At 31.7% G+C, this 230,686-nt stretch carries 166 protein-coding genes and 3 tRNA genes (1 of these 169 running past the window's edge); 99 read left to right on the top strand and 70 right to left on the bottom strand.

Annotated elements, in window-relative coordinates; all coding sequences use genetic code 11:
* Window positions 1–320: the end of a DNA polymerase III subunit gamma/tau gene (locus tag CELLY_RS12945; protein ID WP_013622132.1), read on the top strand. It extends 1,480 nt beyond the left edge of the window; the window shows 320 of its 1,800 coding nt (coding positions 1,481–1,800); the start codon falls outside the window, past its left edge; it ends in the stop codon at window positions 318–320.
* Window positions 321–510: 190 nt separating this feature from the next.
* Window positions 511–1,902 (top strand): glycoside hydrolase family protein, encoded by a 1,392-nt coding sequence (locus CELLY_RS12940; protein ID WP_013622131.1) that lies wholly within the window; start codon window positions 511–513, stop codon window positions 1,900–1,902.
* A 65-nt stretch (window positions 1,903–1,967) separates the two neighbouring features.
* On the opposite strand, the gene CELLY_RS12935 is transcribed toward CELLY_RS12940, so the two are convergent.
* A complete protein-coding gene (locus CELLY_RS12935) occupies window positions 1,968–2,693 on the bottom strand; it encodes a ThuA domain-containing protein (RefSeq protein WP_013622130.1) in 726 nt (241 codons plus the stop codon).
* A gap of 454 nt (window positions 2,694–3,147) precedes the next feature.
* Here CELLY_RS12935 and CELLY_RS12930 point away from each other — a divergent pair, with 454 nt between their 5' ends.
* Window positions 3,148–3,729 carry a MiaE family protein gene (locus tag CELLY_RS12930; protein WP_013622129.1) on the top strand — a complete coding sequence of 194 codons (582 nt, stop codon included), beginning with the start codon at window positions 3,148–3,150 and terminating at the stop codon, window positions 3,727–3,729.
* A 3-nt stretch (window positions 3,730–3,732) separates the two neighbouring features.
* Here CELLY_RS12930 and CELLY_RS12925 read toward each other — a convergent pair whose 3' ends face one another.
* From CELLY_RS12925 to CELLY_RS12905, 5 genes are all read right to left on the bottom strand, one after another.
* Window positions 3,733–4,629: a Ppx/GppA phosphatase family protein gene (locus CELLY_RS12925; protein WP_013622128.1), complete on the bottom strand. Its 897-nt coding sequence runs from the start codon at window positions 4,627–4,629 to the stop codon at window positions 3,733–3,735.
* A gap of 10 nt (window positions 4,630–4,639) precedes the next feature.
* Entirely contained in the window at window positions 4,640–6,715 is a 2,076-nt protein-coding gene (gene ppk1 / locus CELLY_RS12920; protein WP_013622127.1) for a polyphosphate kinase 1, read from the bottom strand.
* A complete protein-coding gene (locus CELLY_RS12915) occupies window positions 6,708–7,193 on the bottom strand; it encodes a SixA phosphatase family protein (protein ID WP_013622126.1) in 486 nt (161 codons plus the stop codon). The genes ppk1 and CELLY_RS12915 overlap by 8 nt, the downstream gene beginning before the upstream one ends.
* Window positions 7,194–7,288: 95 nt before the next feature.
* On the bottom strand, window positions 7,289–8,464 hold the full coding sequence (locus CELLY_RS12910; protein WP_013622125.1) for a GlmU family protein: 1,176 nt from the start codon (window positions 8,462–8,464) through the stop codon (window positions 7,289–7,291).
* 89 nt (window positions 8,465–8,553) lie between these two features.
* Window positions 8,554–8,805, bottom strand: coding sequence for a type B 50S ribosomal protein L31 (locus CELLY_RS12905; RefSeq protein ID WP_013622124.1), 252 nt, complete (start codon window positions 8,803–8,805; stop codon window positions 8,554–8,556).
* A gap of 171 nt (window positions 8,806–8,976) precedes the next feature.
* Here CELLY_RS12905 and CELLY_RS12900 point away from each other — a divergent pair, with 171 nt between their 5' ends.
* From CELLY_RS12900 to CELLY_RS12870, 7 genes are read left to right on the top strand one after another with little or no spacing between them, the layout of a single operon-like run.
* Window positions 8,977–9,495, top strand: a complete 519-nt coding sequence (locus CELLY_RS12900; RefSeq protein ID WP_013622123.1) for a DUF4199 domain-containing protein — start codon at window positions 8,977–8,979, stop codon at window positions 9,493–9,495.
* Window positions 9,496–9,532: 37 nt separating this feature from the next.
* Window positions 9,533–10,483: a glycosyltransferase family 2 protein gene (locus tag CELLY_RS12895; RefSeq protein ID WP_013622122.1), complete on the top strand. Its 951-nt coding sequence runs from the start codon at window positions 9,533–9,535 to the stop codon at window positions 10,481–10,483.
* 30 nt (window positions 10,484–10,513) lie between these two features.
* Entirely contained in the window at window positions 10,514–12,223 is a 1,710-nt protein-coding gene (locus CELLY_RS12890) for a phospho-sugar mutase (protein ID WP_013622121.1), read from the top strand.
* The gene (locus tag CELLY_RS12885) at window positions 12,223–14,052 is read left to right on the top strand and encodes an ABC transporter ATP-binding protein (RefSeq protein WP_013622120.1); all 1,830 of its coding nucleotides are present in this window, start codon (window positions 12,223–12,225) and stop codon (window positions 14,050–14,052) included. The genes CELLY_RS12890 and CELLY_RS12885 overlap by 1 nt, the downstream gene beginning before the upstream one ends.
* Window positions 14,053–14,104: 52 nt before the next feature.
* Window positions 14,105–14,644: an RNA polymerase sigma factor gene (locus CELLY_RS12880; RefSeq protein ID WP_013622119.1), complete on the top strand. Its 540-nt coding sequence runs from the start codon at window positions 14,105–14,107 to the stop codon at window positions 14,642–14,644.
* A 33-nt stretch (window positions 14,645–14,677) separates the two neighbouring features.
* Entirely contained in the window at window positions 14,678–15,205 is a 528-nt protein-coding gene (locus CELLY_RS12875) for a hypothetical protein (protein WP_013622118.1), read from the top strand.
* Window positions 15,195–15,644, top strand: a complete 450-nt coding sequence (locus tag CELLY_RS12870) for a hypothetical protein (protein WP_013622117.1) — start codon at window positions 15,195–15,197, stop codon at window positions 15,642–15,644. The genes CELLY_RS12875 and CELLY_RS12870 overlap by 11 nt, the downstream gene beginning before the upstream one ends.
* Window positions 15,645–15,659: 15 nt before the next feature.
* On the opposite strand, the gene CELLY_RS12865 is transcribed toward CELLY_RS12870, so the two are convergent.
* Window positions 15,660–16,688: a WD40/YVTN/BNR-like repeat-containing protein gene (locus CELLY_RS12865; protein WP_013622116.1), complete on the bottom strand. Its 1,029-nt coding sequence runs from the start codon at window positions 16,686–16,688 to the stop codon at window positions 15,660–15,662.
* A 281-nt stretch (window positions 16,689–16,969) separates the two neighbouring features.
* Between CELLY_RS12865 and CELLY_RS12860 the strand changes: the two genes are divergently transcribed.
* A complete protein-coding gene (locus CELLY_RS12860) occupies window positions 16,970–18,181 on the top strand; it encodes an RsmB/NOP family class I SAM-dependent RNA methyltransferase (protein ID WP_013622115.1) in 1,212 nt (403 codons plus the stop codon).
* A gap of 75 nt (window positions 18,182–18,256) precedes the next feature.
* Here the strand turns inward: CELLY_RS12860 and CELLY_RS12855 are convergent, their stop codons facing one another.
* Entirely contained in the window at window positions 18,257–18,691 is a 435-nt protein-coding gene (locus CELLY_RS12855) for a hypothetical protein (RefSeq protein WP_013622114.1), read from the bottom strand.
* Window positions 18,692–19,373: 682 nt separating this feature from the next.
* On the opposite strand from CELLY_RS12855, the gene purL reads away from it, so the two are divergent.
* Together purL and CELLY_RS12845 are read left to right on the top strand one after the other, a co-directional pair.
* Window positions 19,374–23,033, top strand: a complete 3,660-nt coding sequence (gene purL, locus CELLY_RS12850; RefSeq protein WP_042257449.1) for a phosphoribosylformylglycinamidine synthase — start codon at window positions 19,374–19,376, stop codon at window positions 23,031–23,033.
* Between the two features lie 106 nt (window positions 23,034–23,139).
* Window positions 23,140–23,622 (top strand): CIA30 family protein, encoded by a 483-nt coding sequence (locus tag CELLY_RS12845; protein WP_013622112.1) that lies wholly within the window; start codon window positions 23,140–23,142, stop codon window positions 23,620–23,622.
* A 5-nt stretch (window positions 23,623–23,627) separates the two neighbouring features.
* Here the strand turns inward: CELLY_RS12845 and CELLY_RS12840 are convergent, their stop codons facing one another.
* On the bottom strand, window positions 23,628–24,080 hold the full coding sequence (locus tag CELLY_RS12840; RefSeq protein ID WP_013622111.1) for a hypothetical protein: 453 nt from the start codon (window positions 24,078–24,080) through the stop codon (window positions 23,628–23,630).
* A complete protein-coding gene (locus tag CELLY_RS12835; protein WP_013622110.1) occupies window positions 24,077–24,634 on the bottom strand; it encodes a hypothetical protein in 558 nt (185 codons plus the stop codon). The genes CELLY_RS12840 and CELLY_RS12835 overlap by 4 nt, the downstream gene beginning before the upstream one ends.
* Before the next feature lie 130 nt (window positions 24,635–24,764).
* Here CELLY_RS12835 and CELLY_RS12830 point away from each other — a divergent pair, with 130 nt between their 5' ends.
* Window positions 24,765–25,415, top strand: coding sequence for a DinB family protein (locus CELLY_RS12830; RefSeq protein WP_042257038.1), 651 nt, complete (start codon window positions 24,765–24,767; stop codon window positions 25,413–25,415).
* Between the two features lie 65 nt (window positions 25,416–25,480).
* Here the strand turns inward: CELLY_RS12830 and CELLY_RS12825 are convergent, their stop codons facing one another.
* Window positions 25,481–28,072 carry a DUF6923 family protein gene (locus tag CELLY_RS12825; RefSeq protein ID WP_013622108.1) on the bottom strand — a complete coding sequence of 864 codons (2,592 nt, stop codon included), beginning with the start codon at window positions 28,070–28,072 and terminating at the stop codon, window positions 25,481–25,483.
* A 428-nt stretch (window positions 28,073–28,500) separates the two neighbouring features.
* On the opposite strand from CELLY_RS12825, the gene CELLY_RS12820 reads away from it, so the two are divergent.
* The 6 genes from CELLY_RS12820 (at window position 28,501) to CELLY_RS12795 (ending at window position 38,104) form a co-directional block, all read left to right on the top strand.
* Window positions 28,501–30,270, top strand: coding sequence for an AMP-dependent synthetase/ligase (locus tag CELLY_RS12820; protein WP_013622107.1), 1,770 nt, complete (start codon window positions 28,501–28,503; stop codon window positions 30,268–30,270).
* 167 nt (window positions 30,271–30,437) lie between these two features.
* The gene (locus tag CELLY_RS12815) at window positions 30,438–30,872 is read left to right on the top strand and encodes a MarR family winged helix-turn-helix transcriptional regulator (protein WP_013622106.1); all 435 of its coding nucleotides are present in this window, start codon (window positions 30,438–30,440) and stop codon (window positions 30,870–30,872) included.
* 28 nt (window positions 30,873–30,900) lie between these two features.
* Window positions 30,901–33,306: a 3-hydroxyacyl-CoA dehydrogenase/enoyl-CoA hydratase family protein gene (locus CELLY_RS12810; protein WP_013622105.1), complete on the top strand. Its 2,406-nt coding sequence runs from the start codon at window positions 30,901–30,903 to the stop codon at window positions 33,304–33,306.
* 79 nt (window positions 33,307–33,385) lie between these two features.
* On the top strand, window positions 33,386–34,576 hold the full coding sequence (locus CELLY_RS12805) for an acetyl-CoA C-acyltransferase (RefSeq protein ID WP_013622104.1): 1,191 nt from the start codon (window positions 33,386–33,388) through the stop codon (window positions 34,574–34,576).
* Window positions 34,577–34,701: 125 nt separating this feature from the next.
* The gene (locus CELLY_RS12800) at window positions 34,702–36,510 is read left to right on the top strand and encodes an acyl-CoA dehydrogenase family protein (RefSeq protein WP_013622103.1); all 1,809 of its coding nucleotides are present in this window, start codon (window positions 34,702–34,704) and stop codon (window positions 36,508–36,510) included.
* A 178-nt stretch (window positions 36,511–36,688) separates the two neighbouring features.
* Window positions 36,689–38,104 (top strand): pyridoxal phosphate-dependent decarboxylase family protein, encoded by a 1,416-nt coding sequence (locus CELLY_RS12795; RefSeq protein ID WP_013622102.1) that lies wholly within the window; start codon window positions 36,689–36,691, stop codon window positions 38,102–38,104.
* Window positions 38,105–38,161: 57 nt separating this feature from the next.
* Here the strand turns inward: CELLY_RS12795 and CELLY_RS12790 are convergent, their stop codons facing one another.
* Complete coding sequence (locus tag CELLY_RS12790) at window positions 38,162–39,964, bottom strand: glycoside hydrolase family 15 protein (RefSeq protein ID WP_013622101.1); 1,803 nt, start codon at window positions 39,962–39,964, stop codon at window positions 38,162–38,164.
* A gap of 102 nt (window positions 39,965–40,066) precedes the next feature.
* Between CELLY_RS12790 and CELLY_RS12785 the strand changes: the two genes are divergently transcribed.
* From CELLY_RS12785 to CELLY_RS12765, 5 genes are all read left to right on the top strand, one after another.
* Window positions 40,067–42,274, top strand: coding sequence for a bifunctional alpha,alpha-trehalose-phosphate synthase (UDP-forming)/trehalose-phosphatase (locus CELLY_RS12785; protein WP_013622100.1), 2,208 nt, complete (start codon window positions 40,067–40,069; stop codon window positions 42,272–42,274).
* A gap of 59 nt (window positions 42,275–42,333) precedes the next feature.
* Window positions 42,334–43,518 (top strand): MFS transporter, encoded by a 1,185-nt coding sequence (locus CELLY_RS12780; protein WP_013622099.1) that lies wholly within the window; start codon window positions 42,334–42,336, stop codon window positions 43,516–43,518.
* A 5-nt stretch (window positions 43,519–43,523) separates the two neighbouring features.
* Complete coding sequence (locus CELLY_RS12775) at window positions 43,524–44,861, top strand: M28 family peptidase (protein ID WP_013622098.1); 1,338 nt, start codon at window positions 43,524–43,526, stop codon at window positions 44,859–44,861.
* A gap of 69 nt (window positions 44,862–44,930) precedes the next feature.
* Window positions 44,931–45,395, top strand: coding sequence for an FKBP-type peptidyl-prolyl cis-trans isomerase (locus tag CELLY_RS12770; protein ID WP_013622097.1), 465 nt, complete (start codon window positions 44,931–44,933; stop codon window positions 45,393–45,395).
* A 109-nt stretch (window positions 45,396–45,504) separates the two neighbouring features.
* Entirely contained in the window at window positions 45,505–47,127 is a 1,623-nt protein-coding gene (locus tag CELLY_RS12765) for a M1 family metallopeptidase (RefSeq protein ID WP_013622096.1), read from the top strand.
* An 88-nt stretch (window positions 47,128–47,215) separates the two neighbouring features.
* On the opposite strand, the gene CELLY_RS12760 is transcribed toward CELLY_RS12765, so the two are convergent.
* Together CELLY_RS12760 and CELLY_RS12755 are read right to left on the bottom strand one after the other, a co-directional pair.
* Window positions 47,216–50,068 (bottom strand): M16 family metallopeptidase, encoded by a 2,853-nt coding sequence (locus CELLY_RS12760; RefSeq protein ID WP_013622095.1) that lies wholly within the window; start codon window positions 50,066–50,068, stop codon window positions 47,216–47,218.
* A gap of 33 nt (window positions 50,069–50,101) precedes the next feature.
* Complete coding sequence (locus CELLY_RS12755; RefSeq protein ID WP_013622094.1) at window positions 50,102–50,680, bottom strand: hypothetical protein; 579 nt, start codon at window positions 50,678–50,680, stop codon at window positions 50,102–50,104.
* 66 nt (window positions 50,681–50,746) lie between these two features.
* Between CELLY_RS12755 and CELLY_RS12750 the strand changes: the two genes are divergently transcribed.
* Window positions 50,747–51,322, top strand: coding sequence for a YdeI/OmpD-associated family protein (locus CELLY_RS12750; protein ID WP_013622093.1), 576 nt, complete (start codon window positions 50,747–50,749; stop codon window positions 51,320–51,322).
* A gap of 1 nt (window position 51,323) precedes the next feature.
* Here the strand turns inward: CELLY_RS12750 and CELLY_RS12745 are convergent, their stop codons facing one another.
* Window positions 51,324–52,790: a MoxR family ATPase gene (locus CELLY_RS12745; protein ID WP_013622092.1), complete on the bottom strand. Its 1,467-nt coding sequence runs from the start codon at window positions 52,788–52,790 to the stop codon at window positions 51,324–51,326.
* A 75-nt stretch (window positions 52,791–52,865) separates the two neighbouring features.
* Window positions 52,866–53,993, bottom strand: a complete 1,128-nt coding sequence (locus tag CELLY_RS12740; RefSeq protein WP_013622091.1) for a vWA domain-containing protein — start codon at window positions 53,991–53,993, stop codon at window positions 52,866–52,868.
* Between the two features lie 155 nt (window positions 53,994–54,148).
* On the opposite strand from CELLY_RS12740, the gene CELLY_RS12735 reads away from it, so the two are divergent.
* From CELLY_RS12735 to CELLY_RS12710, 6 genes are all read left to right on the top strand, one after another.
* Window positions 54,149–54,709 carry a PepSY-associated TM helix domain-containing protein gene (locus CELLY_RS12735; RefSeq protein ID WP_034644403.1) on the top strand — a complete coding sequence of 187 codons (561 nt, stop codon included), beginning with the start codon at window positions 54,149–54,151 and terminating at the stop codon, window positions 54,707–54,709.
* 48 nt (window positions 54,710–54,757) lie between these two features.
* Entirely contained in the window at window positions 54,758–57,964 is a 3,207-nt protein-coding gene (locus CELLY_RS12730; protein WP_013622089.1) for a VPS10 domain-containing protein, read from the top strand.
* 53 nt (window positions 57,965–58,017) lie between these two features.
* On the top strand, window positions 58,018–58,665 hold the full coding sequence (locus CELLY_RS12725; RefSeq protein ID WP_013622088.1) for a hypothetical protein: 648 nt from the start codon (window positions 58,018–58,020) through the stop codon (window positions 58,663–58,665).
* A 106-nt stretch (window positions 58,666–58,771) separates the two neighbouring features.
* Window positions 58,772–59,350, top strand: a complete 579-nt coding sequence (locus CELLY_RS12720) for a superoxide dismutase family protein (RefSeq protein ID WP_013622087.1) — start codon at window positions 58,772–58,774, stop codon at window positions 59,348–59,350.
* 80 nt (window positions 59,351–59,430) lie between these two features.
* Window positions 59,431–59,961 carry an RNA polymerase sigma factor gene (locus tag CELLY_RS12715; protein WP_013622086.1) on the top strand — a complete coding sequence of 177 codons (531 nt, stop codon included), beginning with the start codon at window positions 59,431–59,433 and terminating at the stop codon, window positions 59,959–59,961.
* A 4-nt stretch (window positions 59,962–59,965) separates the two neighbouring features.
* Entirely contained in the window at window positions 59,966–60,766 is an 801-nt protein-coding gene (locus CELLY_RS12710) for an anti-sigma factor (protein ID WP_013622085.1), read from the top strand.
* Window positions 60,767–60,923: 157 nt separating this feature from the next.
* On the opposite strand, the gene CELLY_RS17105 is transcribed toward CELLY_RS12710, so the two are convergent.
* The 4 genes from CELLY_RS17105 to CELLY_RS12695 form a co-directional block, all read right to left on the bottom strand.
* Window positions 60,924–61,067 carry a hypothetical protein gene (locus tag CELLY_RS17105; RefSeq protein WP_013622084.1) on the bottom strand — a complete coding sequence of 48 codons (144 nt, stop codon included), beginning with the start codon at window positions 61,065–61,067 and terminating at the stop codon, window positions 60,924–60,926.
* A 230-nt stretch (window positions 61,068–61,297) separates the two neighbouring features.
* Window positions 61,298–62,575: a tetratricopeptide repeat protein gene (locus tag CELLY_RS12705; RefSeq protein WP_013622083.1), complete on the bottom strand. Its 1,278-nt coding sequence runs from the start codon at window positions 62,573–62,575 to the stop codon at window positions 61,298–61,300.
* A 74-nt stretch (window positions 62,576–62,649) separates the two neighbouring features.
* A complete protein-coding gene (locus tag CELLY_RS12700; protein ID WP_013622082.1) occupies window positions 62,650–63,345 on the bottom strand; it encodes a hypothetical protein in 696 nt (231 codons plus the stop codon).
* A gap of 21 nt (window positions 63,346–63,366) precedes the next feature.
* On the bottom strand, window positions 63,367–64,044 hold the full coding sequence (locus tag CELLY_RS12695) for a DUF4331 family protein (RefSeq protein WP_013622081.1): 678 nt from the start codon (window positions 64,042–64,044) through the stop codon (window positions 63,367–63,369).
* 143 nt (window positions 64,045–64,187) lie between these two features.
* Here CELLY_RS12695 and CELLY_RS12690 point away from each other — a divergent pair, with 143 nt between their 5' ends.
* The gene (locus tag CELLY_RS12690) at window positions 64,188–65,372 is read left to right on the top strand and encodes an LETM1-related biofilm-associated protein (RefSeq protein WP_013622080.1); all 1,185 of its coding nucleotides are present in this window, start codon (window positions 64,188–64,190) and stop codon (window positions 65,370–65,372) included.
* 92 nt (window positions 65,373–65,464) lie between these two features.
* Here CELLY_RS12690 and CELLY_RS12685 read toward each other — a convergent pair whose 3' ends face one another.
* The 5 genes from CELLY_RS12685 to CELLY_RS12665 form a co-directional block, all read right to left on the bottom strand.
* Window positions 65,465–66,220 (bottom strand): LytR/AlgR family response regulator transcription factor, encoded by a 756-nt coding sequence (locus tag CELLY_RS12685; protein ID WP_013622079.1) that lies wholly within the window; start codon window positions 66,218–66,220, stop codon window positions 65,465–65,467.
* 91 nt (window positions 66,221–66,311) lie between these two features.
* Entirely contained in the window at window positions 66,312–66,653 is a 342-nt protein-coding gene (locus CELLY_RS12680) for a 2TM domain-containing protein (protein WP_013622078.1), read from the bottom strand.
* A 1-nt stretch (window position 66,654) separates the two neighbouring features.
* Entirely contained in the window at window positions 66,655–66,987 is a 333-nt protein-coding gene (locus CELLY_RS12675; RefSeq protein WP_013622077.1) for a 2TM domain-containing protein, read from the bottom strand.
* Complete coding sequence (locus tag CELLY_RS12670; RefSeq protein ID WP_013622076.1) at window positions 66,987–67,292, bottom strand: 2TM domain-containing protein; 306 nt, start codon at window positions 67,290–67,292, stop codon at window positions 66,987–66,989. Before CELLY_RS12670 ends, CELLY_RS12675 begins: the two co-directional genes overlap by 1 nt.
* A gap of 33 nt (window positions 67,293–67,325) precedes the next feature.
* On the bottom strand, window positions 67,326–68,648 hold the full coding sequence (locus CELLY_RS12665; RefSeq protein WP_013622075.1) for a 2TM domain-containing protein: 1,323 nt from the start codon (window positions 68,646–68,648) through the stop codon (window positions 67,326–67,328).
* Window positions 68,649–68,875: 227 nt separating this feature from the next.
* Between CELLY_RS12665 and rluF the strand changes: the two genes are divergently transcribed.
* The 5 genes from rluF (at window position 68,876) to CELLY_RS12640 (ending at window position 72,705) form a co-directional block, all read left to right on the top strand.
* A complete protein-coding gene (gene rluF, locus CELLY_RS12660; protein WP_013622074.1) occupies window positions 68,876–69,613 on the top strand; it encodes a 23S rRNA pseudouridine(2604) synthase RluF in 738 nt (245 codons plus the stop codon).
* Complete coding sequence (locus CELLY_RS12655; RefSeq protein WP_013622073.1) at window positions 69,606–70,445, top strand: endonuclease/exonuclease/phosphatase family protein; 840 nt, start codon at window positions 69,606–69,608, stop codon at window positions 70,443–70,445. Before rluF ends, CELLY_RS12655 begins: the two co-directional genes overlap by 8 nt.
* The gene (locus tag CELLY_RS12650) at window positions 70,446–71,042 is read left to right on the top strand and encodes an FMN-binding negative transcriptional regulator (protein ID WP_013622072.1); all 597 of its coding nucleotides are present in this window, start codon (window positions 70,446–70,448) and stop codon (window positions 71,040–71,042) included.
* A 54-nt stretch (window positions 71,043–71,096) separates the two neighbouring features.
* Entirely contained in the window at window positions 71,097–71,996 is a 900-nt protein-coding gene (locus CELLY_RS12645; protein ID WP_013622071.1) for a metallophosphoesterase, read from the top strand.
* A 286-nt stretch (window positions 71,997–72,282) separates the two neighbouring features.
* Complete coding sequence (locus CELLY_RS12640) at window positions 72,283–72,705, top strand: DUF2141 domain-containing protein (RefSeq protein WP_013622070.1); 423 nt, start codon at window positions 72,283–72,285, stop codon at window positions 72,703–72,705.
* A 78-nt stretch (window positions 72,706–72,783) separates the two neighbouring features.
* Here the strand turns inward: CELLY_RS12640 and CELLY_RS12635 are convergent, their stop codons facing one another.
* The gene (locus tag CELLY_RS12635) at window positions 72,784–73,257 is read right to left on the bottom strand and encodes a Dps family protein (RefSeq protein ID WP_013622069.1); all 474 of its coding nucleotides are present in this window, start codon (window positions 73,255–73,257) and stop codon (window positions 72,784–72,786) included.
* 106 nt (window positions 73,258–73,363) lie between these two features.
* On the opposite strand from CELLY_RS12635, the gene CELLY_RS12630 reads away from it, so the two are divergent.
* Window positions 73,364–74,305: a LysR substrate-binding domain-containing protein gene (locus CELLY_RS12630; protein ID WP_013622068.1), complete on the top strand. Its 942-nt coding sequence runs from the start codon at window positions 73,364–73,366 to the stop codon at window positions 74,303–74,305.
* Between the two features lie 56 nt (window positions 74,306–74,361).
* Here the strand turns inward: CELLY_RS12630 and CELLY_RS12625 are convergent, their stop codons facing one another.
* The gene (locus CELLY_RS12625; RefSeq protein ID WP_013622067.1) at window positions 74,362–74,559 is read right to left on the bottom strand and encodes a hypothetical protein; all 198 of its coding nucleotides are present in this window, start codon (window positions 74,557–74,559) and stop codon (window positions 74,362–74,364) included.
* Between the two features lie 105 nt (window positions 74,560–74,664).
* Here CELLY_RS12625 and CELLY_RS12620 point away from each other — a divergent pair, with 105 nt between their 5' ends.
* Window positions 74,665–75,960, top strand: a complete 1,296-nt coding sequence (locus CELLY_RS12620) for a D-alanyl-D-alanine carboxypeptidase/D-alanyl-D-alanine-endopeptidase (protein ID WP_013622066.1) — start codon at window positions 74,665–74,667, stop codon at window positions 75,958–75,960.
* Between the two features lie 253 nt (window positions 75,961–76,213).
* On the top strand, window positions 76,214–76,378 hold the full coding sequence (locus CELLY_RS17100; RefSeq protein WP_156099842.1) for a hypothetical protein: 165 nt from the start codon (window positions 76,214–76,216) through the stop codon (window positions 76,376–76,378).
* A 37-nt stretch (window positions 76,379–76,415) separates the two neighbouring features.
* Here the strand turns inward: CELLY_RS17100 and CELLY_RS12615 are convergent, their stop codons facing one another.
* Window positions 76,416–77,213 (bottom strand): TIGR00266 family protein, encoded by a 798-nt coding sequence (locus CELLY_RS12615; RefSeq protein ID WP_013622065.1) that lies wholly within the window; start codon window positions 77,211–77,213, stop codon window positions 76,416–76,418.
* A 72-nt stretch (window positions 77,214–77,285) separates the two neighbouring features.
* Window positions 77,286–77,741, bottom strand: a complete 456-nt coding sequence (locus CELLY_RS12610; protein ID WP_013622064.1) for a DUF4442 domain-containing protein — start codon at window positions 77,739–77,741, stop codon at window positions 77,286–77,288.
* Window positions 77,742–77,982: 241 nt separating this feature from the next.
* Between CELLY_RS12610 and CELLY_RS12605 the strand changes: the two genes are divergently transcribed.
* The 5 genes from CELLY_RS12605 to CELLY_RS12585 all read left to right on the top strand — a co-directional run bounded on the left by CELLY_RS12605 (window position 77,983) and on the right by CELLY_RS12585 (window position 83,031).
* Window positions 77,983–78,327, top strand: coding sequence for a PadR family transcriptional regulator (locus CELLY_RS12605; protein WP_013622063.1), 345 nt, complete (start codon window positions 77,983–77,985; stop codon window positions 78,325–78,327).
* A complete protein-coding gene (locus tag CELLY_RS12600; protein WP_013622062.1) occupies window positions 78,320–80,062 on the top strand; it encodes a PspC domain-containing protein in 1,743 nt (580 codons plus the stop codon). Before CELLY_RS12605 ends, CELLY_RS12600 begins: the two co-directional genes overlap by 8 nt.
* 103 nt (window positions 80,063–80,165) lie before the next feature.
* On the top strand, window positions 80,166–80,882 hold the full coding sequence (locus CELLY_RS12595) for a head GIN domain-containing protein (protein ID WP_013622061.1): 717 nt from the start codon (window positions 80,166–80,168) through the stop codon (window positions 80,880–80,882).
* Between the two features lie 92 nt (window positions 80,883–80,974).
* Window positions 80,975–81,985, top strand: coding sequence for a dipeptide epimerase (locus CELLY_RS12590; protein ID WP_013622060.1), 1,011 nt, complete (start codon window positions 80,975–80,977; stop codon window positions 81,983–81,985).
* Window positions 81,985–83,031 (top strand): aminotransferase class I/II-fold pyridoxal phosphate-dependent enzyme, encoded by a 1,047-nt coding sequence (locus CELLY_RS12585; protein WP_013622059.1) that lies wholly within the window; start codon window positions 81,985–81,987, stop codon window positions 83,029–83,031. Before CELLY_RS12590 ends, CELLY_RS12585 begins: the two co-directional genes overlap by 1 nt.
* A 10-nt stretch (window positions 83,032–83,041) precedes the next feature.
* Here CELLY_RS12585 and CELLY_RS12580 read toward each other — a convergent pair whose 3' ends face one another.
* The 4 genes from CELLY_RS12580 to CELLY_RS12565 all read right to left on the bottom strand — a co-directional run bounded on the left by CELLY_RS12580 (window position 83,042) and on the right by CELLY_RS12565 (window position 90,160).
* On the bottom strand, window positions 83,042–84,526 hold the full coding sequence (locus CELLY_RS12580; RefSeq protein ID WP_013622058.1) for a SusD/RagB family nutrient-binding outer membrane lipoprotein: 1,485 nt from the start codon (window positions 84,524–84,526) through the stop codon (window positions 83,042–83,044).
* Between the two features lie 8 nt (window positions 84,527–84,534).
* Window positions 84,535–87,657 carry a SusC/RagA family TonB-linked outer membrane protein gene (locus tag CELLY_RS12575; protein WP_013622057.1) on the bottom strand — a complete coding sequence of 1,041 codons (3,123 nt, stop codon included), beginning with the start codon at window positions 87,655–87,657 and terminating at the stop codon, window positions 84,535–84,537.
* A gap of 289 nt (window positions 87,658–87,946) precedes the next feature.
* Window positions 87,947–88,906 (bottom strand): thioredoxin-disulfide reductase, encoded by a 960-nt coding sequence (trxB, locus tag CELLY_RS12570; protein ID WP_013622056.1) that lies wholly within the window; start codon window positions 88,904–88,906, stop codon window positions 87,947–87,949.
* Window positions 88,907–89,017: 111 nt separating this feature from the next.
* Complete coding sequence (locus tag CELLY_RS12565) at window positions 89,018–90,160, bottom strand: formylglycine-generating enzyme family protein (protein ID WP_013622055.1); 1,143 nt, start codon at window positions 90,158–90,160, stop codon at window positions 89,018–89,020.
* A gap of 353 nt (window positions 90,161–90,513) precedes the next feature.
* On the opposite strand from CELLY_RS12565, the gene CELLY_RS12555 reads away from it, so the two are divergent.
* Entirely contained in the window at window positions 90,514–91,869 is a 1,356-nt protein-coding gene (locus tag CELLY_RS12555; RefSeq protein ID WP_013622054.1) for an MFS transporter, read from the top strand.
* Between the two features lie 66 nt (window positions 91,870–91,935).
* Here the strand turns inward: CELLY_RS12555 and CELLY_RS12550 are convergent, their stop codons facing one another.
* The gene (locus CELLY_RS12550; RefSeq protein ID WP_013622053.1) at window positions 91,936–92,526 is read right to left on the bottom strand and encodes a DUF6134 family protein; all 591 of its coding nucleotides are present in this window, start codon (window positions 92,524–92,526) and stop codon (window positions 91,936–91,938) included.
* A 414-nt stretch (window positions 92,527–92,940) separates the two neighbouring features.
* Here CELLY_RS12550 and CELLY_RS12545 point away from each other — a divergent pair, with 414 nt between their 5' ends.
* The 5 genes from CELLY_RS12545 to CELLY_RS12525 all read left to right on the top strand — a co-directional run bounded on the left by CELLY_RS12545 (window position 92,941) and on the right by CELLY_RS12525 (window position 102,142).
* Window positions 92,941–94,572, top strand: coding sequence for a tetratricopeptide repeat protein (locus tag CELLY_RS12545; protein ID WP_013622052.1), 1,632 nt, complete (start codon window positions 92,941–92,943; stop codon window positions 94,570–94,572).
* A 243-nt stretch (window positions 94,573–94,815) separates the two neighbouring features.
* Complete coding sequence (locus CELLY_RS12540) at window positions 94,816–97,899, top strand: SusC/RagA family TonB-linked outer membrane protein (protein WP_013622051.1); 3,084 nt, start codon at window positions 94,816–94,818, stop codon at window positions 97,897–97,899.
* A gap of 20 nt (window positions 97,900–97,919) precedes the next feature.
* On the top strand, window positions 97,920–99,650 hold the full coding sequence (locus tag CELLY_RS12535) for a RagB/SusD family nutrient uptake outer membrane protein (RefSeq protein ID WP_013622050.1): 1,731 nt from the start codon (window positions 97,920–97,922) through the stop codon (window positions 99,648–99,650).
* Between the two features lie 10 nt (window positions 99,651–99,660).
* Window positions 99,661–101,226 carry a hypothetical protein gene (locus CELLY_RS12530; RefSeq protein ID WP_013622049.1) on the top strand — a complete coding sequence of 522 codons (1,566 nt, stop codon included), beginning with the start codon at window positions 99,661–99,663 and terminating at the stop codon, window positions 101,224–101,226.
* 91 nt (window positions 101,227–101,317) lie between these two features.
* Window positions 101,318–102,142: a sugar phosphate isomerase/epimerase gene (locus CELLY_RS12525; RefSeq protein WP_013622048.1), complete on the top strand. Its 825-nt coding sequence runs from the start codon at window positions 101,318–101,320 to the stop codon at window positions 102,140–102,142.
* Window positions 102,143–102,152: 10 nt separating this feature from the next.
* On the opposite strand, the gene CELLY_RS12520 is transcribed toward CELLY_RS12525, so the two are convergent.
* Genes CELLY_RS12520 through CELLY_RS12510 form a run of 3 tightly spaced genes read right to left on the bottom strand, consistent with a single transcriptional unit; the run spans window position 102,153 to window position 104,882 of the window.
* Window positions 102,153–103,409 (bottom strand): NAD(P)/FAD-dependent oxidoreductase, encoded by a 1,257-nt coding sequence (locus CELLY_RS12520; protein WP_013622047.1) that lies wholly within the window; start codon window positions 103,407–103,409, stop codon window positions 102,153–102,155.
* A gap of 5 nt (window positions 103,410–103,414) precedes the next feature.
* Window positions 103,415–103,723: a 2Fe-2S iron-sulfur cluster-binding protein gene (locus tag CELLY_RS12515; RefSeq protein ID WP_013622046.1), complete on the bottom strand. Its 309-nt coding sequence runs from the start codon at window positions 103,721–103,723 to the stop codon at window positions 103,415–103,417.
* A gap of 1 nt (window position 103,724) precedes the next feature.
* Window positions 103,725–104,882, bottom strand: a complete 1,158-nt coding sequence (locus tag CELLY_RS12510) for a cytochrome P450 (protein WP_013622045.1) — start codon at window positions 104,880–104,882, stop codon at window positions 103,725–103,727.
* 183 nt (window positions 104,883–105,065) lie between these two features.
* Here CELLY_RS12510 and CELLY_RS12505 point away from each other — a divergent pair, with 183 nt between their 5' ends.
* The 11 genes from CELLY_RS12505 (at window position 105,066) to CELLY_RS12455 (ending at window position 115,761) form a co-directional block, all read left to right on the top strand.
* Window positions 105,066–105,902, top strand: coding sequence for an AraC family transcriptional regulator (locus CELLY_RS12505; RefSeq protein ID WP_013622044.1), 837 nt, complete (start codon window positions 105,066–105,068; stop codon window positions 105,900–105,902).
* A gap of 136 nt (window positions 105,903–106,038) precedes the next feature.
* Window positions 106,039–106,944: a YihY/virulence factor BrkB family protein gene (locus CELLY_RS12500; protein WP_013622043.1), complete on the top strand. Its 906-nt coding sequence runs from the start codon at window positions 106,039–106,041 to the stop codon at window positions 106,942–106,944.
* A gap of 109 nt (window positions 106,945–107,053) precedes the next feature.
* Window positions 107,054–108,073, top strand: a complete 1,020-nt coding sequence (locus CELLY_RS12495; protein ID WP_013622042.1) for an AI-2E family transporter — start codon at window positions 107,054–107,056, stop codon at window positions 108,071–108,073.
* A gap of 206 nt (window positions 108,074–108,279) precedes the next feature.
* On the top strand, window positions 108,280–108,948 hold the full coding sequence (locus CELLY_RS12490; protein ID WP_394357422.1) for an NADPH-dependent F420 reductase: 669 nt from the start codon (window positions 108,280–108,282) through the stop codon (window positions 108,946–108,948).
* A 49-nt stretch (window positions 108,949–108,997) separates the two neighbouring features.
* Window positions 108,998–109,297 (top strand): ribosome hibernation-promoting factor, HPF/YfiA family, encoded by a 300-nt coding sequence (gene hpf, locus CELLY_RS12485; RefSeq protein WP_013622040.1) that lies wholly within the window; start codon window positions 108,998–109,000, stop codon window positions 109,295–109,297.
* Window positions 109,298–109,359: 62 nt separating this feature from the next.
* Complete coding sequence (locus CELLY_RS12480; protein ID WP_013622039.1) at window positions 109,360–109,677, top strand: hypothetical protein; 318 nt, start codon at window positions 109,360–109,362, stop codon at window positions 109,675–109,677.
* Between the two features lie 28 nt (window positions 109,678–109,705).
* Window positions 109,706–111,091: an NAD-dependent succinate-semialdehyde dehydrogenase gene (locus tag CELLY_RS12475; protein ID WP_013622038.1), complete on the top strand. Its 1,386-nt coding sequence runs from the start codon at window positions 109,706–109,708 to the stop codon at window positions 111,089–111,091.
* Between the two features lie 213 nt (window positions 111,092–111,304).
* A complete protein-coding gene (locus tag CELLY_RS12470; protein WP_013622037.1) occupies window positions 111,305–111,754 on the top strand; it encodes a ferritin-like domain-containing protein in 450 nt (149 codons plus the stop codon).
* 255 nt (window positions 111,755–112,009) lie between these two features.
* On the top strand, window positions 112,010–112,561 hold the full coding sequence (locus CELLY_RS12465) for a helix-turn-helix domain-containing protein (protein ID WP_013622036.1): 552 nt from the start codon (window positions 112,010–112,012) through the stop codon (window positions 112,559–112,561).
* 15 nt (window positions 112,562–112,576) lie between these two features.
* Window positions 112,577–113,023 carry a response regulator gene (locus CELLY_RS12460; protein ID WP_013622035.1) on the top strand — a complete coding sequence of 149 codons (447 nt, stop codon included), beginning with the start codon at window positions 112,577–112,579 and terminating at the stop codon, window positions 113,021–113,023.
* 158 nt (window positions 113,024–113,181) lie between these two features.
* On the top strand, window positions 113,182–115,761 hold the full coding sequence (locus CELLY_RS12455) for an ATP-binding protein (RefSeq protein ID WP_013622034.1): 2,580 nt from the start codon (window positions 113,182–113,184) through the stop codon (window positions 115,759–115,761).
* Between the two features lie 2 nt (window positions 115,762–115,763).
* Here the strand turns inward: CELLY_RS12455 and CELLY_RS12450 are convergent, their stop codons facing one another.
* Complete coding sequence (locus tag CELLY_RS12450; protein WP_013622033.1) at window positions 115,764–116,561, bottom strand: TerC family protein; 798 nt, start codon at window positions 116,559–116,561, stop codon at window positions 115,764–115,766.
* A gap of 223 nt (window positions 116,562–116,784) precedes the next feature.
* Between CELLY_RS12450 and CELLY_RS17095 the strand changes: the two genes are divergently transcribed.
* Genes CELLY_RS17095 through CELLY_RS12445 form a run of 3 tightly spaced genes read left to right on the top strand, consistent with a single transcriptional unit; the run spans window position 116,785 to window position 118,188 of the window.
* Window positions 116,785–116,931 (top strand): hypothetical protein, encoded by a 147-nt coding sequence (locus tag CELLY_RS17095; protein ID WP_013622032.1) that lies wholly within the window; start codon window positions 116,785–116,787, stop codon window positions 116,929–116,931.
* 50 nt (window positions 116,932–116,981) lie between these two features.
* Window positions 116,982–117,128: a lmo0937 family membrane protein gene (locus CELLY_RS17005; protein WP_013622031.1), complete on the top strand. Its 147-nt coding sequence runs from the start codon at window positions 116,982–116,984 to the stop codon at window positions 117,126–117,128.
* A 28-nt stretch (window positions 117,129–117,156) separates the two neighbouring features.
* Complete coding sequence (locus CELLY_RS12445; RefSeq protein WP_013622030.1) at window positions 117,157–118,188, top strand: helix-turn-helix domain-containing protein; 1,032 nt, start codon at window positions 117,157–117,159, stop codon at window positions 118,186–118,188.
* A gap of 202 nt (window positions 118,189–118,390) precedes the next feature.
* Here CELLY_RS12445 and CELLY_RS12440 read toward each other — a convergent pair whose 3' ends face one another.
* On the bottom strand, window positions 118,391–118,882 hold the full coding sequence (locus tag CELLY_RS12440; protein WP_013622029.1) for a Dps family protein: 492 nt from the start codon (window positions 118,880–118,882) through the stop codon (window positions 118,391–118,393).
* A gap of 244 nt (window positions 118,883–119,126) precedes the next feature.
* On the opposite strand from CELLY_RS12440, the gene cls reads away from it, so the two are divergent.
* Together cls and CELLY_RS12430 are read left to right on the top strand one after the other, a co-directional pair.
* On the top strand, window positions 119,127–120,548 hold the full coding sequence (gene cls / locus CELLY_RS12435; protein ID WP_013622028.1) for a cardiolipin synthase: 1,422 nt from the start codon (window positions 119,127–119,129) through the stop codon (window positions 120,546–120,548).
* 22 nt (window positions 120,549–120,570) lie between these two features.
* On the top strand, window positions 120,571–121,173 hold the full coding sequence (locus tag CELLY_RS12430; RefSeq protein WP_013622027.1) for a hypothetical protein: 603 nt from the start codon (window positions 120,571–120,573) through the stop codon (window positions 121,171–121,173).
* A 21-nt stretch (window positions 121,174–121,194) separates the two neighbouring features.
* Here the strand turns inward: CELLY_RS12430 and CELLY_RS12425 are convergent, their stop codons facing one another.
* From CELLY_RS12425 to CELLY_RS12415, 3 genes are all read right to left on the bottom strand, one after another.
* Window positions 121,195–122,718 (bottom strand): GH3 family acyl-acid amido synthetase, encoded by a 1,524-nt coding sequence (locus CELLY_RS12425; RefSeq protein WP_013622026.1) that lies wholly within the window; start codon window positions 122,716–122,718, stop codon window positions 121,195–121,197.
* Window positions 122,719–122,929: 211 nt separating this feature from the next.
* Window positions 122,930–123,004: transfer RNA gene (locus tag CELLY_RS12420), tRNA-Pro, on the bottom strand.
* 70 nt (window positions 123,005–123,074) lie between these two features.
* Window positions 123,075–123,163 (bottom strand) — tRNA-Ser (locus CELLY_RS12415).
* A 385-nt stretch (window positions 123,164–123,548) separates the two neighbouring features.
* Here CELLY_RS12415 and CELLY_RS12410 point away from each other — a divergent pair.
* Window positions 123,549–123,622, top strand: a tRNA-Arg gene (locus CELLY_RS12410).
* Between the two features lie 276 nt (window positions 123,623–123,898).
* Window positions 123,899–126,676 carry a substrate-binding domain-containing protein gene (locus CELLY_RS12405; RefSeq protein WP_013622025.1) on the top strand — a complete coding sequence of 926 codons (2,778 nt, stop codon included), beginning with the start codon at window positions 123,899–123,901 and terminating at the stop codon, window positions 126,674–126,676.
* A 386-nt stretch (window positions 126,677–127,062) separates the two neighbouring features.
* Here CELLY_RS12405 and CELLY_RS12400 read toward each other — a convergent pair whose 3' ends face one another.
* Entirely contained in the window at window positions 127,063–127,860 is a 798-nt protein-coding gene (locus CELLY_RS12400) for a hypothetical protein (protein ID WP_013622024.1), read from the bottom strand.
* A gap of 123 nt (window positions 127,861–127,983) precedes the next feature.
* Between CELLY_RS12400 and CELLY_RS12395 the strand changes: the two genes are divergently transcribed.
* From CELLY_RS12395 to CELLY_RS12365, 7 genes are all read left to right on the top strand, one after another.
* Window positions 127,984–129,885, top strand: a complete 1,902-nt coding sequence (locus CELLY_RS12395) for a metallophosphoesterase (RefSeq protein ID WP_013622023.1) — start codon at window positions 127,984–127,986, stop codon at window positions 129,883–129,885.
* Between the two features lie 116 nt (window positions 129,886–130,001).
* Window positions 130,002–130,514: an RNA polymerase sigma factor gene (locus CELLY_RS12390; RefSeq protein WP_013622022.1), complete on the top strand. Its 513-nt coding sequence runs from the start codon at window positions 130,002–130,004 to the stop codon at window positions 130,512–130,514.
* A gap of 96 nt (window positions 130,515–130,610) precedes the next feature.
* The gene (locus tag CELLY_RS12385) at window positions 130,611–131,537 is read left to right on the top strand and encodes a FecR family protein (RefSeq protein ID WP_013622021.1); all 927 of its coding nucleotides are present in this window, start codon (window positions 130,611–130,613) and stop codon (window positions 131,535–131,537) included.
* A 70-nt stretch (window positions 131,538–131,607) separates the two neighbouring features.
* Window positions 131,608–134,883 carry a TonB-dependent receptor gene (locus tag CELLY_RS12380; protein WP_013622020.1) on the top strand — a complete coding sequence of 1,092 codons (3,276 nt, stop codon included), beginning with the start codon at window positions 131,608–131,610 and terminating at the stop codon, window positions 134,881–134,883.
* Between the two features lie 9 nt (window positions 134,884–134,892).
* Window positions 134,893–136,659 carry a RagB/SusD family nutrient uptake outer membrane protein gene (locus CELLY_RS12375; protein ID WP_013622019.1) on the top strand — a complete coding sequence of 589 codons (1,767 nt, stop codon included), beginning with the start codon at window positions 134,893–134,895 and terminating at the stop codon, window positions 136,657–136,659.
* Window positions 136,660–136,887: 228 nt separating this feature from the next.
* A complete protein-coding gene (locus tag CELLY_RS17000) occupies window positions 136,888–137,286 on the top strand; it encodes a hypothetical protein (RefSeq protein ID WP_148228907.1) in 399 nt (132 codons plus the stop codon).
* A gap of 48 nt (window positions 137,287–137,334) precedes the next feature.
* Window positions 137,335–138,090 carry an alpha/beta fold hydrolase gene (locus CELLY_RS12365; protein WP_013622017.1) on the top strand — a complete coding sequence of 252 codons (756 nt, stop codon included), beginning with the start codon at window positions 137,335–137,337 and terminating at the stop codon, window positions 138,088–138,090.
* Window positions 138,091–138,306: 216 nt separating this feature from the next.
* Here CELLY_RS12365 and CELLY_RS12360 read toward each other — a convergent pair whose 3' ends face one another.
* From CELLY_RS12360 to CELLY_RS12315, 10 genes are all read right to left on the bottom strand, one after another.
* Entirely contained in the window at window positions 138,307–139,503 is a 1,197-nt protein-coding gene (locus CELLY_RS12360) for a TlpA family protein disulfide reductase (RefSeq protein ID WP_013622016.1), read from the bottom strand.
* A 5-nt stretch (window positions 139,504–139,508) separates the two neighbouring features.
* Window positions 139,509–141,005 (bottom strand): hypothetical protein, encoded by a 1,497-nt coding sequence (locus CELLY_RS12355; RefSeq protein ID WP_013622015.1) that lies wholly within the window; start codon window positions 141,003–141,005, stop codon window positions 139,509–139,511.
* Between the two features lie 3 nt (window positions 141,006–141,008).
* Complete coding sequence (locus tag CELLY_RS12350) at window positions 141,009–141,497, bottom strand: protein-disulfide reductase DsbD domain-containing protein (protein WP_013622014.1); 489 nt, start codon at window positions 141,495–141,497, stop codon at window positions 141,009–141,011.
* Window positions 141,498–141,512: 15 nt separating this feature from the next.
* Window positions 141,513–142,697: a TlpA disulfide reductase family protein gene (locus CELLY_RS12345; protein WP_013622013.1), complete on the bottom strand. Its 1,185-nt coding sequence runs from the start codon at window positions 142,695–142,697 to the stop codon at window positions 141,513–141,515.
* Between the two features lie 19 nt (window positions 142,698–142,716).
* Complete coding sequence (locus tag CELLY_RS12340; RefSeq protein WP_013622012.1) at window positions 142,717–143,919, bottom strand: TlpA disulfide reductase family protein; 1,203 nt, start codon at window positions 143,917–143,919, stop codon at window positions 142,717–142,719.
* Between the two features lie 15 nt (window positions 143,920–143,934).
* Complete coding sequence (locus tag CELLY_RS12335; RefSeq protein ID WP_013622011.1) at window positions 143,935–145,137, bottom strand: TlpA disulfide reductase family protein; 1,203 nt, start codon at window positions 145,135–145,137, stop codon at window positions 143,935–143,937.
* 2 nt (window positions 145,138–145,139) lie between these two features.
* Window positions 145,140–146,522 (bottom strand): TlpA family protein disulfide reductase, encoded by a 1,383-nt coding sequence (locus CELLY_RS12330; RefSeq protein ID WP_013622010.1) that lies wholly within the window; start codon window positions 146,520–146,522, stop codon window positions 145,140–145,142.
* A 161-nt stretch (window positions 146,523–146,683) separates the two neighbouring features.
* Window positions 146,684–148,219 (bottom strand): RagB/SusD family nutrient uptake outer membrane protein, encoded by a 1,536-nt coding sequence (locus CELLY_RS12325; protein ID WP_013622009.1) that lies wholly within the window; start codon window positions 148,217–148,219, stop codon window positions 146,684–146,686.
* Between the two features lie 11 nt (window positions 148,220–148,230).
* Window positions 148,231–151,938, bottom strand: coding sequence for a SusC/RagA family TonB-linked outer membrane protein (locus CELLY_RS12320; protein WP_148228906.1), 3,708 nt, complete (start codon window positions 151,936–151,938; stop codon window positions 148,231–148,233).
* A gap of 100 nt (window positions 151,939–152,038) precedes the next feature.
* Window positions 152,039–153,214, bottom strand: coding sequence for a FecR family protein (locus tag CELLY_RS12315; protein ID WP_013622007.1), 1,176 nt, complete (start codon window positions 153,212–153,214; stop codon window positions 152,039–152,041).
* A gap of 110 nt (window positions 153,215–153,324) precedes the next feature.
* Between CELLY_RS12315 and CELLY_RS12310 the strand changes: the two genes are divergently transcribed.
* Entirely contained in the window at window positions 153,325–153,936 is a 612-nt protein-coding gene (locus CELLY_RS12310) for an RNA polymerase sigma factor (RefSeq protein ID WP_013622006.1), read from the top strand.
* 59 nt (window positions 153,937–153,995) lie between these two features.
* Here CELLY_RS12310 and CELLY_RS12305 read toward each other — a convergent pair whose 3' ends face one another.
* From CELLY_RS12305 to CELLY_RS12290, 4 genes are all read right to left on the bottom strand, one after another.
* Entirely contained in the window at window positions 153,996–155,750 is a 1,755-nt protein-coding gene (locus tag CELLY_RS12305; RefSeq protein ID WP_013622005.1) for an alkaline phosphatase, read from the bottom strand.
* A 131-nt stretch (window positions 155,751–155,881) separates the two neighbouring features.
* The gene (locus CELLY_RS12300) at window positions 155,882–157,468 is read right to left on the bottom strand and encodes a RagB/SusD family nutrient uptake outer membrane protein (protein ID WP_013622004.1); all 1,587 of its coding nucleotides are present in this window, start codon (window positions 157,466–157,468) and stop codon (window positions 155,882–155,884) included.
* Window positions 157,469–157,489: 21 nt separating this feature from the next.
* Window positions 157,490–160,561: a SusC/RagA family TonB-linked outer membrane protein gene (locus CELLY_RS12295; protein WP_013622003.1), complete on the bottom strand. Its 3,072-nt coding sequence runs from the start codon at window positions 160,559–160,561 to the stop codon at window positions 157,490–157,492.
* A gap of 179 nt (window positions 160,562–160,740) precedes the next feature.
* The gene (locus tag CELLY_RS12290) at window positions 160,741–164,463 is read right to left on the bottom strand and encodes a two-component regulator propeller domain-containing protein (RefSeq protein WP_244847009.1); all 3,723 of its coding nucleotides are present in this window, start codon (window positions 164,461–164,463) and stop codon (window positions 160,741–160,743) included.
* Window positions 164,464–164,787: 324 nt separating this feature from the next.
* On the opposite strand from CELLY_RS12290, the gene CELLY_RS12285 reads away from it, so the two are divergent.
* The 4 genes from CELLY_RS12285 to CELLY_RS12270 all read left to right on the top strand — a co-directional run bounded on the left by CELLY_RS12285 (window position 164,788) and on the right by CELLY_RS12270 (window position 174,257).
* Complete coding sequence (locus tag CELLY_RS12285) at window positions 164,788–167,601, top strand: helix-turn-helix and ligand-binding sensor domain-containing protein (RefSeq protein ID WP_013622001.1); 2,814 nt, start codon at window positions 164,788–164,790, stop codon at window positions 167,599–167,601.
* A 298-nt stretch (window positions 167,602–167,899) separates the two neighbouring features.
* Window positions 167,900–170,941 carry a SusC/RagA family TonB-linked outer membrane protein gene (locus CELLY_RS12280; RefSeq protein WP_013622000.1) on the top strand — a complete coding sequence of 1,014 codons (3,042 nt, stop codon included), beginning with the start codon at window positions 167,900–167,902 and terminating at the stop codon, window positions 170,939–170,941.
* 16 nt (window positions 170,942–170,957) lie between these two features.
* Window positions 170,958–172,568 carry a RagB/SusD family nutrient uptake outer membrane protein gene (locus CELLY_RS12275; RefSeq protein ID WP_013621999.1) on the top strand — a complete coding sequence of 537 codons (1,611 nt, stop codon included), beginning with the start codon at window positions 170,958–170,960 and terminating at the stop codon, window positions 172,566–172,568.
* Between the two features lie 96 nt (window positions 172,569–172,664).
* Entirely contained in the window at window positions 172,665–174,257 is a 1,593-nt protein-coding gene (locus CELLY_RS12270) for a family 16 glycosylhydrolase (protein WP_013621998.1), read from the top strand.
* Window positions 174,258–174,344: 87 nt separating this feature from the next.
* Here CELLY_RS12270 and CELLY_RS12265 read toward each other — a convergent pair whose 3' ends face one another.
* Complete coding sequence (locus tag CELLY_RS12265) at window positions 174,345–175,832, bottom strand: aminotransferase class V-fold PLP-dependent enzyme (protein ID WP_013621997.1); 1,488 nt, start codon at window positions 175,830–175,832, stop codon at window positions 174,345–174,347.
* 586 nt (window positions 175,833–176,418) lie between these two features.
* Here CELLY_RS12265 and CELLY_RS12260 point away from each other — a divergent pair.
* Genes CELLY_RS12260 through CELLY_RS12250 form a run of 3 tightly spaced genes read left to right on the top strand, consistent with a single transcriptional unit; the run spans window position 176,419 to window position 187,681 of the window.
* A complete protein-coding gene (locus CELLY_RS12260) occupies window positions 176,419–184,773 on the top strand; it encodes an Ig-like domain-containing protein (protein WP_013621996.1) in 8,355 nt (2,784 codons plus the stop codon).
* Between the two features lie 9 nt (window positions 184,774–184,782).
* Window positions 184,783–185,736: a PorP/SprF family type IX secretion system membrane protein gene (locus CELLY_RS12255; protein WP_013621995.1), complete on the top strand. Its 954-nt coding sequence runs from the start codon at window positions 184,783–184,785 to the stop codon at window positions 185,734–185,736.
* Between the two features lies 1 nt (window position 185,737).
* Entirely contained in the window at window positions 185,738–187,681 is a 1,944-nt protein-coding gene (locus tag CELLY_RS12250) for an OmpA family protein (protein ID WP_013621994.1), read from the top strand.
* 63 nt (window positions 187,682–187,744) lie between these two features.
* On the opposite strand, the gene CELLY_RS12245 is transcribed toward CELLY_RS12250, so the two are convergent.
* Genes CELLY_RS12245 through CELLY_RS12225 form a run of 5 tightly spaced genes read right to left on the bottom strand, consistent with a single transcriptional unit; the run spans window position 187,745 to window position 197,856 of the window.
* Window positions 187,745–188,452 (bottom strand): hypothetical protein, encoded by a 708-nt coding sequence (locus tag CELLY_RS12245; protein ID WP_013621993.1) that lies wholly within the window; start codon window positions 188,450–188,452, stop codon window positions 187,745–187,747.
* Window positions 188,452–191,793, bottom strand: coding sequence for an alpha-amylase family glycosyl hydrolase (locus CELLY_RS12240; RefSeq protein WP_013621992.1), 3,342 nt, complete (start codon window positions 191,791–191,793; stop codon window positions 188,452–188,454). Before CELLY_RS12240 ends, CELLY_RS12245 begins: the two co-directional genes overlap by 1 nt.
* A gap of 55 nt (window positions 191,794–191,848) precedes the next feature.
* The gene (locus CELLY_RS12235; RefSeq protein ID WP_013621991.1) at window positions 191,849–193,213 is read right to left on the bottom strand and encodes a SusE domain-containing protein; all 1,365 of its coding nucleotides are present in this window, start codon (window positions 193,211–193,213) and stop codon (window positions 191,849–191,851) included.
* A gap of 19 nt (window positions 193,214–193,232) precedes the next feature.
* Complete coding sequence (locus CELLY_RS12230) at window positions 193,233–194,768, bottom strand: RagB/SusD family nutrient uptake outer membrane protein (protein ID WP_013621990.1); 1,536 nt, start codon at window positions 194,766–194,768, stop codon at window positions 193,233–193,235.
* Between the two features lie 4 nt (window positions 194,769–194,772).
* Window positions 194,773–197,856, bottom strand: a complete 3,084-nt coding sequence (locus CELLY_RS12225; RefSeq protein ID WP_013621989.1) for a SusC/RagA family TonB-linked outer membrane protein — start codon at window positions 197,854–197,856, stop codon at window positions 194,773–194,775.
* Between the two features lie 265 nt (window positions 197,857–198,121).
* Between CELLY_RS12225 and CELLY_RS12220 the strand changes: the two genes are divergently transcribed.
* The 7 genes from CELLY_RS12220 to CELLY_RS12190 all read left to right on the top strand — a co-directional run bounded on the left by CELLY_RS12220 (window position 198,122) and on the right by CELLY_RS12190 (window position 208,026).
* Window positions 198,122–199,159: a LacI family DNA-binding transcriptional regulator gene (locus CELLY_RS12220; protein WP_013621988.1), complete on the top strand. Its 1,038-nt coding sequence runs from the start codon at window positions 198,122–198,124 to the stop codon at window positions 199,157–199,159.
* 135 nt (window positions 199,160–199,294) lie between these two features.
* A complete protein-coding gene (locus CELLY_RS12215) occupies window positions 199,295–200,671 on the top strand; it encodes an MFS transporter (protein WP_013621987.1) in 1,377 nt (458 codons plus the stop codon).
* Between the two features lies 1 nt (window position 200,672).
* Window positions 200,673–201,329: a beta-phosphoglucomutase gene (gene pgmB, locus CELLY_RS12210; protein WP_013621986.1), complete on the top strand. Its 657-nt coding sequence runs from the start codon at window positions 200,673–200,675 to the stop codon at window positions 201,327–201,329.
* Window positions 201,330–201,385: 56 nt separating this feature from the next.
* Entirely contained in the window at window positions 201,386–203,689 is a 2,304-nt protein-coding gene (locus tag CELLY_RS12205; RefSeq protein ID WP_013621985.1) for a glycoside hydrolase family 65 protein, read from the top strand.
* A 14-nt stretch (window positions 203,690–203,703) separates the two neighbouring features.
* The gene (locus tag CELLY_RS12200; RefSeq protein WP_013621984.1) at window positions 203,704–205,629 is read left to right on the top strand and encodes a glycoside hydrolase family 13 protein; all 1,926 of its coding nucleotides are present in this window, start codon (window positions 203,704–203,706) and stop codon (window positions 205,627–205,629) included.
* A complete protein-coding gene (locus CELLY_RS12195; protein WP_013621983.1) occupies window positions 205,629–206,657 on the top strand; it encodes an alpha/beta hydrolase in 1,029 nt (342 codons plus the stop codon). The genes CELLY_RS12200 and CELLY_RS12195 overlap by 1 nt, the downstream gene beginning before the upstream one ends.
* On the top strand, window positions 206,593–208,026 hold the full coding sequence (locus CELLY_RS12190; protein ID WP_013621982.1) for an alpha-amylase family glycosyl hydrolase: 1,434 nt from the start codon (window positions 206,593–206,595) through the stop codon (window positions 208,024–208,026). Before CELLY_RS12195 ends, CELLY_RS12190 begins: the two co-directional genes overlap by 65 nt.
* Before the next feature lie 69 nt (window positions 208,027–208,095).
* Here the strand turns inward: CELLY_RS12190 and CELLY_RS12185 are convergent, their stop codons facing one another.
* Genes CELLY_RS12185 through CELLY_RS12170 form a run of 4 tightly spaced genes read right to left on the bottom strand, consistent with a single transcriptional unit; the run spans window position 208,096 to window position 213,683 of the window.
* Window positions 208,096–209,643, bottom strand: coding sequence for an acyl-CoA carboxylase subunit beta (locus CELLY_RS12185; protein ID WP_013621981.1), 1,548 nt, complete (start codon window positions 209,641–209,643; stop codon window positions 208,096–208,098).
* 1 nt (window position 209,644) lies between these two features.
* Window positions 209,645–211,123, bottom strand: a complete 1,479-nt coding sequence (gene accC / locus CELLY_RS12180) for an acetyl-CoA carboxylase biotin carboxylase subunit (protein WP_013621980.1) — start codon at window positions 211,121–211,123, stop codon at window positions 209,645–209,647.
* A gap of 2 nt (window positions 211,124–211,125) precedes the next feature.
* Complete coding sequence (locus tag CELLY_RS12175) at window positions 211,126–211,605, bottom strand: biotin/lipoyl-containing protein (RefSeq protein ID WP_013621979.1); 480 nt, start codon at window positions 211,603–211,605, stop codon at window positions 211,126–211,128.
* Between the two features lie 41 nt (window positions 211,606–211,646).
* Window positions 211,647–213,683: an HD family phosphohydrolase gene (locus CELLY_RS12170; RefSeq protein WP_013621978.1), complete on the bottom strand. Its 2,037-nt coding sequence runs from the start codon at window positions 213,681–213,683 to the stop codon at window positions 211,647–211,649.
* Between the two features lie 131 nt (window positions 213,684–213,814).
* On the opposite strand from CELLY_RS12170, the gene CELLY_RS12165 reads away from it, so the two are divergent.
* Entirely contained in the window at window positions 213,815–214,990 is a 1,176-nt protein-coding gene (locus CELLY_RS12165) for an acetyl-CoA C-acyltransferase (RefSeq protein ID WP_013621977.1), read from the top strand.
* Window positions 214,991–215,013: 23 nt separating this feature from the next.
* Complete coding sequence (locus CELLY_RS12160; RefSeq protein ID WP_013621976.1) at window positions 215,014–215,766, top strand: C40 family peptidase; 753 nt, start codon at window positions 215,014–215,016, stop codon at window positions 215,764–215,766.
* An 81-nt stretch (window positions 215,767–215,847) separates the two neighbouring features.
* Here CELLY_RS12160 and CELLY_RS12155 read toward each other — a convergent pair whose 3' ends face one another.
* Window positions 215,848–217,113, bottom strand: coding sequence for a tetratricopeptide repeat protein (locus CELLY_RS12155; RefSeq protein WP_013621975.1), 1,266 nt, complete (start codon window positions 217,111–217,113; stop codon window positions 215,848–215,850).
* 33 nt (window positions 217,114–217,146) lie between these two features.
* Window positions 217,147–219,702, bottom strand: coding sequence for a DNA gyrase subunit A (gyrA, locus tag CELLY_RS12150; RefSeq protein ID WP_013621974.1), 2,556 nt, complete (start codon window positions 219,700–219,702; stop codon window positions 217,147–217,149).
* Window positions 219,703–219,959: 257 nt separating this feature from the next.
* On the opposite strand from gyrA, the gene CELLY_RS12145 reads away from it, so the two are divergent.
* A complete protein-coding gene (locus CELLY_RS12145; RefSeq protein WP_013621973.1) occupies window positions 219,960–222,512 on the top strand; it encodes an ATP-dependent Clp protease ATP-binding subunit in 2,553 nt (850 codons plus the stop codon).
* A gap of 206 nt (window positions 222,513–222,718) precedes the next feature.
* Window positions 222,719–223,141, top strand: coding sequence for a hypothetical protein (locus CELLY_RS12140; RefSeq protein WP_034646815.1), 423 nt, complete (start codon window positions 222,719–222,721; stop codon window positions 223,139–223,141).
* Between the two features lie 28 nt (window positions 223,142–223,169).
* Here the strand turns inward: CELLY_RS12140 and CELLY_RS12135 are convergent, their stop codons facing one another.
* Window positions 223,170–224,714, bottom strand: a complete 1,545-nt coding sequence (locus CELLY_RS12135; RefSeq protein WP_013621971.1) for a bifunctional ADP-dependent NAD(P)H-hydrate dehydratase/NAD(P)H-hydrate epimerase — start codon at window positions 224,712–224,714, stop codon at window positions 223,170–223,172.
* Window positions 224,715–224,983: 269 nt separating this feature from the next.
* On the opposite strand from CELLY_RS12135, the gene thrA reads away from it, so the two are divergent.
* From thrA to CELLY_RS12120, 3 genes are all read left to right on the top strand, one after another.
* Complete coding sequence (gene thrA, locus CELLY_RS12130) at window positions 224,984–227,428, top strand: bifunctional aspartate kinase/homoserine dehydrogenase I (protein WP_013621970.1); 2,445 nt, start codon at window positions 224,984–224,986, stop codon at window positions 227,426–227,428.
* Window positions 227,429–227,430: 2 nt separating this feature from the next.
* A complete protein-coding gene (locus CELLY_RS12125) occupies window positions 227,431–228,357 on the top strand; it encodes a homoserine kinase (RefSeq protein ID WP_013621969.1) in 927 nt (308 codons plus the stop codon).
* A 158-nt stretch (window positions 228,358–228,515) separates the two neighbouring features.
* On the top strand, window positions 228,516–230,504 hold the full coding sequence (locus CELLY_RS12120) for a DUF349 domain-containing protein (protein ID WP_038506336.1): 1,989 nt from the start codon (window positions 228,516–228,518) through the stop codon (window positions 230,502–230,504).
* The last annotated feature ends 182 nt before the right edge of the window (window positions 230,505–230,686 follow it).

The following is a 230,686-nucleotide window of genomic DNA, read 5'->3' as shown; positions in this document are numbered from 1 at the left end:
TTGTTGATAAAATAGAAGCTCAAGGTCAGCGTATTTTAGCGTCTAACTTAAATAGTGACACACCTGTTTTAAAAGACAGAACTACAATTAGCATACAATTAGCTAATGACACTATGAAAAAAGAGGTTGAACGTGAAAAGTACGACCTTATGGAATACTTAAAAAAAGAGCTTAACAACTACTTTATAACGCTAGAAATTACAGTTAATGAAGAAGCTGTAAAAAAGTTTGCATTTACACCTGAAGAAAAATACCAAAAACTAAGAGAAAAAAATCCTGTCATAGACTTACTAAGACAAGAATTTGATTTGAGTATTTAATAGTAATTGACTTATTTTTGCTATGAAACGATTATTATAATCAAACTAAGGACAACGCAATAACTCCTCTAAAACAAACAGTTACACTTAATAATTAATAGTTTTTTACTTACAAACACATCTAATAAACTAATAGAAACAAATTGCTATTAGTACTGTTTTTAATTTGCGAAAAATTAAAAATACACAAATGAAGAAAAACAATTTTAAGTCAATTATTTTTATATTATTAGCAATTAATATAATAACATCATGCTCTAATAAGGATGATGACACCAATGAAAAAGAAGACCCAATATCAAATAACGATCCTCTTGTTTACGTAGGTCAAACTACAAATGATAGATTAACAGATAACGAAGAACGTTTTTATAAAGATAAAATTCCAAATAAAGAACTTGTAGCAACCTTAAATGGTAATTGCAATCCATTAGATAGCGGTATATTAAATAATGAAATAGAATCATTATCTAATGATGGTGGCGGTGTTATTAGAATTCCAAAAGGGAATTACTGCTTAAGAGATATTATACTTAGATCTAATATACACTTAAAAATAGATCCTGAAGCAATTATAGAACCAGATTTAAGCGGAAACATTAAAAACAAAAACATAACCATTTTTGTTGTTGGTGAAGACTTCTATTTAGAAAATGTTTCAATTACAAACTTAGACGAAGATAACACTGACAGAAGCACCTGGTTTCAGTCTAATATTCCTAATGGAGAATATGGTGGTGTTAAATTAGTGGAATTTGGTAATGTGAAAAATTTCAAATTATCTGGCATAACGCTAACAGACAGCTTCTCTAAGTTTTCAAATATTGTTTTAAACCTACCTGCTAGTTCAAAAACAAATGAAGTATCTACAAAAGGTGTTATAAAAAATGTTTTTATGACTAATATGCATGTTGGTTATGGAGTTATACAAATGCAAACCGGCAGAAGTATTTTATGTAAAAATATAAGTGGTGAAGGCGGTATTACAATGAGAGTAGAAACTGGTGCTGCAAAAACAAATATGTTAAACGAAAAAACTGTAGACGATATTGTTGTTAGAGATATTACTGTAAAAAATGGCGATGCCGCTATGAACTTTTCTCCACATAGAGTAGATCAAGGACGAGTAGATGTAGAAAGAGTTATTGCTACAAACTCTACGCATGCAGTACAAATAGCTGCCGGCTTTTTAGATAACAATACTAATGGTGTAAATAATTTAGGTACGTTTGACAGTAAATCTTATATTGGAGACGTAATAGTTACTGGTGGCTACGGAGCACAAGTTAAAGGTAAAGATTATAAATATTTTAGCTGTGATAAACGAAAAGAACTAATAGAAAAATGCTATAATCCAGATGATGAAAGTGTTACAGGTACATCTATAAGTGCTGTTAGAAATAATGCTAGCTCTAATGCTGATTGCGCTAATGGTAGTGATGGAGGTTGCTATGAAATAATTATAGGAAGAATTACTAAAACCAATGAAGATTTTGAGCTAAATGACTTTTTTACTTATCCAAGTAGTGAAATAAAAGGCTGTCCTAAAGTTAAAAAACCTGAAGAAGGTAATTGCAACTAAAAAAGTTTTAAAAAAAAGAAGCGTCTAGTTAACAAACTAGACGCTTTTACAATTAAATATTCTACTTACTCCTCTCCCATTGCATATTTTAGACCACCATATAAATGTTCTAAAAAAACAGGATTTTTAAATGTTACGTTAGTATGTCCTAGTCCTGTATAAAAAGCTCTACCACCATCATAATCATGATACCAAGCCATAGGATGGTAATCTCCATTTTTACCTCCGTTATAACTCTTTTCATCTAAGTTTAATAACACATTTACATCTCTATTTAAATCTTTGTAATTGTACCATTCATCAACTTTTTCCCAAGTACCTTTTAGCATTTTAGTAGCCAAATGTGTACTATCTATAACTTGTAGTGTAGCTTTCTGCACCTTAGGGTGCCCATTAAAATAACCTCCAACTAGTTTGTTATACCACGGCCAATTATACTCTGCGTCTGCAGCTGCATGTATACCCACGTAACCACCTCCAGATTTAATATATTTTTCAAAGGCTTTTTGCTCTTCATCATTTAAAATATCACCTGTAGTATTTAAAAACACAACTGCCTTGTATTGTTTTAAATTAGCCTCTGTAAACATTGCAGAATTTGCTGTAGTATCTATTAAAAAATGCTTTTCCTTAGCCATTTTTTCCAAAGCCATAACGCCACTTTCTATAGAACCATGCCTAAAACCAGCGGTCTTTGTAAAAACAAGAACTTTAGGGCTTTGTAAACCACAAGAAAAAAAAGAAATACTTAAAAATAAGAATATAAAAGCTTTAAAAAATATAGATTTCATAAAATAGTTAGTTATAAATTGGTTACTATTAATTTACCGTAAGTTAGTAAATTTATGAAAAGGGAAGTATGTTATTTTTAATCTGTTACCTCACAAGCTAATTACTACAAGTACATAAACAAAAATAAAACACACTTAAATACCTAAAAACAAGAGTTTTAACTAAAAAAAAGCACGTTAAGTGATTTAACAAATAGTACAAATATGTTACTTTTTTCTATATTTTATTTCATTATTGAATGATTTATGTTACATTTAAGCTTTAGTATAATTTTAACAAATACACCAACTCTTGTAACCTGTTACAATAACAAGTGTTTTTTAAAGTAAATATTATATTTAAAATAACTAATCAACCAAAACCTTTAAAAGGCATATTTTCTACCTTAGAAAATATGTCTTTTTTATTTACATACAAATCAATATTATTATTTTTGCAAACTAAACAAATGCTATGCTAGGCTTAAAACTTCCTACAGACCCAAGATGGGTGAATATTGTAGAAAAAAACATTGATGACATTTTAACGGACCATGCTTTTTGCGAACAAAAAGCTGCAGCAACAGCAATTTCATTAATTGTTAGTTTTCCAGAGTACACAGAGTTGGTACAAGAGATGGTTGCTTTAACTAGAGAAGAAATGGGGCATTTTAAAATGGTTCATGATAGAATTATTGCTCGTGGTAAAACATTAGGCAGAGACCGTAAAGACAAATATGTAGTAGATTTATTAAAGTTTTTTCCTAAAGGAGGTAGTAGAACCACACAATTAGTACACAGACTTTTATATGCTGCATTAATTGAAGCTCGTAGCTGTGAGCGTTTTAGGCTACTCTCTGAAGAATTAGCCGATAAAGAGCTTGCTGAGTTTTACCGAAAATTAATGGTAAGCGAAGCCGGACATTATACTATGTTTTTAAATTTTGCTAGACAATATGGAGACCGTGATGAAGTAGACCAAAAATGGCAAGATTTGCTTGAGTATGAAGCTACCCTAATGAAAAACTTAGGAGCAACTGGTAACGTACACGGATAAACATTAGATAGAGTCTTTGTTTTTCTGATACAAAGTTTTAATCATACCATCTGAAAGGCCTATTTTAGGCACATGTATTTTTTTAGCTCCAGACCACTTTGCTGATGATAAAAATACACGTGTGGCTGGTATAATTACATCTGCCCTATCTTGATTTAAACCCAATTCAGAAACCCTATCTTCATAAGACATACTCTCTAAAAAATGATACTGAGCATTAAGCCAAATATAAGATAAAGGTTCTCCTATTTTTCGGCCAGACATTTTATGTAGCTTATTTATATTACCACCAGAACCTATTATAGACACCTTAGACAAATCCTTAGTATACAATTTTATCCATTCTTCAAGTTGACTCCATACTTTTGCTCCAACCATATCATTAAGTAACCTAACAGTACCTATTTTAAAAGATTTTGATGCTATTAATTTTCCTTCAGAAAAAACAGTAAACTCCGTACTACCACCACCAACATCTATATATAAATATGCTTGGTCATTATTAATAAGTTCTTTTAAATCTGTAGAAGCTATAATAGCAGCTTCTTTTTTGCCATCTATAACCTCTATATTAACACCAGCTTCTTCTCGTATTTTTTCAATAACCTCATACCCATTATTAGCTTCTCTAATTGCAGAAGTTGCACAAGCCATATAACTTTCTACTCCATTAACATTCATTAATAATTTAAAAGCCTTCATAGCATCTATCATACGCTCAACATTACGGTCAGATATTTCACCAACAGTAAATGAATCTTCACCTAAACGTATAGGAACCCTAACCAAAGAACTTTTCCTAAATTCGGTTTTCTTGTCTTTAGCTTCTATAATATTATGTATAAGCAGCCTTATGGCATTAGAGCCAATATCTATTGCTGCAAGCTTAAAAATCTTCAAAATAAAAAATCTATTTACTTAATTTATTCTTGTAATAATTATATAATTCAAACTGAGATCGTAACTCAGGCGCATCATTTTTACGGTATGCATTATCTTGCTTTTCTGAAAAAATACGAGCTTTTAAATTATCATTCCAAGAAATATCAAACGTATCTAGTAATTCTTTTTTTATGTCTTCATCATAAATAGGGCAACCAACCTCTACTCTAAAGTCAAGGTTACGTGTCATCCAATCTGCAGACGAAATATAAACTTTAGGATTACCATTATTACCAAATACAAATAACCTAGTATGCTCTAAAAACTTATCTACAACACTTATGGCTTCAATATTCTCACTCATTCCTTTTACTCCAGGAATTAAACAACAAACACCTCTAATAATTAGCTGTATTTTTACACCTGCATTACTAGCCTCATACAATTTGTCTACCATTTTATAAGACGTTAGGCTGTTCATCTTAAGTTTTATGTAGGCTTCTTTACCTGCTTTAGCGTTTTCAATCTCTTGATCTATTAACGCTTTAAAAGCATTTTTTGTATAATGAGGAGAAACTATTAAGTGTTTGTACTTATTAATTTTATAGGTAGTTTCAAAAAAATCAAAAACTTTGTTTAATTCTTTTAATATTGACGAATGCGCCGTAAAAAGTGTATAATCTGTATAAATTTTAGCCGTAGACTCATTAAAATTACCGGTACTTATAAAGCCATAGCGTTTTAACTTTTCATTCTCTTCTCTTTCTATTAAACATATTTTACTGTGTACTTTTAAGCCCGGTACACCAAAAATAAGTTTAACTCCTTCTGCCTGTAAAAGTTCTGCATATTGTATGTTTGCTTGCTCATCAAACCTGGCTTGCAACTCTATCTGGACCGTTACCTGCTTACCATTTTTAACAGCGTTAATTAATGAAGATACTACCTGAGAGTTACTAGCAAGCCTATAAACTGTTAATTTTATAGTTCTCACTTGCGGATCTAAAGCTGCTTCTCTTAAAAATTTAGTAATGTAAGAGAAAGTATGATAAGGAGTATACTGCAAATGATCTTTCTCTGCAATTTGCTCTAATATGCTGCCTTCAAAATTAAAATCCTTAACTAATAAAGGTGTTATTTTATCATACATAAGATCTTTACGTCCTAAACTAGGAAACTTCATATAATCCCTACGATTATGGTAAATACCACCAGGAATAATACTATCAGTTTCTTCAATCCCCATTTTCTCCATTAAAAAAGACAACGTATCTTTTGCTATCCTTTTATCGTAAACAAAACGCACAGGATCACTAATTTTACGATGCTCTACACTTGAAGATATTTTTTCAATAAAACTTTTACTTAAATCGTTATCTATATCTAGCTCTGCATCTCTAGTTATTTTAATCATATGTGCAGATATAGACTCATAAGTAAACATATTAAAAATATGACGTAAAGAATATCTAATTAAATCATCTAAAATAATGATGTAGTTTTTATCACCTTCTTTAGGTAGCACCACAAAGCGGTCTATATCTTTTGGTATTTCTATTAAAGCGTATTTATTTTCTGGCACCTCTTCTGCACCATCCAAACTGGTTAATACCATTTTAACGGCCAAATAAGCCGCAGTATCTTTTAATAAAGGAAATTCTCTTAAATCATTTAAAACAATAGTCATTAAACGCGGACTAACTTTTTCCATAAAGTAAGTCTTAATAAAAGCGGCCTGACTTTTACTAACTTCTTTTTCGTTAATGATAAATATGTTTTCTGATTCTAATTCTTTTTCAATATCACCAAGAATTTTTAAACTTTTAGTTTGCTGCTTAATTACGATTTTGGTAATTTCTTCTAATAAATCTTTTGCTTTTTCTCCTCCCAAAACACTTTTACCTGTTTTACCAGCATCTACAATACGCTTTACAGTTGCATAACGTACTTTAAAAAATTCATCTAAATTATTAGAGAATATACCTAAAAAACGTAATCTTTCTATTAAAGGCACTTTAGTATCTGCGCTTTCTTGCAGTACACGTGCATTAAAGCTTAACCAACTAATTTCTCTATTTATGTATTGATTTTTTGACTTAATCATTCTTTAACTGTTTAGGAAATATTACATTCTGCGTACTACCTTTGGCAATAGCATTCCAATCTAAAATATTAAAACTTAACTCGACCAATCCAGACGTAGGCACATTATCTATTACTTTATCACCATACATATTTACAATGTGTGTTAAAGCGTGGTTGTGACCAAAAATTACAACGTTTTGCAATTTATTATCTAATGATTTTATAAACTTGATAACGTGCTCTCCAGAAAAATCATAAAGCTCGTCATAAATGCGTAGCTCGTTAGAAGGTATATTTAAAACTCTTAAAAAGATATTACATGTATGCAAAGCTCTATTAGCCGGACTAGAAAAGACAGCATCTATAACCGGCTCTTTTAGTGCGCTAGCAACCAAATAAGCATCATTAATACCACGTTCTAACAGAGGCCTATCTCTGTCTGAAACATCGTAATTCCAAGAGGATTTTCCGTGACGAATTAGGGTAAGTTTTTTCATTTAATTTTAATGCTACTATAGATTAAAAAATTAAATGGAAAAATACAAAAACTTATTAGATTTAACTTAAAGTATTAATGGTTCTTAATTATTTTTTAATCTTTTCTCCATTTTTTTGTTTCTTCAAAAACGTGAGTCAAGATAGCTTCATCTTCTGCAGTAAACTCAACATTACGCCTTGCCATCATAATTTTAGCAGTTTCAAAAGCTTTTTTAGTACCGTATGTTGTAAAACCAGATGCACCACCCCAACTAAAACTAGGAACAAAATTTCTAGGGAAACCAGGCACATAAATATTTACATTTACACCAACTACTGTACCTGTATTAAACATTGTATTTATAGCACTTTTACTGTGGTCACCCATCATTAAGCCACAAAACTGTAAGCCAGTTTGCTCAAAGCTTTCGCTATCATAATTCCAAAGTCTAACCTTAGCATAATTATTTTTTAAGTTAGAGTTGTTAGAATCTGCACCAATATTACACCATTCTCCCAAAACAGAGTTTCCTAAATACCCCTCATGACCTTTACTAGAGTAGCCAAAAATAACAGAGTTACTAACCTCACCACAAACTTTACCGTAAGGCCCAATAGTTGTTGCTCCGTATATTTTAGCTCCCATTTTTATTACTGCATTGTTGCACAATGCCAACGGACCACGTACCATAGCGCCTTCCCAAATTTCAGCATCTTTACCTACGTAAATAGGTCCTTTTGTTGCATTTAGCATACAATACTCCACTTTTGCACCTTCTTCAATAAAAATATTATCGGGGTTTATAAGTGTATTAGTTTTAGATATTGCAGCACTTTTTCTGCCAGCAGTTACCAAATCAAAATCTGCTTGTAAAGCAGCTTCATTTTTAGAAAAGATATCCCAAGTTTTTTCAACAGTTAGTACGTCTTCCTCAAAAAAGATTTCTTCATAAGAATTAAAATCTACTTCTTCCTGCGCTTCTTTTGCAAAAAAAGCAACAATATTATCTTTATGATATATGACTTGGTTTTCTTTTAAGTTTTCTATTAAAGCAACCAAACTAGAGTTTGGCAAGTATGAAGAATTAATCATTACATTTTCCTCTAACTCTACCATTGGAAACTTATCACTTAAATAGTCTTCTGTTATTGTACTTGTAGTGCTCCCTAAAAACTTTTCCCATTTTTCTCTAATAGTAAGTATTCCTATTCTAATTTCTGCAACAGGTCTAGTATAAGTAAAAGGCAACAAAGCTGTTCTTGCAGCACCATCAAATAAAATATAATTCATAAGACTAAAGTATTTTGTATTAAACTAAAAAAGTCACGTTTCAAAACTAATTGAAAAGTGACTTTTTAAATATTATTGTAAAGAAATTATTACTTTGAAAATTTCTTGTATTTGTTCTTAAATTTATCAATACGCCCAGCAGTATCTACTAATTTAGCTTTACCTGTGTAAAATGGGTGTGATGTTCTAGAGATTTCTAATTTTACTAATGGGTATTCAACACCATCAACCTCTAATGTTTCTTTTGTATTTGCTGTAGATTTAGTTAAAAATACTTCATCGTTAGACATATCTTTAAACGCTACTAATCTATAATTCTCTGGGTGTATACCTTTTCTCATTTTTTAAAACTTTAATTCTTCTAAATAAATTTAGCGGTGCAAAAATACGCTTTTTTATGAAAACCACAATATTAAAGTAAAAAAAATAATAAAAAAATAACTCGTTTTTTTCTGTAACAAAATTAATAAAATGAATACTTATAATATAACAACCAAAAAACAAAAATTAAAATGGAAGAGAATACACCAAAAACAGGGAAATATGCTTTAAAATATGGTTTAATGCTAGGCGGTATTAGTATTGCCTTTGTACTAATGTTATTTTCACTAGATATGCATTACCAAGGAGGCGCAATGGTATTTTTAATTAGTGTTCTATTGTCTTTAGCTTTTATCATAATAGGTATGGTACAATTTAAAAAAGATAACGGAGGATTCATATCTGTAGGTCAAGCTTTAAAAGTAGGTGTAGGTATTAGCTTAATAGGTGGCATAATAGGCGTAATATTTAACCAAATACTTGCAGGTGTAATAGACCCTGATTTTATGGCTAAAGCAACTGAATATCAAAAAGGAATGCTTTTAGAATCTGGTTTATCTATGGAACAAATAGAAGCTAATATAGAAATGTCTAAACCTTTTCAAACCCCTGTAATGCAGATCTTATTTGGTCTTCTTTATAGTATAGTTGCAGGGTTTCTACTTTCATTAATTCCTGCATTCTTAATAAAAAAGCAAGAAACAATTTAGGAATTTGTACTTTTGAATATATTTTCAAGAGTACCTTATGAATTTATCTATTGTTATTCCTCTTTTAAACGAGGAAGAATCTTTAAAAGAACTACATGATTGGATTGTATCCGTAATGCAATCCAATCATTTTTTATATGAAATACTTTTTATAGACGATGGTAGTACAGACAATTCTTGGAAGATTATTTCAGAACTTTCTGCTGCAAATACTAATGTAAAAGGCATACGTTTTTTAAAAAACTTTGGTAAATCACAAGCATTACATGCAGGTTTTAAAGCTGTAAAAGGTGATGTTATAATTACTATGGATGCTGATTTGCAAGACAATCCAGAAGAAATTCCTGAACTTTACAACCTTATTGTTAAAGATGGTTTTGATCTTATCTCTGGTTGGAAAAAAAAGCGTTACGACTCTGTAATTGCTAAAAACTTACCCTCTAAATTATTTAACTGGGCAGCACAAAAAACATCTGGTGTTAAACTGCACGATTTTAATTGTGGATTAAAAGCCTATAAAAAAGAGGTAGTTAAAAACATAGAAGTTTCTGGAGAAATGCATCGTTATATTCCTGTACTTGCTAAAAATGCAGGTTTTACTAAAATTGATGAAAAAGTTGTGCAACACCAAGCACGTAAATACGGAAGTACTAAATTTGGTATGGAACGTTTTATAAATGGTTTTTTAGATTTAATTACTATTTGGTTTTTATCTAAATTTGGAAAAAGACCAATGCACTTGTTTGGTGCTTTAGGCGCTCTAATGTTTATTATTGGGTTTGGATTTGCACTTTATTTAGGTATAGATAAACTTTTTCTTAATAGATTTGGCAGATTAATTACAGAACGACCACAATTTTACATTGCCTTAACCGCTATGGTTATGGGTAGTCAGTTATTTTTAGCCGGCTTTATAGGAGAAATAATTGTACGATCTAAAAAAAATGAAACAAGATATTCTATTTCTGAAAAATTAAATATCAACTAAAATATATTTTACCACTTAAAACCATTAAAAATGAGTTCTATTTTAGACACAGCAAAAACTTGGCTAACGGCTACTTTTGATTCAGATACTAAAACAAAAGTAGAGCATTTAATAAATAACAACACAGAAGAATTAAACGATAGTTTTTATAAAAACCTAGAGTTTGGTACTGGTGGTATGCGAGGCGTAATGGGAGTTGGTACTAACCGTATTAACAAATACACATTAGGGAAAAACACACAAGGTATAAGCAACTATTTAAAAAAAGTATACCCTAATGAAGATTTAAAAGTTGTTATAGCTTACGATTGTAGACACAATAGTGATACACTTGCCAAAACCGTTGCAGAGGTATTTTCTGCAAATGATATACAAGTCTATTTATTTTCTGAATTAAGAACCACTCCTGCTTTATCTTTTGCTGTTAAACATTTAAACTGCCACGTTGGTATTGTGCTAACAGCTTCTCATAATCCGCCAGAATATAACGGTTACAAAGTATACTGGACAGATGGCGGACAAATTGTACCTCCACAAGATAAAGAAATTATTGCAGAAATAAATAAGTTAGATTTTAGTGAAATTAACTTTAATGCTAATGAAACTAAAATTGAGTTAATTGACACAGAAGTAGATGAAGCTTTTTTAAGTGCATCTGTAAAAAATGGTAGTTTTAATGCAAAAGATAAGGACAACTTTAAAATTGTTTTCACTTCTTTACACGGTACGTCTATAACTGCTGTGCCAGAAGTTTTAAAGCGTGCTGGTTATAAAAATGTAACCATTATTGAAGAGCAAGCTAAACCAGATGGTGATTTTCCTACGGTTGTTTCTCCTAACCCAGAAGAACCAGAAGCATTGTCTATGGCCATAAAAAAAGCTGAGGAAATTGGTGCTGATATGGTTATTGGTACAGATCCAGATTGTGACAGACTAGGTATTGCTGTTCGTAATTTAGAAGGTAAACTAGAACTGCTAAACGGAAACCAAACTATGGTTTTAATGACTAAATTTCTTTTAGAACAACGCAAACAAAAAGGGTTTACTGGAGATGAGTTTATTGGTTCTACTATTGTTTCTACACCAATGATGAACAAGTTGGCAGATTTATATAAAGTAGAATGCAAAACTGCTTTAACAGGCTTTAAATGGATAGCTAAAATGATAAAAGACGCACCTAACCAATATTTTGTTGGTGGTGGAGAAGAAAGTTTTGGTTTTATGGTTGGTGACTTTGTTAGAGATAAAGACGCGGTTACCTCTACCCTATTGGCTTGTGAAATTGGCGCAAACGCAAAAGCAAACGGTAGCTCTTTTTATCAAGATTTAATAGCTACTTATGTTGATTGTGGTTTCTACAAAGAAAAGTTAGTCTCTTTAACCAAAAAAGGCGCTTCTGGTGCTGAAGAGATTAAACAAATGATGGTAGATTTTAAAGACAATCCTGTTACTACTATAGATGGTTCTAAAGTAGAATGGATAGAAGACTACAACACATCTACAGCAAAAAATGTAATTACAGGAGAAGAAAAAGAAATTAACATTCCTAAATCTAATGTACTAATATACATTGCAGAAGATGGAACAAAAATGGCTGCAAGACCAAGTGGTACAGAGCCTAAAATAAAATTCTATTTTAGTGTAAATACCAATTTAGAAAAAGCGGAAGACTTTTCTGTTGCAAACAAACAGTTAGAAGAAAAAATAAACAGAATTCTAAAAGAACTGAATTTAAATTAATGAAATATTTTCAAAAAATACTAGTATATGCAAAGCCTTATAAAACGTACGCAATACTAAACATAATTTCTAATATCTTTTACGCTTTATTTAGCACGCTAGCAATGGTATCTTTATTTCCTATGCTATCTGTATTATTTGGGCAAACAGAATCTATTACTGTTGCTCCAGAGTGGACGAGTATCACAGAAATTAAAGATTACACAATAAATTATTTAAACTATTACATTACGCAAAATGTTGGCAGCGGTAACCAAGGAGACGCTTTAATGTTAATGGTTGGTTTGGTTATAGGTATGTTTTTCTTAAAAAACTTATTTGGCTATTTAGCTATGTATTTTATCGCTTTTTTAAGAAACGGTGTTTTAAAAGATTTAAGAAATGCTTTATATAACAAAACTGTAGAACTACCAATATCTTATTATTCTGAAAAAAGAAAAGGAGATACTATTGCACGTATAACTTCTGATGTTTTAGAAATTCAACACTCTTTTTTATCTGTTTTAGAATTAGCAGTTAGAGAGCCACTTACTATTATTTTTACCATTGCAATGATGGTTGCCTTTAGCGCCCAACTAACAATTTTTGTATTTATTTTTCTTCCTATTTCTGGTTTTATTATTTCATTAATTGGTAAATCGTTAAAAAAGAAATCTGATAAAGTACAGAAAGAACAAGGTACATTTTTATCAATTTTAGAAGAAACCTTAGGGGGCTTACGCGTAATAAAAGCATTTAATGCAGAACAAACTTTTGCAGGTACGTTTCAAAAATCAACCAACAGATTTTTTAAATTCTCTAATAGCCTATTAAACAGACAAAACTTAGCTTCACCCGCTAGTGAGTTTTTAGGCATTGGTGTAATTGGCATTTTACTTTGGTATGGCGGACAAATGGTTTTGGTTGAAAAAAGTATAGAACCAGAACTTTTTATTACCTATATGGGACTTGCGTACCAAATACTTACTCCTGCAAAAGCTATAAGTAAAGCATCATACGGTGTTAAAAAAGGTAATGCTGCGGCAGAGCGTGTATTAGAGATTTTAGAGACTAAAAATCCTATTGCTGAAAAAGAAAACGCAATTGCTAAGGAAGCGTTTAATAAAAACATAACCCTAAAAAATATATCTTTTAAGTACGAGGATGATTACGTGCTTAAAAACTTTAACTTATCAGTTAACAAAGGAAAAACCGTAGCACTTGTTGGTCAGTCTGGTAGCGGTAAAAGTACCATTGCAAACCTAGTTACACGTTTTTATGATGTTAACGAAGGCGAAATTGCTATAGATGATGACAACATAAAAGACCTTACTAAAAAGTCACTTAGAGATTTAATGGGCTTAGTTACACAAGATTCTATTTTGTTTAATGACACCATTAAAAATAATATTGCATTAGGTAAAACAAATGCAACTGAAGAAGAAATTATTGAAGCTGCAAAAATTGCAAACGCACACGACTTTATAATGGAACAGCCAAATGGTTATGACACTAACATTGGTGATAGCGGAAATAAACTAAGTGGCGGACAAAAACAACGTTTATCTATTGCACGTGCAGTACTTAAAAATCCTCCAATAATGATTTTAGATGAGGCTACCTCTGCTTTAGACACAGAGAGCGAGCGTTTGGTACAAGACGCATTAGAAAAAATGATGCAAAACAGAACCTCTATTGTAATTGCTCACAGGTTGTCTACCATACAAAGTGCAGACACAATTGTAGTGTTACAAAAAGGAGAAATTGTAGAGCAAGGCACACATACACAGCTAATAAACAACAACAACGTCTATAAAAAATTAGTAGATATGCAATCATTTGACGTTTAGTATTAAACCTTTTTGTATAAATTAAGTCAAATACACAAATAGTACACTATTGATGACCGAAGAAACTTTAGTACATCAACTAAAAGAAAAAAACTCTCAAGCAAAAGCTTTTGAGGTTCTTGTTGATACCTATAAAGAAAGGTTATATTGGCACATACGTAAAATTGTACTTAACCATGATGATGCAGATGATGTGCTACAAAATACATTTATAAAAGTGTATAGAAATATTGATAAGTTCAAAGGCGAAAGCAAACTGTTTTCTTGGATATACCGTATTGCTACTAATGAATCCTTATCTTTTTTAAAAACAAAATCTAAAATGCTTGGTGTTACAAGCCACGAATTACAAGATTTACTATTAGAGAACTTGCAATCTGATGTTTATTTTGAAGGTGACGAAATACAATTAAAACTACAAAAAGCAATTAGCACATTACCAGAAAAGCAAAAATTAGTATTTAATATGAAATATTTTGACGAATTAAAATACGAAGAAATATCAGAGATACTAGGCACTTCTGTTGGTGGTTTAAAGGCATCTTACCATCAAGCAGCAAAAAAAATTGAAAATTATTTAAAAAGTAATTAAACCATTTAGAGTATTGACAGTCAAAGAATAAGTATGAAAAGCCTACCAAAAAATAGCGGATTTAAAATGCCAGAGTCTTATTTAGATAATTTCTCTGAAAAACTGAACAATACTATTGCTCAGGAACAAAGCGCTATTCCTAAAAAAGAAGGCTTTACAGTACCAGATAATTATTTTGACAGTATACACCAAAATATACAAACCAAACTAAACCAAAAAACAGAACCTAAGGTTATAAAACTAAGTTCTTTTAAAAAGAGATTATACGCAACATCTAGCATTGCTGCGGTAGTAGCTATTTTAATTGCTGCAGTAGTTTTTAACAACAGTTCTACCCCTATATCTTTTCAAGACATAGCTGCCTCAGATATTGAAAGCTATTTTGATGAAAATGATATTGATTTCCCTACCTACGACCTAGCACAAATAATATCAATAGATGATATTAATGTGTCTGACGTTACAGAAAGTGAAATTAACGAAGATGAAATTATGAACTATTTGGAGTCTAACAATGGTATAGACATACAAGGTATTTATTTAGATGAAGATGAAAAATAAAATCCAAACATTAATAACTATTCTAGTTTTCTTTATAGGAACTACGTTTTTCTATGGACAAAGAAACGACTGGGAAAAAATTAAATCTTTAAAGGTTGCTTTTTTTACAGAGCAATTAGAACTATCTAGCAATGAAGCTAAAAGTTTTTGGCCTATTTATGATGAGTTTGAAAAAGAACTTCATAAACTATATGATGACAGGCGAAACTTAAAAAGAAAATATGACTACAACAATTTATCTGAAGAAGACTCTAAACATTTACTAGAAACTTACATAGAGTTTGAAAAAGAAAAAGTAGACATTACCAAAACATATTATGCTAAAATAAGCAAAGTATTAAACTACAGAAAAACATACAAACTTGCTCGTTTAGAAGAAGACTTTAAACGCAGACTAATACGTGAATACAGGGACAAACATAAAAAAGGAAAGCAATAAGTTTTCCTTTTTTTATTATTTAAAAATTAATTTAGATATGCGGTCTTTACCTGCTGCATAAGCAAGGGTATCATTTACAAACCTAATGGTGTAAAAACCTTCTTTAGACAACTCTTTCCACGTCTGTCCTTTATCACTAGAATATGCAATACCTGTAAAACCTACAGCTACTAGTTCATTACCATTGCGCTCTGGCACAAATTGCACACAACTTTTATAATCTGGTTCTTTGCCATCTGCAACTAAACTCCAGGTTACACCACCATCTGTGGTTATTGCTTTATTTTTAATGTTTTGTTCTGGCTTTGTAAAATCTCCTCCAATAGCAAAACCTAAATTTTCGTTATAAAAATCTAAAGAAAAAATTCCGTGTGTTTCTCCCAAACCTGTCATTGGTACACTAAATACATCCCAAGTAGTTCCTTTATCTGCAGAGTAAAAAACACGACCTTTAGTGGTAGCTATCCAAGTTTTATCTCCTACAATTTTAATGTTGGTATTACTTGCTGCAAAAGCACCTTCACCAGCAATACCTTCAGGTAAATTATTACACGCAATCTTATTCCAACTATTACCACCATCTCTAGTAACAATAACAGATAAGCAACCATCTACACTATCGCCAACCGCAATACCTTCTTTAGAGTTCCAAAAGTTAATTGCATCATAAAAAACGCCATCACCTTTTTCGGTATAAACCAATTCCATTTTTCCGTTTTCACCTGTTTTATATAATAAAGCTGGGTTAGTTACAGATAACATAAAAAAATCTGCTCCAGTTGTACCAACAGCTCTAAACTCAGGTAAAATAGTATCGTATTTTTGCACATTGGTTATTACCTTATTTGTTTTTAAATCTACAGAGCCAAAAACACCATTGTTACCCGCAAAACCTACACTACCATCTAAAACCTCAATAGCTCTAATACTTACATTTTTAGTGTAAACGTCTTTTACTACAACAGAGGTAAAAGGTTTAACCTCATTTTTTTGTTCACAAGCAAAAAGAGCTAAAGCACAAATTGCCACTACTAATTTCTTCATTTTCTTCTAATTTTGTGTATTCTACAAATACTTTACATTATAAGTATTTACTATTTAAATACGTAGATACAGCCTAAAATAGCTATTTACACATATATATTTCATCAAAAATAAGTGTATTCCTTTCTAAAACAATACCTTTGCAGCCATATTTTTTTTAAACTAATTGTTAGTGTTTTATCTTTTTAAAAATTACACAACATAAATTTAAAACTTATATAAATTCTAGTTTAAAGTTTTACATAAAAACTCCTAGAAAATAAAAACAATAAAAAGTAAAAATGAAGTTACACAGAAACTTAGTATTTGCGGTAATAGACGCACTTAACCTTATTTTTAATGAAGATGAATATGCAGATAAGGTTGTAGAAAAAGTTTTAAAATTTGATAAACGTTGGGGATCTAGAGATCGTGGTTTTATTGCAGAAACCACGTATGAAATTGTACGCTGGAAAAGATTATATACAGAAATTGCCGAAGTAAAAGCTCCATATAGCAGACCTAACCTGTTTAGAATTTGGGCTGTTTGGGCTGTTTTAAAAGGCATAGAATTGCCAGACTGGAAACAAATTGAACCAACACCTACAAGAAGAATTAAAGGAAGATTTGATGAATTGTCTAAAATTAGAAAATTTAAAGAATCTATACCAGATTGGATTGATGAAGTTGGAGAAAAAGCTTTAGGTGATAAAAAATGGACAAAAGAAATTAACGCTTTAAATAAACAAGCCGAAGTAGTTTTAAGAGTAAATACTTTAAAAACAACAAAGGCCAACTTACAAAAAGCTTTATTAGAAGAAAATATAGTTGCCAATCCTATAAAAGGATATCCAGATGCTTTAACACTTACAGAAAGAGCTAATGTTTTTAGAACAGAAGCGTTTAAAAAAGGAATGTTTGAGATGCAAGATGCGTCTTCACAATTAGTTGGTCACTTTTTAGATGTTAAACCTGGGCAGCGTGTAGTAGATACTTGTGCTGGTGCAGGAGGAAAAACATTGCACATTGCTGCTTTAATGGAAAACAAAGGGCAATTAATTGCTTTAGATATTTATGGCAATAAATTAAAAGAATTAAAAAGACGTGCAAAAAGAGATGGTGCACACAATATTGAAACTAGAGAAATAGACTCTACCAAAGTAATAAAAAAACTGTACAACAGTGCAGACCGAGTGTTAATTGATGCTCCTTGTACTGGTCTTGGTGTACTAAAACGTAATCCAGATGCTAAATGGAAATTACAACCAGAGTTTTTAGATAAGATTACAAAAACACAACAAGAAATTTTACAAAGCTATAGTAGAATAGTAAAATCTGGAGGTAAACTGGTATATGCCACTTGTTCTATTTTACCACAAGAAAACAACGACCAAATTATAGCATTTTTAGCCTCAGAAGCAGGTAAAGATTTTACCCTTGTTAAAGAAAATAAAGTTTATGCATCTGACTCTGGTTATGATGGTTTTTATATGACTTTATTAGAAAAAAAATAATACGCCTAACAATACAACATAAAAAAAGTCGGCTCTAACCAGCCGACTTTTTCGTTCCCAAATACAAATTATCAATTATAATCCAATCCTAACGCTAGGTACTCTAACGCCAACATTAGTCCTTACTACAGTTGAGCGTCTTGGAGCTCTTCTGTAATTATTATAGCTATAGTAAAACGTAGCATGACTGTGGTAATGGTCACTATGATGACAGTGAGAATCACAATGTGCAGCGTGTTCTGCATACGCATCTCTCTTACCCTTCATATACGCTCTATAAGCCTTTCTATCTCTTTTCTTTAAGTTTTTCTCATATGCCTTTTGGTCTTCCCAAAATTCTTCCTCATCTTCTACAGCTATTTCTGTAGACTGTTCATAAGCGGCATCTTCTTTAGCTCTTTGTTCATAGTAAGATAGTTTTTCTTTTTCTGTAACTTCTTTCTCTTGCCCTACCACAGTAAATGTTACTGTCATTAAAATTGCTGTAAATAAAAAATGTACTTTTTTCATAAAATTTGGTTTTTAAAATGTTATTACAACCATTAATAATGCTGCAATACACTCTTAAAACAATCAACACTAAAAAAACCCTACTTTATTTTTCAAAAAAAATTATCTACCACATAAGTTGCTTAACAAACAACAACTATACAATGGTTTACAACATATAATTTATAAAACTAGATATTGGTAATACATTAGCAGTATAATTAGTCAGAATAAATTTTTCATTTTCATATAGTGTTCTCGTAAAAAGAGTCTTGTTTTTGCCAACAAGACTCTTTTTTATTTATAAACAATTAAAAAACAGCGCTTTACTAAGATCCAAATACCAATAAAAAAACATCACAACATAAATTGCTTAACAAACAACAACTATACAATAGTTTACAACATATAATTTATAAAACTAGATATTGGTAATACATTAGCAGTATAATTAGTCAGAATAAATTTTTCATTTTCATATAGTGTTCTCGTAAAAAGAGTCTTGTTTTTGCCGACAAGACTCTTTTTCATTTTAGATTCTTTTAAACACAAACTAGTCATTTCTTTATTAAAGAATAAAACGCAAACTAGAGATAGAAGAAATTAACAATCACCACTAAAAACTGTTAACTATTCTTGTGAAAATTTACACTTAAAAAGTGTAAATTTGTGGCTTGTTAAACAAAACAACACAAGAGCTACAATGATTCACTTTTTCGGAGACCAAACCAGCAAAGTTTTTGCTGTAGAAACCAAAAATAATCTTACACAAGAAGATATTTCTAAATTAATATGGCTTTTTGGCAACAATCCTAAAATAAATGCGGCGTCTCTTGACGCCTTTTTTGTTGGCCCAAGAGCAGCAATGATTACTCCTTGGAGTACCAACGCTACTGAAATTACCCAGAATATGGGTATAAAGGGCATTATAAGAATTGAAGAATTTTTTGCATCTACAGCAGAGGCAAAAGATTTTGATCCAATGATATCTCAAAAATATACTGCTTTAACTCAAGATATTTTTACAATAGCTATTACACCAGAAGAAGTTTTACCTATTGATGATATTGCAGCCTATAACCAACAAGAAGGCTTAGCATTAAGCAACGAAGAAATTGAATATTTAGAAAGCGTAGCTACTAAAATTGGAAGAAAATTAACAGATTCTGAAGTTTTTGGTTTTAGTCAAGTAAACTCTGAACACTGTAGACATAAAATTTTTAACGGCACATTTGTAATAGACGGACAAGAAAAACCTTCTTCTCTATTTAAGTTAATAAAGAAAACATCTCAAGAAAACCCAGGTACAATTGTATCTGCTTATAAAGATAATGTTGCTTTTATTAAAGGCCCAACGGTAACACAATTTGCTCCTAAAACAGCAGATAAACCAGATTTTTATACTGAAGAAGAATTTAATTCTGTTATATCATTAAAAGCAGAAACTCACAATTTCCCTACTACCGTAGAGCCTTTTAATGGTGCTGCTACTGGTTCTGGAGGTGAAATTAGAGACAGGTTAGCTGGCGGAAAAGGTTCTTTACCTTTAGCTGGGACCGCGGTTTATATGACATCTTACTCTAGGCTAGAAGAAAACAGGCCTTGGGAAAAAGCAATGGAAGAACGTCCTTGGTTGTACCAAACACCAATGGATATTTTAATAAAAGCATCTAACGGAGCATCAGATTTTGGAAACAAATTTGGGCAACCATTAATTACTGGTTCTGTTTTAACTTTTGAGCATCAAGAAGATGCTCGTAAACTTGGGTTTGATAAAGTTATTATGCAAGCTGGTGGTATTGGTTATGGTAAACATACCCAAGCTTTAAAAGATGAACCTAAAGATGGTAACAAAATAGTAATTCTTGGTGGAGACAATTACCGTATTGGTATGGGTGGCGCTGCTGTATCTAGTGCAGACACAGGAGAATTTGCTTCTGGTATTGAACTAAATGCAGTGCAACGTTCTAACCCAGAAATGCAAAAAAGAGCAGCAAATGCCATACGTGGTTTGGTAGAAAGTAATGAAAACCCAATAGTTTCTATACATGACCATGGTGCTGGCGGACACTTAAACTGCTTGTCTGAACTTGTTGAAGATACAGGCGGACATATAGATTTAGATAAATTACCTGTTGGCGACCCAACACTTTCTGCTAAAGAAATTATAGGTAATGAGTCACAAGAACGTATGGGACTTGTTATTGGTAAAGATGATATGGGCTTGCTAGAACGTATTGCAGAACGTGAACGTTCTCCTATGTACGAGGTTGGTGAAGTTACAAACAACCATAGATTTACTTTTGAGTCTAAAACCACAGGAGAAAAACCTATGGACTTGGCTTTGGAAGATATGTTTGGTAGTTCTCCTAAAACTATAATGACAGATACTACTGTAACTCGCAACTACCAAGATCCTAATTACTCATTAGAGTTTTTTCATGATTATTTAGAGCAAGTTTTACAGTTAGAGGCTGTTGGTTCTAAAGATTGGTTAACAAATAAAGTAGACCGTTGTGTTGGTGGCCGTGTTGCCAAACAACAATGTGCAGGCCCACTACAATTGCCACTAAACAACTGTGGTGTAATGGCATTAGATTTTAAAGGTAAAGAAGGTATAGCAACCTCTATAGGGCACTCTCCTATTTCTGGTTTAATAAACCCTGCTGCAGGTAGTAAAAATAGTATTACAGAAGCATTAACTAATATTGTTTGGGCTCCTTTAAAAGATGGCTTAAAATCCGTTTCTTTATCTGCCAACTGGATGTGGCCTTGTAAAAACGAAGGTGAAGATGCCCGTTTGTATGAAGCTGTAGAAGCTGTATCTAATTTTAGTATTGCCCTAGGTATTAACGTACCAACAGGTAAAGATTCGCTTTCTATGAAGCAAAAATATAAAGATGAAGAAGTTATATCTCCTGGTACAGTAATTATTTCTGCTGCTGCAAATTGTAATAATATAAACCAAGTAGTAGAACCTGTTTTACAGAAAAATAGTAATGCTATTTACTATATAAATTTATCTAAAGACAGCTTTAAACTAGGTGGTTCTTCTTTTGCGCAAACACAAAATAAAATAGGAAATAGCACTCCAAATATTACCGATGCTGCTTATGTAAAAACAGTATTTAACACACTACAAGACGCTATTAAAGCTGATAAAATTAACGCAGGACATGATGTTGCCTCTGGCGGTTTAATTACAACTCTACTAGAAATGTGTTTTGCTGATGTTAATTTGGGTGCCAACTTAGACTTATCTGCTTTAGGTGAACAAGACACTATTAAATTATTATTTGCTGAAAATGCTGGTGTTGTTTTTCAGGCAGATGCAAGTGTAGAAACGTTATTTGCTAATGCTGGTGTAACTGCTATTAAAATTGGTACTGTGGTTGAAGAAGCTACGTTAACCATAAAAAATAATGGTATGGAAATGGGCTTAAACGTAACATCGTTAAGAGATACGTGGAGCAAAACGTCATACTTATTAGACAATAAACAAACGGCTAATAATTTAGCAAAAGACAGGTTTGATAATTATAAAAACCAGCCTTTACAATATACTTTCCCTGCTAATTTTACAGGTAAATTACCTGTAATAAACGGAGAAAGACCAAAAGCAGCTATTTTACGCGAAAAAGGAAGCAACTCTGAGCGTGAAATGGCAAATGCAATTTATTTAGCCGGTTTTGATGTAAAAGATGTGCATATGACCGATTTAATATCGGGACGTGAAACCTTAGAAGATATTCAGTTTTTAGGAGCCGTTGGTGGTTTCTCTAACTCAGATGTACTTGGTAGTGCAAAAGGTTGGGCTGGCGCAATCAAATACAATGAAAAAGCCAATAAAGTAATAAACGACTTCTTTAAAAGAGAAGACACTTTATCTGTTGGTATTTGTAACGGTTGCCAGTTATTTATGGAGTTAGAACTTATTAACCCTGAGCACGAGCAACACGGAAAAATGACATATAACGATTCTCATAAACACGAGAGCAACTTTACCTCTGTTAAAATTGAAGAAAACAATTCTGTAATGCTTTCTACTTTAGCGGGTACTACATTGGGCGTTTGGATTAGTCATGGCGAAGGTAAATTTAGCTTACCACAAAATAAAGAAGACTACAATATTGTTTCTACCTATGGTTATGAAGGTTACCCTGCAAATCCAAACGGTAGTGATTTTAATACTGCTATGTTGTGTGACAAAACAGGAAGACACCTAGTAACAATGCCACACATAGAGCGTTCTACCTTCCAATGGAACTGGGCAAATTACCCAACAGACCGTAAGGATGATGTTACGCCTTGGTTAGAAGCATTTACAAATGCCAGAGAGTGGATCTTAAAACAAAAAGGATAATATTTCTTTTTAAATCATAAAGTAAAATCCCGTTTCTTAGTTGAAACGGGATTTTTTATGCTTGATAAAACAACTTATCTTCACACTGCAAAACTCATTAATCCATATGAAAACTATTACCGACTTCACTTCTTCAACAGACTCAAAAGAATGGCATACCATTACAGATGCTGTCATGGGTGGTGTATCTAAAAGTAATTTTGAAATTACAACAGATAACATCGGTCTTTTTAGTGGTTACGTATCGCTAAAAAATAATGGTGGTTTTGCAATGGTTAAACATCACACTACTGCATATTGCAAAGATTTTACTACTATATGTATTACATTAAAAGGCGATGGTAAAGCATATCAAATTAGAATAAAAGAAAACACAGCAACAAAACATTGGTTTATTGCTCCTTTTACAACAAATGGAGATTGGCAAACCATAGAAATTAAACTAAGTAATATGTATGCAATGTTTAGAGGAAATAAGGTTGATATTCCTAATTTTAATGGTGATAACATTAATGAGATTGCCTTTTTAATAGGCAATAAAAAAGCTGAAGATTTTAAATTAGAACTTAAAAGTATTGCTTTAAAATAACAATCTTACTTTTTTAAGCTTCGTTTATTTATTAGTCTTTTTAGCTGTAAAAAACCGTTTGTTACATTCCCTTTATTTACTACAATTGGTATTGCCAAGGTTACCAAAAGAGCTATACAAGCGGCAGAGCCTAATCCGCCTCCAAAGCCTGTAAACAATTTACTCGTATTTAAAAAAAGTATTGTGAAAATTGTTCCAGATACGCCTATTGTCCAATAGCTCTTTACAAGGTTAGAAGATACCATACCTATAAAAGAAGCTCCAAAACATACCAATGGTAAATTCTGTGATAAATAACTTGTTAATACATTTGGAAACAACAAAACAAATAAAGCAGAAAAAACACCTACCAATGCAGATGCTCTAACAGCACTTTGCTTGTATTTAAATTGAAGTAAATAAGTTAGTATAGCAGATAAACTACCTGCAAATATTACTATAAAGTGTGCTATTTTCATTTTGACAATAAAAAAGTTATAAAAAAAGCCAATACTACACCACCAAAAGCCAATGTACCAAGCTTACCTCCTACTCCGTGAAAACTATCTTTAGAGCCTACTAAAAGTAAACCTGTAAATACACTTGCTAATGCTATAAAAACATAATCTGGCGCTACACTAACATTTGTCATACCCACAAACGCTCCGCAATAAACAGCGGTTGGTATGGTATTTACTACCGTATTATTTTTAATTAAATTAGGAACAAAACTAACAAGCAAACCTACTGTTGAAGCTGCCAAAACGGTAGAGAAATTAAAGGTTGTGTGCAATACATAAGTTATTATTGCTCCCAAAAAAACAAAGGCAACAGTTAAAAAATGCTCAAAAGTGTGACTTTTTGCACTTACTGGTGTCTTTTTATAAGTTACTAGCAACAAAACCAATGCTAAAATTAAAAAGCCAAAAACTAAATAATTGTTTTGCTTTTCAAAAAGAATTGCAGCCAAGAAACCTAAATGACAAAGGATAATTAAACTAAAAGTAAGCTGTTTTACACGCTTCTTAATCATACTATTAATTTTCAAGTTGCAAAAATAAATAATATAACAAGTATATAACCATTTAATACGGATAAAGAAGGATGATATTTATGTTGAAATGAATTTTGTAACTTACCTAAATAATCATCAATCTATAAATATGAAAAACGAAGAGCAAAACAGTAGCAGAAGAGCTTTTATTAAAAATGCTTCTTTATTAACAATGGGCACAAGTAGTTTATTAGCATTTCCTTTAGGTAAACCAACAACTATGGTAACGCAAGAGTCAGATATTAATATAATTGGTCCTAAAGAAGGGTATAGTCCACAAATTGGGACTTTAGTTTCTATGATGACTTGGATGCGTATGGTAATATTAGCACCTGTACGCAATATGAGTGTTTCAGATTTAGACTACTTAGTAGATGAAAATGCAAATTCTATTGGCGCAATGCTTATGCACTTAGCAGCAACAGAACGTTTTTATCAAATACATACCTTTAATGATAAAACCTGGGGAGACTGGCCTAAAGAAGATAAAAAAAGATGGAGTATTGCTTCTGGTTTAGGAGATAATGCACGAAAAAAAATTAAAGGAAACGAGCTGAGTTATTATTTAGATGCATTAGATGAAGTAAGACAAAATACATTAAAAGAGTTTGCTAACAGAGATGATAAGTGGTTGTTAAAAGTTGATGAAAATTTTCCTTGGAGCCCAACAAACAACTACTGCAAATGGTTTCACGTTTGTGAACACGAGTCTAACCATAACGGACAGTTTAAGTTTATAAAAAGCAGAATACAAGCCTAAAAAACAAAAAAGCAGGATTGTAAAAATCCTGCTTTTTTTTGCAATGGTTTGTGTAAATGGTAGTGTTATTTTTTTATCAATTTTCCGCTCCAAATAGCATTATTAGAACTAATTAACTTATATAAGTATACACCAGATGCCAAACTTGACACATTAACATCTATACTATTTTGTCCTTGTTTTGCATCACCTACAATAGTATAAGCAGGCATTAAAGTTCCGGTAATAGTATAAAATTCTAATGTATAAGTGCTTGCCATTTCTTCATAAAAATATAAAGTAGTAGCTTCCTCTACAGGGTTAGGCAGTAAAATAGATTTAGTTCTGTTTTTTTCTAAGTAAGCGTTTCTTTCTTCTGTATTGTTAAAGTCAATATCAGACAATTGCAATTCTTTTTCTTGCAAGCTACCGTCAGCAGACTTTAAGTTAAACAACAGCACTTTAAGTGAATTAAAATCTGTATTGCCTCCAAATTCATTTTTAAAATCGGCATCTTCTAACACATAGCGCTGAGATTCACTTGTTAACTCTACTGTTGTTATATATGGCTCTCCAGAACCTTTTAATAGTTTTACCTCTAATGTTCCTGTACCAGAAGCTGTAAACGATAGCTGTTTGTATTCTGACAAGTCTACGGCCAAAAACCTAGGATTAAATGCTCTGTATGTACCTATATATTCTTGTGTTGTTCCTTTTAAATGCACATTACGCTCTATTCTAAATCCGTCTCCTAAATAAGGTGCGCTATTCTGTGCTATTTCATATTTTGTAACCTCTGTAGAAGCAGTAGAATTATCTACACCCCAAGGAGCATCTGCTACAAATAAATCATCTGGTGTATCTCCTTTTTCATTTTTTAATCTAAAACCTAAATCAAATAAAGAACCAGTTTCTACAGTAACAGTATCTATATACCTATCTAATGAAGCTTGTAGTGTTACAAAGTCTGTTTCACTAGTTTCTGTACGTTTTAAACCACCTTCTAAAGTCATTTGTTTAGATACGTTTGTGTTTACAACCGTCATCTCTACAGTACCTTTGGTATATTTTGCAGATCTAACAAAAACTGGTGGTGGCGCAGATCCTTTATACCCTTCTATTGCTGCATTAGCTTCTAATAAAGATAAAATTTCTTCTGCCATAACAACCAAATCATCTACAGAATTAGACCATATTTGAAAATTGTAAAACATACTTTCTTTTTCATAGGCATCAATATTCCAATGAGACTCTATTGTAAAACTATTATTTGAGTTAACTTTTGCAGAGAAAGACAAAGCAAATTCCTTGCTGCCATCTGCCTGCTTAATTATAGATTTTATAAAGTTATTATCTCTAATATTTAAGTTTGATACAGAAAGTAACTCTGCTCCTAAAAAACGATCACAAATAAACTTACTATGCTCATAAACAGTATTGTCTGTTTTAATAACCATTAAAGCTCCAATAGTTTGGTCTCCTTTTAAATAATCTACAGAAAAAATATCACTAGCATTAGTTAGCTCTAATAAATCTGCCGGAGAAGATTCTATTGTACTAGTTTCTCCTAAAACATTTAATGGTACAAGAGCAGACAATGGTATATTATCACTAGTATATTTTCCGCTTAATTTATAACCTTTGTCTTTGGTAATTTGTTTTGCTGTTGTTTTATCAAAAATATAATTGTTTTTAGCTCTATTGTAATTTCTGTTGGTAATAAGGTTTGCTAGTCTATCATTACTCTCTAAACCTCCATCATTACCACCAGATGTAGTTGTAATTACCGGACATAAGCTAATACCAGAACAAGAAGGGTCATCACAATCTACAAGTCCGTCTCCGTCATCATCAATTCCATTAATACAATCTTCTTGTGGCACAGGAGCTGTAGGGCAACGCGCCCCATCATTAGAAGAACTTGCTGGACCAAAAGCAAAAATATTAGACACCATTACATTGGCTACAATTGTATGAACTGCGTTAATTTTATAAACAGAACCTGTTTGGTTTGCAGAAATATATAGGTTACCATCTACATCAAAATAAACAGCACCATATGTATAATTAAAACCTGCTAATACAGGCACTTCACCTAAATCTTCTACAACACCTGTTTCTGCTGTAATTCTATACAATCTATTTGTACCTTTACTAACTGCATATAATTTACCATCTACAGCATTAAAAGCCCAATCATGAATACTAATGCTTTTATCTAATGTATAAGACCCTATGTACTCTAAATAATTGTTAGATTCAGGATTTAAGTCTATTGCATAATAAGTAGAAGAACCGGCTCTTAAGTAATAAATACCATCTAAATTAATATCTCCTACATACTTATTACCATTATTTGGTAATTCTGCAATGGTATGTACTGTAGGCGTAAAATCTTTACCTATTTGTACTATAGATATTTGCGGTGTAGACAAATATCCCCAAATATAACCATCTGCAGAGTTGTATGCTGCTGCATTTATATTTCCTGGCACAACATCTGCCGCTACTAAATAAGAGCTTCCTGATGCTAAATCTAGCGCATAAATATCATTTGTTTGAAATAAGTATGCATTATAATCGCACTCAAAAGGTTCAGACTGTGCAGTTGTATTTAAAGCACAACAAACAACTATAAGTAGTAAAAAGTAGGTTCTTAATGGTAAAAATTTAGTCATAATTAATGATTTGGGGCGTTAATTAATTACAACAAAAATGCTGCTTTGGTTCTTATTTTATTAGTAAGATAAGATTAAAGGCTTTTATAGTGCGATAAAATGCAGTTAACTGTAGACAAACGGTAATCTGCCTTAAAAACCTTAAAAAATAGGCACTTAACTAAAAATTATAACATTTAATTAAAGATTTTCGATTCTTAATTTTTGTATTTTAGATATATGATTTGGTAAAATTTGTTGTAAAGTGGCTGTTAAAGAAAACAATTGTTCATTTAATTGCAATTTTAACAAAATGTTAACTTGTTATATTTTAGCATTTTACTAATTCAGACTAAGAAAATAATAGAATTTATAGTGTTTTTTTACGAATCTAATTTTAAAATAAGCATTCCTTTTCTTAATTTGCAACTCTGATACAATCAATTCTTATGCAAGAAGTAACTAGATTATTTGATTTTCCTTACTATCAATTAAAAAAATACAACCTACAACAATCATTAGCTACAAAATATGATGACAAGTGGGAATATATGTCTACCCAAGAGTATGTAGACAAAGCAAATACAATGAGTAGAGCACTGTTAAGGTTAGGTGTTTCTAAAAATGATAAAATTGCTGTAATATCCTCTACCAACAGAATGGAATGGAATGTTATGGACATTGGAATTCTTCAACTTGGTGCACAAAACGTACCTGTTTACCCAACAATTTCTGAAGAAGATTATGCATATGTACTGAATCATTCTGAAGCTAAATATTGCTTTATTTCATGTACAGACGTTTTTGAGAAAATAAAAAAAATAAAAGACCAAGTACCTTCACTTATAGAAATTTATTCTTTTGACAGTTTAGAAGGATGTAAAAATTGGTCTGAAGTATTAGATCTTGGTATAGACGAGTCTAACCAAGCAGAAGTAGAAAAATTAAAAGATGACGTTAAGCCAACAGACTTAGCTACATTGATATATACTTCTGGTACAACAGGAAGACCAAAAGGTGTTATGCTATCGCACAACAACCTTGTTAGTAATGCTCTAGAAAGCTTTAAGAGAATACCTATAGAACTGGGTAAATCTAGAGCTCTTAGTTTTTTACCATTATGCCACGTATATGAGCGTATGTTAATTTACCTATACCAATATTGTGGTGCAGCCATACATTATGCTCCTATAGATCAAATTAGTGAGTATGCACAAGAAGTACAACCACAAGTAATGACGGCTGTACCTAGATTATTAGAAAAAGTATACGATAAAATTATTGCCAAAGGAACAGCTTTAACTGGCATAAAAAAGAAACTATTCTTTTGGGCTGTAGAGGTAGGTTTAGAGTATAAACCTTACCAACAAAATGGCTGGTGGTATGAGAAAAAATTAGGTTTAGCACGTAAATTAATTTTTAGCAAATGGAAAGCTGCCTTAGGTGGCCAAGTTGCTGTTATGGCTTCTGGTAGTGCTGCACTACAACCAAGACTTGCACGTGTATTTAACGCAGCTGGGTTTGGCGTTATGGAAGGTTATGGACTAACAGAAACATCTCCTGTAATATCTGTAAACGATATGCGTAATGGCGGATTTAGAATTGGTACCGTAGGTAAACCATTGGAACGTACAGAAGTTAAAATAGCAGAAGACGGAGAAATTTGTATTAAAGGCCCACAAGTTATGATGGGGTATTACAAAGATGAAGCTAAAACTTCTGAAGTACTTATAGACGGCTATTTTCATACTGGCGATATAGGAGAAATAGATGCAGATGGATTCTTAAAAATTACAGATCGTAAAAAAGAAATGTTTAAAACATCTGGTGGTAAATATGTAGCCCCACAATTATTAGAAAACAGATGTAAACAATCAAGATTTATAGATCAAGTAATGGTAATTGGCGAAGGTGAAAAAATGCCTGCTGCTTTTATTCAGCCAGATTTTGATTTTGTAAAAGAATGGGCTAAACGTTACAACATTACAATAACTAGTAATGAAGACTTGGTTACAAATGAAAAAGTAATAGCACGTTTTCAAGAAGAAGTTGATGCTGCCAACGAAAACTTTGCCAAATGGGAAAAAATTAAACAATTTAGACTTACTCCAGATGTTTGGAGTATTGAAGGCGGCCACGTTACTCCTACCCTAAAATTGCGTAGAAAAATAATTAAAGAGAAATACAAAGCTCTTTACAACGATATTTACGGATACTAACTTTTATTTAGCTGCTAAGCCATAAAACCTTAGCAGCTAAACATCTACAAAACACATTACCATACATATACTTAATGTTAAGTATATATTAAGCTCGTATTTTTTTGTGAATTTATTATGCATGCATAATAAATTTTACTATATTTGGTAACCTATTCAAATTACAAATGAAAGAGATTACCATAGATTATGCTTTAAGGGAAACTTGGCTATCAGTAGCTAAGATGTATAATGAAGAAGCTAAAAACCATAATAATACAATGGCTATGGCTTTTACACTATTAAGCATAGACCCAAAAACAGGTACCGCATCTACTGCACTTGGTCCTAAAATGGGTATGGAAGCCACTAGTTTGTCTAGAATACTAAAAAGCTTAGAAGCAAAAGAATTTATAGTACGTAAGCCTAACCCTAATGATGGTAGAGGTGTTATTATACATTTAACAGAACTTGGTTTAGAAAAAAGAACTTTATCTAAAGAAACCGTTTTTCAATTTAACAGCGCAGTTAAAGCTAATATACCTGAAGAAAAATTAAAACATTTTTTTGAGGTAACAGAAACAATTAATGCGCTTATAGCTAAAAAAGAAATTTTTAAATAATATAACTAATTAATAGGTCTAAATAAAAATGAACAAACACATTAAAAAAATAGCCATTATTGGCTCTGGTATTATGGGTAGTGGCATTGCCTGTCACTTTGCAAATATTGGTGTAGAAGTGCTATTGTTAGACATTGTTCCTAGAGAACTAAACGACAAAGAAAAAGCAAAAGGCTTAACACTAGAAGATAAAGTGGTAAGGAACAGATTGGTAAACGATGCTTTAACTGCATCTTTAAAATCTAAACCTTCTCCTATCTACAGTCAAAAATTTGCAAGCAGAATTACAACTGGTAATTTAGAAGATGATATTGCCAAGGTTGCAGACGTAGACTGGATTATGGAAGTTGTTGTTGAAAGATTAGACATTAAACAACAAGTTTTTGAAAAACTTGAAAAATACAGAACACCAGGAACGTTAATTACATCTAACACATCTGGTATTCCTATTAAATTTATGAGTGAAGGACGCTCTGAAGATTTTCAGAAAAACTTCTGCGGTACTCACTTTTTTAACCCTGCACGTTACTTAAACTTATTTGAAATTATTCCTGGACCAAAAACTGATGCTGAGGTATTAGAATTTTTAAATGGTTATGGAGAAAAGTTTTTAGGTAAAACATCTGTAGTTGCTAAAGACACACCTGCTTTTATTGGTAACCGTATTGGTATTTTTAGCATACAAAGTTTATTTCATGCAGTTAAAGATTTAGATTTAACTATTGAAGAAGTAGATAAATTATCTGGACCAGTTATTGGTCGCCCTAAATCTGCAACTTTTAGGACCGTAGATGTTGTTGGTTTAGATACCTTAGTACACGTTGCAAATGGTATTAGAGAAAATTGTCCTAATGATGAGCGTTTAGAGCTTTTTAAATTGCCAGACTTCATTAATACAATGATGGAGAATAAATGGTTAGGAAGTAAAACCGGACAAGGATTTTATAAAAAAACTGTTTCTGCAGAGGGTAAAAAAGAAATTTTATCTCTGGATTTAAATACATTAGAATACAGATCTGCTAAAAAAGCAAAATTTGCAACTTTAGAACTTACTAAAACAGTAGATAAAGTTGTAGACAGATTTAAAATACTAGTAAAAGGAAAAGATAAAGCTGGTGAATTTTACAGAAAAAGCTTCACTGCTTTATTTGCATATGTATCTAACCGTATTCCAGAAATTACAGATGAATTGTATAAGATTGATGATGCAATGAAAGCTGGTTTTGGATGGGAACATGGTCCTTTTCAAATTTGGGATGCAATTGGTGTTGAAAAAGGAATTGAATTAATGAAAGCAGAAGGTTTAGAGCCAGCTGCTTGGGTTAATGAAATGATTGCTTCTGGTAGCACATCATTCTACTCTGTAAAAGATGGTGCTTCATATTTTTATGACATTCCATCTAAAACACAAACTAAAATTCCTGGTCAAGATGCGTTTATCATTCTAGACAACATCAGAAAAACATCTGAAGTATTTAAAAACTCTGGTGTAGTTGTTGAAGATTTAGGAGACGGTATACTTAATGTTGAGTTCCAATCTAAAATGAACACTATTGGTGGTGATGTTTTAGCAGGTTTAAATAAAGCTATTGATTTAGCCGAAAAAGATTTTGCTGGATTAGTAGTAGGAAACCAAGCTGCAAACTTCTCTGTAGGTGCTAACATAGGTATGATATTTATGATGGCTGCAGAACAGGAGTATGATGAGCTTAATATGGCTATTAAATATTTCCAAGATACTATGATGCGTATGCGCTATTCTGCAATACCAACTATTTCTGCTCCTCACGGTATGGCTTTAGGTGGTGGTTGTGAGTTATCATTACACGCAGATAAAGTAGTTGCTGCTGCAGAAACTTACATGGGACTTGTAGAGTTTGGTGTAGGTGTTATACCTGGTGGTGGTGGCTCTAAAGAAATGGCTTTAAGAGCATCTGACCTTTTTAGTAAAGGAGATGTACAGTTAAATGTATTGCAAGAGCATTTCTTAACTATTGGTATGGCAAAAGTATCTACTTCTGCTTATGAAGCTTTTGATACTAACCTATTGCAGAAAGGAAAAGATATAGTTGTAGTAAACAAAGCACGCCAAATAGCAGTTGCTAAACAACACGCTAAACTAATGGCAGATATGGGTTACACACAACCTGTAAAACGTAAAGATGTAAAAGTACTTGGTAAACAAGCATTAGGTATGTTCCTTGTTGGTACAGATTCTATGGAAGATAGTAATTACATTAGTGAACATGACCATAAAATTGCAAATAAACTAGCTTATGTAATGGCCGGTGGAGATTTATCTGAGCCTACCCTAGTAAGTGAGCAGTATTTATTGGATTTAGAACGTGAAGCATTCTTAAGTTTATGTACAGAACGTAAAACGTTAGAAAGAATTCAGCATATGTTAACTAAAGGTAAACCACTTAGAAATTAGAACCAAGAACGTAGATGCAAATTTTCAGGTAAATTAACCTAATTTTTGACTCTTATTTCTATTAATTTTAAAGAAAAAAATGAAAACAGCATATATAGTAAAAGCATACAGAACCGCAGTTGGTAAAGCTCCAAAAGGCGTGTTCCGTTTTAAAAGAACAGATGAATTAGCTGCAGAAACCATTAAACATATGATGAGTGAACTGCCTAGTTTAGATCCAAAGCGTATTGATGATGTAATTGTTGGTAACGCAATGCCAGAAGGTTCTCAAGGATTAAATATGGCACGTTTAATCTCTTTAATGGGGTTAGATATTGTAGATGTTCCTGGAGTTACAGTAAACCGTTTTTGCTCTTCTGGTATAGAAACAATTGGTATGGCTACTGCAAAAATACAAGCCGGTATGGCAGATTGTATTATTGCGGGTGGTGCAGAAAGTATGAGTAGTGTTCCAATGACAGGTTTTAAACCAGAATTAAATTATGACATAGTTAAGGCTGGCCATGAAGATTATTACTGGGGAATGGGAAATACTGCAGAGGCTGTTGCAAAGCAGTTTAAAGTTTCTCGTGAAGACCAAGATGAATTTGCTTACAACTCTCATATGAAAGCGTTAAAAGCACAAGCAGAAGATCGTTTTCAAGACCAAATAGTGCCAATAGACGTAGAACAAACTTATGTTGATGCTAATGGTAAAAAAGCAACAAAAAAGTATACCGTAACTAAAGATGAAGGTCCACGTAAAGGAACCAGCAAAGAGGCCCTAGCTAAATTACGTGCAGTATTTGCTGCTGGTGGTAGCGTTACTGCGGGTAACTCGTCTCAAATGAGTGATGGTGCTGCTTTTGTAATGGTAATGAGTGAGGATATGGTTAAGGAATTAAACTTAGAGCCAATTGCTCGTTTAGTAAACTATGCAGCTGCAGGTGTAGAGCCTCGTATTATGGGTATTGGTCCAGTTAAAGCCATTCCAAAAGCATTAAAGCAAGCTGGTTTAAAACAAGAAGATTTAGGTTTAATAGAGTTAAATGAGGCTTTTGCTTCTCAATCATTAGCTGTAATTAGAGAATTAGATCTTAATCCTGATATTATAAACGTAAATGGTGGAGCAATTGCATTGGGTCACCCATTAGGTTGTACAGGAGCAAAACTTTCTGTTCAACTTTTTGATGAAATGCGTAAACGTGATATGAAAGGTAAATATGGAGCTGTTACAATGTGCGTAGGTACAGGACAAGGAGCTTGCGGAATATTTGAGTTTCTTAATTAAGAAATTCAAATAAATTAAATATCAGAAGAAAATAAACAAATACAAAAATGATTTCAAGTTTCAAATCCAGACTTAAGCTGTCTTGATTCTTGGTTCTAGAAATCTTAAAATCTAATAAAAAACAAATGGCAGATACAGAAAAAGATATCCTACGTGGAGGTCAATTCTTAGTAAAAGAAACAAATTGCGAAGACGTTTTTACTCCTGAAGATTTTTCAGAAGAACAAACAATGATGAAAGAAGCGGTAGCTGAATTCAACGAACGTGAAATTATAGCACACAAAGCTAGATTTGAAGCTAAAGATTATGCATTAACAGAAGAAGTTATGCGTAAAGCTGGTGAATTAGGATTTTTAGGTGTTGCTGTACCAGAAGCTTATAATGGCTTAGGTATGGGCTTTGTTTCTACAGTATTAACGTGTGATTATATCTCTAGTGGTACAGGGTCTTTCAGTACTGCTTTTGGTGCACATACTGGTATTGGTACAATGCCAATTACTTTATATGGTACCGAAGAACAAAAACAAAAATACGTTCCTAAATTAGCTACTGGTGAGTGGTTTGGTGCTTATTGTTTAACAGAGCCAGGTGCAGGATCTGATGCTAATTCTGGTAAAACAACTGCTGTTTTATCTGAAGACGGAAAATCATACAAAATTAATGGTCAAAAAATGTGGATTTCAAATGCAGGTTTCTGTAGTTTGATGATTGTTTTTGCCCGTATAGAAGATGATAAAAACATTACTGGTTTTATTGTTGAATATGATCCAGAAAACGCTAACGGTATTACATTAGGTGAGGAAGAACACAAACTAGGTATTAGAGCTTCTTCTACAAGACAAGTTTTCTTTAATGATACTGTTGTTCCTGCAGAAAATATGCTTGCAGGACGTGGCGAAGGTTTTAAAATTGCTATGAATGCATTAAACGTTGGACGTATTAAATTAGCAGCTGCTTGTTTAGATTCTCAACGTAGAATTGTAACAACTGGTGTACAATATGCTAACGAGCGTAAACAATTTAAAACTCCTATTTCAGATTTTGGGGCTATTAAGGTTAAAATTGCTGAGATGGCTACAAATGCATATGCTGGTGAGTCTGCAACATACAGAGCTTCTAAAAACATAGAAGACCGTATTGCAATGCGTGAAGCTGCCGGTAACACACACCAAGAGGCAGAACTTAAAGGTGTAGAAGAATACGCTATAGAATGCTCTATCTTAAAAGTAGCAGTATCTGAAGACGTACAAAATTGTGCAGATGAAGGTATTCAAATATTTGGTGGTATGGGATTCTCTGAAGAAACACCTATGGAAGCTGCTTGGAGAGATGCACGTATAGCACGTATTTACGAAGGTACTAACGAAATTAACCGTATGCTTTCTGTAGGTATGTTGGTTAAAAAAGCTATGAAAGGTCATGTAGATTTATTAGGACCTGCTAGTGAAGTTCAAAAAGAACTAATGGGTATTCCTTCTTTTGAAACTCCAGATTACTCTGAGTTGTTCTCAGAAGAAAAGGAAATGATTAAGAAATTAAAGAAAACGTTCTTAATGGTTGCTGGTGGTGCAGTACAAAAATACGGGCCACAATTAGAAGATCACCAACAGTTGTTAATTGCAGCTGCAGATATTTTAATTGAAATTTATATGGCAGAATCTACTATTTTAAGAACTGAGAAAAATGCTAAACGTTTTGGTGAAGAATCTCAGAAAACACAAATAGCAATGTCTAAGTTATACTTATACAATGCTGTAGATATTATAGAGAAAAAGGGTAAAGAAAGTATTATTTCTTTTGCTGAAGGTGATGAACAACGCATGATGTTAATGGGACTTAAACGTTTTACGAAATATCAAAACTACCCAGACATAGTTGATTTACGTAATGAAATTGCTGAAAAAGTAAAGGCAGAAAACAAATATTGTTTTTAACATATAAAAACGTATATTTACAATAGTTATAACCTACAAAAATGGAAGTTATAACCAAAGATTGACTAATTCAAATTGAAGCTTACAAGGCAGAGATTTAACAAAACCATCAGTTTTACTGATGGTTTTTTATTTTTAAAAGAACTAATTTTACATCACATATTTTAACTGCAGAATATTGAAAAAATTAGTTGAAGCATATAGTCCAGAAGACTTTAGAAAAAGAGGTCATGATCTAATTAATGAATTAGCAGACCATTTTGAAAACACCCTACAAAATAAGAACAACAAAACCATACATTGGAACCAGCCAAAGGATGAACACCTTTTCTGGAAAGACTATTTAGAAAACGGTAATGAGGAAAACTTATTTAGCACCATTATTAGCCACTCTATACATGTACATAACCCTAAATATATTGGGCATCAAGTAACACCAACTTTACCAATTACGGCTTTAAGTGCCTTAGTAAGTGCCTCATTAAACAACGGTATGGCTGTTTATGAAATGGGTGTTGCTGCTTCTGCTATAGAACGTATAGTAACAGATTATATTTGCAAGAAAGCAGGTTATACACAAGCCGCAAATGGCATATTAACTTCTGGTGGTACGTTAGCTAATTTAACTGCACTCCTTACAGCACGCAAAGCAAAAGTACCTACAAATGTATGGACAGATGGCAGTACAAACTCATTAGGAATTATGGTTAGTGAAGAAGCGCATTATTGCGTAGACAGAGCCGCTAGAATAATGGGATTAGGTGATGCTGGAATTATAAAAATACCTTCTACCAAAAATTTTAATATGAATATTACTTTGCTTGAAGAATATTATCAAAAAGCAAAAGACAAAGGCATAGAAGTTTTTGCTATTATAGGTAGTGCGCCATCTACATCTACAGGAATTTATGATGATTTAGAGGCTATTGCAACATTTAGCAAACAAAAAAATATATGGTTTCATGTTGATGGTGCACACGGTGGTGCTGCAATATTTTCTAAAACCCACAAACATACTGTAAAAGGCATAGAAAAAGCAGATTCTATTGTTATAGATGGACACAAAATGATGATGATGCCAGCTTTAACTACTGCCCTACTCTTTAAAGATGGCAACACATCACACGCTACTTTTAGTCAAAAAGCAGATTATTTATTAGAAGAATCTAAAGAAGAAGATTGGTACAATATTGCCAAACGCACGTTTGAGTGTACCAAAACAATGGCTAGCATACATTGGTATACTATTTTAAAAACTTATGGAGAAGAAATTTTTGATGAATATGTAACTACGCTTTACAACTTAGGGCTTCAATTTGCAGAAATGATTATTGCAAATCCAAATTTTGAAATTGCAGTGCAACCAGCATCAAATATTGTTTGTTTTAGGTATGTTAATCCTAATTTATCAGAAAAAGAAACAAACTCTTTAAATGAAAAAATTCGTCAATCTATATTAGAAAAAGGAGAATTTTATATTGTACAAACAAAACTAAGAGGCATACACTACTTACGTGTTACTATTATGAATCCTTTTACAACAAAAACGCATTTGCAACAATTACTAGAACGTGTATTAGAAGAAATTAACTAAAACAAAACCCTTATCTTTTTGTAGGTAAGGGTTTTGTTTTTAATGTAAATATAAGAGTTATTCTCGCATAGATTCCAGCACTTTTTCATCGCTTTCTTTAGCAGAAAAATTAAGTGCACATTCTATTAATGCTAAATGAGAATATGCCTGAGGGAAATTACCTAATAGTCGTTTTGTTTTAAAATCTACATCTTCACTAAACAACCCTAAATGGTTGCTATAGCCTAGCAACCTATCAAAATACATACGTGCTTTTTCTTCTTCACCTATTTTAAATAAACTATTAATAAACCAAAAAGTACAAATAGTAAATGATGATGATGGCAACCCAAAATCATCTTCATTTTTATACCTATACAACAAGCCATCATTACATAAGTTGTTTTCTATAGCTTTAACCGTTGCAACAAACTTAGGATGCTTGGCGTGTATAAATCCGTAAGATTCCATTAATAAAACAGATGCATCTAAATACGTAGACCCATAAGATTGTGTAAAGGCATTAACTTCATCATTCCAAGCGTTTTCTAAAATATCTTTTTTAATTGCTTGCTCTAACCTTGTCCATTTTTCAATCTTGTGAGATTTGTTAAAAATACGAGCTACTTTAATGGCTCTATCAATTGCAACCCAACATAAAACTTTTGAAAAAGTAAAATGACGATCTTCTGCTCTAAACTCCCAAATACCCTTATCTGCCTCTTTCCAGTGTTTATCTACTATCCAAACAATACCCTTTGTTATTCCCCACAAATCTTCTCCGTTTTCCAAATCGGTAGAAAATTTTACAAGCTGCTCATAAATAACATCCATAAGAATGCCATAAATATCATTCTGCTTTTGCTTATATGCAGCATTACCAACACGTACAGGTTTAGATCCTTTATAACCATCTAGGTGTTCTAATGTTTCTTCAGTAAGTTCTTTTTCGCCATTAATACCATACATAATTTGCAATTTTTCATCCTTATCTGGTATAAGGTTTATTATAAATTGCAAATATCTTTTGGCTACGTTTTTATGTCCTAGTTCAGACATTACTTTTATAACCATAGAAGCATCTCTAATCCAACAAAAACGATAATCCCAATTTCTTACCTCGCCAATAGTTTCTGGTAAAGAGGTAGTTGCTGCTGCTAAAACAGCTCCAGTTTTATCGTAAGTTAATAGTTTTAAAGTAATTGAACTTCTATTTATTTCTGTATTATACAAATGATACTTTGGTATTTTTCCGCTCCAATTTAACCAGTAAACTTTAGTACGCTGTTGTTCTAAATATACTTTTTTAACACTTGGTGAAAATATTTTTTCGTTGTAGCCAAATAAAAAATAACCGTCTTCTGTAAGTTCAATTTCATTACCACTTACTACACGCTCTTTATTAAAAGATGTATATAAAAACACAGTATCAAATTTTTCTCCGTGTGTTAAACTGGTAATAAAATCTTTTTTTATGTATGTTTTTGTATCACTAGATGCATACTCTAACTTTGGGTTATACAACACTTTAAAAGTTGGCTTACCAGACACATACCTTAGGTAACGTATAATTTCTGGCGGAGAGTAATATGAGCCATCTTCTAGCTTATACCTTGGCATAAAATCTCTTACTTCAAAAATATCATTTCCGTTAGTATATGTAGTAACTAATATTGCTGTTTGTGATATATAATTTTGCGTAATTTTATAGTCGCTATTCGTTAGGATTTCAAAACTACCGCCTTTATTTTTATCTAAAATTTTAGCAAAAACTGAAGAAGAATCAAACGCAGGCAAACAGCTCCACTCTATTGCACCATTCTTAGATATTAAGGCTGCACTTCTACAATTTCCTATAATTCCGTAGTCTAAATTATCCATATAATAAATTAGGGTTAAACATTTCTAATTAGTAGGTTTTATTACCAATTTTATCGAAATTTATACAAAAAACAATTAAATTCTACCAAAAAAGAGCGATTTATGAGTAAAACTATCATTATCTCAAATAGACTACCAGTACAATTAGAAATTCATAATAATGAAATAAAAACAACACCTAGTGTTGGCGGATTGGCAACAGGTATGAAATCTGTACACTCTGGAAGCAATGATTTATGGATAGGATGGAGCGGTTTAACTGATGAAAACATACCTAAAAACTTAGAAGAAAAAATTGATACAACTTTAAAAGATCATGGCTGTGCTAAAGTAAAACTAAACGCTGAAGAGGTAGACGGCTTTTATTTTGGATTTAGTAACAGAACCATTTGGCCTTTATTTCATTATTTTTTAGAGTACTCTGAGTTTGAGCTTAACAATTGGGAAATATACAAAGCAGTAAACCAAAAGTTTGCTGACGCAATTATAGCTAAAGCTGATGACGATGATATTATTTGGGTACATGATTACCAATTAATGCTTGTACCACAAATGGTTAAGGATAAAAAGCCAGACATATCTATTGGTTTCTTTTTACACATTCCTTTTCCGTCTTATGAAATTTTTAGAACACTACCTTGGCGTGAAGAAATTTTACGCGGATTAATGGGATCAGATCTAATTGGTTTTCATACGTATGACTATGAGAGACATTTTTTAAGTTCTGTTAGACGTTTGCTTGGCTTAGACGTAAGTTTTAATGAAGTACATATAGAAAACCGTATTGTTAAGGTAGATTCTTTTCCTATGGGAATAGACTATAAAAAGTTTAGTGAAGCTGGTAAAGCAAACTCACTAAACATTACTGAAAATCAGTCCGATTTTCAACAACGATTAAACGCCCACAAAGAATCTACTAAAGACGCTAAGCTAATATTATCTATAGATAGGTTAGATTATACCAAAGGTATTGCAAAAAGACTAAACGCTTTTGAGTATTTTTTAAACAAACATCCTGAGTATAAAGAAAAGGTAAGACTTATAATTTTAGCTGTTCCATCTAGATCTAACGTACCACAATACCAACTTTTAAAAAAGGAGGTTGATGAATTGGTTGGGAGAATTAATGGAGAATTTTCTACAGTAAACTGGACACCAATTTGGTATTTCTACAGGTCTATGCCTTTTGAAAACTTAATAGACTTATATACTTCATGTGATATTGCTTGGTTAACTCCAATACGTGATGGAATGAACCTTGTTGCTAAAGAATATATTGCCACTAGAACAGATAAAACAGGAGTGCTAATTTTAAGCGAAATGGCTGGTTCTGCTAATGAAATGAATGAATCTTTACTAATTAACCCTAATAATTTTGAACAAACAGTTGCTGCATTACAACAAGCAATTAATATGCCTGTAGAAGAACAGCAAGAGCGTAATGATATTTTACAAAAAAGATTAGAACGTTATAATGTTGAAAAATGGGCAAATGATTTTATAAATTCATTAAAGGAACAAAAGGAAAATAGCATCTCATACGTGTCTAAAAAATTAGGCACGGAACTTTCTGTAGTTGTTGAAGAAAAATATAAAAAAGCGCAAAAAAGACTTCTTTTTATAGATTATGATGGCACCTTGGCCGCTTTTAAAAACGATCCCCAAAAGGCTAGTCCGGATGAAGAGTTATATGCATTATTAGACAATATAGCATCACAACCAAATACAGATATGTATTTAATTAGTGGTAGAGACAAAGAAACTTTTACCAAATGGTTTTTACATAAAAAATATAATATGATTGTAGAGCATGGTGTTTGGATTTCTCAAGAAGGAGAAGAATTTAGGATGCTAGAGAATGTAAAAAAAGAATGGATGCAGAAAATTCATCCTGTTTTAGAATCTTTTGTAGACCGTACACCTGGTAGTTTTATTGAAGAAAAAAACTATTCTTTAGCTTGGCACTACAGAAAAACAGATCCAGACTTTGGAAACAAAAGAGCAACAGAATTAAATACAGTGCTAACCAGTTTAATTGCAAATGATGATTTAAGTGTTTTAAACGGTAATAAAGTAATGGAAATTAAAAGTAGTAACGTAAACAAAGGTCGTGCTGCAATGCGTGTGTATAATGATGATACTTACGACTTTGTTTTTGCTATTGGTGATGATTGGACAGATGAGTTTATGTTTCAAGAACTACCAGAAAGTGCCATTACTATAAAAGTAGGACACCAAAAAACACAAGCAAAATACTATTTAGATGGTACTACAGATGTACGCAAACTATTAAAACGTTTTATAGATTAATATTTAGGGTTTAGGTTTAGTATTTTTGTACGACCAACCTAAAACTTAAAATTAATAGCTTGACAAGGAAAAAATTAATCCTGCCTTTACTTATAGCATCTCAATTTGCCTGTACATCATTATGGTTTGCTGGTAATGCTATTGTAGATGATTTAGCTTTAAAAACTGGTTTAGGAGCTAGTATAATTGGTTATGTACTGTCTTCTGTACAACTAGGGTTTATTTTAGGCACTTTAGTTTTTGCCTTGTTAATGATTGCAGATCGGTTTTCACCATCAAAAGTTTTTGCTATATGTGCACTTTTTGCTGCCCTTTGTAACTTTAGCTTGTTAGCAGAGGTTATAACAAAGTGGCATATATTAGCTGCACGTTTTGGCACTGGCTTTTTTTTAGCTGGCATATACCCTGTTGGTATGAAAATAGCTGCAGACTATTATAAAAACGGACTAGGTAAAGCTTTAGGCTTCTTAGTTGGTGCCTTAGTACTTGGTACTGCTTTTCCTTTTTTAATTAGCGGATTAAATTGGGGAGGCAATTACCAAACCATACTTTCAGCAACATCTATTTTAGCACTATTAGGAGGGACAATAGTTGTTTTGTTGGTACCTAATGGCCCTTATAGAAAACGTAGTGCCAAACTACAAATTAAAGCAGGCTTAGGTTTATTTAAAAACACTGCTTTTTATAAATCTGCAGTTGGTTACTTTGGTCATATGTGGGAATTGTATGCCTTTTGGGCTTTTACGCCTTTAGCATTAAAAACAATTAATAATATACAAAACACCACCTATTCCGTTCCTATATTTACTTTTGTGGTTATAACTTTAGGAGCTGTATCCTGTGCTATTGGCGGTACATTATCTAAAAAATATGGCAGTTCTAAAATTGCAATTACAGCATTATTAATCTCTGGTTTGTTTTGCTTTTTATCCCCTTTGTTATTCAACCTACCTATACTATTCTTTTTTGTTGGTTGGTGTGTTTGGGGAATGGCAGTTACAGCAGATTCTCCTCAGTTTTCTAGCCTGGTAGCACAATCTGCGCCAGCAGAACTAAAAGGTACAGCATTAACAGTTGTAAACTCTATAGGTTTTGCAATTAGTATTTTAAGTATTCAGCTTTTATCATACCTAAGCACTAAAATTAATGTATCACTAATTTTCTTATTTTTAGGAATTGGACCTGCAATTGGTTTGTATACTCTTTTATCAAAAAAAATAAAAACTAACACTCATAATAACTAACTAAAATGGCTTTAAAAAAATTACTACTACTCCTTTGTATATTTAGCGCAATGGCAATTAGCGCACAAACAAATTCTAAAATTTATGATATTATTAATGCAGTATCTAAAGAACGTATTAAAAATGATATTACTACACTAGCAAACTTTGGCACACGTAACACCTTTAGTGATACGGTTTCTAATACCAGAGGTATTGGAGCAGCAAGAAGGTGGATAAAATCTGAATTTGACAAAATGTCTACCGAATGCAACAATTGTTTAAATGTATTTTATCAGAAAGATTTTGTGACAAAAAAAGGAAACAGTAGAGTACCACATGATGCGTGGGTTGTTAATGTTGTTGCCATACAAAAAGGCACAAAATACCCCAACAGGTATATAATTATGAGTGGTGATATAGACTCACGTGCTAGCGATACTATGGATTTTACTACAGATGCCCCTGGTGCAAATGACAATGCTAGCGGTATGGCTGGCACAATGGAAGCTGCACGTGTTTTATCAAAATATAAATTTGAAAACAGTATTATTTACGTAGGTCTTTCCGGTGAAGAACAAGGCTTGTTTGGTGGTGCAGGATTAGCTAAATATGCTAAAGATAAAAATTGGGAAATTATTGGTATTCTTAACAATGATATGATTGGGAATATTAAAGGTGTAGACGGTGTAATTAGTAATAGAGATTTTAGAATTTTTTCTGAACCAGTTCCTGCTAACGAAACAGAAAGACAACGCAAGGCAAGACGTTTTTATGGTGGTGAAGTAGATGGTATATCACGTCAATTGGCACGTTACATTCATAAAAATGTAAAAACATATATGCCAGAAATGAACCCAATGATGATTTACAGGTTAGATAGGTTTGGTAGAGGTGGTCATCACAGGCCTTTTAACGACCTTGGTTTTCCTGGTATACGTATAATGGAAGCTCATGAAAACTATACGCAACAACACCAAGACATTAGAACAGAAAATGGTATTGCTTATGGTGATGTTGTAGAACACGTTAACTTTGGTTACGCTAAAAAACTAACAGCTGTGAATGCCATAACTATGGCAAATTTAGCATGGGCGCCACCTTCTCCAAAAACAGTTAAAATTGGTGGTATTGTAGAGGCTTCTGCTAAATTAAAATGGTCTCCTGTAGACGGTGCTGTTGGGTATAAAATATATTGGAGAGACACCACCTCTCCTACTTGGGATAATAGCAAATATGTTGGTAATGTTACAGAGCAAACTTTAGACGGTATTGTAATAGACAATTCATTTTTTGGCGTTGCAGCTGTTGGTAAAGATGGCTTTGAGAGTGTTGTTGTTTTTCCTAATGAAATAATGAGATAACATTAACTTATTTTTAAAATTATAGGTAAAGTTAAACCCCTATATTTGCTCAGCTTAAAAAAATTATAAATGAAATACGGAATTCTAATAGTTGTTTTTACCTTATTTATTTCTTGTAAAAACGATGACACCACTTTTAAAGAGCCTGTAGATTATACAGCTCAAAATGAAGAAGAGATTAAAGACTACATAGAAAAAAATAACCTAACAGCCTTAAAAAGTGAAAGTGGTTTGTATTACGTAATTAATGATGAAGGTAATGGTATTAGACCAACCACAACATCTGATGTTACTGTAGCTTATAAAGGATATTTTACAGACGGAAGTACTTTTGATGAGAGTGATGCTAACGGAATTTCTTTTAACCTACAGCAAGTAATTGCTGGTTGGACAGAAGGTATTACCTATTTTAAAGAAGGTGGTAGTGGTATTTTATTAGTACCGTCTAGATTGGGGTACGGCAGTAATGATTATGGTCCTATACCAGGAGGTTCGGTTTTAATTTTTGATATTAATCTTTTAAGTGTAAACTAAACTTATAATAATAGCACAGAAGCCATTAATTAGGAAACTATTTAATGGCTTTTTCTTTTTATTACATTTATAGATAAATATATATTTGTACTACTAACAAACTACTTTTATGAAAAAAGCTTTATTAATTTGTGTTACTCTACTCCTATCTAATGGTGTGTATGCTCAAAAAACATTTACAAAAACTGATACTTTACGTGGTAGTATAACTCCAGAACGTGCTTGGTGGGATTTAAATTACTACCATTTAGATGTAACAGTAGACCCTGCTAAAAAATACATTTCTGGTAAAAATACCATTAAATATACTGTTTTAGATAAAAACCAAGTACTGCAGGTAGACTTACAACCTCCGTTAAAAATTACCAAAGTGACACAAAAAGGTAAAAAGTTAAAGTTTACCTCAGCAACTAATGCGCATTTTATAAAACTAAAGCAAAAACAAGAAATTGGTGCTGTTAACCAAATTGTGGTGTATTATGAGGGTAACCCTAAAGAAGCTGTAAATGCACCTTGGGATGGTGGTTTTTCTTGGTCAAAAGACAAAAACGGCAAGCCATTTGTAGCTACATCTTGCCAAGGTTTAGGTGCCAGTGTTTGGTGGCCAAACAAAGATCATATGTATGACGAGGTAGACAGTATGCGCATTAGTGTTACTAACCCAAAAGGACTATCTAACATATCTAACGGAAGGCTAGAAAAAATTGAAGAACACGCTAATACTGTAACATCTCATTGGGTAGTTAAAAACCCAATTAACAATTATGGTGTAAATGTAAACATAGGAGATTATGTACATTTTTCTGAAGTTTACAATGGTGAAAAAGGTCCGTTAACAATGGATTATTATGTTTTACGTGATAACTTAGAAAAAGCTAAAGTACATTTTAAAGATGCTCCTAAAATGATGAAAGCTTTTGAGCATTGGTTTGGTCCTTATCCTTTTTATGAAGATGGTTATAAATTGGTTGAAGCTCCGTATTTAGGAATGGAACACCAAAGTTCTGTTACCTATGGTAATAATTATATGAAAGGATATAAAGGAAACGACTTTTCTGGTTCTGGTTGGGGAATAAAGTTTGATTATTTAATTATTCACGAATCTGGTCACGAGTGGTTTGCTAATAACATTACCAATAAAGATATAGCAGATATGTGGATACACGAGAGTTTCACTACCTATTCTGAAAGCATCTTTTTAGACTATTATTATGGTACCCAAGCAGCTAATGAATACATTATTGGTTTACGAAGAAATATTGCTAATGATTCTCCTATTATTGGTAATTATGATGTAAACGATGAAGGATCTGGCGATATGTATTTTAAAGGTGCTAATATGATACACACACTAAGACAATTGGTAGATAATGATGAAAAATGGAGACGTATTTTAAGAGGATTAAATAAAGATTTTTACCATTCTGTTGTAACTACAGAACAAATTGAAGATTACTTAAGTCACCAATCCGGTAAAGATTTATCAACTTTTTTTAATCAGTATTTAAGAGATGTACGCATACCAACTTTAGAATATAAAATTAAAGGTAATAGCTTACAGTATAGATATACAAATATTGTAGCTGATTTTGATATGCCTTTAAAAGTAAAAATAGATGATAAAGAGCAATGGGTTTTTCCTTCTGCAGACTGGAAAACAACTAAAGTTTCTTCTAAAAATGCTAGTGTTATTTTTGATCCTAATTTTTACATCAATCTAAAAAAAATATAAACTACAGTATTTTTAAAACTAAGAAATAAAAAAATCCGCTTTACACATTGTAAAGCGGATTTTTTTAAAATAGTATATAAACCAATAGTTAGTCTTTTAAAACCTCATCAGGATTTAGCAATTCTGGTTCACCATATCCTAATTTATTAAGTTTATTAAGCTGTGTTTTAGCATCACCTACAATTAAGTAAATCATTTTATCTGGGTTAACATATTTGTCTGCCAATTTTTTTACATCTTCTACAGACATATTTTTTACACTATTTTCTCTTTGCTTAGCATAGTCTACTGGGTAGTTATACATACTAATGTTTTCTAACATATTTAATTTAGACCCCATAGTTTCAAAAGCTCTGGCATTGCTTTTTATCATATAACCTTTAGATACTTCCAAATCGTTTTGGTTGTACCCCTCACTATAATTACTCATAATATCTTTAACTAGCTGAGAAGCCTCATAAGTTACGTTAGTACGCACACCACTAGAAACAGTAAATAAACCAGATGTTTTACCACCACTAAAGCTAGATCGTACTCCGTATGTATACCCTTTACCTTCTCTAAGCTCCTGTGTTAATTGAGATGCAAAACTACCGCCTCCAAGTCTATAATTCATTACCTGTGCCGAATAAAAGTCTTTATCTGTTGCTGCAATTGCAGGTGCTCCAAATAAAAGAACAGATTGTTTAGCGTTTGGCACATTGTAAAAATATACTTTAGCATTTTCTGGTGTTTTAGCAGCAATTACCGTTGGTACATTTACATCTTTTTGTTCCCATTTTGTATTTAAGGTTTTTAAAGACGCTATTGCATTTGGTGTTGTAATATCTCCTACAATATGAAAACTAGTAACTTTAGGGGAAATATTTGCACTGTAATACTCTTTTAAGTCTTGCAACGTAATTGCTTTTACAGTTGTTGTTGTACCTGCATTGTTATTAGATAAAATATTATTATTACCATACAATACTTTGTAAAACTGATCTCTAGCTATACTAATAGGGTTAGCTTGTGCTCTTTGCAGTTGACTAATAGTACTCTGTTTAAGCAAATCAAACTCTTTAGTGTCCCAACGTGGTTCTAAAATAATTTCATTTACCAGCTCTATTACTTTTGTGTAGTTTTTAGCCAAACAATTACCAGAAATAGTAATATACTGGTCGCTAGCAGATGCGCTAATACTTGCTCCTAATGTTTGTATAGCATTTTCTAACTCTTCAGGATTTTTGTTTTTTGTTCCTTTGGTTAACATAGATGCTAATAAATTAGAAACACCTATTTTATTTTTGTCTTCTAACAGCATACCACCGTTAATTCTAAAATTAAACGTTACCAGTGGCACTTCATTATTTTCTATTCCAAATATTTTAATACCAGATGAAAGCTCCTTTTTATATACTTCTGGTACAATTACATCTGGACTCTCACCATAAGGAGGTTCCACACTACGATCAAAGCTAGAAGGTGTTTTCTCGTAAGTAGCAACAATACTGGGGTCAAAAGTACTTTCTTTACCTTCAACAATTTTTTCTTCTACAACCTCTGCTTTAGTAGAACCATCTAAAACTAAAGAAGCTTGCCCTTTAGGTACAGCACTAACTGCCACCAAATTTTTATTTTTAATATACGTATTATACACACGCATAACATCTTCTTTAGTTACAGCCAAAATATTTTTTACATCTTCAGTAACATAGCCAGGGTCTCCAGCAAAAATCTCATATTGAGCCAATTGAAAACCTTTACCTAAAACACTAGAAAGCGAATTGTAAAAACTTGTTTCTTGTTTTGCTTTTATTCTTCTAATATCTGCATCAGAAATTCCTTCTTTTTCAAATAAAGCAAAAGCATCTTGTATAGCACTATTTACACTTGTAAGCTCTGTAGTATCAAAAGCAGTAACAGATAATGTTAACTCTCCTGCAAGTTCAGATGAGTAATTGTACATACGTACACCGTCTGTTAACTTTTTATCTTCTACTAAAATCTTATACAAAGGTGCTTTTTTGCCATATGCTAAATAAGATGATAGCACGTCTAAAGCATACGCATCTTTATGAAACTCTGGTACAGAAGGCCACGTTAAAGACAATTGTGGTAAGCGCGCAAAGTTATCTTCATAATACAACTTTTTAGTTTCTGCCAAAGTAACAGGTTGTTTTTCTAAAGCTGGTATATCATCCCCTTTTTTAATTTCATCAAAATACTTTTTAACCCATTCTTTTGCTTGGCTCTTATCAAAATCACCAGCAATAGTTAATGTAACATTGTTAGGAACATACCATTTGTTGTAAAAATCTTTTACATCTTGCAAAGTAGCATTTTGTAAGTCTTCTAAAGATCCAATAACCGTCCAACTATACGGGTGACCTTCTGGGTACAATGCTTTTGTTTGCACATAATTAACGTGTCCGTAAGGATTATTATCTACACGTTGTCTTTTTTCATTTTTTACAACCTCTTTCTCTTTAGCCAAAACAGGCTCAGTAACAGTATTTATAAAAAATCCTAGCTTATCTGCTTCTGCCCAAATCATTTTTTCTAAAGCATCTTTAGGAACCGTTTGGTAATAATTGGTGCGGTCTCTACTTGTAGATCCATTTGCGCCAGAGCCACCAATACGTGCACTCATTTTATCTAAACCGCCTTTTCCAAGGTTTTCTGACTCTAAAAAAAGTAAATGTTCAAATAAATGTGCAAATCCTGTTCTACCAACTTTTTCACGTGCAGAACCTACGTGGCTAGTTAATGCTACTGCAACTACAGGGTCAGATCTATCAATATGAAAAATAACTTGTAAACCATTATCCAGTGTAAACTTTTCAAAATCTACCTTAAATTCTGTTTTTGCTATTTCTTCTGATGTTTTTTCTGTTTTCTCCTTGCAAGAGAATACAAGCAACACGGTTACTGCTGCCAAAAAAGATTGTAATTTTCTCATTTTTTATTGATGAATTAGTTTTAAGTTATGTAATTATTTTTTTGTTCCCAGTAATACATTTACGCCTTTTGGCATTGGGTTTCCAGATGATCTTCTCATAACAACTATTTGTCCGCTATGCCATATTGCATCTGTTATAGGCCCATTAATAGCATTCCAAAACGGAAGCTTAAAATTTTTATTAAACACCAACTCATGTTCTTCTAAGTTGGTTGCATTTTTTAATATGTCACTAACTTTTTTAAAGTTCTCTAGAGTACGTTTTCTTTTTTCTTTAAAAGTTAGTTCTTGGTTTTTATCTTCATTAACCTTTAAACTAGTTGTTTTTAAAATCATTTTAGATAAACCATAAATATGATCTACAGTTTCACCAGTACTTCTCCCCTCTTTATTGGGTTTGTAAGCTAAATCTTGAGAACGTAACCCTTCTGTTGCCCAATAATATCTAAAACCCAAAGCATCTATAGTCCTTGCTGCTACTGTGCCTGCTGTAAACTCTTTAGGTGACTCTGGTATTTGGTAATAGGGTAAGTCCTTTTTAGACTGCTCCTGTGCATTCATAAAGGTTATAAATACAAAGGTTAAAATAATAGAGATGTAATTACGTTGCATATTTTTTGGCTATTTTTGGATATAAATATACATCAATCTTTATACTAAAGTATCACCAAACTAAAAATGGCTAATACAGAGGAGTTCTATTTTAAAACTACAACCGAATGGAGAGCTTGGCTACTAGAAAACCACAATACAAATACTGGTATACATTTAATACTTTATAAAGTAGGTCATAAAAAGCAAAGTATGCGTTGGGAAGATGCTGTAAAAGTTGCACTTTGTTTTGGCTGGATAGACAGTACTGTTAAAAGCTTAGGTGAGGGTAAAAGAAGACAATATTTTTGTCCTAGAAAACCTAAAAGCGTGTGGAGTAAGGTTAATAAAACACATATAAACACACTAATTGCAAGTAATTTAATGCATAAAAGTGGTTTAGAAAGTATAGAAATAGCTAAAGAAAATGGTTCATGGAATAGTTTAGACGATGTAGAAAACGGAGTTATACCTACTAATTTACAAGAAGCTTTTGATAAAAAACCTAATGCTTTTAATAATTACAATAGTTTTGCACCATCATACAAAAAAGGCTACTTGTATTATTTAAACCAAGCAAAAAGAGAAGAAACAAAGCAAAAAAGAATCGCAGAGATAATTAAACTCTGCGATGCTAATATAAAATCTAGAAATACATGGTAAATTACAAACCGCTTATATAACTACTATAAGGATCTTTAAACTGTATACCTTCTGTAAATCTGTATTTGCTTAATTGCTTAAACTGTACCAAGCCCCAAAGTATAAACTCTTTTACAAAATAACTTTCTTCTTTTTTTAACTTAGGCTGGTGCTCCCCTAACAAATCATCTAAAGGAGAAACGGCATCTAACATATTTTTATACTCTTTATCTCTTAAATCATCTAAAAGCTCAAAACCAGCTTCGTTATTAAAAAACCAAGACACTACACTGTCATACGGACTAACATCTTCTTGTTTTTTAAGTTTTTCAATTTTAGGAAAATACTCTGGAAACAATGTTTGTACCGCATCACCAATTAGGTTATAAGCCACACTTGCTGCACCTTCTTGCTCACCTTCATAAACCAACTCTACCTTACCAGTTATTGCTGGTATAATGCCTATAAAATCACTAAGTCTAACTGTTGTTTTATCATCACCAGTTTTTAAAGCTCTAAGCTCTGCTGTACTTAATAAGTTTTCAAAAGCAGTAATGCTTAACCTTGCACTTACACCACTTTTAGCATCTATATATTCGCTTTTACGAGCTTCAAAAACAATTTGTTCTAACAGTTCTTTTGCTAGTTCTGGAACCATAACAGCCTCAGACTGTCTACTATCTAACTTAGCTTCTTGTGCTGTAATAATTTTAGCAGTTTCTATGTCTTCTGGATAATGAGTTAAAATCTGTGAGCCTATTCTGTCTTTTAACGGCGTAACAATACTACCACGATTTGTATAATCTTCTGGATTTGCTGTAAAAACAAATTGCATATCTAAAGGCAAACGTAATTTAAAACCTCTAATTTGTATATCTCCTTCTTGTAAAATATTAAATAGTGCAACTTGTATTCTTGCTTGTAAATCTGGTAGCTCATTAATAACAAAAATACAACGGTTAGCACGTGGTATCATTCCGTAATGTATTACTCTATCATCAGCATAACTAAGTTTTAAATTGGCTGCTTTTATAGGGTCTACATCTCCAATAATATCTGCAACAGTAACATCTGGTGTTGCTAATTTTTCTGCAAAACGTTCACTTCTGTGTAGCCAAGTAATGGGTGTATTGTCTCCCTCTTCTTTAATAAGTTCTACAGCATATCTAGAAATTGGTTGTAAGGGATCGTCATTAATTTCAGATCCTTTTACCACTGGTATATATTCATCTAGTAAATTAAGCATTAACCTAGCCAAACGAGTTTTTGCTTGCCCACGTAAACCCAATAAGTTTATGTTATGTCTAGAAAGTATAGCACGCTCTAATTCTGGTATAACAGTATTTTGATACCCGTGAATACCTGTAAATGTTGCTTCTTTATTTTTAACTTTTTCTATTAAATTATCTCGTAACTCATCTTTTATAGATTTACTTTGGTATCCAGCTTTTTTTAAATCGCCTAGTGTTTTAATTGTATCTATTTTCATATTCTATTTTTAGAAAAGAGATTATAGAAAATTGACTTAATTGTAATTATCTTATTTCTATTCTCTTTATTCTTTTTATCCTTTAATTCGTTTTTTTCTATTGGTTTCGTAATCTTCAAAAATCATTTCTCCAAGTCCTTTTAAACCTGTATAAAATGCTTTTCCTTGGTTTGCTTGTGTAAACTCCCTTACAAATTGCATTAAATAAGGATCTTGGGCTATCATAAACGTTGTTATAGGTATATGTAACTTTCTTGCTTGTTGCGCCATACCGTAGCATTTATTTATAATGTTCTCATCTAAACCAACACTATTTTTATAATATGTACCATCTGGCATTTGCAAACAACTAGGCTTACCATCTGTTATCATAAAAATTTGTTTGTTGGTGTTACGTTTTCTTCGGAGTAAATCCATTGCCAATTGCAAACCAGCAACAGTATTTGTATGGTAAGGACCAACTTGTAAATATGGTAAATCTGCAATTTTTATAGGCCAAGCATCATTACCAAAAACAAGAATATCTAATGTATCTTTTGGGTAACGCGTGGTAATTAATTCTGCCAAGGCCATTGCAACTTTTTTAGCAGGGGTAATACGGTCTTCGCCATAGAGAATCATACTATGGCTAATATCTATCATAAGTACGGTACTCATTTGCGATTTATGCATAGTTTCTTCAACCACTAAATCATCTTCCGTTAACCTAAAGTCACCAATACCGTTATTTACTTGTGCGTTACGTAGACTTTCTGTCATAGACACTTTATCTAAGGCATCTCCAAATTGGTAATTTCTAAAGTCTCCAGTATGCTCATCACCAGCTCCAACACCTTTGCTTTTATGGTTACCAGAACCGCTACGTTTTATTTTTCCAAAGATTTGATCTAATGCAGCCTGCCTTATTGCTCTTTCAGTTTTAGCTGTAATTGCTGTACCATTACTACCATCTGGCTTTATTTCTTCTCTAATGTAGCCTTTAGCTTTTAGATCTTCTATAAAATCATCAATAGTATAATCTTCTGTGGTAAGCTTATATTCTTTATCTAACTCCCGCAACCAATCTATAGCTTCATCAAAATCTCCAGATGTATGTGTAATTAGCTCTTTAAAAATCTCAAAAAGCTTTTCAAACGGAGTTTGTGAAGGGGCTTTGTATTGCTTAAATACAAAACCTTTTCTGTTTATTTTATCATTCTTCATACAAGTATAAAAATACGGCTTTTTCAATAAACTTCTGTTTTCAAAAAACCTATTTGTATTAAATGTTTGCTAAATGTAAGCTTGCTTTGTTAACATATTATTATGAAATTTTAGTGCGGTTTTCGTTATTTTCGGAAACTTTAAATAAGTTCCTATTGAAAATTAAGATTAACAAACTCGCAAAAAGCACTCGTTTATACAGAAATCTACATAAAACTGTAGCTATAATTTTGGTTGCTTTTATATTAATTATAAGTGCTACAGGAGCTTTGCTTGCCTGGAAAAGCGAACTTTACTTAAAACCTGCTACCCATAAAATAACTACAAAAAACCATACCCTTGTTTCTTTAGAAACCATTGAAAAAAATGCCATAGCGTATGTAGATTCTTTACAATTATCTACACTAATAGACCGTATAGATTACAGACCAAAAAAAGGTATAGCTAAAATTAGGTTTGATGAGCATTTTACAGAGTTACAAATTAACTGCTATACAGGCAAAGTTGTATCTGTAAAGCAACGTACAGATACTATTATAGAAATGATACACGATGGATCTATTGTAGATTATTTTATAAAAAATGATGCATCAATATTTAAGCTTTTATATTCTACCATACTTGCTTTAGGGCTCATATTTATTAGTATAAGTGGCATTATATTATGGATAAACCCTAAGAAGATAAAAAAAATAAAGACCACTAATAATCAATAACTTAAATCAATATTACTTATTTTTAAAATCAACTAACAACTCTAAAAAATGAAAAAACTACACTCACTTTTATTCTTTTTTGCTGTTTTGTGCTTGTCTGCACAAGACTTTAAAATGGACTATGTACAGGATTTAAAACCACGAAACATTGGCCCTGGAGGTATGAGCGGCCGTGTAACTGCTATAGATGCTGTGCACAGTAATCCTGATATTATTTATGCAGGTACAGCCTCTGGTGGATTATGGAAATCTACCTCTGGAGGTATAAAATGGGATCCTATTTTTGATAAAGAAGTTACCGCTTCTGTTGGTGCTGTTGCCATACAACAAAGCAACCCTTCTGTAATTTGGGTAGGTACAGGAGAAGGTAACCCTAGAAACAGTTTAAATGGTGGTTATGGCATTTACAAGTCTTTAGATGGCGGTAAAAGCTGGTTGCCAATGGGCTTAGAAAAAACCAGACATATACATAGAATTGTAATAGACCCAACAAACCCAAACATTGTTTACGCTGGTGCAATTGGTTCTCCTTGGGGAGAGCACCCGGAACGTGGTGTTTTTAAAACAACAGATGGTGGTATTACTTGGAAAAAAATACTATTTACCAATAACAAATCTGGTGTTGCAGATTTGGTTATGGATCCTACAAACCCAAACAAGCTTATTGCTGCAATGTGGGAACACAAAAGAGATCCTTGGTTTTTTAAATCTGGTGGTGTTGGTAGTGGTTTATATATGACACATGATGGTGGTAAAAATTGGAAAAAAATTACTGAAGAAGACGGACTACCAAAAGGTGAACTTGGTCGAATAGGTATTGCTATTGCACGCAACAAACCTAATGTAGTTTATGCATTGGTAGAAGCTAAAAAAAATGCATTATACAAATCTACTGACGGTGGTTTTAAATGGAAAAAAATTAATGATAAGTCTGATATAGGAAATAGACCTTTTTATTACTCAGAAATTTATGTAGATCCACAGAATGAAAACAGAGTATATTCTGTTTTTACTTATATAAATGTATCTGAAGATGGCGGAAAAAACTTTAGCCAATTAATGCCAGCTTATGGTGCAGATAATGGCGTACATCCAGATCATCACGCGTGGTGGATACACCCAGAAAACGGACAGTTTATGATGGATGGTAATGATGGCGGACTAAATATTACCAAAGACGGCGGTAAATCTTGGCGATTTATTGGCAATTTACCTGTTGCACAGTTTTACCATATTAACGTAGATAATGAGTACCCTTACAACGTTTATGGTGGTATGCAAGATAATGGCTCTTGGCGCGGACCTGCTTTTGTATGGAGAGCACAAGGTATACGAAATAGCTACTGGCAAGAAATTTCTTTTGGTGATGGTTTTGATGTTGTACCAGACTTAGATGATTCTCAATTTGGTTATACCATGAGTCAGCAAGGAAGTGTATCTAGATATGATTGGAAAACAGGGAACAATTATTCTGTAAAGCCTACTCCACCAGATGCTGAAACTAAATTAAGGTTTAACTGGAATTCTGCAATTGGGCAAGATCCTTTTAATAATTCTACTGCATACTTTGGCAGCCAATTTGTACATAAAACAACAGACAAAGGCTTAACATGGACGGTTATTTCTCCGGATTTAACCACTAATGATCCAGAAAAACAAAAACAAAGCGAAAGTGGAGGTTTAACTATGGATGCTACCGGTGCAGAAAACCACTGTACTATTTTAGTAATAGAACCTTCTTCTGTAGAAAAAGATATGTTATGGGTTGGTACAGATGATGGCCGCGTACATGTAACACAGAATGGCGGTGCCAACTGGACAGATGTAACCAAAAACATAAAAGGATTACCAGAAGGTAGTTGGATACCACAAATTAAAGCATCAAACAAAAATAAAGGAGAAGCTTTATTGGTTGCTAATGATTACCGCAGGTTTAACTACACACCTTACGTATACAAAACCGTTAATTATGGTAAAACTTGGACAAGAATTGTAGATGAAAATGATGTAAAAAGTTATGCGTTATCTATTATTGAAGATCCAGAAACACCAAACCTATTATTCTTAGGTACAGATGATGGTTTGTACATTTCTTTTGATGCTGGTAACAAATGGCAAAAATGGACAGAAGGTTACCCAACCGTATCTACTAAAGATTTAGTAATACATCCAAGAGAGCATGACCTTGTTATTGGTACTTTTGGTAGAGCCGCGTGGGTTTTAGATGACATTAGACCTCTAAGAGCTATTGCTAAAAACAAAACTGTACTTACTAAAGATGTAGCTTTATTTACTCCTCCTGTTGCCTACCAAGCAGCTTACCAACAACCTACAGGTAGCAGATTTGGTGCAGACGCGTTATTTAACGGAGAAAATAAAAAAGGTGGTGCAATGCTAACCTATTTTTATAAGAAAAAAGAAAAAGCAGAAAAACCAGAGACTGATGACAAAAAGGAAGAAAAAGAAAATACTCCTGCTAAAAAAGATGGTGTAGTTTCTAAAGATTCATTACAGTTTCAATTTTTTAATGGTAATGAGTTAATACGTACTATAAAAGTAAAAGCTCCTAAAAAAACAGGTTTACATCGTTTTTATTGGAATATGTCTGAAAAAGGGCCAGAAAGACCATCGCGTAGCATACGCAAATCTAAAAGAGAACCAAGCGGGCAACGTGTATTGCCTGGCACATACAAAGTACAATTAACTTACGGAACTACTACAGAGGAAACAATGCTAACTGTAAAGTCAGACCCAAGGTTAAACGTTTCTAATACAGCAATTAAAGAAGTGTACGCTGCCAATAAAATACTTGCAAAATATACCCAAACTGCAGCAGATGCAGTAAAACAATTGGTAGAAAGTAAAAATACGGCCAATAAATATAAAGCAGACCTAAGTACTTTAAACAAAGAAAAATATAAAGAAGAAATAAAAGCTTCTAAGACTATAGTTAAAGAAATTGATGCTGTTATAGCTCTTTATATTGGTAAAGTAGACAAAAGACAAGGTATAACCAGAAATCCAGAAATTACAGTTATGCAAAGAATTGGGAGTGCTGGTAGTTATGTACGTAGTAGAAAAACCGGAATTACAGTTACAGAAAAAAACCTAATGCAATTTGCACAAAAAGAGTTAGAAACTGCTTTAGAAAAAACAAATACATTTTTTACAGAAAAATGGAATCCTTATAAAGCAAAAATTAGCAATTTAGAAACCAATTCTTTTAAAGAAATTAAAACCTTTACAATTAATTAAAAGGATAAGAGTAATAGATTTTTTACCTTTATACTTTATTAAATTATAGTATTATGAAAAAGATAAAATTAATATGTTTAGGCTTAATAGCTGTTACCACTTTTAGCTGTAAAGATGCTAAAAAAGACCATTCTCATGAGGGTGAAAATGCAGATCATTCTCACGCAGAAACTGAGTCTCAATACTCATTAGTTGCAGACTCTACAAAGGCAAGTTTTACGGCATATAAAACTACAGATAAAATTGGTGTAGGTGGTACATTTAAAACTGTTAACATTACTAAATCTAATACTGGCGCTACTGCTTTAGAAGCATTAAACGGTACAGAATTTAGTATACCTGTGAGCAGTTTATTTACCAATGATGGTACAGGAACAAGAGATCCAAAAATTTTAGAATTCTTTTTTGGAGTAATGAAAAACACCGAGTTAATTTCTGGAACTTTAAAAACAGATGGTGATAAAAGTAGTTTAGAAGTTACCTTAAACGGAGAAACTGCCACTGTACCATTAACAACAGAAAAATTAGCAGATAATAAATATACTTTTACTGGTATAATGAACTTAGAAGATTGGAATGCTTTAGACGCAGTTGCATCTATAAACAAAGCTTGTGAAGCTTTACATACTGGAGCAGATGGTGTAAGCAAAACTTGGAGCGAGGTTGAAATTAAAGGTAAAGTATTTTTAGCTAAAAAGTAATTTTTTTATTGATAGCGTTACCATTTACTTTTTATGAGTTAACGGTTTAAGGGTATTACTCTTAGTTTAGTGCAAAAATTTTGTATTAATTGAAAACCATAACAAGATGAATAAAATAATAGTAACGCTATCAATTCTTTTTATAAGTTTTACATACAGTTGTAAAAATCAAAATAAAAAAACAGAGGAAACTTCTACAACAAAAGCCACTGTAATTCCTGATAATGAGAAATCAAAAACACTAACAATTACATTGGAGCCTAAAAGTAACAGTAATGTTACTGGTAAAATTACCTTTACCCAAAATAACAACAAAGTGGCAATGGTTGCCAACCTTACAGGTTTAAAAGAAGGTGAACACGCCATACATATTCACGAAAAAGCAGATTGCTCTTCTGATGATGGTAAATCTGCAGGCGGACACTGGAACCCAACTTTTGAAAAACACGGAAAATGGGGAGATAAAGACGGATACCATAAAGGAGATATTGGAAATTTTATTGCTGACAATAACGGTAATTCTGAAATTAAATTTAGCACCAATGAATGGTGTTTAGGTTGTGAAGATCCTAAAAAAAATATTCTAGGAAAAGGAATAATAGTTCATGAAGGTGTAGACGATTTTACATCTCAACCTAGTGGTAATGCTGGTGCAAGAGTAAGTTGCGCAGGAATTATTGAATAAATAAAACAAACATATTACTTTATAAAAAAGCTACTAAAATGTAGCTTTTTTATATTATCTTACAACTGTAAATACAATATATGCAATTAGAGACCCTAGTTATACAATTTCAGAATAAAGACCCAAAAGCTTTTGAAAAATTATATGATATGTATTCTGAAAACATTTGTGGTGTAATAAATACAATTGTAAAAAACTCAGATATATCTCAAGAAATATGTCAGGATGTTTTTGTAAAAATCTGGAATAATGCAGACAAATACAATGCGTCTAAAGGGAGGTTTTTTACTTGGATTTTAAACATTGCTCGCAATGCTGCTATAGATGAAGTGCGTTCTAAATCCCACAAAAACAGCAAACAAAACCTATCTGCAGATTACTTCGTAAGTATCTTAGAAGATAAAAATAACCTAGATGATAAAATGGATGCCATTGGAGTTAAAAAGTTTTTAGTTAACTTAAAAGACAAGTGTGTACAAATAATAGAAATGTTATACTTTAAAGGCTATACCCAAAAAGAAGCATCAGAGGAATTAAATATTCCTTTAGGTACTATTAAAACAAGAAACAGAAGTTGCATATCGCAATTAAGAAAAAATGTATTAGGATAGGGATATGAACATTGAAGAATACATAGCGTCCGGAAAACTAGAACTTTATGTTGCAGGTGTGCTTTCTAAAGAAGAAAACTTGCAAATACATAATGATGCTGAACAGCATCCGGAACTTAAAAAAGAAATAGAAGCCATAGAAGCCTCTATATTAGCACTTAGCAAATCTGCTTCTCCTAAATTAGATAGTAATATGTTTACTGCTATTAAACGTAGGCTAAATTTGGAAGATAATACTAAAGTTGTACAGTTACCAAAACAAAAATCTGGTTGGGCCACGTATACAGGCTGGGCTGCTGCAGTGGTTTTATCTGCCGGTATGCTTTGGATGTACAACCAAAATAAAGATTTGGAATCTAAAATAGAAGTAGTTTCACAAGAAAAAATTGACTTAGAATCTAAAATAGATAATGCAAATAATTCTTTAATTGAAACACAAGATTTACTAAATACAATTAGAGACAAAAATATAGATGTTGTTGCTTTAGGCGGACAAGCAGTTTCGCCAGAGTCTTATGCAAAAGCATACTGGAACAAAAAAGAACAAAAAGTATTTATAGATGCCAAAGGATTACCAGAGCCACCAGATGGTTTTGTGTATCAAGTATGGTCTTTAAAACTTAATCCTTTAACTCCAACTAGCTTAGGACTACTTGAAGACTTTAAAGGAGATGAAAATAAAATATTTGCTTTAGCAAATGCTAACAACTCTGAAGCCTTTGGTATTACCTTAGAGCCTGCAGGTGGTAGCGAGTCTCCTACTCTAGAGCAATTATACACATTGGGTGTAGCCGCTAGCTCATAAAAATTATTTATCATACATTAAAAAATTCTCTATTTCTAGAGGATTTTTTAATTACATAATATTGGGTACAAAAAAAGCTCTGTAAACACAGAGCTTTAATATTTAACAAAACCAATAAATGTTAAACAAACATATTTTAATCAGTTTAAAGAATACACTATTTATGTATTTTAATCTGTTTTTCTTTTAATTTATGAGCATTATTATACTCTACTTTTTTTAAAGATTTGTGTGCTGCAAACAACTTGTAGCAATAAAACGCCATTACGGCAATCCAAAGTGTAAAAAAATAATATTCCATAACAAATATGTTTTTAATAGTTGTTGCATTTATAATGCTGCACCTATTTTCACTACATACGGAGTTTTAGGTTAAGTGGTTTTATTAAAACTGTAATTTTGTTGTTTTAGTATATTAACATAAAAAAATCTTAAAATTTTATAAATAAAAAAGCACCAAAACACAAGTGCCTTGGTACTCTTTAGCAACAACCTACAACTAAACTCTACAAAAGTTGTACTTGTAATAAATTATAATTGAGCAATTTTTTTCTCCATATTAGGACCTAATTCATAAATTGCATCTATTAATTCTTCTTTTAATTCTTTTACTTTTTTTGTTTTTCCTGCTGCCTTATAAATTTCTGCAGAACTGTATAAAATATGAGGCTCAAAAGTTTTGCCTTCTATATGCTTTTCTATAATAGCAACAGCATTAGCTACATCTCCTTTTTTATATAAGCTATGAGCTAGCAACATATAAGACTCTGGAGTTTTTCTACTATTCACTTCTTTTTTAGCGATATCTAAAGCTTTACTATACAAATCTGTATAATCTAAATAAAAGTTAACATTGTATGCATTGTACATAGCACCATATGAAGGGTTAGCCACAGCCTTTACATACCTATCCATATTTTTAAGTTTCTCTACTTTATTTTCTTGAAATTCTGCAATTTCTGCCTTTAGTAAATAATAATCTGGAGCATTATAACTTTTTGTAATTGCGTTTAAAATGCGTAGTGCTTCTGTTGGGTTTCGTTCGTATGAAAAAACAATCCATGCAATTCCCTTTTTAGCATATGCATTATGAGGTTCTAATTCTAAAGATTTTAAATAGTAATTGTAAGAGTCTTTAATTCTTCCGGCGTGACCGTAATAATCTGCAATATTAGTATAAGACCATATTTTTAAATTGGTATTGTTAGACATTTCTGCTAGCTGTTTAGCTTTTTCCATATAAGCTATAGTAGCATCTAAATCTCCTTTATAGTCTTTCCATTTTGCTATCCTAATTAAATAACCAAAGCTATTTTTATCTTTTAAGAGAGATAAAGTTTCCTCTGCTTTATCATAATCGCCTAACTCCATATATACATCAAACAAAAGACTTTGCGTTTGCGTTACTCCACTGCCCATTTTTTGGGCTTCCAGTGCCATTTGCAATGCTTCTTTAAACCTATGCTGAGAAATATAATTACGCCCTAATGATCTATAAAAATCTGCTTTATTAACTGCTGCAACATCTACAGCTCTTGCTAAACATTGTTCTGCCTTTTTAAGATATTCTATTTTACCAGTGTTTTTAAAATACCTATTATATTCTTGTGCAACCATACCAAAACTGGCAATTTGCATACTATCTGGTTTTATTTTTGAGTTCCACAACTCATATTGTCTTGATGTTGTTTTTTCTGCATCAACCTTTAAAAATGCATTATAATCTTCTGCGTTTGTAACTGTTGTATTACCATCTAAATTACAAGAAGCAAAAGTAATTAAGAGTATATATAAGGCTAAATTTTTCATTTTTTAAAATTTTGTAGAGTTAAAAATAAGTTGAGTAAAAGGGAGGTTAAACCTCCCTTGCAATTAGTACGTGTTTAGTTTTCTGGAGTTCCTAAAAAAGGAAAATCAGTAGAAACTGTTGCTGTTAAGCTAACACCATCTGATGTTAAACGAGGTAAATCTGCTGTACCATCACCATCTGTGTCTTGACCACTAAAACGGTCTCCTTCTTCTCCTCCAAAAAGTAGTATTAAAGAAACATCAATAACGTCATCTGTTATTAATCTTCCGGTTAAAGCAACTTCATCCCCATCTGGCACAAGAACTCTACCATCACCATCATTATCTGTACCTGGATTAAAATATGTAGTTGGTAAATTAGGAGCAACTTCTAATACATCTGCTGCTAAATAACCCGTTAATGTTGCAGCGTCTAAACCTAAAATATTGTTCTCGTAGTTTACATCTGCAGGATCTGCTCCTAATAAATTTGCATAAACATCATGGTATTGCTCTAGCCTAGCTTCAAAACCAGCCTGAAACATTGCACCCATTTCTGAAGGTACTGTAACATTTTGAGCATCTTTAACACTTGCTTGCCCTTCTACATCATAAGACAAAACTGTGTTAATACCAGGTCTACCCATATGGTCTACCTGTGTGTATGTTCCAGAAAAATCGGTCATTTCTGGTTCCATTTGCATATCTCCATTATCATCATCAGAACAAGATGCTATAGTTAATGCAGCTCCAAAAGCTAAGGCCAGGTGTTTTATATTATATAATTTCATAATTGTAAGTTTTTAGTATTATTATTTTTTGTTTGTAGTTACCCAAGTTTTGTACACTTCTAAACCTAAAGCATTAGTAGCTGTGGTTGTACCCAACATAGTGTTAGGAATTTCTATTGCAATAGACATTGTATTTGCACCATTAAAAGTATCTGTAGACTCACCTACAGCCTTAAAACCTTCTGGAGCCATACCGCCTATAACTGCATTAAACTGTGTAAAGTCAAAAAAGAAAGCATCTTGCCTTGGGCCTGCAAATAGTTTTACCCCATTAGATAGTTCTTCTACCGTAGCAGTAGCACCAGATATAGCAACTGAACCTAATGGAGCGTCTACCATAACCTCACCACTTAAACCAGTAGCAGATGGTGCTATAGGTCCAAAAAAGTACATAACACCGTCTCTTGGTATAGCTTGTATTACTAAATCTTCAACTAAATCACCATCTTTATCTATATTAATTTCTGTTAGTACACCTTCATCAAAAGTACCGTAAGCTAAATCTGGTAAAACATTGGTTTGTAAGTCTACTACAAATACGGTATTGTCAGATCCCTCTGTAGGCTCAAAAGCATAAAAATCTGCAATATCTGCAGTTTGTCCTGTAGTAGACGGTGCATCTATATGATCTGCCGCTACCAATACTACACCTACTATTGCTAGTAAGCATATAACTAATAAATTTCTGTTTTTTCTCATTGTAGTATGTTTTAATTATAATTCACCCCTACTTACGGAGCTTTAAAAAGTAGGGTTTGGTTTTTAATTGTTAAAATTTTGTTAAACAGAAATAAACCCTAAATTGCAACTAAACAATATATAGTTTAGCAAAAAAATAAGTTATGAACCCGTCTGCTTCTGGTTGGATAGATAAGTTTGGACAAATAGTAACCAATAGTACTGTTGTCTACTCTAATTTTAATGACTTATACCGTAGTCTTTGTACTACAGGTTTTATATATGGAATTCACGTAAAATGGCTACATTTTATACCAATTACCCATACACCAACAGAAGATGAAAATGCAAAAGCCAACCTAATTTCCGCATTATATTTCACATATTTATTAGAAAAAAAGGATTATAATTATGCCAATTTTATAGATTTAACTATTCGTTTTTATGAAGCTTTAGACATAAATTCTAGCTTTTTTGATAAAGTTTTTACAGGTTCAAAAGCGAGTAATAAATTAGAGGCTATACTAAAATCTAGAGTTTTTTTAGAGGATAATTTAATAAACAAAACCTTTGGAAGTTCTGTTACAAACACCTTGCTTTTTGTTGATGTATTACTTTTTAAACGTTTTTTAAAAGAAGAAAAGAATCTAAAAAAGTATGCAGAAGAGCTAGAGTATATTCTAATAAATTTAGTTCACCACACTTTAAACTCTAAGCAACAGCAAAAATATGATGAGCGTTTAAGCTATTTATTTATTGCTTCATTATCATTTTTACCAGACGATTATCATCATTTTGATGCGCATTACAGAGAACGTTTGGTTAATAAATTTTCGGCTGAAGTATACCAATATTTGATGGATATAATTTGCGTGACAGCTTGGGAAGATTTAACATTAGACTACAAAGAATCTGAGTTTGTTTTTGGTATTGCAAAAGATCTAAATTTAGAAGAAAATAAGGTTAAAAAATCTATTGAAAAAGTTGCTGTTTTTTTTAAGGAAAATGCAAAGAAAATTCCGCATTTAAAAGACCATAATTTAGCTGAAAAATTTTATGAAAACACATCAAAATTTGCTAACAAATTAATATTAAGAAACAGCAAAAGGTTACAAAAAGAATTAGCAGAAAGTAAAGAGTTGGTTGCATTAATATCTAAATCTACTACTACAAATTTAAGTGTAGAAGAAAAGAGAAAAGTACAAAACCAACTATTAGATATTTTTAAAAGTATACCTTCTTTAGCAATATTTATGTTACCAGGAGGTGCTATATTACTACCTATTTTTATTAAATTAATTCCTAAATTGCTACCTTCTTCTTTTGATGAAAACCGAATTGAAGAATAAGCTATAATTATACAAAAAAGCTAATATAGATAAAACTTATGCTTAGTTATTTAAATACAACAAGTAATTTAATTCCAGTAATTTAAACTACCTTATTCTAACCATAACTTAAAGTCCTTTACCTTTTCTCTGCTTACTATAATTTCTGAGTCGTTATACTTATTTAATACAATTTTTAGCCTAGAATTTGTGTAAGATACAATATCTTTTATATAGTTTACATTAACGTAAAATTTACGACTTACTCTAAAGAAATTTTTAGGTTCTAGCTCAGACTCTAAATTTTCTAAGGTAACATCTAACAAGTAATTTCTACCGTCTGCTGTAGCAGCATAGGTTCCTTTGTTTTCACTAAAAAAACATTCTATTTCGTCTGCATTAATAATTTTTATGTGCTGCCCAACTTTAACTGTAAATCGTTTTTTATACTCACGTTCAATTGGGTTTACAAGTAGCTTTTTTATGTCTTCAAAATCTACAGCTATTTTAGTTTTAGAAGCAGTCATATTTTTATACTTATTTACGGCAACTTCTAGCTCTTCATCATCTATAGGTTTTAGTAAATAATCTATACTATTTAACTTAAAAGCTTGTAGTGCATATTCATCATAAGCAGTAGTAAAAATAATAGCACTTTTTACATTTACCTGATCAAAAATTTCAAAAGACAAACCATCAGATAATTGTATGTCTAAAAAAATTAAATCTGGATGATCATTCTCATTAAACCAAATTATAGATTCTTCAACCGAGTGTAACATTGTAGAGACTGTTACATTTAATTCTGCAAGCAACCTACTTAGTCTTCTTGCTGCTGGTTTTTCATCTTCAATAATTATTACATTCATTGGTTTGGTTATTTTATGGTGATGGCAAAATAGAAAAAAATTATATTAATGATGCCAATTCTACTTTTTAAAAATTAATTTTATTTACTTACTACAAGTATTTTGTTTGCTCATCTTCTTCCATATACTTTTCAATTTGTCGTTGTTCCCAATCTTTAAAAAAACGGAACTTATCTTTAAAAACATATAGTCCGTGGCAGGTTAATCCAAATAACCAAAGTAATGGCATTACCGTCATATTAACATCTATCCAAGTAGAGATGTTTTTTCCTACAGAAATAGATTCTACAGGAAAAATATCAAACAGTCTAAACCTAACAATTAGCACTACAATATTTACTACCAAAAACCATCCCAAATGGTTGTAAAAATCTTTAATTTCTTTTACTTTTTTCTCTGCTCTTTCTAACTTACTTAATGGTGCTTTTTTCATCTTATTTCTTTTTTAAAAAGTCTTCTGACTCTCTTTTTTCTTTTTCCATATACTTTTCAATCTGACGGTTTTCCCAATCTTTACTAAAAAATGGTAATGAGCCGCTTACTTTAGAATAGTGTCCTACTATACCTAATCCCCAAAAGAACGGAGTAAAATATGTTCCTATATTAAAAAAGGCATCCCATCCAGAGTTAACAACAATAGATCCTAAAATAAATAGGTTTACAATAACATAAACCGTAAAATGTATGTAAAAGCCTTTTAATTCTTTTATTTTTTCTTTAGCCCTCTCTAGCTTTTCGTTTCTGTATTGCTCATTATAGTTTTCCATTACCTCCATTTTTTACTTGTTTCTTCTTCCTCTTTCATTAACTGGTTAATTTTCTTTTGTTCCCAGTCTCTACCCATAAACGGAAAAAAGCTAAATACTTTTATTGCTTTAAAAATAAGACTAATGCTTAAGCCTAATACTACCCACAAAAACCAAGGGTTGCTAAACTCGTTTAGGTAATAATTAATTGATGCTACTATAGCTATTGTAAATACAGACGAAATTACTTTGTTATAAAACTCTTTTTCATCTTTTACACGCTCTTTAGCTCTTGTGTATTTATCTTGGTTAGTATTAATCTCCATAGTTGTATTTTTAGTTGGTTAATTATTTCTTTTTTAAAATTTATCGTCCTCCATATATTCTTTAATCTTACGGTTTTCCCAATTTTTACCAAATAATGGGTTGTAGCCAAAGGCTTCCATACCGTGTGCTGTAAGCCCTAATCCCCAGCCAAAGGCAGGAAAAACCGACCAAGGAAAATCTGTTGTTTGGTAGTTTAACCATATTAAAAAAGGGATAACAAAACAATATGCTACTAGGTTATATGTAAATCCTTTAATTTTTTCTACTCTTTCTTTTGCTCTTTGATAGCGTTTTTCGTCTAAATGTACTTTTTGCGTTTCCATAGTTGATACTTGTTTGGTTAAAATTGGCAAATGAACACTAAATTCTGTTTCGCCTTTATTAATAATTACTGTTCTGTCTGTTAACATTTGGTAGCGTTGGTGTATGTTTTTTAGTCCAACACCACTACTTTTTTTAACTACTTTTTTCTCTTGCAAATTGTTACTTACAATTAGCATATTGTCTATCTCTTCTACCTTTAAATGTAAAGGCTTGTTAGATGATACTATATTGTGTTTTACTGCATTTTCTAACAATAATTGCAGTGATAGCGGTATTATTTTGGCATCTGGATTGCTACTTTTTTCAGGTACTTCAAAAACAATACTATCTTCAAATCTCATTTTTAATAAGCGTATGTACGTTTTAGCAAATTGCAACTCTTCATCTACAGTTACCAAATCTTTATTTTTTTGTTCTAATACATACCTGTATACTTTAGATAATGATGTGGTAAACTTTTGAGCCTGAAAAGGATCTTCCTCTATTAAACTAGTTAACACATTTAAACTATTAAATAAAAAATGTGGATCTAACTGATTTTTTAAAGCATCAAACTTTGCAGATGCTGTACCTGCTATTATTTTTTGTTCTTTTATTTTAGAGTCTTGTATGTACTTGTAAAAGTAATAAGCATGCAATGCTAATGAAACCACTATAGATATTAGTATAGCTATCATATAAGGAGACAACGTTTGGTTGTTTACATAGTACTCTACGCTAGTACCAAAAAGCACAATAGCAATTATAAATTTTACAATTGCAAAAGCAATAACTGTTAGTACTACAGACCCTAATGCACCAAGCCACAATCTCTTTTTAGGTTGCTCTTCCCAGCTATAAATGTTAGATATATATTGAAAGTAGTATGAATTTACCACGCTTAAAACAAAAGAATAAAGAAAGGTAATTGCTATACCACGCAATGTTTTTATTAATGAAAAGCCATCACCTATACTACCAAGTACATTTATAACAGATATTACAACTGTTATGTAAATACTTATTTTTAATATCTTTTTTATATTGAACATTTTAAAATCTGATTTGGCTCTAATTTAGTAAATATTTACTGTTCTTATCTGCTACAAAGTTGGGGTATTAGTTCCTTAACACAAATAATTTAAAACCCAATTGTAAATATTTGCAGATGAGTTGTAAAAAACTAACGCAGTACCCCTTTGTAAGCAACAAAACCCATAACTTTTAGAGGTAATAAGTAAAACAATCTACTATCTTTGCTACCATAGAAGTTATTATAATGAAAGAAATACAGGCTACCAGAATTAACAAATACCTAAGTGAAGTTGGTTATTGCTCTCGCCGGGCGGCAGACAAGCTTATAGACCAAGGGCGTGTAACCATTAACGGAAAAATACCAGAAATGGGCACCAAAATTATTCCTACAGATGAAGTACGTGTAGATGGAGAGCTAATATCTGAGTCTAAAGAAGATTTTGTGTACCTAGCATTTAACAAACCCGTTGGCATTGTTTGTACTACAGATACACGTGTAGAAAAAGATAATATTATAGACTATATAAATTACCCTAAGCGTATTTTTCCTATTGGTAGATTAGATAAACCTAGTGAAGGTTTAATTTTTTTAACTAATGATGGTGACATAGTAAACAAAATTCTACGCGCTAGAAATCATCACGAGAAAGAATACATTGTTAAAGTAGACAATATTATTACAGATGATTTTGTACACCAAATGAGTAACGGTATTCCTATTTTAGATACTATTACCAGAAAATGTAAAGTAGAAAAATTAAGTAAATACGAGTTTAGAATTATACTTACTCAAGGTTTAAACAGACAAATTAGGAGAATGACAGAGTATTTAGGATACAATGTTGTAAAACTAAAACGTGTGCGTATAATGAACATTTCTTTAGATATGCCTGTTGGTACATACCGTGAGTTTACTAAAGAAGAATTAAAAGAAATTAATAGATTAGTATCAACTTCTGCTAAAACCTACAAAGATGAATAAAAGAATTATTATTGTACTAGTACTTATATTTTCTTTTACTACTACAAAAGCTCTGTGCCAGTCTGTAAAAGCAATGACATACAATATTAAGTATGACAATACTAGTGATACCATAAACAACTGGAATTTTCGTAAAGCTAAAATGGCAGCTCTAATACAACATTATAGTCCGTCTTTTTTAGGCATACAAGAAGGTTTACATAACCAGGTTAGTTATTTAGACTCTAATTTACCTAACTATAATTACATAGGCGTTGGTAGAGATGATGGTAAACAAAAAGGAGAATACAGTGCCATTTACTACAATAAAAATAATTTTAAGGTTATAAAATCTAATACATTTTGGCTATCTACAACACCTAACAAAATTTCTGTTGGTTGGGATGCTGCAATGGAACGTATTTGTACTTACGGGCTATTTCAACATAAAAAAACAAAACAGTATTACTGGGTTTTTAATGCTCACTTTGACCATATTGGTGTAGAAGCTCGTAAAAATTCTGCCAAATTAATTGTAGAAAAAATAAAGAACCTAAACACCAAAAACTACCCAGTTATTTTAATGGGCGATTTTAATGTAACACCTACCACAGAGGCTATTACTACAATTACAAACTACATACCAGACAGTTATACAAATAGCTTAACTACTCCTTACGGACCAAAAGGTACTTTTAATGGGTTTACAAACCGTATTTTAGACCACAGAATAGACTATGTTTTTGCTAAAAACCTAAACGTTTTATCTGTAAAAGTTATAGATGACAGGCTAGATAACAACAAACACATATCAGACCATTTACCCGTATTAGCAACAGTAATAAAAGAATAAATGTACATACCACCAAGCTACCAAAACAATAATACAGAAGAAGTAAAAAACTTTATTAAAAATAATAGTTTTGGCATTTTAGTAAACCAAACTAATGGTAAGCCTTGGGCTACACATATACCTTTAGAGTTACATACAAAAAACGGCAAGGATATACTTGTAGGGCATATTGCTAAAGCTAATCCGCAATGGCATAATTTTAAAGAAACACCAGAAGTACTATGTATTTTTAATGGACCACATAGTTATGTATCATCATCATGGTACAAAAACGAGGAAGTACCTACCTGGAACTACATTGCTGTACACATTTATGGCAAAATTACCATTGTAGACAAAGATACAGCTATGGAAGGATTGCATAATTTGGTTGATAAGTACGAGCAAGCATCAGAATGCCCGTTACATTTAAACAACCTATCTAAAGGTACATTAGCACAAGTAAATGGTATTGTTGCTTTTGAGATTGAAATTACAGACATACAAGCAACGTACAAACTATCACAAACACGAGAAGAAGACAAACCAAAAATAATTGAAGAGTTAGAAAAAAGAGATCCAAGTGCCAAGGAAATTGCTAAACATATGAAAAAATAACACGGGTTCTTACTGTAAGTCAAGCAACTACCATTTTATTTTGTATTTTTAAGTATGATAATCATTAACCGCCAACCTTTATTATTTAAACTCGTAGTATTTGTATTTTTAGCAACACAAACTATGTCTTGCGCTAGTGACTCTAACAATGATAGTAGTGAACCAAATGAAGACCCAAAAACTATAGAACCAGTTATTTTTACTGCTATTGGTGATGTGCCTTATAATGATTTTCAAAGAGATTCTTTACCCAAAGTAATTGCAGCACATAATGCAAAAGCTAAATCTAGTTTTGTAATTCACGTTGGAGATATAAAGCCAGGCGCAGAGGCTTGTACAGAAGATGTGTATGTAGATGTAAGCAACCTTTTAAAGCAATTTACGGCCCCTACTTTTATTGTTTTAGGTGATAATGAATATAACGACTGTACAAACCCAGAACAAGGTTTAGCCTATTGGAACAAACACTTTTTAAAATTTAATACAAACTGGAGCTTTAGCCCTACTATTACCTACCAACAAAAACGCCCAGAAAATTTTAGTTGGATACAGAATAAAGTTCTTTTTTTAGGTATTAATATAGTAGGTAGTAATGTGCACAACCAAACCGAATGGGAAACAAGGTTAACAGATGATGCCAATTGGGTGCAACAACACCTGCAAGCAGAAAAAGACAATGTAAATGCTGTTGTTGTTTTTGGACACGCAAATATTACTGAAGGAGACGCAACAAAGTTTAATACTTTTACTAATGTATTTAGAAGCAGTGCAGCTGAGTTTAACAAACCTATACTTTATTTGCAAGGAGACGGACACGTTTGGTTTACCAACAAACCTTGGCCAGAAAAAAATATTACACGCGTACAAATAGATGGCGGACACAGAGCTGTAGAAGTAACCGTAGATCCAAACAAAAGCAATCCGTTTAGCTACAACCGTTCTTTTTTAGATTAAAAATAGGTTTTCATTTCCCCCACAACACCTGTTTTTTTTATTTCATAGCATTACACAAAACTTTTTAGACTTTCTACTTTTAAGTTATTCTCTATATTCTATCCTCTAAATTCTATTCTCTATATTCTATTCTCTATATTCTACATTCTATTCTTCATATTTGGTCAATTAAAACAAACAATCTACAATTCAGTATAAAAAAATTACAATTGGGTTTATTACATTTTAAAAAACTGAAGTAGTGCTGCATCTTTGTGTCATAATCAACAATAAAAACACAAACATTATGAGAACTTTAGGATTACTTTTAGCATTATTTTTTACAAGCATTATAGCAACAGCTCAAGCCAAAACAGAAACATTTACAATTACCGTTACAATAGACAACGTTTTAAATGATGACGGCACAGTTATGGCTGGTTTACACTCTTCAGAAACTTTTATGAGAGGACGAGGACTGCAAGATAAAATTACCACTATAAAAGATGGCAAGGTAACAATAGTTTTTAAAGATGTTAAACCTGGTGAGTATGCTATTTTAGCAATGCATGATGAAAACAATAACAAAAAAATGGACAGAGAGGCCAATGGTATGCCTAAAGAAAGCTATTGCATTTCTGGATCACCAACTCCATACGGTCCACCAACATTTTCTGAAGCCAAATTTAATGTAGTAGATACAGATTTAGAGTTTGCACTTAGGTTCTAGTATTTATAAAAAAAAGAATAAAAAAAAGGAGATAAAATTATTTATCTCCTTTTTTACGTACAATTTGGTTACAACCATCTATTCTTCTAACCAAGCATTCATCATCCAAATTGTTTTTTCTTGTTCAGCAATAAAATCGCTCATTAAAGAGTTTGTTCCTTCATCATTAGCATCATCAGAAAGCTCTAATAAATCGCGCTCAATAACTAATAACTCTTTTAAAGAGTTTACAATTAATTTTATAGCTTCTACATCTACAGATATATTTTTACCAACAGGCAATTTAGATATAGACATATAATCTTCAAATGTATGCAAGGGCTTACCTCCTAGGGTTAAAATACGCTCTGCAATCATATCTACTTTTTCATTTGCATCTGTATATAACTCCTCAAATTTCATATGTAAATCAAAAAAACGTCTACCTCTAATATTCCAGTGAACACCTCTTAAATTTTGGTAATAAACCTGAAAACTAGATAATAAAACATTTAATTTACTGTTTAGCTCTTTAGCTTTTTCTACTTCTAATCCTATACTGTTTAATTCCATAATATTTATCCTTTTTGTGATACAACAAAGTTAGTAAGTATTTAGTATTTTTGGTGATGATTAAAATCATTTGTTTTTATAATTTTATAGCTTTAACCTATTAAGAATGACAATAACTCAACTACAGTATGTATTGGCAGTTGCCAAATACCAAAACTTTACGCTTGCCGCAGAAAAAAGCTTTGTTACACAACCTACTTTAAGTATGCAGGTACAAAAGTTAGAAGATGAGCTAGACATTCAGATTTTTGACAGAAGTAAAAAACCAATTTCTATAACAGAAGTTGGAAAAAAAATAGTAGAACAAGCAAAAAATATTGTAAACGAAGCAGACCGTATTAAAGATATTGTAGACCAAGAAAAAGGATTTATAGGTGGTGAATATGTTTTAGGTATTATACCTACCATTATGCCTACACTACTACCAATGTTTTTAAAGGCATTTATTTCTAAGTTTCCTAAGGTAAACTTAGTAATTAAAGAACAAAATACAGACACTCTTATTAGAAATTTACAAGACGGGCAAATAGATGCTGCAATAGCTGCTACTCCTTTAGAAATAGAGTTTATAAAAGAAAAACCGCTGTACTATGAGCCATTTGTTGGGTACATACCTAAACAACACAGGCTAGCTAATATAGAAAAGCTAACACCACAAGATTTAGATATTGATGATGTTTTATTATTGCAAGATGGCCATTGCTTTAGAGACGGTGTTATAAACCTTTGTAAGTCGCCTAAAAATAATGTTGTAGATCATTTTAGATTACAAAGTGGAAGTTTTGAAACCTTAATAAACTTATCTAATGAAGGTTTAGGAATGACTTTATTACCTTTTTTAAACACTCTTGAATTAGATAGCAAAAAGAAAGAAAATTTAAAGCATTTTGAAGCTCCGTCTCCTGCAAGAGAAGTTAGTTTAATTTACCATAAAAAAGAACTTAAAATACAAATTACCAATGCACTTCATGATGTTATTACAAGTGTGGTACGTGGTGCAATTGCTTTTCAGGATGTAAAAATTATTAGTCCAGTTAATAACAAATAAAACCATAGGTTAACAAATAAAAAAAGCCACCTTAATGGTGGCTTTTTAAGTATTTACTATTTTTTGATGTAAATCATACACTGCCTTAGTTCTGGTTTATCTGTAGTAAAAGAATTTAACCAGACTTTAAGCTCATCTACCTCATAAGGCAGTAATCTTGAAATTGCTTTTTCTAGCTCTTTGCAAAACAACTTAGAATCAAAACTTACTTTTTGCAAAACAGTTTTAGTGTAATCAAACATTGCTCTTGCCATATTTATAATTATTAAATTATTATTCCATAAATTTAACGATAAAACTTGAAAAAAGTATCTAAATAAAGTGTTAAATATCATAGTTATCCAAAAAAATAATACGTAATGACCTACAATACCATATTTTACAAGAACTACAGAAGTTTTCTTTATTGTATAATTTTGATGTTTTTGGTTGGTTGTGCTAGTAGTAAACAAAAAATTTCAAAAAACACTAATACTATAATTAGTAACAGTCTTTTAAAAAATCACTTTATAGGTATAAAAGTTTATGACCCAGTGAGCAACAAAACTATTTTTGAAAAAAATAGCACCAAATATTTTACACCTGCCAGTAATACAAAAATATTTACGCTTTATACTGCCTTAAAATTACTGCCAGAGTATAGCCCTTTATTAAAATATAGTATAAAAGACAATATCACATACATACAAGGTACCGGAAACCCTATAACATTACATCCTTATTTTAAGGATAGCACAGCTATACGTTTTTTAAAAAAACAGAAAAACATTGCTTTACACCTAAACAATTTTACATCAGACAAGTTTGGTGGCGGATGGGCTTGGGAAGATTTTGATACCTATTTTTCTCCAGAACGTAGTGCTTTTCCTTTATACGGTAATGTACTAAGTATATATAAAAAAGGATATTTAACTACATACCCTAAGTATTTTAATGATAGTATACAGGTTACACCTTTTAATTTTAAAAGAGATTTAGTAAAAAATACATTTTATGTAAACCCCAATTTAAATGATACTTTAGAAATTCCGTTTAAAACTGGTAATACACTTACAAAAGCGTTATTAGAAAAAGTAACTACTAAAAAAATAAACATTAGCAATATCCCAATAACTGCAGATAAAACTACACTTTACGGTATAGCTACAGATAGTATTGCACAGCGTATGATGTATGTAAGCGATAATTTTTTAGCTGAACAATTATTAGTTATGGCATCTAGTACTTTGTCTGACACCTTAAATGTAAACAAGGCAATAAAACATATTTTAACAACAGATTTAGCAGATTTGCAACAGCAACCACGTTGGGTAGATGGCTCTGGACTCTCTAGATACAATTTATTTACACCAACATCTTTTGTGCACGTATTAAATAAAATGTATCATGAGGTTCCTAGAAATAGATTGTTATCTTTATTTCCTGTTGGTGGCGAATCTGGAACCCTAAAAAACTGGTATAAAGGCAACCCAACACCATACATTTATGCAAAATCTGGTAGTTTAGGTAACAACTATAGTTTAAGTGGCTACCTAATTACCAAATCTGGTAAAACATTAATTTTTAGCTTTATGAACAACCATTTTAAGACAAAAACTTCTGATGTAAAAAAAGAAATGCAAACTGTTTTAGAATTAATAAGAGATACGTATTAATTACGTATTCACAAGCAAAAAACTAAATAATGATTATTATAGTAACAATAAGTATTGCCTACCTACTTACAATATTTTACTTGATAAAACAAACAACACAAGCAAACTAGAAGCAGACAACAGTATTTTTTTATTTATCTGTAAATCTACACTTAAAGGGTTTATCCTTTATTATACTATTGCAGGTTGCTTATTAGCTTCTGTGATACTATTTTTTTTAATTTATAAAAACGGACCATCTCACCCTCATAGTATGCCCGAGCTATTATACATATGGCTAGGTGCAGCAGGTGTTATTACGGGTTGTATTTTAGGTTTCTTCTTATCTGCAATTAACACACCTAGCGTAAACAAAAAACTAATAATTGGTTCTTTTCTTTTTACAATTGTGTCCTTTATTTGGTTAGAACTCTTATAATTTATAAATCAGTAATTATTTTAGATTATTACCAGTTCTAAAACCTATTATCACCATCTAAAAGATCTCCTAAACCTCCTAACAAACTACCTTCTCCCCTATCTTTTCCGCCTTTAGGAACCGAAGCTAATACACGGCCAGCTAGTCTGCTAAATGGTAAAGATTGTATATAAACAGTACCTGGCCCACGTAGTGTTGCAAAAAATAACCCTTCGCCGCCAAAAACAGTATTCTTAATTCCGCCTACAAACTCAACATCATAATTAATGGTTTGTGAAAAGCCTACAATACAACCTGTATCTACCTTTAAAACTTCACCTGCAGCCAATACTTTTTTAGCCATAGTGCCGCCTGCGTGTACAAATGCCATTCCGTCTCCTTCTAACTTTTGCATTATAAAACCTTCGCCGCCAAAAAGACCACGACCAAGTTTTCTAGAAAATTCTATACCAACAGACACTCCCTTAGCTGCGCACAAGAAAGCATCTTTTTGACAAATAAATTTTCCATTTTTTTCAGATAAATCTATTGGTAATATTTTTCCGGGATAAGGAGAAGCAAAACTTACTTTTCTTTTATTTGCTCCAATATTTAAAAAGGCTGTCATAAATAAACTTTCACCAGTTAACATTCGCTTTCCTGCTGAAAAAATTTTACCCAAAACACTAGTATCTTGGTTAGAGCCATCTCCAAAAATGGTATCCATTTTTATATCAGTATCCATCATCATAAAACTACCAGCTTCTGCTACAACAGCTTCTTGCGGGTCTAATTCTATTTCTACATACTGCATTTCTTCTCCATAAACATGGTAATCTATTTCGTGTGCATTCATTTTTATATTTTGATTTTGATTGACACTAATAGGTAGCAACAAAATAGAGAATGTTACATATTTTAAAAAAAATTATTTCTTTAAACGCACTGTCCAGTCAAAATTAAAAGTAGAAACCACCACTCCATCTGTATTAACACCAACAGATTTCATTGTAAATATTTGCCCTTCTCCTGTTGCAATAGTTTTTTTAATTGCATCTTCAATTAAGTGGCCATCTTCACAAGTAAAAGTAATTCTACCTGTAGCTTTTTTTGTAAAAGTTGCATTATTGCTTGCTACAAGCATAGATATTTTTCTACCACTTTTTTCAATTTGGTCTATAACCATTATTCCTGTTGCATACTCTGCCGCCATACCTTGTACTGCCCAAAACATAGAGTTAAATGGGTTTTGGTTAAACCATCTATGCTTTACAGTAACTACTGCTTTTTTTTCATCAATATGCTTTAAACGTACTCCGCACCACCAAGCAGATGGTAACTTAAAAAAATTAAATACGTTGTATTTTAATGTGCTTTTTGCCATTCTATTTTTATAATTTTTATAAAAGTATTGAAAATAGTTGAATTTGTAAATGTTAAATTAAAGTTAATTTTTAGTACTATGTTTTGCACAATACCTTTTTAAAGATATATATTTGCATAAGAAACTAACAAGTTAGAGTTATAGAACCTAATCAATTCTGTAAAAAATAATTCAACGGAGTTTGTTCATCAAATCAAAAACAACCCGTTTCTTATTCGGGTTTTAAAAGAATATCTAAACTATGAAGATAGAAAACACAAAGGCACAAATGCGCAAAGGTGTTTTAGAGTATTGCATTCTTTCTATATTAAAGGGAGAAGACAAATATACCTCTGAAATTCTTTCTACGTTAAAAGATGCCAAAATGCTAGTTGTAGAAGGCACTATTTACCCATTATTAACAAGACTAAAAAACGCTGGTTTACTTACGTATCGTTGGGAAGAGTCTACCTCTGGACCACCAAGAAAATACTACGCCCTTACAAAAACAGGAGAAGAATTTTTAACCGAATTAAACACCACCTGGGACGAGCTCAGAAATGCCGTAAACCTAGTTACCAACTCAAAAAAAACGAACAATGAATAAGACTATAAATATAAACTTGGCTAACTTATTCTTTCATATAGACGAAGATGCTTATCGTAAACTAGACACCTATTTAAAAGCTATAAAACAATCTTTAAACAATGGCCCTGGTAGTGATGAAATTATTTCTGACATAGAAGCAAGAATAGCAGAACTTTTTCAGGAAAAAATTAAAAACGAACAGCAAGTAATTACTAAAACAGATGTAGAAGATGTTATTGCTGTTATGGGGCAACCTGAAGATTACCGTGTAGATGAAGAAATTTTTGAAGACGAAGAGCCTACATCAAAATCTAGAACCAAAAAGCTTTACAGAGATACAGACAATAAGTATATTGGTGGTATATCTGCCGGTATGGCACATTATTTAGGTATTAACCCTTGGTGGGTTCGTCTACTGTGGGTAGTGCTTACTTTAGCTACTTTTAGTGGTTTTATTGTAATATATATATTACTATTATTTTTAATTCCAGAAGCTAAAACAACCTCGCAAAAATTAGATATGCGTGGCGAGTCTATAAATATTAGTAATATAGAACGTACCGTTAAAGAAAGTTTTGATACCGTAACTAATAAAGTAAAAAATGCAGATTACAACAAGGCCAATCATAAAATTAAGTCTGGCATACAAACTTTTTTTGATGCCATTGGCACGTTTTTTAGCTTTATTTTTAAAAGCATAGGTAAAGTCATAGGGTTGTTTTTAATTTTAGTTGGCGGATCTGTAGTTATAGGTACATTTATTGGGCTTTTTATAGCAGGTTTTTCAGATGCTTTTGTAGTTAACAACACACCTCTTTATAACCTAATAAACACCTCTAATTCGCCAATTTGGTTAATTTCTATGCTTGTATTTTTTGCTATAGCAATTCCATTTTTCTTTTTACTTTATTTAGGATTAAAAATTGTAGTATCTAACCTTAAATCTATTGGTACAATTGCCAAATTAACGTTACTTGGTGTTTGGCTTGCCGCTATTATTGGCTTAACAATTATTACCATAAAACAAGCTACCGCAAATATGTATAAAGGTAGTATTAATAAAACAGAGCAATTAAATTTTACAAAGCCTCTAGACACTATTTACATTGGCACCAGAAGTAGTAAAAATTATGACAGACCAGAGAATTTTAGAATTAACGGAATGACATTTACTACAGATGAAAATGGTAAAAAGCTTTTATTAGATAATGATTTTAGGTTTGACATTGTAAGGTCTGATACTGACATTGCAAAAATTAAAATACAAAAAGTATCTCAAGGTAGTTCTTTTGATGAAGCAAGAGAAAGAGCAAAAACTATAGAGTATAATTATCAAGTTTTAGAAAATAGAGTAATTCTAGATAACTTTTTATCACTAGATCCTAATGGTAAATTTAGAGATCAGGAGGTAAACATTACCCTTTACATTCCTAAAAATGTTATTGTTAAGTTTGATTTTAATACAGATACAAACAGAATAGGATGGCATACATCATACAAAGAAGAAATATACAGGTCTGATGTTAAAAATTATACTTGGCGTATGAACAAGCAAGGTGTTTTAGAGTGCCTAGACTGTATTAATGACGAAATTGATGAAGATAATAATGATGATGATGACGAAAACAGCAATAAAAATTCAGAGTTAATATTAGATGAAGAAGGTGTAAACATTAAAATTAATGCAAACGAAAACTCTTTAAATATTAAAATAGATGAAAACGGTGCACGTATAGAATCTTCAAACAATTAAAACTTACAATTCAGTTCTAAAAAACAACAATTCAGTCTTTAAATTTAGTTTTACCACAAACATTTATAGACTTTTACATCACAATCAACAAAAAACAACAATTATGGCAACACTATCTAAAATTACAATTGCAGTAGTATTAAGTTTACTATTTACTTCTTGTTCGTTTAACATAGGAAGCGGCAAAAAAGGAAACGGAGTATTAACAGAGCAAAGCAGAGATGTAGCAACAAGTTTTGAGCGTATTTCTGCATCAGAAGGTATTAATGTATATGTTACACAAGCTAAAGAATTTAGTATACGTGTAGAGGCAGATGAAAATGTTATAGACCTTATTGGTACAGATATTAAAGACGGTAAACTTAAAATACACGCTATAGAAAATATTGGCAGAGCTACAAAAAACGTACACGTTACATTACCTGTAGTTACTGCACTATACAGCTCTAGTGGAGCAGAATTAATTTCAGAATCTCAGATAGAGACTAATGAAATAGATTTAAATGCCAGTAGCGGTGCAGATATACAAATAGCTTTAGTTGCTAACTCTGTAAATGCTGATTGTAGCAGTGGAGCAGATATTAAGTTAAGTGGTAAAACAAACAACCTAACTGTAAATGCTAGTAGCGGGTCTGATATTGATGCTTATGAACTAAAAACAAAAACCTGTGATGCAGATGCTAGTAGCGGCGCAGATATTAGTGTAGATGTGTCTGACTCTTTAATAGCTGATGCAAGTAGTGGTGCAGATATTAAGTACAGTGGTACTGCTACAGTTAAAAAGAATAAATCTTCATCTGGCAGCGTAAAAAAGAGATAAAAAAATTAAATGTTAAAAGCGTTTTATTAAGGTCAATCTTGTTTTGTTTACAAGGTTGACCTTGTTATATTAGTATAAATTTAAATATTGATATGAATTTAACCTTAACAAAGTATGTTCTTCCCCTAAAACATACATTTAGTATTTCTAGAGAGTCTCATAATTTTCAAGACAGTATGGTGGTAAGTCTTGGTTTAAATGATAAAGTTGGTTATGGTGAAGCTACAGCAAACCCGTACTACAAAATTACTTTTGAGAGTATGCAACAAGAAATTGAAAGCATACGAACAGAAATTGAGAACTATACTTTTACCACGCCTGAAGATTTTAATCAATTTTTAAATAAAAAACACTTAAGCAACTTTGCTATTTGTGCACTAGATTTAGCTGCACACGATTTGTATGGTAAAATTTTAAACAAGCCTTTGTATAAAATATGGAATACAGATAATAGCTCCTACCCTATTACAAATTTTACTATTGGTATAGATAGTATAGATAATATGGTTGCAAAAATGAAAGAACAGCCTTGGCCTATTTACAAAATAAAACTAGGCACAGACCAAGATGTTGCCATTGTAAAAGAGCTAAGAAAATATTCTGATGCCATTTTTAGGATAGATGCTAATTGCGCATGGACTGCAGAAGAAACCATAAGTTACGCACCAGAACTTAAAAAATTAGGTGTAGAGTTTTTGGAGCAACCCTTAAAAGCTGATGATTGGACGGGTATGGAACAAGTAATGCACGCTAGTGTATTGCCCGTTATTGCTGATGAAAGCTGTATTGTAGAATCTGACGTAGAGCAATGTGGTTACCATTTTAATGGTATAAACATAAAACTAACCAAATGTGGCGGACTAACCCCTGCACTTAGAATGATAAAAAAAGGAAAAGAACTTGGGTTAAAAGTTATGGTTGGTTGTATGACAGAGTCATCTGTTGGTATTTCTGCAATAGCACAACTAACACCACAATTAGATTATGTAGATATGGATGGTGCTATGCTTTTGAGTAAAGACATTGCAAAAGGGATAAAAATAGAACCAAACGGAAACTTAATTTTTCCTAATACAGGAGGTTCTGGTATTACATTATTATAATGACATACGTTACTACATTTCCTGGTAGAAAAATTAATGTAGATGGTTCTAAAAAATTATATTTTGGCGGAACTGCTTATTTAGGGCTTCAAAAGCATAAAAAATTTTTAAAAACATACTTAAAAAACATTAAAAAGTATGGTACCAATTATGGAGCGTCTAGAAAATCTAATATTAAAATTGATATCTATAAAAAAACAGAAAATTACCTTGCTAAACTTGTACAAAGTGAATCTTGTGTAACTGTTTCTTCTGGCTATTTAGCAGGGCAGTTAGTTTGCAATTACCTTAAAGCAAAAGGACATAGTTTATTTTATGCGCCAAATTCTCACACCGCTCTACATCAAAACAACTCTAGCAATTATGCAAGTTATAGTGATTTAGTTACTGCAGTAGAAAATCATATTAAAAAATCTAATACTACTCCCGTAGTTTTTTTAGATAGTTTGGATTTTTATGGCTTAAACTACCCATATTTTAAAGGGTTGCAGCAATTACCATTGCAAAATATAATTGTTGTTGCAGATGACTCACACACACTTGGTCTACCTTTAAATAATGGCAAAGGTTGTTATGCACAACTAAATAATTTAGGTGTAAAAGAACTTATAGTATGTAGTTCACTTGGTAAAGGTTTTGCTGTGCAAGCAGGAGCTATTTTTAGCACAGCAAAAAGAATAAAAGAACTAAAAACCACTGCTTTTTTTGGAGGTGCTAGTCCTGCTACACCTGCAAATATTGCCACGCTATTATCCGCACAAACTATTTATAAAAAAAGACAACAAAAATTACAGAATAATATACAGCTTTTTTTAAACGGTTTAAATAACAAAAACTTGTTTAGTTATATGCCAAACCATGCAGCTTTTACGTATACTGATCAAAAAATAACAGCCTATTTAAAAAAACATAATATTATAGTTACAAGCTTTAATTACCCAGAAAAAGACTCGCCAACAATGAGCCGAATTGTACTAAGTGCACATCATAAAAAAAAGGATATTAATAAGATTGTTACACTTATTAATACCCTTTTTACTAATTAAGTTTAGTTATTTAGTTATCCCACCAAACAGGAGTAACCGGTGTTTGTTGGTTTAACAATACGTTTTCTTCATTTCTATTAACTTCAGAAGATGGGTATTCTGCCCTTCTAAACCATTGGCCAAAATATTCGTTATCATCACTAGCTTCTTCTTCTCTAATAGTTAACCCTTTAAAAACCTCATCAGAAAAATTATAGCGTCTAAAATCTACAAAAGTTTCTGGGTTTAAAAAATTATGTATATACTTCTCTTTCATTATATGTTGTAACATTAAATTGCTTTCGCCAACATTAATAGCTGTATCTGCCAAATAATCTGTACCATCTACACCATACATTTGCATACTAGCAGTTATACCATCTAAATATGCGTTATAGGCATCTGTTGTTGTACCAATACTTGTAGCATTACCTCCATTAGCTAAAAAAGCAGCTTCAGCTTTTATAAACATAGCCTCTGCGTAGCTTATAAGCATTAAAGGAGCATCTATACTAGTGTAAAAGCCATCTACAGCAAAACCTGTATTTGCATCTGTACCATCTGGAGCTAAGCCTACACTACCACTAACATAACCTTTCCATTCTACTTCTCCTCCATTATCTGCAAAAATTGGCAATCTTGGGTCAATACTAACTGTACCACTCTCAAAAGGAAAGTAATCTCCATTCATAGAACTAACCAACTGACTGGCAATATCATTATGAGCATTTCCTGTATTTTTAGCTAAAACCTCTGCAGAATACCATGGGTTTATATTTTTATCATCATAATACATTAAAAAATCATCTTCTGAAGAAGTAAAGCCATTAGCAATGGTTGTTAAAACATCTGCAGCTGTTGTTTCTCCTTTTTGTACCAAATGTAATTGATAACGAGCCTTAATTGTATATGCCGCTCTTAACCACTTATCGGTATCACCTCCATATATTAAATCTTCACTACCTAATGTAAAACCAGAATCATCTGGACCTTCTAAAGCATTAATTGCGTTATCTAATAATGAAAATATACTTGCATAAATTTGCTCTTGTGTATCAAAAGCAGGAAAATTATTATCAGGACCATCTGTAGCATCAGAATACGGAATATTATCCCAAGTATCTGTAGCAATACCTAAATTTATAGCAGTTAATATATCTGCAACAGCTTTATAATGTACTGCACCATTTTCTACTGCTTTTTCATTAATAGCGTCTATGTTTGGCAAAATATACAAGTATACTTGTGTCCATAAACCACTAGCTGTTGTTTGTCCTGCTGCACCTCCACCCTGAAAAACAAAGTTTTGCACATAATTTCCAAAAGATAATTCGGCAGAGCGTTGCCCTTCCATTGTACTATGTATAACTGGCGCTAACAAGTCTTGCATACGCAACTGATCTAATTTAGCTGTATTAGAAGGCGTATTCACATCAAAATAATCATCACTACAAGCTGTAAATACAGTTATAAATAGCGATAATATTATTATTTTATATATATATTTTCTCATCATATCTATTTTTAAAATCCTACATTAATACCAAAACTATAACTTTGAGACAAAGGAATATTTAGACCTGTGAAACCATATACATTACTACCTGCACTGTATTGGTTTCCTTCTGGGTCATACCCATCATAAGGTGTCCATACTAAAATATTTTGGGCACTAGCAGTCACAGAAAATCTATCTAAATGTATTTTTTCTATAAATTTTAATGGCAAATCATATGTTACCCCAATATTTCTGAGCTTTACCCAAGATGCATCTTGTACTAAAATTTCTGAAGCTCTGTTGTAATCTGTAGAACTACGATAGTAGTTTTGATCTATTAAAACCTCTGTTGTGTTTGGTATAAAACCACCATTTCCATCATCCATAACTCCACTTAGAACAGTGGTTTCGTCTCTAAATTCTGTAACTTCAAGTATACCATTTCTAATAGAGTTTCTTCTTCCTGCGTCATAAATATCTCCTCCTTTTTTATATTCTAACAAAAAGTTAAACCCTAAATTTTTCCATTTAAAACTATTAGCTAAAGATGTAATATAGTCTGGAAAAGCATTACCTACTTTTTGGCGTTCTGTGAAGTCTATTTCTGGTTTACCATTAGCATCAATATAACGCTCACCGTTTTCATAACGCCATTTCCATCCGTATAAAGAACCCATTTTATCACCTTCTCTAATTTCTGATGTTACACCTGCAAAACCAGAATCTGCAAAAATTATGCTTTCTATATCATCTGGTATATCTAATACTTTTCCTTCACTAGTAGACCAATTTAAAACTACTTCCCAGTTAAAATCTTTAGATTTTATAATATCTGCACTTAATAAAAATTCGTGTCCAAACACTTCAAAATCACCTGCGTTTCTAACAATTCTAGATATACCTGAAGAATACGCTGTTCCTACGCCAAAAATTTGATCCTTAACTCTGGTTTTATAATATGCATAGTCTAAGCGTATACGGTTTTTCAAAAACCTTAAATCTGCTCCTATTTCTGTAGATTGATTTCTTTCTGGGACAATATCTAAATCTCCTAAAGCTGTACTAGATCTGTAACCACCCGCTCCTCCAAAAGGGAAGTCTCCGTCTACCACAAAATAATGACCCACTTGACCAAATAATGGTCCTTTACCTACTTCAGCCCATGATGCTCTAAGTTTACCAAAAGTAAACACATCATTATCTCCAAAAACATCAGAAATATCATAAGCTAAACTTACTGAAGGATAAAAGAAAGATCTATTATCTTTTGGCAAGGTAGAAACCCAATCATTACGACCTGTAACTGTTAAAAATAACTTATCTAAATAACTCAGTTTAAGTTCTCCAAATACACCAACATTACGTAACTGAGTAACACTCTCATTAGCAAAAGTATTTATAGTATTACCAAGTTCATTTATGCCTGGTACATTTAATGTTTCTCCTCTTACATCTGCATAATCTCTTTTAGTATCTGATACTTGATGACCTAAAGTAAGATCTGTTCTAAAATCATCAGACCAATCTTTGTTCATTGCAACTAAAAAGTTAGATTCTAGTGCTGTAAAATTTATATTCTGATTTACAATAAAACCACCTACTTGTGTACCAACATCTAAATCTGCTGGAACAAAACGGTTTCTCTGATCTGAATAATTATCTACCTGCGCAGAATACGTAATATTTAACCAATCTTTAGGTGAATACTTAAATATTGCATTACCAACCCAACGATTTACATCATCATATAAGCTACTTTTTTCTATAAAATACCTTGGATTATCTATGATTCCAAATGTATAGTTACGTTGCGTACCATCTGGATTTTGATAATCATTTATAGGAAATGTACCAGAGTAATAGGATAAAGAACTCATAACAGACTTATCTCCTGAGTTTCCTCTGTTACCGCCAGATTTAGAGTAAGATATAGATGTATTTATACTAAAATTGTCTGTAACTTGATACCCACTTTTAAGTCTAAAATTTGTTTTATCATAATAGGTTCCTGGTAATATACCTTCTTCACTGTTGTTACCTACAGAAAAGAAATAATCCATTTTATCTGTTGCTCCACTAATATTTAAATTAACCTGAGTATTTACCCCTGTTTTAAATAAATCATACGGACTGTAAAACTGATCGTTAGATAAATCTACTATTTCACCTGACTCTAGTGTATATGAGTCTTCTGTATACTTAGGTCCCCAAGAATAAAACGAAGTTGCGTTTTGAACTCTATTAAAACCAGTATCTGAATCTGGATCATATAAAGTTCTAGGCGCTCCGCTAAATCCTTCTCTATAGGTTTCTTGCAAATTTGGAGTTTTTTCTAAATTTCTAAAGGTTGTAGAAGCTGTAAAGTTAATTTTTGCTTTTCCTTTTTTTCCTTTTTTTGTAGTAATTACAATTGCTCCGTTTGCAGCCCTTACACCATAAAGTGCTGTTGCGGCAGCTCCTTTTAATACATTGTAACTTTCTATATCTTCTGGGTTAATATCCCCTGCTCTATTAGAAAAACTAAATTGCTCTGAGCTGCTAGGTGAATTAGACCCTGCACTAGGTGACACGTTTCCAGAGAAAGTATCATTATTTAACGCGATACCATCTACAATAATTAAAGGCTGGTTACTACGATCTGGATTTACAGATGTAACCCCTCTAATAAGGATATCTACACCACCACCAGATGAACCAGATGTTCTATTAATTTGTACACCTGCCACCCTACCTTGCAGTGCTTCTAAGGCATTTGCTTGTCCGGATAAGTTTAAATCTTCAGATTTAACTTGCGTTACAGAGTATCCTAAAGATTTTTCTTTTTTCTCTACACCAAAAGCTGTTACAACAACTTCATCTAGTAGACTTGCATCTTCTTCTAAAGTAACATTAATTACAGATGTTGCCTCTACCGTTATTTCTTTCGGTAACATTCCTATATAGGAAAACTTCAATACATCTGACTGTTTGGCATCAATTATATATTTGCCATCAAAATCTGTTGTGGTTCCATTTTGTGTACCTTTTACAACTATTGTAACCCCTAATAACGGAATTCCCTCACTGTCTGTAACAGTACCTGAAATTTGTTGAGAATAAGCAATGGTTGTAAAAAGCACACTAAAGAGTAATACTAATGTGTTTTTCATAAAAATTGAGTTTTTGATTAATAAATTAGTTAGGATAAACTAAAGTCAATAAAAAAATCAATAAATCAAATTAATAAACTCCTTAATATTAAACAATTCTTAATTAAACAGGTTTTTTCGTACAAAAACACTATAAAAAAACCCAATAATCAAAACAATTATCATAAAATATACTAAATTATTGTGTTTATGACAATATAAACATTTAACAATACAGGTATAAACATGTGTTAATTTTACAAAAAAAAAGAGCTGCATTACTGCAGCTCTTTTTTTTGTAAAATTATGACTATTGGGCTATCTCCTCTAAGCTAGCTAAATAGCGTTCTGCATCTAATGCCGCCATACAACCTGTACCCGCAGCAGTAACCGCTTGTCTATATTCTTTATCTTGTACATCTCCACTTGCAAATACACCGGGTATATTTGTTTTTGTAGACTTACCTTCTGTAATTAAATAGCCTGTTTCATCCATATCTAATTGTCCTTTAAATATGTCTGTATTTGGTTTGTGACCAATGGCAATAAAAAGACCTGTAATAGCTATATCTTCTTTTTCTTGAGTTTGGTTGTTTACCATACGTAAACCTTCTACCACTTGTTCTCCCAATACTTCATCTACCTCTGTGTTATATTTTACAGTAATATTAGAAATACTATTAACTCTATGTTGCATAGCTTTAGAAGCACGCATCTCATCTCTACGAACAAGCATAGTAACATTGTTACAAATGTTAGCTAAGTATGATGCCTCCTCTGCAGCCGTATCTCCTGCCCCAACAATAGCTACATCTTGCCCTTTGTAAAAGAAGCCATCACAAACAGCACATGCAGATACACCACCTCCACGTAAACGTTGCTCACTCTCTAATCCTAAATATTTTGCTGTTGCACCTGTAGAAATAATAACTGTTTCTGCCTCTATAGTTTTAGAGTTATCTACAGTTACTTTATGTATACCACCAACAGTTTCATTAAACTCTACCGCTGTAACCATACCTATTCTTACTTCTGTACCAAAACGTTCTGCTTGCGCTTGCAATTGCGTCATCATTGTTGGCCCATCTATACCTTCTGGATACCCTGGAAAATTATCTACTTCTGTAGTAGTTGTTAATTGTCCGCCCGGCTCCATACCTGTGTACATTACTGGCTTTAGATCTGCTCTAGAAGCATAAATTGCTGCTGTATATCCTGCTGGTCCAGAGCCTATAATAAGACATTTAATTCTTTCTATTGTATCTGACATAATATTAGTTCAAAGTTTAGTTTAGAACACAAATGTAATTTTTTTATACAAACTGAAAAGCTTATTATCATAAATTGTTACAATAGAGTCATAGTCATATATAATTTGACTTTATTTTAACATTTTTACCGTAGCAACTGTTCTAAAACCAGTGTGTTCTGCAGAAGAGTCTACGCTAGATCCCATACGAGCTGAAATTCTATAACTAGCACAATAACTATCACTACACAAAAATGAACCTCCTTTTATAACTTTTTCTTTAATATAAAGGTTTTGAGGATTGTATGCATCAGTTGCACCAAGCGGATTTTTTTTGGTAGTAGTTGCAGCTAACTCTTTATAGTAATTAACATTGTACCAATCACTGGTCCACTCCCAAACATTACCTGCCATATCATACAATCCATATCCGTTAGGTTGGTAACTTTTAACCGGAGCCCTTTTTTCAAACCCATCTTTTTTGCTATTTTCTACAGGAAACTCACCCTCCCAGCTATTTGCATTTTTAGACAAAACAGATCTATCATCTCCCCAAAAAAATATAGTGCCAGATTTGCCTCCATTAGCGGCATACTCCCATTCTGCTTCTGTTGGCAACCTTCTGTTAGCCCAATTACAGTAGGCCATTGCATCTTCATAACAAATTTGTACTACAGGGTGGTTATCTAATCCTTTTATAGAACTACCAGGCCCATTTGGATGTTTCCAGTTTGCCCCTATTGTCCAATGCCACCATTGAGAAAAATCAAATAAATTAGGTACAGATGTTTTTGTTTTTTTAAATGTTAAAGAACCTGGCTGTAATATAGAGTCGTGCGGTTTTGGAGTACCTTCAGGAACTTGCTTTTTCATCTCTTCCCAGTCTATTGCTCTTTCTGCTACAGTAGTGTAACCCGTTTGGTTAACAAATTTAGCAAATTGAGCATTTGTAACTTCTGTGATATCCATAAAAAAACCATCTACAGCAACCTTGTGTGCAGGTTTCTCATGTTGCATAGCCATTTTATCTTGTGGCACTGCACCCTGTATAAACTCTCCTCCAGGAATCCACACCATACCATCAGGTACTTTTACATCTTTAGGTTTTTTAACTAACAAGGTATATGTTGTATCTTTTTTAGTCTTGGTATCTACAGTAACTTCTGGGCTTTCTTGTGTAGTTTTATTTTCCTTTGCCGCATCTTTACACTGTATACACAGTAGTACTATTACGCACAAAATAAGGTAATTTGGAATTCGTTTTTTGAGTTTCATAATTTAATTTGATAAGCAGTAAATATGCTAACAAATATATAGATCTTAAAAAAATTGCGTGTACTTCTGCGTAATATTAACGTCTTTGTTTGCTAAAAAAAATTAATACCCCTTAAATACTTAGATAAAGCAGGAGTTAAAAATGATTTAAAAATTATCAAATTGATAAAAAACACCCCGTTAAAAAACATATAACAAAAATTTAGCCCATACATTACTGATAAATTTGTATTTGGTGGTAAAACTTTATTACATTTAAAGTTAACTTTAGCACTAATAATAAAGTGTATTTTAAAGTATACGTACAACAAATTAACTAGAACTCAATTTTACCAAACAAAACAAACTAACTTATGGAAAACACAAATTCGGGAACAGGAACTAATGCTAAAAGACTATTTTACGGTAGCTGCTTTGCTTTAATTACAACGGCATTCTCGTTTGCTATAGCGGCAGGTATTTTAGATCAACTAAAAACAGAGCTAGCATTAAGTGCAAGTCAAGCTGGCTTAATTACCTCTATGTGGTTTTTAGGTTTCCCTATTTCTATGGTTATTGGTGGTTTAATTTACCACAAAGTAGGCGGAAAAATTATAATGCAATTTGCTTTTTTTGCCCATGCAATTGGTATTTTGCTTTTAATATTTTCTGGCAATTACATAGGTCTTTTAATAGCCAACTTGCTTATAGGCCTTGGTAATGGTTGTACCGAAGCAGCTTGCAACCCTATGATTGCAGATGCATACAAAGGAAATAGAATGAGCACAATGCTTAACCGCTTTCATATGTGGTTCCCTGGAGGTATAGCTATTGGTAGTTTGCTTTCTGGTTTTATGACAGATTTTGATATTACAGGACAAAGCCAAGTATGGTTATTATTAATACCGGCTATAATTTATGCCTATTTATTTTATGGTCAAACTTGGCCAAAAGCTAAAATTGAAGAAGCAGCAACTATTAGCGGCAACTTAAAAGGTATGTTTACTCCCTTATTTTTATTTATAGGGATATGTATGGCATTGACCGCCATATCAGAATTTGGTCCAAACCAGTGGGTTGGTTTAATACTTTCTAAAAGTGGTGCAGAGCCAACACTTATTTTAGCATTGACTGCCGGTTTGATGGCAGTTGCAAGATACTTTGGAGGTAGTATGGTAGCCAAGTTTAACCAAACAGGTGTGCTTTTAGGTTCTGCTGTACTTGCAACTTTAGGTATTTATTTATTTAGCACACAAACAGGAACAATGGCTTACGTAGCCGCTATATTCTTTGCTCTTGGTGTTGCTTATTTTTGGCCTAATATGATTGGATTAACCGCTACCAAAACCCCAAAAACCGGTGCTTTAGGAATGTCTATTATTGGAGCAATAGGTATGTTTTCATCTTCTATTTTTCAACCAATTATTGGTGGTTGGATTGATTCTGATGTTGATAAAATAGCCAATTCTTCACTTAATGTATCTGGAAAAACATTTAGTGAGGCTAAAAATATTTTTGAAAGTAAAGAAAACCTAAGTGAAGCAGCTTCATTAATTAATGTTAGCGAAAGCAATTTAGAATCATCAATAAACAACGTAATTTTAGAGTCTGGGCAAGAAACTTTAGGTACTATGGTACTTTTTCCTGCCATATTAATTGTATTATTCACCATATTATATTTTTGGATGAAAAGCACAAAAGATTCTAACAAAGAAATAACTAATGCATAATGTTGCTTTAGCTTAAAAGATAAAAAAAGCTTCTCTTTTCAGAGAAGCTTTTTTTATGCTTAAATATTAATCTTTAATTTTCATTGTAAAATTAATTAGCCCACCATCTATACTAGCCTCATATAAAACACCATTTTTATAGGTATAAATATTCTCATTGCCTTTGGCGTTTACTTTTTTGTATTTATGATTTCCTAAATAAACTAAAGTATTCATAGCTGCATCTTGCTCAGAGTAACACGCTGTTATATGCAAAGGTTCTGTAAAATATAATTGCACAGTAGTAAATGTTATAGGCTCCTTAAATGTACTAACCTTTTTGTTTTTGGTTATTTTATACTCTTTATTACTACGTTCTGTACTGGTTTCTGCATAAACTTTATTGTTTAGCATAATACTTACATCTGCTTTGTTAAGTTCCTTATTGTTAAAAACCACATTATAGGTATATTTTACATTTATTGTTGTTAAAATTTTAGCTTGTATATGGGTAAAACTATGGTATGTGGTTAAACCATCTTCAATAGTTTTTGTTGCCTGTAAATTACCTACTACTTTATTTTTATGAAGTATATCAAAATGTAAAACCGTATTTACAGTATTATTTTTTGCAATTAATCCTCCTAAAAACACTAATAGTAATATGTTTTTAATCATACAATTTAAATTTATACATACCAATATAAACATATTAAATTAAAAGCTAATAAATGATTTGTAGCACTTAATTTTTATTAAAGTAAGTTAAGTACAAAATAACTAATCTGTTTATTAGTGTATTTTTTATAGAATTACTAAACTCAAAAAATACAAACCTAAAAAAACATTGTTTTAAACTAGACAAAAACTAGACAAATACAGTTTACAGTCTAAATGCAACTAGACTTAGTGTTTTTTTTAACTACATTTATTTGCTGTTATTTTAAAACATAACCAAACCAACCAGACTTTTATTAACAAACTAAAACTAAAAAAATACGCTATACGCTTTTATAATTATACATTTTATTACACCAATAAATAGTAAAAATTTAAAATTAGCTGCATAAAATAGCAAATTCATATTTTACAATGTTTACCATACTTAAATTAAAAACCGGGATTAAACTAGCAATTACAGTGTTAATTGCACTAAACACCATAACTGCTTTTTGCCAAGACAATAGACAAAATAAAGATTTTTTAAAATTAGCAAGAGAACTAGCTCATAAAAAACCTGACAGTTCTGCTTATTATTTTAATCAAGAAATAGAGTTAGATCTAAAAAATAAAGACACTGTTTCTGCCATAAAAACGTTAAAAGAATTATCTATATTATATTCTCATAATTTAAATTATAGTAAATCTTATGATGGTTACTGGAAAGCACTTTTACTTGCTGATAAAATTAAACACAATGAACTAACTGCAGATATCTACCAAGAAATAGGTTGGTTATATAGTTTTTATAAGCGTGATGAGAAAGCTTTAGAATATTTTAATAAAAGTATTAAACTCAGAAAAAAACAATTTGCAAAAAATGAATCTAATGCACATTTTATTGCCAGTGACTATTTTTCTATTGTAAACCTATACAGAGGAAATAAAAACTATAAAAAAGCTGCACAATACTTAGACTCCTGTGTTTATTACCAAGCAAAACTAAGTCCAAAAATAACTAGCTACTATATTATTGCAGAACAAGCCTACTTAGATGCTGTTAATGGCAATTATAACCTTGCCATTAATAAGTTAAACAAATGTAAAGAGCATTTTAAACATACAGATAAAACATACTTAAGCGTTATACACAGCCTAACTGCAGATGTTTATAAAATGATGAAAGAGTATGACAAAAGTATTTTAAACTACAAAGCCTCTATAAATCTTTCCGAAAACAATAAAAGTCATTTAAACTATAAAATAAAAGATTACGAAGGACTTAAAGATGTTTATGTTGATTTAAAAAATTACAAAGAAGCTTACTACTATCTAGATAAAGAAACTGCTTTAAATAATAAAATATTTGGCACAACTAGTGAAAATAGCAAGCATCTTTTAGAAATTAAAGATAATTACAGGTTAGAAAAAGAAAAACAAAAAGATGCAATGCAAAAGCAGTTAATTGCTAATTATGAACAAGAAGACAAAATTTGGCTTTTAAAATCTATCATCTTAATAATACTTATAATATCATTAGTTTTTTACGGTATAGTCTTAGTAAAACAAATAAAAAACAAGCATAAAAACGAAAAACAAATTATTGCTGAAAAACAAAAGTTAAAAACCCAAAAGACCAATGAGGTTTTAGAGCTAAAAAACAAAGAGCTTACACAAGCTGCCTTACGTTTAATTGAAAAAGATGAATTTATTGCCGGACTACAAAAGAAAATAGAAACTGCCGGAGAAAATGTAAACAAAAAAGTTGTGCTAAGAGCACTAAAAACTTTTCAGGGTACACCCAGTAAAAACTGGACAGAGTTTGAAGCACGATTTACAACTATAAATCAGAGTTTTTACGAAAATCTCAGAATTAAATACCCTAAACTAAGCCAAACAGATCAGAAAATATGCGCTTTAGTTAAGCTAAATTTCCCTAGTAAAGATATGTCTAAACTATTAGGCATTTCTGTAGAAAGTGTGCACACATCTAGGTACAGACTACGCAAAAAACTAGGTTTAAAAAGAGAAGACAATCTAGAAGATTTTATAAGCAGGTTTTAAAAACAGCACCCATATTAACGCTTAGCGTAAGTTCAGAAAATTAGGGAATACACAACAAACTAATAAAACTTAAGTCACTGATGTTAAGCACTTAATAATTACAAATAAAAATAAATTGTTCATAAGAAGTCTAGTTAAAACTGCTTATTAACACCTTTTGTTTAGTTCTAGTCTAGTTAAAATACTACATACATAGGTTAATATAAACAACATTTGTAATTAATTAACTTAAACAAACTATTTATGAAAATTAAACTTAATTTAACAAGAAGGCAAAAACCCAAGTTACTCGTTTGGGCATTGTTCTTCAGTTTTACCTTTGGGTATGCACAAACTACTGAAATAAAAGGTACCGTTATTGCAGAAGGTTTCCCTATTGGAGGCGTAAATGTAATAATTAAAGGCACAATTAATGGTACTTATACAGATTTTGATGGTAATTATACAATTAAAGTAGAAAAAGGAAATACACTGGTTTACAGCTATGTTGGTTACAAAACCAAAGAAATTTTAATAGCAGACCAAAATAACATTAATGTAACTTTAGAGCCAGATGCTGCTGCTTTACAAGAAGTTATAGTTATTGGTTACGGTACTCAAAAGAAAAAAGAAGTTACTGGTGCTGTAGTAAATATTAGTAATGATGTAATAGATAAAACAGCAACATCTGATCTTGGTACTGCTTTGCAAGGGCAAGTAGCAGGTGTTAATATACAAGCCAGCAGCGGTAGACCTGGTGAGGCAGCAAACGTACAAATTAGGGGTTTAGGCTCTGTAAGCCCAAATGCACTAGGTCCTTTATATGTTGTAGATGGTATTCCTTATGAAGATAACCCAAATATATCTCCAGAACTTATTTCCTCTGTAGATATTTTAAAAGATGGTGCAGCAGCATCAATATATGGTACTAGAGCATCTAATGGGGTTATTTTAATTACTACAAAAAAGGGAAAATCTGGTAGTATAAAAGTAGATTTTAATACCTATACAAGTATACAAGATATTACATCTGGTACACCTTTAATGAATACCCAACAACAAATTTATGCAGAAAATGTTATGCTAAAAGCATTGGGTCGTGATCCGTTAATATTCTTTTTTAATCCAGATGCTTTAGATTATGACTCAGACTTTGTTGGTGATGTTCAAAATGATGGTGCACCAATAAGAAACTACAGCTTAGGTGTTTCTGGTGGTAGTGAAAATTTAACGTTAAGTTTTAACACAAATTACTTTAACCAAGAAGGTATTTTAGTTAATTCTGGTTTTGATAGATTAACAACTCGTTTTACCGGAGAATTTAGAAAAAATAAATTTAAAGCATTTGCTACCATTGGTTACACTAATGAAAACAGAGAACAAGAGCCTTGGGGATTATATGAATATTCTATTGCTCAAAAACCCTGGCAACCGCCTTTAACTGGTTTAAACAGCGTTGGCGGTAATGGTGTAGAAATACCTGTGCGTAACGCCATATTATACAGTTACTTGTCTCAGCAACTTAATAATGAAGACGACCGTAAAACTACAAGTGTAAATATTGCTACCAATTTACAGTATGAGTTTTTTGATGGGTTTACCTATAAAATAAACCTAGGTAGAAATACGTATGATTATAGTCGATCTTTTTTTCAACCACAATATTTAGTGTATGATAAAGATGGTTTAAACCCTACCGCATCTAGAGAAAATGCAAAATTAGAAGAAAACTATATTTCTACAGAAAGAAACGTTATTGAAAATATGTTTACCTATAAAAAATCTTTTGGAAAACATAACTTAAACTTTTTAGCAGTTTTGTCTTATGAAGATTTTAAATCTAAAACATTAGGTTTAGGTGTTAACTTTAGTGAGGAATCTGGTAATAGCTCTAAAACTTTAGGTGCTGGTAGTGATCCAATTGCTCCTACATCATACATAGACGAAAGAAAATTAGCTGGTAAATTAGGAAGAGTACAATATAATTTTGATGAAAAATACTTGTTTTCTGCTAGTTACAGAAGAGATGGGTCTTCTCGTTTTTCTGAAAAAAATAGGTATGGAGACTTTTTTGGTTTTTCTACCGGCTGGAACATTCATGAAGAAAACTTTTTTCAAAATGTATCTTTTGTAAACCAGTTTAAACTTAGGCTTAGTTATGCTGAGTTAGGCAATCAAAACATACCTTCATACTCATACATACCATCTATAGAAAGTGGTGTTAATTACCCTTTTGGTAGTAATGAGTCTTTAAGTTTTGGACTAACACAAAGAAGGTTTGTAGATCCTAATATTAAATGGGAAACTACTATATCTAAAAACATTGGTGTAGACCTTACTTTATTAGATAATAAGCTTAATATTACTGCAGACGTCTATCAAAACGACAAAAAAGATATGCTTTTAGAAGAGCGTTTACCAGCATCTGCAGGTACTTACCATCCTAACACTAATTTGTACGATACTAAAGTTATAAATGCTGGTAATATGGTTAATAAGGGTATAGAGTTAGCTGCTAGTTTTAAAAACAGATCTAAAAAAGGAGATTTTGGCTATACTATTAGCGCTACGTTTACTAAAAACGATAATGAGGTAACTAGCCTTAATGGCACAACAAGAGGCTATGGTAACGGAGCTCCTTCTACTGTTTTAGCTAATGATATAGATTATACTACTTTTTTAGCAGAAGGTTATGAGGCCGGTGCCTTTTTCTTAGTACAACATGATGGTGTTATTAAAACACAAGAGCAGTTAGATGCTTACAAAGTAATTGATAAAAGTGCACAGTTAGGAGATATGATGTACAAAGATATAGATGGCAATAATGTTATAGATGACAATGACCGTGTGTATTCTGGATCTGGACAAGCAGATTTTGAAGCTGGTTTAAGCTTAAATTTAGATTATAAAAACTTTGACTTCTATATTCAATCTTATTTCTCTAAAGGAGCAGAAATTTATAACGGAGCTAAATACTACGCGTATACTCAGGGCAGACATTTAGAGCAATTTTATATGTGGAGTCCGCAAAACCCAGATTCTGATATTCCAACAGACAGGCAAAACGCTATACACAACAATGTTAGATCTAGGTCTGACTATTTTTTAGAAGATGGTACTTATTTTAGAATTAGAAACATTAGCCTTGGCTACACACTTAAAGACCTACCTGCATTTGGACTAAATTCTGCAAGAATTTACGTTTCTGCAACTAACCCATTTACGTTTACAGAGTACACAGGATATGATCCTGAGGTTGGTGGTGATGGCATATTTACTAGAGGAATTGATAAAGGTAACTACCCAGTTGCAAGACAATTTTTACTTGGAGTGCAATTGCACTTTTAATAACTGATTAATTTACAATTATGAAAATATCAAAAATACATTTAACTATAGCAACACTAGTTTCTATATTTATATTTACAAGCTGTAATGAAGACAGGTTTTTTGATCAAGAAAACCCAAACGCTATTACATCAGAAACTTTTTGGAAAACACAACAGCAATTTAATAGTGGTTTAACTGCTGCTTACGGTACGCTTCAGTTTCAGAGTATTAGTGGCGGAGAATTACAATATGAAATGGCATTGGGAGACATTGCGGGTTCAGAATCTTGGTACAGACCAACTGCGTTTAGAAATTTAACGTATACAGACGCTACATACTACGTAACAGATAAGTGGAACGAACTTTACATTGGTATATTTAGAACCAACCAAATAATAGAATTTTTAGCACAAGCTGATGATGCAAACTTTATAGGAAACGGCAAAGCAGAAATTGAAGCACAAGCACGATTTTTAAGAGCATTTTTCTATTTTCAGGTTGCTAATACATATGGTGGTGCAATTTTACATACTGGTATTCCTAAAACAGATGAAGAATTAAACAAACCTTTATCTTCTATTACTGACGTAAACACTACAGTAATAATTCCAGATTTAATATACGCACAAAATAATTTACCTACCACTTGGGGTCCAGATGATACAGGTAGAGCAACTTGGGGCGCAGCAACAGCATTACTAGGTAAAGTTTATTTATTTGCAGAAGATTGGCCAAATGCAGTTACACAATTTAAAAACGTAATTGATTCTGATTTGTACCAATTAACTCCTAACATAATGGATAATTATACAGATGAAAATGAATTTAATAGTGAATCTATTTTTGAAGTTGCTTACTCTGCAGATCTTAACCCAGGTGTTCCAGGAGGTAATGTAGATGATACACCGGCAACTACAGGTGCAGAAGCATCTACAATGGCTACAGCATTAGGGCAATTAAGCTTTGGAGCATACAATACTTTATTACCTACTTATTATTTGCATGAACTTTTTACAAATGATGAAGTAGACCCTACAAACCCTATAAATGATGGTAATACTTGGTCTAAAAGAATGAATTCTAGCATTGTTCCTATTAATGGAGAAGGCTTGTATTACGGATTAGAAATAGGAGAAAAAGGTGGTTGGGCCTTTGGCCAAAGTGCATACATAAAAAAGTTTACCAATTGGTATAGTCTAAAAGCTGAAGATAGCAGAAGTAGATCTGGTATTAACTTTAGACACATTAGACTTGCAGATGTATATTTAATGTATGCAGAGGCTGTAATTAACAATAGTAACGATTTTAGCACTGCTATTACCTACATAGACCTTGTTAGAAGTAGAGCTGGTGTAAAAACACTACAACAATATATGGATGAAAACGGAGGTATGTTTCCGCAATTACACATTAGCAAACAAGTACATGGCTCACAGCCAATGGTTGCCGCCTCTGCTAACACAGTAATGACACACATACAAAGAGTAGAAAGACCATTGGAGCTGTGTTATGAAGGTCACCGTTGGAAAGATTTAGTTAGGTGGGGTATTGTTAAAGAAGTATTTACAGAGCTTAGAGCAGATGAAATATGGAGAACAGAGCACTTAGCAGAATTAGAAATAGAAGATGACGGTATTGCTCCTTTATTTATAAAAGAACGTGTAAGACCAGATTTCTTTTTAGCAACAGATAACTATGATTCTGCTACACATGATTACTTGCCTATTCCTGCGCAAGAATTACAAACTAACGATAATTTTAACGACTAAATAACACAACATGAAACATATATTAAAACCTAAATTAATAGGGTTGGCTTTTATGTCTTTTATCTTTATTGCTTCTTGTAGTGAAGACGATACTGAAAACTTAACAGAGCCAAATCATAGGATAGTATTAACTTCCGAAATGGACTTTGAAAATAAAGTAGAAATTAATGGCAGTATTACATTTGGTGATGCATCACCAGGAGTAGTATCTAGAGAATGGAATTTTCCTGAAGGCGTTGCTAATGTTTCTACATCTAAAGATCAAAACGTAAAAGCTGTTTTTAAAAAAGCAGGTATACACAACGTTACCCTTAATCAAATATTTAAAGATAATGCTTACGTTGGTACAACATTAAAAGGTAAAGAATTAGATACTACTATTGTTGTAACTGTTTTAAACCCCGTAAAGGCCTCTATAAAAGCAAATCATATAAACCCTGATGGTACTTTAGGTGCAGCATTAGACATTAGTGAAAACGCAGAAAATGAGGTTATTGCTAGTAGATCTGTGCAATTTTCTTATGTAGTAGATGGTGAACCAGAAAACTTTATGTGGAATATAGATGGTGGTGACCCAGAAACTTTTGATGGTACAGATGCAGAAGTTAATGTTAAATATAAAAGACAAGGTATATACAATTTAAGCTTTGCTGCTACAAGACAAAGACCTTTTGGTGGTGATACAATTTCTTTTAAAAACTTAATAAAAGTAATACCTTCTACAGACCCTGTAGACTTAGAAAAAGTTGCAGATAAAAATGGTGCTATTGCTCTTGAATTTAGCAGAGAAATGGATGCATCATCTATAAATGCTACAGATTTTAGCGTAACAATAACTAACAATGAAGTAGCTATACCAACTACTATTGGCTCTGTTTCTATAGATAGTGATGAAGGTAATATTTTACTAATTTCATTAGAGGGCACTACTATTTATAATGATGATATTGTTACTGTTAGTTATACCAAAGGAAGTTTAAAAACATTAGATGGTGTAGAGGCTGAAAGCTTTGCAGATAGTCAGCTTATTTTTAACAAGGTAAATATTTTAAAAGAAGCATCAGATTATGATTATAGTTTTGAAAACTCTACCGCATCTAACTGGCCATATATGAATTGGGGTGCCCCTTGGGATGCTTACAACTTAGAAATTTCTAGTGACCAAGCACAAGACGGTACTAAAAGTGCTTACATAGAAATGGATGCTGCTGGCGGAATGATTATTGGTCATAAAACAACTTCTGGAGACGAAATAACTTTTCCTGTAGAAGCTGGTAAAACATATGAAATTGGTGTTTGGGTGTACGTAACTAGTTTAGGTAATAATAATGCTGCTGGTTTTGACCCAGATTTACGTTTCTTTTGGTTTCCTGATACTGATTGGGCTGTTGCTGGTAACCCAACCTTTGGTAGTGACTTTTCTGTTGGTAAATGGGTCTATAGTTCTACTTTTGTTGAGTTTAGTAATACAGGAGACAAAACTTTTCAAATAAGAGGTTATAACCAAGACAATGCAGAAATTATAAGTTTTTATATGGATAATTTAAGCGTTTCTGAAGCTTCTCTTAGACCATAAAAAATACTGTCAGTTTTTTTAAAAACTTGCTCTTGTTTATTACGTTAAACAAGAGCAAGTTTTGTATTTTTATAACTCATACTTTTTTAAAATGAAACTAAAATATGTGTGCCCATTTTGGGGCCAAGAGGGTATAACAGCTAAGGATTTTATACATAAAGTTACAAATGCTGGTTACAATGCTGTAGAAGTTAATATTCCTGTAGAAAATAATTTTGAAACCGAATTAAAATCTATTTTAAACAACTCTAAACTAGACCTTATTGGTCAGCAATGGTTACAACCTTTAAAAGAATCTGTAACTGAATACAGTAAACGATTAGAAGAGCGTTTGTATAAGTTAGCAGAGTTTAACCCAATTTTTATTAACTCGCATACAGGTAGGGATTTTTTTAAGTTTGAAGAAAATTGTCGTGTATTAGAAACTGTTTTTAAGTTTGAAGAAAAAACAGGTATTAATGTTTACCATGAAACGCACAGAGGTAGGTTTAATTACAGCGCACAAACAACTGAAAATTTTATAGATAAATTTCCTAATTTAAAGCTTACTGCAGATTTTTCTCATTGGACTGTAGTATCTGAAAGCTTGCTAGAAGACCAAATGCAATCTTTAAAAAAAACAATAAATAACACCCAGTATTTGCACGCTAGAGTTGCAGATACACAAAGGTCTCAAGTAAATTATCCGTTTTCTAAAGAAAACCATATATTTTTAAAAACCTTTACCAACTGGTGGCAACAAGTTATTACCAATGCACAAACGCTTGGCAAAGATACTTTTTACATTTGTCCGGAGTTTGGCCCTTATCCATATATGCCTTATCAGCCTAACACTACAAAACATTTGGTAAATCAGTGGGATTTAAATGTAAAAATGATGCAATACTTAAAACAGCAAAACCTTGTGGTTAAATAACCTTTTTAACTTAGTTAACTACAGCAATATCTTTTGATAAAGGAATACTAGTATCTGCTAATTTTTCTTTGGCTATTTTTTTGCTTTCTTTTATAAATTTTGTTCCAAAAACATATGCCTTTGTATGGTTTATAGCATTTACAGCTAGCAACTCATCATTATTAAAATACCATACAGAAATTACATTTTCTTTATCTTGCTCTTCTCTAACAATATAATCTGTGTAGTTTTCTGCTAAGCCAACTATTTGGAGTTTTACATTGTATTGGTCAGACCAAAACCAAGGAATAGTATTGTATATTAAAGGATTACCACAAATATTAGCTGCTATAATTTTAGACTGGTCTACAGCATTTTGTACAGACTCTAATCTTACATATGTTTTATAATGCAAATTATAATGATAAGCACAATCACCAACAGCATATATATTTAGATTGCTAGTTTCTCCTGTATTGGCTACAGATATACCATTTTTTAATTTTAAACCAGCTTGCTTGGCAAGTTCTGTATTTGGTATTACACCTACTCCTACAATAAGAACTTCTGCTGTAAAATATGATGCATCTGTACAGTGAACTTTAGTTACCTTAACACCATTTTCTAGAGTATTTTCAACTTTACTTACCTCTTTATTTTCTAATATCTGAACTCCATTTTGAGTGTGTAAATCTCTAAAAAAATCTGATATTACTGCTGTAGCTACACGCTTTAAAATTCTAGACTCACGCTCTAAAACCACTACCTCTGCTCCTATCTTTTTTAAAGATGCAGCAGTTTCTAACCCAATATAACCGCCACCAATAATTACTACTTTTTTTGTTTTGCTTGCGTTGTAGCTCTCTTTTATAGCAACAATATCTGCTGCTGTTCGCAAGCAAAAATAAGAGGCAGTTTCTTTTAAGCCCTCTATAGTAGGTATAATAGGTTTTGCTCCTGTAGCAAGTACTAATTTTGTATAATCTATTTTGGTTTCATTATCTAAAAACAAACATCTGTTTACAGCATCTAAACGGGTAACTTTTTTACCCAACAACAAGGTTATATTGTCTTTTTTATAACTTTCTATAGGTTTTAATAAGTTTGTGGTAGACGTGTTTGCTGTTAAGTATGTTTTAGACAAAGGTGGCCTGTGATATGGCAATTCTGGGTCTGCATCAATTAAAATAATTTTTCCTAACCATTTTTCTTTTCGCAAATTAAATGCTGTGTTTACCCCAGCGTGACTTGCACCTATAATTACACAAATATCTTTAGAAGTACACATCCTATTTATTTAGCTACAGTAAAAACAACATTATCTATAGCATCTGTTACAGGAATTTGACAACAAAGTCTACTGTATTCATTTGCATCATCTGCTAACTCTAACATATCTGTTTCAATTTCACTAGCTACACCCACCTTATCTACATCTTCTGGAGCAACAAATACGTGACATGTAGCACAAGAACAAACACCACCACAATCGCCATCTATACCTTGTACATTGTTATTTACAGCTAACTCCATTACAGAGCCCTCTGTTGCCGCTACAGTTATTTTTTCATTACTACTTGTTATAAATGTAATTTTTGCCATCTTATCTTTTCTTAAATGTTGCTTTTAAAGAGTTGTAACCAACTTTACGGGTAAACTCTCCTAAATTTTCTATATTTTCTTCTGCTTCTAAAACAGTAATATCACTTACTTTTTCTGCTAATAATTTTAATGTAATTCTCATAATTTGTCTGGCATGCGTTGCTCCTAAACAATTGTGATGACTAAAACCAAAGCCCACATGCGGATTTACTTTACGCTCCAAAATAACCTCATCTGGATTTTCAAAAACCTTTTCATCTCTATTGGCAGATGCCCAACATAAAGATATTCTACTATCTGCTTTAACAGCATGTTCACAAACAGTAGTGTCTTCTGTTACTACACGACCCATATGTGTTAGTGGAGAAAAATATCTTATAAACTCCTCTACAGCAGTTTTAATAATCTCTGGCTTAGAACGTATGTAATCTAAAGCCTTTTTATTTGCTGAAAAGTAGCTCATCATATTAGTTAAAGCGTTAATTACAGTATCTCTACCGCCTGCAAAAGTTAATATTAGTACTCCTTTAACTTCCTCTTTTGTTAGCTTTTTACCATTAACTTCAGCAGCTAGCAATGTACTGTACAAATTGTCTGTTGGGTTAGCAATGGCATTATCTATTTCTTCATCTATATAATTGTAAAGAATAGCTGCTTTATCACCGTCTAAGGCTTCACCTTCACTCCTAAATACGTGAGTTCCCCATGAAATCCATTTTACAGATTTATCAAACGGAACATTTAATAAAAGAGTTAACGCTCTAGACTGTATTACTAGTGCTAAATCTGACACCACATCTACTTTATCTTTAGACAAAACATCATCTAAAACAGTACCAATTATAGTAGTTAATTTCTCTTTATAAGTATCTTGCAAAGGCCTTTTAAACCAAGCTTCTAATAAGGATCTGTATTCTTTATGCATTGGCGGGTCTACCTCAAAAGGTATTTGGCGCGTGGTACGTATATTTACCTCAGACGGCACAACAATACGCCCAGGAACTGCTTCAGATGAAAATGCTTTGTAATTATGAGCAGCCTTACGTACATCTTTATGATTTAATAACATTACTACCGGATCTCCTTGGTCATCCATTTTACCAATTCCAGACTTTTCTCTTTCTTCTTTAAAAGCATCTGCAAATTTACATTTAGCCATACGTAATGTTTTAGTTATTAAGCTAAACAAATATCTGTTTTTAGTTAGATGAATTCATTCTCTATTTCATCAAAAAAATAAACTATTTTATCATTATAAATTTTAAATAAATAAAAAATCAATTAAATAAGCTATATTTATATGTATATTGATATGTATACTATAACCAACATTTAGCCTAAAATGAAGCCTATTTTAGAAACAATTCCGTTAGGAATAGAAAAAAGCATAGTAGCTTTTAATTATGTTAGCAGAGATTTTGAAACTCCGTGGCATTTTCATCCACAATTAGAGCTTACGTATATTGAAGAAAGTTACGGCACCAAATTTATTGGCGACTATGTTGGTGCTTATGAGCCCGGAGAGCTAGTTTTAATACAGTCTAATGTACCACATTGCTGGACAAATAATAAGAGTGACACGGTAAAATCTAACTCATTTGTAGTGCAATGGAACAAAGGTATTTATACTAACATACCTGAGTTAAAATCATTACACAATTTATTTATAGCTGCTTCTAAAGGAATAATTTTTAATAAAGAACAAAGTAAAATCCTTATTCCTGAACTTAAAAAAATGACGCATAAAGAGGGCAGCAAGCTATACATAAGTCTACTAAGTTTGTTACTAAAACTTACTAATACAGATTACAAAACACTATCTAACAGTAGTTTTACAAAAAATATATCTGATGATTATACAAGTAAAATATCTAAAATACACTTGTATATAGCCAAAAATTACAATCGTAAAATTTACTTAAAAGAAGTAAGCAAAGAGGTTAATATGTCAGAACAATCATTTTCCAGATTTTTTTTAAAAATTATGGGAAGAACATTTTTTGTTTTTTTAAATGAATATCGTGTTAATATAGCTATTAGAATGTTACTACACACCAACAAATCTGTATCAGAAATTGGTTATGCCTGTGGTTATGAGTCGCTCCCTTTCTTCTTTAAAAAGTTTAAAGAATTTCACCACTCCTCTCCTGCTCAATACAGAAAAAATTACAGTAAATAGTAAAGCCAAACGGAATTGCATTAACAATAAATGCATTTGGATTAATTGCTTTAATAAAATAAAACCAATTTTGAGTACAAAAGTGGTTTTATAGCAAGCCAAGCTATATATGCTTGACTTTTAAAGCAAATTACCAATGAAACAGAATAAAAACTCAGATACATTTACAAGCAAAGACTTACCGTCTTTATTAAAAGAAACGTACACCTCTTGGATGGCAGACGATCCCTTTAGGTTAAGTGCTATTGTAGCATATTACACCGTTTTAGCCTTACCAGCCTTGTTAGTCATAATTATTAACGTTGTAGGCTCTATTTGGGGAATAGACATTGTACAAGGAAATTTAACAAACGAAATTTCATCTGCCTTGGGTAGTGATGCTGCCAAAGCTATTGAAAATATTATTGGAGAAACACAAAACTCTAATAAAAACCTAACCTCTACAATTATTGGTATTGGCACATTACTTTTTGGTGCTACAGGTGTGTTTTACCAGTTAAAAATATCTTTAAATGAAATTTGGAAAATTAAACCTAATCCTAAAGCTAAAATTTGGAAAATAGTTACAGACCGTGCCATAAGCTTTGCTTTTATTTTGGTTATAGGCTTTTTATTGTTGGTTAGTTTTATTGTTACTACCGCTATTAGTGCTCTAAATAATTACATCCGTGAGGTGCTACCAGAAGTTTTACTATATCTGGCTTATATTTTAGACTTTTCATTATCTGTTGGTATTATTTCTATACTTTTTGCTTTAATGTTTAAGTACTTACCAGATGCTAAAATTAAGTGGAAAACAGTATGGATTGGTGCAATTTTAACAGCGTTACTTTTTGTTATAGGTAAACTTTTATTAGGCATTTATTTTGGTCAGGCAGATCCTGGCTCTACCTATGGCGCTGCTGGCAGCATTGTTCTAATTCTTCTTTGGGTTAGTTACTCATCTCTAATTTTATTTTTTGGAGCAGAGTTTACATATGTTTACGCAAAAAGATACGGTAAAGGCATAGAGCCAACATCAATAAGCATAAAAAAGGAATAAACCACACCAATTATAAGAGTTAATTATTTATCTAATATCATTAATACAACAAAGCGTAATTGTGCAATTTTGACATACAAATAACGTACTTAACTTAACACATTATATTATGAAATATATTAGTCCGCATATTATAAGGCAAATTTTTGTTTTACTACTAATAGTGCTAATGGGCGGGCTTATTTTTAAAGAAATATTACCTTATTTAAGTGGTGTTTTAGGTGCAATAACTATGTATGTAATCTTAAAAAAGCCAATGCAAAAGCTGGCAAACAAAGGTTGGTATGCTAATATTGCTGCTATTTTTTTAATGATACTTTCTTTTTTATGCATTATGATACCTTTAACTGGCTTAGGTTTTATGATGGGATCAAAAATTAAATATGCTGTAGATAACTCCCAAAAAGTAATTAATGCAGGTAAAAACCAACTGCAAAAAGTAGAATCTTTTTTACATATAGACCTTGGTACAGAAATAGACACTAGCTCTATAACAAATTGGTTGTCTGATAAGTTACAAAATTTTGCAGGTGGTACTTTTAATATGGTAATATCTATAACCATAATGTACTTTATGCTGTACTTTATGCTTACCAACAGAAAAAAACTAAGAGAGTCTTTATTTGAGTACATACCTATAAAAGACACTAATTTAAAAACCATTGGTAAAGAAATAACAGCTAACGTAAAGGCCAATGCTTTAGGTATACCATTGGTAGCTTTAGGTCAAGGTTTAGTAGCGTTATTAGGATTTTATATTTTTGGTATAGAAGACCCTTTTTTTTGGGCTGCAGTAGTAACTATAGGTTCTATGATACCATTTGTAGGTAGCGCATTAGGTACAGTTCCTGTATTTATATTGGCATTATCTAACGGAAACACTTTTCAGGCTTGGGGAATACTAATTTACGGTTTAGTTGCCATAGGTGCTACAGATAATATATTTAGATTATACATTTTAAAACGTTTAGATGATGTACACCCATTAATTACACTTGTTGGTGTTTTAGTTGGTGTGCCTTTATTTGGTTTTATAGGCCTAATTTTTGGTCCTTTATTAGTAAGTCTTTTTCTTGTTGTTGTTCGCATTTATAAAAATCAATATGGAGAATCTGGCAACAGTATTTAATAAAAAAAGCACTTAACACTACACTCTTTATTTTTACTGATTTTTGCAATTTTCAAGCAAAAACACGTAAAAAACATTCCTTTTTAAACAAAAAACACTCAAAATCGCTTCATTTTATTGATAGCATCAAAAAAGAACGGATACCAGTTAACCCAGGCTTTAAATGGGTTGTAATTTTGATGTAGAAATTAAAGTATAACATTCTGATGCGTCAGAACATAAATCAATATAAAATGAAAATAGGAATTATAGGAAGCGGAAATATTGGAGGAAATTTAGGAAAACATTGGGCAAATGCAGGGCATAATGTGCTTTTTAGCTCTAGACACCCAGAGGAATTAGGTAGCCTAGTTAAAGAGGCTGGACCTAATGCAAAAGCAATGAGTGTTACAGATACTTTTGAAGAAAATGCAGATGTATATGTGTTGGCTATGCCTTTTAAAGCTGTAGATAAAATATCTGAGTTATATGCTGGTGAATATGCCAACAGCGTTATACTAGATGCTACAAACCCATATCCAGAAAGAGATGGTGAAATGGCTAAAAATGTTAGAGATGCAAATTACAACGCGTCTGAGTATACTGCAATGAAATTTAGCTCCGCAAAAACCGCTAAAGCTTTTAATACCATTAAGGCACAAGATTTAAAAAATGAAGCTTTTAAAGACACAAACAAGCTGTCTGTCCCTTATGCCGCACAAGACCAAGAAAGCAAAGCTGTAGTAAAACAGTTAATTGAAGATATTGGGTTTGATGCTGTGTATGTTGGTAATTTAAGTGATACCAAAATTATGGATCCAGATCAAAAAATTTATGGTTTAAGCACCTCTAAATCAGATTTACTAGAAACTATAAATTCACAAAAATCATTTTAAGTAATAACTAGTACTACTTAAAATAATTTACAAATTTAAAACACTTTATATGCAAATTATATTTGAATACCATGACGTTACAGCAAGTGACAGATTAGAAAACATAGCAAAAGAAAAATTAGACCATTTACATAAAAAGTTCAACTTTATACATAGAGCAGATGTGTTCTTTAAAGTACAAAATAGATCTGATGATATGGAGCAAATTTGTGATATACGTATAAGTATGCCAGGACCTAGATTATTTGCTTCTACACATGCAGAAAATTTTGAGTCTGCCATAGCAGAAACAGTAAGAGATTTAGACAATCAATTGCAAAAAACCAAAGAAAAAATGAGTGTTAGGTAACTATGCTTATTTACAAGCATTTATGGTTACATAAATTATACACATCACTTAAAAAAAATACAATGAGCACAGATAAAAAAAAGATACAAAAAAACGATACCAAAACAACTTACAACCCTAATATTACAGATGAAGACCTGCAGGCCATAGGTAAAAAAGGACTAAGCGTAGACACTGGTGATGATGAGTTGTTACAAAACAGAAAAGAGCGTATAGATTTTCAGGGGAAAGATTTAGATATTCCGGGCAGAAATGAAACTAAAAAAAGCTCTAAAAATAGTTTAACAGATGAAGAAAATAGTTTATACGGCCAAGGAGGTGAACTAAAAGAAAATTTAGAAGCTCCAGAAAGGGCTAACACCAATAAAGATAATTTATAAGCCTAAGTGTAAACTAAAAAAACTAAAGATGAGTACAGACAAAAATACTTTTAAAACTATAAACCCTGCTACAGAAGAAACTATAGCAACATACAATTATGCAAGCAGTGATGATGCCAAAAAAAAGGTTGAGGATTGCCACAATGCTTTTTTAGATTGGAAATTAAAACCTTTAGAAGAACGTGCAGAAATATTAAAATCTATTGGAAAAACGCTAGAGAAACATAAAGAAAGTTATGCCCAGTTAATGACACAAGAAATGGGTAAACTACTTAGTCATAGTTACCAAGAAATAGACCTTTGCATAAGTATATGTGAATACACAGCTACAGAGGGTTTAAAACAGTTACAAGACCAAGAACGTTCTCTTTTTGATGGTGGCAAAGGTACAATTCATTACTCACCAATTGGTGTAGTATACGGTATACAACCGTGGAATTTTCCGTTATACCAACCTATACGTTATTCTATTGCTAGCTTAATGGCTGGTAATGGTGTATTATTAAAACACGCAAAAAATGTAACTGGTTGTGCCTTAAAATTAAAAGAAATTTATGAAGAGGCAGGTTTACCAAAAAATCTTTTTCAAGTATTGGTTATAAACCATAGCGTGTCTGATGATATAATTGAAAACCAATATGTAAAAGGCGTTACACTTACAGGTAGTACACCTGCTGGTAAGCACGTTGCTGTTAAAGCTGCAGAAGTAATAAAAAAAACAGTTTTAGAACTTGGTAGTAATGATGCGTATATTGTTTTAGATGATGCAGATATTAGTAAAGCGGCAAAAATTTGTGCTAATGCTAGAATTTATAATAACGGACAAACTTGTATTGCTGCAAAACGTTTTATAGTTGTAGATAGTGTTTATGATGAGTTTAAAAAAGAGTTTGTAAACATTATGCAAAATATGAGCTACGGAGACCCAACCAATAATGATAACGATTTGGGACCTATTGCCAGAAAAGATTTAAGAGAGCAATTGCACAACAAAGTTGAAGAAAGTGTAGAGAATGGAGCTGAGATTTTATGTGGAGGAAAAATTCCAGATACAAACGGCTACTACTACCCTTCTACTGTATTGGGTAATGTTACACCTGGGCAACCTGCTTATAGCCAAGAATTGTTTGGGCCAGTTGCATCTTTAATAAAAGCTAAAGACAATACAGACGCCATGCGTATTGCAAACGATAGTAAGTTTGGTTTAGGTGGAGGTATTTTTAGTGAAAATGAAGATAAAGCTATGGACTTAGCTAAAAATTATTTTGACACAGGTATGATACATATAAACTCTTACGGTTTAGCATACCCAAATATGCCTTTTGGCGGTGTTAAAAACTCTGGTTACGGAAGAGAACACGGTGGTTTTGGTATAAAAGAATTTGTAAATGCTAAAGCAATTACACAAGCATAACCCCAATAAACAATAAATAAAATAAACGCTAAGACTTGTAAAAGACTTAGCGTTTTATTTTTACAACACTTATGCTAAAACAACACTTTATTAATTGAGCAAAAAAGTTAATTAATAACGTTAAACTTAGCTATACTTTACTTGTAAATTTGAGTATGATAATAAAAGGACTATATCATTAAAAATAAGTCCTGTAACATAAATTACATAAATATGACAACATACACTGAACAAGTAGGAACAAAACTAAACAATTTACTAGAAAAAACATACGATGCTGAAAAAGGATATAAAAAAGCAGCAGAAAACACAGATCATAATGCACTAAAAACATACTTTAACAAACGTAGTAAAGAGCGTTATGACTTTGGCCATGAATTAAAAACAGAGATTGCCAAATTTGGAGAAGAGCCAGAAAAAGGCGGTAGTTTAACTGGTAGTATGCACAGAGCTTGGATGGATACTAAAGCTTTTTTCTCTGCAGATGATGCAGAATCTATGTTAGAAGAATCTATTAGAGGTGAAAAGGCTGCTGTAGAAGAGTATGAAAATGTTTTACAAGACACTACCCTACCATCTAGCACAGCTACAGTTTTATTAAAGCAAATGAACAATATTAAGTCTGACTTAAATACTATTAAGTTTTTAGAAGACATTAGTTAATATATGCACTAACCACATAAAAAAGGATGCTTTTAGCATCCTTTTTTGCGTTTAAACGCAAACAAAAATTACATAAAATTAATAAACTAACTTATTAATACTTAACAGGCTAACTAACATTGCTCTAATAAAAAGTGAGGTGCACTAAAAAAAAACCTCCATATTGATAAAAAGCCTATATTTAACAAATTAATAAATGACGTAATAACGCGCTCATTTCTCTATATAAACGGAGCATCATAATTGTATCATTTTATGAAAATGAACCTTAAATTTGATTATAACTTTATTTGTAAAACCATTTTACAAGAACAGTTAGGCGCGCTAAATTTAGAGTACAAAATACATAGTTTAAGTGAGGTTGAGTTTAAAAAAAAACCTACAGAAACAGAGTTGCAATATGTAACACAAGCCTTAGAAAAATATGGCATAACAATTATTGTAGACCAGCAAAGTGCTTTAGTACAACGCATTAAAGAATTAATAACAGAGCTTATTAACGATACAGAAAAGTCTAGAAAATACAATGCATCAGACTATTTATCAGAAAAGCTAAATTACTCTTATGCGCACTTGTCTTCTGTGTTTTCAGAAACCACCTACTCATCTATTGAAAATTTTATAATTCTTAAGAAAATAGACTTAGCTAAAGAACTTATTATTCATAAAAATTATACGCTTACAGAAATTGCTCACGAACTTAATTATAGTAGTGTAGCACATTTGTCTGCCCAGTTTAAAAAAACTACGGGCTTAACTCCATCTGCTTTTCAGAGGATTATTAATAAAAGAAAGAAAAATGAATAGTAAAACCTTAAACTAATGGCGGTAGATATTATGAATATAGTTTTAGCCGATGATGACTCTGACGATCGCTTATTGTTTGAGGAGGCTATTGAAGAAATTGATGTAAAAACAAACCTATCTTTATTTAAAGATGGTAAGGAACTTATAGATTATTTAGTGCTACCTGAGGCTGTTTTGCCCGAAATTGTTTTTTTAGATTTAAATATGCCCGTTAAAAACGGAATGCAATGTTTAAAAGAAATACGTAACAATGACACGCTTAAAGATTTGTGCGTTGCTATTTACTCTACATCATCATCAGAACAAGATATTGAAGAAACTTTTGTAAATGGAGCAAACATTTACATTAATAAACCTAACAGTTTTTCTGCCTTAAAAAAGGTTATAGAAAAAATAGTGAAAATAAATTGGCAATACCATACCTCTGCCCTTAACAGAGATAACTTTTTATTGCGTTTATAACTGTTTAAAATAGAGCACAAAATTTTTTACTCTTTTTTGTGCTCTATCCATTTTATTTTTAACTCAATACGTTTACCAACTCCAAGAACTGGTATTATAAAAAATTGTTTTACTACTTTAGCTTGTCTATTAAACCAAACAAAAAAACAAAATAGCAAGTGGTTAAATCTTCTAAAATATTTATTGTATTACTAATTTTATCTATTGCCTTATTAACCTTTTTAGGAAGCAATAGTTACAAACAAATTAGAGAACAAGAAAAAACCGCAGAGTTAGTTGTTTTTACGCTACGGGTAGAGACAGAGATAAATACTCTTTTTTCTAGATATGCTATGATGCAGTCTCAGGTTTTAAAAAATAAACTGCAAGACAAGGTTAACCACACTATTATTTTAAACAGGCAAAAAGACAGTGCTTTAACCACTTTTAATAACCTTAAGTTTTTAACACAAGACAAGCCTAACCAACAAAAAAAACTACAAGAATTACGTACCATACAAGAATCTTTTTATGCGGCATTAGATGAACTTAACGCTTACAAAACTGATACTACTTTAGAAGAGCAGAATGACGCTGCCTTGCTGCACAATGTTTCTGTTTTAATGGATGAAATTGAAGCTATTAAAACTACTATGCTCGGTAATGCAGAAGATTATTTAGCAGAGCAACAAAAACAGTTTTCTACCTCTAGACTTATAAACCCAATTACCACGTTATTTTTAGGTATGACTGCTTTGGTTATTTTTCTAGTCTCGTTTTGGCAAATAAACAAACAACGTAAAAAAAATAACCGCACCACTGCTTTTTTAGAAAGCGTTTTAAAAAATACTGAAAACATTGTTAGTTATTACACTCCTGTAACCAATGACAATAACAAAATAATAGATTTTAAAATTAATTTTATAAACCATAATATAGAAAATGTTTTAGGTACTAAGGTTAAAGAAATGAAAGGTAAATTACTATCTACCATACTACCAATACAATTTAAAAATGGTGTTTTTGAGCATTTAGTAGATTGCTATGAAACCGGCAAAACTCAAAAATTTAAAAGAAATCATACTTTTAACGGTACAGATTACAGATTTAAAACTAGTGTTGTTAAACTAAATAATGGTGTTTTGGCTACTGCTAGTGATATTACAGAAGAGCATATTATAAAGAAAAATTTAACAGCAACTAAAGACCAATTAGAGGCACAAAATTTATTACTGTTAGACAATAGAGCTTTTTTAAGCAATGTTTTTAAAAGCACATCTAACATAGTAACACACTTTAAGTCTATTAGAGATGCATCAGAAAAAATAACAGATTTTGAAATTTTGTTTATAAATGATGCCTTAAATGAAGGTATTAAAAATAATATTCCGTCTGAATTAAAATACAAAAGAGCTTCAGAAATTTATCCTAATATTTTTAAAAATGGTGTTTTTGAAAAAATGGTAAGTTGTATTGAAGAGTCTCGGCAAATAGAGTATGAAACACAAATTAATAAAAACGGAAAAACAATTTGGCTGCATGATACCGCTATAAAACTAAACGACGGTGTAACGGTTACTTCTAGAGACATAACCTTAGAAAAAACAAGAGCCGAAAAACTAAATGCATTATATGCAGAGATTGAAATACAAAACTCTATTTTTAAAGACGCAGAAGAAGTTGCAGATATTGGTAGTTATGTTTGGTACTTAGATACAGGAGCCGCGGTAATATCTGATAACTTTTACCGTATTTTAGGATATGAGCCAAATGCTTTTGAAGTTACTTTTGATAATTACCGTAAGTTTGTTCACCCAGATGATTTAAAAAGGTATGACAAGTTTGGCAAAGAGATGGTAGAAAAAGGAAGCTCTAACATACACACATACCGTATAATTACCAAATCTGGTACAATTAAACATATTTACGTAAACGGCCAAAACATTATTAAAGATGGCAGAAACACTTCTGTAGGTGTTGTACAAGATATTACAGATAGCGTAAAAACCGAAGAAAAACTTAAAGCAAAAAATCAAGAACTAAAACGCTCTAATGCAGAGTTAGAATCTTTTAACCGCGTAGCTAGCCATGACTTGCAAGAACCTATGCGTAAAATACAAATGTTTATCTCTAGATTGTCTGAGGGAGAATTAGAAAAACTATCTGACAGAGGAAAAATGTATTTTAATAAAATTGATAGTTCTGCCAATAGAATGCAAACATTAATTAAATATCTATTAGCTTACTCTAGAATTAATAGAACTAAAAAAGATTTTGTAAAAATTGAATTAGACACTACGCTACATAAAGTTTTAGACGATTTAGAAGAAATGATTGCAGAAACTGGTGTTGTCATTACTGTAAATAATTTACCTACAATTAAAGCTATTCCTTTTCAAATGGAACAGCTGTTTAACAACTTAGTAAATAATGCTATAAAATACAGGTCTACCACGCATAGCCCAGCAATTACAATTGATTGCGAAAAGCTACCACGCACAAAAATTAAAGAAGTCTTTGATAAAAAAAGAAAAAACTATTACCGCATAACTATAAAAGACAACGGTATTGGTTTTGAGCAAGAAAATGCTAAAAAAATATTTGGTCTTTTTGAACGTCTACATCAAAAAGAACAATATTCTGGTACAGGAATAGGCCTAGCTATATGTAAAAAAATAGTAGTAAACCACAGAGGTCATATTACAGCTACAAGTAAACTTGGTATTGGGTCTACATTTAGTATTTACTTACCTGCTTAATACTACTTATTTTTAGTAGAGTTTTTCTTTAACTTCATATTTAAAAACTCTACTAGTAATGAAAAAGCAATAGCAAAATACAAATACCCTTTTGGTATAGCTCCAATACTTTTACCAAACAATACGGTACCAGATAAATGTGCAGCTTCGGTTATTAGCATAAAACCTATTAATATTAAAAAGGACAGTGCCAACAATTGCATAGATGGGTGTTTGCTAATAAACTCTCTTATGCTATTGGCAAACAGCATCATTACACATATAGATATTACAACAGCTATTATCATTAATATTAAAGAGTGGTTTTCATGAGTACCAATACCATTAGTCATACCTACAGCTGTTAATATAGAATCTATAGAAAAAATAAAGTCTATAAGTACTATTTGCATTATAGCTTTTGGTAGAGATGTAATTTTTTTAGCTTTTAATTCTTCTTCCTCTTCCCCTGGTTCATCTATTTTTTCGTGTATTTCTGAGGTACTTTTATACAATAAAAAAAGTCCTCCAAAAAACAATATTATTCCTTGCCAGCTAATACCAACTTCTAACCATGATGTATTAATGGTATAAAAAGGTTCTTTTAATCCTACTAAAAAGGAAACACCTAATAGTAAAATAATACGTTGTACCATTGCCATTAACAAACCTAAATTGGTTGCTTTTTTTTGTTGGTCCTTAGGTAATTTACCTGCTGCAATAGATATAAATACAATATTATCTATACCCAATATAATTTCTAAAAAAGTTAAAGTTAATAATGCTATCCAAGCATCTGCACTAGAAAAAATCTCTAACATAGGTAATGGTTTTGTAGTGTAAAGTTACGGTTTTGGATTCTACAATAAAATTATAAAAAATACCATCAAAAAGTATAAATGTTATTCAAAAGCATCAAAAAATAATGGTTTAACGTCCAAAAACAGGGCTTTTCTAATAATTATATAACATAAAGCAAAAATTATATAACAAAAAAAGACGCAATCTTCATCAACTTTGTATCAAACAAAAAACAACAACAATATGATACATATAAAACAAGCTTGCATTACAAACTCTAGAGTTGGTCGCAGTTGGGTTAAAGAATCATTGCGTCCAAAGAACGACAAACAGAACGCTACAAACAAAAATGGCAATACAGATAGTTTTAAAAATTTAAATAAAGAATAGGGTTCTGTCCTTATATCAATTTAAAAACACAAACAATCACAAAAAATAATATGAAAAAGCTATTACTACCACTAGCAATAATTTTAATACTAATTTGGGCATTAGCCTTCTTTATTTATGCATTAGGTTATATAGCACATATTTTTTTAGTAGCAGCAACTATACTTTTTATTTTAAAAGTATTGCAAGAAAAATAAATAAGAATCTCCTAAACAAAGAAACGTTATGAAAGTTATAAATCTTAAGACAAACAATATAGAACAAGACTTTAATCAATTTAAAGAAGATCTAGGCGGAAGTTTAGAGTACACGCACAAAGAGTACTCTTTAGAATTAGATAATAATTTTGCAACGGGAGATATTAAAGGAGTATCTGTAAACAAAAATATATCTTTTATAGAGTATAATTTAAAATTTGCACAAGACACAATTATAGTAAGAAACACGCCAGTTACAAACCCTATTTATTTTTTATACTGTGCAGAAGGGCAAATGAGTCATAGTTTTGGTTTAAACGGTAAGCAAAGGTCTTTAAATCAATTTCAGACAGGTATATTTGCCAGTGACCCAAGCAAAGACGCTTGTTTCTACTTTAGAAAAGGACAATCTGTAACTTTTTCTAACATTAGTATTAATACCTACACAGAAAAAAATGATGACCAAGCTGATGATTTGCTACAAACTCAGCTTTTAAAAACATTTATGCCTTCTAAGGAAAAAGAAATATTTGCATACGTAGGCTCATACAACCTAAAAATTGCAGAAAAAATGCAACAATTAGAAGCTATTAAGCAAAAAGGTATTGTTAGACAATTATTAATAAAAGGAATTGTACATACCGTTTTAGCCTTAGAAATAGAACAACACAACCAAGACAAAAAACACGGTTCTACTAATTTTGGCTCTTTAACAAGAAGTGAAATGGACACTGTTAAAGAATTATCTAACTTTATTAAAAATTACCCAGAAATTAAATATACATTAGTTTATTTAAGTAAAAAAGCGGGTATGTCTCCTGCAAAATTACAAGAAGGGTTTAAGTTATTACATAACCGTACAGTGTCTGACTTTATTAGAAACACAAGAGTAGAAAAAGCAGAGAATTTATTAAAAACTACAGATCTTAATATTTCAGAAATTGTGTATACTGTTGGTTTAACTAGTAGAAGTTATTTTTCTAAAATATTTAAAGAAAAATATAACTGTAGTCCAAAATATTATCAAGAAAATCAATTTTCGACTCCGCTTACTGCTTAATAATATAAAATATAACACTATAAAAAAAATTCGCTTTACTAGCGAATTTTTTTTGTTTATAAACACCTACAAACATTAAAACGTATCTCTATTGTATCTATAAAACTGGTTCATATATACCAGCTAATAATTAACAAACAACAACGCATAAAAAAAGGCGGTAAGATTAAAACCTTACCGCCTTTTTATTTAAATAATTATTTTATTTAAATGTTTTTAAAGATGAACGTAACATCCAAGCCATTTGCTCATGCATTTGCAATATTGCCGTAATAAAATCTGCTGTACCTTCATCATTATGTGCCTCAGCATTTTCTCCAATACTCTCTCTAATAAATTTAATTATTGTTTGGTGATCTTCTAATAAAACCTCCATAAAACTAGCACTATCATTTTGGTCTGGTCCGTTTTCTTTTAACCCAGACAACTCTATAAATTGTTGCATACTTCCTGGTGAGTAAAAACCTAACATACGTATACGTTCTGCTACTTCATCAATAGTATTTTCTAACTTACCGTACTCTTCTTCAAAAAATACGTGTTTACTATGAAAATCTAAACCCTCTACATTCCAGTGAGCATTTCTGTATTTGGTGTACATTACATACTCATCTGCAAGTAATTGCTTTAACATTTTTACTACAGCTTTCCTATTATCTTTTTTTATTCCAATAGCTGTCTCTGTTGCTTCCATTTTTATATTTTTTTATGATTATAGTATAAATATACAAGCAAAGTTTTGCTACTATTAACCCTATTAATTTTTTAATTACCTCTAAAAAAACGACATCACAAAAACACCTTAAACAACTTAAAACCAACTATTTTAAAGCGTAAAAACATAATAATTAACGTTATTAAACTCTTTTGTAGCTCTAAACAAAAAACTTAACAGTAAACAAAAAAGTGTTAGCTATATTGTAAATAAAAAAATAACTATGAATACTTTTTTATGGATTTTGTACGCATTAGTAACACTAAGGAGTATTAGTAGTATTATTTTTCATGGCAGCAGACCTACAAAATCACTCAGTTGGTTTTTAGCAGTAATTTTACTACCGTTTGCAGGTGCCTTACTTTATTATATGTTTGGTGTAAACCGAAGAAAATTTAATTTTTTTAGAGACAAACAAGAAGAAAAAAAGAAACAATTTGATAAAAAATATAAACAACTACATAAGTTAGATAATACAGTTACTTTTAACACACCTAAGCAGCAAAAACTATCTAAACTTATAGAAAGTAGTACTCTTTTAAAAGCGTATAACAACAATAATATAACTGTACTTAATAACGGCAAACAAACTTTTGATAGCATTTTTGATGCATTACAAAAAGCAGAAAAATATATTCATTTACAATACTATATTTTTTCTAAAGGAGAATTAACAGAACGTTTTTACACTATTTTAAAAGATAAAATAAACTCTGGTGTAGAAGTACGTTTAATTTATGATGCCTTTGGAAGTTATTCATTTAACAACAAAACAATTAAACGATTTAAACATATTGGAGTTAAAGCTTACCCAATGATGCCTATTAAATTTGGCAACCTACTGTATACATTAAATTATAGAAACCATAGAAAAATAATTGTGATTGATGGTATAGTTGGTTTTACAGGAGGTGTTAATGTAACAGATAAATACATAAAACCAATTTCTAATGTTGGTGTTTGGAAAGATATACACTTAAAACTAGAAGGGCCAATTGTAAATAGCTTACACAGAGTATTTATTAAAGACTTTTATTTTGCTAGTAATGATGAAGTTTTACTGCATAAAAACTACACATCTAATACACAAAGCAAGGGTAAACATACTGCACAAATTGTTGCTGCCGGACCAGACTCTAAGCAGCCAGCTATAATGCAGCAATACATACAAATGATAAATATTGCAGAAAAAAACATTTGTATAGCCAACCCCTATTTTATACCAAGCACATCTGTATTACAAGCTTTAAAAATTGCTGCACTTAGCGGTGTTGCAATTATCATTTTAATTCCTAAAGTGTCCGATTCTTTAATGGCCAAATACAGTATGTTCTCTAGACTAGAAGAGCTATTAGAAGTTGGAATTAAGATTTACCTACGTCCAGATTTTTCGCATAGTAAAATGATATTAATTGATGGTGAAATATTATCTGTAGGTTCTGGCAATTTTGATTACAGAAGTTTTGAGCACAATTTTGAAACCAATGCGGTAATTTATGATGAAGAAATAACAAAAAGCATACAAGAAAAATTTAATGCCATATGCAATAAAGACACTATTTTAAAGTATGAAACCTTTAAAAACAGGCCTTTATGGAAGAAATTATTAGAAGGTATAGCCAAATTTTTTAGTCCATTACTGTAACAGTACAAGCAATTAAAAACTAATGAAAAATATAATTTATATACTATTATTTATGAGTGTAAAATACTTAAATGCACAACACATTATACCTAAAATTATTGAAAAAGAAGCTTTAGTAGCCCTATCATACTATCCGCAATTAAAAAATACAGAAATTGAATTTAGATTTAAAGATAATATTAAAAAATCTACAATGCTTGCGCAGCCTGTTTTTGGAAGCCTTTTAAAATCTAAGAAAAAAAGACGCTACCTTATTTTAATGAGTAAAAAATTTAAAATCTCTGGGAAAGAATTTAAAACCACAGATGTAGATAGTGATATATTAGTAGGTTGGTTAGGCCATGAACTTGGTCATATTTTAGATTACCAAAACAGAAGTAGCTTAAATTTACTTTGGTTTGGCATAAAATATTCGTTGTCTGACAATTATATAAAAGAAGCAGAACGTGCCGCAGACTCTTATGCTGTAGCATCTGGTATGGGAGACTATATTTTAAAAACCAAAAATTTTATATTAAACAACGCAGAAATAGATGCAACTTATAAAGCTAGAATTATAAAATACTACTTATCTCCTGCAGAGATTATGCTACTAGTTAAAGAGCAAGAAAAAAAGGAGCAATAATTATTGCTCCTTTTTTTCTTGCTAAGAGTTTGCTAAAACAAAATCTTCCCATTCTTTAAACCTTTCTTGACCCATAACCCTTTCCATTTTTACCTGTCCGCCTTTCTTTTTATTGCTTCCGCTCCATTCATGAAATACAGAAGGCAAAACAGTAGAAACTTTAATACCCTCTAAAGCTTTAGATCTTGCTACTTTATAATTTTTATTTGCATTCATTAAAAAATCATCTAACTCATTGGCCAACTTTGTAGTACTAAGCTTAGCATTTGTACCTAGGTACCAGCAGTGGTAAAAATCATCATTAATACGATTTGCACATAATGTATATTCTTGTATTTCTATATCAAAATGTTTTTCTAAATGTTGCACAGCATCATTAAGTTTATTTACAGATAATTGTGAACCTACAGTGTTTAAAAAGAATTTTGTACGACCTGTAATTTTTATTTCTGCTCGTTCAATATCAGTAAACTCTATGGTGTCTCCAATAATATAACGCCAAGCGCCTGCTACACTACTTAATATTAAAACATAATCTTGATTTAGCTCTACTTCAGAAATTGTAAGTGCTGGCGCATTTTGTACTAGTGAACCGTCTGGCTTAATATAATCTGGACTAAATGGTACAAACTCAAAATAAATACCATTATCTGTAACCAGTTTCATAGCATCGGTTTCTGGTCTTTGCTGAAAAGCAATAAAACCTTCAGAAGCCAAATAAGTATCTATAACAGTTATAGGCTTACCTAAAAGAGCGTTAAAACTTTTTTTATACGGTCCAAAAGCTACGCCACCAGAGGTATAAACTTGTAAATTGGGCCATACTTCATGTATGTTTTTTAAGTTATTGTATTCAATCACTTTTTGTAACATAAGCTCCATCCATGAAGGTATGCCACTTAAGGCTCCTATATCCCATTCTGATGCTTTTTCTGCTATACGCTGTACACGTTTATCCCAATCTGCAATTTGTGCAATTTCTTTACCTGGTTTGTAATAATTTTGAAACCAAAACGGAATATTACTAGCACTTATTCCACTAATTTCACCTTCTAATGCGTTGTTATGTTCCTCTAAATCTGTAGAACTACCTAACATCATTATTTCTTTTTCAAAAAAGTCTGCAGGCAAATCAAAATTCTTAAGTGCCAAAACTTGTTGTATACCAGCGTTACGTATAGCTTTAACCATGTGATCTGTAACAGGTATGCGTTTACTTGTTTTTCCCGTAGTACCAGAACTAAGTGCAAAATAATCTGGACTATTTGGCCAAGTTATATTTTCTTCACCTTTTTGCACATATTGCCACCAATTACTGGTTATTTGGTTGTAATCTGAAAAAGGAACTTTAGCACTAAAAGTTTTTTCTGGGTTATTAGAATTTAATATTTCTGTGAAACTATAATGTTTACCAAACTTGGTATGCTCTGCGGTACGTAATAAATTTTTAAGCACTGCACGTTGTTCTGCAGCTGCATTATACTCTACAGAAATAATATCAGATGCATATATTATTCCTTTTATTATGTTTCCTATTATAGCCATATGTTAGTGTTTTAGGTTGTTATATGCTTTTGCTTAGAAATTAAATTCTATAAACAACAACCCAAAAGTCTATTAATTTTACAAAAGAGTTTAACCCTTTTAAAATTATTATTAACACTATAAAAGTATGTGCCCACTAAAAATTAGGCATAAAAAAAACCAGTAATAAAAATTACTGGTTTTAATTGTTTTGAGTCTTTCTACTCAATTGTCGGGGTGGCAGGATTCGAACCTGCGACCTCCGCGTCCCAAACGCGGCGCGATAACCGGGCTACGCTACACCCCGATAGGTTATCTAATACTTTCAGTACTTAGAGAAATTTTTCTGCCCTCGCAATGTGCTTTGGCAGCTATTGCGGAGAGACAGGGATTCGAACCCTGGGTAAATGTTTCCACCTACGACGATTTAGCAAACCGCTCCTTTCGGCCACTCAGGCACCTCTCCAAAATCTTTAATGAACTTGCGCAGTTTTCAATTGCGAGTGCAAATATATAACGATTAAGGGTAGCTACCAAGCTATTTTAAACTTTTTTTACGTTTTTTTTCAATCTTTTTTGTAACCTATTCATTTTAAGAACCTTTGCTTAAAACTTTTTTTTAACCTAAATACTTTATTGTATTAATTACTAAATATTAATACTAATTATGAGTCATAATAGGGTTACTAAATTATAAAACACCTCTCCTATTTTCATTATTTAGAATTCAACTTTTCTCCATTTTATTAAAAATAAAAAAAGTAAAAAATAAATCTAAAATTAACTTGCATATTAAAAATAGATTATTGTATATTTGCAGCCCGAAAGACAAAAACATTTGTCATTTCAATGGTCGCGTAGCTCAGCTGGATAGAGCATCTGCCTTCTAAGCAGACGGTCAAAGGTTCGAATCCTTTCGCGATCACAAAAAGCCTTCAGTTTTTACTGAAGGCTTTTTTGTTTTATACCACTTACAACAGCACTCTCATAAATACACTTCACTTACCAAAAAAACATAATAGCTTAATTATTATGTTTTTAGCAATAATTATTTATTAATTGTTTAATTTTAAGACGAAAAATTTTTAATGCATAAACACATAAAGATTTAATTGTACTCTTAATTTTCTTACTTAATTATACTACCAATAGTTAACCAAAGAATTTTATAGCCTTTGGGCAACTAATAAAAATTACTATAATGCAGTATTTTAAATTAACTAGACTACTACTTTTACTTTCTATTTTTACTTTAATTGGCCAATACAGCTGTACTTCTACAAAAGAAAATAAAAAAGTTGTAATTGGGTTTTCTCAAACGGGCATTAATGACCAATGGAGAAAATCTATGAATAAATCTATGCAACTACAAGCTGATTTTCATCCAGAAATAGAATTAAAAATTTTAGACGGGAATGATAATGTAAAGAAGCAAATAGAAGATATAACGCAATTAATAAATGATAAAGTAGATGTATTAATTATTTCTCCAGTACAGTCTAAACCCATAACCCCTTTAGTTAACAAAGCATTACTGCAAGATATTCCTGTTTTAATTGTAGACCGTAAAATAGATGGCCAAAACTATACATCATATATTGGAGGAGATAATTATCAAGTAGGTATAAATGCCGCAAATTATATAGCAGCTTTAAGCTCTAATAAAGAAAAAAAAATACTTGAAATAAAAGGTTTAAAAGGGTCTTCACCAGCAGCAGAACGTCATTTGGGCTTCTCCTCTACCATTAATACAATTCCTAATTTAAAAATTACACATACCATACAAGGAAATTGGGAAGCTAACTCTATAAAAGAAACCTTAAATAACCTTTTAAGTAAAAATAATAATGTTGACTATATATTTTGCCATAACGACCGTATGGCGCTTGGAGCTTGGGAGGTTTTAAAGCAACACAATCTAGAACATAAAGTAGATATAATAGGTGTAGATGGATTAAACGGACCAAATGGAGGCATACAATACGTAAAAGACGGTATATTAAAAGCTACAGTTTATTACCCTACCGGAGGAAATGAAGCCATAAAATATGCTATTGATATTGTCCAAGGTAAAAAAATTAACAAAAATAATATTTTAGAAACTACAATTATAGATAGTAGAAATGCTGATATAATGAAAAATCAGTTTGATAAAATAAATCAGCATCAAGAAAACCTATTAGCTCAACAAAATAAAATTAAGGAACAAGAAGAGACGTATGCCTCGCAAAGCAGTATGCTAAAAGTGCTTTTGGCTTTGTTTATATTAAGTGTTTTATTAGGTATATTTAGTATTTACTCTGGTTTTAATATCAGTAAAAAAAAGCATGCTCTAGAGCTTTATAACACCAAAATTATAAAGCAATCTTTAGAGATAAAAGAAATTGCTAAAGAAGCAGAACTAAGTAATGAGGCTAAAGCAAACTTTTTTACAGGTTTATCTCATGAATTTAAAACTCCAATTACCCTTATTTTATCTGCTATAGAATCTATCACAGAAAAAACAAATACAAATAGTAATAACTTAAAAACTGAAATTACATTAATTTCAAATAACTCTAAACGTTTATTACGTCTTATAAATCAACTTTTAGATTACAGAAAAACAGAAGAAAAAAAACTTACTTTAAAAGCTTCAAAAACCAATATTTTTCAGTTTTCTACTAAAATATTTAATGATTTTAAAATTGAAGCAAAAAAAAGAGGTATTGCTTTTGACCTTAAAACAAATAATACAGATTTAGACTTATATATAGATAGAAATTTAATGGATAAAGTATACTTTAACCTACTATCTAATGCTCTTAAATTTACGCCAGATAACGGGGAAATTATAGTTTCTATTGAAGATTATAAAAATAAAAATTTTGTTACCGTATCTTTTAAAGATAGTGGAATTGGTATTCCTAGTGATGATATTGAAAATATTTTTAAGCCTTTTGAAATTGGCAGTAACAACACCAAAGCTAGCTCTGGAATAGGCTTGCACTTAACCAAGCAATTTATAGAACTACACAAAGGAGAAATAAGTGTAAGGAGTGACCAAAGTACTATTTTTACAATTAAACTCTACAAAAACAATAAGCATTTATTGCCTAATGAAATAATAAACGAACCAGACATATATATTGATGAGGAAGAACTTACGCTAACTGATGAAATTGAAGAAAATATATACCAAGTAACAAACGTAAATAATAATGATAACAAGTATGATATATTAATTATTGAAGATAATGATGAACTTATAAAACTACTTAAAAACAAGCTTTTAGAGTCTTATAAAGTACATTTATCTAATGGCGTAGATGGAGTAGAAAAAGCATTAGACATAATACCAGATATCATAATTTGTGATGTAAACTTACCAGACAAAGATGGTTTTGTAATATGTGAAGTTCTAAAAAATGATTTAAGAACATCTCATATTCCAATTATAATGCTAACTGCTTTAGATAACAATGAGTCTTACATTAAAGGGTTAAAGTCTGGAGCAGACTCTTACCTTACTAAACCTTTTAGCTTTTCTGTATTATCACAATCTATAAAATCATTGCTGTACAACAGGGAAAAACTTAGGTATTACTACCTAAACAATGTACATAAGATAAATCCTCATGAAAAATTTGATGCTAAAGACCAAGAATTTATTCTAAAAATAAATTCTATAATAGAGCAAAATATAGATAATTCTTCTTTTTCTGTAGAAGCTATGGCAGAAACTTTAAATATATCTAGAGTACAACTCTACAGAAAAATTAAAGCCATAATTGGAGTAAATATAAGCGACTATATATTAGATTTTAGGTTAAGTAAAGCTAAAAATCTACTTATAAATTCTCAACTCTCTGTTTCGGAAATAGCATACGCTACAGGGTTTTCGTCTCCAAATTACTTTTCTACAAACTTTAAAACAAAATTTAATATTACCCCTAAAGAATATAGAAAAGACCTAACTAACAACAACATTAACAATTAATACCAACGCTATAGTTAGTGTAGTAACTGTTATTTTGTAACATTGTTTATTTAAAAATGTTGCTAAGTACTACTTAAACATCTTTCTAACCAAGTAACAATTAACACGCAATAAACTTAAAATCAGATATTTAATTATGCAACAAGACAACGATACATTATTACACTTTAATTGTATAATTTATAAACTTCATTTATAAACCTATATTTATTTTTGCAAGCTATTAAACTTCTAAAAAAAGCTATAGCTGCATAGTTTATATGCCTTTACATAAAGGTGGTATAGTATTTGTTTAATAAAAAGATATTGATAGTGTTCTGTTCCCCAACAGATAAACCTTGTTACTTTTATAGTAGCAAGGTTTTTTTGCTTTTTTAGTATAATAATTATTTACTTAAATATTCTTTTAATTTTATAAATGGTGCTGTTTTACGGTTTTTAAAAGCGTGTAAAAAACTGCTTAGTAGTAAAACAGCTGCTGCAAAATAAGCAACGTAAACAAGTGTACCCTCTACTCCTTTATTAGCTATACCAATTGCTATTAAAGCCCAAGCTCCTACAAGAGAAAACTCTCGCATATTGCGGGTCCAAGTGGCAATTAAGTTAACTATTACTGCAATTGTTATCATTATAATAGTCCATACAAGAGGTGATATACCAAAACCATCCCAATTAATTTTAACTAAGTATGCAGATACATTTGCTATACTAGCAACAGTTACCCAACCAGCATACAGTACAAAAGGCCACCATAAAAATACAATTACCGAAATTGGCGCATCCCACAGTTCCATTTTATTATTAAAAACAATTTTTAATAATGATAATAATAGTATAATTATACATATACAAGATAAACCTGTGTATCCATATATCCAACTAACAATCCAAAAACAATTGGCTAAACAAGAAATTACAAACCACCAACCTATTTTTAATATAAAGTCATTGTCCCTAACCTTTACAACTAAGCTTCTGCCTTGATAAATAACAAAACCAAATACCAAAAAATAAATTAATCCCCATATAGAAAACGCATAACCAGCAGGTGTAAATAAAGTTTTTAAACCTCCAGAAACTTCCCCTATAGTTGTACCATTCATTTTACCTGTATTAGATAAGTAGTTTATAAATACAGTTGATATAAAAGCTATTGCGTTTGTAATTTGTAATACTTTTTTCATTCTTTACTTTTTATATAATATACAAAAGAAAATTTTCTAAATATTCTTCTTAACCTTAATTTAATTTAAAAGGAATTTTAAATATGTAATCTAGCAGTAATTTTTTTAATATTGAGGAAACATATGTCATTAACCAAAATAATAACACCTTTTTTAATTGCTTTAATATGTTTTAAAATAACTGCGCAAACAAAAAAAGTAGAAATAGCTTTTTTAGCAGATATTCATTTTCAGGATTTGTATGGCTCTTTTAACGATATTAATTACAAAGGCATTAACAATCCGCATAACAATACGCATACAGTATTAAGAACAATGCAATCTCAATTAAACTCTACAAGAATATTTAACGAGAACTATTTTGCTTTTAAAACAGCTCTAGATGACATTGTTAGTAGAGGCATTACTTATGTTGCTTTACCTGGTGATTATACTGATGACGGACAACCTATACACCTAAGAGGATTGCAAAAAATACTAAACGAGTACAAAAATAAATACGGACTACAATTTTTTATAACCACTGGCAATCATGATCCTGCAGGACCATACAAACAGGAATCTGGAAAAAGTGATTTTTTAGGTGCAGAAGGTAAAAATCAACCTATATATAGTAAAGAAGGAATGTATGTATCTAAAAAAAATGAGCATCCTGTATTAATTAGTAATGATATTGCTAAAATGGGATATACAGGAGTACTTAATATTTTAGGTGAGTACGGTTTTTATGCTATGCCTAGTTATAAATTTTGGACCACTCCGTTTGCTACCTATAACTACAACAATTACTCTTTTAAAAAAGCAAAAATTGCATCTAACTTAAAACAAAGAACATACACTACTATAGACAGTTTACAAATGGTAGATACGAGTTATTTAGTAGAGCCTGTAGACGGTATTTGGTTACTAGCTTTAGATGGTGATACCTTTTTACAAAAAAAGGATGGTAGCTTTTCTAGTGCTAGCGTAGGTTACAACAACACTATTATACATAAAAACTACTTAATTAATTGGGTAAAAGATATAGCTACAGAAGCTAAAAAAAAGAATAAAACATTAATTGCTTTTAGTCATTTTCCTATGGTAGATTTTAATGATGATGCTACTAGCGACATTAAAAAATTAATGGGGGAAAACAAATGGCAATTAGAACGTGTACCAGCAACTAATGTTGCAGAAGCTTTTGCTAATACTGGCTTAAAGATACACGTAGCAGGACATATGCATATTAATGACACTGGAGTACACAGGTCTAAAAATGGAAACTTACTAGTAAACATACAAACACCTTCCTTAGCTTCTTACATACCAGGTTATAAAATTTTAAAAATTAATAACAGTAATAACATAGAGGTAAAAACTGTTACTATAGCCAATACAGAAAATTTTAAATTGTTATTTGATTTGTATAAAGTAGAATACAACAAGCTAAAACTAGAGCACAATAACAATGTTTGGAACAAAAAAATACTAGAGGTTAACACCTATAAAGATTTTACAGCTTGGCACTTAAAAGAACTTATACGTTTACGCTTTTTACCAAATGATTTTCCTATAGATTTAAATATATTTTTAAGTAATGTTACTGGTGAAGAGTTGCTACTACTTGCCACAAAAAATAATGAACTAGATTTTTCTAAAGCATTAAAAGAAATACGTAACAATACCAAAGCAAGAAAAAATCAATTAAAAATTATTGCCACTTCTTTAGCTAAAAACAATTTAAAAGCTAAAGATTTTAGAAAATGGAAAGGCTTAGATTTAGTTTTTGATTTTTATAGACTTAGAAATGCAGATGAATTGGCTTTAGAAGATATTACCACAGAAAAAATAAAGCAGTATAAATTTATTTACAACGCAATTACTTCACAAACCAAGTATATTAATAAAGAAGATACCACAGCCAAACAATTACTTTTATTCTTTAAAATTTTTAATTCTTTTTTAAACAGTGAACCGTCCAACCACTTTAGTATTAATTTAGAAAACAATACTATAACAGACTTAAGTAAAAACATTAATTAACCTTAAGGTTTACAGTCTGTTTTAAAAAGTTAATTTAAAGATAACGTTTGCATAATCAATTTTAAACTTTAGGGTCTTTAATTTACCATAACTAATTCCAGAATTTTTTAGTCCCTATGAAAACCTCCCAAGAATTTGAAGATATCTATTCTAAACATTGGGAAAAACTATATGCTTTTTCATTTAAAATTACAAAAGACAGCAACTTATCTAAAAACATTATACAAGACGTATTTACCAATTTATGGGAGCGTAAAAATAGCTTAAACATAAACTCTGTTGAACATTTTTTATTTAGAGCAGTAAAAAATCAAATTTTAAAACACTACAATCAAAATAGTTTTAACACTACTTCTATAGATGATGAGTTTGATAATTTTATTATGGAATCTCCTTTTGTTTCTGAATCAGATTTATCTGAAACCGTTTTTCATATTGTAGATAAATTACCTGCTAAGAGAAAAGAAATTTTTTTAATGAACAAGCTACAAGAAATGAATGTAGAGCAAATAGCAGAAGAACTAAAACTATCAAAACAAACGGTTAAAAATCAATTATCATCTGCAATTAAACAGCTTAGACTAGAGCTTAAACAACTTAGTTGGTTACTATTTCCGTTCTTTTTTTAAAAAAACATTTCACTTAATGTTTGCTTAAACTTTTGGTAACATTTGCCAATAGTACTAATTACTTGTTTTGGGTACTTACCTATATAAAACAAGTTTATGCAACAGAAAAAAAGCACTGTATTAAAAAAGCTTATTGCAAAAAGCACCAAACAAAAAACTAGTGCTAAAGAAGAAAAGCTATTACATACATTTTTTAAAAAAATGTATAATCAGTCTGTATGGGATACAAATAAAATGGGTAATGCAACTTTTATAAAAGATGATATCCGTTCTAAAATTGTACTTAAAGAAACTAAAAGCACAAAAACTAATATATATAAATATGCTGCCATAGCAGTTACAATACTTACGCTTGGTGGCATATTATTATCTACTTACAAAACTAACCAGCCAAGTTTTGTTACGGTAAATACTGGTGCTGCAATAGATTCTGTTTTTTTAGCAGATGGTTCTACTATTTACCTAGCTCCAGGATCTAGTTTTAGTTACCCTAATACATTTACCAACACTACAAGAGAGGTTAACCTAATAAAGGGTAATGCATTTTTTAACATTACTAAAAACCCAAACAAACCATTTATTATAAACTCTGGGGAATTGGTAACAAAGGTATTAGGTACTTCTTTTCATATAGGGTTACAAAAAAAGGAAAGCAAAGTATCTGTAGTTACTGGAAAAGTACAGGTAAATTACAAAAACAACCAACAACAGTTAGTATCTGGGCAAGAAGCAGTTGCTACAAACAACTCTTTACGCAAACAAAAATCATCAGTTTTAATGACTTCTAACTGGTATACTAAAGATTTAAACTTAACAGAGGTATCATTAAAAGAAACTTTAGACTTATTAGAGATTAAATACAATGTAAAAAGCGCTATAAAAAATGAAGATGTATTGGCTCTTAAAATAACACTATTTATAAAGCAAAACGCTACACTAAATGAGATTGTTGAACAATTAAATTATATAACCAATTTAAAATTACTGTATGAGAATGAAATAATTACACTTAAAACCAATTAAAGAAAAAACCGCAGTTGCTACCAACAACTACGGCTAAATTTTCAAGTATTATTAACTAACACTTAAATTAATGTATTTTAAAAATATTCCTTTTAAATTAAAAACCATACTTTTTTTTGTATTATCTGCAATTTTTTGTCAGACAGTACAACCTAATAATGGTGTTTACAAAAAACAAAATATAACTGTAAACTATAAAAACACAAATTTAGTAACTCTTTTAAAAGAGGTAAGTAACCAAACATCATATAACTTTAGCTATGGTGAAGATATTATAAAAGACAAAAATAAATACACAGTATCTTACCAAAACATCAGCTTAGAGTCTGCCTTAAAAGACCTAAGCAAAAAGGCAAACTTTAGTTATAAAATAACAAATAAAATTGTTTTAATTAAAAAGAAAGCTACAACTATAACTACCAGTAATGTCCAAAAAGAAATAACGGGTACTGTTGTAGATGAAAACGGAGATCCTTTACCAGGTGCTACCATTCATGAAGTAGGAACACCTAATGGTGTTACTACAAATTTTGATGGAGAATACACTATAACTGCTACAACCGGAAGCGTTTTAAAATTCTCTTATATGGGGTATAAGAGTAAAGAATTAAAAGTTACACAAAGTGTTGTAAATGTTCAGCTAGAATTAGATGCTGCTGAGTTAAATGAAGTTGTTGTTGTAGGTTACGGTAGCCAAACAAAAGCAGATGTTACTGGTGCTGTAACACAACTTAAAGAAAGTAGTTTTAGACAAGGTATTAACACATCTCCAGATGCTCTTTTACAGGGTAAAGTTGCTGGTGTTAGAGTTGTTAATGCTAGCGGAGAACCAGGTGCTGGTATTAACGTTACAATACGTGGTGTAGGTTCTATTAGAAGTGGTAGTAGTCCATTATTTGTTGTAGATGGTGTACCATTAACTAACGATAATGTTAGTCCGTCTGGTAGCAATGTAGGTTTTGGTGCTTCTAGCGCAAAAAATCCTCTAAACTTTTTAAATACTAGTGATATAGAGTCTATTAATGTACTTAAAGATGCTTCTGCTTCTGCAATATATGGTGCAAGAGGCTCTAATGGTGTTGTAATAATTACCACAAAAAAAGGTAAAGCAGGTAAAGGCTCTTTATCTTTAGACTCTTACATTGGTATATCTACGGTTGCAAACAAAATAGACTTGTTAGATGCTAATGAATACAGAAATGCACTTACAGACCCTACCTTTGACCACGGTAGCTCTACAGATTGGCAAGATGTTATTTACAGAACAGCAATTACAAAAAATAATGTATTGTCTTATTCTAAAGCATCAGAAAGTGGTAACTACTATGTTTCTTTAGGTAATATAGACCAAGAAGGTATTGTTAATAATAGTGAATTTTCTCGTACTTCTGGTAGAATAAACGTAGAGGAAAGCTTTTTAGACAACAAAAGATTAAAGCTAAAAGTGAATCTTACCGCTAGTGAAACTAAAGATAATGGTGTACCAACTAGTGATGACGGAGGCTCTAACGGACAGTTAATTATACACACGTTAATGGCAAACCCAACAAGGCCTGTTTTTGGTGAAGACGGATCATATACTAACTTTAATATGAATGCACATTACAACCCTGCATACCTATTAAGTATTTATGAAGATGAAACAAGAACGCTTCGTGTTTTAGGTAATATAGAAGCTTCATTACGTATTTTTAATGGCTTAGAGTACAAATTAAACTATGGTGTAGATAAGTCTGTAGCAGAGCGTAACACTACAGTTTACCCTAACTTAACAGATTTAAACCCAATAGGTATGTATGTTCAAAATAACTTAGAGTCTCAGAGCTCTTTGTTAGAGCATTACTTAACATTTAACACTACAATAGCAGACAAACACAAGCTAGAAGTTTTAGGTGGTTTCTCTTATCAAAAGTTTGAACGTTCTGGTACGAGTTTTAATTATGATAATTTACCAGAAAAAGGAACTGGTGTTAAACCAGTATATAACCCAACTTCTAATAATTCACAAATAGACATTAATGGTTTTGCTCAAGAGAACGAATTACAGTCTTACTTTGGTAGATTAAACTATTCTTATGACAGTAAATACCTTTTAACGGCATCTATGCGTGCAGATGGTTCTACTCGTTTTGGTAAAAACAATAAGTACGGTTATTTCCCTTCTTTTGCATTGGGTTGGAATATCTCTAAAGAAGATTTTTTAATTAATAGCAATGTAGATAATTTAAAACTTAGAGCAAGCTGGGGACAAACAGGTAACCAAGAGGTGCAAAATAAAATAACACAGGCTAGTTACGCTATATCTGGTGCAGATGGTTATTATTTGTATGATGACCAAACACTAACTAACGGTGTTTCTGTTTTAAGAACTCCAAATCCAGATTTAAAGTGGGAAGTAGTAACACAGTACAATATTGGTGCAGATTTTAGTTTATGGAACAGAAAGCTGTATGGTTCTTTAGATTATTTTAAAAAAACAACTACAGATGCTATTTTAAATATCCCATCACAAGTACTTAGCCCTACTAACAATATTTGGGTAAATATAGATGGTGAAATTGTTAATAACGGATTAGAGTTTATGTTAGGTTCTAACATCGTATCTACAGAAGATTTTAACTGGGATGTAGATATTAATGGTGCTACCTTAAAAAATGAAATTAAAAATTTACCTGTATCAGAAATCTTATCAGGAACCATATCTGGTCCAGGACAATCTGGTGTACTTGCCAACATATACAAAAGCGGCTATGCTGCTGGTTCTTTTTACCTGTTAGACCATATAGGTTTTAATGAAAATGGCGAAGATATTTACAGAGACGTAAATAATGATGGTAATATAACTGGTGATGATAGAATAATAATTGAAGGTGCTTTACCTAAATTCTCTTACGGTTTTAACAGTCAAATGAACTATAAAAATTTCGATTTTTCTTTTTCAATTATTGGTCAAGCTGGTGGCTATTTAGTAAACAATACAGGTTTAAATGCTTTAAACATAAACAATTTAGCATCAGACCGTAACGTATCTAAAAAGTACTACGAGTCTGGAGCTAATCAAGAAAACTCGCCTCAATTATCAACTTTATACCTAGAAAAATCAGACTTTATAAGACTTAACACTGCACGTTTAGGATACAATTTAAAATTAAACAATGTAAGCTGGTTAAACGGTGTTAATTTTTATGTTACTGGGCAGAACCTATTAACCATTACCAACTACTCTGGTTATGATCCATTAATAAACAGTCCTAAAGCAGATGGTGGTAATCAATCATTAGGTATAGATTACTCTAGTTACCCAGGTTCTAAGACATTTATATTAGGAGCAATTTTAAAATTTTAAAATATAATAATGATGCATAAAAAAATAAAAATAGTAGGTATAGCTTTTCTATTACTAAACTTTTTAATTACAAGCTGTACAGATCTTGAAGAAGTTGTTTTAGATGAAGAATTAGGAGAAGAAGTAGCAGATCCTGAAGGTGTATTAGCAGCTGCTTATGATCGTTTAGGTGATAAAACGTTTGTAGATCATGGCGGTGTATTTGCCTTACAAGAGTACTCTACAGACATTGCAATGCTTGCAACAAGAGGTAGTGACTGGGGAGATGGTGGTAAATGGCGCTCTATGCATGAGTTTACTTGGACACCAGATAACAGCATAGTAACTGGTAACTGGAACAACTTAACAAACGGTATAACTAGAGCGTTAACAGCTGTAGAAAGTATTAACCAAGCAGAATTTAGTGATAAAGAATTGTTTTTAGCAGAAGCAAGAGGTTTGGTTGCATTTTACACTTATACAACCTTAGATTTATTTGGACAAGCACCGTACAGAGACCCTTATGGAGGAGACCAAACTATACAAATTTTAAAAGCAGAAGATGCAATAGATGACTTAATTATAGAGGTAGAGACTATACTTCCAAACTTAGCATCTATAGGAGAACAAAATACATTTAACGGAAGATTTACTAAGGAGGCTGCTTATGGCTTACTAGCTACAATGTATTTAAACAGAGCTGTTTTTAAAGATAGATACAATAGTGCATCTACATTTAATTTTACTGAAGCATCTTTAGAAGCTGGAAAAACAGATATGGACCAAGTAATAAAGTATACTTCTTTAATAATTAATTCTGGTAAGTTTAGCCTAGCCTCTAATTATTTCTCCAATTTTTCTATTAATAACAATCAAAGTTCAGAAATGATATTTGCAGTAGTACAACAAATAGAAGCCGTAAGGTCTGGAGATAATGATTTTGGATATGTTTGTGTTGCTCGTAACCAAAGACCTTCTCCTGCAAACAGAGGAACTAATGCCGCTTGTACTACTCCAGAGTTTTTTGCTACATGGAACAATAACCAAGATGACCCAAGGTTTTCTAGAAAATATCAATACTCAGATGGTACTTGGTTTATGAATGATGGTTCTGATGTTAGCGTACCTGCAGAAGATATTGTACCAAATTCAGATAATTTACCTTGGTTTCATTTTAATAGTGGCTTTTTATATGGTCAACAATATGGACCAATTTTAGATGGTAATGGTGGGTATATTATGACAAGTGATGGCCGTATAGAAGTATCTTCTTTAGTAATGGAAAAAAGTGCTACTACACCAATGGATTTTACTCCAGAATTAGATTTTGATAATCCTGTACAAGCAATTTTTGCTCAAGACCAAATAAACCGTGGAGTACGTATTTTTAAATTTGAATACGATCCGGAATCTGGTAACGGAAGAAGTAAAGTAGATATTCCTTTATACCGTTTAGGCGGAATTTACGCTATGAGAGCAGAAGCTTACTTTAGAAATGGGCAAACTGCATTGGCTTTAGAGGATATAAATATGTTAAGAACCAGCAGAACTAGAGAATCTTTATATGGTAATGCTCCTGGCCAAGCGCTTACTAGCTTAAATGAAGAGCAACTGTATAATGAAATTGGATTTGAGCTGTATTGGGAAATGAAAAGAAGACCACAAATGATACGTTTTGGTAAGTTTGATGAAGCTTATACTGCAAAACCACAAACAGAACCTTTTAGACGTATTTTTCCTATACCACAAGAAACTACAGACGTAACCGAAGATTTTATACAAAACTCTGGTTATTAAGTAACTATAACTTGCTAATTTTAGTTTTTTAGTTTTTTCATTACCTCGTTAAGTAATTAGCAATAAAGCCAGGCAAATTTTGCTTGGCTTTTTAAGTTTTATATAACTATTTTTTAGCTGTATAATAAACAATTTAGCAACCTTTAAATCGTTAGCATACTAAATAAGCTTATAATGTCTTCTAAAAAAGTAACGAACAAGAAAAAACCTATATCAAAAATAATTTTTATGCTTACTTCCCTACTCTCTATTTGGGGTCCTGTATTGGTTTTTCAAAAATTATTTTTGAGTAAAATGGAGTATTACAATCCGTATAATAATGAGCTTGTATTGCCGCTTTTATTATGCATAACTTACATCCTATTATGTATGTGGCTTGTTCCTAAATTTAAAAAAGTAATTTTAAGAATTATAGTGTTTATTGCCTTACCGCTAGTATTAATTTCTTATATTTTTTTTGATATTGCCTACGCTAATAGAATAGAGTTTGGAAACTCTTGGACAAATACAGAAGTATTTTTAGAACTGGTTTGTACACAAAGCTTTTTTATACCTTTATTACTAATTGGTATGTCTTTAAACTTTATAGTAAATTTATGGTATTTTAAAAGTAGAGAAAGCATGTAACAATTTAATATACTTTTACGCTACAACTACTTGCTATGACTACTTGCTATGACTACTCCTTACAATTTAGAACAAATTGCAACTTACAAAATTGGTAATTATAAAAACAAACCTACAATTATATTTTTACATGATTCCTTAGGTTGTATAGAGCTTTGGAGAGATTTTCCTGAAAAACTAAGCAACCTTACTAAATGCAACGCTATAGTGTATGACCGTCAAGGTTATGGTAAATCATTACCCTTTACAAAAGACCGAGATGTAAACTATTTAGAGTTAGAAGCTGATATACTTATGCAACTTATAAGCCTATGGGGTGTAGAAAAACCTATTCTTTTTGGCCATAGTGATGGTGGGTCTATTGCTTTAATAGCTGCTGCTAAATACCCCAATAAAATTAAAGCTATTATTACAGAAGGGGCTCATATTTTTGTAGAAGATATTACTTTAAACGGCATAAATAATGCTATAGAATTGTATAAAACTACCAATTTAAAGAGTAAGTTAAAAAAGTATCATGGAACCAAAACAGACACTATGTTTTGGGCCTGGGCTAAAACTTGGACTACTAAAAAATTTAAAAATTGGAATATTGAACATTTTTTACCGCATATAGAATGTAAGTCTTTAGTTATACAAGGTGAAGATGATGAATACGGCACATTAAAGCAAGTTTATAATACTATAAAAGCTACAAAAACACCTGGAAAAAAATTAATACTTCCAAACATTAAACATACTCCACACAAAGAAAATCCGAACTTAATTTTAAAAGAAACTGCAGCTTTTATAGCTACAATTTAAAGCTATTATGCATATAATACTGTAAATATACCATCTAAGAGTACTATAATATCTGTTACAAGAGGCTTTCCTAGTTCTTGTTTATAATTTTTAGAAAAATAATGAGCAAGGATCTTGTAATAGCTCTACCTCATTAGAAACTGAAGAAAATTATGGTTAAGTAAACCTACTTTACTAAAAAAGCCACCATAATGGTGGCTTTTTTTTTCTTATAAATTAGCTGTCTTTTAAAATTTCATCTAATTTTTCAAAGGCCTCTTCAGATCCTCCTATGTATTTTTCAATAATTATTCCGTTGGGGTCTATAATAAACTTTGTAGGAAATCCTGATATATTAAATTTTGAAACAAAATTATCATCGTTTACTCCTTTTTTAGATAATAACTGTACCCAATTGTAACCTTTAGGCGTAACAAAATCTATAATACGTTGTTTTGTATCTCCACTGTTTACACCAACAATTACCAAGTTATCTTTATACGTTTCGCTATATTCTTTAACTTTTGGCATTTCGGCAACACAAGGGCCACACCAAGTTCCCCAAAAATCAATTAAAACGTACTTACCTCTTAACGATTTTAAATTAAACTCTTTACCATCAAGTGTTCTATTACTTACCAACTCCGGAACCACATTTCCAGATTTTGTAGTTTCTGATCCTTTTAAACGTGTAGCCACATCTATATAAAATGGACTTGTTTTAACAGTATTATCAAAGGCATTTAATAAAGTTAAAGCATCATTATCTGGTATCTCTTTTAAAGTAACCATTTTTGATAAATAATAAGCTGCAACTTCTGACTTAGGGCGCTCTTTAACAAAATTCTTTTTTATAACTGCTATTTCTTCTCCAATTGTCTTTAAAGAATCATACTTTACTTGTACTTTAGGGTGCATTCCTTGTGATGGATGATAAGATTCTTCTTTAATTAATTTAAGCGTTAAAGCTCTTATATTTCCCATTATTTTAGAAGCCTTTTTATTAAGCTGCTCTGTGCTCTTGTTAAAAGTATTTATATCATCACACAAACTTGTACCTGTTGGTATGGCATCAAATGTTTCTGTAACCTCTCCTTTATATTCAATAGCGTCTCCTGGCCTTACTAAAAATTCAACTTTTCCGTTTTTACCCATTTCCTCTTTACTATTTAGCATAGGCCAAATAGCAACTCTTTTGGTATTTTTTATTTTTGCATTGTATGAGAAATGTTCATTTTTCACTTTAATAGTATCCCACACTCTATCTCCAGTAACATCATGCGTGTAATCTATAAAAATATAAGGTACATCTAAACCTTTTAGAGTTCCAAATACCTTAAAAGTATCTGCAGGAATAGTTTCTTTTTTAACTGTATTATCTTTGCATGACAATACCAGTATAGTAGTTACAATGAGTAGTGTTATTTTTTTCATTTTTTCTAATTAGGTAAAACAATAAACTTATAACCATCACCTTCAGAAAAGTAAAGGCTTTTACGGTTTTTCTTAAACCATTTAATCCACTCTTTGTCTGTTTTAAAATCTTGCTTAGTGTACCTTAACAACAAACGGTAAGCCATTTCTTTTTTACTCTTATCCTTAAGCATTGTTATTGCTTTATCTAGTAATTTAATATCATTATTTGCTATACCAAGAGATTTTGCATCTTCATCTACATCACTCCAATATGTGTATCTTTCATTAGGAATTGGGTAAAAATAATCCATATTTTCTATATAATAATTCTCATACATAGCCCAATTTTCACCAAACTTGTCCTTTAACTTTTGTGGCTCATGCCTAATAGTCCAAATTCTTGTATGTTTTTCTATAGGCATTCTTAACATCATATTTTCTAGTTGCGAGAGTTCTTCTCCAGCATCTTTCTTTTCTTGTAGTTTTGCTTTGTTTTCCCTTCTTTTATCTAGGTCTTTGTTAACATAATGCAACCATGCAGCAGAACCTTCATCAGAAACCGTCCATTGGCTTTCTCTAAGATATTCTCTTAAAGGCATTCTTTTTATTTTTTTAGTAATCTGCTTTGTTCCTTTAAAAGGTGCTATATAGTGAATAGCATTTATAAAAGCTAGTTTAGCACTCTCTGTTAAATATTCTGGTGCTGCAGCAAAACCCCAATGTAAAAAATTTGCATGACGCCCAATAGCTGTAGCTTCTACACCTTTAGAATTATTACCTCCAGAAATCCATTCGGCATCTATACCATTATCAAAAGCGTAACCTGTAGAAACTAAACCTACAGGCATTCCTTTTCCTTCGGTATATCCTTCGGTTTGTACTCGCCACATTTGCATTGTTTTAGCTAAATTTCTTCCTCCATATCTTGCCTTGTAGTTAGCAGGTGTTTCTATGGTCTCATAGGCTACACTTACTTTGTTAGGTGTGTTAAAAATAGGATGATCTAATTTCATACCATGAGCATGAGCATGAGCATCTAAACATAAACATAAATGGTCAATTTTTAAATCTCTTCCTTCTCCAATATATGCAGATGGTTCCCCAATCATTATTGTTGCAGCGTTATAGTTTTCTGTTAAAAACTTTCTGGTTGTATAGCCTGTTACTTTGCCATTTTTATCTTTTGTATAGCCTCCTTCAAAATGTTTTAAGTACGCATCAATAATGGTAACATCATAATCAGATGCCATTTCTTCTTTAAATTCATCACCATATACTACTGTAACAGAATTAAAATATTGGCCAATAAAATTTTTAAAATCGTTAGTTCTAGATTTTCGTAATGCAACTTTGCGCTCTAGATTATTTGTTATTCTTTTTTCTCTATCTGTTAATGGTTTGTCTGGGTTTGTACCTACATACAATATTTTTAAATTAGACTTTTGTGTTTGACTATAGCCTGTAGGTACTAAAGCTATCATAATAATGATAAGCAAAATTTTATGTAGTGAATTTTTCATTCCTTAATTTTTTATAGTTAATAAAACGTCTTTTTGTGTAGGTGGTAAACAAATATTGGCATTACAGGTTTGGTAAAACAAACCACACTTTATAACATTATTGTTGTAGTAATTAGCCTCTATTTTTATTGATTGCTTAAACTGTATTTTACCAGTATACACATATAACTCTCCTTTTCCTGGATAAGCCTTAATAGTTGGGGTTTGAAGTTCACCTATACTAGTAACACCCTCAGGAAGTTTTAATTCTATTTTAGATTGTATGTATGGATCTTTTGGAGATACATAGGCATAAATATGGTAGCCCTCTAAAATTGTTGCATTAAAAATTAAAGTTTTAACCGTAGGATCTTCTGTAGAAACAATACTTGCATTAACTTTCACAGGATCTACAGGTGTAGGCGCATCAAACTCATTACCTGTGGTTTGTGCAACAATTGTGCAGTTAATAGCAACAAAAGCTATAAATACCATAAAATGTTTTATACGCATAATTTTTGTTATTAATTAGCTTTTAAGTAACTCTTCAAGCATTTTAAAGGCTTCTTCTCCGCTACCAACAAATCTTTTAATTATTTTTCCTCTTCTGTCTATTATAAACTTCGTAGGAAACCCTTGTACGTTAAACCTGTTTACAAAATTGTCTGGTGTATTTTTCTTATCACTCATTAATTGCATCCAACCGTAATTATTTTTATTTACAAAGGCTTCTATTTTTTCTTTTGTATCTCCAGAGTTAATACCAACAACTACTAAATTATCTTTATGTTTTTCTTGAAACTCTTTTACTTCAGGCATTTCTGCAACGCAAGGACCACACCAAATACCCCAAAAATCTATAAGAACATACTTACCTTTTAGGCTGTTAATGTCAAAAATTTCACCATTTAAAGTTGCATTGGTTTTTATGCTTGGTACAGGAGAACCATCTGCAGTTTCTTTAATACCCTGTACTCTTGTTGCAACATCTTTATAATCTTTATAAGCAGCTAAATCTGTAGATAATACGCTAAATAGTTCTTCTGCTTGCTCATTAGTAACTTGGGTACGCAACATTAAATCGTTTAAATACCAAGCAGAAGCTAAAGCATTAGGGTTATTTTTTAAATGATTAACTAGAGCATCTATAGATTTTTTAGAAATAGCTTCTGACTTTTTATTAATCTCTTCTTTTTTAGCTTTATCATCAGTGTAGGTGCTTTCTACTGCTAAATTACCCATCTCATTATACATTGGGTACATAAGTTTGTTAACTTTAGCTAAACCATCATTAAAAGCATCACCGCTTGGGTAGGCATCAAAATAATCTTTTGCTTCACCTTTAATTGTGATATTTGCACCTGGCGATGCATATACCATAATAGTGCCACTTTTTACAGGAATATAACCTCTACCTCCTTTTGGTATTTTTGATAGTTTTTTATCTGGACCACTAAACTTAGGAAACACCCTTATTAAAGCAACTTTAGAAACGTTTGTTGTTAATTTAAATTTACCATTAGTAACTATAATAGAATCTGAAGGTGTTGTTCTGGTATACTCTTTATCTGGATGCCTAAAATATAAATTTCCTTTTAAGCCCTTAATCTCACCTGTAATTGTAAAAGTATTATCCTTATTTTGAGCGTTGTTTTTATTAAAGCTTATAAGCGCTATAAAGCAAACAAATAGTATTTTGTGTATTTTTTTCATAGTATATATTGTTAATTTTTTAAGACTTAAATAATTCTTTAAGTTTTGTATCTAATTCTTCCTTTGTAGGGTTTCTAAGTATAATTTTTAGGTTACTATCTAGTAAATAAGTAGTTGGTAAAAAAGGAACGCCATAGGCATCAGCTACATCTCCATTTCTTCCTATAGATTTTTTATTTACATCAAAAACATGCAACCAAGGCGTTTGGTCTTTTTGTATGGCATCTCTCCAATTTTTGTCTTTATCACCAGTAGCTACACCTACAACCTCAAAACCTTCACCTTTATAGGTGTTATAAACTTTTTTTAACTTAGGAAAAGAAGCTCTGCAAGGTACGCACCAGCTAGCCCAAAAATCTACTAATATATATTTAGCCTTAACATTAGATAGGGTTAAGTCATCTCCAGATACTGTTTTTAAGGTAAAATCTGGAGCCGTAGCACCTGCAACAAACTTTTCTACATAATCTTCATAGGTTTTTTTAATGAAATTAAAAGCACTAGACTTTACAGCATCACCTTTAAAAAGGTTGTATACTGTTTTCATTTCTTCTCTAGACATCATAATTTCACTAAATGAAACCCCCATTATTTTAGGTCCAATTGGTGATGTAGGGTTGTTTTTTACAAAGTTTGTTTTAAACGTCTTAAGCTCTTCCTGTTGCTGTTTTTCTAAGGGCTCTAAAGCTTCCATTTTTTGCTTTACTTTATTCATTAAAGCAGCGTCTTTAGACTGTTTTGCGGCCATAACCATTTCTCTAAACCCTTTAAAAGCACCGTATTTATCTTGGTTTTTAATGCTATCCATTTTTTGTAATTGTAGCTTGTAAAAATCTTGAGTTATAGATCCTGTTACTTTGGCAGCATTGTATCCACTTGTAGCTTCAGAACTTAATACATCTATATCAATGGTAATTTTACTGTTTTCTAGATAAAAATATGCGCTAGTTTTTGTGCCAATATGTACACCTACCATATCTACATTAGCCACTTTACCAGTAAACTTAAATGTGCCATTAGTAATTGTAGTACTATCAATAGTAATTAAAGGGTCTGTAAATAAAGATGGTGTGCTTTTAAGTTTTACCCAAGTACCATCTTCTGCTCCTTTAACATTACCTGTAATTGTATATCCGTTTGGTGCATTATTGGTTTTACAACTAATACAAAACAGACAACTAATAAGCAGTAATCCCGATAATTTTAATATAGTGCGTTTCATAATTCTACTACTTTATTAATGACCAAATAGCTCTTTAAGTTTAGCATCTAACTCTTCTTTGGTTGGGTTTCTTAATACAATAGTGTTATTAGCATCTACTAAAAATGTAGTTGGTAAATGAGGAACGCCATAAGCTTTTGCTATTGCTCCATAGGATGCTCTTCCATTTTTTACAGGTGAAGTATCAAATACATGCAACCACGGCGTTTGGTCTTCTTTAATAGCTTTACGCCATTTTTCTTCAACATCTGCAGTACCTATACCAATAATTTCAAAACCATCATTTTTATATTCTTTTCTTAATTCTTTTAAATGAGGGAAAGAATTTCTACATGGCACACACCAGCTTGCCCAAAAATCTACCAATTTATATTTGGCATTTATTTTAGATAAAGTAAGGTTATTGTTTTCTAAATTTTTAAGTGTAAAATCTGGTGCTGTATTACCAACACCTAAGTTTTCAAAATTATCTTTATAAACCTTTGTAATATAGTTTTTAAAAAATGATGTTTTACGGGCATCACCTGTAAATAAATTGTAATATTCTTTTAGTTGATCTTTACTCATTCTGCCTTCAGAATACTGAAACCCTAAAATATGTACAGCAACAGGAGAACTAGGATTGGCTTTTGCATAATTAAACTTAGTGCTGGTATATCTTTCACTTTGTTCTAACATTAATGGTCTTAGTTCTTTTTGAAGAGCCGATACTTTATCCATATCTTTTTGATTTTTGCTTTTTTTAGCTGCAATAACCAAATTTCTAAGAGAGTCTAAAACCTTATACTTAGGGTCTTTAAAAACAGCTTTTGCTTCCTGATCTATTTTTGTGTACTCATCATGTGTTTTAGAACCAGAAACTGTAGAATTGAATCGCCAATCGTTTTCTTTTCCATCAGACCAATTTATAGTTATTTCTATTGGACTATTTTCTAAAAAGAAACTACTACTTTTATCATTTATAACTAAGCTAACCATATCTGGGTGTTCTACTTTTCCTGTAAGTTTAAATTCACCATTAGCTATTTCTGTACTATTTATTGTTTTTAACTTAGAGCGGTCTCTATTTCCTTCTTCTACAATTTTTACTGTACCAGAACTTAAGCCTTTAATGGTACCTGTAATAGTGTAACCAGTACTAGTTTCTTGTGCATTTGGCTTGTTTTTACATGCAAAAAATATAGCAGCCACTAAGCATATTAAAATACTTTTTTTCATAATTATATATTTAGAGAATTAAATAATTCTACTAGTTTTTCATCTGAAGGTCTTGGAGCATTGGCTTGTACAATATTACCATTAGGGTCTAATAGTATAAATTGAGGAATACCCATAATTTTATAATCAGATACAAAAGAAGTGTTAAAATCGTTATCTGTAATTAACTGTATACCCCCCATTTCTTTATCGGCAACCATAGCTTTCCATTTATCTTTGTCTTTTTGTTTATCTGTAGAAATGCTTACAAAATGAATGTTTTTACCTTGGTATTGCTCTTCTATTTTTTTTAAGAATGGAATTTCGTATTTACAAGGCCCGCACCAAGTTGCCCACACATCAATGTAAACGTATTTGCCTTTTAAATCATCTAAAGAAGTTGTGCCACCTGCATAATTTTCATAATTATGAAACTTAGGAGATGGTTGCCCTTTATCTAAAACTTTTAGAGACTCGTATAATTCTTTTATTTTTTTAATGTGTTTTTGGCTTGTTGATGCATTTAAAAAGTCTTGAAGATCTTTGTCTTTATCTTTTGACATTGGTAAACGCATTAAAATAGCTTTATATAACTCGGCATTTTTAATAATTGGGTTACTTATTTCAGATACTGCTTTGGCACTAGCATCACTGTATGGTATAGAATCTTTTTGGTAGTAATCAAAGGCTTTTTTTCTAATATTTGCACTAACCATTGCTTGGTAATCTGATGAGTACAGATAATCTTCTGCGTTATCAAAAGATATTTCGTTTAACTCTTTTTTGAATGTTTCTGAAGCTTTAAAATCTTTATTTTTAGAAAGGTATCCATACATTTTTTCGTACTCAGATTTTTTAGCTAATCTTCCATAGTTAATTGCTCTTAACTCATTTTCGTTAATGTTTTCTGGAATATCTTTTAGCGAAGTAAGACGGTTTTCTAAATCCTTTTGAAAGTTCAATACTTTGGTTTCAAAAGTAGATTCGTCTACATTATAACTCCCTTCTCTATCCATTATAAAATCTAAGTTCTTAGATTCTTTATAAATAAAGTAATTATTTAAGTCTGCATAATCTCCTGAAAATTTTAAACTTTTAATATTTTCTTTTTTATTAGCTTCAATATTAATGTTAGCACCTTGTGTTACATATGCAGCAAATCTTAAATTGCCAAAGCGTACATTGTATACACCATTTTCTTCAATAAAAAGAGTATCAGAAAATATGCCTGTATCTTTCACATTAATTGTTTTTGAAAAACCATTTAACGAGCTTACTTTAAGTTCACCTCCTTTGGTATTGCTAATATTTCCGGAAAATAAAGCATAGTTAACAGGAGTTTCTTTTTTACAAGCCCAAAGCATAGCAATTGAAAAAGCTATGGTAATAAATTTTAATTTTCCCATACTGTAATTTTTAAATAGTGTTTTGTGTTTTTATATATGAAGATTTTTAAACTATGCAACCCTTATTTTTTAGTTAATGATATGTTTATTAACTAATGGTTTAAGAATAGTTTATAGGAAAAACAAGGCTTAAATATTATAAGCCTTGTTTAAAAAAATAACTAATACTGATTTTGTTCTAGCTCTCCGTTAGAAATTAAAATTTCTTCATTTGGAATTGGAAAAGCATATTTTCTAGATTTTACATCAAGTGTTGTTGTTATTGGCGCTTCGCCACCATTAATAGCACTTGAGTTAAATGGATAGAATGTTCTAGACAAGATTACATCATCAGATGCGTCATCATTATTATTGTAGCGTCTAATATCATACCACCTATGCACAAAAGGCATTTCTCTTCTACGCTCTTCTAAAACTTTTCTTAAGGCTTCGTTTTGATTTAACGCGCTAAGTTCTATTGCATCTACAGGTGCTGTGGCATCCATTCTGGCAGCTCTTAGTAGGTTTGCTGTTTGTAACCCGTCTGCCCAAGCGCCTTGCCTAATTTTGCATTCTGCTTTAATTAATAGCATTTCTGGTACAGAAGGCCCACTTGGAATATCATCTTTAAAAAAGAATATATAACCAGGATAACTAAATGGCGGTGCAATGGCACCACGTGAATATGAATAATCTTCAACTATGTGATATCTATACCTTAAATCATACTCATCATCATAAAGATTAAGTAATTCTTGTGATGGCCAGTTTGCCCAAGATGGGTTTGATAACATTCTGTAATAATAGGCTTCTCCAAATTCAAGCCTATCTTCTGCTACATTTTGTTGATCGTGTGTATAAGGATACAACAACTCAACACGCTCTGGGGCAGGATTAAATATAGTTGCAAAAGCTGGTATATCAGAAAAACGCATATCTGTATTGTAATTTCTTAAATTACTATACTCATCTAGTGCATTTTGTGCATAATCTTGTGCCAAAGCATATTCATTTAATGCCAAATAATACCTTGCTGCAAAACCATTAACTGCAGCAGTGCTTGCACGCCAAGAGTTATTTAAACCATTAACTTGGCTAAATTCTCTTGTGATTTTTAAAGCATTCATTAAGTTTGACTCTATAAAATCATAAGTTTCGCCTAGACTAACTCTGGCTGTACTTTCACTAAAACTTGTTGTTTGTTTTATTGGTAAGCCTAATTCATCTAAATTAGTAGTAGAATAAGGCAAGCAATAAACATTTGCCAAAACAAAATAACTGTAAGCTCTAATAAAATAACATTCGGCTTTTATATTGGCTTTTTCTTCTTCAGAGGCAGTCACAGCGTCAATTTGTTCTAAAATATAATTGGCTGTAAATATTTTTTCCCACTCTGCTGGCCAACCAGAAAATCTGCCAGATTCATTGGCTGCTAACTCTGTGTTCCAAGTACCAAATATAGCACTAGCAGGAGAATACGCTCTATTAAAATTATCATGCATATTTGTGCTTAACTCAAAATCATCTGAACCATAGATTAAAGGAAAAATAGCTTCATCTGAAAATTCATTGTAGTTATTTAATAAAGCTTCAAAATCTTCTAAAGATTCTGGTGTTACCGAATCGTTTTTAGAAGGATTTTCTTCTAAAAAATCATCACAGCTACTAAAAGCTGTTATTAGTAGTAAAATTGCTATATATTTATATGTTTTTTTCATAATGTTTTAGTTTAAAAGTTTAAATTCATACCAAATGTAAAAGTAGCCTGTGGCCTTAAAGTGCCTTTTGGAAACTCTGGGTCTTCATCAAAATCATTAAATAAAACCACACCAACATTATTTGCTTGCGCATAAAAACTTAAACTATTTAAGCCTAATTTAGATATTACTTTATTAGGTAAATTATAAGTTAAGTTAACTTCTTGAAACCTTAAATGGTCTGCATTTTCAGTTAAATAGTTCATATAAGGGTAAAACCTGTCATAGAAAAAATATCTAGATGAGATTTCTGGTATAGGTATAATGCTATTTGGGTCTCCGTTTGTAACTTCATTGTACTTTTCGTTTACACTAGTATTACCACCAGTAACAGCATTGTAATTAAAACTTTGTCTTCTAAAAACATGGCCAAATTTACCTGTAACAATAAAAGATAAGTTAAAGTCGTGAATTTTAAATGAATTTCTAAAACCAACTACGGTTGGTGCATTGGTTGTGCCTTGCGCCTCCATAAAAGTTCTAGCATCTCCATTAACAAATGTGGTTAATGGAGCTAGTTCACCATCTACACCTATTACTGTTGGTTCTGGCGTACCAGTACCAAAATCAAACATGCCGCCGTATTGGTAAGACCATAAGGTGTTAGCATCAAAACCTTCTCTGTATGAGGTTGTTGGGCCAGCTGTTAAATCTGATGCTGTATAAACACCTCTTTCAAAAGTTGTAATTTCATTTTTATTATGAGAAAACGTTAAATTACCAGACCAAACAATGTCATTGCCATTTATTGGTAGTGTGGTACCTAAACTTACTTCAACCCCCTTATTCACCATTTCGCCTCTGTTTAACAATTGGCTAGTTGTACCATACACAGATGTTAAACCTTGATTAACTATTAAGTCTTTACCTTGCTTGTTATAAACATCTATAGCACCATTTAATTTGCTGTTAAACAAAGAGAAATCTGCCCCTAAATTCCAGCTATAGGTTTTTTCCCATCTTAGTTGTGGGTTACCAAGATCTGTAACACTGGCTGTTATTTGGTTTGTAACATCATTTAAGGAATTACTTAAATTAATTAGTGGCATAAATGATGCACTTGGTATTATATTACCTCCAGCACCATATGTTGCCCTAAGTGATAACCTGTCTACCCAATTAACATTATTCATAAATTCTTCTTTATCTACATGCCAACCTAAGCCAACAGACCAAAAAGGATCATAACGTAATTTGGGATCTGGAGCTACTATATTTGCGGCATCTGTTCTGTAACTACCCGAAACAGTATATTTGTTATTGTATGTATAAGCTAAATTACCATACATAGAAAAGAACCTATTTGTTCTTTCTGTAAATGAGTGTTCTGGAGCTAAATCAAAGTTGTAAAAAAAGCTACTGAACCGTGCTGGGAAAAAATTCCATAAAGAGTGTGATTCTATATCAACTAATAAACGAGATGTTGTTAATTTATCTGGGGCATAACCAAAGGCAGCTGGGTTTGATGTTGTAGAAAACACCCTGTTAGACATTTCTGTACCAGCGATAAAATCTATATTATGCTTATCACCAAAAGTACGATTGTAGCTTAACTGATTTCTAAAATTATACGATCTAATTTCGCTGCTACCTTGTTCTAAAATACCGCCTTTAGGAACTAATTGTGTTGGTACACCACCAAAATTCCATTCAGGTCCAGATGTTTCGTTAATAAATTGGCGAACATCAAATGTTTTGTCACTATAATAGTTTTCTGCTTCAGAATTAAAAATTTCATATTGAATTCTAGAAGATAATTTCATCCCCTTAATTAAATCTAAAGTTAAGCCTGCATTTATTCTTGCGTTTAATTGCTTAGTGTTTAAATTTCTGTTATTAATTTCTGTAATAGGGTTATATGACCAGTCTGAGTATGGAAAATTATTAAAAGGTACATAAGCATCTACATTAGGTCTGTAATAATGTAAATAAGACATATCTGTTAAACTGCCATCTTCATTTTTAAGCATATCCCATGGCGCTAAAGATTTTATAGTGTTTAACATACCTCCAGTACCAAATAACGGATCTGCCTGACCAGAATTAGTATCAATATCATTATGCTGTAACATAGCGCTAAACTCAAAATTAAGTCTCTTACTTAATTTTGTATTGTTTTTAAAATTTATAAGATATTTTGTTTGTTTGTCTCCTTGAAAATAGGTTTTGCTATCTTCATACATTAATGATAAGCTGTTAGACATTTTTTCTGTACCGCCATTAATTGCAATATTGTGTTGTGTAATTAAAGGCGCACTTAAAAGGTTATCTCTAATTTGCTTTTTATTATCTAAAGAAGAGAGGTAGTTAAGTGTAGCGTCTCTATCTGCGTCAGAAATTCTGCCTAATCTTGCCTCATTCATAGCTACAATAGCTTGTGAATATGGACCAAAATCACTTGTGCTTGGGCTATTTCCTGGAGGGTTACCTAAAATACTGCCAAAAAAGTTAGTATCAAACGCTGCTTGCTCATAAGCTAAAGTCTCTTGGCTATTAGCTCTAGCTAAAGCATAATCTAAATCTATTTTACTAGAAGCTCTCACAAAAGAAGATACAGAAACGTTTGTTCTTCCTTTTTTTCCTTTTTTTGTTGTAATAACAATAACTCCATTTGCTGCTTTTGCCCCCCAAATAGAAGCTGCTGCGGCATCTTTTAATACAGTTACACTTTCTACGTCATTTGGGTTAATTGTACCAAAACCTCCGGTAATATTAGGAGTATTACCACTTACAATTCCTAAATCTCCAAATGTATCTAAGCCAGAGTCTATTGGGAAACCGTCAACAACAATTAAAGGTTGCGCATTAGCGCTTAATGATGATTGCCCTCTAATTTGTATGTCTATAGAACCATCAGCATTGGTAGTTGTTTGCAAACCAGCAACAACACCTGTTAGTCTTTCTGCAATACTACTTGATGGTTTTTCTATTTGTTTTTTAGACACTCCTACGTAAGATCCAGTAGCACGTTCTTTAGAAATTTTTTGGTAACCTGTAGAAACAAGTACAACCTCATCTAATTTACTAATTGCCTCTTTTAAAACTATATTATAACTAGTTTTTCCTTCAACTATCTCTGTTGTATATGTTTCAAAGCCAATACCTCCAACGTAAAGAAAATTTCCTACATCTCCCATAATTTTAAAATTACCGTCAAAATCTGTACTGGTTCCTCTTGTTAAAAAGTCTTTTTTATTGTCTGAACCATTTTGTTTCCTATCGGTAACATAGACATTCATCCCTAACAAAGGAACACCTAGTTCATCTACAACCTTACCTTTTATTTGCAATTGGTAAGCTCTTTTTTTATTAGACTTTTTTACAATTACTATTGTTTTGTTTGGTAAAAACTCATAAGACACATCACTATTTTCTAGTGTTTTATCTAATAATGCATTAGCCTTTATGATACCTTTATGTAGCACCACTTTTGGATAAGCATCAAAAAAACCTTCACTATAAATAAACTTATAGTCGGTTTGTTCCATTATAATATCAAAAACCATATCTACACTAACAACAGCATCTTCTTTAATACTGATTTTAGCGTTTTGTGAGAACGAATTTGTAGTGGTAAAACTAAAAATTGTGGTACACCATAAAAAGATAATAGCTTTCATAATCTTCATCATTAGTTTTCTTCTATAGCAGAAGAGAACATTCATTAATTTAATTTTCATAAATTTGAGTGTTTTTTTGGTTAGTTACTTAATTAATCGAGATTCAATACAAAATGGGGGATAAAGTGTTATTCTTTGGACGGTATAAACTTTGTTCCCTTTATTTTATGTAAATAATTCTATTTTTTATTTCATAGGCATTTATGTTACTTGTGTTTTTAATAATTTGTAAAATTGTTTCTATATCCTGTGTTTTACCCAGTACTCCTTTAAAGTTAATATTTTCTAGGTCTTTATTTTCTATTACAAAATCTACATCATACCACCTAGACAATACTTTTGTTATTTCTATTAATGATTTATTTTTAAAGTTAAAATTACCTTTTCGCCAAGCAATTTCATTTTCTACATTAACATTGTAAACTTCTACTTTTTCAGCAATACCATTTGCTATTACTGCTTGTTGCCCTGGCTGCATATCTGCTTTATAAGATCCGTTTTCTAGCATAATTCTACCTTCTACCAAGGTAGAGTAGATAAAGTTTTCATTTTTATAAGCCTTAATATTAAACTCGGTTCCTAAAACTGCAATGTTTTGTTGGTTGGTAACAACATTAAATCCGTCTCCGTTATGGTTTTCACTAGGTGAAACATCAAAATAAGCCTCGCCATAAACCAACTCTACAGATCTAGACATTCCTTTTTTAAAATATACCGGATACTTTATTTTTGTTTCTGAATTTAACCATACCTTGGTTCCGTCAGACAATTGCAATGCATATTCACCACCACGCGGTATAGTTAAAGAGTTGTAAATAGTTTTACCTTTTTTTCTGCCGGCTGTATATTTAAGTTCTTTACCGTTGCTTTTTGCTTTACCAACGTTAACCTCTTTACCATTTTCTAAAACTACTAAAGAGCCATCTTCTAAAGAAAGAGTTGCTTTATTAGAACCCACTTTTATATTATGTGATACTTGTACTGGCTCTGCTCCTGTTTTATTAAATAAAGATGTTTTAAAAAATATACCAGACATTACAAGTACCGCTACAGCTGCAGCTGTGGAATATTTTATTAAAGTAAAAATTTTAGCTTGCTTTGCTTTCTTTTTATCTTCTTTAATAGTATCTAACAATTGTTGCCTTGCTTTTTCTGTATTAAACTTTTGTAATACATAATCTGATACAACATTTATTTTTATATATTCCTTTAGAAACTTTTCATTATTTAAGTCGTTATTAAGTAACTCCTCTAAACCATCGAGCTCTTTTTTAGTAGACTCTCTAGTAAGGTACTTAGCTATTAACTTATCTAATTTTGTTATTTTCTTTTTCATTATATTTTTAACATATATACTTTAATACGTATACATTTTACTTAACCCTAACATTTTATTAAAGTTTTTTATATATTGGCAACATATTTAACCAATTATTGTCTTTTTATATGAGTCCCCCATTAAATAGCGACATTAATTTTATAAATGCACTTAAGTCTGGAAATACTTCTGCATACAACAAGCTTGTTAATGATTACCACCAGAAACTTTGCGTTTATGCGCTTAACCTTACACATGACCGTAGTGAGGCAGAAGATATTGTGCAAAATGTTTTTATGAGAGTTTGGCGCAAGCGAGACAAGCTAAAGGCCAATTTTTCTATACAGAGTTTTTTGTATAAATCTGTATATAATGAGTTTATAGATCATTATAGAAAACAAAAAAATGTTTTTCCTTTAGAAAAAAAGTATTTAGATGCTTTACACCATTTGGTAGAAGAAACAGATGTTGTCTCCTTTGATAATCTTATTAAAAAGGTAAAACAAGAAATACAAAATTTACCACCTAAATGTAAAAATGTTTTTTTATTAAGCAAGCAAGAAGGGTTAACTAATATAGAAATTGCAGAGTATTTAAATATTTCTATAAAAACAGTAGAAGCCCAAATAACTAAGGCTTTTTATATTTTACGTACTAAGATTAATAAGAAAAAGGATAGTAATTTATTTTTATATTTTTCTATCTTAAAACTAAAAAGAGTACTGCTTTTTAAAAGTTAAAAGGCGCAACAAAAAACTTTTGCCACGCCTAATAAACTAAAAAACGAAATATTAAAAAACTATTTTTTTACTTCTAATGCCTCTAATATTTTATAAAACACCTCTGTGTTTTCAAAAACTCCTGTAAAATTATTTGACTTTGGTCCGTACGCAAAAACAGGAACCATTGTAGCAGTATGGTCATGAGTTATAAAATTTCCTTCTACTTTTTGGTGGTTACCGTTACCACTTGCAATACCAAAACCAGATGTTTCATGATCTGCAGTTATAATTACTAAGGTTTCTTCATTACTATCTGCAAACTTTATTGCTTCTGCTATAGCCTTATCAAAATCTATAGTCTCTGTTATAATGCCTTTAGTGTTATTAAAATGCCCAAAAGAATCTATTTGTGCAGCTTCTACCATTAAAAAAAATGGGGTGCTTTTACGGTTTAAAAAAGATAATGCTTCTTTGGTTGTTTGCGCTAATAAGTTACCTCTACCATCCATAACCGATGGCACTCCTTTGTCTGCTAAAAAAACTCCTAATTTTTTTGACGTGTTCTCCCCTACTTTTAAAACATCATTTACTATAGTAAATTCTTTCTCTAGCGGTAAATTTTTATACAAACTAGCCCCGCCACCAGCAAAAAAATTAAGATTGCTTTTTAATAAATCTTTTGCTATTTGTGCTGTATTATCTCTATCTATTGCCTTTGCATAAAATGCAGAAGGTGTTGCACCTGTAATTTTATCTGTAGTTATAATACCTGTTAAAAAATTAGCGTTACCTAATACTTCTACTAAAGTTGGTAATGGTTTACCATTAACATCTGTGCCAATAGCTCTGTTGTTTGTTTTTTGCCCTGTAGCAATAGCTGTACCAGCAGCAGCAGAATCTGTAACTAAATCATCTGCAGATTGGGTTTTTAGTAACCCAACAGATTTTAACTGCGTAAGTGTTAATTGCCCTTTATTTGCAATTGTTGCTGCCGTTATTTGAGACAAGCCCATACCGTCACCAATCATTAAAATAACGTTTTTTATGGGCTTGTTTTTCTTATCAGAAACATAAGTAGGTATATAAGTTTTTGATAAGGATTGTGTTGTTAATGTACGTTTATTTAATGTTTTTACATAAGTTACACATTTGTACGGCATATCTGTATTTATAACATTTACACCCATCTCTACAAATGTTCTCCATGCTGTTTTAGAATCTGGTGTAGCCCAAAACCTAAAAGGTTTATTTAGCTTTTTTACTGAAGCAATTACGTTGCTTATCACATCATAATCTGTATGTGTTAATCTTCCTTTACCGTTCCAAACAGAATATTTTTTAAAACTTGTACTAACCATACCAACTTTATCCCAGTTTTTAGGAGATAGGGTATTGTTTAACTCTTGATGATCAAAATAAATATAACTTGGGTAAGTGTAATAAGTGCTTGGTTTAGGTCTGTTACCAGATATTAAAAACTTAATATTTTTATGTGATGTTAATACTGTATATTTTTTTAATACAGTTATAATTTTTTGAATTGTTTTTTCTGCATCAGATTTAACATCTATCATTAAAATTACATTAGATGTTGTTAACTGCTTGTTATTTACAGCTTGTTGCAAAGGGTCTAAATACAAGCTTTGTAGCGTATTGTTTGGTATTATTTCTTTTTTTGTGTGGGCTACAAACAATTTGTTTTTTGTTAACCAAACGTCTGCCTCTATAATATTGGCTCCGCTAGATAGCGCATTCCAGAATGGAATATTTTGTAGATAATCATTATGAGAATGAATAAGAATTTGATTTTCTTTTTGAGCAAAAGAAATCATAGAAAAAAAACTAACGACAAGAATGATACATTTTTTCTTAAATGTGAACATATGAGTATATTATAAAAAAGGTGCTGCGCAATTACAGCACCCTTTTCTTGTTAAAAAAACTAATTGAAACTTACTTTTATTTACCAACCTTTGTTTTGTGGTATTCCAGATGACTCTATAACAGTATTTGGTATAGGCCACACATTCATATAAGATGCATCAAAATTTCTGGCAGGCCATACTATTTCTGATGTGTATGGAGAATCTGGGTTAGACCTGTCTGTGTAAATTCTTCCATAAATAGGTTCTGCATAAGTAGCAGCCGCATCTCCCCAACGTACCAAATCAAAATGTCTGTTTGCAAATTCACCTGCTAATTCTACTCTACGTTCATGTTTAAGGTCTTCCATAGTAGCATTTGTTATTGGTGCTAAACCGGCTCTATCTCTAACCATATTTAGTGGCTCGTCTCCGTTTTTACCATCTGCAATTAAAGCTTCTGCTTTCATTAACAACACTTCTGCATAACGCATTAATGGTACATTGTAAACTGTAGTTGGGTTATCTCCGTTAGAATTTACGTATTGCCCAATAGGGTTTTCAAACTGAAACTCATACATGTATTTGTTAAACTGGAAACCTGAGATTGAATTTTCTGATTGGTATCTTTTATCTTCACCAAAGTACTTAAATTCATCACCAAAATTTAAAATAGTAACACCTCTACGTACATCTCCTGTTTCATACTCATTATACAACCCTTCAGACGGAGTGTAATAACCCCAACCGTTGTATTTACCCCAGCCTTTGTTTTCTAACATTACACCAGATAAAATACTACCACGGTCTACACCAGAGTTTACAGACCAAATGTACTCGCTTGTCCAGTTATTTAAATGACTGTGTAACTCTCTGTAATCTACCTCTGGATTGTCTGTATCTATTAAAGCTCTTCCTGAACCAGATGTTGCAACTGCATCTGCATATTTTACAACTTCTTCATACCTAGATGCATCATAAGCTGCCCAGTATAAGTTTGTTTTAGCTAAATAACCTAAGGCTGCATCTTTATGAGGACGACCATAATCTTCTGCACTATAATCTGTAAACAACGGTAACAATTCTGCTGCCTTTTTTAAATCCTCTTCAATTTGCTTGTAGTTTTCTACAACAGAAGCAGGTCTTACGTAACTACCTCCTTCATCAAACATATTATCTACAGTAATAATTGGCACACCACCATTTACATCATCACCATAAGTATGTGCTACCCAAAAGTAACTAAAGGCACGCATAAAATACGCTTCACCTAGAACACGGTTTTTAGTACTTTCTGATATTTCCATTTCTGGAACGTTTAATAAAATATCATTTGCACGTCTTATTACTTGGTAAGATTTTGTGTAACAAGTAGAGGTATAACTTCCTTCACTACCATCAATATTAAAATCTTTTATAACATCTGCTGTGGCTTTAATACGACCTGTAATCATATCATCAGATGCGTTAATGTACCAGAAAAAACCTCTACCAAACATTTCTTGGTCAGACATTAACAAGTATAAACCATTTGCAGCCTGTACAGCATCTGTTTCTGTTTTCCAGAAACTCTCGTTAGACACCTTACCCAAAGGCTCTAAGTTTGTAAAATCGTCTGAGCAAGAGGTTAGGTTTAACCCTAAAACACCCAAAGCAATTAATCCTAATTTTTTATATGTATTTTTCATTGTATTCTTTTTTTAGTGTGATTATAATGACAGTAATAATCCTAATGTGAATGTTTTTGCTACAGGATATTTAGCAATATCTAATCCTTTACCACCTACTTCTGGATCTAAACCTGTATACTTTGTAAACGTTACTAAGTTTTCTCCTGACACATACATTCTTAATGATGAACCTTTAGATAGTTTATCCATTACCTTATTGTTAAAAGTGTATCCTAAGGTTACGTTTTTAATACGTAAGTATGATGCATCTTCTAAATACCAGCTAGATGCAGTACCAAAGTTTTTATTATCATCCTTTGTAGAAATAATAGGAATATCTGTATCTGTATTTGTTGGTGACCAAGCATCTAAAACTCTGTTATCTAAATTATACCCAGATAATGCGCCATTATAGGTTGTAAATTTATAACCGTTAAAAGCCTTAACACCTGCTACGCCTTGTAAAATAACATTAAAATCGAACCCTTTGTAGTCTAAGTTTGCACCCAAATTATAGGTTACTTTAGGTTGGTAAGCATCATAGTACTTACGGTCTTCAGAGCCTATTTTACCATCGTTATTAGTATCTTGAAATTTAAAATCTCCTGGCCTTGCGTTTGGTTGTATTAAATTACCATCTTTAGTATAAGCATCTATTTCTGCTTGTGTATTAAATATGCCTAATTGCGGAATTAAATATGGCGTATATAATGCACCACCAACTTGTGTTTGGTAAGGAACTAATACGCTTCTTACATTGTCTGTATGATAAAAAACATCCTGACCAATTGATGCGTAACCATCTAAGTTCTCTAACTCATTTTTAATAGTTGTTGCATTGGCATTAATACTATAGTTTAAGGCTCCGTTTGTATTTGTATAAGTAGCAGAAACCTCTAAACCTGTGTTTTTTACTTGTCCGCCATTTACATCTGCAGGAGATATACCTTGGTTAATATCTGCTAAACCAGGAATAATCATTCCTTTGGTTGTTTTTTCAAAATAATCTACAGTTAAGCTTAAACTGTTGTTAAATAAAGATGCATCTAAACCAAAATCTAAAGACTCTGCTGTTTCCCACTTTAAATTTCTGTTTGCATTTCTTTGTACGTAGCTACCAACATTATCAAAATAAGCACCATTTTCTCCCATAACTACGTTACTACTAGCTACAGGAACATCAAAAGGATAATAACCACTAATAGACTGTATGTTTCCTATTTCTCCCCAAGATGCTCTAAATTTTAAATCGTTTATTGCATCTATATTAAAGAAAGACTCGTTAGAAATTCTCCAACCTGCAGATACAGATGTAAAAGTATCTGACTGGTTTTCTACTGCTAGTCTAGAAGACTCATCTGTACGTATACTACCAGATATATAATACTTATTGTTGTAGTTATACATAACCCTACCTATTGCAGAAGTTAATGCTTCCTCAAAAGGGTTATTACTTGGTTTATTTAACAACTCAGCATTTTGCATGTATTGGTTAAATGGCTCTTCTGATGAAAAACCTGTCCCGCGCAGGTATATATAATCTCCTTTTGTTTTTTGAGCAGAATAAATTGCTGTTGCATTTAAATTGTGGTTACCAAAAGACTTGTTGTAAGAAAGTTGGTTGTCCCAAATCCATTTATTTTGAGTAGTATTTGTTTGTAATAATGAATTTTGACTATTACTACGGCCTAACTCTGGTACACGAGGATAAAACTCTTTTGTTTTATTATCTCTGTAAGAATATGAGTAGCTTGATTTAAATGCTAAACCATCTAACAAATCATACTTAAAATATACGTTTGCATTTATAAATGTTTTAGGAGACTCTTTTGTTGGTCTTAACAATAAAGCTAATGGGTTGTAAACATCTCCGTAAGCACCTGCAAACTGAGATAAGTTTTCTGGTACAACACCTGCAAAACTTCCATCTTCATAACGTGTTGGTGATGCAGATGGCATATAAATTGCGTTTATTATAGTACCAGAATATGGATTATCTGTATTAGTACCGTAAGCTTCATCTCTAGAGAAATAAATATTTTCACCTACTGTAATTTTATTTGTAATGTTAAAGTCAGATTTTAGCCTTAAACTATAGTTTTGAGAACTAGTACCCTCTAACACACCTTCTCTATCTCTAAAAGCAAAAGAAGTATAGTAATTGTATTTTTCTCCTGCTCCACTTAAATCTACATTTAAGTTATTTACAGTTGCATCTCTAAAAATAGCATCAATCCAATTTGTACGGTTTACTTGTCCGTATGGGTTTTGCGCTGCGTCATGAGCAGATTGTCTTGGCACACCTGCATTATCTGCTGCTAAGTTATACACCTCTGACTGTTGCTGTGCAGTTAAAGGTGTTGGCAAATTAGATGCTGTTTTTATACCAGTATAGTAGTTAACATTTAACCTAGGTTTTCCTGTTTTTCCTTTTTTAGTTTCTATCACAATTACACCAGATGCAGCTTGTGCACCATAAATTGCAGCAGAAGCAGCATCTTTTAATACAGATATAGACGCAATGTCATTAGGGTTAATTTCTGGACCACTATATGGTAAACCATCTACAACCACTAAAGGAGACTCCGAGTTTAATGTACCAATACCTCTAATTTTTATACTAGCTGTACTTGTTGGATCACCACCAGAACTTAATACAGTAACACCTGCTATGTTACCTTGTAAAAACTCCTTATAATTACCAACTGGTCTACTTGTAATTGTACCCACATTTGCCGCTGTACCAATTGCCGAGGTTAAATCTCCTTTTTTAGTAGATCCGTAACCTATAAGTACAACCTCATCTAAAGAGTTTGTTGCTTCATCTAAACTTACAGCAATTGTTTGGTTACCATTATAAGCAACTTCTTTACTAGCAAAACCTAATGAAGATATTACCAATACTCCATTTTCTTCTTTTAACTGTAAAGTAAAGTTACCATCAAAATCTGTTGCAGTACCTGTTGTAGTTTTACCTTTAATAGTTACTGCGGCACCAGATATTGGTAATCCGTCTGCGTTAGACACCACTGTGCCTTTTACTGTTACCTGCGCTAGCATGGTAGATAAACACCCTAAACTGAGTGTTAGAAAAAAGTATAATTTTTTCATTTTAATTTATAGTTTTTGTTTTTCTCAAATGTATTGTGTGGTGTTTTTTAAAGGGGGTAAAATTGTTTCATGCAAGCGGACAATTAGTACAAAAAGTGCTATTTGAGCATCAAAAAATAGGACTTTTGTTACAGTAACATTAACCTAACATAGAGCTAATCCTAAACAAACAATACATTTTATATTTTTTGCTCCTTATAGGTTTTAGGACTTACCCCAAAATGCTTTTTAAATGTGCGACCAAAATATTTACTGTCACTATAACCACACTCAAAACCAATTTCTGAGATATTAAACTTTTTATTTTTAAGTAGATATTCTGCTTTTTGCAAACGCAAAGAAGTTATAACGTCTGATGGTGATTGCCCCAACTGTTCTTTAAACAATCTGTAACATTTAATTCTAGATATTTCTAAAATAGATATTAGTTTTTCTACATTAAAGGATGGATTAGACAATTCTTCCTTTATAATTTCTAAACTGCGTTTTAAAAGTTTTTCATTGCTAGACTGTAGATCATTTTCTTCTGTAAGAATTTTAAAAATTTCTTGCTGAAACTTGTTTTGCCCACGACCTGTACTCCTATTTATTAAAGACGTAATTTTATTACTGATAAAAGTTTTACTTGCTGGCAATTGTATAACTACGTCTATACCAAATTCTAAAGAGGTTTCTTGTAATGCATAGTTAATTTCTTCTGATATGTATACTAACGGAACTCTATCCTTTTTAGGAATTTCTTTGTACTTCTGTAAAAAATAGGCTATTTCTTTAGTAAATCCTATTTGATAAAACACCAAAACATCTATCTGTAATTGTTTTAAGGCTGATGATAAATTGGTTACTACATCTTCAAACAATAAGTAATTATCTGTATTTTGTAGTAGCTGATTTGAAATATTAAAATTTGAAGCTGCAGTAAAAACTAAAATTTTATTTTTATTAACCGGAAGCTTTTCTTTTATATCTAAGTGTTTCCAGGAAATGGTTTCTACTGCCTTTGTATTGTTCTGCATTACAATAACTGGTAAAGAAAAATTAAAGCTAAAGTAGTCTGCATTGTTTAAATTACAAGTACCGTTAAGATCTTTAATTAGCACTAAAAAAGCCTTGTAATACGGACTATAATTTAAAATATTTTTTACATTACCTTGTAAAACTGTACTGTTAGACGTTACTGTAAATTGCAATGTATTTTCTTGTAAAACAATAGCTACATCTAACAAGCTACTAGCCTCTGAGTATTTTACTATATCATTAAAAATATATTTTAATAAAAGTTTTAATCTTAATAAGTCTACCTCAACCCAATTTATACTCTTGTCTATTTGTGCATTAAAATTTGCGCTGTTCTGTTTTAATTTTTCTTTTACACTGTTAGCTATTTCTTTTAAAATAGGTAGTAATTTAACAGAAGTTAACCGCACTTCTCCTAACTCTTTAATATGATCTAAATAGTTCCATTCTGATATTAAATCTATTATTTTACCAGATTGCTGTAGAATTTCTGTTTTAGGTTCCTGATTATTTTTAATCTCATGTGCCATTTTTAGTATTATAGATAATGGCTGCTGAAATTGTGAGAGTACAAAGCTTTTAAACTTATCTACCTCAAAATCTTGATTTTTTAAATTGTTATGTAAGCTTAAAAGTTTTTCTTTTTGCTGTATAATTTCTTGGTTTTTATCATCTAATTCAGTATTAATTTTTAACAAGTCTTGCTTTTGTTTTTCTATAAGCTTTGTTCTTGCTACAATTTGCTCTTCAAGTTTTTTATGTTTTGCCTTTGTACTTTTATTTTTTAAATAAATAAACAACAAACCAATACCCACTATTAAAAGTAACAGTAACATAAAAAAACTAATAGTCTCGTAAAATGCTTTTTCAATTTTTAAACTAAAAACCTCTTTTGGTGTATCGTTTAGGTTATTTTTTAACAAAAAAGTATAATCCCCAGAGGACAAATTTTGGTATACAATATTTTGTTTTCCTTTTGCTAAAATCCAGTCAGTATTTTTACCACGTAGTTTATAATAGTAACTGCTTGTTTTTTTTACCGGAAATACTATAGGCGTAACTGTTACATTTATAGTATTGTTGCTATGTTTTTTACTAATTGCCTTATTTGTAGTAATAGGTATACTATTTACCTGCACTTTTAACTTAGCTGTATTAGGTGTAATAGTTAGCGCGTTAGGATTAAAGTAATTAAGCCCTATTACACCACCAAAAAATAATAATCCTTTGTTGTCTTTATAGTAGGCTCCTTCAGAAAATTCTGGTGCTTGCCAACCTTCTTTTGGGTTAAATGGTGTTACTTGGTAAGTATTTTTGTCTATAACAGCTATTCCTTTTGTTGTACTAACCCACATTTGGTTTTGGTTGTCTAAAACGCCATAAACCATATGACTTGGTAAGCCATTTGCATCTGTTATATTTTTTATAACTCCTTTTTTTGTGTTGTACACCGTAACGCCTCCCAATGATGCTATCCAATAGTTGTTAGTATCATGATCTATAAAAAGTGAATAAACACTATTACCTAAAATTCCGTTTTTTTTGGTTAACTGCTTGTAATTACCTGTGGTAAGGTCTAAAATAAAAACACCATCTTGCTCGGTTGCAATAATTAAATTGTTTTTATCTTTTTTAATGTTTCTTATATTGTAATTTTTAAATTTATCTTGCCCCTTAAATTTTGTAAAACGCTGCGTTTTTAAGTTATACTTAGCCAAACCACCCCAACAGGCAATCCATATTGTATGGTTATCATCTTCATAAAAAGAATAATTTCTGTTATTTGGTAGTTCTGGTATGTTAGCAGCTTCAAAAGTTGTGTAACTATTATTTTTAATACGTAAAATACCCGCATATGTACCTACCCAAATACTACCATCTTTAGCTGTATAAAGAGACCTTACACGCTCCCACTCTTCGTTTTGTTTAGATTCTTTTACAGGGAACTTTACATAACATTTTGTTTTTTCACTATAATGATACAATCCGCTGTTGTAATACCCTATCCAAATATTACCCGCTACATCTTTAGTAATAGCCCTTGTAGTTTCTACTGGTAAATGAGGAAACCTATTAGGGTGCGGCATAACAGAAGATATTTCTTGAGAGCCCGAATATGCCATAGCTAAGCCACCATCTTTTTGGCCTAACCATATATTGCCATACACATCTTGGTTTAATGATGTTACCTCATTACTATAAAAAGTATAAGGTGTATAAGCATCATATGTATAGTTATGTATTAAACTTGTAGTTAAATTATTAATGTGGTTGGGTATAATATAAATTCCGTTTTTAAACGTTGCAAACCATAAATTACCTTGCTTATCCTTTAAAACATCATTAATAACTAAATGAGGATATTTGGCTAAAAGTATTTTTTTAAATTCTTTTTTTTGATTGTTTTTAGAGGCGCCATCTGCGCCATCAACAAAATTACCATTACTGTATTTATATATTTTTTCTCCAACCAAAACATTTATAACACCGCTGGTTGAAGCGTACATTGCCCTTGGACGCTGGTTAAATTTATAATGATGAAACTCATTATTACCAACATATTTACTAATTAATCCTTCATTACTAAAGGTCCATATAAAACCATCCTTATCTTTTTCTATACTGGTAAGGTAATTACTTGGTAAAGATTTTGGGTTATTAATATCATGTTTAAAAGTGGTAAATGTGTAACCGTCAAAATAATTAAGTCCGTCCCAAGTGGCCATCCACAATCCGCCATCGTCATCATTTAAAATATCTAAAACAGAATTATTAGATAATCCTTGGTCTGTAGTATAATTTATAAACTTTAATTGTTGAGAGTAGCCATACAAAGAAGCTAATAACAGGAGGTATACTATATAAAATTTCGTTTTCATCGCCATTTTTACAAACAGCTAAAATACCTTACCAAGGTCAAGTTAATATTAGGTTTAGATTAACAAAACCTTTATTTAATATTAGTATCTAATGTTACAAAGTAATGTTTATGGTAAATTACTATAGTGTGAAATGTTTATTTATAGTCAAATACCAAACAAGAAGTATAAAGTTGTGAAATTTATAATATTTTTACAAAAAACAATGTATAAAGTTCTTATTAGGAACAATAACTATCTTTTTGGCTTATATTACTATACCAGAGTCTAAACTATCTATACTAGAAATTTAAATAACGTTACAAATATTGTTTTGTTAAGTGTTCTATTATGAAAAATAAATATTATCAAACCCTATTCTTACTTTTTTGCTTCTTTACTACTTTTACTACAGTAGCACAAGAAACACCTCCTATCTTAAATTTTTTATCTACAGATTATGGTGCAGAAAATCAAAATTGGTACATAAGCCAGGATAATAACAAAAATATATACGTAGCAAATAATGATGGTCTTTTGGGCTACAATGGTTCTAGATGGACGTTATACCCTTCTGTTAATGGTTCTGTTATAAGAACAGTTAAGGTTGTTGATGACAAAGTTTACACTGGTTCTTTTATGGAATTTGGGTATTGGAAACAAAATGAATATGGTAGCTTAACATACTTTTCTATTTCTGAAACCATTAAAGATGAATTGTTAGAAGATGAAATTATATGGAATATAAAGAGTCAAGACAACTATGTTATTTTTCAATCCTATGATAGAATTTATTTTTATGATACCACAAAAAAACAATTACATTATACAACAGACAAGGGTAATTATTATAGAGTATTTAAAGTAAATACTAAAGTATATGTGCAAAAATTAGATGGTACAATTTCTAGACTAGAAAATGGAATTGAAATTTTAATTGCTAAAATTCCTGAAGAATTAAACATAAAATACATATTAAATATATTTTCTATTAATAATACCTTAATTGTTTTAACTCGTACACAAGGTCTATTTAAAATACAAAATAAAACCTTAAATAAATGGCACATTCCAGGGGATACTTTTTTAGATAAAGCCCGAATTTTTAGAGGTATTCAATTAAGAGATAAAAGTTTTGTACTAGGCACTATTTCTAAAGGAGTTATTTACTTATCTGCTAAAGGAGAAATTATTAATACTATAAACCAATCTACTGGCTTAAGTAATAATACAGTACTTAACTTGTTTGAAGATGTAGATGGTAATGTATGGCTAGCTTTAGATAACGGTATAAATTGTTTAAACTTAAAATCATTTATAAAAGAATATAACGACAATTATGGTGATGTAGGTACCACTTATGCATCAATAGTGCATAATAACTTTTTGTACATTGGTACTAATCAAGGACTTTTTTATAAAAGCTTAGACTCTAACAAAGAGCTTAAGTTTATTAACGGAACAAAGGGGCAAGTATGGTCTTTACATACTTATGACAATGAATTGTTTTGCGGACACAATTCTGGTGTTTTTAATATTAAAAACAATAAAGCAAGTCTTATAAGTAATATCTCTGGAGTATGGAATTTTAGACCCCTACCAAAGCAAAAAAATAAAATACTATTTGGGCACTATTCTGGCTTAGCAATTTTACATAAGCAAAATAATAAGTGGACATTGCAAAACAAACTAAATGGTTTTGAAATCTCTTCTCGTTTTTTTGAAATAAATAACACCAAAGATATTTGGGTTAACCATGAACATAAGGGTATATATCATTTAACTTTAAATGATAGTTTAACTGGTTTTAATAAAATAACTCTTTTTGATGAATTTAAAGGAAAAGCAGCTGGTTTAACAAAAACTAACAATCATATTATTTATGCAAATGAAAATGGGGTTTTTAAATTAGAAAATAAAACACAATCTTTTATAAAAGACAGCGTACTAAGTGCTTTAATTCCTAAAAAAGAATATAGGTCTGGAAAATTAATTTTTGACAAAAGAGAATTATTATGGTCTTTTAATAAAAATGATATTAAGTATGCACAAAAAGGTCCATTACCAAATATGGTTTCTATTAAATCTATCCCTATAGAAAATAATTGGAGAAAAATTAATTCTAGTTTTGAAAATATAGCAAGTTTAAATAACGATAATTATATACTAGGTAAAACAAATGGTTACATTAATGTAAACTTGTCTAAAATAGAATCAAAGTCTCACCAAGTTTTTATTGATAAAATAAAAGTTAAGGAAAAGGAGACAAATTATAGTGATGTAAACATTTACAATAAAGGAGATTTTAAATTTAAACAATCTTCTGTATTTTTTAGTTATACTACTCCTAATTATAATAAGTATGAAAATACATACTACCAATATCAACTAGAGAATTTTGATTCTGATTGGTCTAGTTGGTCACAAAACTCTTATACGTCTTACGATAAGTTATCATACGGAGACTATGTATTTAAAGTTAGGTCTAAAATAGGCAATAAAATATCTACTAATATTGCCACGTACACTTTTACCATACAAAGGCCTTTTTACTTGTCAGCAATAGCAATAGTTAGTTATGTTTTGTTAGGGCTATTTCTTATTTTTTTAACTCATAAATTTTACAAAAGGTACTATTATAAAAAGCACCAAAAAACTTTATTAGAAAATAAGCAAAAAATGCAACTTTTAGAGTTTAAAAATGAACAAGAAGTTATTCGTTTAAAAAATGAGAAGCTAAATCAAGAAATAGAAAGTAAAAACAGAGAACTAGCCATCTCTACTATGAGTATAGTAAAACGTAATGAGGTGTTAAGAAGAATAAAAAAAGAACTTAAAAAAGATACTGGTATTACTAACACTAAACACCCTGTTTTTAAACTTATAGATAAAAACTTAAATAATGTTAAGGACAGAAAGTTTTTTATGGAAGCATTTAATAACGCAGACAAAGAATTTTTAACTAGAGCTAAAGAGCTTCATCCAGATTTATCTGCAAATGATTTAAAGTTTTGTGCCTATCTAAGACTTAACCTTTCTTCTAAAGAAATTGCACCATTATTAAACATTTCTGTAAAAAGTGTAGAGGTAAGAAGATCTAGACTTAGAAAAAAAATGAACCTTTCTAGAGAAACTAACTTAATAGAACACATACTATCCATATAATTGATAATATTAGCTTAATATTACCACTACAATACCACTACTACAAGCCAATTTTCTCTCTTTTTTGGCAGTTTTTTGGCTTTATGGGCAAAATAAAACAATTGCCAAACCACTGTAATTGCTTAATTACCAAAAAAAGATACAATAAAATGTAAAATGTATGTTTTTGTATAGTTAAAATTTAATTATTCTCATTTTTAATAGTATAATTTAGCAATACTTAAACAGCTAGTTTCATAACATTTCGTTAATACAAACAAATAGAACTATCTGTTTATTTGAGAAAAATTAACTATCTATGATTTCAAAACTATTAAAACAACCAAAATTATTGGTTTTTATAGCACTACTATTTTTATCTAATACTATAGTAAATGCTCAAGACCAAAAAACAGTATCTGGTAAAGTATTAGACCAGAATGGAATTCCTTTATTAGGAGCAACTGTGCTCTTAAAAAGTACAAGTATAGGTACAACTACAAACTTTGATGGAGAGTTTAGTATAGAGACCTCTACAGCGTCACAAACCTTAGTTATATCTTATGTAGGTTATGTTACAAAAGAAGTATCCATTACAAACGCTCCTTTAACAATAACATTAACTGAAGATGCTAGTGCCTTAGACGAAGTTATTGTTGTAGGATACGGTACACAGAAAAAAAGTGATTTAGTAAACGCTGTAGCTACCACAGACCTAAGTAAAGCAACACTAACACCAACATCTGACGTTACAGAAATGCTAAGAGGTAGAGTTGCTGGTTTACAAGTAGAAGTCGGAGGCGGAACTTTAAGACCTGGTGGTTTTTCTGAAATTATTTTTAGAGGCCGTAGTTCTATAGAAGGTAATACAAGTGCTATTTATGTAGTAGACGGTATTATTAGAGAAGGTGGTATAGAAGACATAAATTCTGATGATATTAAATCTATAGAGGTATTAAAAGATGCTTCTGCACAAGCTATTTACGGATCTAGAGGTGCTAACGGTGTTATTTTAGTAACAACAAAAAGAGGAGAAAGTGGTAAAGTAAACGTCTCTTATCATGGTTATGTAACTACAAAATCTATTGAACGAAATTTTGATGTGTATAGCGGTGAAGAATTTGCACAACTAAGAAGAGAAGCTATACGTTCTAACAATGCAACAAATGAATACCCAAATGAAGAAGATGCATTTTCTGAAATTGAAATGGAATCTATAGCAAATAATGAATTTGTAGATTGGGAAGATGAATTATTAAGATCTGGCTTAGTTAATAGTCAATCTTTAAATGTTTCTGGAGGAACAGATTTTACAAAAGTATATGCTAGTGTAAACTATTTTAAAGAAGACGGTATAATTCCATCATCAAGCTATACACGTAAAAATTTAAGACTAAACGTAGACCAAAAAATAAATGATAAATTCTCTGTAAATTTTGATTTTAACTTATTGTCTGATGATATAGAGAGAGCTGCCAATATTAATGTAATTACTTTTTCCCCATTAGGCAAAGCCTATAATGAAGATGGTAGTTTAACTCAATACCCTAGCGGAGAAGAATTATCTGCTACAAACCCATTATGGAATTTAAGAGAGCAAGATAATGATGAAAAAGGAAACGATTTTATTATCAATTTATCTCCATCATACCAAATAACTAAAAATTTACATTATCAATTAAAAACCAATTTAACTAGAAAAAATTCTGAAAGAGGCCAATACCAATCTTCTTTAAGTTCTGCTGGTGATACAGATAGTGGTATAGCTAGGATAGACAACCAGTTAAAAGAGTCTTATTTAGTTGAAAATATTTTAACTTATACTAATGACTTTAATAACAACAACAAGTTTAACCTAACGCTAGTACAGTCTGTACAAGAAGACAAATTTACAAGAACATTTACAGAAGGCAGGAGTTTTATAAACGAAAGCTTAGGGTATAATGGTATTACAAATGCCATTGGTAATGTTACTGTAGAAAGAGACCAAAACACTTTTAAGAGTGCCTCTTTTATGGCTAGAGCTCGTTATACTTTATTAGATAAGTACTTATTTTCTGCAACTTATAGAGCAGATGGTGCATCTGTAAATGCCGAGGGTAATAAATGGAGTCATAACCCTGCTGCTTCAGTTGCTTGGAAAATTCACAACGAAAACTTCTTGAAAGAATCTACTGCTGTACAAGAATTAAAGTTTAGAGCAAGTTATGGCTCTTTAGTAAATGGTATTAGTAGACCATATACATCTTTGTTTACTGCAGAAGGACAAAATTATGTTTTTGATAGCGAATCTGCATCTGGTTACTCACCATCTGTAGTATTACCAAATGTAAATCTAAAATTTGAGACCATTACAACCTTAAATTTCGGATTAGATTTTTCATTGTTTAAAAACTTTTTAACTGGTACTGCAGAATATTATGATGCTAGAACTAAAGATTTATTGTTAAGAAGAGGTGTGCCATCTACCACAGGTTATAGATACACCTATTTTAATGCTGGTGAATTAAAAAATTCTGGTATAGAGTTAAGCTTAACTGCCAACCTAATTAATACTGAAGATTTTAGATGGTCTGTTTCTACAAACTGGTCTAACAATAAAAATGAATTAGTTAACTTATATAACGATGGTAATGGAGAACCTATTTTAGAGGATGATGCCTATAACTACTATGTAGGGCAACCAACAGGAGTTATTAGACAGTATCAGTTTGATGGAATTTTTCAAGAAGGAGACGACTTTGCAAATGCACCACAAGCAAACCCAGAATCTACAATTACACAAGAAGATTTAAGGCCTGGAGATATTAGAATTAAAGACACAAATGGTGATGGTGCTATAACACAAGAAGACAGAGTATTTACAGATCCTAACCCAGATTGGTTTGGCTCTTTATCTACAACACTATCTTACAAAGGTTTTGATTTGTTTGTAGATTTTTATGCTGTAGAAGGGGCTACTAAAGTAAACCCATTTTTATCAGACTTTAATAATGGTGGTACTTTATCTGGTAAATTAAATGGTGTAAAAGTACCTTATTATACACCAGAAAATCCGTCTACAAGTTTCCCTAGACCTAGTTATGACTCTACACCACAGTATTTAAACTCCCTTGCTGTTAAAGACGCATCCTATGTTAGGCTAAGAACTTTAAGTTTAGGGTATAGTTTACCACAAAACTTTTTATCTAAAATTAATGTAGATCAAATTAAATTTTATGTAACTGCTACCAACTTATTTACCAATACAGATTATATAGGTTATAGCCCAGAAGTAAATATTAGAAATACATTTTCTAGTTCAGATACAGGTTATCCAGATTCTAGAAGTTTCACATTTGGTGTAAAAGCAAGTTTATAATTTAAAAACAAACATTATGAATACAACATATATATACAAAAAAGCTAATAGTATTTTAGGGTTTGCTTTTATCATAATTAGTATGGTTAGTTGCCAAGACTATTTAGAAGAGCAGCCAAGCACATTAATAGACTCTAACTATGTATACACTACAGAAGAAGGTTTAAAATCTGGCGTAGTAAGTTTATATAAATTTAATAGAGATAGGTATGACCAAAGAACAGAAGATTACATGGGAGCTGTTCTTTTATCTTCTAGAAGCGATTTAACCTTTAGTAGATCTGGTTATACAGGCTTAATGGGAAGGTATGAAAGAGGCGTATCACCAATAGATTATGGCACAGAACTGGTTTCTTCTTTATTTTGGAAACATTACTACAACATTACCAATAAAGCTACAGATATTATTAATGCAGCAGAGGTTGTAGATAATATAGATGAGGACACTAGAAACCAAATTATTGCAGAAGCAAAATTCTTTAGAGCGCAGTCTTATTTTTTTCTGTACAGAATGTATAACAACATATATGTTACAACAGAATCTGTAACTGTAGATAATGCTTTTAATGTTATAGAGAATAAATCATCAAAAGAAGAAATTTTTGCTTTATTAAACAGCGATTTAAATTTTGCTATAGAACATTTAGATTGGAATGTAAACTTTGGTAGAGTTTCTAAAGGAACAGCTAAACACATAAAAGCTAAAGTAGCTATGTGGCAAGGAGATTGGTTAGAAGCTAAAGAACAAGCTTTATCTGTAATTGAAGATCCAGAAAGCCCACACAGTTTAGTTTCTTCTACTGCAGATGTTTTTAAAGGTGACCTAAATAATAGCGAGCAATTATTTGTTATACAGTCACAAGATGATGTATTAGGAGGTGGAGACGCAACTATGATGAATGCCAACTATGTAACTCAATATTTTCAAATATCTGGCATAAACTCAGATATAGAACAAGGCGGTAGAGGTTTTTCTAGAGTTTTACCAAACCTATATTTATTAAATCTTTTAGCAGAAGACCCAAATGACACAAGAGATGACAACACCTATTTTAGGCTAAAATATTATTACAATACAGGAGATAATATTGGTGATGAAATAGATATTTATAAACCTATAACTGATTTAGATAACCCTAGTGACACTTACACAAGGTACTACCAAAGGTTACACCCTTCTTGTATAAAATTTGCACAAGAAGATGACGACCCTAACTCTTACACACAAAGAAGTAATATTTTAGTTTACAGACTAGCAGAAACCTATTTAATAGCTGCAGAAGCTATTTTAAGATCTAGCGGAGATGCTTTGCCATACATAAATGCAATTAGAACAAGAGCAAATGCAGCACCTTTAACTAGTGTTACTATGCAAGATATACTAGATGAAAATGCTCGTGAACTAGCATTTGAAGGAGAGCGTTGGTTTACATTAAAAAGAATGGGAGCTGATGTTTTAAATAATCAAATGATAAATTTCTCTGGAGATGGCGAATATTATCCAAACTATTTTGGAGGAAGTAAAGACCCAAGAATAAATTGGAAAGATCATTATATTAATTTTCCAATTTTTCAGGAAGATTTAGATTTATTAGGAGCTAGTTACCCACAAAACACAGGATATTAATTAAGTTTAGTTTTTTAGTTACCTAGTTTTTTAAAGCTAAGGGCAATTTAATTGTCCTTAGCATTTTATTACATAATAATTTATATAAATACAAATATGCGTATCTTATTTTTAGCGTTTATTCTTGCTCTTAGTGCCTGTAAAACAAATAATACTAATAAAATATTATTTGCAGATAACCCAGTAGTTGCACACCGTGGTGCTTGGAAAAATAAAAATTTACCAGAAAATTCAATTGCTGCATTAAAAGAAGCTATTTCCCTAAATTGTACTGGTTCAGAATTTGATGTTAGAATGACTTCTGACAATATACTAATTGTAACCCATGACCCTACTTACAACAACTTACCTATTGAAGATACCACATTTGCAGAGTTATCTAAAAAAAAATTATCTAACGGAGAAACATTACCAACTTTAAAAGACTATTTGCTTGCTGGTATGAAAAATAATACCTCTACAGGACTAGTTTTAGAAATAAAACCCTCTAAATACAAAGAGCGTAACTCTATAATTACCGAAAAAGTAATTAAAGAAGTTAAAAGGCTAAAAGCAGACCCTTATATAAAAACGTACATAAGCTTTAGTTACAACATACTGCTAAAAATAAAAGAACTAGACCCTAATGCTAATACACAGTATTTAGACGGATCTAAAGCTCCTAGTCAACTAAAAAAGGATTCAATTTCTGGACTAGATTATGAAAAAAATGTATTTAAAAAACATCCAGAATGGATAAAAGAAGCTAAAAAACTAAATTTAGCTCTTAACGTATGGACTGTAAATAATGAAGAAAACTTAGATTTATTTATTGCCCATAATTTTAATTATATTACAACTAACGAACCAGAACTACTATTTAAAAGGTTAAAAAAAAATCCAGTTTCTAATGGCTATCAACTAGTATGGAGTGATGAGTTTAATTACAAAGGAGCTCCCAACAATAAAAAATGGGTATATGATATTGGCTTTATAAGTAATGAAGAAAAACAATACTTTACAAGTAATACTAAAAATGTAAGAGTAGAAAAAGGAAATTTAATTATAGAAGCCCACAAAGAAAGTGTTGCCAACAAGGATTATAAAAGTAATGCATTTAAAAACAAAAGCTGGTTACATTATATTCCTAAAATTGATAGCGCAAAATACACTTCTGCCAGAATAAAGACTCAGGGCTTAGCATCTTGGAAATATGGCCGTATAGATGTTAGGGCTAAACTTCCTAAAGGAATAGGCTTATGGCCTGCCATATGGATGTTAGGAGAAAATAGAAAAGAGGTTGGCTGGCCAGAAAGTGGTGAAATTGATATTATGGAATACGTAGGCTTTAGTCCAGATTCTATTTTTGGAACTATACACACAAAAGCATACAACCACTTAAAAAAAACACAAAAAGGGAAAAAAACTTTTATAAGTAACCCTAATGATACTTACCATACATACTCATTAGAATGGACACCAGAAAAAATGGATTTTATTCTGGATGACGTGGTTTATAATAGTTTTGCTAATGAGCACAAGACAACGGCAGAATGGCCTTTTGATCAAAAATTTTATTTAATTTTAAATGTATCTGTTGGTGGTATGCTAGGCGGACAAAAAGGAATTGATGATACCGTTTTTCCTCAACATATGGCTGTAGATTATGTTAGAGTTTTTCAGAAAAAAGAAGAGCTACAAAACAATTAAGAAATACTAAAAACGAAAACGCCGATAACAAATAAAGTTACCAGCGTTTTCTAGAAATAAAAACTAAATTAAGTTCTTGTTAAGTTGTTACAAACTAAACCATTTGCATACCTCTTGTTTAATTTCTTGATCTCCTCTTTGTAGACAATCCCATTCATTTGTTGTTGGGTTGTATTTATAATCACATTTCCAAAGTGCAATCTTTTTTTGTATTTCTTTTAAAGCCTCACTAATAAAAATTACGTCTTCATTAGTCATTAAAGGATGTAAAGATAAGCGTACCCAACCAGGCTTATTACTAAGGTCTTTATTTATAATATTACGTGTTATTTTTTTAGATTTTCTTCTATCTATGTCAAATAAATAATGACCGTAAGTACTAGCACATGACCAACCACCTCTTACTTGTATACCAAACCTATCATTTAATAACCTAACAATTAAATTATAATGTATGTTAGACATTGTAAATGAAATACAACCAATTCTTGGTACGTCTGTACTTCCTAAAATTTCTAGGCCGTTTATTTCTCCTAATTTCTGGTAGCTTAATTGTAATAATTCTTCTTCTCTTTTGTGAATTTTACTTACCTCCATTTGGTCTTTTAACCTAATAGTTAAGGCAGCCTTCATAGTTTGTAAAAAACCTGGAGTACCACCATCTTCTTTAACCTCTATATCATCAAAATAGCTATAACTACCCCAAGGATTTGTCCATTTTACATTACCACCACCTGGAGTATCTGGGCATTTAGCATTGTATAGTTTTTTATTAAACACTAACACTCCACAACTTCCTGGTCCTCCCAAAAATTTATGCGGAGAAAATGCAATAGCATCTAAATAAGCTTCTGGATCTGCTGGATGCATATCCATTTTTACATAAGGTGCAGAGGCAGCAAAGTCTACCACACAATATCCGTTATGTTTGTGCATTATTTTAGCCAACTCTTGGTAAGGTGTAATAATACCGGTAACATTAGAACAAGCTGTAAAAGCACCAATTTTCATTGGCCTATCTGCATATTCTAATAATTTTTGTTCTAAGCTATTAACGTCTACAAGTTTATTTTCATCACAGTCTAAAATAACAACATCTGCTAAAGTTTCCATCCAAGAAACGTGGTTAGAGTGGTGTTCCATATGTGTAATAAAAACAACTGGCCTATCTACTCTATTTGGTTTGTGTTTAAAACTTTTACGTAACCCTATTAAACGCTGAAGCTTAACAATTGCACCAGTCATACCAGTACCAGTTGTAACTAAAACATCGTCATCATTAGCATTTACATGTTCTTTAATTATTCTTCTTGCTAATTTATAAGCATAGGTAGATGCTTTGCCTGTTTCACTAGAAAAAGAATGTGTATTAGCAACCATTGGCCCTATTTTATACTGCATTTTTTCTTCAATAGGAGCATACAATCTTCCGCTTGCTATCCAATCTGCGTAAACCAACTTTTGTTTACCGTATAAGGTTTTAAAATAATGGTTACTACCTATAACTCCTTTAGAAAATTGCTGAAAATAATTTTCTAAATTTTCTTTTACTAAAACTTCTTCTTTAACGCTCACAACATTTACTTTTTAATCGTTCTTTAGTTCGATTTTCTTCTTTTATTTTAAAAAAGGGCTACCCACTAAAAATAGCCCTTTAAACAACATTCTTTCATTTTTTATTGATTGACTAATTCAAAATTTATACTGAAAACAAAGCATAAAGAAAGGTGTTGTTATAAATAGACTTTACTACCAAATAGTAAAGTTTAATTTTTTCATTTTAAATATTACATTATATACTACTAAGACGATTAATTTTTACTAAACCCTTACTTATGTAATGTTAATTTTATTTTATTTTATTTTTTATAAAAATTACACACTTAAAAAAACACCTTCATCTACACTATTTAATTTTAAAAACAACAAACCATCAAAAAAACACTTATGGTTAATCATTAAAAAAACAACTGTTCATATTGTTTATTAAAAACAGCATAAACTCTAGCTCTTAAACGTATTACAATTAAGCCTACGCATACAAAAGCCTAGTATTCACAACATTAATACACTGTTCGGTATTTTTCAATATAAATTAGCTTTTAAAATTGAATAACTTTTTAACCAAACCATTAGCTTATTCATAAAATGAACTTTTTTTATGATAAAATTGAATACAAAATTCTTTCATATAAACAGAGTAAAATTAATTACTCTTATAGCTTTTATATTTTTTACTCAACTATTTTTTGCTCAAACCTCTGGCGTATGGTCAGATGCTGGTGGGGGAAAATGGACATCTGTAAGTTCTGACGGTTTAGTACGAATTGAAGTTACCGTTACTGGTTATGTAGATATTTTAGGCGGAGATACAATGTTGTGCTCTCCTGATGCTTTTAGTGACCCAACTATTACAGGGACACCATCTCTAGCTTTAGAAGTTAATGGTAGTAATGGGACAATTTCTTTTGAGTTCTATGACACCAGAACAAATGCATTAGCAGACATACAAAACCCTATCTTACACGTTGATAAAGTTGGAGCAACAGGGGTATTAGGATCTAATACTACTGGTACATTTTATTTACAGGACGGATACACTTGGGATGAACTAAGCGCTACTGATAGATTAGATAGTGATTCTGTTTTTTTTAAGGGAGAAAATTTATTTGAAATATTAGGAGGCACTGGTGAATGTGCTAATACCGCAGGAGGTAGTCTACAAATAACAAACTTAATAAACACTATAAATTTAAATACACTTCTAGAAAGGAACTCAACACCATTAACCAATAATGCTCCAAACAGAGACGAAGTAGAATTTGCCTTTTCTAACTTAGTGATAAATCCTTGTACTTCTGGAGCTATAGTTGGCACACCTACAGAGAACGACACAGATGGTGACGGTGTAAATAATAGTTGCGATTTAGATGATGATAATGATGGTATTTTAGATACTGATGAAGGTAGTTGTACTCCTGTACAATCTGGTGCTTGGACTATTGCTGGCAAAACTGCTTCTTTTGATTATGGCAACGGAGTTATTGCTAATGTCACAACTACAAACTCTACCAACTTTGTAAGCGGTAATTTTACAAATCCTGGTGTAGATTTTTGGACTGAAGATTTACAAGGAGATATTTCTCTTGCTGCTACTTATGATAGCGGAGTAACAGTTACTGTTGAGTTTGTAGATGCCACTAACAACCCCGTTTTTGTAGATAAACCTAGGCTTCATCTGGATAGAATTGGTGGCAATGATACTAGTAATAATCAGACCTCTGCAGAAATAAGCCTTTTAAACGGTTTAACGTGGTCAGAACTTGCCGGTACATTCGACTTTGTTTCTACTGTAACTACAGTAAAAGATGGAGGTACGGGTTTACCATCAGATGGTTATGACCCTGAAAGCTCATTAAAAGATAGCGATGGTTCTGCCGCAGGAACATTACAAATTAACCAAAGAGTATCTACTTTTACATTGCAATTGGTACAAACTTCTTCCACAGGTGTAGAAGATGAGATAGAACTTATATTATTTGCTTGTAAAGACAGAGATTCTGATATTGATGGTGTGCCAGATTTATTGGATTTAGATTCTGATAACGATGGTATTTTTGATGTTATTGAAGCCGGACATAACCAACCTCATACCAATGGTATTTTAGGTACTGCTGTTAGTGAAGATGGTATTTTTGATGCCTTACAAACTAGTAGCGGTGTTAATAATGGCACTGTAGATTATACTTTAGCAGATTCTGAGGCAACACCAAACGGAACACCAGATTATTTAGAGCTAGATGCAGATGGCGATGGTTGTAATGATGTTTTAGAAGCTGGGTTTACAGACCAAAACAATGACGGTATTTTAGGAGGCTTACCCACAACTGTAAATGCTACAAACGGTACTGTAACTGCTAGTATGGTTATAGATGGTTATACTACTCCTAAGAATGCAGATAGTGGTTCTGGAAATACTGACTTTGACTTTCAACAGATAGGACAAGCACCAGCAATAACTAATACTGCAAACCAACCTCAAGATATTTTAACCAATGGCACAAACCCAGAAACTTTTGTAGTTACAGCAACTGGCGAAGCTTTAACTTATCAATGGCAAGTAAACCGTTTAGATGGTAATGGTTTTGTAGATATAAATGATGCCAACACTGTAGATATTTATACAGGCAGCACAACTAACACACTTACACTAACTGGAATTACAGCTAGTTATGATGGCTTTTTATATCAGGTTATTATTAATGATGAAACCTTTTCTTGTGCCACTCTTACTTCTAGTAGCGCTACAATTATTTTTGATGATACACCACCAGATGCTCCAATTGTTGTTATTACTGAAGATATTAATAATGATGGTTTTTTAAATACAAGCGAGTTAGTTGGAGATGTTAATGTAACCATTACATTACCAGCAAATGCTGCAGAGAATGATATTTTAACTGTAAACGGTACAAACCAAACATTAACCGCTACAGATATTGCAAACGGAGAAGTTCTTCTAACATTTACTCCTCCAGCAGAAGATGGTTCTTTAACTGTAACAGCTACTATTACAGATCCCGTAGGTAATACAAGTAATCCTAGTTCAGATTCGGTTTTGGTTAACACTGCTGCTACTTCTGCTCCTGTAGTTGTAATTACTGAAGATATTAATAACGACGCTATTATAAACAGTACAGAATTGGTGGGTGATATTAATGTTACCATTACTTTACCTGCTGAAGCTGTAGAGAACGATATTTTAACCGTAAATGGGACTAATCAGACTTTAACTGCTACAGATATTACTGCTGGTACTGTAACTGCTAGTTTTGCTAGTCCGGGTGAAGGTAATACCATTACTGTTACTGCATCAATAACTGATACAGCAGGAAATACAAGTACAAACGGAAGCGATTCTGCTACCATAGAAACTGTTGCTACTTCTGCTCCTACGGTTGTAATTACTGAGGATATTAACAACGACGCTATTATAAACAGTACAGAATTGGTGGGTGATATTGATGTTACCATTACTTTACCTGCTGAAGCTGTAGAGAACGATATTTTAACCATAAACGGAACTAATCAGACTTTAACTGCTACAGATATTAGTAATGGTACTGTAACTACTAGTTTTGTTAGTCCGGGTGAAGATAACACCATTACTGTTACAGCATCAATTACTGATGCCTCAGGAAACACGAGTCCAGAAGCTAGTGATTCTGCTACAGTAAATACTACCTCAACTTCTGCTCCTGTAGTTGTAATTACTGAAGACACCAATAACGACGCTATTATAAACAGTACAGAATTGGTAGGTGATATTGATGTTGCCATTACTTTACCTGCTGAAGCTGTAGAAAACGATATTTTAACCGTAAATGGGACTAATCAGACTTTAACTGCAGCCGACATTACTGCTGGTACAGTTACAACTAGTTTTGCTAGTCCGGGTGAAGGTAATACCATTACTGTTACTGCATCAATAACTGATACAGCAGGAAATACAAGTACAAACGGAAGCGATTCTGCAACCATAGAAACTATTGCTACTTCTGCTCCTACGGTTGTAATTACTGAAGATATTAATAATGATGGAATCATAAGTAATTCTGAGCTTTCTAGTAATATTGATGTTACCATTACTTTACCTGCTGAAGCTGTAGAAAACGATATTTTAACCATAAACGGAACTAATCAGACTTTAACTGCTACAGATATTAGTACTGGTACTGTAACTACTAGTTTTGTTAGTCCGGGTGAAGGTAATACCATTACTGTTACAGCATCAATTACTGATGCCTCAGGAAACACAAGCACAAACGGAAGCGATTCTGCTGTAATTGACACTGCTGCTACTTCTGCTCCTGCAGTTGTAATTAGTGAAGATATTAATAACGACGCTATTATAAACAGCACAGAATTGGTGGGTGATATTGATGTTATCATTACTTTACCTACTGAAGCTGTAGAAAATGATATTTTAACTATAAACGGTACCAATCAAACTTTAACTGCGGGCGACATTACTGCTGGTACTGTAACTACAAGTTTTGCTAGTCCGGGAGAAGGTAATACCATTACTGTTACTGCATCAATCACTGATGCTGCAGGAAACACAAGCACAAACGGAAGCGATTCTGCTACAATTGAAACTATTGCTACTTCTGCTCCTACGGTTGTAATTACTGAAGATATTAATAATGATGGAATCATAAGTAATTCTGAGCTTTCTAGTAATATTGATGTTACCATTACTTTACCTGCTGAAGCTGTAGAAAACGATATTTTAACCATAAACGGAACTAATCAGACTTTAACTGCTACAGATATTAGTACTGGTACTGTAACTACTAGTTTTGTTAGTCCGGGTGAAGGTAATACCATTACTGTTACAGCATCAATTACTGATGCCTCAGGAAACACAAGCACAAACGGAAGCGATTCTGCTGTAATTGACACTGCTGCTACTTCTGCTCCTGTTGTTGTAATTAGTGAAGATATTAATAACGACGCTATTATAAACAGTACAGAATTGGTGGGTGATATTGATGTTACCATTACTTTACCTGCTGAAGCTGTAGAGAACTATATTTTAACTATAAACGGTACCAATCAAACTTTAACTGCTACAGATATTGGTAATGGTACTGTAACTACTAGTTTTGTTAGTCCGGGTGAAGGTAATACCATTACTGTTACAGCATCAATCACTGATGCTGCAGGAAATACAAGTACAAACGGAAGCGATTCTGCAACGATAGATACTACACTACCAATACCTACACTAGCAATAAATGACGTTACTGCAGATAATGTAGTTAATACCACTGAGGCAGCATCAACCGTAACTATTACAGGTTCTGTTGGTGGTGATTTTAATACAGGTGATACGGTTACTCTGGTAATTAATGGTGTTACAAGCACTGGAACTACAAATGCTACTGGTAACTTTAGTATTTCTGTTAACGGTAGTGATCTTGCTACTGATACAGATACAACCATAAATGGTAGTGTTAGTACAACAGATACTGCAGGTAATATAGGAACAGCTACAGCAATTAAAACTTATAATGTAGATGTTACTGCGCCTACGCCTACGCTAACAATTAATGATGTTACTGCAGATAATACCGTAAACTCAGCAGAGGCTGCGGGTAGCATAACTATTACAGGTACTGTTACAGGAGAATTTAATACTGGAGACAGTGTAACTCTTCTTATCAATGGTATTTCTAGTACAGGAAATGTAGATGCCTCTGGTAACTTTAGTATACCTGTTAGTGGTAGCAACTTAGCAGATGATGCAGATACAACAATAGATGCATCAATTACAACTACAGACAATTCTGGAAACACAAACACAGTAAATACAACTAAAACTTATAGTGTAGATGTTACTGCTCCTACACCTACACTAACAATAAATGATGTTACTGCAGATAATATTATAAACACAACAGAATCAACATCAACCATAACTCTTACGGGTACTGTTACAGGAGAATTTAATACTGGAGACAATGTAACCCTTGTTATTAATGGTGTTTCAAGCACTGGAAGTGTAGATGCTTCTGGCAACTATAGTATTCCTGTTAATGGTAGTGATCTTGCTGTAGATTCAGATACAACTATAAATGCTTCAATTATAACTACAGATAATTCTGGTAATACAAATACCATAAATGCAACTAAAACATATAATGTAGATGTTACTGCTCCTACACCTACACTAACAATAAATGATGTTACTGCAGATAATACTATAAATGCCACAGAAGCAGCATCAAACATAACCATTACAGGTACTGTTAGTGGCGAATTTAACACTGGTGATACCGTTACTCTTGTTAGTAATGGTGTTTCAAGTACTGGAACTGTAGATGCCTCTGGTAATTTTAGTATTTCTGTTAACGGTAGTAATCTTGCTGCAGATACAGACACAACAATAGATGCATCAATTACAACTACAGATAGCTCTGGAAATGGTAATACCGTAAATGCAACTAAAACATATAATGTAGATGTTACAGCTCCTACACCTACACTAACAATAAATGATGTTACTGCAGACAATGTAGTAAATGCCAATGAGGCAGCATCAACTATAACTATTACAGGTACTGTTGGTGGCGATTTTAATATTGGAGATCTTGTGACTATTACTATAAATGGAAATTCATATTTTAATGGTGTAGATGCTTCTGGTAATTTTAGCATTCCTGTTAGTGGTAGTGATCTTGCTGCAGATGCAGATTTCACTATAAATGGCGTGGTAAATACCTTAGACATGGCTGGTAATGTTGGTACTGCTACAAACAGTAAAATTTATAATGTAGATACTACTTTGCCTATGCCTGTTATTACAATTAACAATATTACGGCAGACAATACTATTAATACTACTGAAGCTACAACCACAATAACAGTAATTGGTAATATTAGTGGCGACTTTTTAACTGGTGATGTGGTTACTTTAGTAGTAAACGGCATATCATACACCAATGCAATAGATGCTTTAGGCAACTTTAGTATGCCTATTCCGGGGACAGAGCTTACTGCAGATGCAGACCTAACTGTAAATGGTAGTGTTAGTACAACAAACACAGCAGGAAACACAGGTACTGGAACAACAAACAAAACATATAATGTAGATGTTACTGCTCCTACACCTACGCTAACAATTAATGATGTTACTGCAGATAATATTATAAATACCGCAGAATCAACATCAAACATAACTATTACAGGTACTGCTACAGGAGAATTTAATAACGGAGATACAGTTACACTATTAATAAACGGTGTCTCTACAACAGGTACTGTTAATGCTTCTGGTATTTTTAGCATTACCGTTAGTGGTGGAGATCTTCTTGCAGATGCAGATGTAACAATAAACGCTAGCTTGGTTACCACAGATAGTGTTGGTAATAGTAATACAATTAATGCAACAAAAATATATGCTTTAGATATTACAGCTCCTACACCAACAATTATTATTGATGATGTAACTACTGATAATACCATTAATGCTATTGAAGCTTCTCAAAATATAACAATTACAGGTTCTGCTACAGGAGAATTTAATACCGGAGATACGGTTACATTATTAATAAACGGTGTTTCTACAACAGGTACTGTTAGTAATACCGGAACGTTTAGTATAATAGTGTCTGGAAATAATTTAGCTTTAGATGCAGATACTACTATAGATGCTAATTTAACTACTACAGACTCTGCAGGCAATAACAATACAGTTGCTGCTACTAAACTATACAATGTAGAAACTGCAACTATTGCTACACCTGTTATTAGTAGCAGTAGTATTGATACAAATATTCCTGATGATGCAATTACATCTGACAATACACTATCCATTTTTGGAACATCTGAACCAAATAGAATTATAGATATTTATATTGATGGTGTAATAATAGGTACTACAACTGCTAATGCTACAGGTAATTGGACTTTAGACCACAGTGCAACTATTTTACCAGATGGAAACTATGATATTACTGCAGTAGCAAGTGATGCTTTTGGCAACATTAGTTTTTCTTCTGCAGCATACCCTATTGTTATAGATACCGTAGCTCCTATTGTAAACGATGAAATAACAGATAACCTTACTCCTGTTATTACTGGTACTGGTAGTGCAAATGAAACTTTAACTATTGCTATTGATGTTGATGCTGACGGTACACCAGAAGTTACTTATACAGTTACAACAGATGCTGCAGGTAACTTTAGTTTAGATACAAACACGGCTACTCCAATTAGTGGTACTTTACCTAGTTTAGGTTTTCCTAGTACATTAGATATTACTGTTTCTGATGCAGCAGGTAATACAAATACAGCTGTTATTTTTATTACAGATGATTTTGATAATGATGGGTTAACTAATGAAGATGAAGCTGCACTTGGCACAGACCCTAATGACGCAGATACAGATGATGATGGTGTTACAGACGGACAAGAGGTTGCAGATAACACCAATCCTTTGGATGACTGTGATTCTCTTAACGGAACACCTTTAGGTACGTCTGACTGTGATGCTGACGGCTTAACTAATGCAGAAGAAAATGCAATTGGCACAGATCCTGAAGATCCTGATACAGATAAAGACGGAATTTTAGATGGACAAGAAGTTACAGATAACACAGACCCATTAGATGCTTGTGACTCGGTTGGTGGTACACCTCCTTTAGGTGTTGCTTGTGATATAGAAATACAAAATGAAAATATTACACCTGGTACTACAGACGGCACGTTTGTTATAGTAAACATAGAAGCTTTTCCTGATAATACTGTAGAAATATTTAACAGATGGGGTGTAAAAGTATATAGCACAAAATCTTATGACAATGCCTCAAGAGCATTTACGGGTATTTCTAATGGTAGAGCCGTAGTTAAATCTAGTAGTACATTACCTGCTGGTGTGTATTATTACATCATTAACTATGTGAAAAAAGGAGACCCTAAAACTAAAAATGGCTACTTATACCTTAATTAATTGTAAAAAATGATATCAATATATAAACATAAAAAACACGTATGCAGCCTAATTGGTGTACTGTTACTTACTATAGGCGCAATTGCACAGCAAGATGCGCAATATACGCAGTATATGTACAATACAATTTCTATAAACCCAGCTTATGCTGGTTCTAGAGGTGCATTAAGTATTGCTGCATTACACCGTTCACAATGGGTTGGTTTAGATGGTGCTCCTGTTACACAAACATTTAACATTCACGCTCCTGTTTCTGCAAAATCTGGTTTAGGAATTTCTGTTATTAATGATGAAATTGGTAATGGTACTAACCAAGACACCTATATAGATGCCTTATATTCCTATACAATAAAAGCATCAGAAAAAGGGAAAGTTTCATTTGGATTAAAAGCTGGTGGTCATTTTTTAAATATAGATCACAATAAATTAAGAGCTAATAACCCTACAGTTGTCACACCAGATAATGGCGTAGACAAACAATTTTCTCCAAATTTTGGCGCTGGTATTTATTACCACGAAGATAAATTTTATGCGGGTTTATCTATTCCTAATTTTTTAGAAACAAAACATTTTGATGAGTCGTCTACAAGCACATCATACATTGCAGAAGAACAAGTAAACTGGTATTTAATTACAGGTTATGTTTTTAATTTAAATAGCGATTTAAAAATGAAACCCGCTACCCTATTAAAAACAACTTATGGCGCTCCGCTACAAGTAGATGTTTCTACTACGTTTTTATACAAAGACAAATTTTCTATGGGTGTTGCTTACAGATGGGATGCCGCTTTAAGTGCTCTTATTGGCATACAAGCCACACAAAGATTAATGGTAGGTTTAGCCTATGACAAAGAAACTACTGCCCTTGGAGGCACTACTTTTAACGATGGCTCTTTTGAGGTTTTTCTTAGATACGATTTTAAATCTAAATTTAGAAACGCACTAACTCCAAGATTCTTTTAATATGAAAATACATAAAATTATAATTGGTAGTTTTTTATTAGCTATAACCCATTTTACTGCAATTGCACAAACAAAACAGTTAACAGAGGCAGACCGCCTTTTTAATACCAAAGCATATGCACTTGCAATAGATGCTTATACTAAAGCAATAGAAAAAGGGGAAACATCTATAGATATTTATAAAAAATTAGGTGATGCTTATTACCTAAATGCAAACTATAAAGAAGCTGCTAATTGCTATGCTAAACTAATAACACCAGACCTTAAAAATTCTGATTCTGAATATTTGTTTAAATACGCACAAACACTTAGGTCTACTGGTAATTACACAGAAGCAGATAAAATAATGCTTCAATTTAACGCTATTAAAAATAAAGATTTAAGAGCCTCTAAATTTATTGAAAAGCAAAACTATTTAGAACGCATCAAAAACATAGCACAAAAATATATTCTAACCAATTTAGAGTCTAACTCTGTAGAGTCAGATTTTGCTCCATCTTTCTATAAAGATACCTTAGTTTTTTCTAGTGCTAGAGACACTGGTTTTTTAATAAATAATGTACACGAGTGGAACAATAGGCCATTTTTAAATTTACATACTGCAAAAAAAGACAGTTCTAATTTTATGTACCTTGGTAGTTTTGCTAAAGAATTAAATACTAAAACACACGAGTCTTCTACTGCATTTACTAAAGATGGCAAAACTGTATATTTTACAAGAAATAACTCAGAAAATGGTAAATTTTCTCCAGATAAAAACGGATTAAGTAGACTTAAAATTTATAAGGCTACATTAGAAAACGGAAAATGGGCAAATGTTACTGAACTGCCTTTTAATAGTGATGAGTATTCTGTGGCCAACCCAACGTTAAATTATGAAGAAGACAAACTTTATTTTGCTTCAGATATGCCTGGTACGCTTGGTGCTTCAGATATTTTTGTTGTAGCTATTAATAGTGACGGAAGCTTTGGAACTCCGCAAAATTTAGGCGCTAACATTAATACCGAAGGCAGAGAAACGTTCCCTTACATATCTGAATCTGAAACCTTATATTTTGCTTCAGACGGACACCCTGGCTTAGGTGGTTTAGACATTTTTTACATCAACCTACAACAAGAAAATGCTGAGGTTGCTAATATGGGAAAAGGTATAAATAGCAAACAAGATGATTTTTCTTTAATTGTAAACGAATCTAAAAACGAAGGATATTTTGCTTCTAACAGACCAAAAGGTAAAGGTAGTGATGACATTTATACCTTTATTGGTGATCCTCCGCTACAATCTTTAAATGCAAAAATTAATGGTATAGTAATAGATAAAACAACCAAACAACTTGTTGCAAATGCTACTGTAACTATTTATGATTATGAAAATAATAATTTAATAGAAACCGTAAGTGATGAAAATGGTGCCTTTACAACAGCTCTTAACTTACCTGAAAAAAAATACCGATTTATAGCTAAAAGTAATGGTTATACAGATGCTGTAAAATATATGTACTCTCCTAAAAATGAAAACAAAATTGAAGAAGTAGTTTTGGAGTTAAGCAACTCTAAAGAAGCAACTTCTGTAGGCTCTGACTTGTCAAACTATTTAAAATTAAAATCTATTTATTTTGATACAAATAGTTCGTATTTAAGAGTAGAGTCTTACCCAGATTTAGACAAAGTTGCTAATTATATGTTAGAAAACCCAACAGTAGTTATAGAGGTTGGTGCACATACAGATAGTACAGAAAGTGATACCTACAATTTATGGCTATCTAACAGAAGAGCAAAATCTACCGTAAAATATCTTGTATCTAAAGGTGTAGATGCTAGTAGAATAACAGGTATTGGTTTTGGTGAGTCTCAACTACTTAATAAATGTAAAAACGGTGTAAAATGTTCCAATGAAGAACACGCAGTTAACAGGAGATCAGAATTTATAATTATAAACAAATAAATATAAAAAAAGGCCAGAAATACTACTATTTCTGGCCAAACAAAACTTACTAACACACTTGGTTTAATTAACTTTAAACTCAAATATTTGTGAATTGGAACTGTTATTCTCATGGTCTGTTGTTACAACTTGCCAATAGTAAACCGTTCCTGAACTTACAGTATGCTCTAAAAAAGCATCTGTAGTTGTACCTATACTTGTAGCTGGTGGTGATGTTGTTGCTACAAAAACTTCATAGTCTTTAATATCATTATCTACATCTGTACCACGCCAACTTAAAGTTACTTTATTATTAGACGCAGAAACTGTTTCTCCTATCTCTGGTGATATTGCTTCTGCCATAAAAGGTGCATAATTTACAATTCCGTCTCCTGCCAAATAAAATTTCCATTCGTCACTTTCTGCAGTTTCTGTAGTTGTACTAGATTTAGAAACAACATACCAAGAGTAAGGTTCTCCCTTGGTTAAAGTAATATCTGTTGTTTCTGTTGTTGCTAAAAATGTATTTACTTGTTGGGTTGCTAAATTTTTAAGCACAACACTATAACTATCTGCATTAGGTGCTGTTTGCCAGGTAAATGTTACTGTAGCCTGCGTACTGTTTATAGATACGCCAGTTAAACAAACCTCATCATTTGCAGGTAAACTTAATACTGCTTCTGCTGGTGGAAAAACTTCTGGCTCAGACGGACTATCATCTCCTCCTCCGCCACAACTTGTTAAAAGTATGGCTATTATAAATCCGTATATTTTAAAATACTTTGTATACATTACTTAATAATTTTAAATGTTTTACGTATAGTTTTCCCTTTTACAGTTACTACATATTTACCCTTTTTTAAGGCTGAAGTAGCAATTGAAATTTCTCTATTAGCATCTACCTCTTTTGTGTTAGACTCTAATTGCCTTCCTGTAAAATCATACAAAGTGTATGTTACATTTAAGTCCTTACCAGCACAATACACTTTTAACTCTGTTTGTACTGGGTTAGGAAAAAACCTAACCTCCTCAGATACAAAAACCTCTTCAGTAAACTTACCCTGACAATCTATTCCTGTTTCTGCAGAAATTCTATTCATTCCTGGTTGTAAGTTTAAGTTAATATTGTTTTCTGTGGTTTCATACGTAACGCCATTTATGGTTACAAAATAAACATCCGCTCCTTTAAGGGTTAAACTAGCACTTTTATCAGAAGTATTTATTTTAGAAGAAACCGATAAATCTTCTGGTTCTGAAATAAGTACCGTAAAACACTGCTCATAACCAGTTTCACCATCAATAGTAAAACAAACAGTATACGTGCCTGCATTTAAATTTTCTAAGCTAAATTCTGTTGTAAAATCTTCAGTAGAAGAAAAACCACTAGGACCGGTTATAGATACCGTATAATTTAAATTTTCTGTAGTAGTAATAGCAATTTTTCCGTTGTTAGCATCTTTACAAGTTTCACTAACTGTAGCTATTTGATAGTTGGTAACTGGCAATGTAAACAAGCTGCATCCGGTAACATCTACAGTAGTACCAATTGGAGTATTTGGGCAGGCGTCATCTGCATTTGCAACACCATCACTATCCAAATCATTAGGGTCTACAAAAGGTTTATCTGCATAAATTACAAACTCACCTGCTTCTAAATTTAAGTCTGTAGCGGTTGTTGTTACCTCTAAAGGAGTATTTTTTTCTAATAAATTATACCACGTACCAGTTTCTTGAAAATCTGCAGTTATGCTTTGAGCAGACATTCCAAAATTACCTAAAACAACAATATGCTTTATTTGGTCTGTTGTAGCACTCTCTAATGTTAAATGAATCCTTTTTAATCCGCTAGCATTAGATGCATCAACAGTAAAATTAGTAGTGCTAAATACTTCTGCTTTTTTCTTAAGGTTGATAATCTTGCTCCAGCTATTGTAAACTGCTTTTCTATTAGGGTTATTTGCATACTCCCATAAAATTGGTTTGTTGCCTACTCTACCATTTTCTTCAATAGAAATATCATACCCTAATTCTCCAAACTGCCATATCATTTTTGGTCCCGGAACTGTAAAGAAGAATGCTCCTGCCGTCTGCAAACGCGCTAAAGCAGTATTTAAATTTTTAGTAGAATAATTACCTTCTTCATTACCAAAGTTTAAACTCTTGTAAAGCAATCGTTCCTCATCATGGCTTTCCATAAAAGATACTGCAGAGGCTTGCTTAAATCCTTTTTGAGCATAAGACACACCAGAAAAATTAGACTTTCCGCCTGTATTATACCCCATTAAAGCCTCGTTATATGCCTCTGTTTGTTTGTTCCAAAGTAAAATGCCTTTGCCTTCTGCAACTCTATAATCTGCCCACTGCTCTTCTTCTGTTATACCTCCTAAATGTTCAAAAATGATATAAAAATCATCATTTACTTCCCATTGGTCATCTGCATATTGTTTTAAGACATCTACCCTATCTTGCTGATATGCATTGGTACAACTCTCGTCATTTGCAGTACAATTTTGAGTAAATCCTTTTGTTAAATCCCATCTAAAACCATCTAAATTATATTCCTCTATCCAATATTGAGCAGTACGTTTAACATACTCTTGTGTAGCTGTAGATTGGTGATTATAATCGTTAAAAACACTATAAGAATGCTTTGCCTCATCATTAAAAAATGGATTATCTGCAGTAACCTTACCGCCTAAACCACCATTGCTATCATTCCATAACCTAAAATATGGGTTTTGACCACTAGCGTGATTGTAAACTACGTCTAAGATTACAGCAATACCTCTACTATGGCATTCATCAATCAAACTTTTAAAAGCATCTTTTGTGCCATAATATTTATCTAATGCCATATGAAAAGACGGATTGTATCCCCAACTTTCATTACCATCAAACTCACTAACAGGCATAAGTTCTATTGCGTTTATTCCTAATTTTTGTATATAGTCTAACCTGTTTTCTAAAGCTTCAAAAGAATGCAACGCATCAAAATCTCTAAGTAATACCTCATAAACTACTAAATCTGTTTTATCTGGAGCAACAAAATTTGCTGTTTGCCAATTATAATCTGCATCACCAGTACGCAAAATGGTAACAGCTTCTGTTGTTAAATTTGTTGGGTAAGCAGGTAAATTAGGATATGTAACCTCATCTATATATTGATCTGAGTATGGATCTAAAACTAAAGTAGAATAAGGATCTGCTACATTAATTTCAAAATTTACCAAATATTGATACATATGATTGGTTTGTGGCGTTAAACCAGTTAACTCTATCCAAAACCTATCTGTAGCACTATCTTTTTTCATTAGATAGTTATTGTTTATTTGCCAATTATTAAAGTCACCAATAACGTGCACAAAATCTTTTAAAGGAGCATATAAAACCAGGGTTGCTTTTGTAGCATCTAGCGGATCTAAATTTATACCGTCTAACATACCAGCAGGTACTGGAGCTTCCTCTACTGTTGGTGAAACTACAGCATTAAATGTTGCCAATTTAGTTTCTGTGTCATTAGTAACCTCTAAACTAAAATTAGTATTTTCTGCTATGGTATACGTATAACTATATGCAGTAATTGCTGTTTGCGTGTCTACTATTACATTATTTGCTTTTAAAACAAATGTTGCGTTTATAGAAGAAGTAGCCTCAATAGATAAATTATCTCCAGAATTTAATACGGTTGTAGTTTCTGTTGGTGAATTTAAGTTAAATTGAAACGTACCAACATTAAAAATATAATCTTGTGTTTTTTTATCTCCGTCGCCATTTTTAGCTTTTATTAGCATTCCTATTTGTCCAATATTAGTTCTATTAAAAAAACTAGATGGAGTTAAGACAAAACTATAAGTACCGTCTCCATTAGCGGTAAGTTTTTGGTCTTCGCTAGAGTTTGTCCAGCTACCATTTGTAGGAGAATCCTGAGAGTTTTCACCGTCTGCATCTAAGGACCAAGCCCATAAATATACATCTGATACACCCCAAGTAGACACATCTAAATTAGAAACAGTAATGGTAATTTCTTCATTTTCTCCAAAAGTATCTGGAGAAACCGAATAAGTTACATTTTGCTGTTGAGCAAAACCTAGCGTAGTAAAAAACAAAAAAAGAAGTAGTAACGTTTTTTTCATAGTCAGTTATTAAAAAAGGGTTGCACTATGTGCAACCCTTTTAAGTTTATTTACTTTATTCTATTACTATTGTAGGAGAAGCTTCATCAGAAAAATCTATGGTAACTTTATATGTACCAGCAACAACACTAATATTATTGTCATTTTCCGTGTCCAATATTCCGTCTGATTCTAAATCACCATAACTTGTATCCCAAGCATCATTAGCTCTAACCTTTATTTCCCCGTCTACTAAGTCAATACTATCTATAGTCCACACGCCAGGATTAGCAAAATCTGGAGTGAATTTAGTATCTGGTCCGTCCCATCCGTTAGGAGTAGCAGAACCAACTAAGCCCCAAATTGTAGTTTCTTCTAATGTATACTCTAAAGTATTAAAGTTAACCGTTAATAAGTAATAGCCAGCAGTAACAGCAATATTATTGTCTGCGTCTGTATCTAATACACCATCTAAGTTTCCGTCACCATAGCTAGTATCCCACTTATCGTTCATTCTAACTTTCATTTCACCATCAATTAACTGAACTACAGCCTTAAAAGTATCTGTATTATAGTCATACGCTAATTTTACGTTAGGACCATCCCATCCGTTAGGAGCTGCACTACCTACAATACCCCAAAAGTATTCTTCAATAGTATAAGAATTATCACTTAAATTAATAGTAACTTTATAACTACCTGCTTCTGCAATAACAATATTGTTATCTGGGTCTGCATCTAAAATACCATCTAAGGTAGCATCACCTAAATCTCCTCCCCATGTATTGTTTTCTCTAAATTTAATTTCACCGGCAATAAGGTTTGCATAAGAAACAATAACATCTGGTGTTTCTGTTGTATAAAAAGGAATATCTGGTGTTGCACCCCAATCATTAGCTGCAGAACCTACAATACCCCAAGAAGACATTTCTATGCCACTACCTGCTCCAGTATCTTCTGGTAGTACAACATTTAATGCTGTTACTTCAGAAAAGCTTTCTGGAGCATTTTCTGCACCATCACCAACATAAGCTCTAACTCTAAAATACAATACACCTGTATTTGGCATATCTGCAGTACTAGGGTCATTATCTAAACCAGCAATTGTAGCCAACTCTAACATCTCTTCTACTGTAACTGCCTTATTGTTATTTGGTGTAGAACCTAGTTCTAATACTTCTGCAAAATCTTCGGTAGCAGAACCTTGTAAATCATATGCATTGGGCGTAGCAATACCAAAGTCTGGCGAGTTCCAAACAAAGCGTTCTGCTACGTTTGCCTTAGTTTCATCAGTTAAAACATATTCATTTAAAAACGTGCTAGTAAAAGCTACATTTTCAGATGGTGTTTGTGCGGTGTATATTAAATTATCATCGTCTTCACAAGAAGATAAGCCTGCAACAGCTAGGATAAATAATCCTATAATTTTTAAATTTTTCATAGTTATGGTTTTTAGTTATTTAGTATCCGTTGTTTTGTTTTAGGTTTGGATTTGCTTCTAAAGCCTGTAAAGGAATAGGAAACAATTTATATGTATCTGGTATTGATGTACCTTCTAACACCCCACCTTTCCAAGGCCATAGGTATGTGCTACCTGTAAATTTGCCAAAACGGATTAAGTCTGTTCTTCTGTGTCCTTCTAAGTTTAGCTCTCTACCTCGTTCATCCAAAATAAAATCTAGTGTTAAATCTCCTGCGCTAATTGGCTCTGCATTGGCTCTTTCTCTAATTTGGTTTACGTATCCTAATGCTTCGCCTAAATTTTGATTTGTTCTAACAGCACATTCTGCAAACATTAAGTAAGCATCTGCTAGCCTAAACAAAGGAAAATCTGTACTAGAAAAAGGTGTTGGAGCTGTTGAAGGTGTTAAAGCATTAGTATTTCTAAACTTTATTGGAGGGTAACCATCTGTCCAAGTTTTATAATCATTCATTTCATATGAATGGCCCTCTGTAAAAAACAAGCTAGCTCTTTCATCTGTAGAAGTTTCTAAATCTCCATACAAACCGTACCAACCTTTAGAAGCTCTATGTCCTCCCCAACCATCTGTTAATCCATAGTCTGCTAAAGTCATAGTTTCTGAACTACTAGAGCCATTAACAATATAAGTAGTATTACCGTAGCTTTGACTAGTTACTGCGTCTGCAATTAATGGTAATATTATTTCTGGTGATGTATTATTATCTGCAGAAAATATACTTACATAGCTATCTGCTAAACTGTATCCACCATCTGTAATTACTTTATTTATTGAAGTTAGTGCTTCTGCAAACTTATCTGTACCTGTGTATACTTCTGCATTAATGTACAGTTTAGCTAGTAACATATTACCAACAGCCTTGTTTGCTCTACCATAGTCATTAGAATCTGGTAAAGTTTCAACAACATCTAGTAACTCTGACTCTACATAAGCAAATAACTCTGCTCTTGTAGCTTCTGGTAATGGGGCCGAAGATCCAAAGTTTTCTTCTGTAGCCAGTACACCTTTCCCAAAAGTATCTATTAAGTAGTAGTATGCTAAAGACCTTAAAAAACGTACCTCAGCAATTACCTGTTCTTTACCTTCTGTATCTACATTATCTAATACAGATAATAAGTTATTACATTGCGGAATTGTATAATAAATTCTGTTGTAAAGGTATCTAAAGAACTTATTATTTTCATCCCAGTTAGTTGTAGTTGTAAGTTGGTCTAAACCATCATCTCCCCACCTGTTTTTAATACCGTCTGCAGTAAAATCTTGTAAATTTACAATCCCTCTTAAAAAAGGAGATTCACCTGCATCATCACTAATATCTGAACTACCTGGACCATCTGGACCAGATAAGGCAAAAGAACCATATAATCTAGAAACAATACCTTGTACAGCATTAGGATCTCTGTTAATTAATTCTTCTAAAGTTAATTCTACTAGTGGATCTGTATCTAAATCTTTTGTACAACTTATGTTAACTAACATAGTTATACCTAGAAAAGCTATTATAATTTTTTTCATAATCCTAAAAGTCTAAATTTAATCCCAAGGTAAATACTCTAGGTCTTGGGTAGAAATTGTTATCTATTGAGTTAAAATTCTCAGGGTCTTGTCCGCTATAATCACTTATAACAAAAAGGTTATTAGCAGCACCATATATTCTTAAAGAAGTATCTTTTAAGAAATTAGGTACTCTAAAACCAATAACAATGTTTTCCATTCTTAAAAAAGAAGCATCTTCTAAGAAATAATCTGAGAAAGGAATATTACCCTGCACATTTGCAAAAGAAGTGGTAGCTGCATCAGAATTAAAATCCAATACATTACTTAAACTATTACTATTGTTTGGTATAGCTCTATCAATCCAACCAGAAGTTAACCTTCTTGCGTTGTATACTTGACCTCCTAATTGTCCTCTAAAGCTAGAACTTAGGTCCCAGTTTTTATAGTTAAAATTAAGACCAAAACCAAAAGTCCAATTAGGCCTTAATGTTTCATAATATCTATCATCATTATTTATAACATTATCACCGTTAATATCTACAAATGCATTAGAAATAGGATCTCCATTTGTGTCATAAACCTGCTTAAATACCCATGCAGAATATGGTTGGTAACCTACAGCATGGTATGCTAAACTTACTCCTGTACCTGTTGGTAAACCAGACTCTGCCGCAGTAATTCTAGTTACATCTTTTAAACTAGTAACCTCAGATCTATTGTACCCAACATTTGAATTAAACTCTAAGGTAAAATCTTCTGTGCTAATAGGTCTTAAGTTTAAATTTACTTCAAAACCTTTACTCTCTGTTTCACCTACATTTTGTACAAATGCATCTGATAATGCTTGCCCAGGAGGCACAGCTGTTCTTGCTAGTAAATCTTTTGTTTGTTTTTGATAAAAATCTACAGAACCAGAAACAATTCCGTTTGCAAATAAATCAAAATCTAAACCAACATTGTATGTTGTTGTTTTTTCCCAAGTTAAGTCTGGATTAAATGCTTTAGCAGAGTATAAGTTTACTCCACTTAAGTACTGACTAGTAGTAGAACCAATAGTAAATAATGGTGAAGACGGGTAATAACCAACAGCGCCAGTAATATCTTGCTGTCCTGTTTTACCTGCTCCTAACCTTAATTTTAGGTCATTAATAACATTAGAGTTTTCTACAAAACCAGCATTACCAATTTTCCAAGCAACCGCTGCCGCAGGAAAATATCCCCATCTATTTTCCTCTGTAAATAATGAAGAACCATCTGCTCTAAAAGATAATGTTACTAAAAACTGTTCTGCTAAATCTATATTTGCTCTTCCAAAGTAAGATTGTAGGTTTAGTACATTATAATACCTATTATTTAAATTGTTGGGATTTATTAACTCTTCTCTTAAACCTGATTCATCATTGTATCTGTATTGAACAGATGTTCCATCATTTTTAAAATTTTGGTAAGAGTAACCTCCTTGTACTTCAAATCTTTTTACAAAGCCATCAAACTCTTTAGTATAAACTAAGTAAGCATCTAGTGTTGTATTTGTAATATCTTGATTTTCTGTATAATTAACACCTGGATTAAACAAATAATTGGTATTAATATCTGTATCTGCGTTATTAAACCTGTAAGTAGCAATAGAATTATCTAAAAACCTTTCTTCAATGTTTGCCTTAGATGCTTCTAAACCTAAATTTAAAACTGCTCTTAATTCTGGCAAAGCATGTAATTTGTAATCTAGTTCTATATTTCCTAAAAAACGTTTTACTTCTTCTGGCCTTTCTCTTTGTTTTAATAATGCCAAAGGATTACTCTGGCCATCTAGCAATAATCTATTACCATCTACAATTGTATTTTGGTAAAATCCTCCAAAACGGTTGTTTGGGTTTACATCAAAAACAGGCTTTGTAGGATCCATATTTACAGCCCCTCCTAAAGCACCGCCTTCATCAATAGCATTTTTTTCAGAATATAATCCTTTAGCATTTAAACTTACTTTTAAGTGATCATCAAAAAAAGTTGGTGTTAATTTGGCAGATAAACTAACTCTTTCATAATCGTTAGTTTTAACTACACCACCAGTATTTGTGTAACCTATAGAACCTCTAAAAGGAATTTTACCTCCTAAATTTGCTCTAGCACTAAAGTTTGTGTTTGTAGATATTGCTGTTCTATAAATTTCGTCTTGCCAATCAGTATCTGAAAGTATTCTTCCTTCTATACCTGGAGTAGCCAAATTATCTGTAACATTTGTACTAGGATCATCTATACCTAATAAATTAGTGTAAGTTGGGTGGTATTGCTGAATATAACTAACGTATTGTTGACTATTCATTAAGTCTATAGAGTTAGCAACATTACTAACAGACACGTCTGATGAAAAGTTAAACTTAACTTCGCCAGATGTACCCTTTTTAGTAGAAATTATAATAACACCGTTAGAAGCTCTAGAACCGTATATAGCAGTAGCAGAAGCATCTTTTAAAACACTAAAACTTTCTATATCATTAGGGTTTATTAGAGACAAAGGGTTGCCTACACCAGCAGGGTTAGTATTATCTACTGGAATACCATCTATAACTATTAATGGACTATTGTTTGCAGATAATGAAGAACCACCTCTAATTCTAATATTTGGTGCTGCATCTGGTTGCCCACCGTTAGATGTAATACGTACACCAGCCATTTTACCAGTTAACAATTGGTCTGCAGAAACCACAGAGCCCTGGTTAAAGTCTTTAGATGATAACACATCTACAGAACCCGTTAAATCTTCTTTTTTGGCACTACCGTAACCAATTAGTACAACCTCATCTAGTAATTCTGTAGATTCTGTCATTTCTACATTTAAAGTACTAGAAGTAACTTTCACTTCTTTAGGATTATAACCAATAGAAGTAAATAAAAGTACATCACCCATATTTACATTTCTAATTTCGTACAATCCGTCAAAATCTGAAATAGATCCGTTTGTTGTTCCTTTTACAACAACATTAACTCCTAATAATGGAGCTTTTGTTACATTGTCTGTAATTTTACCAGATACTGTTTGTTGTGCAAAAAACAGCAGTGGAAAAAAAAGAAACACACCTAAAAAGATGTTTTTTAGTTTATTCATAAAGTTAGTTTGAGTTAATAATTTGATTAAAACTTAACACATTTTTATATTTCGCTCAGTGAAAGTATAAGCTTAACTTTAATTTAACAAATCTACAGAGTTACGCAACGCGTTGCATGTTAACAACTTTATCAAAAAGTGTGTTTTTATCATAAAAAATGACTCCAATTTTAATAGATTGTTATTTATTTGCTATTAAAAATTAGGTATTATCAATTTAGAGTTAATACTTAATTGATGTTTACAAACGTTGTATCTTTATATTATGAAAGCCAAAATTACCATAAAAGACATTGCAAAAGAGCTAGGTGTGTCTTCTTCTACAGTATCTAGAGCATTAAAAAATAGTCCAGAAATTAGTGAAGAAACACGTAAAAAAGTTAAAGCCTTTGCAGACTTGTATCATTACAAGCCTAATATGCTTGCTCAAAAATTACGTAATAATAAAACTATGGTAATTGGCGTAATTATTCCAGAAATTGTGCATCATTTTTTTTCTAGAGTTATTAGTGGTATTGAAAAAATTGCTAACGGCAGAGATTACAATGTTATGATATGCTTATCTAATGAATCTTATGAAAAAGAAAAGTTAAACATACAAATGATGGCTAATGGAAGCGTAGATGGCTTGCTTGTTTCTATAGCTAAAGAAACCTTAGAAAAAGGCGACTTTGAGCATTTTAATGAATTAAAAGATTACAATATTCCCTTAGTTTTATTTGATAGAATTTCTGATAAAATAGATTGTGACAAAGTTATTGTAGACGACATTGGAGGTGGCTACAAAGCAACCAAACATTTGCTTAATGTTGGTTGTAAAAAAATAGCTATATTATCTACTCCAGACCACGTAAATGTTGGTGCATTACGCACAATTGGCTACAAAAGAGCTTTAGAAGAAAAAGGAATTGCTATAGATGAAAATCTTATTTTTAAAGTAAACGACAACTCTAGCATTACCAAACAAATAAGCACATTTATGCACAACTCTAATTTAAGTTATGATGGTATTGTTGCTGTAAATGAAATTTATGCTGCAAATGTTATAAAAATAGCTAAAGAAAAAGATTTACAAATTCCTAATGAACTTTGTGTTGTTGGGTTTACAGACGGATTAATATCTTCATTCTCAACACCTTCTTTATCTACAATAGACCAACACGGTATTACAATTGGCGAGCACGCTGCAGAATTATTGTTAGATCGTATTCAAAACAAAACAGCAAATAAAGAATACCAACGTAAAGTTATTTCTACCGATTTAATTGTTAGAAAATCATCAGAAAAAAATACAGTTTTGTAATCTGTATTAAAAATTTTATATCTTTACCCCATCAAAATATTAAACTTAACACTTAATATTTTTACACTTCGCACCCTATACACGCCACACTGACACAAAAACTGGCGCTGTATTTTTATACTAAATATTTACATTATGGAAAAACAGAAACTTGGTTTCTGGCAGATCTGGAACATGAGTTTCGGGTTCCTGGGAATTCAATTTGGATTTGCCCTACAAGGCGGTTTTATGTCCAGAATTTTTCAGACGCTAGGTGCAGAAAAAGATGCTATACCTCTTTTATGGATTGCCGCTCCTTTAACAGGACTGGTTGTACAACCAATTATTGGTTATTTAAGTGACCGTACTTGGAGCGCACGTTGGGGAAGAAGAAAACCTTATTTTTTAATTGGTGCTATTTTAAGTTCCCTAGCTTTATTTTTAGTACCACACTCTCCTGTTTTGTGGATTGCCGCTGGTTTTTTATGGATTTTAGATGCGTCAATTAATGTTTCTATGGAACCTTTTAGGGCTTTAGTAGCAGATAAATTGCCAGACTCACAACGCTCTTACGGTTTTGTTATACAAACATTAATTATTGGTATTGGTACTTGGGTTGCCAGTAATTTACCCTGGATGGTATCTAAACTTGGTGTAAGTGATGCTGCTCCTTCTGGAGTGGTACCAATGTCTGTAAAAGTAGCATTTGCCATAGGTGCGGTTGTATTTTTAATTAGCATACTGTACACCATATTTACTACATCGGAGTATCCGCCAGAAGATATGGAAGAATTTAAAAGAGAAAAGGCTAAAAAAAATCAGTTTATTTCAGATATCATAAACAATATTGGCAATATGCCTTCTACTATGAAAAAGTTAGGTGTAATTCAGTTTTTTAGCTGGTTTGCCTTTTTTACAATGTGGAGTATGGCTAACCCAGCACTAACAGAACACGTTTTTAATACACCTGCTCCAGTAGAGGCTAATTATAATATGGAGATAGCTGAAGATTTACTTGCTTTTAATACTACTAATGAGGCGTTCCAGAAATCATCAAACTTAGTAGGTTCTTATATGGGAACTTATGGTTTATCATCTATGGCATTTGCCCTAATATTAGTATTGTATACTTCTAGAAAAAGAATCAATAGAAAAATAGTACATATGTGCTCTTTAATTATTGGTGGTGTTGGCTTTTTGTTAATGTATTTTATTCCGTCTCCAGAATATTTAACCTTATGTTTTATACTAATTGGCTTTGCTTGGGGTAGTATTTTATCTATGCCATATGCTATGCTTTCTAGTGCTGTAGACCCTAAAAGAATGGGGGTTTTTATGGGCATTTTTAATATGTTTATAGTTATACCTCAAATTATTGCTGCTATAGGTGGCATAAATATTATCTCTAATTTATTAGGAGAAGGCGCTATAAATGCAATGATTATTGCTGGTATAAGCTTAATTATTGCTGGTTTATGCAACTTCTTAATTACCGAAAAAAGTGCAATTTCTTATCAAACAATAGAAGAATAAAATGAAAAGAAAAGGATTCATATTTGACCTAGATGGCGTTATTGTAGATACAGCCAAATACCATTTTTTAGCTTGGCAAAAACTAGCTAATTCTATTGGTGTTGAATTTACTCATGAACAAAATGAGCAACTAAAAGGTGTTAGCAGAGTAAAATCTTTAGAAAAAATACTTAACTGGGGTAATATTACTCTAGATAACGAAGAGTTTACTGGCTTAATGGCTAAAAAAAATGAAGATTATTTACTGCATATAGAAAAAATGGACGCTTCAGAAATTTTACCAGATGTACCTAGAGTTTTAGAGCTTTTAGAAAAAGAAAAACAAGGTATTGCTTTAGGTTCGGCAAGTAAAAACGCAGAGGTTATTTTACAAAAAGTACATCTAATACAAAAGTTTAGTGCCATTATAGATGGTAATGGGGTTACTAAAGGTAAACCAGATCCTGAGGTGTTTTTAAATGCTGCAAAGGCACTTTCTATAGCTCCAGAAAATTGTATTGTTTTTGAAGATGCCACTGCTGGTATTAAAGCCGCCAATGCTGCAAATATGATTAGCATTGGTATTGGAGATGCTTCTGTTTTATATGAAGCAGATTACGTTTTTAAAGATTTTACAGAAATCTCATCAGACTTTATACAAGAATTAATAAAAAAATAAGGTAGATACTAACTTACTAAAAGTACTATTTACAAGAATCAATAGCATAAGAAATTATGAATCAAGATTATATCATACCAAACAACTGGTCTATCATAGAAGAAGGTTTTAATACAGACAGAGTTAAATCTTCAGAAAGCTTGTTTAGCATTGGAAACGGTGCAATGGGACAAAGAGCAAATTTTGAAGAATACTACTCAGGACCAACGTTTCAGGGGAGCTACATTGCGGGTGTTTATTACCCAGATAAAACTAAAGTTGGTTGGTGGAAAAAAGGGTATCCAGAGTATTTTGCAAAAGTATTAAATGCTCCAAATTGGATTGGTATTAACGTGCAAGTTAACGGAGAAAATCTGGATTTATTTACGTGTAAAGTAGATAATTTTAAGAGAGAGTTAAATATGCAAGAAGGTTGGCTGTCTAGAACTTTTACCGCTACCCTAAAAAATAATGTAGTTGTTACTGTAAAAACAAAACGCTTTTTAAGTTTAACTTTAGATGAAGTTGGTGCCATTAATTACACTATTACTCCTGTAAACGTAGATGCAACAATAACGTATAGTCCTTATTTAGATGCAGGCATTACCAATGAAGACACCAACTGGGATGATAAATTTTGGGAAATAACTAGCATAAATTCTAAAGACAATAAAGCATTTATAGAGGCACATACTTTAAAAACAGAGTTTAACACCTGTACTTTTATGGAGTCTGAGTGTTTTTTAAATGATAAAAAAACAGATATTACTCCTAAAATAGAAAAGCTAGAAAATAAAATCACATACAATTACACTGCAGATGTAGATGCAAAATCTTCTTTTACTATACACAAATTTGCTGGGTATACTGTAGATAGAAACCACCCTAAAGACAAGCTTATTTCTGCTGCTACAAAAGCTTTAGAAAAAGCTACTTCTACTGGTTTTAATGCTTTATTAGAAGCTCAAAAAAATGCATGGGCAACAATCTGGGAAACATCAGATATTACCATTAACGGTGATGTTAAAGCGCAGCAAGGTATCCGTTTTAACATTTTTCAGTTAAACCAAACATATTTAGGTACAGATGCACAGCTAAATATTGGACCTAAAGGTTTTACTGGCGAAAAATATGGCGGTAGTACGTACTGGGACACAGAGGCTTATTGTTTGCCTTTTTATATGGCTACTAAAGACCAAAATGTTGGTCGTAATTTATTAGCATACAGATACAATCACCTAGAAAAAGCAATAGAGAATGCAGAAAAGTTAGATTTTTCTAACGGAGCTGCATTGTACCCAATGGTAACTATGAATGGCGAAGAATGCCATAACGAGTGGGAAATAACTTTTGAGGAAATACACAGAAACGGTGCCATTGCTTTTGCTATTTACAATTATTACAGATACACGGGAGACTACAGTTACATTCCAGAAAAAGGATTAGAAGTTCTTATTGGTATAGCACGCTTTTGGCACCAAAGAGCTACTTTTTCTACCAAGCAAAATAAATATGTTATTCTTGGTGTTACTGGCCCTAATGAGTATGAGAACAATATAAATAATAACTGGTATACAAACTATATGGCGCAATGGTGTATTAATTATACCGTAGAAACTATTGCTAATATTAAAGAAAATTATGCTTCAGATTATGATCGTATAATGTCTAAAGTTAATTTAAATTCCGATGAAATTAAAAAATGGAAAGACGTTGCAGATAATATGTATTTTCCGTTTTCTGAGGAGCATAATGTATTTTTACAACAAGACGGTTTTTTAGATAAAGAACTAACTCCGGCTTCTAGCTTAAAAAATTCTCAACGCCCTATTAATCAGAAATGGTCTTGGGACAGAATTTTACGTTCACCATATATAAAACAAGCAGATACTTTACAGGGTTTTTATTTATTTGAAGACAATTTTACTATTGAAGAGATAGAGCGTCATTTTGATTTTTATGAACCTTTTACAGTACATGAAAGTTCACTTTCTCCTTGTGTACATAGTATTTTAGCCGCAAAGTTAGACCGTATGGACCAAGCATATAGTTTTTATTTAAGAACATCTAGACTAGATTTAGATGATTACAACAAAGAGGTAGAAGAAGGCTTACATATTACATCTATGGCTGGTACTTGGATGAGCATTATAGAAGGTTTTGGTGGTATGCGCGTACGCAATAACACTTTATCTTTTAGCCCTAAAATACCTAAAGAATGGGATGGTTATTCATTTAAAGTGAATTTTAGAAACCACACTATTAAAGTAAGTGTAACACAAAATAAAAATACTTTTGAACTATTAAAAGGAGAAGAGCTTACGTTAATGGTTAATGGTAAGTCTATAACTATTAATCAAAATAACTTAATTACCGCATAAAAACTATTTAAGCTATGAAAAAAGGATTTTTAAGTGTTTTTGTATTAGTTTTTGCTCTTTTTGTTTCTTGTTCTCCTAAAAAGGAACAGAAACAAGAAGAAGCTCCTATTACAGTTTCTAATGATATAGAGCGTGTAGAGCCTCCACATTGGTGGGTAGGTTTTAAAAACAACAAACTGCAATTATTGGTTAAAAATCCTAATATAGCCAATAGTACTCCAAAGATTTCTAAAACAGGTATTTCTATAAAAAAAGTAACTAAAGCAGATAGTCCTAATTATTTGTTTATTGATGTAGAGATTAGTGAAACAGCAAAAGCAGGCTTATTTAATATTGATTTTACATCTGAAGATGGCACTACAAAAACGCAAACTTATGAACTTAAAAACAGAGTTAAAAAAGCTGAAGATTATATAGGTTTTTCTAGTGCAGATGCAGTTTATTTAATTACTCCAGATAGGTTTGCTAACGCAGATACTTCTAATGACATAAATAGTTCTTTACTTGAGAAAAATATAGATCGTACAGATGACTATGCAAGGCACGGTGGAGATATTAAAGGAATTACTACACATTTAGAGTATATAGAATCCTTAGGTTATACAGCCATTTGGCCTAGTCCTTTATTAACTAATAATATGCCAAAACAATCGTACCACGGATATGCAATTACAGATTTTTATGGCGTAGATCCTAGGTTTGGAACTTTAGATGAGTACAAGCAATTAGCTATAAAATCTAAAGAAAAAGGAATTAAATTAATAATGGATCAAGTGGCTAACCATTGTGGGTTAGAGCACTGGTGGATGAAAGATTTACCATTTAAAGATTGGGTTAATTATCAAGACAAATTTATAAATAATAAACCTGTAACTATAGCAAACCACAAAAGAACAAGTAACCAAGACATATATGCCTCTAAAGCAGATAAAAAAGAAATGACAGACGGTTGGTTTGGTAATCATATGCCAGATCTTAACCAACGTAATCCTTTTTTAGCAACTTATATTATTCAAAATAGTATTTGGTGGATAGAGACTTTAGAGTTAGGAGGTATTCGTCAAGACACATATCCTTACCCAGATAAAGACTTTATGGCTAATTGGGCTGGAACTATTATGGATGAATATCCAAATTTTTCAATAGTAGGAGAAGAATGGAGTTACAATCCTTTATTAATTGCATATTGGCAAAAAAATAATCCTAATAAAGATGGTTATGAGTCTAACTTAACCTCTACAATGGATTTTGCTATGCAAAAAAATATTATAGACGCTTTAAACGAAGACGAAACTTGGGGAACAGGATTTATAAAAACATATGAAGGATTAGCTAATGATTTTGCATATCAGTCTCCTATAGATATTATGGCTTTTTTAGACAACCATGATATGGACCGCGTTTATACTCAACTTAATGAAAATATAGAAAACACAAAAATGGCTGTTGCTTATTTAGCATTGCTACCACGTATTCCTCAGTTTTATTACGGTACAGAAATATTAATGCAGAACACTGCTAAACCAGGAGATCATGGATTAATACGAACAGATTTTCCTGGCGGATGGGATACAGATACAACAAATGCATTTACCGGTAAAGGCTTAACTAATAATCAAAAAGAAATGCAGCGTTTTATGAGTAACCTGCTAAATTTCAGAAAACAAAGCAAAGCCATACACAAAGGAAAAACCATACATTTTGCACCTCAAAATGGTATTTATGTGTTATTTAGAATTTTAAATAATGAAATAGTTACCATCATTTTAAATAAAAATGAAGATCCATACCAATTAGATCTTTCTAGGTTTAAAGAGGTTGGTTTAGATGGTAAAAAAGTAACCAATATTTTTACTGGCGAAACTTTAGTTTGGGACAATAATATAACACTTCCTAAAAAAGGATGTTACATACTAACTACCAATAAGCTAAAAAAATAATGAAACTAATATTATATATTTTTATACTAGGCTGTTTACTTTCTTGTACAAACAAACAAAAAACTGAAGAAGTAAAAACTAATTTACCATTTGCTGAAGTAGAACAAATAAATTTAGCTAGTGGAAAACTGGTAAGGCTAAATAATATAGCGTCTAAATACATAACACCTAGACCAGTAGATGTTTGGCTACCTAATAATTATACTACCAAAGAGGAATATGCTGTTATTTATATGCATGATGGCCAAATGTTGTTTGACAGTACCACAACATGGAATAAACAAGAATGGAAAGTAGACGAAGTAGCTGCTAAATTAAATAATGATAAAAACATTAAAAAATTTATAGTTGTTGCTGTACATAATATAGCGGAATTAAGATGGCAAGATTTGTTTCCAAAAAAAGCAATAACAAACAACGTAAGCGCCATAAACAAATCATTAGTACAAGATTTTAAAAACGATAATTTTGATATTGACAAGCTTACTGGAGACCAGTATTTAAAATTTATAGTTACCGAGCTAAAACCAATAATAGACACATCATTCTCTGTAAAAAAAGATGCCAAAAATACATTTGTTATGGGATCTAGTATGGGAGGTTTAATGTCTATGTATGCCATATCAGAATATCCAAATATATTTGGCGGAGCTGCTTGTTTATCTACGCATTGGCTAGGCTTTAAGCCTATGGATAATAATGTGCTACCTAATTTAATTTTTAAGTATGCAGCATCTAATATACCAGACTCTAAAACACATAAATTGTATTTTGACTATGGCACAGAAACTCTAGATGCTTACTACCTAAAATATGCAAACACTGTAGATAGCATTTATTTAAAAAATGGCTACACACAAAAAAATTATAAAAATCTAAAATTTGAAGGCGAAAACCATAGTGAAAACTCTTGGCAAAAACGCATAAAAATACCACTAACTTTTTTACTTAAAACAATTAAAAATGAAAAAAATAATTACAATTTTATCCTTATTTGCAGTAGTAATATCCTGCAAGGAAAAAGTTAAAAAAGAAGAAAACAATGTAATTGTAGAAAAAGAACCAATTGCTGTAACAGAAGTTATGGAAGATGGTGTTATTTACGAAGCCAACATTCGCCAATACTCACCAGAAGGTACGTTTAATGCTTTTACAAAAGACATTCCTGTACTTAAAAAACTTGGAGTTAAAGTTATTTGGGTAATGCCAATTAATCCTATATCTAAAATTAAACGTAAAGCTACAGACGGACAGTTTACTAGCGATATTAAAGACGAAGAAGAGCGTAAAAAATACTTAGGTAGCTACTACTCAGTATCTGACTATAAAGCTATAAACCCTGAGTTTGGAACGTTTGATGACTTTAAAAATATGGTAACCACTGCACATGACAATGGTATTTTAGTTATTGTAGATTGGGTACCAAACCATACAGGTTGGGATCATCCTTGGATTACAGACCATCCAGAATATTACACTCAAAATGAACAAGGAGAAATTATAGATCCAATAAACCCAGAAACAGGAGAATCATGGGGATGGACAGACGTTGCTGATTTAAATTACGACAATGAAGAAATGCGTAAGGAAATGATTAGTGATATGAAATTTTGGGTAGAAAAAGCAGATATAGACGGCTTTAGAATGGATGTTGCACACAAAGTACCTGTAGACTTTTTTAATACCGCCATAAAAGAAATGAAAACTGTAAAACCTGTTTTTATGCTAGCGGAAGCTGAACAACCAGATTTGCTACAAAATGGTTTTGATATGCAATACGGCTGGGAGGTTCATCATATTTTTAATGAAATAGCTAAAGGTGAAGCCAACGTTACTAAGTTTGATGACTATATGGTAAAACTAGATACTATTTTAGAAGCAGATGACATTAATATGAACTTTGTTACAAACCATGACGAAAACTCTTGGAATGGTACTTTATTAGAAAGAATGCCAAACAACAAAGAAGTATTTACTGCATTAACATACCTTATGCCAGGAATGCCATTAATATATTCTGGACAGGAATATGATATGGCACACAGATTACGTTTTTTTGAAAAAGATACCATACCTAAAACTAAAGGTGAATATTTTGCCTTATTAGAAAAATTAGGTGAACTAAAAAATAGCAATTCAGCTTTAAATGGTGGTAAAAAAGCTGCAAATTACACTAGAATACAAACCTCTAAAAATGAAGCTGTTTTAGCTTTTAAAAGAGAAAAAAATAGTGAAACTGTATATTTTATAGCTAACTTAACTGATATAGAACAAAACGTTACTGTTAGTATTACAGGAGACTTTACTGATTATATTTCTAGTACTGATTTTAACATTAATGAAGAAAAAAGCTTAACATTAGCACCTTGGGAATACCATATTTTGACTGCTAAATAATAAAAATAACACGCATTAAAAAATCGCCAATTTTAATAAAAATTGGCGATTTTACTTTTTTAAATATACTTATAACGGAATATTACCGTGCTTACGTTTAGGTACGTTTACAACCTTATCCTCTAACATAGCCATAGCTTTTATAAGTTTTTTACGAGTATCTTTTGGCAAAATAACCTCGTCTATAAATCCTCTTTGGGCTGCACTATATGGGTTTGCAAAAGTATCTGCATACTCTTGCTCTTTTTCTGCAAGTTTAGCTACTGGGTCGTCTGCAGCTTGTATTTCTTTCCTAAAAATAATTTCACTAGCTCCTTTAGCTCCCATTACTGCTATTTCTGCTCCAGGCCAAGCATAGTTCATATCCGCACCTATATGTTTAGAGTTCATAACATCATATGCCCCACCATAAGCTTTACGCGTAATAACAGTTACTTTTGGCACTGTTGCTTCACTTAATGCGTATAATAATTTAGCTCCGTTAGTAATTATGCCATTCCATTCTTGATCCGTACCTGGTAAAAATCCTGGTACGTCTACTAGTACAACTAGCGGAATATTAAAACAATCACAAAAACGTGTAAAACGAGCCCCTTTTTTAGAGCTTTCTACATCTAATACTCCAGCCAAACTCATTGGCTGGTTAGCTACAATACCTATACTCCTACCTGCTAAGCGTGCAAAACCAACAACTAAATTATCTGCGTAATCTTTATGAATTTCAAAAAAAGATTCTTTATCTATAATTCCGTTTATAACGGTACGCATATCATAAGGCTGATTTGCATTTGCTGGAACCATAGTTTCTAATTCTTCTCTAATTTCATCACCCAAAGTATAAGGAAGCTTAGCTGGTTTATCCTCACAGTTTTGAGGCATATAGCTAATCATTTGCTTAATTTGGCTAATACATTCTATATCATTGGCAGCAGTAACGTGTGTTACACCAGATTTTGTAGCGTGTGTTTTTGCGCCTCCTAATTCTTCTGAGGTTACCTCTTCATTAGTCACTGTTTTTACAACATTTGGCCCAGTTACAAACATATAGCTAGAGTTTTCTACCATAAGTGTAAAATCTGTCATAGCTGGCGAGTAAACAGCACCACCTGCACAAGGCCCCATTATTGCCGAAATTTGAGGAATAACACCTGAAGACATTACATTTCTATGAAAAATATCTGCATAACCACCTAAAGAGCGTACACCTTCTTGTATTCTTGCTCCTCCACTATCGTTTAATCCAATTACAGGCACACCTATTTTCATAGCCATATCCATAATTTTACATATTTTTTCTGCGTGAGTCTCAGATAATGCACCGCCAAAAACAGTAAAATCTTGTGCAAAAACACAAACCTGTCTACCATTTATTGTTCCGTAACCAGTTACAACACCATCTCCATAAAACTGTTGTTTGTCCATACCAAAATCAGACGTTCTGTGGGTTACTAAAATACCCATTTCTTCAAAAGAACCTTCGTCTAACAAAAAATGAATACGCTCACGGGCAGTTAATTTACCTTTAGCGTGTTGTTTTTCTATACGTGTTTTGCCTCCACCTAATTTAGCTAAATCTATTTTAGACTGTAATATATTTTCTTTGCTTTGCTCTCCCATTTTACTTTGTATTTCTGTTAGTTCTCCAATTGGAAGTTTCTTGTTCTGGCGTTTTTACTACTTTAGTGTACTCATTAAACAAGTGCACGCCAAATAAGCCCGCCACTTTATGTTCTGGTAAACGAGCAGCTATTAACTTATCTGCAGAATAGTAATTTTTAACAAAATGTGTATCAAAATCTCCAGATAAAAATGCAGGATGCTCACAAACAAACTTACCAAAAGACAAGGTTGTAGATGCTCCTTCAATTTTATAATTTTCAATAGCAGAAAGCATTAATTGTATTGCTTCTTCTCTGGTATCTCCGTAGGTTATCAATTTAGATAACATAGGATCGTAATAAATTGGTATTTCCATACCTTCTTCAAAACCATCATCTAAACGTATACCTTTACCTCTTGGTCTTTTATAGGTTGATAACGTACCAATACTAGGCATAAAGTTATCCAAGGGATCTTCTGCATACACCCTAACTTCTACAGCGTGACCTTTAATTTTTAAATCGTTTTGAGTAATTTGTAGCGTTTCATTTCTAGCAACTTTAATTTGTTGCTCTACCAAGTCTACACCTGTAATTAGTTCTGTAACTGGGTGTTCTACTTGCAAACGTGTATTCATTTCTAAAAAATAGAAATTTTTATCAGCATCTAATAAAAATTCTACTGTACCAACACCAACATAGTCACAGGCTTTTGCTACTTTAATTGCTGCATCTCCCATAGCCTCTCTAATGGCAGGTGTTAATACAACAGATGGTGCTTCTTCTACAACTTTTTGATGTCTACGTTGTATGCTACATTCGCGTTCAAATAAGTGCACTACATTACCGTGATTATCTGCTAAAACCTGAATTTCTATATGCCTTGGTGATGCTACGTACTTTTCTATAAAAACAGAACCATCTCCAAACGCAGATTCTGCCTCACTAATTGCACGTTTCATTTGGTCTGCTAGTTCTTCTATATTTTCTACAACACGCATTCCTTTTCCGCCACCACCAGCTGCTGCTTTAATTAAAATAGGGAAACCTATTTCTTTAGCTATTTTAGTTGCTAAGTCTACATCTGTAATAGCTTCTTCAATACCAGGTACCATAGGTATATTATAATCTTTAACAGCTTCTTTTGCTGCTAGTTTATTACCCATTACTTCAATTGCGTGGGGTTTGGGACCTATAAATGTTATTCCTGCATTGGTAACTTTTTTTGCAAATTCTGCATTTTCACTTAAAAAGCCGTAACCTGGGTGTATACCATCTGCAGCAGTATCTTTTGCCGCCTGTATAACTTTATCCATTACCAAGTAAGACTCTGATGATGGTGCTGCACCTAAACAAATAGCTTCATCTGCATATTTTACGTGTGGTGCTTCTCTATCTACCTCAGAAAAAACTGCTACAGTTTTAATTCCCATTTTTTTTGCAGAACGCATAACACGTAATGCAATTTCTCCTCTGTTAGCAACTAATATTTTTTTCATATTTATGCTATTTCTATTAATAATTGTCCTTTTTCCACAGCATCATCCTTAGCAACATTTACTACACTAACCACACCATCACTAGGTGCCGTAATAATATTTTCCATTTTCATAGCAGATAAAACCAAAACTTGCTCTCCTTCTTTAACTTCTTGGCCTTCTGTTACCAAAATATCTAAAATAAGCCCTGGCATAGGAGCATTTATATTTTTCTCTTTTTTTGTATTTACAGCAAGTAAGCCCATTTTTTTAACCATCTGGTCGTACTCATCTGCAATGGCAATTGTATAACTATTACCATTAACCTCAACTTTTAAGGTTTTTTCTAAAAAATTTGCGCTAATTAATTTAGCATTGTACTTTTTATTGTCTTCTAAAATATGGTATTCTTCATCTGAATCTTTAACAATATTTAGCTTAGAAACCTCTTTGCTATTTACTGTTATTTCTTCATCATTTACTGAAACAACATATGTTTTCATACTATAATGGTTTATAAATATTTGTGTTTAGTTAGAATTTTTTATTCTGGATATTCAATTCTAAGATGATAAATATTGGTTAACTTTAATTTTAACACCTTTTTTATTTCTACAATTTCTTTAAATGTAATATTTGCATTAGAAAATTGATTGGCTCTCATTTGTCCATCTATAATTTTATCTACAAACTCATCAATCATTAAAAAAGTAGGATTTTTTAAACTTTTTGAAGCTGCTTCTACCGCATCTGCCATCATTAAAATTGCAGTTTCCTTAGAAAAAGGTAATGGCCCAGGATATTTAAAGTCGTCTTCGTTTACATCTTCATCAATCTCTGACTGTTTTTTAAAAAAGTAATACACTTTAGAGGTTCCGTGGTGCACTCTAATAAAATCTATAACACGGTCTGGCAAATTGTTTTTACGTGCAATTTCTATTCCGTCTAAAACATGGTTAATTATAATTTTAGCACTCTCTATAGGCGTATGCTCATTATGCGGATTTACATTAGTTACTTGGTTTTCTGTAAAATAAGTTGGATTATTCATTTTACCAATATCATGATACAATGCTCCTACCCTTACCAGCATAGCATTTGCACCAATTTCCTGCGCTGCTGCTTCTGCCAAATTTGCTACTTGTAAAGAATGATGAAATGTACCTGGAGCCTTGTTAGACAGTTCTTTTAAAAGTTTAGAGTTAGTATCTGACAATTCTAACAATGATACGTCTGACACTAATCCAAAAATCTTTTCGTAAATATAAATAAGCGGTTGTACAAAAAGAGTAATCATTCCGTTTAATAAAAATACACCAAACGTAATTGCATACATATTATTTAAATTACCCTCATGTATAATATGAAAAGCAAAATAACCTATTATATATATTAAAGTAATTTGACCTACAGATATAAATAAATTAGCTCTTTTATACAATTGAGATACCGTTAAAATAGTAACTATACCCGCCATTATCTGAAGAAAAATATACTCAAAACTATTAGGCACAACAAACCCTAAAATTAACAATGTAAGTACATGCACAAAAAGTCCTAAACGGGCATCAAAAAATGTTTTTAATATTAAAGGTAAAATACATAATGGTACTACATAAACGTATGCCTCATTATACTTTATAACCATTGTGGTTACAAAAACCATTAGTAAAATATTAAAAAAGATAAAAGTAACCTTAGTATTATTTTTAAATACTGAAGCCCTATATTTTTTTAAAAACAAAAGCAACATTAGCAATACAAGAGCCACCAAAATTGTGTAACCAGATACAATTATGTAATAATTATTATCGGTCCAAAGCTCAGACTCATACTCTTGTTTTAAAGAGTTTAATATTTTATAATTATCTGCCTCTACTACTTCTCCTTTAACTATAATTAGCTTGCCTTCATCAATAGTACCACGAGTAACAGAAATTTTGGCTAACTCCTCATTCAATGTTTTTTTAGAAATATTATCGTTATAAAAAACATTGGGTTTTACTATGTTAAAAAATAGCTTTTTAAATTGTGAGTTATATGTTGTTAGTTGCTTTTTACGTAAAACCGAGTTTATTACTTTATCTATACTTTGTATGCTTGTAACATCTTTAAAGCTTAGTTCTTTTGCTTCATTATTACGTAATAAAAAAAACTTTTGAGTTTTAGCAGCAACCTTATTTTTCTTTATAATACCATTTAAATAAAGTGTATTTATTATCTCTTCTCCTACAGACTTTAAATATCTTTTTTCTTCTGAATTAAGGTCTAAACTATTAAATACTTTGCTAAAATTAGCATTGTAATTTTTGGTAACCGATGCTACTATGTCTTGGTTATAAGTATAGTAATCTAAATGGTTATTTTTAACTACTTGTTTTTCTTTTTCTATTTCTACTACATCTTTTTGTATTGAAAAATCAAAAGGTGCATACAAATTTTCATACTGCCATGGCTTTCCTTTTTGAAACTCATACTTAAACTTTCCCCCTTTAGGAAAGAAAAATACAATTAAAAATATGGTACCTACGTATAGAAAGCACTTGTATAGTAACGATTGATTTTTATAAATTTTCTCCAAGATAGATTTTGTAGTTAAAAGTAACTTTTTCCAAAAATAGAAAATTATGCGCTTAAATAATGGTTTTGGCAAAAGAACCCTACTCTATGTGCATTAATTTATTAATTTTGCAACACTAAAATTTAGAATTTATGAAAGATGTTGTTATAGTTTCTATGGCAAGAACTCCAATAGGGAGTTTTTTAGGATCATTATCTAGTGTTGCAGCCCCTAAATTAGGTGCAATTGCTATAAAAGGCGCATTAGATAAAATAAAACTAGAGCCATCTCAGGTTCAAGAAGTATTAATGGGTAATGTAGTACAAGCTGGTGTAGGGCAAGCTCCTGCAAGGCAAGCGGCTATATACGCTGGTATACCAAACACAGTTCCTTGCACAACAGTAAACAAAGTTTGTGCTTCTGGAATGAAAACTATAATGCAAGCTGCGCAATCTATTGCTTTAGGTGATAATGATATTGTTGTTGCGGGTGGTATGGAAAATATGAGTATGGTGCCACACTACGTACATTTAAGAAACGGACAAAAATTTGGACCAACATCATTAGTAGATGGTTTACAAAAAGATGGTTTAGTAGATGCTTATGACCAAAACGCTATGGGCGTTTGTGCAGATGCATGTGCTACAGAATATGAATTTAGTAGAGAAGACCAAGACAATTTTGCAATACAGTCTTACAAAAGATCTGCAGCTGCTTGGGAACAAGGGAAATTTAATAATGAAGTTGTACCTGTAGAAGTACCACAAAGAAGAGGTGAGCCAGTTGTAGTTTCTGAAGATGAAGAATTTAAAAACGTTAAACTAGAAAAAATACCAGCATTAAGACCTGCTTTTACAAAAGAAGGTACTGTAACTGCTGCTAACGCATCTACCATAAATGATGGTGCTGCTGCTCTTGTACTTATGAGTGCAGATAAAGCAAAAGAATTAAACCTAACACCTTTAGCTAAAATAAAAAGTTATGCAGATGCTGCACACGAACCAGAATGGTTTACAACAGCACCATCTAAAGCGTTACCAAAAGCTTTAGGAAAAGCAGGTATAGAAATAGGAGACGTAGATTATTTTGAATTTAACGAAGCATTTTCTGTTGTTGGCCTAGCCAATATGAAAATATTAGGTTTAAATGACTCCAACGTAAATGTTAATGGTGGGGCTGTATCTTTAGGACATCCGTTAGGATGCTCTGGAGCTAGAATTGTAATTACTTTACTTAGTGTTTTAGAACAAAATAACGGAAAAATTGGAGCAGCTGCTATTTGTAATGGTGGTGGTGGTGCCTCTGCAATTGTTTTAGAAAAAGCGTAATATAGCGGAATAGAACAATTTGTATGCAATACGGTATTTGTAATCTTAGTATAGTTCCTGTAAGGTTTACTCCAGAAGAAAATTCAGAAATGGTTGCTCAGCTTTTATATGGCGACCATTTTAAGGTTCTGGAGCATCGTAAATTTTGGAGTAGAATAAGAATTGCTTTTGATGGTGTAGAGGCTTGGGTTAGTAACAATCAATTTAGCTTTATTGATGAAGATGATTATGATGCCCTAGACGCTACTACAGATATAGCACTAAGCTCTGACTTAGTTGCATTTATATCTTCATCAGAAAACGATTTAATGCCAGTTATTGTAGGTTCTGTTTTAAATGGCATACCTATATTAAATCATTCTTTTGAGGGTAATTATATACAAGGCATACAAAGTAAAAGTAAACTTGTAAATACCGCATTATTGTATTTAAATAGTCCTTATTTAGCCGGAGGAAAAACTCCTTTTGGCACAGATAGTTCTGGCTTAACACAAATGGTTTATAAAATAAATGGATACAAGTTATTGCGTACAGCGCAAGAACAATCTACACAAGGAGAACCTTTAAGTTTTATTGAAGAAAGTGAACCTGGTGACTTAGCCTTTTTTGACAATAAAGAAGGTATTATAGATCATGTAGGTATTATTATGCAAGACAACTACATTATTCACTGCCACGGTAAAGTACGTATAGATCGTATAGACCACACAGGAATTTTTAATGCCGAACTAAAAAAATATACGCACCAATTACGTGTTATTAAAAAAATAATTTAAACTAAAGTTAGTTTACTTTAATGCATAAAAAAAGCCTTCATTTCTGAAGGCTTTTTTATTTATGTTGTGTTATTAAAAAGATTATTCTCCTAATAACTTTTTAAGACGCATAAAGTTTTCAGTATCACCTAATGCACCGTAAATGTTTTTTAACTGTGATAACAACGCTTGGTTACCTGGAGTTTGTTTTAAAGCATCTTCTAAAATTTGTGCTCCTTCTCTAAACAAACCATCTTTTTTAGCTTTTAACTCATCATACTTAGCTATATCTGCTCTAGAACTACCTAATGCATTCATAGCATCAATTAATCCGTTACCTTCGTTAACATAGGTAGTAGATAAGTTTAATTGTGCGTTAACATAACCTGGGTTAAGCTCAATTGCTTTTTCATAAGCAGCTCTTGCCTCCTCTATGTTTTCTTGCTCCATATTTATTACACCAATGTTGTAAAATAAATCTGGATTGTTAGGATCTACTCTTGTAGCTTCTGCCATTAACTCTTTAAACTTGTCTTTGTTACCTAATTTATATTGTAGGTTAGCTTCGTTTAAAATTAAGTTTACATCACTAGGATTATTAGCTCTTGCATCTTTATAAGCTTCTAATGCTTTTTCATCTTCTCCTAATTGAGTGTAAATAAGTGCAATATTTTTAACTATCTCTGCTTTTCTAGATGGAGACTTTTCCTCTTTAGGATCTTTGTATTGCTTAGACTTAACCATTAAATCTCTTTGAGATTTAGCCATTTCTTCTCTTTCTCCTGTTGCAATATTTACTGCAGAGTACTTAACTTCACTACCGTCATAGTTTATGTCTTTTAGCTCATTGTAATATTTAAGAGCTTTTTCCATATTCTGCGCATTTACAGCACTGTTTGCGGCGTAAAATAAGTAAACAGTATCTTTTTTACTTAAGTTATAAGCTAGGTATAATTTGTCTGCACCAGCATCAAACTTTTTTTCGTTGTTATCTTTAATTGCTGCATTAACAATATCTCCTGTCATACCAGTCATTGCTTGTTTAGCTTCTACTGTGTATTTCTTTTTACCTACTTCTTCTTCGTAAGCAATTAAATCTTTAAAAGCTGCTATAGATTTTTTAAAAGCACCTTCTTCTCCAGATTTAGCTAATTTAGAGTATGTTTTACCTTTAACTAGGTAGTATAACGCTTTTGTTTTTGCGTCTGCAGATCCTAATAACGGTTCTGCTTTTTCTAAAGCAGCTTTAGCTTCTGCTGCATTATCAGATTTTAATGCTTTATCAGCAGCTTTAACTTCGTTCTTTTGAGCAAAAGACATTGCAGAAAAAGACATTGCTGCTGTTAATATTAAAAATTTAGTTTTCATTTCAATTTCTATTAAATAATTAGTGTAAAAAATTTATTCTTCAGTTGATTCCGTTGTATCATTATCAAGAGCCGTGCCATCTTCTGTAGAAGCATCACCTTCTGCAGTATCAGGAGCTTCTCCCTCTAAACCTTCTTCATCTACAGCATCTTCGTCTTTCATAACTTTTGCAACTGCTGCAATAGAATCTTTTCCTTTAATGTTTATTAACCTAACACCCTGTGTTGCTCTACCCATTACACGTAAATCTTCTACACCCATACGTATTGCAATACCAGATTTATTAATAATCATTAAATCATCAGAATCGGTAACATTTTTAATAGCTACTAAACCACCTGTTTTATCTGTAACGCTAATGGTTTTAACACCTTTACCGCCTCTATTAGTAATTCTATAATCTTCTAAACTAGAACGTTTACCGTATCCTTTTTCAGAAACTACTAAAATATCATCATCAAAGTTGTGTACAGATACCATACCCACAACTTCATCATTATCATCTGCTAATGTAATACCTCTAACACCAGAGGCATTTCTACCCATTGGTCTTGTTTTACTTTCTTCAAACCTAATGGCTTTACCAGATTTTAATCCTAAAAATATTTGACTAGTACCTGTTGTTAGTTTAGCTTCTAGCAACTCATCTCCTTCTTTTATACCTATGGCATTAATACCATTTAAACGAGGTCTTGAGTATTGCTCTAAAGAGGTCTTTTTAACAGTACCTTTTTTGGTTGCCATAATAACGTAGTGACTGTTAACGTACTCTTCATCTTTAAGATCTTGAGTACATATAAATGCCATTACTTTATCATCTTGCTCTATATTAATTAGATTTTGTATTGCTCTACCTTTAGATGTTTTACTACCTTCTGGTATTTCATAAACACGCATCCAGAAACATTTACCTTTTTGTGTAAAGAACAACATATATTGGTGGTTAGTACCTACAAATAAGTGTTCTAAAAAGTCTTCATTTCTTGTTGATGATGCTTTTTGCCCAACTCCACCTCTATTTTGTGTTTTGTATTCAGATAAAGGAGTACGTTTAATATATCCTGCATGAGATATGGTTATTACCACTTGCTCATCAGGTATCATATCTTCAATACTTAAATCACCTCCTGCAAAATTAATTTCAGATCTTCTTTCGTCTCCGTATTTCTCTTTAACTTCTAAAAGTTCATCCTTAATAATTTGCATTCTGCGTTCTTCATTAGCAAGAATATCTTTTAAGTCTGCAATGGTTTTTATAATCTCATCATACTCTGCTCTTAACTTGTCTTGTTCCAGACCTGTTAATTGGCGCAAACGCATTTCTACAATTGCTTTAGCTTGTATTTCAGACAGCTCAAACCTTTTAATTAAGTTCTCTCTTGCTTCATCTGCGTTAGAAGAACCTCTAATTATGGCAATTACTTCATCTATATTATCAGATGCAATAATTAAACCCTCTAATATGTGAGCTCTATCTTCTGCCTTTTTAAGTTCAAACTTAGTTCTACGTACAACTACTTCATGTCTGTGTTCCACAAAATAGTGAATCATTTCTTTAACATTAAGTAACTGTGGTCTTCCGTTTACTAAGGCAATATTGTTTACACTAAAGGAAGTTTGTAGTGCTGTATATTTAAATAATGTATTTAATACAATATTAGGTATAGCATCTCTTTTTAAAATGTATACAATACGCATACCATTTCTATCAGACTCATCTCTAATAGTAGAAATCCCTTCAATTTTTTTATCGTTAATAAGATCGGCTGTTTTCTTAATCATATCAGCCTTATTAACCTGGTAAGGTATCTCTGTAACCACAATAGATTCTCTACCCTGAACTTCTTCAAAAGTAGCTTTTGCACGCATTACAACTCTACCTCTACCTGTTTTAAAAGCTTCTCTAACGCCGTCATAACCATATATAATACCTCCTGTTGGAAAATCTGGAGCCTTTATATGTGTTATTAACTCATCTATTTCTATATCTTTATTATCTATGTATGCAACAGTACCATCTACAACTTCAGATAAATTGTGTGGTGGCATATTTGTTGCCATACCAACTGCAATACCAGAGGCTCCGTTTACTAATAAGTTAGGAATTCTTGCAGGTAAAACTGTTGGTTCTTTTAAAGAATCGTCAAAGTTTAATTGGTGATCTACAGTGTCTTTTTCTATATCTGCCAACATGTCATCGGCAATTTTACGCATACGTGCTTCTGTATAACGCATTGCTGCAGGGCTATCACCATCTATAGAACCAAAGTTACCCTGGCCATCTACAAGCATATAACGTAAACTCCACTCTTGAGCCATACGTACCATAGAATCATAAACAGAAGTATCTCCGTGAGGGTGATACTTACCTAAAACCTCACCCACAATACGGGCAGATTTTTTATGTGCGCTATTGGAACGAACACCCAACTCATGCATACCGTATAAAACCCTTCTGTGTACCGGCTTTAAACCATCTCTTACATCTGGTAAGGCACGTGATACAATAACCGACATTGAATAATCAATGTAGGCAGATTTCATTTCGTCTTCTATGTTTATTGGAATAATTTTTTCCCCTTCTGCCATATTAAAATCTTATATACTAATTTGATTAAAAATTGATGCCAATATACATAAAATCATCACGAGAAAAGCAATATTTAGTTACTTTAATACAATATTTATTAACACTTTTTAATAGGCAAATGGTTAATAATTATTTAAATTATGACAGCCAAAGCTGTTTTTTTCGACAAAAAATCAAACTTTAACGAATATAGGAACAGTATTTGCCTTATATAAAAATAGATTTATTACTTTTATAATTGATTAAGGATTAATTTATGGATGACAATTTTTCACCTAGAGTAAAAGATGTAATTGCGTACAGCAAGGAGGAGGCATTAAGACTTGGACACGATTTTATTGGTACCGAGCACTTAATGCTTGGCTTATTACGAGACGGAAACGGAAAAGCAATTAATATATTAGATGCATTAGAGGTAGATTTAGATCATTTGCGACGCAAGGTGGAAATACTTAGCCCAGCAAATCCTAGCTCTGACAATTTGCAAAAAGATAAAAAAAACTTGCACTTAACAAGGCAAGCAGAACGCGCATTAAAAACAACATTTTTAGAAGCTAAACTTTTTCAAAGCTCTTCTATTAATACAGCGCATTTATTACTATGTATTTTGAGAAACGAAAACGACCCTACTACTAAGCTTTTACACAAACTAAAAGTAGATTACGATAATGTAAAAAGTGAATTTAAAACCATTATTACTAAAGATGAAGACTATATAGATTCTCCAAGAGCAGAGTCTTTCCCTGGTGATGCAGATAGTGATAATGATGAAAAAGAAAACTTTGGTGGAGGTGCTACAGCTGGACCAAAATCTAACAAAAAATCTAAAACACCAGTTTTAGACAATTTTGGTAGAGACTTAACCAAAATGGCAGAGGAAAACAAATTAGACCCTGTTGTTGGTAGAGAAAAAGAAATAGAGCGTGTATCTCAAATATTATCTCGTCGTAAAAAAAATAACCCACTTTTAATTGGTGAACCTGGTGTGGGTAAAAGCGCCATTGCAGAAGGTTTAGCATTACGTATCATTAACAAAAAGGTTTCTAGAATTTTATACAACAAACGCGTTGTTACACTAGATTTAGCCTCTTTAGTTGCTGGCACAAAATATCGTGGACAGTTTGAAGAACGTATGAAAGCTGTTATGAATGAGCTAGAAAAGAATGATGATATTATTCTTTTTATTGACGAAATACATACTATTGTTGGTGCTGGTGGTGCTACAGGAAGCTTAGATGCTTCTAATATGTTTAAACCTGCATTAGCCCGTGGAGAAATACAATGTATTGGCGCCACAACATTAGATGAATACAGACAGTATATAGAAAAAGATGGTGCTTTAGAACGTCGTTTTCAAAAAGTAATTGTAGAGCCTACTTCTGTAGACGAAACAATAGAAATTTTGCAAAACATTAAGGGCAAGTATGAGGAACACCACAATGTAAATTATACAGATGAAGCTTTAGTTGCTTGTGTAAAATTAACGAACCGTTATATGACAGATCGTTTTTTACCAGACAAGGCTATTGACGCGCTAGATGAAGCTGGCTCTAGAGTACACATAGTTAATATGGATGTACCTAAACAAATTTTAGAGTTAGAAAAACAACTAGAAGATGTTAGAGAACTAAAAAATACCGTTGTTAAAAAACAACGTTATGAAGAGGCTGCTAAGCTTAGAGATGATGAAAAAAGAATTGAAAAAGATTTAGCTCTTGCTCAAGAAAAATGGGAAGAAGAAAGCAAATTACATAGAGAAACAGTTACAGAAGAAAATGTAGCAGATGTAGTTTCAATGATGAGTGGTATTCCTGTAAACAGAATTGCGCAAACTGAAATTAATAAATTAGCAGAATTACCAAGCTTAATTAAAGGCAACGTAATTGGTCAAGATGATGCTGTTGCAAAGGTATCTAAAGCCATACAACGTAACAGAGCCGGACTTAAAGATCCTAACAAGCCAATTGGGTCGTTTATATTTTTAGGCCAAACCGGTGTTGGTAAAACACAATTAGCAAAAGTACTTGCTAAAGAATTATTTGACTCTGAAGATGCACTTATACGTATTGATATGAGTGAGTATATGGAGAAATTTGCAATCTCTAGATTAGTTGGTGCGCCTCCAGGATACGTTGGTTATGAAGAAGGCGGACAATTAACTGAAAAAGTACGCAGAAAACCTTATTCTGTTGTTTTATTAGACGAGGTAGAAAAAGCACATCCAGATGTGTTTAATATGATGCTTCAGGTATTAGATGATGGCTTTTTAACAGATAGTTTAGGTCGTAAAATAGACTTTAGAAACACTATTATTATAATGACATCTAATATTGGTGCACGTCAATTAAAAGATTTTGGACAAGGTGTTGGTTTTGGAACTTCTGCAAAAAAAGCACAAGCAGATGAACACCAGAAAAGTGTTATTGAAAATGCACTTAAAAAAGCATTTGCTCCTGAGTTTTTAAACAGAATTGATGACGTAATAGTATTTAACCCATTAGAAAGAGCAGATATCCATAAAATTATTGACATTGAGTTAAGCAAACTTTATGCAAGAATTAAAGATATAGGTTACAACTTAACATTATCAGAAAAAGCTAAAGACTATATTGCAGACAAAGGATTTGATAAGCAATATGGAGCAAGACCTTTAAAAAGAGCAATTCAAAAGTATATTGAAGATGCTTTAGCTGAAGAAATAGTAAACTCTAAGCTAGAAGAAGGTGACAGTATTTTTATGGATTTAAATGATGAAAAAAACGAACTTACCATAAAAATTAAGAAAGAAGGAAAAGCATCTGAAGCTTAAAAAAAACGTAAGTTAATAAGTACAAAGGAGTCAATTTTTATTGACTCCTTTTTTTATACAAATTGTATTAAACGTAAGAAAATATAAGCCAACAGAGCATATTAGCAACTGTTAAAGGATATATTAACCTTTTATCTAGTTTTTTTCAAATTATCTTAACATAAAATTAATTTAGCTTCTGAACACTATTTTATTACATACAGAATATGAAGATGGGGCAAACCAAAAAGGCTGTAATTGTTAAAGAATATCAATTAGAGTCTGGCAAAATATACATATATGACAACTATATGGTAGCATCTTTTGATGAAGGAACTACCATAACGTTAGAAAAAGCTTTTCAAATTATAGGAATTTCAGAAATACACTTTAGAGATAAAGATTTTGGATACATTAGTTTGCGTAAAAATTCTTATGCAATAGACCCAACTGTATATAATTTTGTTAGAGGTTTAGAAAACCTAAAAGCATTTGCAATTGTTTCTGTTAAAGAAATTGATATGCATAACTTTAAAATTGAAAAAATGTTCTACAAAAAACCAATGAAGTTTTTTATAGAATATTCTAACGCATTAACTTGGGTGAAGAGAAAATTATCTACAGCAGCGGCAGCAAAAACTAAAGAATAGTTTAAGCGCCACTTTAATAGATTATATTTTATGCCTGCTGTTGTTCTTGTTGCTGAGGAACTTCAGGCCTTTTAAACAACTCTATAAATGCCCCTCCAATAGTGTTTGCAATAGAAGAAGCCGTTAAAGATTGATAGCCTAATTTTTCTACAGCTAAATCCCCTGCACTACCGTGTAAATAAACGCCAAAAATTGCCGCCAATACTTTTGGATATCCTTGTGCTATTAAACCAGTAATTACCCCTGTAAGAACATCTCCACTGCCAGCAGTTGCCATACCCGGATTGCCAGATGTATTAATAAAACCTTTACCCTTATACAAAACTATTGTATGCGCCCCTTTTATAACCAAAACACATTTTAATTCTAATGAAAATAGTTTAGCTTTTTCTAGTTTATCAAAATCACTATCCCATACACCAATTAAACGTTCTAACTCCTTAGGGTGTGGGGTTAACACACTATCTTCTGGTATCAACTTAAGCAAATCTTTATTTTCAGATATAATATTTAGCGCATCTGCATCTATTACAAGTGGTATTTTATTATTTTGCAAAAACTTTGTAAAAGCTTCTACTGTTTCTGATGCTTTTCCTAAACCAGGTCCAACACCAATAACGGTAGGTTCTAAATTAAAATGAAAATCTGTTATAGTATTTTCATTAACATCTGTTTGCACCATAATCTCTGGCATAGCACTCTGCATAGGTATATATCCACATTGTGGTAAAAAAGCAGAAACTAAACCACTACCAGAATTTAATGCTCCTTTAGCTGCTAAAATAGTTGCCCCTATTTTACCGTAACTTCCTCCTATTATTAAAGAATGACCATAAGTTCCTTTATGAGCAAACTTTTCTCTGGGCATATAACTCTGTAAAACTTCATTTTTACTAATTAAAGTATATGTGGTTTCTGTAACAGTTAAAAATTCTACATCTATTCCAATATCAATTATTTCCCATTGGTTACAATAAATACCTGTTTGTGGTAAAAAGAACGCCAACTTAGGAGACTGAAATGTAAGTATATGGTTAGCGTGTATTATAGCATTAGGATTTTCTACAACTTTATCTAAAAACAACCCAGACGGGACATCTACAGCTAACACAAAAGCTTCAGAGTTGTTTATGTGCGTCATTAAACTAGCCACCCAATCATCTGGAGTTCTATTTAGTCCTATACCAAAAATTGCATCTACAACAATATCTTCTCTACTAATAGTCGGTAACTCAGTTTCTTTAGACAAAAAATTAGGCCAAACATTTCTATCCTTTAGCCTTTTCAAATTTGTTAAGAACTCATCAGTACGTTTTTCATTATAATTTACAATATACACTTCTATATTATAGCCATGCTCTTGTAAATGTCTCGCTACAGCTAAACCATCTCCTCCATTATTTCCTATACCACAAAACAAATGTATTTTTGGTTGTGCGCCTTGCAAACGTAAATGCAACCAATTAAACAATTGTACTGCTACACGCTCCATTAGCTCATCACTTGTAATTTGCTGTTTTTCAATTGTAAATTTATCAGCTTGGTATATCTGTTCTCCTGTAAAAATCTTCATTCTATAAAAATATTAAGCTTTTACTATTAAATTGGTAAAAGTTTTAGAAATCATTTGTTTAAAAATACAAAAGTACTACATTTGACTTGTTAATAAGCAAAGCTTAAACAAACATTTTGGACAACGTAACTACATTTTCTACTACAATTTTTACTTGTGTTATCACAAACACAACAATTACCCCTTTGGGGTAATCTGCTATATAATACACGTCCGTTATATGTATTGTTTTATCAATACAACTTATAAAAATCTATAATTATTTTACCATGAAAGTATTAAAGTTCGGCGGAACTTCGGTTGCCAACGCCAACAACATAGAGTTAGTTAAAAATATAGTTAAAAACTCAAAAAATAAAACTGCAGTAGTTGTGTCTGCCTTTGGTGGCGTAACAGACCTGCTTTTAAATGCTGCAGAATTAGCTTCTACTCATAATAAAGAATACAAAAATGTATTTTTAAAAATTGAAGAAAGACATATTTCTACCATAAAAGAATTAATCCCAGTTTCTAACCAAAGTAAAGTACTTAGTAAGGTTAAAAGTGAATTAAACATTTTAGAAACACTTTTAGAAGGTGCTTTTTTTATTGGCGAAATAACACCTAAATTATCAGATAAAATTGTAAGCTATGGTGAGCTATTATCATCATACATTATTAGTGAATACTTTATTGCGGAAGGCCTAAACGCCAGCTACAAAGACAGTAGAGAACTACTTAAAACTAATACAAACTACGGTAAAGCTGCTATTTATAATTTTGAAGAAACAAACAGTTTAATTCAAAACTACTTTAACAATAACAACAACCAAATTACTGTTCTTGGTGGCTTTATAGCTTCTTCAATTAAAGGAGATTCTACTACACTAGGGCGTGGTGGATCTGACTATACAGCAGCAATTATTGCTGCTGCAGTAGATGCAAAAAGTTTAGAAATCTGGACAGACGTAAGTGGTATGTATACCGCTAACCCTAAACTAGTTAAACAAGCTAAAGCTATAGAAAACATCTCTTACCAGGAAGCTATGGAACTATCTCATTTTGGTGCAAAGGTTCTTTATCCTCCTACAATACAACCTGTATTAAGTAAAGGGATTCCTATTGCCATTAAAAATACTTTTAACCCAGATGCTATTGGCACTACAATCACTAAAAATTTAGATAAAAACGGCAAAACAGTACGTGGTATTAGCCATATAGAAAACATAAGTCTTATTTCTCTAGAGGGTTCAGGAATGGTAGGTATTCCTGGTATCTCTAAACGTTTTTTTGAAGTACTTTCTCTAGCTCAAATAAGCATTGTACTTATAACTCAGGCATCATCAGAACATTCTATTTGTGTTGCTATAGATGCAAATGATGTGGCTCTTGCAGAAGAAGCCATTAATAATGAATTTGAGTATGAAATTTCATTAAAAAAAATTAAACCTGTTTTAGTAGAAAATGATTTAGCCATTATTGCCTTGGTAGGAGACTCTATGAAAAATCACCAAGGTTTAAGTGGCAAAATGTTTAGTACACTTGGTAAAAACAATGTAAATATTAGAGTTATAGCACAAGGTTCATCAGAGCGCAATATATCTGCAGTTATAGACAAGGCTGATGTAAAAAAAGCATTAAACTCTCTTCATGAAAAATTCTTTGAAGAAAACATTAAGCAACTTAACCTATTTATTATGGGTGTTGGTAATGTTGGATCCAAATTACTTCACCAAATTAAACAACAAAAAAAGTATTTAAAAGAAAACCTTAAACTTAATGTTAGAGTAATTGGAATATCAAACTCTAGAACAATGTTTTTTGATGAAGACGGAATATCTCTTAAAAACTGGGAATCATTACTTTCTAAAGGAGAAAAAGCAAATAAAGAACAATTCTTTAGCAAAGTAAATAGCTTAAATTACAGAAATAGTATTTTTGTAGACAATACAGCTAGCGAGGTAGTTTCTAATACATATGCAGATTATTTAAGCAACAGTATTTCTGTTGTTACTTGCAACAAAATTGCGTGTTCATCTGTATACACAAATTACAGTAGACTAAAATATTTAGCTCAAAAATACAATGCTCCATTTTTATTTGAAACCAATGTAGGCGCAGGTTTACCTATAATAGACACCTTAAAGCACCTAATAGCTTCAGGAGATAAAATTTTAAAAATACAAGCCGTACTTTCTGGTAGCTTAAACTTTGTATTTAATAACTTTAGCAATAAAACCACATTTCATGACATTGTTAAACAAGCGCAAGAAGAAGGCTATACAGAACCAGACCCTAAAATAGATTTAAGCGGAATAGATGTAGCTCGTAAAATTTTAATTTTAGCTAGAGAAAGTGGTTACAAACTAGATATAGATGAAATCACAAACAAATCATTTTTACCTGAAGAAAGTTTACAAACAACAAATAATAATGACTTTTTTGCTTCACTAATAAAATTCGAACCTTCTTTTCAAGAAATGTATACAGAAGCAGCAAATAAAGATGCTAAACTAAAATATGTAGCGCAATTTGAAGACGGAAAAGCAAGCGTTGGTCTACAACATATCCCTAAAGGACATGATTTTTACAACCTTGAAGGAAGTGACAATATTGTATTATTTTTTACAGAAAGATACCCTAACCAACCATTAATTATAAAAGGTGCAGGTGCTGGCGCAGACGTAACTGCCTCTGGTATTTTTGCAGACATAATAAGAATAGGAAACTTTTAAGTATGAAAAACGAAATTAAAGTATTTTGTCCGGCTACCATCGCAAACATTTCATGTGGTTTTGATGTACTAGGTGTTGCATTAGACAATGTTGGAGATGAAATGGTTGTTAAAAAAACCAGCAAAAAAGGAATTACTATTACAAAAATTGAAGGTCAAAATTTACCTTTACAAACACATAAAAATGTAGCTGGCGTAGCCGGATTGGCGTTACTATCTGCATCTGATTATGAAGGAGGTTTTGAAATAGAAATATATAAGAAAATAAAAGCCGGAAGCGGTATAGGCAGTAGTGCTGCTAGTTCTACTGGTGCTGTTTGCGCTATGAATAAATTATTAGGAGAACCTTTTAGCAATTTAGAACTTGTACAATTTGCAATGAAAGGAGAAGAACTTGCTAGTGGCGTGCAACATGCAGATAATGTTGCACCAGCTATATATGGTGGCTTTACCCTAGTTCGCAGTTATAGTCCCTTAGATATTATAAAAATAAATACTCCTAAAAAATTATACGCTACTGTAATACATCCACAAATAGAGATAAAAACATCTGACTCTAGAAAAATATTAAAAACAACAATTTCTTTAGCGGACGGAATAAAACAATGGGGTAATGTTGGTGGATTAATAGCTGGTTTATACACAGAAGATTATGACTTAATTAGCAGGTCACTAGAAGATCATATTATAGAACCAATACGCTCTATACTAATTCCTGCTTTTGATAATGTTAAATCTGCGTCGTTAAATGCTGGCGCATTGGGCTGTGGCATTTCGGGTTCAGGGCCTTCTATTTACGCCCTTAGCAAAGGCAAAGAAACAGCAGAAAAAGTAGCCCAGGCAATGCAAAATATTTATAATAAAGTAGGTATTCCTTATGACATACACGTATCTACAGTAAATACTGAAGGAATAAAAACCATATCATAAAAACAACACCTGTAACAAACCATAAATTATTTCGTCTACTAAATAAAATTAAGGTACTATATATTGATTATTAGACTCCTAAAAAAACATATTAAGTTTTGCCGTTTGTTTGGTTGTTAGTATATTACCGTTATAAAGAAATCCAAATACACATAATTATGTTGGAAGACAGCAAAGAAGAACTACAAAACAATGTAGGGGGTGATGAAAATTCAGAAACTACTGATGCTAAAACTGTTTCAGAGAAAAGCACTGAAATAGAAAGTAATAATTCAGAAGAAATATCATCTAATGACAAGCAAGGTGATAAAGAAATCTTAGATGAAATTGAAGAAACCAATGCCGAAGATGCAGAGGATAATGACAATCATCAAAGACATGAGATACCTTTATTAGATTACCATGCTATGAGTATGGAAAATTTAGTAGGCGAATTACAGCGTCTAGTAAAAAATGAAAAAGTACAAGCTATTAAAAAGCATGTTGACGGTATCAAGTATGAATTTGATTTAAAGTTTCAAGAATTTCTAGAACATAAAAAGGAAGAATTTATCACCAATGGAGGTAATGAAATTGATTTTAGATACAACTCCGTAACTAAAAGACAATTTAATGAAGTGTATTCAGATTACAGAGAAAAAAGAGATGCTTACTACAAAAATTTAGAACAAAATTTACAGAGTAACTTAGAAAAACGCATACAAATAATTGAAGAACTAAAAGGTTTGGTTAATGTTGAAGAAGACATTAATACTACATACAAAAACTTTAAAGATCTTCAAGAAAATTGGCGTAATGCTGGTCCTATACCTAGAACAGAATACAATAATGTATGGAGAACTTACCATCATCACATCGAAATTTTTTACGATTTCTTACACTTAAATAGAGAGCTAAGGGATTTAGATTTTAAACATAATTTAGAAGAAAAATTAAAATTAATAGTACGTGCCAATGCACTAGCCAATGAACCCGATTTAAATAAAGCTTTTAGAGAACTACAGACTTTGCATAAAATCTGGAAAGAAGATATTGGTCCTGTTGGCAAAGAGCATAGAGAGCAGATATGGGAAGAATTTAGTAACGCAACTAAAGTATTGCACCAAAGAAGGCAAGACTATTATAAAGAATTAGATAAAGTTTATGAAGTAAACTTAGAAAAGAAGCATAAAATAATTTCTCAAATAAAAGAAATTGCAGAAAATACTTCTAGCAATCATAAAGAGCTTCAAAAACAAATAAAACAAATAGAAGCCTTAAGAGAAGAGTTTTTTAAAGCAGGAAAAGTCCCTCAAAAATATAATGAGCAAACTTGGACCACCTTTAAAGATGCTGTAAAAACATTTAACAAATCTAAAAATGCATTTTACAAAAATCTAAAAAGGGAACAACAAGACAATCTAGATAAAAAAAGAGCACTATTAGACATTGCACTAAAAACAAAAGATAGTGAAGATTGGGACATTGCTACCAAGGAAATGAAACGTATACAAGGCGAATGGAAAACTATTGGTCACGTTCCTAGAAAATATTCTGATAAAATTTGGAATGAATTTAAAAGTGCTTGCAATCATTATTTTGATAGATTACATGCTCTAAAAAACCAATCGAGTAAAGAAGAATTAGAAAATTTAGAACATAAAACAGCTTGCTTAAATAAACTAAAAGAATTTCAATTATCTGGAGACAGGTCTAAAGATTTAGCTGAAATAAAAGGATTTATTAATGAATGGAAAAAATATGGTCATGTACCATTTAAAAAGAAAAACATTAATAACAAATTCAATACAATCCTAGATGCTATTTTTAGAAAATTAGATATTAGTAAACAAGAGTCAGAATTACTAAAGTATGGCGATAAAATACAAAAGCTATCTGCTAGTGATAATGAAAATGCTATTTACAAAGAAAGATTGTTTATTAGAAGAAAAATTGATGAAAGTAAAAACGAAATTCGTCAATTAGAAAATAACTTACAATTCTTCTCTAATGCATCTGAAGATAACCCTTTAGTTAAAAATGTTTTAAAGAATATTAACAATCAAAAAGAATCTTTAAATACTTGGAAAGCAAAACTAAAAAAGCTTAATATATTAGAAAATAGCATTAATAAAGAAGATGAAAATACTTCTAATGAGGAAGAATAAATAAAAAAAGGAAAGCATTTAATGTTCCCCTTTTTTTTACATTTAATACTCTACCCACATAAAACACTAAAAGCCCTATGAAATATTTTCTAGGGCTTTTTTTGTATGTATTAGTCATTAGTTTTTAAATGTTTTTAAATAGCTTAATTTTAAGTTTAAAGCAAAAAAAGCCCTTATCGTTA

It is taken from the genome of Cellulophaga lytica DSM 7489 (assembly GCF_000190595.1).
Taxonomy (GTDB): domain Bacteria; phylum Bacteroidota; class Bacteroidia; order Flavobacteriales; family Flavobacteriaceae; genus Cellulophaga; species Cellulophaga lytica.
The sequence above is the reverse complement of the archived record's forward strand: the minus strand, read 5'-3'. Positions and strand labels throughout refer to the sequence as shown.

What these genes read in the sequence shown, in the direction of transcription:
- CELLY_RS12865 (WP_013622116.1), bottom strand. Translation starts at nt 16,688, where the DNA reads ATGAAGAAATTAGTAGTGGCAATTTGTGCTTTAGCTCTTTTTGCTTGT.
- CELLY_RS12550 (WP_013622053.1), bottom strand. Translation starts at nt 92,526, where the DNA reads ATGATTAAAAACATATTACTATTAGTGTTTTTAGGAGGATTAATTGCA.
- CELLY_RS12855 (WP_013622114.1), bottom strand. Translation starts at nt 18,691, where the DNA reads ATGAAAAAAGTACATTTTTTATTTACAGCAATTTTAATGACAGTAACA.
- CELLY_RS12710 (WP_013622085.1), top strand. Translation starts at nt 59,966, where the DNA reads ATGAACATTGAAGAATACATAGCGTCCGGAAAACTAGAACTTTATGTT.
- CELLY_RS12825 (WP_013622108.1), bottom strand. Translation starts at nt 28,072, where the DNA reads ATGACTAAATTTTTACCATTAAGAACCTACTTTTTACTACTTATAGTT.
- CELLY_RS12910 (WP_013622125.1), bottom strand. Translation starts at nt 8,464, where the DNA reads ATGAATTATATTTTATTTGATGGTGCTGCAAGAACAGCTTTGTTGCCT.
- CELLY_RS12385 (WP_013622021.1), top strand. Translation starts at nt 130,611, where the DNA reads ATGCAACAGAAAAAAAGCACTGTATTAAAAAAGCTTATTGCAAAAAGC.
- CELLY_RS12480 (WP_013622039.1), top strand. Translation starts at nt 109,360, where the DNA reads ATGAGCACAGATAAAAAAAAGATACAAAAAAACGATACCAAAACAACT.
- CELLY_RS12205 (WP_013621985.1), top strand. Translation starts at nt 201,386, where the DNA reads ATGAATCAAGATTATATCATACCAAACAACTGGTCTATCATAGAAGAA.
- trxB (WP_013622056.1), bottom strand. Translation starts at nt 88,906, where the DNA reads ATGTCAGATACAATAGAAAGAATTAAATGTCTTATTATAGGCTCTGGA.
- CELLY_RS12935 (WP_013622130.1), bottom strand. Translation starts at nt 2,693, where the DNA reads ATGAAATCTATATTTTTTAAAGCTTTTATATTCTTATTTTTAAGTATT.
- CELLY_RS12790 (WP_013622101.1), bottom strand. Translation starts at nt 39,964, where the DNA reads ATGGATAATTTAGACTACGGAATTATAGGAAATTGTAGAAGTGCAGCC.
- CELLY_RS12630 (WP_013622068.1), top strand. Translation starts at nt 73,364, where the DNA reads ATGACAATAACTCAACTACAGTATGTATTGGCAGTTGCCAAATACCAA.
- CELLY_RS12695 (WP_013622081.1), bottom strand. Translation starts at nt 64,044, where the DNA reads ATGAGAAAAAACAGAAATTTATTAGTTATATGCTTACTAGCAATAGTA.
- CELLY_RS12315 (WP_013622007.1), bottom strand. Translation starts at nt 153,214, where the DNA reads ATGAAAAAGAAAATAACAAAATTAGATAAGTTAATAGCTAAGTACCTT.
- CELLY_RS12230 (WP_013621990.1), bottom strand. Translation starts at nt 194,768, where the DNA reads ATGAAAAAAATTATAATAGCTTTTCTAGGTATAACTATGTTAGTTAAC.
- CELLY_RS12440 (WP_013622029.1), bottom strand. Translation starts at nt 118,882, where the DNA reads ATGGAAGCAACAGAGACAGCTATTGGAATAAAAAAAGATAATAGGAAA.
- CELLY_RS12295 (WP_013622003.1), bottom strand. Translation starts at nt 160,561, where the DNA reads ATGAAAAAATTATACTTTTTTCTAACACTCAGTTTAGGGTGTTTATCT.
- CELLY_RS12475 (WP_013622038.1), top strand. Translation starts at nt 109,706, where the DNA reads ATGAGTACAGACAAAAATACTTTTAAAACTATAAACCCTGCTACAGAA.
- CELLY_RS12135 (WP_013621971.1), bottom strand. Translation starts at nt 224,714, where the DNA reads ATGAAGATTTTTACAGGAGAACAGATATACCAAGCTGATAAATTTACA.
- CELLY_RS12185 (WP_013621981.1), bottom strand. Translation starts at nt 209,643, where the DNA reads ATGGGAGAGCAAAGCAAAGAAAATATATTACAGTCTAAAATAGATTTA.
- CELLY_RS12405 (WP_013622025.1), top strand. Translation starts at nt 123,899, where the DNA reads ATGCAGTATTTTAAATTAACTAGACTACTACTTTTACTTTCTATTTTT.
- CELLY_RS12290 (WP_244847009.1), bottom strand. Translation starts at nt 164,463, where the DNA reads ATGGCGATGAAAACGAAATTTTATATAGTATACCTCCTGTTATTAGCT.
- CELLY_RS12725 (WP_013622088.1), top strand. Translation starts at nt 58,018, where the DNA reads ATGAAAAAGATAAAATTAATATGTTTAGGCTTAATAGCTGTTACCACT.
- CELLY_RS12895 (WP_013622122.1), top strand. Translation starts at nt 9,533, where the DNA reads ATGAATTTATCTATTGTTATTCCTCTTTTAAACGAGGAAGAATCTTTA.
- CELLY_RS12565 (WP_013622055.1), bottom strand. Translation starts at nt 90,160, where the DNA reads ATGAAACTCAAAAAACGAATTCCAAATTACCTTATTTTGTGCGTAATA.
- CELLY_RS12640 (WP_013622070.1), top strand. Translation starts at nt 72,283, where the DNA reads ATGAGAACTTTAGGATTACTTTTAGCATTATTTTTTACAAGCATTATA.
- CELLY_RS12880 (WP_013622119.1), top strand. Translation starts at nt 14,105, where the DNA reads ATGACCGAAGAAACTTTAGTACATCAACTAAAAGAAAAAAACTCTCAA.
- CELLY_RS12720 (WP_013622087.1), top strand. Translation starts at nt 58,772, where the DNA reads ATGAATAAAATAATAGTAACGCTATCAATTCTTTTTATAAGTTTTACA.
- CELLY_RS12815 (WP_013622106.1), top strand. Translation starts at nt 30,438, where the DNA reads ATGAAAGAGATTACCATAGATTATGCTTTAAGGGAAACTTGGCTATCA.
- CELLY_RS12890 (WP_013622121.1), top strand. Translation starts at nt 10,514, where the DNA reads ATGAGTTCTATTTTAGACACAGCAAAAACTTGGCTAACGGCTACTTTT.
- CELLY_RS12655 (WP_013622073.1), top strand. Translation starts at nt 69,606, where the DNA reads ATGAATAAAAGAATTATTATTGTACTAGTACTTATATTTTCTTTTACT.
- CELLY_RS12885 (WP_013622120.1), top strand. Translation starts at nt 12,223, where the DNA reads ATGAAATATTTTCAAAAAATACTAGTATATGCAAAGCCTTATAAAACG.
- CELLY_RS12350 (WP_013622014.1), bottom strand. Translation starts at nt 141,497, where the DNA reads ATGCGTATAAAACATTTTATGGTATTTATAGCTTTTGTTGCTATTAAC.
- CELLY_RS12535 (WP_013622050.1), top strand. Translation starts at nt 97,920, where the DNA reads ATGAAAATATCAAAAATACATTTAACTATAGCAACACTAGTTTCTATA.
- CELLY_RS12820 (WP_013622107.1), top strand. Translation starts at nt 28,501, where the DNA reads ATGCAAGAAGTAACTAGATTATTTGATTTTCCTTACTATCAATTAAAA.
- CELLY_RS12470 (WP_013622037.1), top strand. Translation starts at nt 111,305, where the DNA reads ATGACAACATACACTGAACAAGTAGGAACAAAACTAAACAATTTACTA.
- CELLY_RS12545 (WP_013622052.1), top strand. Translation starts at nt 92,941, where the DNA reads ATGTTTACCATACTTAAATTAAAAACCGGGATTAAACTAGCAATTACA.
- CELLY_RS12335 (WP_013622011.1), bottom strand. Translation starts at nt 145,137, where the DNA reads ATGAAAAAAAGTATTTTAATATGCTTAGTGGCTGCTATATTTTTTGCA.
- CELLY_RS12905 (WP_013622124.1), bottom strand. Translation starts at nt 8,805, where the DNA reads ATGAGAAAAGGTATACACCCAGAGAATTATAGATTAGTAGCGTTTAAA.
- CELLY_RS12275 (WP_013621999.1), top strand. Translation starts at nt 170,958, where the DNA reads ATGAATACAACATATATATACAAAAAAGCTAATAGTATTTTAGGGTTT.
- CELLY_RS12745 (WP_013622092.1), bottom strand. Translation starts at nt 52,790, where the DNA reads ATGAAAATAGATACAATTAAAACACTAGGCGATTTAAAAAAAGCTGGA.
- CELLY_RS12785 (WP_013622100.1), top strand. Translation starts at nt 40,067, where the DNA reads ATGAGTAAAACTATCATTATCTCAAATAGACTACCAGTACAATTAGAA.
- thrA (WP_013621970.1), top strand. Translation starts at nt 224,984, where the DNA reads ATGAAAGTATTAAAGTTCGGCGGAACTTCGGTTGCCAACGCCAACAAC.
- CELLY_RS12595 (WP_013622061.1), top strand. Translation starts at nt 80,166, where the DNA reads ATGGCAACACTATCTAAAATTACAATTGCAGTAGTATTAAGTTTACTA.
- CELLY_RS12715 (WP_013622086.1), top strand. Translation starts at nt 59,431, where the DNA reads ATGCAATTAGAGACCCTAGTTATACAATTTCAGAATAAAGACCCAAAA.
- CELLY_RS12320 (WP_148228906.1), bottom strand. Translation starts at nt 151,938, where the DNA reads ATGAAAATTAAATTAATGAATGTTCTCTTCTGCTATAGAAGAAAACTA.
- CELLY_RS12860 (WP_013622115.1), top strand. Translation starts at nt 16,970, where the DNA reads ATGAAGTTACACAGAAACTTAGTATTTGCGGTAATAGACGCACTTAAC.
- rluF (WP_013622074.1), top strand. Translation starts at nt 68,876, where the DNA reads ATGAAAGAAATACAGGCTACCAGAATTAACAAATACCTAAGTGAAGTT.
- CELLY_RS12775 (WP_013622098.1), top strand. Translation starts at nt 43,524, where the DNA reads ATGGCTTTAAAAAAATTACTACTACTCCTTTGTATATTTAGCGCAATG.
- CELLY_RS12340 (WP_013622012.1), bottom strand. Translation starts at nt 143,919, where the DNA reads ATGAAACGCACTATATTAAAATTATCGGGATTACTGCTTATTAGTTGT.
- CELLY_RS12200 (WP_013621984.1), top strand. Translation starts at nt 203,704, where the DNA reads ATGAAAAAAGGATTTTTAAGTGTTTTTGTATTAGTTTTTGCTCTTTTT.
- CELLY_RS12505 (WP_013622044.1), top strand. Translation starts at nt 105,066, where the DNA reads ATGAAGCCTATTTTAGAAACAATTCCGTTAGGAATAGAAAAAAGCATA.
- CELLY_RS12870 (WP_013622117.1), top strand. Translation starts at nt 15,195, where the DNA reads ATGAAAAATAAAATCCAAACATTAATAACTATTCTAGTTTTCTTTATA.
- CELLY_RS12740 (WP_013622091.1), bottom strand. Translation starts at nt 53,993, where the DNA reads ATGAAGAATGATAAAATAAACAGAAAAGGTTTTGTATTTAAGCAATAC.
- CELLY_RS12165 (WP_013621977.1), top strand. Translation starts at nt 213,815, where the DNA reads ATGAAAGATGTTGTTATAGTTTCTATGGCAAGAACTCCAATAGGGAGT.
- CELLY_RS12540 (WP_013622051.1), top strand. Translation starts at nt 94,816, where the DNA reads ATGAAAATTAAACTTAATTTAACAAGAAGGCAAAAACCCAAGTTACTC.
- CELLY_RS12380 (WP_013622020.1), top strand. Translation starts at nt 131,608, where the DNA reads ATGTATTTTAAAAATATTCCTTTTAAATTAAAAACCATACTTTTTTTT.
- CELLY_RS12800 (WP_013622103.1), top strand. Translation starts at nt 34,702, where the DNA reads ATGGCAGATACAGAAAAAGATATCCTACGTGGAGGTCAATTCTTAGTA.
- CELLY_RS12190 (WP_013621982.1), top strand. Translation starts at nt 206,593, where the DNA reads ATGAAAAAAATAATTACAATTTTATCCTTATTTGCAGTAGTAATATCC.
- CELLY_RS12625 (WP_013622067.1), bottom strand. Translation starts at nt 74,559, where the DNA reads ATGGCAAGAGCAATGTTTGATTACACTAAAACTGTTTTGCAAAAAGTA.
- CELLY_RS12285 (WP_013622001.1), top strand. Translation starts at nt 164,788, where the DNA reads ATGAAAAATAAATATTATCAAACCCTATTCTTACTTTTTTGCTTCTTT.
- CELLY_RS12445 (WP_013622030.1), top strand. Translation starts at nt 117,157, where the DNA reads ATGAAAGTTATAAATCTTAAGACAAACAATATAGAACAAGACTTTAAT.
- CELLY_RS12615 (WP_013622065.1), bottom strand. Translation starts at nt 77,213, where the DNA reads ATGAATGCACACGAAATAGATTACCATGTTTATGGAGAAGAAATGCAG.
- CELLY_RS12875 (WP_013622118.1), top strand. Translation starts at nt 14,678, where the DNA reads ATGAAAAGCCTACCAAAAAATAGCGGATTTAAAATGCCAGAGTCTTAT.
- CELLY_RS12375 (WP_013622019.1), top strand. Translation starts at nt 134,893, where the DNA reads ATGATGCATAAAAAAATAAAAATAGTAGGTATAGCTTTTCTATTACTA.
- CELLY_RS12395 (WP_013622023.1), top strand. Translation starts at nt 127,984, where the DNA reads ATGTCATTAACCAAAATAATAACACCTTTTTTAATTGCTTTAATATGT.
- CELLY_RS12195 (WP_013621983.1), top strand. Translation starts at nt 205,629, where the DNA reads ATGAAACTAATATTATATATTTTTATACTAGGCTGTTTACTTTCTTGT.
- CELLY_RS12300 (WP_013622004.1), bottom strand. Translation starts at nt 157,468, where the DNA reads ATGAAAAATACATATAAAAAATTAGGATTAATTGCTTTGGGTGTTTTA.
- CELLY_RS12585 (WP_013622059.1), top strand. Translation starts at nt 81,985, where the DNA reads ATGACATACGTTACTACATTTCCTGGTAGAAAAATTAATGTAGATGGT.
- CELLY_RS12345 (WP_013622013.1), bottom strand. Translation starts at nt 142,697, where the DNA reads ATGAAAAAAATACACAAAATACTATTTGTTTGCTTTATAGCGCTTATA.
- CELLY_RS12940 (WP_013622131.1), top strand. Translation starts at nt 511, where the DNA reads ATGAAGAAAAACAATTTTAAGTCAATTATTTTTATATTATTAGCAATT.
- CELLY_RS12805 (WP_013622104.1), top strand. Translation starts at nt 33,386, where the DNA reads ATGAAAACAGCATATATAGTAAAAGCATACAGAACCGCAGTTGGTAAA.
- CELLY_RS12500 (WP_013622043.1), top strand. Translation starts at nt 106,039, where the DNA reads ATGAAACAGAATAAAAACTCAGATACATTTACAAGCAAAGACTTACCG.
- CELLY_RS12325 (WP_013622009.1), bottom strand. Translation starts at nt 148,219, where the DNA reads ATGAAAAAAACATATAAATATATAGCAATTTTACTACTAATAACAGCT.
- CELLY_RS12360 (WP_013622016.1), bottom strand. Translation starts at nt 139,503, where the DNA reads ATGAAAAAAATAACACTACTCATTGTAACTACTATACTGGTATTGTCA.
- CELLY_RS12765 (WP_013622096.1), top strand. Translation starts at nt 45,505, where the DNA reads ATGAAAAAAGCTTTATTAATTTGTGTTACTCTACTCCTATCTAATGGT.
- accC (WP_013621980.1), bottom strand. Translation starts at nt 211,123, where the DNA reads ATGAAAAAAATATTAGTTGCTAACAGAGGAGAAATTGCATTACGTGTT.
- CELLY_RS12600 (WP_013622062.1), top strand. Translation starts at nt 78,320, where the DNA reads ATGAATAAGACTATAAATATAAACTTGGCTAACTTATTCTTTCATATA.
- CELLY_RS12840 (WP_013622111.1), bottom strand. Translation starts at nt 24,080, where the DNA reads ATGAAAATAGCACACTTTATAGTAATATTTGCAGGTAGTTTATCTGCT.
- CELLY_RS12610 (WP_013622064.1), bottom strand. Translation starts at nt 77,741, where the DNA reads ATGGCAAAAAGCACATTAAAATACAACGTATTTAATTTTTTTAAGTTA.
- CELLY_RS12465 (WP_013622036.1), top strand. Translation starts at nt 112,010, where the DNA reads ATGAAAATGAACCTTAAATTTGATTATAACTTTATTTGTAAAACCATT.
- hpf (WP_013622040.1), top strand. Translation starts at nt 108,998, where the DNA reads ATGCAAATTATATTTGAATACCATGACGTTACAGCAAGTGACAGATTA.
- CELLY_RS12515 (WP_013622046.1), bottom strand. Translation starts at nt 103,723, where the DNA reads ATGGCAAAAATTACATTTATAACAAGTAGTAATGAAAAAATAACTGTA.
- CELLY_RS12430 (WP_013622027.1), top strand. Translation starts at nt 120,571, where the DNA reads ATGAAAAATATAATTTATATACTATTATTTATGAGTGTAAAATACTTA.
- CELLY_RS12145 (WP_013621973.1), top strand. Translation starts at nt 219,960, where the DNA reads ATGGATGACAATTTTTCACCTAGAGTAAAAGATGTAATTGCGTACAGC.
- CELLY_RS12645 (WP_013622071.1), top strand. Translation starts at nt 71,097, where the DNA reads ATGATAATCATTAACCGCCAACCTTTATTATTTAAACTCGTAGTATTT.
- CELLY_RS12575 (WP_013622057.1), bottom strand. Translation starts at nt 87,657, where the DNA reads ATGAAAAACACATTAGTATTACTCTTTAGTGTGCTTTTTACAACCATT.
- CELLY_RS12590 (WP_013622060.1), top strand. Translation starts at nt 80,975, where the DNA reads ATGAATTTAACCTTAACAAAGTATGTTCTTCCCCTAAAACATACATTT.
- CELLY_RS12495 (WP_013622042.1), top strand. Translation starts at nt 107,054, where the DNA reads ATGAAATATATTAGTCCGCATATTATAAGGCAAATTTTTGTTTTACTA.
- CELLY_RS12215 (WP_013621987.1), top strand. Translation starts at nt 199,295, where the DNA reads ATGGAAAAACAGAAACTTGGTTTCTGGCAGATCTGGAACATGAGTTTC.
- CELLY_RS12530 (WP_013622049.1), top strand. Translation starts at nt 99,661, where the DNA reads ATGAAACATATATTAAAACCTAAATTAATAGGGTTGGCTTTTATGTCT.
- CELLY_RS12125 (WP_013621969.1), top strand. Translation starts at nt 227,431, where the DNA reads ATGAAAAACGAAATTAAAGTATTTTGTCCGGCTACCATCGCAAACATT.
- CELLY_RS12845 (WP_013622112.1), top strand. Translation starts at nt 23,140, where the DNA reads ATGAAAACTATTACCGACTTCACTTCTTCAACAGACTCAAAAGAATGG.
- CELLY_RS12580 (WP_013622058.1), bottom strand. Translation starts at nt 84,526, where the DNA reads ATGATGAGAAAATATATATATAAAATAATAATATTATCGCTATTTATA.
- CELLY_RS12555 (WP_013622054.1), top strand. Translation starts at nt 90,514, where the DNA reads ATGGAAAACACAAATTCGGGAACAGGAACTAATGCTAAAAGACTATTT.
- CELLY_RS12685 (WP_013622079.1), bottom strand. Translation starts at nt 66,220, where the DNA reads ATGAATGTAATAATTATTGAAGATGAAAAACCAGCAGCAAGAAGACTA.
- CELLY_RS12460 (WP_013622035.1), top strand. Translation starts at nt 112,577, where the DNA reads ATGGCGGTAGATATTATGAATATAGTTTTAGCCGATGATGACTCTGAC.
- CELLY_RS12670 (WP_013622076.1), bottom strand. Translation starts at nt 67,292, where the DNA reads ATGGAGATTAATACTAACCAAGATAAATACACAAGAGCTAAAGAGCGT.
- CELLY_RS17100 (WP_156099842.1), top strand. Translation starts at nt 76,214, where the DNA reads ATGCCCGAGCTATTATACATATGGCTAGGTGCAGCAGGTGTTATTACG.
- CELLY_RS12915 (WP_013622126.1), bottom strand. Translation starts at nt 7,193, where the DNA reads ATGAAAAAACTTACCCTAATTCGTCACGGAAAATCCTCTTGGAATTAC.
- CELLY_RS12835 (WP_013622110.1), bottom strand. Translation starts at nt 24,634, where the DNA reads ATGATTAAGAAGCGTGTAAAACAGCTTACTTTTAGTTTAATTATCCTT.
- CELLY_RS12665 (WP_013622075.1), bottom strand. Translation starts at nt 68,648, where the DNA reads ATGTTCAATATAAAAAAGATATTAAAAATAAGTATTTACATAACAGTT.
- CELLY_RS12750 (WP_013622093.1), top strand. Translation starts at nt 50,747, where the DNA reads ATGGCTAATACAGAGGAGTTCTATTTTAAAACTACAACCGAATGGAGA.
- CELLY_RS12155 (WP_013621975.1), bottom strand. Translation starts at nt 217,113, where the DNA reads ATGAAAACTAAATTTTTAATATTAACAGCAGCAATGTCTTTTTCTGCA.
- CELLY_RS12225 (WP_013621989.1), bottom strand. Translation starts at nt 197,856, where the DNA reads ATGAATAAACTAAAAAACATCTTTTTAGGTGTGTTTCTTTTTTTTCCA.
- CELLY_RS12650 (WP_013622072.1), top strand. Translation starts at nt 70,446, where the DNA reads ATGTACATACCACCAAGCTACCAAAACAATAATACAGAAGAAGTAAAA.
- CELLY_RS12520 (WP_013622047.1), bottom strand. Translation starts at nt 103,409, where the DNA reads ATGTGTACTTCTAAAGATATTTGTGTAATTATAGGTGCAAGTCACGCT.
- CELLY_RS12175 (WP_013621979.1), bottom strand. Translation starts at nt 211,605, where the DNA reads ATGAAAACATATGTTGTTTCAGTAAATGATGAAGAAATAACAGTAAAT.
- CELLY_RS12305 (WP_013622005.1), bottom strand. Translation starts at nt 155,750, where the DNA reads ATGATTTCTTTTGCTCAAAAAGAAAATCAAATTCTTATTCATTCTCAT.
- CELLY_RS12235 (WP_013621991.1), bottom strand. Translation starts at nt 193,213, where the DNA reads ATGAAAAATTTAAAAATTATAGGATTATTTATCCTAGCTGTTGCAGGC.
- CELLY_RS12730 (WP_013622089.1), top strand. Translation starts at nt 54,758, where the DNA reads ATGAAAAAACTACACTCACTTTTATTCTTTTTTGCTGTTTTGTGCTTG.
- gyrA (WP_013621974.1), bottom strand. Translation starts at nt 219,702, where the DNA reads ATGGCAGAAGGGGAAAAAATTATTCCAATAAACATAGAAGACGAAATG.
- CELLY_RS12900 (WP_013622123.1), top strand. Translation starts at nt 8,977, where the DNA reads ATGGAAGAGAATACACCAAAAACAGGGAAATATGCTTTAAAATATGGT.
- CELLY_RS12755 (WP_013622094.1), bottom strand. Translation starts at nt 50,680, where the DNA reads ATGCAACGTAATTACATCTCTATTATTTTAACCTTTGTATTTATAACC.
- CELLY_RS12245 (WP_013621993.1), bottom strand. Translation starts at nt 188,452, where the DNA reads ATGTATACAAAGTATTTTAAAATATACGGATTTATAATAGCCATACTT.
- CELLY_RS12680 (WP_013622078.1), bottom strand. Translation starts at nt 66,653, where the DNA reads ATGAAAAAAGCACCATTAAGTAAGTTAGAAAGAGCAGAGAAAAAAGTA.
- pgmB (WP_013621986.1), top strand. Translation starts at nt 200,673, where the DNA reads ATGAAAAGAAAAGGATTCATATTTGACCTAGATGGCGTTATTGTAGAT.
- purL (WP_042257449.1), top strand. Translation starts at nt 19,374, where the DNA reads ATGATTCACTTTTTCGGAGACCAAACCAGCAAAGTTTTTGCTGTAGAA.
- CELLY_RS12240 (WP_013621992.1), bottom strand. Translation starts at nt 191,793, where the DNA reads ATGAAAAAAACGTTACTACTTCTTTTTTTGTTTTTTACTACGCTAGGT.
- CELLY_RS12690 (WP_013622080.1), top strand. Translation starts at nt 64,188, where the DNA reads ATGAACCCGTCTGCTTCTGGTTGGATAGATAAGTTTGGACAAATAGTA.
- CELLY_RS12280 (WP_013622000.1), top strand. Translation starts at nt 167,900, where the DNA reads ATGATTTCAAAACTATTAAAACAACCAAAATTATTGGTTTTTATAGCA.
- CELLY_RS12255 (WP_013621995.1), top strand. Translation starts at nt 184,783, where the DNA reads ATGATATCAATATATAAACATAAAAAACACGTATGCAGCCTAATTGGT.
- CELLY_RS12510 (WP_013622045.1), bottom strand. Translation starts at nt 104,882, where the DNA reads ATGGCTAAATGTAAATTTGCAGATGCTTTTAAAGAAGAAAGAGAAAAG.
- CELLY_RS12525 (WP_013622048.1), top strand. Translation starts at nt 101,318, where the DNA reads ATGAAACTAAAATATGTGTGCCCATTTTGGGGCCAAGAGGGTATAACA.
- ppk1 (WP_013622127.1), bottom strand. Translation starts at nt 6,715, where the DNA reads ATGATTAAGTCAAAAAATCAATACATAAATAGAGAAATTAGTTGGTTA.
- CELLY_RS12620 (WP_013622066.1), top strand. Translation starts at nt 74,665, where the DNA reads ATGACCTACAATACCATATTTTACAAGAACTACAGAAGTTTTCTTTAT.
- CELLY_RS17095 (WP_013622032.1), top strand. Translation starts at nt 116,785, where the DNA reads ATGATACATATAAAACAAGCTTGCATTACAAACTCTAGAGTTGGTCGC.
- CELLY_RS12270 (WP_013621998.1), top strand. Translation starts at nt 172,665, where the DNA reads ATGCGTATCTTATTTTTAGCGTTTATTCTTGCTCTTAGTGCCTGTAAA.
- CELLY_RS12490 (WP_394357422.1), top strand. Translation starts at nt 108,280, where the DNA reads ATGCGTCAGAACATAAATCAATATAAAATGAAAATAGGAATTATAGGA.
- CELLY_RS12400 (WP_013622024.1), bottom strand. Translation starts at nt 127,860, where the DNA reads ATGAAAAAAGTATTACAAATTACAAACGCAATAGCTTTTATATCAACT.
- CELLY_RS17000 (WP_148228907.1), top strand. Translation starts at nt 136,888, where the DNA reads ATGCTTACTTCCCTACTCTCTATTTGGGGTCCTGTATTGGTTTTTCAA.
- CELLY_RS12700 (WP_013622082.1), bottom strand. Translation starts at nt 63,345, where the DNA reads ATGAAATTATATAATATAAAACACCTGGCCTTAGCTTTTGGAGCTGCA.
- CELLY_RS12450 (WP_013622033.1), bottom strand. Translation starts at nt 116,561, where the DNA reads ATGTTAGAGATTTTTTCTAGTGCAGATGCTTGGATAGCATTATTAACT.
- CELLY_RS12390 (WP_013622022.1), top strand. Translation starts at nt 130,002, where the DNA reads ATGAAAACCTCCCAAGAATTTGAAGATATCTATTCTAAACATTGGGAA.
- CELLY_RS12635 (WP_013622069.1), bottom strand. Translation starts at nt 73,257, where the DNA reads ATGGAATTAAACAGTATAGGATTAGAAGTAGAAAAAGCTAAAGAGCTA.
- CELLY_RS12220 (WP_013621988.1), top strand. Translation starts at nt 198,122, where the DNA reads ATGAAAGCCAAAATTACCATAAAAGACATTGCAAAAGAGCTAGGTGTG.
- CELLY_RS12365 (WP_013622017.1), top strand. Translation starts at nt 137,335, where the DNA reads ATGACTACTCCTTACAATTTAGAACAAATTGCAACTTACAAAATTGGT.
- CELLY_RS12830 (WP_042257038.1), top strand. Translation starts at nt 24,765, where the DNA reads ATGAAAAACGAAGAGCAAAACAGTAGCAGAAGAGCTTTTATTAAAAAT.
- CELLY_RS17105 (WP_013622084.1), bottom strand. Translation starts at nt 61,067, where the DNA reads ATGGAATATTATTTTTTTACACTTTGGATTGCCGTAATGGCGTTTTAT.
- CELLY_RS12160 (WP_013621976.1), top strand. Translation starts at nt 215,014, where the DNA reads ATGCAATACGGTATTTGTAATCTTAGTATAGTTCCTGTAAGGTTTACT.
- CELLY_RS12930 (WP_013622129.1), top strand. Translation starts at nt 3,148, where the DNA reads ATGCTAGGCTTAAAACTTCCTACAGACCCAAGATGGGTGAATATTGTA.
- CELLY_RS12675 (WP_013622077.1), bottom strand. Translation starts at nt 66,987, where the DNA reads ATGGAAAACTATAATGAGCAATACAGAAACGAAAAGCTAGAGAGGGCT.
- CELLY_RS12250 (WP_013621994.1), top strand. Translation starts at nt 185,738, where the DNA reads ATGAAAATACATAAAATTATAATTGGTAGTTTTTTATTAGCTATAACC.
- cls (WP_013622028.1), top strand. Translation starts at nt 119,127, where the DNA reads ATGAATACTTTTTTATGGATTTTGTACGCATTAGTAACACTAAGGAGT.
- CELLY_RS12810 (WP_013622105.1), top strand. Translation starts at nt 30,901, where the DNA reads ATGAACAAACACATTAAAAAAATAGCCATTATTGGCTCTGGTATTATG.
- CELLY_RS12425 (WP_013622026.1), bottom strand. Translation starts at nt 122,718, where the DNA reads ATGGCTATAATAGGAAACATAATAAAAGGAATAATATATGCATCTGAT.
- CELLY_RS12760 (WP_013622095.1), bottom strand. Translation starts at nt 50,068, where the DNA reads ATGAGAAAATTACAATCTTTTTTGGCAGCAGTAACCGTGTTGCTTGTA.
- CELLY_RS12140 (WP_034646815.1), top strand. Translation starts at nt 222,719, where the DNA reads ATGAAGATGGGGCAAACCAAAAAGGCTGTAATTGTTAAAGAATATCAA.
- CELLY_RS12770 (WP_013622097.1), top strand. Translation starts at nt 44,931, where the DNA reads ATGAAATACGGAATTCTAATAGTTGTTTTTACCTTATTTATTTCTTGT.
- CELLY_RS12605 (WP_013622063.1), top strand. Translation starts at nt 77,983, where the DNA reads ATGAAGATAGAAAACACAAAGGCACAAATGCGCAAAGGTGTTTTAGAG.
- CELLY_RS17005 (WP_013622031.1), top strand. Translation starts at nt 116,982, where the DNA reads ATGAAAAAGCTATTACTACCACTAGCAATAATTTTAATACTAATTTGG.
- CELLY_RS12705 (WP_013622083.1), bottom strand. Translation starts at nt 62,575, where the DNA reads ATGAAAAATTTAGCCTTATATATACTCTTAATTACTTTTGCTTCTTGT.
- CELLY_RS12120 (WP_038506336.1), top strand. Translation starts at nt 228,516, where the DNA reads ATGTTGGAAGACAGCAAAGAAGAACTACAAAACAATGTAGGGGGTGAT.
- CELLY_RS12355 (WP_013622015.1), bottom strand. Translation starts at nt 141,005, where the DNA reads ATGAAAAATTCACTACATAAAATTTTGCTTATCATTATTATGATAGCT.
- CELLY_RS12310 (WP_013622006.1), top strand. Translation starts at nt 153,325, where the DNA reads ATGAGTCCCCCATTAAATAGCGACATTAATTTTATAAATGCACTTAAG.
- CELLY_RS12260 (WP_013621996.1), top strand. Translation starts at nt 176,419, where the DNA reads ATGATAAAATTGAATACAAAATTCTTTCATATAAACAGAGTAAAATTA.
- CELLY_RS12330 (WP_013622010.1), bottom strand. Translation starts at nt 146,522, where the DNA reads ATGGGAAAATTAAAATTTATTACCATAGCTTTTTCAATTGCTATGCTT.